This is a genomic window from Streptococcus suis (assembly GCA_002831545.1).
GTDB classification, from domain to species: Bacteria; Bacillota; Bacilli; order Lactobacillales; family Streptococcaceae; genus Streptococcus; species Streptococcus suis_P.
This window is the reverse complement of record CP025095.1, coordinates 692,057-922,742: the sequence shown is the minus strand read 5'-3', so window position 1 is coordinate 922,742 and position 230,686 is coordinate 692,057. Positions and strand designations below refer to the sequence as shown.

The window sequence follows — 230,686 nt, the reverse complement described above, 5'->3', positions numbered from 1 at the left end:
TTCATCAACCACCGTCGTAGCAATAGGACGGTCTGGAATTCCCTCAGCTTGTGCCAGGCTAGGCAGACCTAGACTGAACAATAAAAGCAAGAAACCTAATAAATAGAACAGATACTTTTTCATACGGCACCTCCTCTGAAGGTAGAAACAACATCTTTATATTATTGTATCATTTTTACCTTGTTTTTCAAGTATTTGCATAAGTATATTTTGTAATTGAGGGATAATTTCAGCTTGAAACCAGGGATTCTTTGCCTGCCAGATATTATTCCTTGGGGAGGGATGAGGCAACGGAAAATAGGTGGGAAGGTAATCATCTGCATGTTTCACTCTCTCCGTCAGGTTCCTTTGGGATTTTTCCAAATAATATTCTTGAGCATAATTGCCTACCAATATGGTCAGTTCAAGCTCTGGCAGTTGGTCCAGAATAAGCGGGTGCCATTTGGGAGCGAAATCCTTGCGAGGCGGCAAATCCCCAGACTTCCCTTTTCCTGGATAATAGAAATCCATAGGAAGAATAGCAAAATGACCCGATTCAAAAAAAGTCTGACGATCCACGCCCAACCATTGACGAAGGTTGTCACCACTGGCGTCGTCAAATAAACGCCCTTTTTCCTGGGTTTTCAAGCCAGGCGCCTGTCCAATAATGAGAATTTTTGCGGTCGAAGGGGCTTGGAAAAGGGGGTCTATTCCCTTGTTCGTAAAGTCTCGGTTAGCAACATCCTCAATGATGGCTTGACGAATATCAGCAAGTTCCACGATGTCCTACTTTCTTGACCATGGTCACATCTTCTTCTAAGGTTCGGAAACCATATTTTTGGTAGAAAAAATAGGCTGGAAGGTTGCGTTCGGTTTGCAAAAGAATATGAACAATCTGTCTTCTCTCCAACTGCTCCTCAATTCTTTTTAGGAAATCTTGTCCGATTCCTCTGCCTTGGTAGTGACGAGAGATACATAGCTCTTCAATTCGATACTCTGTTCCCTCATACCAATAGCGAATGTAACCTAGGGAAAGGGCAATGAGCTTATCTTGATCAAACAAACCAAAACAAAGGGCTCGTGGATGTCCCAGTAAATCACCTAAGTAGCAATCTAATTGTTCCTCATCTGACCAATCATCATTCCAAGGTTCTTGGCTGAAAACAGATAAAAATAATTCTTTAACCATTTCCATGTCTGAAAAACAAAGTTCTTTCAGTTCCATATTTCCTCCTAAAAAGGGAGTGGGAAAGAACTCGACTAGTAAAAAAAGAGTTCGTCAACAAGTCTTTATTTCTAGTTGTTGAGCTGAAACAGTCTATTCCCAGACTGTTTCACTCCCACCCCCGCACAGCTCAAACTGTCTGGGAGACAGTTTGAGGTTGGAGATGAAGCGAACTTTGTTCGCAACAGTCGTAATGGTCAGGTTTGGAGTGTTGAGCACGAACAAATCTGCCAATCAACCACTGCGCTGAGATGTTGACACGAACTCTGAAAAGTGGTGCTAGGCTTTTTGCCCAGCCTCTCATGTATTACTTAATGAGTTCGTAGATAGCTTCTGCATAAATAGCAGCTGCGCGGTAGAGTTGCTCAACTTCAATAAATTCGTTGGCTTGGTGCATGGTGTTGACATCGCCTGGGAACATGGCTCCGTAGGCAACACCTCGTTTGAGCAAGCGTCCAAATGTTCCTCCACCGATTACTTGTTCGTGACCTTTCAAGCCTGTGTGTTTTTCATAAACAGACAGGAGGGTTGCGACCATTGGGTCATCGATTGGGCAATAGTGTGGGGTATGGCCATGCTCAGACAGGCTAACAGCTTCCACGTCCAGTTTTTCCAAACCAGCCTTGATGGTTTCTGGGTTGGTATTTTTTGGATAACGGAAGTTGAGGGCAATGGTATTGTCTGATGAAGTTTCGTCAAATTTGAAAACACCTGCGTTCATAGAAAGGGCACCCATTTGCTCATCGTAGATGGCTACGCCGAGTTTTTTAGCGTCATAGTCTTCCAGAAGGACTTGTCCTGCTAAGTCAAGATAGGATTTTGCTGCTCCGTCAAAGGCGAATTGGCTGAGGAATTTTGCCAAATAGGTTGCTCCGTTGACCCCTTCTTCTGGGGTTGAACCGTGGGCTGATTTTCCGATGACGGTCACTTGAACTTGACCGTTTTCAAGAGTTTCCGCGTCAGCTTTTAAGCCGTAAGCAGCTGTGAAATCTGCCAACTTGCTGTCCAGGTCTGCTAGTTCGCCAGAAATAATAGCTGTCGCAGACTCAGGCACCATGTTCTCACGCAGGCCGCCTGTGAAGGAATGCAGTTTAGCAGCTCCGCTATTTTCCCCTGCAAAATGAAGATAAGCTGTGATATTGCCCTTTTCGCCGTTGATAATCGGGAACTCAGCGTCTGGAGAAAATCCGAAATCTGGTAATGGGAGACCGACATGCTCGAAGTAGTAATCCATGTCTGCCCAGCCTGACTCTTCGTCGGTACCGACGATGAAACGGACTTTTTTAGAGGTCGGAAGGCCCAACTCCTTGATGATTTTCAAGCCGTAGTAACAAGCCATGGTCGGTCCCTTGTCATCAGAAGATCCGCGGGCAAAGAGCTTGCCGTCAATGATTTGCGGCTCGTAAGGGTCGGTGTTCCAACCGCTTCCTGCTGGCACCACGTCCAAGTGACCAAAGATACCAAGGACTTCGTCGCCCTCGCCAAATTCAAAGTGACCTGCGTAGTTATCGACATTTTTAGTTGGATAGCCATCACGCTGAGCAATTTCCAGGAACTTGTCCAAGGCACGCACTGGTCCAGGACCAAATGGATGCTGGGCATCTGCCTGGCTGTCGTCACGCTCAGAATTGATGCGTAAGAGGTCAAAGAGGTCCGCTAGAAACTCATCTTTGCGTTTGTCAAACTCTGCTCTAAAATTAACTGTCATTTGTTCTCCTTTTCAGTATCGTCATTTGGTTTATCTTTTATTACTTCGACGAGCGAGGAAACATCGTTTCCTTATTTCCAACTTCAAACACTCCACTGGAGTGTTTGAACTCACCTTGCCTAACGCCAGTTATGCCTGCGGCTGTGGACACAAACTCTGTTTGTTTCATCTCCGACCTTCAAAGGTTCCCCGAACCTTTGAAGGTAGTTCTAAAAGTAAACCAAAAGACTATATCAAAGTAAGTCTATTTTATCATAAAATGAAAGAGATTTCAGAAGTAAAGCGAAGAAAAAAAGTTGGTCTCCCAACTTCTTTCTATTTTTTCCAAGTAGATCGTTCTGCTACAACTGTAAACAAAACATCGGTTGATGAATTGAGGGCTGTTTCACAAGAATCTTGAATCACTCCGACTACAAATCCTACTCCAACAACCTGCATGGCGATTTCATTTGGAATACCAAATAGGCTACATGCTACTGGAATGAGGAGAGGAGAGGAGAGGAGAGGAGAGGAGAAGAGAAGCGAGCCACCTGCTACCCCAGATGCTCCTGCAGCTGATAGAGATGCGACAACAGATAAAAGAAGGGCCGAACTGAAATCAACTGTGATACCAAGTGTATGTACTGCAGCCATTGTCAAAATATTGATGGTAATGGCAGCTCCTGCCATATTATTTGTGGCACCGAGCGGAATGGATACTGAGTATGTATCTGGATCCACTCCTAAACGTTTGCAGAGCTGCATATTGACAGGAATATTAGCTGCTGAACTTCTTGTAAAAAATGCCGTAACCCCACTAACTCGAAGACATTCAAATACCAGCGGGTAAGGATTTTTTTCATTACAAAAAAAGCAATCAAGGTATTGACAACAAGCGCAACAAAAAACATGCTTCCAACCAAGAGTAATAGCAGTAAACCATAGTCTTTTAAAGCTGTCAGACCATTATTTGCAATGGTATCGAAAACCAAGCCCATGATACCAAATGGTGCCAGACCAATAATCCAGCCTACAACTTTAGAAGTCACTTCTGCCGCAGATTTCAATAAATCTTTGGTTGTCTTGCTTGCACGACGAAAGGCCAAGCCAAACACTGCCGCCCATGTCAAAACACCAATATAATTAGCCGTTGCAAGAGCATTGACCAGATTGTCGACTATTTTCAATAACAAATCTTGGAATACTTCAGAAATCCCTTGTGGAGGAGTAATGTCCGTAGTCGTTGTAGTAGAAAGAACCAGTTTAATAGGGAATAAATAGCTTGCTCCTACAGCAATGAAGGCCGCAGCAAAAGTACCAAATAGATACAAGCAGATAACTGTCCTCATATTCGATTTTTGACCAGCAGGAGCTTGTGATAGAGCATGTGCTACCAAGGTCAGAACCAAAAGAGGGGCTATAGCTTTCAATGCTCCTACAAATAGACTACCAAAGAGAGAAATCATCGTGAACTGTGGAACACTCAATCCCAAGACTAATCCTAATACTACCCCAATACTGATTTTCCGTATTAAACTCATCTTTTTCCAGATAGAGATTATATTTTTCAAACAATTACCTCCAAACAAACATTTTTCCATAATAGCAGAAAAACGAGGCTTGGTCAATAGAATAAAAAATGAGTATCAGGTAGTGAAAATCTGAAAAGCATGTAATAACATTTTCGTCTTTACAAACTGAAACAAAAAGCCACCTTTCGGCAGCTTGTTGCTTAAGTCAATTCATTAAAATCCCATACATCGTCAACCCAACCCTCATAGAAATCAGGCTCGTGGCAGACCATGAGAATTGAGCCCTTGTAGGCTTGAAGGGCACGTTTGAGTTCATCCTTGGCATCCACATCCAAGTGGTTAGTCGGCTCGTCGAGAACCAAGACATTATTTTCACGGTTCATAAGCAAACAGAAACGAACTTTGGCCTGCTCACCACCTGAAAGAACTTGAATTTGGCTTTCGATATGCTTGGAAGTCAGACCACAACGAGCCAAGGCTGCTCGTACTTCCGCTTGGTTCAGAGCAGGAAAGGCATCCCAAACCGCTTCCAGTGGGGTCTGACGATTGCCTCCAGCTACTTCTTGCTCGAAATAGCCTAGTTCCAAATACTCCCCACGCTCCACAGAACCGCCCAGCGGTGGAATAATCCCTAGCAAACTTTTAAGAAGAGTAGATTTACCGATACCGTTGGCACCGACAATGGCAATCTTCTGGTTGCGTTCAAAGGTCAAATTGAGCGGTTTACGTGTCAATACACGGTCATAACCAATTTCCAAATCAGTCGTTTGGAAGATAAAGCGACTTGGAGTTCGAGCCATTTTGAAATCAAATGATGGCTTTGGTTTCTCTGCTTGAAGCTCAATAATCTCCATCTTGTCCAGCTTCTTCTGACGAGACATGGCCATGTTTCGAGTTGCAACACGAGCCTTATTACGGTTAACGAAGTCCTGCAAGTCTGCGATTTCCTTCTGCTGGCGCTCATAGGCTGCCTCTAACTGAGCCCGCTTCATAGCATGTACTTCTTGGAATTGGTAATAGTCGCCTGTGTAACGAGTCAAGAGCTGATTTTCCACATGGTAGACAATGTTAATCACATCATTCAAGAAAGGAATGTCATGCGAAATCAAGACAAAGGCATTTTCATAGTTCTGCAAGTAGCGTTTGAGCCAGTCGATGTGTTCAGCATCCAAGTAGTTGGTCGGCTCATCCAGAAGCAAGATGTCAGGCTTTTCCAAGAGCAATTTTGCCAAAAGAACCTTAGTCCGTTGTCCCCCTGATAACTCCGTCACATCCTTGTCCATGCCATAATCCATGACACCAAGCGCACGCGCTACTTCGTCAATCTTGGCATCAAGCGTATAGAAATCACGGCTTTCCAGACGGTCTTGCAGCTCACCAACCTCTTCCATGAGGGCATCCATATCAGCACCCTCTTCTGCCATAGACATGTAAATGTCATTGATACGAGCTTCTGTCTTGAAGAGTTCATCGAATGCTGTCCGCAAGACATCACGGACTGATTGACCCTTTTCTAGTTTAGCATGCTGGTCCAAATAACCTGCCGTTACATAACGTGACCATTCTACCTTGCCCTCATCTGGCTGCAATTGCCCTGTTACAATAGACATGAAGGTTGATTTTCCCTCACCATTGGCACCCACAAGTCCGATATGCTCCCCTTTCAAGAGACGGAAGGAGACATTCTCAAAAATCGCACGGTCACCAAAACCATGACTTAAATTCTTTACTTCTAAAATACTCATAATTTCCTCACAACATCAAAGAACTGGAGTAACCAAACTCCAGTTTTTACTTTTATTTTCACTGTCTTTAGAGTAGCCTACTCAATCTTCTAGATTTAGACAATGTAATCAGCTCAAAGAATGATTGATTTCTGCTTAAATTCCAATTTCTGCACGGACCACATCAGCAATGGTGTCCACATAGTAATCGACTTCAGCATCCGTTGGCGCTTCTGCCATGACACGCAAGAGGGGCTCGGTACCACTTGGGCGAACCAAGATACGACCGTTGCCAGCCATTTCTGCTTCCATTTTTTCAATGATAGCCGCAATAGCAGGCACTTCCATTGCCTTGTCTTTCATGCTGTTTTCCACACGGATATTGACCAATTTTTGTGGGTAAATGGTCACTTCTGCTACCAATTCTGACAACTTCTTACCAGTTTCTTTCATGATTTTGGTCAATTGCACAGCGGTCAACTGGCCGTCGCCTGTGGTGTTATAATCCATCAGAATCACATGTCCTGACTGCTCACCACCGACATTGTAGCCTTCCTTGCGCATTTCTTCAACCACATAACGGTCACCAACTGCGGTCACAGCTTTTTCAATACCTTCACGATCCAAAGCCTTATGGAAACCAAGGTTAGACATAACAGTTGTCACAATGGTATTTTTAGCAAGTAACCCCTTTTCTGCTAAGTACTTGCCGACGATATACATGATGCGGTCGCCATCTACCAAATCACCATTTTCATCGACGGCAATCAAGCGGTCACTGTCACCATCAAAGGCAAGTCCAATTTGACTACCTGTTTCCTTGACCAGTTCTTGCAATTTTTCAGGATGAGTTGAGCCAACGCCTTCATTAATATTCAATCCGTCTGGATGTTCAGCCATAACGGTTAAATCAGCTCCCAAATCCGCAAAAATTTGACGAGCAGAGGTTGAGGCAGCGCCATTGGCAGTATCCAAGGCAACTTTCATACCTTCTAGCTGAATACCTGTTGAAACAAGGAAGGATTCATATTTACGCAAGCCTTCCGGATAATCAACCACATCGCCCAAGCCTTGTGCAGATGGACGAGGAAGTGTATCTTCTTCAGCATCCAAGAGAGCTTCAATCTCTGCTTCCAAAGCATCATCCAACTTGAAGCCGTCACCTGCAAAGAATTTGATACCGTTATCTTGCGCTGGGTTATGACTTGCAGAAATCATGACACCTGCACTTGCTTTTTCAGTTTTGACTAGGTGGGCAACACCCGGTGTCGCCAAAACTCCCAATTTATACACATGAATCCCTACTGATAGAAGTCCTGCAATCAAGGCAGCCTCTAACATTTGACCTGAGATACGTGTGTCACGCGCCACAAAGACACGAGGAACATCCGTCTCATGCTGGCTAAGGACATAACCACCAAAACGACCCAATTTGAATGCTAATTCTGGCGTTAATTCTACGTTTGCTTCTCCACGGACACCATCTGTCCCAAAATATTTACCCATTTTCATAACCTCTTATTTTGTTTTTGTAAGTATAATTTGCATATTTGCTTCCGTCTGAGACAGTACAACTGGCAAGACATTGCCGTCGCTATCTACAGCCTGTAATTTAGCTGTACCACTATAATTCTCAGACAGATTGCTCACATCCATCGCAACAGCTTCGACCTGATCAATCTTAGCCATTGTTTCTTCATCCGTTGTCACTTTAACGGTATCTACGTTGACTGAAACTTTAGACAGACTGTAACCTTCTGCCAATTGATTACTATAGACTCGACCTGCTACTGGGAATGCCTTGCTAACTTTTTTACCAATCTTAACTGTAATCGCATCTGGTGCTAGTGTCGCACTCACTCCTGCTGGCAAATTAGTCAATTGTAGCTTGACAGTCTGTGTCCCATCACTCAACTCTCTCAAATCCGCAGTCACTTGAAACGTCCGAGTTGACTCATCGGATTCTCTCTGTAGGAGAACACGATTAGAGCCCCTTAATTCAACTGCTACCGTCGAAGAAAATCCGGAAATAAAATACTTGTTTGTATCATATTCAATCTCAATCGGTACATTGCTCAGTGTGTGAACATAGGTTTCTGACTCCGTGTTCTGTGCAGCTGTTTCTGAATTTTTATAGTTGGTGGTTGTTGCATAGAAAAAGAGCAACAATGCTAGAAAAATAGATAAGGCTAAGTGACCTACAGCTTTAAACTTATCATTCATGTTTGCCACCTCCTAATCGCTTCCAGATGGACTTCTTCTCTACATTTTCAGAAATAAAAGTCGCTCGCAACTCTGCTTCAAACTCATCCAAAGTCAAATCATGTTTAAATATCCCGTTTCGTGCAATAGAGATACTGCCAGTTTCTTCAGAAACAATAAACACAAACGCATCAGATACCTCCGATAAGCCAATGGCTGCACGATGTCGTGTTCCAAATTCCTTTGAAATTCCTGCGCTTTCTGACAGGGGCAAATAAGCACAAGCAACAGCTACCTTGTCTTCCTTGACAATTACAGCCCCATCATGTAACGGTGTATTCGGGATGAAAATATTTATTAACAATTCCTGCGATATATCCGCATTGAGTGGAATCCCCGTTGCTCTATATTCTTGCAATGTTTGGGCTTGTTCTACTGCCACAAGTGCACCAATTTTACGCGGAGACATATAAGCAACCGATTTGAGAAAAGCAACAATTAACTTTTCTTCTGCACTCACTGTATTTGTCCCAAAAATCTGAGTTGTCCTACCGAGTTTTTCAAGCATAGCACGCAACTCTGGTGCAAAAATAACTACTGCTGCAATAACCCCATACGTGATTACTTGATTAATCAGCCAAGCAATCGTCTGCAGACCGAATAAACTCGCTATAATCTGGACAATAATGAAGAGAAAAACCCCTCGAATCAATGTCATAATTTTAGTACCTGCAATAGACTTACTAAAATTATAAATCAAATAAACAACTATACTAATATCAATTAGGTGCAACAATGCGGTCCAAGGACTGGCTATCAAACTCGACCAATACCCTGTATCCAGTAACTGGTTTAGGTTTAACATATCATTCTCATACTTTCTAACTCATACATAGTAATGTACCCATTATACCATATTTTCCCCTTTTCTTTAGAAAATAGTGACCTTCCTGTTAAAAATAGTACAGATTTACTGCAGGAATATATCACGTTCCAACACACTCCATTCTAGAAAATCAGTGACCTTTATGATAAAATAATCCCATGAAAATAAATACAGCTTTGGGTATTCTAGCAGGAAAAAGCTCCCAGTTCATTTTGAAAAAACTAGGACGTGGTACTACTCTGCCTGGGAAAATTGCCCTCAAATTCGATAAACATATTTTAGATAGTTTGGCTAAGGATTATGAAGTCGTTGTTGTGACAGGTACTAACGGTAAGACTCTGACCACCGCCCTGACAGTTGGCATCCTCCAAGAAGCCTTTGGCGAAATTACGACCAATACCAGCGGTGCCAATATGATTACAGGGATTACGGCAACATTTTTATCTGCCAAGAAAAATAAAAACGGCAAGAAGATTGCCGTCTTGGAGATTGATGAGGCTAGCTTGGCCCGTGTGACCGATTTTATCAAGCCTAGCTTGATTGTCTTTACCAATATCTTCCGTGATCAGATGGATCGCTACGGGGAGATTTATACCACCTACCAGATGATTTTGGACGGGGCTGCCAAGGCACCAGAGGCGACCATTCTCGCCAACGGTGATAGTCCGCTTTTCAACTCGACGAACGTTATCAATCCAGTTAAGTATTACGGTTTTGCAACAGAAGAACATGAGCCTCGTCTGGCTCATTACAATACCGAAGGTGTTCTCTGTCCGCATTGCCACCAGATTATCCAGTACAAGCTCAATACCTACGCCAACTTGGGTAGCTATATCTGTACCAACTGCGGCTTTAGCCGACCTGAGCTGGACTACAAGTTGACCGAACTAAAAGAAATCACCAATACTTCTTCTACCTTTGCCATTGACGGTCAGGATTATAAGATTAACATCGGAGGCCTCTACAACATCTACAATGCCCTAGCAGCTGTCAGCGTAGCAGAATTTTTCGGTGTAGCTCCTGAGAAAATCAAGGCAGGATTTGACAAATCTAAGGCAGTCTTCGGCCGCCAAGAAACCTTTAAGTTGGGTGATAAAGATTGTACATTGGTCTTGATTAAAAACCCTGTCGGTGCAACCCAGGCTATTGAAATGATGAAACTGGCTCCATACGATTTTAGCCTGTCCGTCCTTCTCAATGCCAACTACGCTGACGGAATTGATACCAGCTGGATTTGGGATGCTGACTTTGAACAAATTACCCAAATGGACATTCCACAAGTCTTTGCAGGTGGTGTCCGCTCGTCTGAAATCGCCCGTCGCCTCCGTGTGACTGGCTATCCTGAGAACCAGATTACTGAAACGCCGAAACTGGAAGACATCATGGCCTTGATTGAGCAATCGAGTAGCCAACATGCTTATATTTTAGCTACTTATACAGCTATGCTCGAATTCCGCGACCTGCTGGCTCAACGCCAAGCCGTTGGAAAGGAGATGAAATAATGGTCTATACGTCATTAAAAAGTCCTGAAAAAGACTACACTTACGATCTCCACATCGCCCACCTCTACGGTGATTTGATGAACACCTACGGGGACAACGGCAATATCCTCATGCTCAAGTATGTGGCTGAAAAGCTGGGGGCTCGTGTTCAGGTGGACATCGTTTCGCTGACAGATGAATTTGACAAAAATTTCTACGACATCGCCTTTTTCGGTGGTGGTCAGGACTATGAGCAGTCTATTTTAGCCAAGGATTTACCAACTAAAAAAGACAGCCTAGCAGACTTTATCGAAAACGATGGTGTCATGCTGGCTATCTGCGGTGGCTTCCAATTGCTCGGGCAATATTACATCGAAGCTGGTGGCCGCAAGATTGACGGTCTAGGAATCATGGGCCATTACACCCTCAACCAGACCAATAACCGCTATATCGGCGACATCAAAATTCACAATGAGGAGTTCAACGAAACCTACTACGGTTTCGAAAATCACCAAGGTCGCACCTTCCTAGCTGACAACCAAAAACCGCTAGGCAAGGTCGTTTACGGCAATGGCAACAATAAGAAAGACGGTGGCGAAGGCATGCACTATAAAAATACCTTCGGCAGCTACTTCCACGGACCAATCCTGTCCCGCAATGCCAACCTAGCCTACCGCTTGGTCATAACTTCCCTCCGTAAAAAATACGGACAAGACATCCAACTTGCTAGCTACGCTGACATCCTCAGCAAAGAAGTCGCTGAAGAATACGGCGATGTAAAAAGCAAGGCAGAATTTGAGAAATAAAGCAAAACCGCTTCTGATATCCAGAGGCGGTTTCATTTTTTATATAGTTCCTACCAAAAGCACTGCCTCAACCGTAATCTCCGTCAACTGGCTCAAGTCCAGCTTGGACTGGTCCACTTGGAAAAAGAGGGGCGTCATGTCTGCCAAGACTTGAGCATGGGCGGCTGTAATCGGCAGAGTCCGGCTGACCAGCACTTGCTCCACCTGCCCCAGGTAAGACTTGAAATGGTCCACGATATCTTGGTTGTCATAGGACTCCTTACGGAGTTGGTCTTTGGCTAAATGGCGGAGCTCCTTGAGGTGATTGGGGCCTGGGACTAATTTTAGAATAGCTCCACCAGCTTTCAGCACTCTGGCAAATTCCTGATAATTAGCTGGGGAGAAGATGTCCAAGATCCCGTCAATGGTCTTGTCTTGAATGGGTAACTTAGTCAAGTCACCGACAAACCATTTGACCGACTTGGTCCTGTCAGATCTAGCTGCCAGGAGGATGGAATCCTTGGAAATATCAAAAGCAAGAATGTCCAAGTCCATTTTCTCGGCTAACTTACGGGAATAAAAACCCTCTCCACAGCCGATGTCCAAGACAGACCGCAAGCCTAGCTCTGCTATTTTTCCCTCCAAAGCCGCATAGAGATGATCGTAATAGCCCGCCTCTAAAAAGGCCTGGCGGTTTTCAAAGCTAGACTTGTGGTAGTTGGCAGACTGCTTGACCTGGGGTGCCAGATTGACGTAGCCCTGCTTGGCGATGTCGAAGGTGTGGCGGTTGGGACATCGGAGGCTATTGAGGTCAAGACCAAGAGCCTGCCCACAATGGGGACAGGCGAAAAATTGGTCGCTATTGGCAAAACGTTGGTGTTTGGTCATCTTATTTGTATTCTTTTCTAAAGCGGTGCAGGGCTAGTCCTGATAGGAGCGTGGCAATGGCTCCTGTAAAGACCAGCAAGTAGCCGACTGGAATGAGATAAAAATTTTCATGCAGAATGCCCTCGGCATCGATATACTCGACTGAGTTTGCCTCGATGATAAAGCATACGAAGCCGAGTAGCATGAGAAAACTACCAATAATGGTAATGGTCAGGTGCATCTGGGTGCGGCGGCCTTCACGACCGTCTTTTACAAGTTTTTCTGTCATGTTGTTCATGTCAGTTCCTCCTAAGATAAGGTGATCTAAGGAGATCGAAAAGACAGAGGACATGAGAATCAAGAGCTCCAAATCAGGTAGATTCTTGTCATTTTCCCAATTGGAAACAGCCTGCCTGGTCACATTGAGTTTGAGGGCAAACTGCTCTTGGGTCAAACCTTTCTTTTTTCGTAAGTCTTTGATTTGTTGTCCAAAGTTCATTTCTTCTCCTTTCAGGAACCTGTCTGGCAGGTCCTAAACTCATCTTAGCCTGTCGGTCGATGTTTGCCAAGAAAGACTGGCTTGCTCTGGACTTTTTTAGCGAAAGGTGGTCTTGCTAACTCCGCAAGACTGACTTGCAAGCCTGTTCTATCAAGGGTTTGAGCCTCTTGTCAACTTGCTGTCAACCTAGCCCATCTGCTCAGATAATTCCTCCCATTCTTCCATGAGGTTTTCTTGTTGGGCAGTCAATTGATCGATTTCTTTCTGGTAATCGGTTAGCTGACCGATGTCGTTGGTTTCTAGCATGGCTTGGTTGAGCTCGCTTAAGCGGTTTTCGATGCTATCGATTTCTGCCTCGATTTGCTCGATGCGGCGGGCTAGTTTGCGTTGCTCTTTTTGGTTTTCCTTTTGTGCTTGGTAGTCCATAGCTCCGGCTGATTGGCTAGTACTTTCTAGCTGGTCAGGCTGGGCTTCTGCTTGCTGCTCTGCCTTTTTCTCCAAATAATAGTCATAGTCGCCCAAGTAGAGCGTGGAGCCAGTTTCCGAGATTTCGAGGACCTTGGTGGCGACGCGGTTGATGAAATAGCGGTCGTGGCTGACAAAGAGCAGGGTGCCGTCAAAGTCGATGAGGGCATTTTCCAGGACCTCCTTACTGTCGATGTCCAGGTGGTTGGTCGGCTCGTCGAGGATGAGGAAGTTGTTATTTTCCATAGATAGCTTAGCAAGGAGCAGGCGGGCTTTTTCCCCACCAGATAGCATGGAAACGGACTTTTTGACATCATCGCCTGAGAAGAGAAAGGCTCCTAGGCGGTTGCGAATTTCCACTTCAGGTGTGGTCGGAAAGGCTGACCAGAGCTCCTCCAAGACGGTGTTGGAAGGCGTCAGGGCAGACTGGGTCTGGTCGTAGTAGCCCACTTCCACGTTGGCTCCTAGCTTGGCTTCCCCTTTGATAAATGGCAGAGCTCCGATGATTGATTTGAGCAGGGTTGTTTTTCCGGTACCATTTGGTCCGACAATGGCAATGGCATCCAGCTTTCGTTGGTCAATAGAAATAGGCTGGGAAAGAATGTTTCCATCGTAGCCCACCGCAGCATTTTCCACTGTCAAGACGATATTGCCAGAAGTCTTGTCCGACTGGAAGGTCATATTGGCAGACTTCTGACCAGTTGTTGGCTTGTCCAGTCGCTCCATCTTTTCCAACTGCTTGCGTCTAGCCTGAGCACGCTTGGTGGTCGAAGCACGGACAATATTTTTCTGAACAAAGTCTTCTAACTTTGCAATTTCCTTCTGCTGCTTCTCATAGTTTTGTAACTCAGTCTGTAACTTCTGCTCTTTGAGCTCGACAAACTGAGAATAATTGCCCACATAACGATCCAAGGAATGCTTGGTCAAATCCAGTGTCAGTGTCGCCACCTTGTCCAAGAAATAGCGGTCATGGCTGACGATAATCAAGGCTCCCTTGTAGTGAACCAGATAATTTTCCAACCAAGCAATGGTTTCAATGTCCAGATGGTTGGTTGGCTCATCCAGGACCAAGAGTTCTGGGCTTTCAAGAAGCATCTTCGCCAGAGCAAGTCGAGTATTTTGACCGCCAGAGAGTTCGGAGATTTTCATGTCCCACATGGTCTGGTCAAACTTAAAACCGTTCAAAATGGCACGAATATCCGCCTCATAGCTAAAACCACCTGCCAGACGAAATTCCTCCGACAGACTATCATAGGTATTCATGAGCTGGTCGAGTTCACTACCAGATAGACTACCCATCTGCTCTTCCATAGACCGCAGGCGTTTTTCCGTCGTCCGCAGGTCGTCAAAGACATGAAGCATTTCATCGTAAATGGTATTTTCTGACTCAAAACGGCTGTCCTGTGCCAGATAAGAAAGGGACAAATCACGCTTGGTTGAAATATCACCGCTTGTCGCTGCTTCTTCTCCGACAAGGATTTTGAGCAGAGTAGACTTGCCTGCTCCATTTTTTCCGACAAGGGCAATCCGATCCCGCTCGTCCACTTGAATGTTGATATTGTTAAATAAAACTTCGCCCGCAAAAGAGCGTTCAATCTTGTTTCCACTTAGAATAATCATAGCAATATTGTACCATAAATTTGCCGAACCATGACACCTGCTATTCACCAAAAATATAGATAGCCAATCCTTCTACCCAAAAAAGCTCTATAATGTCGTCAATGGTTAAAACCACTAGCGAATTATAGAGCTATTTTTGATACGTCCCAATTAGTTTAGCTTAACGAAGAGTTCGCTTTTCTACTGCAATACAGAATTCTGTTAACTCTCTCAGTTCTATCTACAAACTGAATACCATTATGAAATATCATCTTCTTCTCGCTCCTTACGACGACGTTTAGCGATGAGCGCAAAAGCTCCTGCTAACATCGTAGCACTCAACAATCCTGATACTGAAGACTGCGTTTCACCTGTATTAGGTAGCTTAGTTGCCTTCCGATTCACTGGTTTTGCAACTTCAGAAGTCATCGCAGACATACTTGCTGACGTGGACGCCGATGTACTTGCGCTAGTTGAGACACTTATGCTTGCTGACAACGATTGAGAGGTACTTATGGATTCAGATACCGATTGAATATCAATTTTTGGTAATTCCATGGAAGTACCACCAGCATTTGATACAATCCAAATCTCTGACGCACTTGTCGATGCAGACGTGCTGGCGCTGGTTGAAGCGGACGTGCTTGCACTTGTCGAGGCAGACGTACTTGCGCTGGTTGAAGCACTTGTACTTGCCGATGTTGAAGCGGACATGCTGGCTGACGTTGATGCGGACGTGCTGGCACTTGTCGATGCTGACGTACTTGCGCTAGTTGAAGCACTTGTACTTGCCGATGTTGAAGCGGACGTACTTGCTGACGTTGAAGCACTTGTGCTTGTCGATGTTGATGCGGAGGTACTTGCCGATGTTGATGCGGACGTACTTGCTGACGTTGAAGCACTTGTGCTTGTCGATGTTGATGCGGAGGTACTTGCCGATGTTGATGCGGACGTGCTGGCACTTGTCGAGGCAGACGTACTTGCGCTGGTTGACGCTGAAGTACTTGCTGACGTTGAGGCAGACGTGCTGGCTGACGTTGATGCGGAGGTACTTGCACTTGTCGATGCAGACGTACTTGCCGACGTTGAAGCGGACGTACTTGCCGACGTTGAAGCACTTGTACTTGCACTTGTCGATGCAGACGTACTTGCCGACGTTGACGCAGACGTGCTGGCACTCGTTGAAGCTGATGTACTTGCCGACGTTGAAGCACTTGTGCTTGCGCTTGTCGATGCAGACGTGCTTGCACTCGTTGAGGCAGACGTGCTGGCGCTGGTTGAAGCACTTGTACTTGCACTTGTCGAGGCGGATGTACTTGCACTCATTGAAGCAGATGTACTTGCGCTGGTTGAAGCGGACGTGCTTGCACTTGTTGAGGCGGACGTACTTGCCGACGTTGAGGCAGATGTGCTCGCGCTGGTTGAAGCACTTGTACTTGCCGATGTTGAAGCGGACGTACTTGCTGACGTTGAAGCACTTGTGCTTGCACTTGTCGATGCAGACGTACTTGCTGACGTTGATGCGGACGTACTTGCGCTGGTCGATGCAGACGTGCTGGCACTTGTCGAGGCGGACGTACTTGCCGATGTTGAAGCAGACGTACTTGCACTTGTCGAGGCGGACGTACTTGCCGACGTTGATGCGGAGGTACTTGCACTCATTGAAGCTGACGTACTTGCCGATGTTGAAGCAGACGTACTTGCACTTGTCGAGGCAGACGTACTTGCGCTAGTCGAGGCGGACGTACTTGCACTCATTGAAGCAGATGTGCTCGCGCTGGTTGAAGCACTTGTACTTGCACTTGTCGAGGCGGACGTACTTGCGCTTGTCGAAGTAGACGTACTTGCACTTGTTGATGCTGATGTGCTTGCTGACGTTGAAGCACTTGTGCTTGCGCTGGTTGATGCGGACGTACTTGCCGACGTTGATGCGGATGTACTTGCACTCATTGAAGCTGACGTGCTGGCTGAAGTACTTGCGCTGGTCGATGCTGACGTGCTTGCGCTGGTTGACGCTGAAGTACTTGCTGACGTCGATGCTGACGTACTTGCACTTGTTGAAGCTGACGTACTTGCACTTGTCGATGCGGACGTACTTGCCGATGTTGAGGCAGACGTGCTTGCACTCATTGAAGCGGACGTACTTGCTGACGTTGAGGCACTTGTCGATGCCGATGTACTTGCGCTAGTCGATGCAGATGTACTTGCGCTGGTTGATGCGGACGTACTTGCTGACGTTGAGGCAGATGTGCTCGCGCTGGTTGAAGCACTTGTACTTGCACTTGTCGAGGCAGAAGTGCTTGCGCTGGTTGATGCGGACGTACTTGCCGATGTTGATGCGGATGTACTTGCCGACGTTGAAGCACTTGTGCTTGCGCTAGTTGACGCGGACGTGCTTGCGCTGGTTGAAGCACTTGTGCTTGCGCTTGTCGATGCGGACGTACTTGCACTCGTTGAGGCACTTGTGCTTGCGCTAGTCGAGGCAGACGTACTTGCGCTGGTTGAAGCGGACGTGCTGGCTGACGTTGATGCGGATGTACTTGCACTCATTGAAGCTGACGTGCTGGCTGAAGTACTTGCGCTGGTCGATGCAGACGTGCTTGCTGACGTTGAAGCACTTGTGCTTGCACTTGTCGAGGCGGACGTACTTGCACTTGTTGAGGCACTTGTACTTGCGCTGGTTGACGCTGAAGTACTTGCTGACGTTGAGGCAGACGTGCTGGCTGACGTTGATGCGGAGGTACTTGCACTTGTCGAGGCTGACGTACTTGCGCTGGTTGAAGCACTTGTGCTTGCGCTTGTCGATGCGGACGTGCTGGCACTCGTTGATGCGGACGTACTTGCCGACGTTGAGGCAGACGTGCTTGCACTTGTCGATGCGGACGTACTTGCGCTAGTCGAAGCACTTGTACTTGCGCTGGTTGAAGCACTTGTACTTGCGCTGGTTGAGGCACTTGTGCTTGCGCTTGTCGAGGCGGACGTACTTGCGCTGGTTGATGCGGACGTACTTGCTGACGTTGAAGCACTTGTGCTTGCACTTGTCGATGCGGACGTACTTGCTGACGTTGAGGCGGACGTACTTGCTGACGTTGAAGCACTTGTACTTGCACTTGTCGAGGCAGAAGTGCTTGCGCTGGTTGATGCGGACGTACTTGCCGATGTTGATGCGGATGTACTTGCCGACGTTGAAGCACTTGTGCTTGCGCTAGTTGACGCGGACGTGCTTGCACTTGTTGAGGCTGAGGTACTTGCTGACGTTGAAGCACTTGTGCTTGCGCTGGTCGAAGCAGATGTACTTGCGCTGGTTGATGCGGACGTACTTGCTGACGTTGAGGCAGATGTGCTCGCGCTGGTTGAAGCACTTGTACTTGCACTTGTCGAGGCAGACGTACTTGCCGACGTTGACGCAGACGTGCTGGCACTCGTTGAAGCGGAGGTACTTGCACTTGTTGAGGCAGACGTACTTGCGCTGGTTGAAGCGGACGTACTTGCACTTGTTGAGGCAGACGTGCTTGCACTTGTTGAGGCAGAAGTACTTGCTGACGTCGATGCAGACGTACTTGCCGACGTTGATGCGGAGGTACTTGCGCTTGTTGAAGCAGACGTGCTGGATGACGTTGAAGCGGAGGTACTTGCGCTTGTCGATGCGGACGTACTTGCACTCATTGAAGCGGACGTGCTTGCGCTGGTTGAAGCACTTGTGCTTGCACTGGTTGAGGCGGAGGTACTTGCACTTGTCGAGGCTGACGTGCTTGCGCTTGTCGATGCTGACGTGCTGGCACTCGTTGATGCGGACGTACTTGCCGACGTTGAGGCAGACGTGCTTGCACTTGTCGATGCGGACGTACTTGCGCTAGTCGAAGCACTTGTACTTGCGCTGGTTGAAGCACTTGTACTTGCGCTGGTTGAGGCACTTGTGCTTGCGCTTGTCGAGGCGGACGTACTTGCGCTGGTTGAAGCGGACGTACTTGCTGACGTTGAAGCACTTGTGCTTGCACTTGTCGATGCGGACGTACTTGCTGACGTTGAGGCGGACGTACTTGCGCTGGTTGAAGCACTTGTACTTGCACTTGTCGAGGCAGAAGTGCTTGCGCTGGTTGATGCGGACGTACTTGCCGATGTTGATGCGGATGTACTTGCCGACGTTGAAGCACTTGTGCTTGCGCTAGTTGACGCGGACGTGCTTGCACTTGTTGAGGCTGAGGTACTTGCTGACGTTGAAGCACTTGTGCTTGCGCTGGTCGAAGCAGATGTACTTGCGCTGGTTGATGCGGACGTACTTGCTGACGTTGAGGCAGATGTGCTCGCGCTGGTTGAAGCACTTGTACTTGCACTTGTCGAGGCAGACGTACTTGCCGACGTTGACGCAGACGTGCTGGCACTCGTTGAAGCGGAGGTACTTGCACTTGTTGAGGCAGACGTACTTGCGCTGGTTGAAGCGGACGTACTTGCACTTGTTGAGGCAGACGTGCTTGCACTGGTTGAGGCAGAAGTACTTGCTGACGTCGATGCAGACGTACTTGCCGACGTTGATGCGGAGGTACTTGCGCTTGTTGAAGCAGACGTGCTGGATGACGTTGAAGCGGAGGTACTTGCGCTTGTCGATGCGGACGTACTTGCACTCATTGAAGCGGACGTGCTTGCGCTGGTTGAAGCACTTGTGCTTGCACTGGTTGAGGCGGACGTGCTTGCGCTAGTCGATGCGGACGTACTTGCACTTGTCGAGGCAGACGTACTTGCACTCGTTGAGGCAGAAGTACTTGCCGATGTTGAAGCTGACGTGCTTGCGCTGGTTGATGCGGAGGTACTTGCACTTGTCGAGGCAGACGTACTTGCGCTGGTTGATGCTGACGTGCTGGCTGACGTTGAAGCACTTGTGCTTGCACTTGTTGAGGCAGACATGCTTGCACTGGTTGAGGCAGACGTACTTGCACTTGTTGAAGCGGAGGTACTTGCACTTGTTGATGCTGATGTGCTTGCCGATGTTGAAGCAGACGTACTTGCCGATGTTGAAGCAGACGTGCTGGCTGACGTTGAAGCAGACGTACTTGCACTTGTTGAAGCGGAGGTACTTGCGCTAGTCGATGCGGAGGTACTTGCACTTGTCGATGCGGACGTACTTGCGCTGGTTGATGCGGAGGTACTTGCACTTGTTGATGCGGACGTGCTGGCTGACGTTGAGGCACTTGTACTTGCACTTGTCGAGGCGGAGGTACTTGCGCTGGTTGAAGCACTTGTACTTGCGCTAGTCGATGCGGAGGTACTTGCGCTAGTTGAAGCACTTGTGCTGGCGGACTCGCTGGCTGATACTGAGGCTGAGGCAGACTCAGAATTCCTGTCAGTAACATTTAAAGTATACGTTTTCTCAGTCTTAGCACCGTAGGCATCTGTCGCTGCTACAGTTACCGTATAGATTCCTGCTACTAATGTCTCTGCTGGAACATTCGGCTGGCTTCCTTGATAAACAATACTACCTTTTGCATCCTTTACCGTATAGGTAATAGTGGTTGTAAGACTATCATTTGGGTCTCTGCCATCTTCCGCATCCGTCACAGTAACACCAGTAGAGATGTCAATCGTTGTTTTTCCACCACGGTCAACGGTTTGATCAGAAACTGTCACTGCAGGTGCTTGGTTAGCTCGGTAGGTAATTGGAACTTGAACATCCTTATAAACGCCTTGAGCTGTGGTAATACGAACTGTTGCTGTCCCATCTGTCGTAGGAATAGATGATACTAATTTCTTCGTGTAACCGATCGTACTTCCACCAGTTGAAACTGTTACTGCATCCAATACTTCCTGTTCAGACGGAGTATGATTATACAAACGATTCTCTAATGAGTTGTTTGCTGTCGCATCCATCACCCAGAGTTTGAAGTTCTGAAGCTGTGTTGCATTTCCAAAGGAATCCGTAAAAATCAAACTTCTTGAATACACACCAACCCCGTTATAGGTCGAACTTGCAGTTCCTGAAAATGCCCCGGTTGACTGGTTGATTGTAAAACCTGAATTCGTTTCTTCTAAACGACTCGTTCCATCCGCTTGCGTTTTGTAGAGACGAACACTTGAAAAACCATTCGCATCTGTTGCAGTAACGGGATAAACTGCATTTGTCCCATCCTCTGTCTGAATACTTGTACCCTTAAAGATGGCCATATTGCTAATGCCAGTTATGGTCGGGGCACTATCGGTAACACTTAGTGTATAGCTAGTCGTTGCCGTCAAGCCTTCCGCATCACTACCTGTCACGTCTACAGTGTAAGTTTTAGTTGGGTCAAGCGTACTCGTATTTATCGTCATATGACTTGTGTTTGTAATAGTACTTATGACCGTATTTGTTGACGCATCTTTTAGGACAATTTGGGTAACTGATGGAGTAAGGTTGTTTGCTTCATCCTCAACATCACGTACAATTACTCCTGTTCTTAAATCATATGTTGCAACAACGCCCTTGTCTACCGTTCGATTAGCTGCTGTAATCGTAGGTGCTTGGTTAGCTCGGTAGGTAATTGGAACCTGAACGTCCTTATAAACGCCTTGATCTGTGGTAACACGTACGGTTGCCGAACCATTTGTCGTAGGAATAGAGCCTATAATCTCTTTTCCTACACCTATACTTCCGCTAGAAGTCCCTTGAATCGTAACCTGATTAAGAACTTGATCAGCAGTTGGCGTTGTTTTGTAATTCTGTGTCAGACTACCGGCTGTAACATCATAAACATAGAGTTTAAAATCCGTTAGACCAGAAACATTTCCCAAACCATCCGTAAACTCCATGCTCCGACTATAGACGCCTGGATTTCCCTGATAACTTGCTCCTGTTGTGCCAGAGAACGCCCCTGTTGTCTGGTTAATTGCAAAGCCTGATGTTGTATCTTGGTCACCTTTCGTACCGTTCGATCTGGTGATATACAAACGAGCACCTGAAATACCATTTGGATCTGTTGCGGTCACTGGTGTAATGCTGGTCGAATTATCTGTACGCGCTATCGGTGTATTCTTAAAGACAGCCATATTGTTAACAACAGTCGTTGTAGGTCCAGTATCGGCAACTCTCAGTGTGTAAGTTCCTGTGGTAGTTGCACCATCATTATCTGCACCTGTTACGCGAACAGTGTAGGTCTTGCCAAGTGTTAGAGTAGAGGTATTAATGCTAGTAGCTGTCATATCCGTGACTGTCTGAACGACACTACCAGTATCATCTAGTACTTCATACTTGGTTACCCTTGGTGAGGTGGCACGTTGGTCTTGTGATGAACCGTCTTCCGCATCTAAAACAACAACGCCTGTTGAGAGGTCGTAGGTCGCCTGACGTTTATCGGCAACTTGTTCGCTTGATGTCACTGTAGGAGCTTGGTTGGCGCTGTAGTTAATCGGAACCTGAACATCTTTGTAAACGCCCTGAGCTGTCGTTACTCGTACGACAGCATTTAATGTCTCCGCAACACCAGTCGAATCAGGGATAGAGATGACACTTTTTGTCACAGTTGTCGGGCTATCTCCCTTATCTACAGTTACCGCATCCATAACCTCCTGCTCAGATGGTTTATTCTTATGAGCGCGAGAGAGGGTAGAGGCCGCTGTATCAATAATGTACAGTCTGAAGTTTCCAGATGTTGAACTGTTATTGAGACCATCGGTAAAGGTCATAGTTCGAGTAAAGAAACCAGCACCACTTGCTTGCGAGATTGTCCCGCTTAGGGCACCAGTCGTTGTGTTGACCGAGAGACCCGTATCTCCGCTGATTGACGAGTTTGTAATGGTTTTGGCCTGTTGTTCAACTGTATTATTGACCCCATTAACAGCGTCCCTCTCAGTCGCCACTACTGGTCGGATGCTATTGCTGCCATCTGTTGTTGCAATGGCTGTACCTGCAAAGACGGTGTAATCTGTCACAGATTCAATGGTTGGTGGGTAGTTGACAAAAATTGCTGTATCCGCAGAGTTGGTCTGACCTTGAACCGTCACTTTTACGTTAACAGTTTTTGATTCATTTAAGGCTGGTAGCGCATCCTTAGGAGTGATACGGAGATTATTTATTATATTCTGAACATCAGAAGGAGCACCCGTCTTGATTTGTGAACGAACCTTGTTCACAATTGTATCCGTTGTTACTTGCTCATTCCAAGCCATGTTTACAAAGTTATTGGCGGTTTTGAGTTCAACGATAACAAATCGAGACTCTAGCCATCCATTAACATTGTTCGTCATCCGATTTCCGGCAGCATCCAAGGCATACGGCGAACGAGTGAAATAGGTACGCTCCCCAACTGTTCCAGTATAAACAGGAGTACCTGAAATGAGAAATTGGTTTTGATCTGCAGTTCCCGCAACTCGCTTGACTTCTACAACAATGCCTGGCAAGGTTTTAAGAATATTGTTTACTCCGTTTTGAAGTTCGTCCAACGAAGTGCTATCGCCATAGTAATTGATTCCCTTCATTCTCCATGTATCGGGATGACTAGCCTCTTTAACTACAGCAAAAACGAGTGGAGTATCAATTTTAAAGCCATTAAATAGAATTAAATGGTTCGTACTTACAATCTGAGGCGCTACATTATCCGTCGCTAGAGCTACAGACACCTCTTCTGTACCTGTCTGTAGACGCAACTCTTCTGCCAAACGGGTCGTCTCGGTTCGGACAACTTCTGCCTTGGCAAGGAGTTCTTCCTCTGTAGCACTTGCACTGCTTAGTAAGATACTGGCATCAATGGCACTATTTTTTGTATCTGTCGCTAGGGTGACCAAGGAAGCCTTTTCTGTATCATCGTAGAAGCGACGCAAGACATCATTGGAAAGAACCAAGGCTTCTGAACTTACTTGCTCAAGAACTTTCTTTGCCGCCTCTACTTCAGGAGTGGATAAAAGAGGAGTATCCTCTTTTTTTACAACTTTTACCGTCAACAGGTTAGCCCCTGACTCCGTGACCTCCTGCGAAATTGTGCTGGCTTGACCGTCCGCCAAGCTATAGCCATCTGGTGCTACAACCTCAACCGACACAGTGTTTTTTGCACTGGCTTCTGCCGTTATGACAGTGACAGTTTTAACATCTGCTGAAACAAGAGAGCCATCTTCTCGCTCATATTTGACGATATAGTTGATATTGGCTACTCGATCTACAGTCTTGACCGATTGTGTCGTCTCAGACTGGCTAGACGAACTACTGTTCAAACTAGTAGCTACTAACCCTGTTGCAACTTCCGAACTTGCAGTAGCCATAGCAACGATAGTACTATCGGGCTGCGCCAAAGCATCCGTTGGAGCAAGCAAATCAGTTGAAGGCGCATAAGAAAGGGCGCCTCTACTCTCAACAGCAACCAGACTGGACTCAGACACCTTACTTCCTGATGGTTCACTACTATTTTCTGAAGCTACTGCTCCTATCGAACTCGTCTTTCCCTCTACTAGGCTGCTAGAAACAGACATAGACACACTGGTTGAGGCAGATTCTGACGCTGATGTCGAAACGGAAACACTCGCAGAGGTTGATGCAGAAACAGAAACAGACAAACTAGCACTCTCTGAGCTAGATAGACTAACTGAAGCAGACTGGCTGGCGCTAAAAGAACCCGAGGTGCTGGCACTCCCTGACCCTGCCTCACTAGCCGTGGCGGAACCTGTATCTGATGCAACACTTTCTTCCGAAACCACTTCCGTTAAAACGCTTTCAACAACCACGATATTTTTATCAACAAGGGTGTCTGTGCTATCAACCTGTTGCTCCACTACAGCGACTTGCTCTTCTGCAAAAGTATTCAGCGCAAGGGTCGTCCCAGATATGGCAGCCCCCGAGGCTAACAAGGCCTGTAAGTAAGCCAGACGAGAACTTCTCTGCTCCTCATTTGTTTCAATAATCGGCAAAGTAACCTTGGCCTGCCCCTTCCCTCTAATCACGCGTAAAAGACTGATTTGGGACAAGACCGTCCGAACCCAGTTCTTACCCGATTTATGCATTTTGACCCGACTTCTACGTCCAATTTCATCAAAATGCTTATTAAATCGTTTTTTGTTCATGAAAACTCCCTAGAAATATTCATTTTTCTTCACACACACGATATATATATATGGATAAAATAAAACTTTATTACTATTTTACCATAATTATAAATCTATATCAATAAGAACAACTTTTTTGTTTATATATACAATTACAAAATATTATATTCAAACACCTCTTGAATTTCTTCTAAAAAATCTTAATTCCCACCAAATATGCTAATGTCTATTTCAAGCAGAATAACGACTTACTTCCTATAAAGAAATAAGGAAAACAGTATACATCTATCGCAGAAGCAAGCCTAAAAATTCAAAAGATATACTGAATAACTATACTATAACTAAAGTAACTAAAAATTAGCTTAATTGAGCCTCTCATTTTTAACTTCTAAAATCACGATTCCACCAAAAAATGGTAAATTCCAACACAAAACATCTTCTAATTTCTCTATTGATTAAATCGAATAAATGAATAAGAATAAACAAGCACGCCAGCAACTGCTCTTCCCACTCTTGAAAAAAAGACGGATGCCTGCTATAATATCATTAGGATACTACTGCTCACTACCCCACCTGGCCCCTGTCAGTAGATTTAAATTTTTTTCATTTGATTTCGAATAAATAAGTGGGAGTGGGAAAGAACTCGACTAGTCAACAAAGAGTTCGTTTTCCCACCCCCGCACAGTTGATTAGGTCAGATTTGGAGTGTAATACACGAACAAATCTGCCAATCAACCACTGCGCTGAGATGCTGACACTAACTCTGAGAAGTGTTTTGCCAGACTCTGCCATTAAGAAATCAAATGAAAAGGATGTGGTAGATTGAGACATAGTCGCTTAAAACCAACACAGGATACAGTCGCCAAAAAGATTTTTCAAAACAAGGAAGTCACCAAGGCCTTTGTGTCAGACATTTTAAACCTAGCTGTTACAGAAGTTGAACTCTTGGACGGTCACCAGATTAGCCTGCCCAATGATCATTCGCCCCGCGGTTTCTATACGGTGACGGACATTTTGGTCAAGCTAGACGACGGCACCCAGGTCATTATCGAAATTCAAATTGTCAAGCAAAAATTTTTCATCAACCGCCTGTGGACCTATATCTGTACCCAGGTACATGATAATTTTGAACATGCCCGTCAGGAACACGGCGACACGCATACCACCCACGAATGGCTCTATCCTGTTTATGGAATCGCCCTCGTGGAGAAGAATTACTTTGACGATGACCAACCCTTTCACATCTTCTCCCTGCGAGAAGAAAACACCAATCAAGAACTGTTTATCCAGCCAAAAAACAGTGACAAACAGCACAGTCTGGTCAAACTCGCCTTTCTGGAATTGGGCAAATACCAGCCCGAAACTATCTCAGAATACGACTTGAAAAAATGGTTTGAATTTTTTGGAAACCGAGACTTCACTATCCAACCAGACAAGATTATTTCACAGGCAGAACATGCCCTAGACTACACAACATGGACCAAGGAGGAACAAGACATGTGGGATAAAGAATTTGACAGAGAAGAACTCTACTACTCATCCCTACGTGAGGCACGAGAAGAAGCTTGGGAAGAAGCTTGGGAAGAAGCTTGGGAAGAAGCTTGGGAAGAAGCTTGGGAAGAAGCACGGGAAGAAACTGAACAAAAAGAACGCCTGGAATTTGCCCAGCGTTTATTAGCAGAAGGGTTGGATAATGATATTATTGCTCGCTGTACAACTCTTCCCCTCTCCCTAGTCGAACAACTTCGTAGTCAATTGGCGACAGGTGGGTAGTTAGGCAGAACATGGACCAAGGAGGAACAAGACATGTGGGATAAAGAATTTGACAGAGAAGAACTCTACTACTCATCCCTACGTGAGGCACGAGAAGAAGCTTGGGAAGAAGCTTGGGAAGAAGCTTGGGGGAAAGCGGAACAAAAAGAACGCCTGGAATTTGCCCAGCGTTTGCTTGCAGATGGTTTAGATAATGATGCGATTGCTCGCTATACAACTCTTCCCCTCTCCCTAGTCGAACAACTTCGCAGTCAATTGGTTGCAGGATTTTAAGCGTTTAGAGTGGAACTAAAAACAGTCTAGAAATAGACCATACAACTGATATTGGGAAGACGAACTCTGAGAAACCTCAAACTCTTTTTAGTTGTCGACTTCTGATACCACAACTAAAGGAATATAACATTCCCTCCCTATGATAGAATCAAAGCCAAAAAATTTATAATTAGATTACTAGGATCTTTCCTAGTAGTCTTTTTCTGTACTAAAAATTCAGGATATTTCGTTTGTTTTTTTTAAATAGCAAAAGTTGCTTTTAATACTTGACATACAGGGACAATGATTGCTTTTTGTGAACCACGTCGACTTTGAATTTGTTATAATCGGCTCTCTAGGGCTTTTTTTTGACAGTGAAAGTAGGTCGGCATAAACATTTCTTCTAAATATGAATAACCATGTCGAATCTTGCTACTTCCTTTCTTATCAGAACTCTCATTATTACAGAGGCTGGGCTCAAGCCCAGCACCGTTTCTCAAAGTTAGTGTCAACATCTCAGCGCAGAGGTTGATTGGCTTTAACAGTCTGGGAATAGACTGTTTCAGCTCAACAAATAGAAATATAGGCTTGTTGACGAACTCTTCTATGAAGGGTCGAGTTCTTCCCACTCCCACCCAGAAGGCTAAATCTCTAGCAGTTGGAAATAAGGATACGACGTTTCCTCGCACGTCGAAGTAATCAAAGATAAACTGATAATTGACAATAAGAAAAAGGCTGGATCAACCAAGCCTTATCTATTTATCAAAAAAGAATTGAATAATCCTAAAAATAATCAAACCCAAACTAATCAGCACCGAGAGAATAATGATGATATGAAAATCAAAGCCTCTCTTTTTTTTCTTTTTTTTAGGAAGAACATACCGCTCTTCTTCCAAGCGTTGTTCAATTCGTTCTCTCAAAGGATGTTTTCTGGTCATAGTTTCTCCTATCCTATCAAACGCTGATAAGCAGCAACATCAACTAAATTAGCCTCTTCTTCCTGACAAGTCAATAGACGGTTTGCTTCTTCTCCTGACTCAGTCAGAAGATTCTGGATTTTAGTAACTAAGAGCTCTACCTGCAAGGAACTAAAACAATTTTCTTTGGCCACATAGATCTTGGCGTGAGCAGTTTCACCAAAAGCAAAAATCAACAAGCGATGTTCAAAGGCAGTTCGTACAGCTGATAAAATCTCGCCACCATGGTTGATGTCCAGATAGATACTGGTTTTCTGATACAAGTCCCTCACCATATCCATGGAAATATTTGGATAAAGAGTCACATTGGCATGATTACCAACAGCCATCAAATGACTAGACATCTCTGTAATGGCACCAATATGAAAATGAAGATTGGGCAAACCTGTAATCAAGTTATCCAATTGCTCTATTTGATCAGAATTGGTTAAAATTAAGGCTTCTGGTTTCAACTTCTTTTTCTCCTTGAAAGGATAGAGGAAACCCAAATAAACAATCTGTTCCCTCTGTTCCGAACTGGCTAATTCTAGCAAGCGTTCATAAGTGGCCTTATCCTGTACCACTACCTTGCTTGGTCGTCTGCTCTGCTGATTGAGCAATAGGAGCATATTACCTGGAATACTATCATGAATTGGTTCCTGCCAGAAAAGAATGTCTTCACCATCCTCATTGAGATAGAAAGTCGTCAAGAAGGATAAACCCAGGCTATTGTAAATAATACGGTCTAACTCAAAACCTGCCTCCTTGAGATAGAAAGCAATCCATTCATGCTTCGTTTTGAAAAAGTAGATACGGTTTTGATAATTCAAAATCAGGTCGCCCGTTTCATGATTTTCAACCAAGACTTCTTGCCCCTTGAGACCATAATAGCTAGTCTGAGTAGCCTGTCCCTGCCTGTCATAACTAGTCTGACCAAAACGAACCCCTTTATCATTGTAACGGTCTGTTACCACAATTCGCCCAGCCTCATCATACCAATCCACTGCCTTGATCAAACGCTTATGGCTTGGATGGGCGTAATGAATCTGGGCACGTTTATTGGCAAAATTATAAATAGCAGCCTGGCTATTATCACCTCGAATTTCCCAAAAAGCCGGAGTTTGTAGTTGATTGAAATACAAGGCATGACCTTCCATCTGCTCATACTGGGTAAAAAAACGATAAGGCGAGGTCACATCGTGAGGTAGAAAACCGTCATCATTAAGGACAATAGTCGGATTATGATAACCCGAGCATAGCAGGGAATAGTGCAAATCCCAACTTCCTTGATGATAGCTATCAAATAAATGAATCATTGTGCAACCTCCTCTACTAAGTCTAGCCACTTTTTCTCAATTTCATAGGTTAAAAATTTAGAAGCAACTTGGTAGGAGGCTTCCTGCATGGCCTGACGATTTTCTTGGCTAAAGAAAATGCGAATAGCCTGACAATACTGGGCAACAATTTCCTTCTCATCTTCTACTTGTGGAAAAGGCAAGAGATAGCCATTGAGCCCATCTTGAATAAAGGTCTGGTTGCCGTATGGAGCGTCAAAACCAATAAGCGGCAAACCAGCACCAATAGCCTCTAGCAAGGTCAAGCCAAACCCTTCGCTCTTTGAGGCTGTAAGATAAAGCTCATAATTCTGATAGACCTCTGTCAAATCCTGATGACCTTTTAGTTGGATATAGTCCTCTGCACCATACTCCTTAATGATAGTTTCGATTTTATCTTGCTCGCCACCACTGCCATATATATCAAATGTCAATTCTGGCAGGTGTTTCTTTGCTGCAATCACAGCCTTGGTCAGCCAGTCTACATGTTTTTCCGTAGCCAAACGTGAAGCTGTAATCATGGAGTAGGGCTTTCTCTTTTCCGAATGACGTATAGTATCAATGCTTCCTACCGGTATATCAAGCACACGGGGAACCTTGCCCACATAACGAGCAAACTGTTCTTCTAGAACTTCCTTCTGCCGTTGCGTCGAGGTGATAAAGAAATCAACACTATCTGCATGAACAAACTGGTAGTCATAGAAGTTATTCCAAAGTATCGTTTGGTCCGTCAAGCTATTTGGGCTATAGTGTTCTGCGTGAATGACCACTCCTAGCCTAGCTGGTCCTTTATTGGCAAAAACGGCCTGTCCTGTACCTGTCGCACGGTCCAAGATGACAATATCCTTGGCAGTCAGCTGCAATTGCTGCATAAAATAGGCAATCCATTCATCCTTGGAAGAAAGGATGGCATCTGGCATGCGGTAAACAGAGTTTTCACCATCAATTACCTCTTCATAGGCAACCGAACCATCTTCATTAAAGTAGCGACGGAGATAGAGATGAGCCCTGTTATCACGGGGAGTGTAGTACTCACTGAAACTTCTCATATAGGTGAAAAAGTCCTTCCGAATCAGCATTCCTCTAGAAACGTATTCGACACGATGTACTAGGTCTTGATCTTCCTGACGCAGATAGGCTGTCAGAAATAAGTCCTGTTCCTCATAGAAGAAACGCACAATCTTCCCGTCCCGTTCTTCTCTAGTAATATTCCCAGCAACATCTTCCCGAAGCTGGTCTAGCGTATAACTAATCGGAGCAATCTTTTGATCCGTGAAAAAAGTGTAGAGCCAGATAATCTCCTTATCCTCAAACCCAATATTTCGGGTCAAGTCAGCCAGAGTATCCTGACCAAAGAAATCGGTAAAAATAAATTTGGCATCCACTCCCTTACGACGAAGAAGTTGAGCCCGATAAGCCTGGGCATATTCTACACCACTACTGGCCCAGCCTATCCCAAGATTGATATTATAGACAGTCATTTATAGCCCTTTCTTAAGCAAAATACACCTGCATCTCTCCCTTTTCCGTATAGGAAACATCGCTCAAAAGGATGTTCTGAAGGATACCGCGTTTGATTTCTTCTTTCATTTTCTGATAACCTTTATAGGCTTCCTGATGGTATTCAAATACTGGATTGCGCTGAGCTACCTGTCTGGCACCTGCGATAATGCGAAGTTGTTGAAGATAATCTACCTCTTCCACCCAGCATTCATCGATGGCTTTTAGCACAGCCAGACGTTCAAACTGAAGATAATCGGTCGTTAGAAGTTCTTTTTTCCTCTGAATTTCTGCTTCAATGATTCCCAGCAAGAAAGCTCGCACTTGTTTGTGATTCCTTACTTCCAGATGTTCTGGAAAAGCCTGAAAATCGTAGGTAATATGGTCTAAAATATAGCGTTCCAAACTATGAGCTTCTAATATTGGATGGCGTTTAAGGTAGAGGTCAATGTCTTCTTTGGCAAATTGCAAAATATCTAGAGCCTGACTCCGCCCCTCAATAATAGCATCTCTTTCTCTATAAACATAATCCCGTTGGAGTTTGACGCTTTCGTCAAATTGCAGGGTCATGCCCCGTGAGGCTCTTCCAGTACCATCACTAGCCTCTTGAGAGTGTTGTAAGGCTTTCCTGAACCGTTTCCCAGTCAATTCTTGTGGCTTACTCGGATCCACCAAATCTTTATTCTTCTTATAAAAATCTTGAATCCACTTACCACCATTTTCAATCAGAAGATCATCTTCTAAGCAGGCAAAAAATTGACTAAAACCTGGGTCTCCCTGGCGACCTGAACGACCGCGCATTTGCAGGTCCATTCGTTGACTTTTCATCCGTTCTGTCCCTATAACAGCCAGACCACCCAATTCTCGCACACCTGGTCCCAGCTTTATATCCGTTCCACGACCAGCCATATTGGTAGCCACCGTGACTGTTCCTAGCTGGCCAGCTTCCGCCACCATCTGCGCTTCTTTCGCTGCATTATAGGCATTGAGCAAGCTATGGGGAATCCCTTCCAACAAAAGCATCTCCGAATAAATCTCTGACATATTGACCGAGCCTGTTACCAGAAGGATGGGTTGACCTGTCGCATGGATTTTCTTCACCAAGTCCAAAGAAGCAGTAATTTTTTCAGGCATGGTCGTATAAATCTTATCCGGATAATCCTTGCGAATGACAGGCTTGTTGGTCGGGATTTGAATCACTTCCATGTTATAGGTTTCGATAAATTCCGCTTCTGCGGTCTTACCCGTTCCTGTCATTCCAGCCAGCTTATCAAACATCAAGAAAAGATTTTGGTAGGTCACTGACGCAATCGAACGCATTTCCGGAGTGACCTTGACCCCTTCTTTTTGTTCAATAGCCTGATGAATGCCCCCCTGTAGCCTGGTTCCAGTCAGCACACGCCCGTCCGTCTTGTCCAGCAATTTCACCTCATCATCTTGGATAACATAATTCTTTCCCAAAGTGTATAACTTATGGGCCTGCAAGGCCAAGATGACATGACGGACCAATTCCGCATGATCAATATCAAACAATTCCTGCGAACTAAAATAACGCTCTGCCTCATCCATTCCTGCCTGGGTCAACCAAACTTCTCCGTGCTCTCGGTTATAGTAATAGCCCACTCCCTCTTTCAAACCAGTAACGAAATGATCAGCAATAGCATAAAGGTTAGACTGCACACGGGGAGAGCCTGAAACAATCAAAGGCGTTTGGGCTGTGTCTAGCAAGACAGCATCTGCTTCATCAATAATGGCATAATGAAAAGGGCGCAGGTATTTATTATTCTTATGGGTCGCCAGATTCTCAAAGAGATAATCAAAACCTAAACTACCATTGGTCGTATAAACAATGTCCGCTGCATAGATGTCTTTCTTAGTGAGAGCAGCTTTGGTGGTCCGATCATCCGAATCATCCACACCACAAGCCACTGTCAATCCCAAAAAATGATAGACCGCTCCCATCTCTTCTGCATCACGACGCGCTAAATAGCCACTGGTCGTTACCAGCATAGCACTCTTGCCTTCTAAAGCATTGAGATAGAGAGGCATGGTAGCTGTTAGGGTTTTGCCCTCGCCCGTCTTCATCTCCGCAATATTGCCCTCGTGAAGAACAATGGCTCCCATTACTTGAACAGGATAGGGAAACATGCCCAAGACACGCTTGGCCGCCTCGCGAACCAAGGCATAGGCCTCCACCATGAGATCATCCAAATTTGCACCAGCTGCCAATCTCGCTTTGAACTCCTGAGTTTTAGCTCGCATTTCAGCATCCGTCAGGCCTGCCATCTCCTCTTTTAAGCTATCAATTTCTGTAAAAATCCTCTTCAATCTCTTTAAACGATAATAATCCATAGAGAAAAATTGTCGGAGTTTTTTCATTCGTTCAAGAACCGTCCTTGTCTAAAAATTGCTGGATAAGGAATCGGAGGGGATGAACCAGAGAAGAAACAAAACCTTCACTGACATCCTTCCTCTCTTCTCTCTCCCTCCTAGCACGCTGTATCAAATCCTCTACATGCGAAAGGGAAATCCCTTGTTCTTCCAAAAGTGAATGATAGGTCTCAATAGGATAAAATACCGAACTTAGAAACAAGCCAGCCGGTTTTATTTTCTCGCTATAGTAAGCAGCTGCTAGATTCCCTCTTGGCCCATAAGCAAAAAACTGAACCCTTGCTTCCGGGTGTCTAGCCACACAATCCATGATAAATTGCTCCGTTTGAGGATGGAACATGGATACATCGTCAGCTCTATCAGAAACAAAGACTATATCACCTAGCCTGTCTATACATTCTGCAAACAAATCCTTCTCATAGTACACATCTTCAGGATGCTCCAGAAAAACAATATGTAAGCGAGAAGAACTTGTAGGATTACATTTTTCTTCCAAAAAAATCAACTCTTCCTGAGGGGAAAAGACCGATTGCAACCAAATAGAGCGAAAGGTCAAACGTTCACAACCAGCATTCAACAAGGCAATCTCGTAGGAATAAGCTTCCTTGGGATAGGTAAACGATGCTTTCTTATCTTTTAAAATCTCAAATCCCAGCTCTTTTCCAAAACGATCAAAAAACACCACGCGCAAGTAAATACTCCCCTGAGGATAGGCCTCCGCATCCAGAATCAACTGGTAGCTGGCTCCCTTTTTCAAAATAGGAAGAGTCGGGGTCTGCCGCTTGGCCTGGAAATTGGTCCGAGAATACCAGTGCTTTATTTCAAAACTTGGAGGCATGAGGGGATTTTCAAAAGAAATAGCCTCTTTTTCAAAATCAATCCGACTCCCATACGAATAGCTGTCTTGTGCAAAATGTTTCCACTTAATCTCTAACCGCACACTATTTTCTCCTATTAAAATCCTTGTGCAGCATATCATAATACTGCTTGATAAACCAACCAGAAGTTGCAGCACTACCATCTAGGTGGCGACCCGAGTAACCTCTACCCAAAATAGTCGCTCCCGTTTCCTTACTGGTTCGAACCAAATTTTCAAAAGCAGCCGCATCATAATCATCTTCTTTCATGTAGGCCACTGCAAATTTTGTCGAGGCATAGACTCCTTCTTCCATCAAAGTCCAAAAACGCTGGTTGAGCCTGTCTGCTGCTTCTTGATCCATGGACTGATAGGTTGAATATAACAAATCCAAGGACGTTGGAAATCCACCAGGCCTGTGTAAACGCTCAGCTAAAGCCATATCCCCCAAGCTCAAAAGGGGCTTGCTAATCACAATCCCATGAGGTTTTAATTTGGCTCCATAGTAGGAAGCACCAAAAGTACCCATGGACATGCCGGATAGGATCAATTGACTGGAATCAAAACCTAGAAAATCCAAAGCTTCTTCTATCTTGCCTTGAATCTTATCTTCCAGTTCCTGACTTCCCAAATAGAAGGCCCCACCATCCAATCTTGGATCACAAATCAGCATAAAGGGTGTTTTCAAGCCTTTCATCATCCAAAAACCTTCAAAGCCTTCGGCAGTACGAAAACCTGAGAAATAAACACAGAGGGGTGGTTTAAAATCAGCAGGGTCAAAGTAAGTAAAAATCTCCTGGAGCTGATGGTCGACAAGCCGTTGTCCGCCCAAGATAAACTCACCCAATCCATTCCTTCCCCAACGATAGTGAAGGTCACCGATTTCTACTCTTCCAACACCTTTAGCTAAGATAGAAATGAAGAGATAGCCATCTATATCAGCATCGATGACAACCTGATCCTTCAAGCTATCCCCATCAAATTCCCACTGCTGATAAATTTGACTGGTAGCCCCATTTGGGATGAGCCGAACAAGCATTCGGATGTCAGCCGTAGAAGAATGACTGTGCTCTAAAAATAAATTCAAAAACTGCCATTCACCATAGGGAATATTGTAACGAAAGAAGGCCAACTGCTGAAAATCGTCCCCGAATTCCCCTTCAAAAGTCATGTATTTCCGCCCCTGCATGTGAATCTTGCCTGAAAAATTGGGGGAAACTTCCATATCACTAATATGAACCTTGGCACCATATTGTCCAACAAATAATCCCTTGGATAGGGTATGAACAAAAGCCTCTTTTTCTCTAGGATTATAGGCTTGAGCCATGACCTTTTTTAAAAACTGCTGGAGCCATTCCGACGTGTTCCAACCTGCTGGATAAAAAATCTCATAAACCTTAAACAGTTCACAAACCTTTTTCACAGTCCCTGGGTATATTTCATCAGCTAAAATAAGGACAGCATACTGAGGATAAGCATCCAGTTTTTTCTGTAAAAGCTCTACCTCTTCTTCCAAGGTTTCCAGTAGCAGATTCTCCTCCTGGACTTTCTCAGCTTTCTTATTTTTTTCAGTTTCCTCTAACAAGCTTGCCAATCGTTTTCTTGTTTTCTCTAATCTAGACCTATCCTTTTTCGCAGCATCAATCTGACCAAGCAGAATGTCCAAATCATCTAGAGAATAATAATGCCATTCTAACTTTTCAGAGATGGCTACTTCTTCCCGCCAATTCTTTCCACCAACTTGTAAAATAGCTATTTTATTTCCCATTAGTTTATTTTTTCTTTCACTTTTTCTACTAGGACACCACTTGTATATTCCGAAATTTTTTGAACAGAATGAATGAGCGACTTATTCCAATTGGTCAGACCTGCTAGGTAGAAATCGATACCTGCTAGTAGACCTCCATCCCTGAAAAGAATAAAACCATTCTTCATATGTTCAACAAATTCTGTCTCCACTCGATTGATTTGAGGAATACCAGAACTAATCCCTGCAATTTGGGTATACAAATCTGGCTCTTCTGCCAAATCAATAATCAATCGAACATATTGAAAGGCTTGAATAATCTCATTTTCGCTATGTAAAAAGGACAGCTTGATGCGACTCTCCTGACTTTCTGAATCTCCAAATTCGAACATCTGTCCTTCTTCTTTTTCAAAAAACAGATAGGGTTCCGACCTGGTTTCTAGAAATTCTTCTAAATCTTGACTAAGATTTTTGACCGTTTCTTGGTTTGTCTGATAAGACACCAGATGCAGATGCATATCCTCGTATTCTTCCATCCTGTTAAAGAGCACTTCCAAGCAAGCCTGGTACTCGTCTGGGCTTAAACCATCCAATAAAAAGTAAACTTCTAGTTCTTTCAAACGTTGGCTCTTACCCAAGGACAAACGGGTATCAAACAAGGACAAATGATGGACTGGAGCAATCTTAAATGTTGACAAGTAATCAGCTGTCTTCTTACTATCCGTAAGAACCAAGTCAGCCATAGCCAACATAGGTAGAAGTTTTGCTGTCTGCTCCAAAGGGAAACGTTGACCAAAAAACGATAGAACAACCTTTTGGCTACCCTTGGCCTTCATGACCACATCATAGTGCTGAGGAGAGGCCGTTAAAAAGATATGGGCCTCCTCTGAACTACTTTTCAGATAATAAGCCAAACGTTCTTGAACCAATTCTTCCATGTTCTCATAGAATGCTTTATCCGAGATGGCCACTTCCAATTGAGGATTGATTTCAATATGTTGGTCATTGTCTCCTAAAAATTCCCGAATTCTCCACCTGCCATCTAAGCCCAAATAATCCTGATAGAGCGGCTGCCAATCCTGGTAGTAAAGAATACTTGATACAAAGCCCCGATCATCAAAGACCATTTTTTTGAACAAACTCCCCTTGTCAAAGAAACTAATCCAAATAACCTGTCCCGATTCACCAAATTCGATCTGGGCATAGACTTCTCCACCTAAGAGAGCAAGAGCTAGGAAAGGGCTATTGACAAATTCAATCCCCTGTGGCCAGTCAAAATCCAGATAATCAATCACTGCACCCTGATAGTCTCCAATTCCTTGCAACTGATCGAAAAGAGACCAGGTATCCACCTCAAACAAATCGTAACGGTGCTTGTAATACCGAAGATTGGGCATATAATTCAAGATGAGCAGTCGATTCTTTTCTCCTGCCGTTTCGAACATGCGCAACTGATTGATGGTGTCATCAAAACGAGCGGTCGACCACATATTGTACCAGTTATTGGTATTATCATACCAAGTCCTCTGTTCTGGATACCAAGCTGGAATAAAGTAATGTGTCATACATTCTCCTACTTCAATTCAAAGAGTGAACCATAGCGTTTCTTTAAGCCCATCATTTTCACTTCTTTGATAATTGTCAACAAAATACCTACAACCATCATAAAAATCCCTGGCAGTCCTGCAATCCTCTGAATATCTGGATAATCCAGACTAAGCAACAGAGGAAGACCAACCATAAACAGCAAGAAAACAGCATTGATGGTACCAATTTTAAAAATAAGGGAGATCAGGTAGGCCTTGGTTGGCTGACCTGGTCTAAGAAGAGGAATATAATCTCCTGTTCGACGCATTTCTCTTGTTTTTTCTGTTGGATTAACTGTTGTAAAGGCAAAACTGATGGTTAAAAGAGCCAATATAGCCAAAAAGAACAAAATCCCTTCCAAATTCGTCAATGTAAAATAACTAGCCAAATATTGAAAAATCATGGCCTGATTGGGAAACAAGAAAGACAAAAGCAAGAAAATATACTGCGGAAAAGCCAATAGGGTATAGGCATACATGAAAGGCATCCCACCCGATATATTGAGTTTAATAGGCATATAAGCCTCTTTCATCAAATCGTTCTTGATAGCAATCCGTTGGATAGGTACCCGATACTCTGCCTGGTCCAATACAACCGTTAAATAGACGGAAAGAGCTGTCCAGGCTAATATCAATCCTCCTACAAAAGCCAATTCTGTCTGGAACAAATCAAGGAAGAGTGGAAAAATATAAAACTGCCCAACAATAATATTGATTAGAATGATAATGGCCGTCCCCCCAAGACCATAAGCAGCATTCATGCTGGCCAGCCAGCTAATCACAAAGGCACCTGCAATCGTGACCAAGGTTACAAAAAAAATCTCATCAATAATGGCTAGTTTGCCACCCTCGCCATAGTTCAATCCAATAGCCAGCCCCAAGCCCTGAATAAAGGCCAAAAGCAACATCAGAGCATTCTTACGAAACTCCATCATCCGTGGAGAAAGAGAGCTCTGCTTACTGCCAATTGAGAAGAGGGAGATAAGAATCGTAGCATACATCCAGGGTCCTAAACCTAGTGAAAAGATGGATAGCATAGGCAAACTACTTTGTGGTATCTGATGCCAAGGTAGTTCTTCAAGCGCTGTCTGAGGCAGATAGCCCGACAAATTCACTAAGGGAACAGGTAGATAACGACCTGCTAGAATGATAAACAAAATCAAACCTGTAACGAGGATTTTTCCTAAAACAGGATACCTAAAAAATAATTTATTCATCGCTAAATCTAACATTCTTTCAAGAAACTGTATTCACAAGTGAAGCGCTTGTATACTTGTAATAGAAGAGATTGTTTTTCGCTAATCAAGGCAGGTTGTTAGAGAATATTGACTGTATTTTGAAAACAACGAACAATGAGTAACTGAAAAACCAGCAGTTGCTGGAAGTGCTGAACTGTAAATACAGGTCCTAAGTTTCTATATCATTTTATTTTATCATAATGTCCATCGGAAGTAAATTGGCGGGTTGCTGGCAGCATATACTGGCCAATGATTTTCTTGCCTAAGAACCTGTATTCACAAGCAAAGCGCTTGTATCGAATTTTACTGTATAAATTGTCCATTTTGTGATAAAATAATCAAGTATACCTATCTAAAAGGAGATTCTCTTGAATAAGCCACTAATCAGTATTATTGTCCCTGTCTATAATGTCGAAAACTATCTGGATGAATGTATTCGAACGGTCCTCGGTCAAACCTACTCCAATTGGGAATTGTTGCTCATAAACGATGGTTCCACCGACTCTTCTGGGACTATATGCGATGATTATGCTAAAGGGGATGATCGTATCTACATAAAACATATAAAAAAAAGCAAGGGTGTGTCCGAAGCTCGCAATACTGGTCTGTCCCTTGCAAAAGGGGAGTATATTACCTTCCTAGACTCTGACGATGGTATTCGTGAAGATTTTCTAGAAACCTGCCTGACAACTGCCATTCAGCATGAGGTAGACATTGTCATTGGTCACTTTTTCATCTGGGACGAGAGAAATCATACCTTCTACTACTTCGTTGAGCAGGCACAAAAGGATCAGACAGAATTTCTAACCGTTCAAGAAGCTCTCGACCGACAAGTTGTTTGGAAAAACCTCAACACTGCCCCCTTTGTAATTCCGTGTGGCAAACTCTTCAAGGCTTCCCTATTCGATACTCTTCGTTTTCCCAAGAACAAAAGGTATGAGGATGAATATACCATTCACAAAACCTTTTTAAAAGCCAAGCAAATCGCACTGATTCATAGTGAATTTTACATGTACCGCCGTCATGGTCAGAGCTTTATGACCACCGACTTCAAACTAGAAACAGCCATGAACAATATCGAAGCCTTGGAAGAACGTATCGTAGATTTGGTTTTAGCCAAGAAGGATACGGAGCTGGTTCGCCAAAAACTCTATAATGTCCTATTACATACCAAACATGAATTAGAAGTCCATCAGTGTAGCGATAGCTTAGAATACCTACGTGTTTTAAACAAACTGGAACTATTTAGTGAATAAGAACCTCCTAATCAGAAAGAAACAAGCAATTTCCTATGAATACACCAACTATCCCCATCCGAGTAAAACCTATTTCTCAAAGCCTAGACTATATTTTGGAACACTCCTGCTCTGTCGCACGATTTGGCGATGGAGAGATGGACATTATTGCAGGTCACAGCATTCCTTACCAAGACTATGACCCTCAGCTAGCCAGTGAATTAAAAGAGATACTAGGACTTGAAAGCAACCAGCACTTGATGGTCTGTTTATCAGATGTTTTCGAAAACAGAGAACGCTATACAGACGCCTGTAATCATTTTTGGGAAGGACACTTACAGCACTACCAAGACTACTACCGCCAGATTTGTAAAGCTCCTTGGTATGGAAGTACCTTTATCTCCCGTCCTTATATGGACCTAGCCGATAAAAGTTTATCTGCTACCTATTTTCAAAGCTTAAAGCAGATTTGGATAGACAAGGACATCCTGATTGTCGAGGGCAAAACCTCTCGCTCAGGTGTGGGCAACAACCTTTTTCAAGAAGCCAAATCTATCCAGCGGATTATCTGTCCCTCAAAAAATGCCTACGCCCAAATAGACGAGATTATTTCGGCCATCAAGACCTACGGACAAGACAAACTAGTCCTTTTGATGTTGGGACCAACTGCCAAAGTCCTGGCCTATCGTCTGTCTAAAACAGGTATGCAAGCAATTGATATTGGCCATATTGATTCGGAGTATGAATGGTTTACCATGCAGGCTCAAACCAAAATCAAACTCCAGCACAAGCACACAGCTGAACATAATTTTGACCAGGATATCATCTTTACAGAGGATCAAGAGTATCTACAACAAATTGTCTTAGACTTGACAGGTGAGATCCTGCCTACTGTGCTAGAAAGTAAAACCATAGATATTGCTTTCTCTGTTAACAATCGCTATGCCCAGTATCTTGGCGCCACCATCCTATCCATCCTCGCCCATCATCCAAAGGAAGAGGTACGAGTCCATATTCTTTACAAGGAGATTGCTCAGAGCATTCTCCAAGACTTGGGCAACCTAGCTCAACAAACTCCCAATTTAGAGTTGCACTTCCATTTGTTGGAAGACCAGCAGTTTTCAGCCATTCCTATCCGAACTGAACAATTTCCGATTGAATCGTTTTCACGATTCCTACTACCTGAACTCCTCATTGACCTGGAGCGAATCCTCTACCTTGACGTAGACATCTTAGTACATGGGAACTTGATGGAGCTCTTCCAAACGGATCTAGAGGAATATGAGCTTGGAGCAATCATTGAAGCAGATATTTTCAAATACTACCAATGGTATCTGGATAGTCTGGGCTTTGGTCCAAATGATGCCTACTTTAGCTCAGGTGTGCTCTTGATGGACCTTGACAAGATGCGTCAGAATGGTACTACCAATCAGTTGATTGCCATGGCTTTAGAAAAGGCACAAGACTATAAATTCCCTGACCAAGATATTTTAAATACCTACTACAAGGGACAGTTCAAGCAATTGTCACCTGCCTATAACTACACCGATGTCCGCAAGCAAAATAGGGAACTGACAGCTGACGAGATTGTCATCGAACACTTCAACGGTGACATCAAGGCCTGGCATGCTATCACAAAAATACCCGACTATCTCAAGGTTTCTGCCCTGACCTACCAAGACTATCAGGCAGCATTCGTAACCCTACAGAATAAGCCTATGGTCAGCATCATTATCCCTATCGGCGAAGAAAGTCCTTATCTCCAAGCCTGCCTAGAATCCATCAGCGAGCAGACCTATCGCGAGCTTGAAATCCTCTTGGTGCAGAACAAGGCCTACTCACATAGCCAAGCACTAATGGATGCTTACCAGAAAGATAGCCGTTTCCACTTGCTCACCTTAGATACCGAGGTTGTTTCTCTCGAGCAGGCTGGCATCAGGAAGGCAAAAGGAGACTACCTAACCTTTGTCCGTCAGACTGACTGGTTGGACTTGGAGTACGTCGAGTGCTTATTGACCTCCTTGACGGAGAAAGATTGCCAGATCGCCCAGACCTCTTTCACTGTCTTTAATGAGGAACAGCAAAACTACCTCTTCTATTCAGAAGAGTTTCCAATCGGTACCGTCATAGAGAGCAAAGAACTACTTCAATGTTTACACAGCTTGATTTGGTTTGAAAAAGAAGGACATGAGAATTTGTTTGGAAAATTATTCCAAGCCCAAGTCTTCACACAACTCTTTCACCGACAGACATTAAGCAACCAAAAACTAGCCAATCTTGCCTATCTAAGTACTGATACAGTGGTGGTTAGCCGTCATAAACTCTATGTGCGTCGCTTTAAAGAAAAAGCTGAAAACTTAGAAATACTAAACAATAGAGTGGATGACCTAGCCTATCTCTTTACCTTGCTAGCCAATAACCAACTGTTGACCGTTGATTTTATGGATTACTATAAAGAACAAGCCCAACTACTAGCCAAGGAAAGCTATTGTCAAAATAATCATCAACTCTATCATCAAACCTTAGCAAGACTCAATCTACTCTAGCCAGCAGATAAGGTCATTTAGTTTCTCCTTTAATACTTCGACGAGGGGAGGCTGGGCTCAAGTCCAGCGCACTTCTCAGGGTTTGTGTCAACATCTCAGCGCAGTGGTTGATTGGCTTTAACAGTCTGGGGGAGTGAAACAGTTCAGTGAACTGTTTCAGCCCGAGCCTAGAAAGGAAAAAGCGAGGTTAAAGGTGGGAGATAAGATTTGCGAGGCAAATCTCAGCAGTTCGTGTTTTACACTCCAAATCTGACCATTACGATTGTTGCGAACAAAGTTCGCTTTATCTCCAACCTCAAACTGTCTCCCAGACAGTTTTGTTGCGAACTCTGTTCGCCCTATTTCCAACCTCCAACAGTCACTACTCTGACTGTTTTGTAGCGAACTTTGTTCGCTCTATCTCCGACCTCCAAAGGTTCCCCAAACCTTTGTGTAGCGAACGAAGTTCGCTCTATTTCCAACCTCAAACTGTCCCCCAGACAGTTTGAGCTATACGGGGGTGGGAGTTTAAAAGGTCTGGGAGACCTTTTAAAGTGGGAGATATAAGCTGACGGCAGTCAGCTCACATAAATTGATGTCTGGGGATAGACTGTTTCAGCTCAACAACTGGAAATAAGGAATTGTTGACGAACTCTTCTATGGATGGTCGAGTTCTTTCCCACTCCCTATTTCCACCTTCAGTACAGACTGCGCTAAAAGTAAACTAACAGACCTTATTATCCACAAAAGAGGGCAAGACTAGGTAGATTTAGAACTAAAAAAACAAAGGAGAACCGGATGCATATCGCATTTAGTGCTACTGATTCCTATGCCGACTACTTAGGGACAACCATCTATTCCATCATTCAACACCATCCTAACCAGGAACTGCATTTCTATGTATTGACCAAATGCATGTCTGACCATAGTCGTTTTAAACTCAATCGCCTGACTTCTCAGCTGGTGACCATTTCTTTTATTGAGATTGACAGCACTTCTTTTGACCACCTTCCTTTGAAAGAAGGTATTTCACTCGAAACCTACTTTCGCATCTTGTTGCCCAGCCAGCTAGCTGAACTGGACAGGGTCCTATATCTGGACTGCGATATCTTAGTTAATGGATCACTGAAAGAAATCTGGGAAAGCGATCTTAGTCACCATTACCTCGCAGGTGTCAATGAATTAGACATGCTCCATAGCAATGCGGAATACCGCCAAAAAATCGGGTTCACCCCTCAGGATATTTATGTAAATGCAGGGGTACTTCTCTTTAACCTAGAGCTAATGCGCCAAGACAAGATTGAGGAATTCCTCTTTGCCAAAGCGCAAGAGATAAAGAATTACATTGAATATCAAGACCAAGATATTATCAATATCGGTTTGAAGGGGCAAATCCTAAACCTTGAAGCCAAGTACAATATGACTGCCTATCAACGCAAGGTCAAACATATCTCGCTGGAAGAAGCGGTCATTATCCACTTCAATTGGCACAAGCCTTGGAGAAAGGACCAAAATTATCTCCAATACAATCGCGAGAGTTTCGAACTCTATCGCAGAACCTTTCAAGCCTACCTCTCCACTGTCGAGCCAGCAATTACTCTCCTAGTCAACGCTTGGCAGACCAGACCAGCCTCCCTCAGCCAATGCCTAGCCAGCGTCTTTGAGCAGGATTACAAGAACCTACAGATTCTACTCCTGCTACCAGAAGACCAACCTGAACTGGAAGAAATCCTGATTCCTTACCTGACCAAAGAGCATCCAGTAATGGTGATCAAAAAAGACTTTGCCACAAAAATGAAAGCCTATTATGCAGGACTAGCGCACATCAAAACCAGCTATTTCAGCATGATAGAGGCAGAGGACTGGCTGGACAAAACCCATATCTCATCCCTCTACCATCAGCTTGTGGAGCAAGATACCTTCATAGCCAGTGCGCCCTTTACCTTACTAGAAGAGGAGGAGGGGATCTACAAGATGTTTGAGCCTGACCTTGCTGACGGCCACCGACAAACCAGCTATTTGTTAGAAAACCTCTTCGGCTTAAAATGGTATGAAACTTTCCGTCATACCCACCTAGATGGCAAACTCTACCATTCCACTATCATCCAGAGAGCAGGTCAACTAGCCAGCTATCACTCAGAAGATTTACTAGCCTGCCTCTTCTACTTGGTAGGTGAATCCGTGGCCTTTGTCAATAATAGAACTTATGTCAAACGAAATGTATCAATAGTTCAGCCCACCTTTGAAACCGAAGGGGGCATTCTCCAGCGAATGAAAGAATTGAACCACTTCGCCTCCTATATGGCGCTATGTAATCTGTCTCTCATCCATTACAAAGAATTTTACAAACAAGAACTCTATGACCTGCTTGTGACTGCCCAGAAACTAGAGAAAGAAGAGCTCGCTACCAAGATAGAAGCGAAGCTCAATGAATTGCAATTCTTAGAGCAACTTCCTCATCACAAGCCATTCTATTAAGGAAACATTATGAACCTAGCATTTACTGTCAGCGATTCCTATATAGACTACATGGGAACCACCCTCTATTCCATCATGGTGCATACAAGAAAATCCCCTGTTTCCGTCTATGTCCTCACATCTGATATATCAGACTATAGTCGCTTTAAACTTCAAAAATTAGAAGACCGATTTCACAATCTAAACATCCATATCCTTGTGGTGGATGCCAAACAGTTCGAAGACTTACCTCTTAACCGTAGCCATATCACACGGCCTGAGGTTTATTTCCGCATGGCCTTTGCCAGTCTTCTTCCTGATTTAGACCGTATCTTGTACCTAGATAGCGATATTCTAGCTCAAAAGGATCTCCAGCCCCTCTGGGAAACTCCATTAGACGGGGCTTATATGGCCGCAGTTAGTGAACCACCATCAGAAGGCGGTTTTGACTACCGTCGGAGTATTGGAATGACGGACCCGACCTACTACTTTAACTCAGGGGTTCTACTCATGGACCTTAAAAAAATCAGAGAAGATAAGATTGAAAGCTTGTTATTTGAATGCGGACATACCATCAAGGATAAGATTCGTCTCCAAGACCAAGACATTATCAATGTCGCATTGGAAGGGAAGATAAAATCCCTAGACCCTATCTATAATTACGGCTATATGGAAAGGCAGGAAAATCTTCGCAAAGAGGCCGATATTGTGTTAAACCATTATAGTTTAGAAAAACCTTGGAATCGCCAACTTGATGTTCCAGATTACAATCGGCTCGCAGTCAATCGTTACTTGGAGTGCCATCAGGCCTATCTCCAGTTTATCGAGCCTAAAATCAGCCTAGTACTTCCTATTTTTGAAGCAGCAGACAACTTGGACAAAACCTTGGATTCCATTGCTCAACAAGTTTATCGCAATATTGATTGCATCATTTTAGATTATTCAGCCGATAGGGAAACAAAAGAAAAGTGTTTGGCAGCAGTGAAACCCTCCTCCATCTTCCGCTACTATCACTTTACACCAAATAATCAGCACAATTTTCTTAAAGAAGGTTTGGAAAAGATGGCAGGTAGCTATCTCAGTCTGATTTATGCAAATGATTGGGTAGACTCTTTCTATCTCGCCAAGCTCTTTCTAGCACTAGAAGAAAATCATGCTGACATCAGCAAAGTCAGCTGTAGCCAATTTGAACAGACTACTGGTAACTTCTACTTTTTCAACCCCTTGTGGCAAGAAAAACAAGTTCTGGATGGAAAATCTTACCTACAACAGACCCAGCTGGCACCCAGCCAGCAGGTCGCCTATTACCAATCCTTGTCTGGTATGCTCCTGGCTCCCAAAGTGGTGACAAGGGTTTGGCAACGAAGAACAGACCTCCCAGGCCAGCTCCTGACTCGATTCTTGCTACATTCCCAAGCAAGTCTGGTCTATCTACCAGAAGTAGCCTATATTTCTAGCAATAGCCAGCCTGTCCAAGCGATAATAACCAGCAGTCAAGAAACCTCCGATTATCTGACTGCACTACAAACCTATCACGTCTTAACAAAGGGAGCGGACAAAGACTTCTATCACCAAGAACTGCTGTCCCTGTCTAATAACACAGCTACCCTACCTCCAAACTTGGCAGAAGAAATTGATATACAGCTTGAACTTTTGAGGTGATTATCAACGAATACTATCGAGGTCGCCAATTTCCAAATTTAACGCGTAAGGATTAGATGAAAATGAGTAAAATAAATATTTCCTTTTGTATTAACGACAAGCATTGTCACTATGTATTTTTTACGATTTCTATGATAAAAAAATACACAACTAATCTGGATATATTTGTACTCCATACTGATTTATCCGACAAGTCAAAAGATAGGCTAAGAACATTGGAGACTGAATCTGTAAACATTCATTTTGTCAAGATTGATAGAGATTTATTTTCCAATTTGCCGCTAACACTAGATGGCATTACCATCGAAACTTATTACCGTTATTTATTGCCAGAAATTCTCGTAGATTGTGATAAAGTCATCTACTTGGATAGCGACCTCTTGATTCGATGTGATGTTAAAGAACTGTGGGATATTGACCTCAGTCAGCACTATTTGGCAGGTGTCAACGAAATTGACATAATCAACCGTTTTCCTGACCATAAATTAAAATTGGGATTTGATTTAGATGAACTCTTTATCAATGCAGGGGTCTTGGTCTGCAACTTGCAAAAAATGCGCCAAGATAAGATTACCCATCATTTATTTACGGAAACAGAGCGACTAAAAGACATCATTCTATTTCAAGACCAAGATGTCATCAATATTGCTTTGAAAGGGAAAATAGCCGAACTTCCCCTAGCTTACAACTACACAGTTGAAGCAATGGAAAAAGACTTGTTGGGTCTGGATGAAATCAAAATTATTCATTATAACTCCTCTGGAGCAAAACCTTGGAAACATTATCAATTTCAAGAGCTACCCTTAAATAAATATCTAAAACTTTGGCAAGTCGACTTTGTTAAAAATATAAAACAGATTCAACAAACAAAAGTAAGTCTCCTACTCCCCATCTACAATGAAACAAGTCTGACAACTATCGAAAACATTTGTAAGCAAAGCTACAAAAATATCCAACTCATCCTTCTAAACTACAATACTGATATAAACATTCAGGTACCAGATATCTGCTCCCACTACCCACTGGATGAGGAAAATGTAGACATCCTAACTGTCGACCCAGAAAGTCCGTTAGGACGAGACTTGCTCAAGCTGGTCAAGGGGCAATACCTGATTAGCCTCAGTCACATCGATGAACTGGATGATTCATTTATCGAAACAGCCTTGAACAGTGCTGAACAATACCAGTCTGATATTGTATTGCTGGAAAACTGTGACTTTAATGAAAACGATGGTAACTACTACTTCCATGCCAATCTATTCAAGGAAGAGACAGTGACGGCTGAAACTGTAACAAAGCACTTCCAGACTTTCCCTAGACATAAAACCTATCTGACAAATCCCTATTGTAAACTCTTCAAAACAAGCTATGTCAGAGACAACCATATCGATTTAGTCAATGATTTGATACCGAAGAGCTATGAAACCGACAAGATTTCTTATGTCAAAGAAACTCTCTATATCTATCGAAAAATCAAAGAAGAGCTGATCAGTGTTATCGTCCCTGTCTACAATGTCGAGAATTACCTACACGAATGTCTGGATAGTATCCTCAACCAAACCTATCAAAATCTAGAAATTATCCTGGTCAATGATGGTTCGACTGATAGTTCAGGCAAGATTTGTGATGACTATGCCGCAAAAGATGGGCGGATAAAGGTCATTCATCAAGAAAATGGCGGACTATCTGATGCTCGAAATAAGGGACTGGATGCCATGACTGGTCAGTTTGTAACCTTTGTTGATAGTGATGACTATCTTGGAAATCATTGTATCGAAACCTTATATATATATTCACAAACTTGTCAGGCAGACATTGCCATTGGCAAGTATATAGAGTTTGAAGAACATAACAAATTATTTGTATTTCCTAATTCTCAAAATAGTGTCAATAAAATAGAATTGTTGACTGGAGAGCAATGCCTTGAAAAATATCATAGATATTTTTCATTTATTGCTGTGACTGCTTGGGCTAAACTATATAGAGCCAACTTATTCAATGATAACACCCCATATAAATCCATCAGATATCCTGTAGATGTCTTGCATGAAGACCAGTACACGACGCATAAACTGTTTTTTAAAAGCCAAAAAAACATTTTTGTCGATGAATATCTATATGTGTACAGAAGACGAGAAAATAGCATAACCAAAACGCAACTATCAGAAAAGCGTATTATGGACGAAATCAAGGGCTTTGAAGAGAAAATAATTGACTTTGCCTTATTAAACAAAGATATGACCTATCTAAAAGAATACTACATCTACTTACTAAACCAACACAAAACCTATCTTGAAAATCACCAGCAACAAGATTGCGAGGTGTATGAATATATAGGAAAAAGATTGATGACCTATTTCAATTGGCAAGATAAGCCTTAAATAGTATGTTTTTTGGGTAGACTAGAAACAAATCGAAACAGTATAACAAGTACAAAAATAAGAAAAGGAAAGGAAGACAATGAAAGTTCATATTACCAATCTCTACGGCCAATCCCCCCTGAGTGTCGCCCTTATGGCTCAAAACATGGTCGCAGATATTGCAAAAAAATTAGATATCAAAGAAATCGGCATTTATAGTTTCAATGCCGATGGCGAAAGCGTTGAAAATCTGGCTATTCGATTTGATGGCATGAACGCTGCTGTAGGAAATGGCGATGTTATCATCTTCCAAGCACCTAGCTGGAACGGTACCCACTTTGACCACGAGTACATCAAACGATTACGGATTTATTCTGGCATAAAAATTGTCATCTTTATCCATGATATTCCACCACTCATGTTCAGCTCCAACTTCTATCTGATGGAAAAAACCATCGAAATGTATAATATGGCTGACTTGATTATCGCTCCTTCACAGAAAATGCTAGACCTGCTCTACCAGCATGGCCTTCGTGTCACCAATACTCTTTTGCAAAATATGTGGGACCATAAAACGGATATTTGGCTTGAAAAACCAGCCTTCCAACGGGTTCTCAACTTCACAGGAAATCCACAACGTTTCCATTTTGTTGACGACTGGCAGTTTGCAACACCGCTCAATCTCTTTGCGCCAGAATATTACCCAACCAAACCCAACAATGTGGCCTACCAAGGTTGGAAATACAGTCTCAGCCTACTCCAAGAATTAAATAAAAATGGTGGCTTTGGTCTTGTCTGGTCACAAGGAGAGGATGCAGAATACTACAATCTCAACGTTTCCTACAAATTAAGCACCTACATCGCAGCCGGCCTACCTGTCATTGCACCGCGTAGCCTCTCCAATGCCCACTATATTTCCGAATACAAGCTGGGGTTCCTTGTCGATAGTCTGGAAGAAGCCAATGCCATCGTTTCCACTATCACTGAGGAAGAATACCGTTCCCTCCTTGATTCTCTTTGGAATTTCCGAGAACTGATTACGAAGGGCTACTTTGCTCAAAAGCTACTGACTGATGCGGTTCATCAGGTTATGATTTAGGAGGAGACACAGTATGGACGATTTAATTTCAGTTATCGTTCCCATCTACAACGTGGAAAATTATCTAAGACAATGTTTAGATAGTATTATTAGTCAAACCTATCAAAACCTAGAAATTCTCCTTATTGATGATGCTTCGACAGATGATAGCGTCGCTATCTGTCAAGAATACCAATCCCGTGATAGTCGCATTCGCTTGATTAAAAAAACTGAAAACCGTGGTGTATCAGACTCTCGAAATCTTGGTTTAAAAAATATGACTGGCGACTTTGTCACCTTTGTGGATAGCGACGACTATCTCAATCACGATATGATTGACCGACTTTATCAGCTTGCAGTCACGGAACAGGCCGACATCGTTATGTGTGATTACTACCGTTTTATCGAAGAAAATTCTACTTTTCTCATCCACAATTACGAAGATTTCTATGAAACTCTCTCTTTTGAAGATTATCTGGATAGGGTATTTACCGGCGCAACGGACAATTATATCACAGTATGGGGAAAACTGTTTAACAGTTCCTTGTTTGTTCAAGATTATCAAATTCTTTTCCCTACTCTTAATCAAGCCAACGAAGAACAGCAAGTGACACATTTGCTATTTCTAAAAAGCAAAAAAACAATCTACCTCAGCTATGCTGGTTACTGCTGGCGCAAGCGTCCCAATAGTTTGACCAGCTCAGCAACTAGTATCCAGCACATTGCCGATGACTTAGACGGTTTTGAAAAACGCTACTTTGATCTCCTCTTGCTCGGTCATGATTTATCCAAAGCCATTGCCTTTTACAAGCTCAGGATAAGTGGATACAAACAAACTTTAGAAGAATTGGGCTACTGCCATCATCCAGTCTACCATCGGATTAGAAAACACCTTTCTCTTTACACTAGAGGGAGTTGACTGTTATAGATATGTATTTTGCAACGCAAAAGTGTATCAATCTCCGCATCTTTTAAATCGGTCTCGTTTCTCTTACTATAGTTATCGAACAAGCAGATATCTTGCGATACTAGAAGAACAAGGAAAAACAAATACAGAAATATATAATAGACTATTAAAATTTGCCTATTTGATAGAAAATGGAAAGCAATATGAAACATAAACTACCAATCAATTATTTAGGCCAATTCTATAATTTAGAACTTGAAGAACATGCTGATATTCAGGTTGATGATGGAATTATTGCCAAAAACTTTTGTAGCTTTGAGGTCAAGAATTATGCTACATTACGAATCGGCAAGCAGGTCTTTTTTAACTCCTCCTGTGTTCTAAGATGTATGGAGAAAGTTACCATCGGTGACTATTGTCTGTTTGGTGACGGGGTCAAAATTTATGACAACAATCACCACTACTCCCATCACCATGTTGAAGCGCTCTCTTTCAGCACTGCACCTATTACCATTGGACGACATTGTTGGGTTGGAGCCAATACTGTTATCCTAAAAGGGGTGACCATCGGTGACAATGTGATCATCGGAGCAGGCTGCACCATCTATAAGGACGTCCCTGCCAATACTATCGTGACCTCATCAGGAACTATGACCTATCGACCTCGACCACAATTTGACAAACAGGTCACAACCTTTACGGCATCCGATACTCTGGAACACTTGGAATACCTGGTTACTTCCCTGCCTGATATTGCTTTCAATATCTTGGCTGGAACCCATATCTCTCCTCATCTCAATAGTTTTCGTCGATTTAGCAATGTCAATATCTATAGCAATATCAACGATACTGAACTGGAAGATGAGATTTTGGATCGTACCTCCATCTATCTAGACATCAATCACTGGTGGGAAGTCAAAGACATCCTCAACCGCTGTCAGCAAAAACAAATTCCCATCTATAGTTTTGATACTGTCGCCCATCAACCAGAGCTAACGAATACCATGATTTCGAGTAACCATCCAGAAGAAATGGTGCAGGCTATTCAAGATTTTTTTAAAGAAAGGGATACCTAATGGAAAAGCCACTTATTTCAGTTATTGTTCCCATCTATAACGTGGAAAACTATCTCAGGCAATGTTTAGATAGTATTATTGGTCAAACCTATCAAAACCTAGAAATTCTTCTCATTGATGACGCCTCGACAGATAATAGCGTAAGCATTTGTCAAGAATACCAAGCACGAGACGAGCGGATTTGTTTGCTAAAAAAAACTTGCAATTCTGGTCTAGCAGATACACGAAATCTAGGTATCGAAAATATGACTGGTGACTTTGTCACCTTTGTGGATAGCGACGACTACCTCGAAACAACATTCATCGAGGATCTGTTTACACAACTTACCCTCCATGAGGCTGATATCGTCATTGGAGAATACTATGGTTTCGATGAAAACAATGGCATCTACTATATCCATTCTCAAGAAGTGAGGACAGAAGTATTGACGATTGAAAACTATTTTTCACATTTATTGACTGTGGGGACTATTACCTTCTTAACTGCTTGGGGCAAATTGTTCCGTAGTCACTTATTTACTTCAAAAGAACACAATAGATACATTCGCTTTCCGAATGTGAGAGTAGCGGAAGACAGGTATACGACACATTTACTTGTCCTCAACAGTCATAAAACAGTCTATTATTCTAAGAATCTCTATTGCTATCGAAAAAGAAAGGGAAGTCTTTCAGACGCCCCTTCTTCCCCTGCTAATACATTAAGCGATATCAAAGGCTATGAAACCTTGATTATTGACATGCTTCTTGCTGGTCTTGACCCTAGCCTTGCCGTGGATTGCTACAAACAGCGTCTCTTATATCACCAACAGCAGCACCTGACTCACAAGGTAACTGAAAATGATACTTACCGATATATCCTACAAAAATTAGGGATTCAATCCTCATCCGATAGTTAATCGGTCTACCATCGGATTAGAAAACAGCTATCCTTTTGGGCTATCAGGAGAAAATTTCAATGACAGAAAGGGATTCATATGAAACTAAAAGAACGTCTCAAACTCCATATGTTTTGGATTGGTCTTGTTTCCCTTATTCTCATGCTGATTGACAATATTGCCTCAAGTTATTTTGGCTACAATATCAGTCAGGAATTGAATAAGATCGAGCAAACCATTTGTATTATTCTCAGTATTCTTCTATTTTTGGGCATATTAAGTAACAAGAAAGACAGCTATGGTCAAGAAACCCTTGATAGCATCAGCCACAAGAAAGAAACTTCTGATAGGAACACTACAGGGGAGCAGTAAAGCTTTGAAAACTTGATAGTGATTCATGCTAACAGGTTGTGGCGGATATATAGCAAACCAAATCAAAAACAGGATTAGCTACGTTTATCAATTTGAGAACTCTAAAGTTATTTTAGGAGGGTGTTGCTGACACTATAACTCAAACTTGTCCTTTCCCTAATCCAAACCACTATAAAAAGCTGAGCTTGTTATCCGGATTTTATACTCAATGAAAATCAAAATTAGACTAGCCCCAAAGGTTTGGGGAAACTTTGGGGGTTGGAAATAAAGCGAACCAAGTTCGCTACAAAAGGTTTGGGGAAACTTTGGGGGTTGGAGATAAAGCGAACGAAGTTCGCTACAAAAGGTTTGGGGAAACTTTGGGGGTTGGAAATAAAGCGAACGTAGTTTGCTACAAAAGGTTTGGGGAAACTTTGGGGGTTGGAAATAAAGCGAACGTAGTTTGCTACAAAAGGTTTGGGGAAACTTTGGGGGTTGGAAATAAAGCGAACGAAGTTCGCTACAAAAGGTTTGGGGAAACTTTGGGGGTTGGAGATAGGCGAACGTAGTTCGTTTCTACTTATGCAGATAGAACCCTGTTACTATTTTGTTTCAAGGTATAGTCATTTGAATTAGCTTTGATACATCGTCACTTTCGGCTTGCCGTACTCTGCGAAAGTGAGGCTGGGCCAAAAAGACCAACCACGCTTCTCAGGGTTCGTGTCAACATCTCAGCTCAACAACTTAAAACGAAAAATTGTTGACGAACTCTTTTTATCTTGGTCGAGTTCTTTTCCGCTCCCCTTCCACTCATCAAATCAAGTCAACAAGGTCTGAGTTTGATTTTCGAAGAGTATTACAAGTCAAAAAAGCTGAGCAGACATCTAAGATGGCTTGCTCAGCTTCTTTTTTTCTTTTGCGATTTTTATACCTTCAATCCACTAAGCAATTCCTTATTCTGCCAGAGTAGATAAAGACCACCGCCGATAATAATCAGCATGATGACAAACTTGATCAAGCCCTTAACAAAGCGGATGACCAACATCAATATCATAGATACAATCAGCCATCCCCAAGCGGAAGAATTGAGTAAGGTTTGCATACTCTCTAGACTGGCACCTGTCCAGGCCTTGATAGGTTCAGGGATTTTATCAAACCAGCTGCTATCTATACCGATTTGTTCCATAATCGAATGACTGGTAGACTGCATCCATGCAAAAATCCCAGCATTATAGAGAAAGAGCAGAGCTTGCTCAGGATAACGTTTTATTGTGTTTGTAATTGTTCGAAACATATTTTCCCTTCTATTCTGAATACAAGGCAAGGACCGCATCAATATCTGCCTGCTGGATACCATGATTAGAACCTGCCGATTCCATAACAGAGGTCTGACTATCTTCATGATCTAGGCCAATAGCATGGCCCAATTCATGCTTAGCTGTGGGAGTGGGAAAGAACTCGACCAGTCTAGAAAGAGTTCGTCAACAAGTCTTTATTTCTAGTTGTTGAGCTGAAACAGTCACTACTCTGACTGTTTCACTCCCACCCCCGCATAGCTCCAACAGTCAGAGTAGTGACTGTTGGAGGTTGGAAATGAAGCGAACTCTGTTCGCATCAGTTGCGCTGAGATGTTGACACGAACTCTGAGTAGTGGTCCTGGGCTTTTTGCCCAGCCTCATCATAACCATATTGGTCGTTTAATAAATAAAAACTATTCAGACGCACCGTTACCGAGCTATAATAATTCGTCAATAAATTAGTCGTTGAATTGGCCTCACCTGCCGCCTGGGTATTTCCATCATTCATCTCAGTAGCAATAATATCAGCCTGATTTGGATCACTTGTCATCACAAAAGTGAAGGCCCCTGTCGCATTCCAATTTGCAATGGCTGTTTCATAGGCAGCTACAAATGTTGGATTCTGAGTTTCAATGTAAACAGTCGCAGTATTGCTTTCCCATCGACCATGATCAGCTGTATTGACCGTATCAGTCGTCAGGTGCTTAATGGTATTAACACCTTCTTCAATCGTCACTTCAGACTGTCCTTTGACCATCAATTGCACTTTTTGAGCTAGAGTTTGTAACATCTGAGGCGCTGTTTCCTGTTGAAAATAGAATAATAGACCTAGACCACAAGCCAACACCATTGATAACCAAATCAGACCCCAAAATGTCCGCCAAATCCACCGCAGAATATTTCCAATAAGTTTCATAGACTATACCTCTTTCTAGAAATAGGTTTTAGTATAGCCGTAATCTCTGAAACTTTTCTTAAAAACTAGGACAGTCTTTCTTCCAATTTGAAATCAATTGGCAACCAAGCCAATACTTTCTCAATCTGCTGATTCCAGTAATACCACTCATGTTTACCTGGCCCATAACTAGCCTCTATATCAAATCCCTGCTCTTCCAACTCTCGAACTGCTTTTTGATGCCCCTCAAAGAGAAAATCCTCCTCACCACACCAGGCATAAAACTTGGTCTTTTTATCGGATTGTTTAGCAATTTCTAACAAATTATTTGGATTCTGTTTATCAGAAATGTCACCAAATACTCCTTGCCAATACGAAGGACTTCCCAATTCTGCTGCCGCTGGATTATCAAAATCAAAATACAATGCGCCTGAAAGCGAAGCTGCATGTGAAAAACGATTGGTCAGCATGGCAATCTTGAAGGTCCCATACCCCCCCATAGACAAACCAGTGATAAAATTCTTCTCCCGCTTGTCAGACATATTTGGGAAAAATCGTTTGAGAATTTGAGGTAACTCTACTGCAATGGCATCGAAGTAATTCATACCGTAAGTGGTATTGGTATACCAGCCTTTATCTGTATTGACCATAACCACGATAAGATTGGTATAACGAACCAATCGTTCCACTGTAGAACGATTCAGCCAGGAATCCTGATTGCCTCCCATGCCGTGCAAAAGATATAGGACAGGAATATCGTTGTCATCGGGATTTTCCACACGATTGCTATCTGGATATAAAACCGTAACCTGTCTAGACATATCTAGAGCTTCTGAGTGGTATTCAATTTTCATTATTGCCATAAATCTTCTCCTTATGGTAAAGAGCCTGAGTTTCCCTCGGCTCTTTGCATTTATAAAACTCTATTTCACTTCCATAATCACCGGTAAAATAGCTGGGCGACGTTTAGTTTGGTCAAAGAGGAATTTTGCTAAATCATCGCGAACAGCACTCTTAAGCTCTGCCCAGTCAAAGCTATCTTTTGTAAAATAATTTTCCACCGTTGTATTCACCAATTCTGATGCCTCACGCAAGATGTCCTTGCTCTTTTTCACGTAGACAAAACCACGGGTATTGACCTTGGCCTTGGAAATGATTTTCTTCTCACGGCGGTTGACAGTGATAGCCACGATAAAGATACCGTCTTCTGAGAGGATCTTACGGTCACGAAGGACGATATTTCCAACATCGCCTATGGCATTTCCGTCAATCATGACATCACCAGCAGGAACCGCTCCGCTATGGACAAAATCCCCCTCTTCAAAAGCCATGACATCCCCACGCTTAACGATGATAATGTTTTCTGGATACATACCGATTTCAAGCGCAGCCTTAGCGTGAGCATCCAATTGACGATACTCCCCTTGAACTGGGAAAAGATATCTAGGCTTCATGATGTTGAGCATGAGCTGCAAATCACGCGCATTGCCGTGACCAGATACACGCAGTTTTTTTGTAATGGATTTGACCGTTCCACCAGCCTTGTAAATCAAGTTTTCTACACGAGCAACAACCGCTTCTTTTGAAATACTTGGAGTGGTAACAATATAAACTAGATCACCTTCTTTGATTTCAACGTAGCGATGTCTACCGATAGACATTTTACGCAATCCATTTAACGGCTCGCCCATACGACCAGTTTCTAGAATAATCAATTCATGGTCTTCATACTTGTTCATATCCTTTGGTTTTACCAACAAGCGTTCGCTGACCAAACGAAGTTTTTTCAATTGAATCGCTGTTCGGACAATATTTTCCACATCATGTCCTGTCAACACGACACGACGACCAGTTGCTTCTGCTGCATCAAAAATCTGTTGAATACGTACAATATTGCTGGCAACTGCTGCCACAATAACACGCCCATCACAGTCAGCAATCGTATTGAGAATTTCCTCCCCAGCCTCATGCATGCTAGCTACTTGAACATTGCTATCTGCATTTGCTGAGTCTGACAAGAGGGCCAACACACCTTCGTTACCGATTTCAGCCAATCGCCCAAAATCCGTACGATAAAACTTATCTGCCGCTTGGTCAAACTTAAAGTCACCTGTATAAACGATGTTTCCCTGGTCCGTCTTAACGACAATTCCTAAACTCTCTGGAATAGAGTGGGTCGTCTGAAAGAAAGATACCACTGAATCCCCGAAATCAATTTCAGTTTCAGCATTGATAACATGGAAATCATTAAATTTCTTAGTAGCATTATTCCCCTTGACAAGTAGCTTAGCCAATTCGATCGTCAAGTGCGAACCAAATACTGGCACTTTCACTTTCTCCAAGAGATAAGGAAGCGCTCCGATAGCATCTGCATGCCCGTGAGATAAAAAGACCCCTGCTACACGATGCTTATTTTCTTCCAAATAATCGAAATTAGGGACGACTACATCCACACCTAACTGTTCATTCTCAGGATACTTTGCCCCTGCATCCAAAACAAAAATATGTTCATTCACTTCGGCAATGTACAGGTTTTTTCCATTTTCCCGCACACCTCCGAGAGCCATGATTTTTATGCTACTCATTTTTTCTCCTTTTTGGACATCCCACAGGTGTCCATTTTATTTTTCTTACCAACGGTCCTTGGGATGCCCAAGTCGAATTACAGTCTGCTATGTCGGAGCTCTATTTGCAAAAGACACACGTTGGTTCAAAATTATATTCAACCATCAACGCAACTTTTAAATAGAAATACCTAAATAGCTATCGCTTCTATTATACATTTTTTCAAGAAAATTTACAAAAAACTCCGCTGAAAATCAACGAAGTTCTACATATACATTAGTAACCATGTCCCTTATGTTCCCACTTACCACCAACATTCCACACTAAAATCCATTTCCAATCCGTATGAGTACTATTAGGCTCTAAGGTGGGCTCTGCACCCTCAGCTGCTACCTTAAAAGACGAAGTTAGGATAATAGCTTCCTCTGCACCATAGTGCTCCGCCCAGTCGTCAAATAACTTTTCATCATCGCCACCGTATCCAATGGTCAACAATTGGCAATCAGTAAAATGCTTATCAAAGTAATCTTGAACTACAAGAATAGCCGCCTCAATCTCTTTTTCCGTATACAATTCTGATTGTTCCATCGGTTCAATCTCTGCCTGATAAGCTGCTCCTGTCCGACATCCTACCAAAAAAAGACAACACAACAGACTACAAATAGCTAAACATTTTCTCATCTTTGTTACCCCAAGTCAACAATCGTTGCTGAAAAGCCAATCTCTTCTACAAAACGCAAAACATCTTCTGTCTTTACAAAAATTGTTTTCGTATTAACATTGGGGTGGAAGGTTAGAATGGGTTCAGAAAGGATTTCTTTATCAAAAAAGACTTGAATATCCTTATCAACATTATGTAACAAGCCAAAAACAGATACCGCACCCGCAGGCAAGTGCATTTTTTCCATCAAGCTATCACTCGAGGCCATCCGAATACGGTTGGCTCCCACCAAATCACGAAACTGGTCCATATCCAGCTGCTTCTGGTCATCCATGATCAGTAAATAAAATGCAGTCTTTTTCTTATTAGTCAGAAACATGGACTTGGTCCGTACTCCTTCTAGCCCTTCAATGTAACAGTCTGCTTCCTCAGTTGTCCGAGCTGGTGGATGCTCTACAATGGTGTAGTCCATTCCCAAGTCAGCTAAGCTTTCAAAAACCAATTTATCCATGACAGCACCTCTTGACATATTTAGTATATTATACTGCTTTTTAACCAAAAATTCAAAGGATAATAAAAGCCTGGATTACTCCAGACTTTAGTCAAACAACTTATAATAATCTTCCAGTTTCATCTTGGATTTTTCTTCAGCCGTTTGGTCCTGAATAATCTGACCATTTTTCATGACAATCAAGCGATTACCGTGACGCAAAGCATCTTCCATCTGATGAGTTACCATAAGCGCAGTCATTCCCTTGGTCTCAATCAATTCGTCTGTTAATTGCATCAAGGATTGGCTGGTCTTAGGGTCAAGGGCTGCAGTATGCTCATCCAAGAGTAAAAGTTCAGGCTGTTTCAAACTCGCCATTAGCAAACTCAATGCCTGGCGTTGACCACCTGAGAGGAGCCCCGCTGGCGTATCCAGATGTTTTTCCAGACCATTTCCCACTCTCGGCAAAAGCTGGGCAAATTCTTCCGTCTGTTGGGCCAATCTGCGTGGCACTAAGCCCCGTCCCTCGCCACGGTACTTAGCTATAAGTAGATTTTCTGCCACCGTCATCCGTGGTGCTGTGCCCATTTTAGGATCTTGGAAAACTCGTGCCAGATACTTAGCACGTTTTTCAGCAGGCCAATTGGTCACGTCTTCACCAAGAATATGGACAGAACCACTAGTCAAGGGTAGGGTTCCAGCAATGACATTAAAGAGGGTTGACTTCCCAGCCCCATTTCCACCCAAAATGGTAATAAAATCACCCTGGTAGATGGTCAGATTGACATTATCCAAAATCACACGTTCTTCATCAAAACCGTTTGTCACCACCTTGGTGGCATTTTTTAATTCAACAATTGCTTTCATCGTGACAGGCTGGCTCCTTTCAAGACTTTATTTTTCAACTCAGGAACCATGAGGCAGACTGCCAGAATCATGGCCGAGAAGATACGGAGGTAGCTGGTATTGATACCGAGGGAAATGACCACCAAAATTAAGAACTGATAGAAAATTGCTCCCACTACAATAGCCAAGAAGCGTTCCAACATGGTCAGATTTCCATAAATCACCTCACCGATAATCAAACTAGCCATACCGACCACAATGACACCAATACCACGCGACACATCCGCATAGCCTTCTTGTTGTGCAATCAAGGCACCTGCAAGAGCGATGATCCCATTTGAAAGAACAAGGCCTAGCAACTCCATTCGACTTGTATTGATACCAAAACTGCGTGCCATATCTGGATTATCCCCTGTTGCAATAAAGGCTTGACCAAGGCGAGTATAGAGGAAGAACATCAAGGCACCAATCACCACCGCTAGGCTACCTAGACCTAGCAAGAGACCATTGACTTGCTCAGAAAAAGGAAGGAAATCTTGTAAACGTTTGGTATTCAGTAAGCCTAGATTTGCCCTACCCATGATAAATAGAATGACAGAGTGACAGGAAGACATGACCAAGATACCAGCTAGGAGAGTGGGGATTTTCCCCTTGGTATAAAGCAAGCCTGTGACAAAGCCCGCCAAACAGCCAACAAGAACTGCTGCTAGAGTAGCCAAGATAGGATGAACTCCTTGCGTCAATAAGGTAACAGCAACCGCTCCTCCAAGCGGGAAAGAGCCCTCTGTCGTCATATCAGGAAAATTCAGAATCCGAAAGGTAACGAATATTCCCAAACCTAGTACAGCCCATAAAAGAGCCTGTGAAACTGTTGATACAATCATATTTTTCCTTTTCTCTATCTCTTATTCGATAACCTTGCTTGCTTTACTAATCACATCATCTGACAAGGTAATTCCTAATTCTTTAGCAACTTTTTGGTTGACAACAACGGTACCCTCGTTAAAGATTTGTACAGGTGTATCCTCTGGATTGGCACCATCAAGAATTTTCGCAGCCATCTTACCAGTTGCCACACCTAAGTCATATTGGCTAAGGGTAACAGATGCGATACCTCCGCCTTCTACCATATCTTCTACGCTGGTGAATATCGGAGTTTTAGTTTTATTTGCCACAGAAACGACTGTTGAAAATGCTGACGCAACTGTGTTGTCTACTGGTGTAAAGAGAACATCTGCCTTGCTGGTCGCCACTTCTACTGTGGATGCCAACTCATTGCTTGAAGCAACTGCGTATTCAAGGACAGTATAGCCTGCTTCTTCTGCTGCCGCCTTAAACTCTGCTACTTGAATTTTTGAATTGTCTTCGTTAGAAGAGTAGAGCACACCGATTGTTTTAGCATCTGGTGTGATTTCCTTGATGAGGGAAACAGCGTCTGCTACTGGTGTCTGGTCAGACACACCAGTGATATTCCCACCAGGATTTTTCAAGTCTTTGACCAAGTTGGCACCAACTGGGTCTGTTACCGCACCCATGATAATTGGCAATTCAGTCGTTGCGTTTGCCAAACCTTGTGCAGCTGGTGTCGCGATACCGATTAAGAGTTCATTACCATTGTCCACCAATTTTTTACTCATGGTCTGAACTTGCGACTGGTCAGCCTCAGCATTCATAAAATCAATGTCCAAATTATCCGTCGTTGAATAGCCACCCTCTTTTAGTCCATCCTTGATCCCCTTGTAAATCTCATCTAGTGAATCATGGGTTACGAACTGAAGAACCCCAATCTTAACTTTCTCCGTTGATGTAGATGAATTGCTCTGCTCTTTTTGTGTCATAAACAAAGCAGCAACCACCATAACCGTAAGGGCAACAATTGTAGCTAGTAAGTTTTTATTTTTCAACATATTCATTCTCCTCGTAAAATACATAATATCCAATTTCTATGTCTTCAAAATTTTATTCCACCATCGCCATCGTTTCATCATGATTACCTCATTTTGTTAATAATTGTCAAAGTAGATTGCTTTTAGATTAGGAACGGAGGCGCAGACATAACTCAATGCTTCCTCGTTTTCAAGCATTGACTTCAAACAGTCCACTGGACTGTTTGAATCAGCCAAGCCGAACGTGACGCAATATAAAAGCACTCTACGAAGACAATGGAAAAGCCCCCGCAGGAAAAAACAACCTGCGAGGGCGTCAATGACACGGTGCCACCTCACTTATGGGAATTGTCTAGAATCCTCCCATATCTCATCTCCTCTAACAAGGAGTTGCACTGTAAGGTGTGCGGACCGAACTATCATTGTTTTAAGTTCATTTGCGTGATTGATTTGGCTGATTACTCAAAGTAAGTTACAGCAAACAATCATTGTGAATTTAGGGCATTTTAGGACTAGCAGTCGAGTGAAGGCAGTACTGGTGGTACGGCAAGACCGACTAACGAGGTCATAAAATAGACATAAATGCACATCAGCCCATTTCATAAAACTCCGCCACCTGTTCCCAGTACCACAGGCTCCCTGAAGACTGCTGCTTTACTACTTCTTCTGATTACAGATGATTATACGGTATCAAAATCACTTTGTCAACACTTTTGCCGTAATTTTCTGAAAATTTTTCTGGATTGAACCAGCCATCCTATTCCCACTAAACTCCAAAGAATAAACTCTACCCAATAGAATAATTCTTGTAAGAAGGTCTTTTTATGACTGATTGTTACCGTCCCTGATTTCTCTAGTTGTACATATATTTTTCCATTATTTAGTGTTTTCTCCGATGAGACTGGCATTTTCAATTGTTTCATTCTAGCCAGCTCTTCAGAACTTCTGCTTACGGTTTCCAGTCTCGGTTGTCCACCTACTCCTCCCTCGCTATAAGTTGCTTGATACCCCTTATACCAAATGTTAGGCAAAACAAGACTGGCTACTTGACTGTCATCCATCACTTCAAACCTTATTTTCAGATGATTGTAGCCATATTGGACATCACTAATTTTTAGATTCTTCACATTTGAAAACTCTTTAAAGCTCTCTTGTCGTACTGCTTGGTTGTCAATGTCTAAAGAATAGTACTCATCTCCAACAGGATTGAGAAAAACATCACGCGGATTTTGAAAAGCTTGATACATTCGACTATTTCTATCTCTCAACATCTGAAGATTGGATTCAAATTTCGAAATCGTTGTTGGATAGACAATTGTAAAAAGATAGACTGCAAAAATGGCACCACTAATCTTTAGTATCACTTTCTTTTCCAACTCCATCAGAATGAGCAATAAAAATAAGATTGGTAAGAAAAATGAAAGTCGTTCAGTATACTGTAAACTCCCTAAAAACGTAAATTTCAAATGTGTTTCCCACGGAAGAATATCAGACATCAGAAGGTAGGTCAAACCAATAACGCCTAGAATTGACTTTGAGGCGGCTTGTAATCTTTTGAATTGGAAGAAAAAATAAAACAGGGCTAGCTTCATACAAGCATCAAATATATTCGTTAATGGTGCGAAACCAGAATGCAAGGATTCTTTTACACGAAACATCAAGGAATTGTCTACTGGAAAATTGCGAGTCATCCATGTAAAGTAGAAGGGCTGAGACTTTATTTGCTCGATATACTGAACGATATAGCCACTTGACAAAGCTAATCCAAATATAGCTGACACAGAAAATGAAATAAATGCCTTCCATTTCCATCTGGTTATCGTGCAGCATAAAAACAGAAGCGAACTAATCGCTAAGACCAGCGTTGATAGTATGTGAGTTTGAATCAGCAAGGCAATGATAATACCAAGTAAAATGGGATTGTACTCCTCTTTAAATATGACTTTGTATAGTGAGTAATACAAGGCTGGTGCTAGACCAACCGCCATAGTCATCCCAAAACCATAAGCAGGGAAGAAGCAAGCGACAATGGCTGCTAGACAGAAGCTCTCAAGACTTTTCTGACTCAGTTTTTTAAAACAGTAAAAACTACTAAGAGTGGTCAATAAAATAATCGATAGACCAAACGAAAAATAGGCAATCGTCGTATTCTTCGTTACAAGATAAACCAGTGCTGCTGGATAAAATTGCCAATTACCATAGAACATATCAGATGCATAACCTGTTCCATAGGAAAAAAGCTGATTCAAACTAGGTAGCCATTCCCCATGAGAAATGGACTGAGCCAGACCGACTAGCCTCGTCAAATGGAAATCAAAATCATAAGAACCTTCATAAGCATTGATTACAAATATGGATAGACACGCAAAAATGATTGACCATATCACTAACACTAAATAGGGTAAATAAGAATACTTTTCCAGCCAATTTTCTAGTTTCGTTTGATACATTCTTTTCGCTCACTTTCTTTATCTGTAGTCTCTTGGTTTCATCAATTTCAATTCAACTTTTTTATAGTCGTTAAATACAATACTTTTAGTTCAAATGTACGTTATAGAATAGTTTACACCATTTGTCTACTCTATACAATACTTTTTGTTAAAAAGTTATCTTTAGTGTACTTATCCACTTGTCACTTGCCTTGTATGATAAAGACGAGGTATTTATATGGAACAATCATCACATCTACAATTTTTTATTGCCCACCGTATCAAAACGCTCCGTCTAGAGCGTAAACTTAGTCAAGAAAAACTATCTGAAAAAGCTGGACTAGGTGCAAAATATATCTTCAATATTGAGAATAAAAACTACAATATTCGTATCCAAACCTTAGAAAAGATTATCGCTGCCCTGGAAGTGTCTTATGAAGAATTTTTTGAATTTGAATATCCGCTTACGGAAAATCCAAGTTTACAATTATTAGAAACATTATCGACACTACCAAAAGAAAAACAGAGTGCACTATTAACTCTGTTCAACACTATTATTCTCACTCTAAAATAAGGTTCTCCTCTCTAAAATATGATATACTAGACTGAGTTATAGCAATTAGAAAGAGGAAAACCATGTCTTTTGACGGATTTTTTTTACATCACATGACGGCTGAGTTAAGGGCCAATTTAGAAGGTGGGCGGATTCAGAAAATCAATCAGCCCTTTGAGCAGGAAATTGTCCTCAACATCCGTAGCAACCGTCAGAGCCATAAATTGCTCCTGTCCGCCCATTCGGTTTTCGGGCGGGTTCAGCTGACTCAGTCAGACTTTACCAATCCAAAGGTGCCCAATACCTTTACCATGATTCTGCGGAAATACTTGCAGGGTGCTATTATCGAGGAGATTCGTCAGTTAGACAATGACCGCATCTTAGAATTTTCGGTGTCCAACAAGGACGAGATTGGCGACCATATTCAAGCTACCTTGATTGTGGAAATCATGGGCAAGCACAGCAATATCATCTTGGTGGATAAGTCTGAACAAAAGATTATCGAGGCTATCAAGCACGTTGGTTTCTCGCAAAATTCCTACCGGACCATCTTGCCAGGCTCGACCTACATTCGTCCACCAGAGACGCATTCTCTCAATCCTTATACGGTGTCTGATGAGAAATTGTTTGAAATATTATCGACTCAGGAACTGAGTCCAAAAAATCTCCAACAGGTCTTTCAAGGTTTGGGGTGGGACACAGCTTCTGAACTAGCCAGTCACTTGCAGACGGATCGCCTGAAGAACTTCCGTGCCTTTTTTGACCAGCCAACTCAGCCCAGCCTGACAGACAAGTCCTATGCTGCTCTGCCATTTGCCAATAGCCCTGAAAACCAGCCACACTTTGAGAGCCTGAGCAGTCTGCTGGACTTCTACTATCAGGACAAGGCGGAGCGGGATCGGGTGGCCCAGCAGGCCAATGAGCTGATCAAGCGGGTAGCCAGTGAGTTGGAGAAAAATCGCAAGAAGCTGGTCAAGCAGGAGCAGGAATTGGCGGATACGGAAGGTGCGGAGTTGGTGCGGCAGAAGGGTGAGCTCTTGACCACCTATCTGCATCAAGTGCCCAATGACCAGTCGAGTGTGCGGTTAGACAACTACTATACGGGCGAGGAACTGGAGATTGAGTTGGATGTGGCTTTGACTCCTAGCCAGAATGCCCAGCGTTACTTCAAGAAATACCAGAAACTCAAGGAGGCAGTCAAGCACTTGACCAGCTTGATTGAGGAGACCAAGGCAACCATTGTCTATCTGGAGTCCGTTGACACCATGCTGGGACAGGCTAGTCTGGCTGAAATTGATGAAATCCGTGAGGAATTGATTGAAACAGGCTACCTCAAGCGCCGCCACCGTGAGAAAATCCATAAACGCCAGAAACCTGAGCGTTACTTGGCGACGGACGGGAAGACTATTATTCTGGTAGGAAAAAATAACCTGCAAAATGATGAGTTGACCTTCAAAATGGCAAAGAAAGGCGAACTCTGGTTCCATGCCAAAGACATTCCAGGCAGTCATGTGGTCATCACTGACAACTTGGACCCAAGCGACGAGGTCAAGACCGATGCGGCGGAGTTAGCCGCCTACTTCTCTAAGGCCAGACATTCCAATCTGGTCCAAGTCGATATGATCGAAGCCAAAAAACTCCATAAGCCAACAGGTGGCAAGCCAGGTTTTGTGACCTACCGCGGTCAGAAGACTCTCCGCGTCACCCCAACTGAAGACAAAATAAAATCCATGAAAATCTAGCTCATGGATTTTTCTGTATTGAAACCTACTCCGCCTTATCAATATCTTCTCTAACTTCCTTAGCGTTGAACTTAGCAAAAAGATACTGGCGGTCTTGAACAGGAAAACGTTGGTCTAGTTGATCTACTGGTCCCACTTCCACCATTCCTTCTGAGATAACATAATCCATGACATGCCCGCCAAATGTCAAATCATCCGAAATAAAATGCAAATGATAGCCAGCCACACTGACCCCGTGAAAAATTTCTGGTGTCCAAATACCAACAATGGTGCCTGAAATATTCTCGGCCGTGTATTCAGGCTGGCGACTTGCCACCTCCGCAAATCGAACATCAGAAGCCGATTTTGGAATCATGCGGACATGCATCCGTGAAAACGTCCCTTTGATTTTGATAGAACGAAAAAGATTTTCGCCATCATAATAGGATTCAATCCGCTGGTGCAATTCATCGCTAGTCATTTCAAAGCGTTGTTTGAAAATCACTTCTGCCTCATGGAAAATGACCGCCGCATAGGGAACTTTTATATCGGCAGGAACTTCAACCACTTCTGGTTTCTCCCCTGCTCCCTTGGCCTGATAAGCCTTTCCATCCAAAACAATCAGCTCGCCATCAATGGAATCCAGGGTTCCCAAACCCAAATCACCATGTTCCAACAATTCGCCAACCGTCAAGGAGCCGCCATACAGTCCAGCCATTAAGGCACCTAAGGTATTGTATTGAAATAATCGATTTACTTGCATATCCTACTCTTCATTCAAAAATTCTTGCATGGTTAAATCGTCTGGCACCAATTGGATATAACGACTAGCTTGCTCTTTTGCCTCATCCAAACGACCAAGTTGACGTAAAACCGCTACGTAATCAGCCAAAAATTCAGGATTCTCAGCCAATTCTCCAGCCAATTCATCGTAAAGCTCAATAGCTTCATCGTCTCTTTCTAGAGCTTGATAAGCCTTGGCCATATTCCAGCGAGCTAGAACGTTATCTACCTCTTCATCAAATAAAGCCACAACCTCTTCAAATCGTTCCTGCTCAAGATACAAATTGGACAAGCGCAGAGCGAGTTCGTTACTATCATCTGCCACCTCTTTTGCCCGTAGAAGATAATCTTCTGCCCCCGCCTCGTCATGCAATTCATAGGCATACTGAGAAGCCTGAAGCAAGAGATTGGCATCAAAGTCATTTTTCGCCAGGCCTTTTTGAGTCATAGCCAAGGCTTCATCAATTTTATGCTCGGCATGAAGCGACTGAGCATAGGCATATTCATAGCCCTCAAAATCAGGATTGATGGTATCCAACTGCTTGAAATAGAGATTGGCCTTTTGGTATTCTTCTCGTTCAAATAGCAGAGCTGCCAATTCAAAGACCGTCTGATCATCGTATTCCAACTCAACAGCTTTTTCCAAAAATTCAATCGCCGCTTCAAATTTCCCTAAACTTGCATAGGCAATACCAATTCGCTGATAGGTAGAAACTCCCGTTAATTCGTAGATTTCACGATTATCCAGCTGGGCATAGTAGGAAATAGCCTCATTAAAAAGCTCCAGTTCCATATCCAATTCTGCTAAGCCAAAGAGGATGATGGGTTCATCTGATAAGTGACTTGCTTCTAACAATTTTTCACGCGCCACATCCGACAAGCCTTCTGCCTGATACAGGTCCGCCTTAACCAACAAGGCTTCCACATAGACAGAACTGTCTTCCGAAATTTCCTCCAAGTATCCGAAAGATTCTTCAACCAAGCCATCTTCAAATGCTATTTGAGCAAGATTGATCAGTACTTCGGGAAATTCTTCTTTGACCTGTTCATAGATTTGTCTAGCCTGTGGGAAAAAACCAATGCCTTCTAAGTAGGCTGCCAAGGACAAAAGTGTTTCGCTATCATCTTGCACCAAGGCGCGCTTGAAATACTTATCTGCCTTGTCTAAATCCTGTTGTTCCAAACAAACCAACATTTTTTCACTATTGTTCATTCACAACCTCATTTTCTTCATCTTCATACAAACTACTGTGTGCCTTGTACCATTCAAATGCCGCTTTCACTAAAACCTTAATAGAGGCATATATTGGAATTCCCAGAAGAACTCCTAGGACACCGTACATCTGACCAGCTGTCAATAATACAAATAAAATGGTAATCGGATGAATACTTAGGGAGCTTCCGATAATCAATGGCGTCACAAAACGACCTTCGATAGTCTGCTCAATCATAAAGACTACTAAAACCTTTATCAACATGATTGGACCAGCAATCAATCCTAAAATAACAGCTGGAATCATGGCCAAGAAAGAACCCAAATACGGAATTAGATTGAGGAAACCAGCCATCACCCCCAAAGTTATTGGATAGCTAAGACCAATGATTGAGAACATCACTGAGAACATCAGGGCAACAATAATCGCAACGGTCACCTGACCACGAACATAGTTTGATAATTGCCCATTCACATCTGATAGCACTGCTCCAATCGGTTCTCTCCACTTGGTTGGTAGATATTGGGTGATGTGTTTATTCAAATACTGACCATCCCGTAACAGATAAAAGAGAATAAAAGGCATAATCAGAACAGCAACAATAATTTGAGATGCTGTCGAAATCAAATTACTTGCCCAGTTCACAGCACTTGTTGAAAATTTTTGCGCATAAGCAACTGCTTGATCATTGACCTTATTTAACAATTCCAATGCAGTAGGACGAAACTGTTCAAATCTCTGGTCCTGCAATAAGCTCGTCACTTGCCCTTCGATTTTTTGGATATTTGCTGGCAGGTTTTGCGCAAAGGATGTCACTTGCTCTTGAATACTCGGAATTGCCACCGCCAGTCCCCATATAATGAGAAGACTGATTAAAACAAAGAGAATGGAAATACCAACTGTACGAGAAATTTTATGCTTTTCCATCCAGTCAACCATCGGATTTAATAGGTAATACAAAAGACCTGTTAAAATCATCGGTAACAATACAATTTCTAAAAAGCTTCCTATTGGTCTGAATAAAAAACTAATTTTACTAAAAATAAATATGGTCAAAAAAGTCAGCAAGGTTACCAATAAAAATGTCACCGCTTGGCTATTTAAAAACAAGCGGAAAAACCAAGTCAGACTAAATTTTTGATGCTTATCTTCCATCTAATACACTCCTAGTCTTTTTTTCTATTGTAACATGGAGAAAGGATTTTTGTAAAAATCAACTACAGAATTTATACGACTTTCTCAGAAAAACATGGTATAATTTTATCAATCATTTCCAAAAAGGAGAATCCTATGACTATCTATTTCGGTACCTATACAAAACGTGAATCAAAAGGAATTTATAAAGCTGATTTTGATGCTGAAACAGGACAACTTAGCAATCTAGAATTGGTCACTGAAGAACCTAACCCTACCTACCTTGCCTTTGATAAGGCCGGACATCTATACTCCGTCGGCGCTGAAAATGGTCTAGGAGGTATCGCTGCCTTTAATGCTGATTATACTCTACTCAACCATGTTGTATCAGAGGGCGCACCACTTTGCTATGTCGCTGTAGATGAAGCAAGAGATTTAGTTTATGGCTCCAATTACCACAAAGGACAACTACTTGTTTATAAACGTTTGGCGGATGGTTCGCTAGAATTAGCTGATGTCGCTCAACACGAAGGATCTGGGTCGCACGAAAACCAAGCCTCCGCCCATGTTCACTTTTCTGATTTGACGCCCGATAAATTTTTAGTAACCTGTGATTTAGGATGTGATCAAGTGGTAACCTATAAGGTATCTGACCAAGGAAAAGTAGAGAAAATCGCAACCTATCAGGCTGCGCCAGGAAGTGGTCCACGTCACATTGTCTTCCATCCTGTCGCAAAAATCGCCTATCTCATCTGTGAACTCAATTCAACTATTGAGGTGCTTATCTATGACGGCTGGGGACAATTTGAACACCTACAAACTGTCTCTACTCTCCCAGAAGACCATACTGGTTTCAACGGAACTGCCGCTATTCGCATCACAAAGGATGGTAAATTTATTTATGGATCCAACCGCGGAAACGACTCTATCGCAGTCTACAAAACGCTTGCTGATGCCAGCTTAGAATTAGTTGAAATCGTCCCAACAAATGGGAAAACTCCTCGCGATTTCACGCTTAGTCCTGATGAAAAGCATTTGATTGTTGTCCATCAAGATTCTGACAATGCAACTGTATTTGAGAGAGATACCGAAAATGGCTGTTTGACTGAGCTTTCACACGATTTCTATGTTCCTGAAGCAGTTTGCGTTACATTTTTATAAGTCGTTTCAGTTGTGAAATCCGTCCAGTTTTGGTTTAATAGTTTCATAGGAGGTGTTTTCACCATGAATCCAGTAGATCTTTTTAACCAAGTAAAAGAATTGATTGCAAACAAAGACTTTGATGGTGCAAAACAATTTATCGAAGAAAACAAAGACCAATTTGGTGAATACTTGGAACAGGCAAAAGGCTTGTTATCAGGTTCTGAAGGTGTTAACGGTCTTTTAGATAAAGTTAAAGGCTTGTTCTAATACATGTAAAAACTAGGTTGAGAATGTTCAGTCTAGTTTTTTTGTTTGTTCAAAAATATTTGTTATCTCTTGCAATGAAGGAATTACCCAATCGCTCTTCAACTTATCATTCTCACCAGCATGCTTCCCAAAACCTGTCAATATCCGTACAGTCCACATTCCTAAAGATTTAGCAGGTAGAATATCATTATCGTACCTATCCCCAACATAGACAACTCTATCAGCAGGGATGTTTGCCTTTTGCAATGCAAGTGTGAAAATAGTTGTATCTGGTTTAGATAACCCAACCTCTTCAGAGAGGATGATGAGTTGAAAATATAGTCGAATGAATTAGCTTTCAGACAAGGAACTGAGGCGCAGGCTATACTAAAGTATGGCAAGGCGAAAGTGACGATGTATCAAAGATAATTCAAATGACTTTAAGACTCAATTCCCCACTCTTTAAGCAGATTTCTAACACTACTAGACTGATTGGCAACAATCCCCAATCGATAGTTTTGTGATAACTTCTCTAGAGCATCTATTGTTTCAGGATACAGGCTCACACCCTCATTTGTCCATAAAGGACGTGGCTCGGTCGGTGCAAAATAGTGCCAGGTCGCACGAATGGGATCCAGCGACTTATGAGCATACTCCACCATTTTCTTTTTATAAGAATCTGATGAAACCTCTATATCCAGAGACTCTAACTTCTTCACACACTTGTCTATATAATAACCATAAGCAGCCTCTTCATCTAAAAGCGTCGAACCCAAATCAAAAAATATCCACTCTATCATCCCACTCTCCATCTCTTTTCAACATGAGAATACTTAAGTTGATCTACCTTTTTAGAATATCATTTTATCAATATCAAGGCAAAGAAAACTCCCTAGGAAAACCTAGAGAGTTTTACTAATCCCTCACTATACTAGCTCGGGGATAAAACAGTCTCCCAGACATTGAAAACAAGTCCGAAAATCTTCGGACTTGTTTTTACTATAACCCTCGTTATTCTAACTCGGGGATAAATTAGTACACTGTACTTGGAAAAAACAAGTCTGGAAATTTCCAGACTTGTTCTTATTATAACCTTCGCTATGCTAGCTCAGGGATAAAACAGTCTCCCAGACTGTTTTATTTTTTCAAGTTGTAGAATGAGTTCAAGCCTTTGTAGACTGCAACTTCACCAAGTTGGTCTTCGATACGAAGCAATTGGTTGTATTTAGCGATACGGTCTGTACGTGACAATGAACCAGTCTTGATTTGGCCTGCGTTAGTTGCAACTGCGATGTCAGCGATTGTTGAATCTTCAGTTTCACCTGAACGGTGTGATACAACGGCAGTGTAGCCAGCTTCTTTAGCCATTTCGATAGCTTCAAATGTTTCAGTAAGAGTACCGATTTGGTTAACTTTGATAAGGATTGAGTTAGCAGCACCTTCTTTGATACCACGTGCAAGGTAGTCAGTGTTTGTTACGAAGAAGTCGTCACCAACCAATTGAACGCGTTTACCAAGACGCTCAGTAAGAGCTTTCCAGCCATCCCAGTCGTTCTCATCCATACCATCTTCGATAGTGATGATTGGGTATTTGTTAACCAATTCTTCAAGGTAATCAATTTGCTCTGCAGAAGTACGAACAGCAGCGCCCTCACCTTCGAATTTAGTGTAGTCGTAAACTTTACGCTCTTTGTCGTAGAATTCAGATGACGCACAGTCGAAACCAATCATGATGCCGTTTTCGCCAGCTTCGTAACCAGCAGCTTCGATAGCTTCGATGATTGTTTCAACACCGTCTTCAGTTCCTTCGAACTTAGGAGCGAAACCACCTTCGTCACCAACAGCTGTTACCAAACCACGAGCTTTCAAGATTTTCTTCAAAGCATGGAATACTTCAGCACCCCAACGAAGACCTTCTTTGAATGAAGGAGCGCCAACTGGCAAGATCATGAATTCTTGGAAAGCGATTGGAGCGTCTGAGTGAGAACCACCGTTGATGATGTTCATCATTGGAGTTGGCAATACTTTAGTGTTGAATCCACCAAGGTAAGTGTAAAGTGGCACTTCAAGGTAGTCAGCAGCAGCACGCGCAACAGCGATAGAAACACCGAGGATTGCGTTTGCACCCAATTTACCTTTGTTAGGAGTACCGTCAAGAGCGATCATAGCGCGGTCGATAGCTTGTTGATCACGAACGTCAAAACCGATGATAGCGTCAGCAATCACGTTGTTCACATTGTCAACAGCTTTTTGAGTACCAAGACCAAGGTAACGAGATTTGTCACCGTCGCGAAGCTCAACTGCTTCGTGCTCACCAGTAGAAGCTCCTGAAGGAACCATACCACGTCCGAAAGCACCTGATTCAGTATAAACTTCAACTTCAAGTGTAGGGTTACCGCGTGAGTCAAGGACTTCGCGAGCGTAAACATCAGTAATAATTGACATTATATTACTCTCCTTTGAGTTTAAAATAGTTACATAGCTATCATACCCTAAAAGAAGGGATTTTTCAAGAAAAAACAGGTTATTTTACTGAAAGAAATAATGTAAACGCCTTCCTTTGCATTTATACTGGGATATGCTATACTAAGACTATGACTGATTTACATACTACAATTTTACAAAAAGCCTCTGGTGAAACCCGTATAAACCCTGATGAACAGCGCTTATACATGGGAACCTATCGCGAACGGGTTGTCCTGATCGTTTCCTTTGACGATTTGAGTAGTGAAGTCGTCGGAAATAAGTTCGATACAATTTGCCAAAAACTAGCAAACAGCTACTCTCCTCTATTCCTCAAACTCTCGCCAGCCCTGTCTGACAAGCAACAAATTTCACTACTAAAAATTGCTCAGAACTTCGGCATTACTACTGCTATCATCGATGAAAAAATAGGGCAATCTCCCTACGCACTTGTCTTTCACACAAATCACGCTGTGGATAATGAAGAAGTTAGCTTAGAATCCATATTTCCAAATCTTATCTCAAAACCAGAAGAAAAAAAGGAAGAGAAAAAACCTTCCTTCTGGAAAAAATTATTTGGTTAGACTTATTTATCGATAAAACAGTATAAATATTAAAGTAAAAATAATACAGGTTAGACAAAGGATTCCTAGCAATCTGCCTCTTTCATTTTTTTCATTGAAAAAGAACATTGCTCCATTTGCCTTTATTACATTCGTTTCCGTTCCTCTGTCTTTTTCGGAAAGTCTCATAACAGATACTAGCTTTAGAATACAAATAATAATGAATAAGATAACGGCTACATATTTCACTAATTCCATCTTTGTTGACCTCCTAACTGAAGAATTCTTGCCACCTGTTCTGCCGTGCGGACCAGGTTTTTTTCTGCTTTTTGAAGCGTGTCCTCCAAACTTTCAACGCTTGCAATTATTGGAAAAGCGGCGCAGATATTTTCAAAAGGAAACTCGGGAAGATCGTCTTTGAGGCTACCACAAATTGCAATGATGGGAATCCCTGCTGGAGTCCGTCTAGCTACTCCTATCGGAGTCTTCCCTGATAAGCTTTGAGCATCCATCCGCCCTTCTCCGACCACAACCAGATCCGCTTTGGCGACGCGATGATCAAAGTCCAACTGATCCAAGACAAAGTCGATGCCTTTTTGAATGCGAGCACCTGCAAATTGGACTAGACCTGCTGCCATACCTCCTCCAGCACCCGCTCCTGCCAAATCGAGCAGCATTGGATTAACTAATTTATAAAAGGACTCCATTTTCTTGTCTACTAGTTCAAATTCAGCAGAGGCAAGACCTTTCTGACCTGCAAAAACAAATGTGGCACCCGCTGGTCCGCAAAGCGGATTATCCACATCCGTTACCAAATCAATCCTGACCTGAGATAGATCTACCAACATATCCTCTGTGGAAAAGCTGACAATCTCCCCGATATGAGCTCCAATTGCCTCTACTTCTTTTCCCTCTCGATTATAAAATTTCACTCCTAAACCTGCCGCCATTCCGATACCACCATCATGACTGGCAGAGCCACCTACTCCTATAAATATGCGCTTAACACCATTTTGAACGAGCTCCACAATCAGCTCCCCAACCCCTTGTGTCTTAATAAAGAGAAGACTCCTTTTTCCATGCGGGATACTTGCCAGCCCTACAATCTCAGCCATTTCAAAAACCGCAAGATCATCTTTAACCGCATAGGAAACCTTAATTTTATCTCCAAATGGACCTGTCACCCAAGTCTGGGTTCCATCCAAGGATAAGGCCTGCATTAGACTCTCAACTGTCCCTTCGCCACCATCTCCTAGGGGAATTAAGTCATACCCTGCTTGTGGGTAAACCTTAGAAAATCCTTTTTTAATCGCTTCAGCAACCTTTGTAGCTGAAAGAGACTCTTTAAATGAATCTGGAGCAATGAGAATATGCATGGTACTAACCTCCTTTATATTATTAGTATATCACGCTCCTATTCAGCTTTCAATAAATCTTTTCTGTTTTTCATCGTCTGTGTTATACTGAAAGAAAGGAGATAAGTATGTATCAAACTATATTATTTGACTTAGATGGAACTCTTACTGATTCTGGACAAGGAATCTTAAACTCCGTCGCCTACGCACTAGAAAAAATGGGAATTGAAGAACCAGATACAGCCAATTTAAACCGATTCATCGGCCCGCCACTCTATGAATCTTTTTCACGATTCTACCAACTCAGCCCTGAAGATACACAAAGTGCAGTTGATGCTTTCCGTGTCTATTTTAAAGAAAAAGGAATGTTTGAAAATCAACTCTATCCTGGAATCATCCCTCTGCTTGAAGAATTGAGAACGGCTGGAAAAACACTAGTAATTGCTACCTCAAAGCCAGAAATATTTGCCAAACAGATTCTAGAACATTTTGGTATCGCTCACTACTTTGATGTCATTGCCGGTGCTAGTCTGGATAGTAGTCGCATCAGTAAGGCGGACGTCATCGGCCATGCTATAAATCAATTAGAAGCATTTCCAAAACATGCTGTGATGATTGGAGATAGGGAACATGATATTGAAGGAGCACGCATGCACCAACTTCCCGCCATCGGTGTTCTTTACGGCTATGGGAGCAAACAGGAATTTGAAAAGGCCGGGGCCACCATGATAGTCGAAACCGTCCAAGATTTGAAAAAGGTTTTACTGACAACAGAATAGAAGAGGCTGGGCAAAAAGACCAACCTCGCTTCTCAGGGTTCGTGTCAACATCTCAGCGCAGTGGTTGATTGGGTTTAACAGTCCAGTGGACTGTTAAAGGTTGGAGATAAGATTTGCGAAGCAAAGTGTTTTACACTCCAAATCTGACAATTACGACTGTTGCGAACAAAGTTCGCTCTATTTCCAACCTCAAAAGGTTCACTGAACCTTTTGAGCTGTGCGGGGGCGGGAGTTTAAAAGGTCTGGGAGACCTTTTAAAGTGGGAGATATAAGCTGACGGCAGTCAGCTCACATAAATTGATGTCTGGGAATAGACTGTTTCAGCTCAACAACTTAAAACGAAAAATTGTTGACGAACTCTTTTTTGACCAGTCGAGTTCTTTCCCGCTCCCATTATTTACTATCTAAAATCTCTATTAGTTTATAGAGATTTTTTTCATTTATTTGGTAGGGCGCCTGTTCTTGGACAATCGGTTTAGCACAGAAAGCTACTCCAACTCCTGCTCGTTGAATCATTGGTAGATCATTTGCTCCATCCCCCATGGCAATCGTTTGAGATAGACTCAGCCCATTTTCTGCCGCCCATTCTTCTAAACATGCTTTTTTAGTATCTTTCGTTACAATTTTACCCAATACTTGTCCAGTCAAGACTCCATCTACTACTTCTAATCGATTAGCCCGAACATAGTCTAACTCTAACTGTGCAGCTAGTCGATCGACTGTTTCATGAAACCCGCCTGAAACGACTGCTACCTTATAGCCTCGCATTTTTAACTCTGAGACTAATTCTGCTGCTCCAGGCGTAAAGTGGATTTTTTTGATAATTCGATCAAACACAGAAACAGGCAGACCCTTTAACAACGCCACACGTTCACGTAAGGCTTCTTCAAAATCCAATTCCCCACGCATAGCACGTTCGGTAATTGCTGCAACTTGCGCTCCTAAATCGGCCTCTTCTCCAAGTAAATCTATTCCTTCTTCCAAAATTAATGTTGAATCAACATCCATAACTAATAATCCAGTTGTCATCTCCGATATTCCTTTCAAAGTATAAAAATAAAAAGCCAAATGGCTTTTTATCTAGTAGCGAATGGCTTCGCGAGTTTTTTCGTATGAACGTACAAAACGCTCTGTTACACCAGGTTCAACTGTTTCCAGAGCAAATGAAATTTCTTCAAATGCTGCTTGGTAATCAAAATCCTTTTCAAAAATTGATAATGAACGGTTAAATGCTTTTTGCACACTTTCATCGAATGAACGATAACGGTTAGAGTATTGTAGCAACTGCTCTGTTAAAGTCGCATTTTGCACAATCAAATACGCCAACTCTTCCAATTGATTCATATCATACGTTGCATTTTCCAACAAACGGTTAACAACTTCGATATTGATTCGTTTATAGTCTAACTCGGCAATCAAGGCTTCCACATGATCGCTCGTTCTAAAGAAGTTTGTTAAAAATTCAGCTGGAATTCCTGGAAGGTTGCGTTTTTCCATATAACGCTTAAGGGTATGCAATTTGTTGATATAAAGTGTAGCTTTCTTACGCGCTGTGTTCTCTGACAATTCTTGTGATTTCAGATAGTCAGCTAAAACAAGCTGCTCCTCTTCGATTTCTTTCAAACTTGCCAATGAATGATCCAAACGCTCTTTCAAAATAGAATATGCAACTTGTGGATTTTCAATGTCTTCCACACTTTCTGTAACAACAATTTCAATCGATTCCAAACGAGCTTTAAGCTGATTGATACGTGAAAGTTTGCTATCTGCTAGCAAGTAAGTTGCGTTTAGGCGTTGGCTTTCCTCATCCAAGAGCTGTGTATTTTGGACAACATGCTCCAAGAATTTTGGCAAGTTTTTACTAATCTTAACAGCTTCCTTATTCGCTTCGATTTCACGATTGAAGACTTTATACAAATGATCAATTTTTGCTTGAATTCCCTCATTTTCAGCTTCTGCGGCATCCAAATCAAAGGAAACAATCAAAGCAGTGTTTTCACGAATTGAAACGCGAATATTTTGGAACTGTGACTCGATGTTAGCTTCTGTGAACAAATAATTCTGCTCAACCAGTTTACGATAACCCGACTCCAAATCTTCCAATTGCTCTGGGAAATCTTTTGTAACTCGTTCAATCAAACTTGGAATGCGATCCATGATTTGATTGAGAGCAATCATATGCTCTTCAGCCTTATCAAGGATTTCAGAAGCTTCAATCGGGTCACCTGAGGAATTGAGCATCACAAATTCAGAAAACTCAACTTCAATATTTTTCAATTGTTTCTCAAGTTCTGGTAATGTCTCACCGTAGCTATCTGGATTTTCACGAACAGCTTCCTGCAAACTATCGAACAAGTTTAACGCATGTTTTACACGACCAGAGTTTTTCTCTTCTTGCTCCTTCAACTCCATCAAACCATGACGGATAGAGGCGATGTCTTCTTCAATTAAATCAATTTGGCTTTCGATACTGTCGATAGCGTTCTTTGCACTCACAAAGCGAAAAGCATTGTTATAGCCTTCTGCCTCAAAGATATGATTTTCAATGTCGGCAAATGAATTGAGTGACAAATCAACCCATTTTTGATTCCATTCACGGAATGACACCTGACTTTGACCAATCAAATGAAGTGCTTTGACAGCTTCGACTTCTTCATTAACTGGAAGGTTAAATAGCTCTTCCTTACGTTCTTCCAATGCAACCAAAAGGTTGTCATTTCGTTTACGAACAATCAGGCAAGCTACATAGGCAATGATTAAAATAATAACAATCGAAACGATTAAGATGATTGTTCCTGTAGGCATGTAAATCTCCTTAGCTCATAGTAATTACTAGAAAATATCGCTTAATTATACCATAAATCTCTAGTATATGCACTTGTTTTTTTAGTTTTTAGACATCCAATGTTGAATAAACAGCATTTTCCTCGATAAACTCTCGACGAGGTTCAACCTTATCCCCCATTAACATGTCAAAAATCTTATCGGCTTCTGCCGCATCATCAACTGAAACGCGTGCCATGAGACGATTTTCAGGATTCATCGTAGTTTCCCACAACTGATGATCATCCATTTCTCCCAAACCTTTGTAACGTTGGATCGTTGGCTTGGACCGTCCCGTACTATGTCTTTCTAAGGCATCTTGCAATTCTTGCTCTTGATTAACCCCAGGTTGAATATATTCTTTTATCTCACTTCCAACCTTGATACCGTAAATAGGTGGTTGAGCGATATATACGTATCCCGCTTCTACAACAGGACGCATGTAGCGGTAAAATAATGTCAGAAGGAGTGTCCGAATATGGGCACCATCGACATCGGCATCTGTCATAATGACTAATTTTTGATAACGTGCCTTGCTAACGTCGAAATCAGCACCAAAGCCAGTTCCCATAGCTGTAAATAGACTACGGATTTCTTCGTTGGCCAAAATCTTGTCCATGCTGGCTTTTTCTACGTTCAAAATCTTACCACGAATCGGTAAAATAGCCTGAAATTCACGGTCGCGACCGGATTTAGCTGAACCACCGGCTGAGTCCCCCTCAACGATGAAAAGCTCTGTCTTCGTTGCATCATTTGAGGAACAGTCTGCTAACTTACCTGGGAGGTTTGAGATTTCAAGACCCGATTTCTTACGAGTTACCTCACGCGCACGCTTAGCAGCAATACGAGCCTTGCTTGCCAAAATCCCTTTTTCAACAATCCGTCTAGCAATCTGTGGATTTTCCAAAAGAAATTCTGCAAAGGCATCAGAGAAAAGGCGGTTGGTAATTTTGACCACTTCACTATTCCCAAGTTTTGTCTTAGTTTGTCCCTCAAATTGAGGACCTGGGTGCTTAACAGAAATGACCGCTGTCAAGCCTTCACGCACATCCTCACCAGTCAAATTATCCTCATTTTCTTTGAGAATTTTATTTTTCTTGGCGTAGTCGTTGATAACACGTGTCAGAGCTGTACGGAATCCTTGCTCATGGGTACCACCTTCATGTGTGTGAATATTGTTGGCAAAACTAACTACGTTTTCATGATAACTCGTCGTATATTGCATGGCAACCTCAACGGTAATATCATCCATTTCACCTTCTGTATAGATAGGGGTCTCAAAAATGACATCCTTGTTCTCATTAAGATACTCAACGTAGGAAGCAATACCACCTTCATAGTGATATTCCTTTGTTTGCTCTACTCCCTCACGTTTGTCCGTAATAGAGAGATTTAAACCACGATTTAGGAAGGCCAATTCTTGGATCCGCTTATTTAATTTTGCAAAGTCGAACTCAGTCGTCTCAGTAAAAATTTCTGGATCAGGTGTAAAATGTACAGTTGTACCAGAACGGTCTGTTTCTCCAACAACCTCCAAATCTGCAACGACTTCACCTCGTTTATACTCTTGGAAATATACCTGACCATTTTTGTAGACATGGACGTCTAGCTGAGTAGATAGGGCGTTTACGACTGATGAACCTACGCCGTGCAATCCACCTGAGACCTTATAACCGCCTCCGCCAAATTTACCACCTGCATGGAGCACTGTAAAGACAGTTTCTACCGCTGGACGACCAGTTTTTTCCTGAATATCTACCGGAATCCCACGTCCATTATCAATAACCGTGATGGAGTTATCTGGCTCAATATAAACTTCAATTTTATCCGCAAAACCAGCCAGTGCCTCATCGATTGAGTTGTCGACAATTTCCCAAACCAAGTGATGGAGACCTTCTTTAGATGTTGAGCCGATATACATCCCTGGACGCATTCGAACAGCTTCAAGACCTTCCAAGACTTGAATCTGACTGGCATCATATTCTTGAGCCTTCTCTTGTAAATCTTTGATTTCTTCTGTCATTTCTTTTCCTTATTTTCTATTTGTTGCTCCTTAAAAATAGAAAAGCCAATCCATCTAGATAAAAGCGAGACATATTTTTAGAGCAAAAATCATTCTAACGAATACCCTTCATTATACCATATTTTCTAATATTTTGATAGAAAAAAGAAGAGGAAACATTAGCTCCATCTTCTTCATTACTTTAACGATGATAAACCATTGTTTGAGCTAGGCTTTCCCCATCTCCACCAAATAAATCAACCAATTTATAGGCGAAATCCAAACTTGTTCCAGCACCTCGGCTAGTGATAATTGGACCATCAACAACCACATCCTCTTCCAGATGAATACCTGACGGAATGTCTTTTTCTTTCCCTGGGAAACATGTATAGTGACGACTATCTAGCAAACCAGCCTTATCCAGAACAATTGGAGCCGCACAGATTGCTGCTACTGATTTTCCTGATGCAACCGCTCTTTGCAATTCTGTAATCAGGGACTCTGAATCTCTAAGGTGAACAGAACCTGGCATTCCTCCTGGTAAAACAATCAGATCAAAGGAAGACAGGTCTCCATCAAAGACTTGGTCAGTTTGAACACGAATACCGTGCGATCCCTCCACTTCATGACTATCTAAACCAACAATCTGACAGTCAAAATGAGCTCGACGTAATACATCTACAGGGGCCAATGCTTCGATTTCTTCAAAACCATCGGCTAAAACAACCGCAACTCTTGTCATATAAACCAACTTTCTAACGTTTTATCGTAATTTTTCTATAGCGACGTGATCGACTTGTTTCCTTCTCATCAGCTAGTCGTGACTGATACCCCATTGACAGCACTAGACCAACACCAATCAGATTTGAAACCATGGACGAACCACCTTGGGAGATAAACGGCAAAGGAATACCTGTTAAAGGCAACAAACCCGTTGCAGCGCCAACATTTTCAAACACATGGAACAAGAGCATCATGATATAGCCAGTTGATATGTAGGTGTAGTATCGATTGTTTGACTTCAACGTTACCCGCAGCATTCGATAAATGAGCAACAAGTATAGTACAATCAATACCGTCCCACCAATAAAACCAAAGTCCTCTCCAATCACCGTAAAAATCATATCACTTTCTCGAACAGGTATAAGAAGATTTGTTTTATTGAAACCTAGTCCTTTTAAGCCACCACTTCCGATAGCTATCAAACTTTGAGCTTGCTGGTAGGTCGTTGATTGGGCATTTTTAAAGGGATCAAGCCAGGCTGCAATACGATTGATTTTATAAGTGTCCATCCCCAAATTGTGGAGGAATGTTGTTCCACCAGGAGAAATAAAAATCAGCATAAATCCACCAACCAAAACGATCCCCGTTAAGGCAGTCGGTAATAGAATTTTCCAAGAAACTCCTGATAATAGAAGCATTCCGCTAAAGATTGCTACAAATACTAAGGAGGTTCCTAAATCTTTCTGTAAGGCCAACAAAATCAAGACTGGGATAGTAAACAGTGTCATATAACCAATCAACATAAAATCCTCACGAATTTTTCGATTTGGATAATATTTATGAAAGGTGACAATCACCCTTGACAACATAATGATGTAGGCTATTTTCATAAATTCGGATGGTTGAAAAAGAGTCATTCCACCAATCGTTACCCAGTTTTTTGCTCCCGTTGACGCTACTAAGTCTGGACTGTAGAAAAACAAAGGCAATACCATAAGTCCTAGCCCAAGTACGTACAAGTAAGGTGTGATTTGCCACAGAAACTTAGTGGAAAAGAACATGACCAAAAAAGCTACCACTGTTCCAATTCCTATCCAAGCAATTTGTTGACCAACCATCTGTACAACATTATCCGGATAATCTTGACTAACCGCAATGTAGAGAGAAATAATCCCCACAACTAATAAAAAAAAGACCGGTAAAATAAGTGAGTAGTCTACTCGACTATCGATTGTTCCCCTATTTTTCATCAATTTCCTCATACTTTCACTTCAAATTCTTACTCGTTCCATTATAGCAGAAATCATCTCTCATTGAAACTAAAAATCTAGTTACATCTGAGGGGATACGATTTATACTCAACGAAAATCAAAAGTAGCCGGGAGTTTGACGGTTTGAAACCACCAAAAGTGTCACAAACGTTGATGTGACGCTATTTTTTTGTCAAATTCTCGCACATTTTTATTGCGTACTTTCTCGTACTGTGGTATAATAGAGTGAGGTGCGAATCCATGAGAGTTAAAAAATCAGTATCTAAAAATACTATCAACTATGCCATTATCAAAGATATCAAGGTCGGAAACAAACGGACATCAACCATTGTCGAAAATCTCGGCAATCATGAAACTCTTCAACAGCTACATCCCGAAATGGAACCAATGGAATGGGCAAAATTGCGGGCTAAAGAGTTAACCGAACTTGATAAAGAAGATAAACAAGAAATATTAGTCAAACTTCATGAGAATAAACAGTTGAAACAAAATCAACGAAATGAATATCATGGGGGATATTTATTTCTACAGAATATCTATTATCAGTTGGGATTGGATAAAATCTGTCAAGATATTCAGAAGAGGTATCACTTTAGTTTTCACTTAGATACCATTCTTTCTCGTCTCCTCTACGGCAGAATCCTATTCCCATCCTCTAAACGGTCTACTGCTCATTTTTCACAAACTCTCCTAGAACCTAAAACTCTGGAACTCCAGCACCTCTACCGAGGATTAGAAATTATTGCCAAAGAAACTGACTTTATTCAAGAACAACTCTATAAAAACTCAACTGCACTTTCCTCTCGTAAAACTGATGTCCTCTATTACGACTGTACAAATTTCTATTTCGAAATTGAGGAAGAAGATGAGGAGGGGCAACTGAGACAATATGGCTATTCTAAGGAACATCGACCGAATCCAATCGTTCAAATGGGGCTGTTTATGGATTCTCAAGGAATTCCATTAGCTTTCTCCGTCACACCTGGTAATACGAATGAACAAACGACTATGAAACCTTTGGAGAAGAAGATTATCAAGGATTTTGAAAAAGCTCAATTTGTGGTCTGTACAGATGCTGGACTATCTTCTATTGGAAACAAACGCTACAATAATATCAGCGGGAGAGCCTTTGTCACAACTCAATCTATCAAAAAGTTAAAGAAAGAAGACAAAGACTGGGCTACAGCTTCTACAGGTTGGCGGTTGATGGGAGATAAGTCCGAGACATTCTATGATATTTCTGCACTAGATGAAAGTAATCAAGACTTTCTCTATAGACAAGTCTTTTACAAAGAATGCCCCTTACCACAAGATGGGCTAGAAGACCAACGATTGATTGTAACCTTCTCAGCTAAATACAGAGATTACCAAAGAAAGATACGCGAACGCCAGATTCAACGTGCCTCAAAATGGATTGGAAAACCAGCTGACTACAAGAAGAAACAATCTACAGATCCTAAGCGTTTCCTAAAAGTAACAGAGACAACAAGGGATGGAGAAATAGCTGAGAAAACGTTTATTGAGTTGGATGAAGAACGAATTGTTTCTGAAGCTAGATTTGATGGAATTTATGCGGTAACAACAAACTTAGACGATACGATTGAGACCATTGTTTCCATTAATCAGAGAAGATGGGAAATTGAAGAATGTTTCCGTATTATGAAGCATGAATTGAAAGCTAGACCAGTTTATTTAAGTCGAGAAGATCGCATTTCTGCTCACTTTACAACTTGCTTTCTTGCTCTTATACTCTATCGTTACTTAGAGCTGGCGGTTCAGAAGCAATTCACATGTACTGAACTCATTGAAACCTTACGTTCATACACCTTTAAGTATCTGCCTGGTTTTGGTTATCTACCTAACTACACTCGGACGGCTATTACTGACCAGCTGCATCAGACATTTGGATTCAGAAGTGATTATCAAATTCTAAGCGAAAAAAAGATGAAAAAAATTTTACAATCGTCAAAATCGAGAAAAAGTACGCATTTTTGATATAAAAAGAAAACCTCGCTAAACCCTTGATATGCATAGGGTTAGGGAGGTTTTTGTCTTGTAAAACTGTCAAAGACGGGATTATAGCAGAAATCATCTCTCATTGAAACTAAAAATCTAGTTACATCTGAGGGGATACGATTTATACTCAACGAAAATCAAAAGTAGCCTAGGAAACGAAGTCGAAGATAGAACTGGAGTTCCTCAAGGTAAGTTGACAACGGATAATTTTGATTTTCAAAGAGTATTACTAGTGCACAAATCATAAAATACGTATCAAGGGTTTCAGCTATTCTTTAAATAATTACTATATTAAGCACAGAAAAAGCTACTTGTAATTCTGTTTGTGTCTGCGTATTGTCGTAAGCTGCCTGTGTGGTATGCCAGCCAACAGTTAAGGGCTTTTTTAATTTTGTCATTACAAAAAGGTGGAATAGTTTTTATTCTGCCTTTTATTGTTATTCTGCGATGTTACGGAAAAGCGCCAACCCCAGCAGGTCGGCGCGTGGAAATATACAAATTGATTGACATATAACCTATAATGGGGGTATAATCATAGTGTAAAGAATTGTTGTGAGGACAATTCTAGCACTAAATCAAAAAAGCCCCCAACGTGCCAGCGTTGAGGGTTTTTGTTTGCCCCTGTTTGGGGTTAGTCGTCGTTATCGTCTAAATAATACTTAACTACTTCAGTCAAGATATTAACCAATAACGGCGCTAGAATACTTGTGAGGATAAGTTCTAGCAACTAAATCACCTCCCTTCAGTAAATTCAGGGGGCTTGTATATCTTATCAGATAGTTTATTTTGTTGTCAAATTCTCCCCGCTTACACATGGCAACGTGTAAGCAACCATATTTTTATGATTGATATTTAATCCCAAATACTATAAACTAGATAAACGGAGAAAGCATTTATAACGCCCGAGGGTGTATATTTGCGTGAGGTGTCTAGTTTTGCTAGGCACTTTTTTCATTCTTAGCAACACTATTAGAAACCACTTATAAACACGCGCATACTATTTTATTCTTTCGATTAGGTGGGAAAACCAATAGGAGGAATAAACAAATGATTAAACAATATCAACTAAAAGACGGCTCTGTTAGATACTCTTATATTGCGTATGTAGGTATAGACCCACTTACAGGCAAAGAAAAGCGCGTAAAAAAGAGCGGTTTTAAAACTCAAAAAGAAGCCCGAATAGCTGAAAGCCAGCTACTTCTAAAAGTGGAGCAAGACGGATTTTTTTGACAAGCCAGATAGAATAACCTTTGAGGAAGTCTGTAAGATATGGCTGGAACACTATAAAAACACCGTAAAGGCTAATACATACGCCAAACAAAAGGCACAAGCAGACCTACACATCATTCCAGCATTTGGCGCGTGCTACGTGGATAAAATAAGCCTACCAATGTGCCAAAAACAGGCGCAAGAATGGTTTAAAGGCTACAAGAAATACGCTAACTTTATCGGTATGACTAAGATGGTTTTAGATTTTGCGGTAAATCTGGGCTATATTCATGATAACCCCATGAAGAAGATAATAAAGCCCCGTAAATCCTTTGAAGTCGATGAAGAAGAAAAGAAAAAGAAAACTTCTACAGCCGTGAAGACTTGCAAAAGTTCCTAGACTGCGTAGCAAAGGAAGACAAGGAAGAAATAGCTTGTATTTTCCGCTTACTCGCCTTTACAGGTATGAGAAAAAGCGAAGTTCTTGTCCTACGGTGGAAAGACTTAGACTTCTTTACCTCACGTTTATCAGTTAGCCAAATAGTAGCCTACGGAGAAAATAACAGTATCGTCTATCAAACACCCAAAACAAAAAAGAGTAAGCGCACTATCACGCTTGACCCTATTACCGTGTCTATTCTGAAAAAGTGGGAAAAGACTAGACAATTTTTAAACTTCCCCCAGCGCGTGAAATCAACTGACCTAGTTTTTCCAGCAGAAACAGGCAACGCCCATAGTTTTGATTATATAAACTATAATCTACGTTGTATTCTGAAAAAATATGACTTGCCTTATATAACGCCCCACGGTTTCCGCCATACTCATTGTAGCTTATTATTTGAAGCTGGGGCATCGATTAAGGAAGTACAAGAAAGATTAGGGCATGAAGATATTAAAACAACTATGAATATTTACGCTCATGTTACGGAAAATACAAAAGAAAAAACGGCTGAAAAGTTTGCCCAATTTTTGGGAATGTAACGCCAGCCGTTACTTTTTTCGTTACTTTTTCAAAAAGAAAACCACTCCCACGGCTCGGGAATGGCTTAAAATCAACGTTTCTAACGGTTTTTATAACGCTGATTATTTGAGACCGTATTTTTTGTTGAAGCGATCCACACGTCCATCTGCTTGAGTGAACTTTTGACGTCCAGTATAGAATGGGTGTGAGTCTGATGAAATTTCCACACGGATCAATGGGTAAGTTTCACCTTCGAATTCAACTGTTTCGTTAGATTTCTTAGTTGAACCGCTAAGGAACTTGTAGCCAGTAGTTGTGTCCATGAAGACAACAGTGCGATATTCTGGATGGATATCTTTTTTCATTTTAAAATTCCTTTCTGCCATGGACTCTTTCCGAGCCATAGATTATAACCATTTAAGTTTACCAAAAGTTTGTTCTTATGGCAAGTCTTTTTACCTATTTTTTTAATATTTTTTTCAAGTTATAGTACGGCGAAAGTTCTATAATGAAGTTAGCCACCTTACCTTAGTCAAGAATTAGATGTTTCACTATGTTTGAGTAAGTTGATGATTTCATTTGATAACAGGCTTGAAGCTGTTAGGCTAGTTGCCCAAGGCTAATCATAGCCTTGGTTTAGCTGAAAAAACAGCTTCAAGGGTGCCTGGTGTCAAATGAAATGTGATTTAAGGTATAAGAAAACACCTCTGTGCTATACTTGTTGTTCACCACAAACACAAGGAAAGGCACAGAGATGCAAGGACATTATACCCCAAAAGGGAAACATTTGACAATAGATAACCGTCGCTTGATTGAGCGGTGGAAACTTGAAAATAAGTCAAATCGTGAAATTGCAGGCTTGTTAGGAAAGGCGCCTCAAACGATTCATAATGAAATCAAGCGTGGGACAACCTTACAACAAGTGCGAAAAGGGGTCTACAAAAAAGTTTATTCTGCTGATTATGCACAAACTGTTTACCATTCCAATCGAAAACGGTCGGTTAAAAAGATAATCCTAACGAAAGAAATGAAAGAGAAGATTTTACACTATCATAAGCAAAAATTTTCACCTGAAATGATAGTGAAGAAGAAGCAAGTGAAAGTAGGTATTTCAACCATCTACTATTGGTTTCATAATGGTCATTTAGGATTGAAGAAATCGGACATGCTTTATCCTAGAAAAGGGAAAGGTGGCAAGAAGCAAGCTAGTCCGAACTTTAAGCCAGCTGGTAAATCAATCGAAGAGCGACCAGAGGTCATCAATCTTCGATTGGAAAACGGTCATTATGAAATTGATACAGTTCTACTAACCAGAGCGAAAAATCAGTGTCTTTTAGTCTTAACCGACCGACGAAGTAGACACCAAATCATAAGATTAATTCCAAGTAAAACTGCTGAAGCTGTCAATCAGGCACTTAGGTTACTATTGGCTGAGTATCATATTTTATCAATAACTGCAGATAATGGTTCGGAGTTCAAACGATTGTCTGAGGTATTTCCTGAGGAACATATCTACTATGCACATCCCTACTCTTCATGGGAAAGAGGTTCAAATGAAAACCATAATCGATTGATTCGGAGATGGTTACCTAAAGGAACCAAGAAAACGACTCCGAAAGAAGTAGCTTTTATCGAAAATTGGATTAACAACTACCCTAAAAAATGCTTGGACTACAAGTCGCCAAGTGAATTTCTTTTGGGTGGCTAACTTCAACTTGAAATTTGGGGTTATAGTACGGAAGCACCCGAAGCAAGGTCAGAAGTTACTCTGGCGCCAAATCCCCCTCTTGAAGGACTGCCCAAGCTATCAGAAATTCTTTCTTTACCAGCAAGAACTTTCTCAGAAAGCCCTGAGGTCACTAGAATCCTGCCATCCAGCCCAATCAGAACTGCTTCGATACCATCCGTTTCTTCTGCCATCTTATAAATCCGAGTTATTTCTTGACCAAACAGTCGAGTCGTCCAAATCTCACCGTCAACAGATTGTTTGGACACAATGGTCAAACTAGCCAGCTGCGACTCGATTGGATAGCCGGTCTCGGGACTCAAAATATGATGATAGGTCTTTCCATTCACGGTAAGGGTTCTTTCGTAAATACCAGAGGTAACTGCTGATTCTTCTCCTATTTTGAGGACGAGGGCATTCTCACCCCGTGTTTTCTGTGGATCCTGAATCCCAATTCGCCAATAGCCATCTGGATTATGCGGAGCCTGACCGAAAGTTAAGACATTGCCTCCCAAGTTAATCAATCCAGCCTCCACACCTATTCTTTTCAAGAAGTCGACAATCTTATCTGCTACATATCCTTTAGCAAGAGCACCCAGATCAATGGCCATACCTTCTTTTTTCAAATAGACTGCCTGCTCCTCATCATCTAATTCGATGTCCCTTGGATTGATGAGCTGGAGTTTTTCACTGATCATTTCTTGAGTTGGAAGTTTGGCATCGCTAAATCCAATCCGCCAGCTTTGCACAAGGGGACCGATAGTAATATTCAGAAAAGATCCCTGTGCCAGACTGTGTTCTTTGCCCAGTTTAATCAATTCATACAGGTCATCGGCAACAGGAACCGCCTGAACACCCGCATTGAGGTTGACCTCCATCAATTCAGAGGTTAAGTCATTGGCAGAAAATCGATCCTTGTAGAGATAGAGCAATTCTTCGACCTGATCTAAAATTGGTTCTGCATCTGGATGCCATATTTTAGTTTCTATGATGGTTCCCATTAGACGAAGGGAGCGACTACTTACTTGCATTCCTCACGACCTCTTGAATTTCTTGATAGATTTGCTCATTTTCGGAAAGAGAATAAGAGTTAGCACCGCTGGCTAGTGGGTGGCCACCGCCATCGTGGCGCTTGGCAATCTCGTTTATCGGAATGTACTTGCTGCGTAAACGAACCCTGTAATTTCCGTCAGTTTGTTCCACAAAAATTCCCCAAGATTGTACAGTGCCAATCCGTCCTGGAGCCCCAACGATAAAGGATGTATCCGCATCGGTCACCCCGTATTTTTTGAGGATATCCTGAGTCAAAATGACCCGTGCCGCACCGTGCTCATCGACTTCCAAGTTGTCGTAAACGTAACCTGTCAGCTTGGCAATCTTGAAATCAATGGTATCCATCTGGCGGGACATCCTTGCAAAGTCAAAATCTTCCTGACGAAGTCGGGCAACAATTTCAAAAGTGCGTGAGCTAGTCGCCGGATAAAGAAAACGTCCCGTATCGCCAACAATACCAGCATATAGCAGACGAGCAGTTTCTCCGTCCAATTCCAATTGACTTTGAAGGGCCAATTCTGCAATCATTTCACTGCATGAGCTAGCCTCTGTATTGACCCAGAGCAGGTCGCCGTAAGGCTCTTCATTTGGATGGTGGTCGATTTTAATCAGGAAATCACCCTGAGTGTAGCGGTCATCATCCACACGGGCGGTATTGGCAGTATCTGTTACGATAACCAAGGCCCCTTGATAATCTTGGTCGGAAACCCGATCCATTTCTGCCATCCAGGCAAGATTCGACTCATTGAAACCAGTTACCTTGATGGTTTTTTCAGGAAAATTCTTCTGCAAGAGCTTTTGCAAACCAACCTGGCTGCCAATGGCATCCGGATCTGGTCGTTGGTGACGATGAATGATGATTGTGTCGTATTCGCGAATTTTTTCAATAATTTTACTGTAAATTGTCATAGCAACTCCTTTTCATCATTTTAGCATAAACTTCCCCTTTTGAAAATGATGGGAGTATGGTATAATGGAATTACTATGTAATTTGGAGGAAATTATGGCACTAGCAAAAATAGTTTACGCTAGTATGACTGGTAACACAGAAGAAATTGCTGACATCGTCGCCAGTAAGCTAGAAGAGTTAGGTTTGGAAGTACAGGTTCACGAATGTACGACTATTGAAACTGAAGAAATCTTGGATGCAGATCTCATCGTGGTAGCCAGCTACACCTATTCTTATGGTGGAGACGGTGAGCTTCCAGATGAAATTGTTGATTTCTATGCTGACCTAGCTGACTTAGATTTGACTGGTAAGGTCTACGGTGTTTGTGGTTCTGGCGATACCTTCTATGATGACTTCTGTAGTGCAGTAGATGACTTTGATGTCATGTTTGGTTCACGTGGTGCAACTAAGGGTGCCGAAAATGTTAAGGTAGACCTTGCCGCTGAAGATGAGGATATTGTTAACCTTGAGCAATTCGCGACAGACCTTGTTGCTAAACTAGATACAATGAATTAACTGACAGACAGACTGGCTTATCAATAGGTCTAGTCTGTTTTCTTTTAGCCTTTTATTAAGATTGTACAACTATTGCTTGCAATCTTAATAGTTTTGATGTATGATTAACTGGTTAAGTTTTTTTAAAAAGGAGAATTTTATGGCTAAAAAATCAAAAATGGCACGCTATCAGAGACAGTTGGAGTTAATCGAGCGCTATGCGGATTTACGTAAAAGTCTCAAAGAAAAAGGTGACTATCAAGCACTTCGAAAATTGCCTCGCGACTCAAATCCAAATCGACTGAAATACCGCGACAGGACTGATGGCCGTCCGCATGCCTATATGCGAAAATTCGGTGTGAGTCGGATTACCTTCCGTGAATTAGCCCATCTTGGTCAACTTCCTGGGGTAAAAAAAGCAAGTTGGTAACTTCCTCAAACAAGGCTAGTATTCTGCCTTGTTTTTTGCTATACTAAAAAACAACTGAAACAATATACGGAGGTTTATAAGATGAATTTGGATTGCATCCGCGAACAGATTAACACGATTGATAGCCAATTGGTTGAACTACTTGAAAAACGAATGGAGTTGGTCGACCAAGTTACAGCCTATAAACGAGCAACAGGTAAGCCTGTTTTGGATACCAGCCGAGAAAATGCTGTCCTTGAAAGAGTTGGAAAATTAGTCCAAAAGGATGATTACCGCTCTGCTATTCAAGCGACCTTTAGTGATATGATGGCCCAATCAAGAGCATATCAATCTTCCAAGTTAGCAAATCATGAGTAATAAAATGAAACATGCCATCCAACTCCTTTTCTTTTCTTGCTTAATTGGAGTCGGTGCAGGAATTATCACCACACTTTTTGGGAAAATTCTACTAGGGGTTGGAGAGTTACGATCTGAATATTTTACATATCTCATCCCCTTTCTGCCACTTGCAGGTGTGTTGATTGTTTTCATTTATCAAAAATGGGGAAGGGAAGTCCAAGCAGGTATGGGCTTAGTCTTCAAAGCTGGACAAGGGGAGCTAGTGCAAATTTCTCCAGTTCTCATTCCACTCATCGTCTCTACAACTTGGCTCAGTCATCTTGTCGGTGCTTCCGTTGGTCGCGAAGGTGTAGCTGTCCAACTTGGAGCCAGTCTCTCACACTGGTTACAAAAACATGGTTTCACACATTTGCCCAAAGATATGATAACAAAGATTGGTATGGCCGCAGGTTTTGCAGGGTTATTTCAAACACCATTGGCTGCTGGTTTCTTTGCCATTGAGGTTTTAATCGTTGGCCAATATTCTTGGACTAGTCTCCCCTATTGTCTAGTTGCCGCTTTCACAGCTTCTACTACTTCCCATTTACTGGGATTGGAGAAATTTTCGCACACTATTTCATCTTTTTCATTCCAGTTTACAGATAGTTTCAAATGGCTATTTATTGCCCTTTGCTTCGGTTTCATCGGCAATTTATTTGCTTGGTTTCTGGCGCAAGCAAAAAGCATCTCAACTCGATGGCTTCCAAATCCTTACATTAAAATAGCTATCATGGGAGTTGGACTGACCGTTCTACTATTTTTCTTCCATCAAGGTCGTTATACTGGTCTAGGAACCAATTTGATTGATGCCAGTTTAGCTGGGGAACAGGTGTTTGCTTTCGATTGGCTACTAAAACTCCTACTAACCTGTCTTTGTTTGGCTGCAGGTTTTCAAGGGGGCGAAGTTACTCCGCTCTTTGCGATTGGAGCAAGTTCTGGGGCTGTTTTAGCAGGATTACTAAGTCTACCAACTGAACTTGTTGCAGCCCTTGGGTATTGTGCCGTATTTGGAACAGCCACCAATACCATACTGGCTCCTCTCTTCATTAGTTATGAAGTATTCGGCGCTAATATCCTGCCCTATGCTATTCCTGTACTTGCCATAGCTTATCTTATAAACAGAAAACAGACTATTTATGGACAGCAGTTGAGGAAATTCAATAACGCAAAAAAGCCTATCATCTAGGCTTTTTCGTATACTCTCCATCTCCCCTGCAGGAATTTTATAGCAAAACACGTTGTTGTATGTTTTAAAAAATACGCTGATTTTAGCTATTTTTGTTATATTTTTGACCTATCTATACTCATTTTTTAAAACTTTTGGGGCGAATTTGGGGCAGACGCACTAAAAAAACACTCCATAAATCAACTTCTCAAGACCTCTGGACAAGGCCTTTTATTATGTCCGCAAAAACGGCAATTTTTAAAAACGTCCGAGATAAAAGTAAGTATTTTTCTATCAAATTTTGAAAAAACGCTATTTTTTTGAAATTCGGGTAACAAAAAAAGCCCCCAGCAAACGCTGAGGGGTTCTGAAATACAATGATAGCGGTTGGGTGGCGTATCCAACATCTCAGGTACTCTCTCGAGTGCGTCAGGAGCCTTTCTGACCTCGCTATCACTATTTTAAATAATCTTTCTCAGAAATAGTTTTCAGACGCTCTTTGTAATTGACAAAGGTTGAAAACTTAAAACGTTTAGGGTCTGTTAGTTTGTGAATATCCTTATCCGATACAGCTTTATTAAAATCAACAATAACTTTAATAAGTTTATTGATAATCATTTTATCGTTATCCATCAACTTATAGTAGTCTGTCACCTCTCGCAATCGAAAGTTAGTATTCAAAAGATATTTCTTATCTTCCAAAATAAGAGATTTCCCTAAATCCAATCCTTCGACATACCCTACCCTGTTTGACGGGCGCAATTTATACTTTAACTGATACCTTTTTGGCATATAACTACGCAGGGGAATAAGGAAAGTCAATTCTTGGATTTGCACCAAAACAATCGCAAAACCACGACCTTTATTCAAGATTTTCTTACTTTGAAAATCATAATCCATAGCTTGGATAATATCAAAATCTTTACACATTTGTAAATCAATTTGACCAAGTTTCAATCTCTTACTCTTCATCTACACCTACCACAAAAAAATCCTACCAACGGGATATTGGCAGGACGCATTTCCAATGGGATACTTCTGTTAACGAGCGCGTCCCTCCGCCCCCTCATTGCCACAAGGCATGGGTTTAACGACAAGCGATGTCGGAACATAGAAAGGAGGTGTTTAAACCGTTTCTGTTCACAATTATTATTCCACACATCCCTATATTTTGTCAAGAAAAATCTTCGCAACCATCATTGACAAAATGGCTATTTTGACAATAATGCACAAGGTATATTTATTTTCCATGTGCGAATAGAAATCATGCAAACCATTGATACGACTGCGTTTGTCTATTTTCCAAGCAAATTCCATGTGCGAATTAATGTGCGGTTCCATTCTATTTCAGCAAACAAAAAAAGCCCAGCAGACCGCTGGGTTGAAAAACTATTTAAACGTACCATAAGGTACGACATTGCGCCGATTTGACTCCTCGCCTGCTGCTACATAGCGACGTACACCGCTACGGCTAACATACGATACCCAAATGTATCCATCGGCAATATAGACCGAATCATAATTAAACTGCTCGCCATTCGTGTACGTTGCCACAACTTTACCGTCTAGACCAGGCTTGTCTCGGACATTGAGCAAAGATACTTTAACGGTCATTGTCCCCTTCTCGTCTTTGACCTTACCGAGATTGCCACTGCTTGACTGTGTTGCCACTGCAGTAGAGTCGCTGTAAGGTGGATAAAACCAGCCGACAAGGTTGCTGATTTGCTGGCTAGCATATTGAGCAGGACCACCGACCGACAAATTACCTACCAAGTTTTGCTCGATTGTTTGGACGGTATTGCCGCTAACACCGATAATCAAACCTGTATGCCCATAGTTGATACCGTCACCTGCCCAGTAGTTTTTGACGAAAATAGCTCCCGGACGCGGACTCTCAGAGGTAGGCATATAATGCACCTCAAATCCGTGTTGCTTGGCTGACTTTATCAAATCAATGGCATTGCCCCACAGAGCCTTGCCGAAATATTTTCCACAAATCCAGTTAGGTAGGTCTACACACTGCTTGCCGTACCAACCATCATAGTCTACGCCTTGACCACGGTTGGCAAGGTCTTTGGCGAAGTTGGTGACTTCATTTACTGTTGTCATTTGTCAGTCTCCTTCCACGCATCGTTCATTTGCTTCACTGCTGATTCGATAAAGGTCTCTAACTGTGTATCAGTCATATAGATGTTGTATTTAGCAAGCTGACCTGTTACGCGACGTTTAGCCATGTCTAGCTTGTCTACATGCTTGTCCTGGTCTAGCTTGGCGATTTGTTCAACTGCATTAACAGCGTTCCGTGCCAGAATCTCTGTAATTTCGACCGCTCGCTTACCGCCCTTGGCAATCAGATACTTTTTGACCTCATGGACAATCATACCGGCAACGATAGCTAATATACCAGTAGCAGACCCTATAATAATTTCTGTAAGTTGATTCATACTTATTCTCCTTTTTCGATTTTTTCGATGCGGTCACTCATTAATGACACTTCACCTTTTAAGCCACCGATTTCACGAGCCATCGCCCCCATTTCTGCGGTAGTTTTCTCGAGGTGATTCATCAAACGGTCCTCCCGCTTATTACTTTCTTCCTTTGCTTGCTCATGGAAATCCATGAGCTTAGCTTCTCTCTTATCCGATGTCTTAATCAGATACCGGATGACGAACCCAAATAATAAAATAAACAAAATAGCCCAAGCAACTTGGCTTTGAGCTATTCGTTCTGCGTGTTCGATTGGCAATAGAATTCCTCCTATTCTTTTGGCAATGTCGGATCTGTCCAATCTGGATTTCCGTTTTCATCAAACTGCATGATGTAGAACTCCTCATTGAAGAGATCAGCAACGTTGATTGTCGTTGTAGTTCCGCCCCACTGATTAAAGGCCCACACAGTTTCAACTTCTACGAATTGACGACGGCCGTTGACAATACCTGGTCGACGTTGGACATCACGGTACATATAAAAATCATTTGTCGCATTTTTACAGCGAATAAATTCCCCGTTTTCCTTCATGTACTGCAATGCAGTCGCAAGGTCAAATGGTTCTGTAATAGTTGATAAGTCGAGTAAAGTATTGTTAGTAGTTTCAGTCATGATTATTCTCCTTCGATGATTTCTTCCGCTGGTTTAGTAGCTTCGTCCAGTTGCTTTGTTAACTCAGTAATTTCTGCCTGCAGACCTGCGATGGTCTGCTGAGCTTCTGTCAACTGGACAGCTAACAAGTTCTTAGTGTTCTTCTCTTCTGCCAATTGGTTGGCTAGTTCTTGGTTTGTCAAAGCGAGTGCTTGATTCAGTTGTTCTTGGTTCATTTAAATATTTCCTCCTAAACTTTTGCTGGTAGAGTATAGCTATAACCCCTCTCTGTCGATTTATTGTTGTGTAATAGCTGTAAGTTGTCGATGATCAAATTTATGGTATCTCTCATGCTCGAGTATGTCGTAGCGTTTTTCCACAACCACAAATCCCCAACTTTTATCTTGGACGAAGCGCGGTGATCAGCATTAAATGCATCGATGTCTAATTTCCCAGGCAAGGTATTGATATTCCATCCATCCGCTGCTTCAAACGCTGAGCTTGCCAATCTGACCGTATCTCCAACCACGTCGATTTGGTCAATATTTGGACCGTTCCAAGCCCTAATTCCGACAAATCCGCCATCATTCGAGGACTCGGAATTCCAACGGTTGGAGCCTATTACGGTCACTCCAGCATTTCCTTTTCCAGTAACCGTACCAGTTGCGAACTTGACAAACTGGGTAGGATAGCCGTTTAAAACACGCTTGAGAGCTGCTTGGTCCGTATAGTACAAGATTTGACCAGCGTTTAGATTGACTTCCATAGCTTTGTTGGTCGCGGTCAAAATTCCACCTGAAATCTTACTTGCCGACAATGTGACAGCTTGCACTGCTGTCAAAAACGCATCCTTGGCAAACAATTTCTTCAGGTAGGCTTGGTTTGCGGATAACCCGTTGAAGAAAGCTTCATCGAATGCAATTTTTGACCCGTCGATACTATTCGCTTTAATGCGTGCAGCATCCACTGTACCCGACGTAATCTTTCCAGCATCCAACTCACCAATCATAGCGTTCTTGATTACGCCATTATCAATCAAAGTCTGACCTGTGATATGCGTCAGTCGACCATCGATTCTATTAGTACCATTAGCCAGTAAATTGATTTGGTTAAGCACTGTACCAGCACTAGTCAGATTTTTAATAGCGTACGAATTATTAAGCTGACTAACCTGTGTAGCTGTACCGCTAATCTTATCCTTGACCTCGGTTAGAAATAGACTATCAGTCATGACCATACGAGCGACTTTGTCTTTGATACCAGTTTCCGTTGAGCCGATGATACGCTCGTAAAGATTGACCGTCTCACGTACAGTCTGCAAGTCTACTTGGTTAGCCTTCTGAGATTGCAAGGTCGCAAATCGCCCGTCGACCGTGGTCTTATATTCAGCGATTTTTGTGTCTGCGTAGGATTGTTGGTCTTCAGGAGCGGGCGACCAGTCAGTCGCAATCGCTCCGCGTTCAATTTTTGCTCGACGAATAATAGGTTTTACTCCCGTGCCGTAAGTGCCATAAAAGGCTAAGTAACTATTTGCTAAACTCACTGCTCCCTCGGTTGGAGTAAAGGTCACATGGAACCTTTGCCACTCCGTTGTGACAGTCAAGTTTTTCCATAGACCCGAATATTTAGAACCTGATCCATTTTGCTGGTATACAGCGACTTGCCCCGTTTGAGATGCTCTCAAGTCAAAACTTAAGGTATACTCAATCAGCCCATACTTATCAAAAACTGGGGCCAAGTCATAAGGTGTTCGCAGAAACTCTGCGTGACTTTGTTCGCTGTTAAAGATTTCGGTGTATTCATCAGTGCCTGTCAATAGATTGGTACCGCCTACATACAGACTTTCAAACCGCTGACTAATTCCGCGAGCGGTTTCTTCAAATACCGACTTAGCGACATAGTCTTGAGTAACAGCTACACGCAGAGCTGATACTTGGCGAGCAGTCTCATCTCGACTAGCTGTAAAATACTGACTAGCTCGTGTGCCTTCCGCATTCTTATAGATTTCTAAACTCTCCAGCCTTGTCTTGATTGCAGTCGCTGTCTGCTGAGCGTAGGTCTTAGCATCTACTGCCTTTCCATCTACTGTTTGGATTTGACGGGACAACTCTGCACTGGATTCCTCAGCAGTGCGCTTGTAGGTTGCGATTTCGGAGCGGAGGTCTTCTGGAGAAGCCTGCCAACCTAAATCAATATTTCCACGTCTGAGCGACACTTTTTCAAACTCAACTTCCCCTGTGAAATCCCTTGCATAGATACGGAAATCAAGAAGCTTTATCTGGTTTCGAGGTACGTTTATCCTAAAGGTAGTCGCAAACTGCACAATTCCTCTATTATTGACCGCATCTAAACGATTGGCTGTCAAATATGTTCCACCAAACTGCGTATTTCGGCTGTCGTTCTTTCTGCCATCTATATAAAGCGCAAAAAATGGATTTCTACCAGCCACATAATTAGTGACCTTAACTGAGATTGATGCTATGTATACTTGGCTAACATCGTCATTAGCTATCTGAGACTTGATACTTTGGTAAATGTACTTGGTTTTATTAAGTTCTCCTATAATTCTCGCTTTACCATCAACTATAGTCACTCCAGTTCCTTGCCATTGGTTCAAGTTTTCGTTAAAAGAGCTATTGAGCAGAAGGTTGTCTTCTATCCTCAAACTCTCAAACCGCTCCGTCACTCCGTCAATCCCGCTCTGCAAGTCAGCGGTTTTGCGATTGATACTATCAATCTGTCCTGTCTGGGTATTGACAGTCTGCGTCAGAGCCTCATATTGGGTCCTCGTTTGGCTCAGGGTGTCTTCCACGGTCTTAGTCCGACTGGTAACACTAGCGATGTCTCCAGTCGCCTTAGAAACGGTTTTAGAGAGTTCTGCGACTGTTGACCTCGTACCATCTGCCAAAGTCTCGACTGTCGACACACGATTGGTCAAAGCCGTCTGCGCTTGGGCTTGTGCCAAAATCTTGCTAGCTTGCAAGTTAAGGTCATTGCGCAGGGCTGTAGCACTTGCTTGACTATCTCTAGCCTTCTGGTCGGCGTTTGCGATTGCCGTCTGTAGCTCAGACTTAGCAGTGTTTAAGGCTTGACTGACCGTCGCAACCTGTGCTCTCGCATCTGCGATAGCCTCCGTCTTGACCTGGTTAGCCCTAGCCAATGCACTAGCAGCATCCGCCTTGGCTTGGTTGGCAAGTGATTCGACAGATTGAGCCTTGGATAAGATGTCCGCGACCTGTCTGTCGTGTTCTTCAGATTGAGCTTGCATGGATTGGTTGACTTGGGCGATTTCAGTATCAATACTTCTCTTGATATTGTCTGCATGTCGCTCAGCCTCCGCCCTTGACTGCTCGATACCGTCGTTGATTTCGGATTTGACTTTATTAATTTTTTCATCAAATTCCTTATCCTTATATTCCAGTTGCTGTTGGACCTCTGCTTCGATCTCAGTAGACATTTGCTCGATGCGCTTGCCTAAAAATCCCTTATAAGCATACTGAGTATCATTCCCAGCCTTACTGTCTGCGCTAATCTTAGACTTAAGACCGCCCTTGAAACTGAAAGATTGACTCAGGACAGGGACTTTGTAGGTCTCGTTTTTGTTTGTCTTGAGCGTTACCCATTGACCGACATCTAGCTTCAAATGCCCTTGCCAATCAAGCGAAAACGGGTAATACTTGATGTCTTTTAGCTCATAATACAATTCATCCAATAGATTCTGGTTCATGAAGCTATTTTCAAGCTCCAATGAACGTCCAGTTCGTAAGCCTACTGTCAGCGTTTCCTTGTCTTTCTTACAAGTAATACCAGCAATCTGATATTGGATTTCACTCTTGGTCAAACCATGCAAAAAATAATTATCAGCAGTGACAGTGATTCTTGATTCTGTCAGACCACGGACTTCAAGCTTCCCTTGTCGATTAAAAAAAGCAGAAAAGCCAAGTAACTGAATCGCTTGGCTTAACACTTCTCGGAAAGTAATGTCATTTTTATCTGCTTTCGCTTCGATATGTCTCTGGATAGCTTTAAGACCTAGATTGTCCGTCTCTAGCTCTATTCCTGTCTTTACACAAATCTCACGAATAACATCCCGAATCTGCGCAGGATAAGTCAAATCAGAAACATAGGGCTGGTTTAGCTTGAACATGCCGTCCATCAAGTCCAATTCGGTAGTATTCCTGTTGCGGTCAATACTGATGTCATTGACAAAATACTCACCCATGGCGACCCATTCATAGCTATCGCCTACCAAGAGCCCAATTTCTGGATAAATCTTATCCAACTTGTTAAAAGTAGTAATGATAGATGTAAAGGTCAATTTAGCCGAACCAGCAACTGTTCCGCCAGGTTTGAAAGTATCACCGCTGATATATCCATAATTAAAACTGGCTTCTTTGATGTCGCTAGAAGTATAGGCGCCTGCACGAATGGCAAACACCCTATCTTTAGCTAACATAGCTTGGTTAAATGTTACCGTGTGAACCACCTTACCTCTCTATTAAACTAAATTTTAAACCGCTCCAGGGTTTAAATTTTTCAGTAAAGGAATATGCAGGCGCTGTCCTATCGCCAACATAAAACGTTTTGGACGTCTGCCCAAGTATAGGGTCTGGGTAAGACACTTCAAAAAATACAGGCTGAACAGCGTTTTGAATCTGCGCCATCTCAGCCTGGGTCAACATCCCCCAATCACATTCCAATTTGCGCTTGGTTGTAATTCTGTCCCTGACCATGTCGCCGTTAGCGTTTCGCCCGGTTTCTCCATCCACATCATTGACTGAAACTTGAAAAGATTTAGGAGGTACAACTGTAACTCCATTGATAATCAATTGACTCATGTTTACCTCCTAAATGTTAAGCAAGAGCTGTCCCGCTTCTGCTTGAGCTTTGTTAATCTCGTCAATAGTAAAGCGTCCAAACTCTCTACTTCCAATCACAATAACGATGTCGCCATTTGGCAAACCAGATGATTGCGGTAGACCTCCGCCCAAAGCATTAACAACTGCACCGCCGACAACACGGCCCATGGTTTGTAAGAAGCCTGTATTTTCCAATGGCATAACCACCTCTTTACCTGCTTCACCAATCATGGCGACAGTTGGGCTATCCACGATACCACCACGGGCAAGGCGTGGAAGATTGACATAACCGATGCGCCCAATATTGACACCAGGGATTTTGTTGATTAAGCCGATTGCACCGTTTATCAATCCGATAAATCCGTTGACGACATTTTCAACTGTTGCGATTGCACCGTTCATGCCGGACTTAAACGCACCCGAAACTGCATCTCCGACTGCTCTACCGATATCCGTGAACCAACCCACAATGCTATCGAATATTCCTTTAAAGAAACCAGCTACATTGCTAAATGCATTTGTAATACCGTTCCAAGCGTCAGAAAACTTTTGACCAAACCACTGACCAACTTTAGAGAAGATGTTTTCGATATCTCTCCAACGTTCGCCGAACCACGGGCCTATACCTTGGAAGATTCGCACAATCGCATCCCAACCAGCCTGCAGTATAGCAACGATGGTATCCCAAACACCTTTTAAGAAAGAAACAATGGCATCCCAAACGAACTTGAAGATAGAAGACAGCATTTCCCAGATTCCTTTAGCAATCTGAACAATCCCATTCCAAGCCTTTTCCCAATCGCCAGTAAATACACCAACCAGGAACTCGATAATACCGCCTAGGATTTTCGAAACAGCTCCCAAAACATCGAAAACCACAGTCCAGGCTTGGACAAACCAGTCAGCTAATGTCTGGAATGTCGGGACAAGGACAGGCAAAATGTTCGCAGCTATCCAATCAAATAGCGGTACCAGAATGGTATCCCAAAGTAACTTTAAGGCGTCCGTAATTTGTCCGTATGCGGATAGAAAACTATCGATAAACGGTTGAATATGATTGTCGAATAAATCAGCAAACTTTTCGCCGATGCTATCCAACACTGGTTGAACATCATTATTCCAGCTATCTAGCAAAGTTCCAAATATAGAACTTAAAACTTCATTGAACGAATCGTAGAATGGTTTTACATGCTCATCGTAAGTTGTGCTCAACCCCTCAAACGCATTCTTGAATAGGTTTTTGATAGATTCGAAAGTAGGCTCAAGGGCAGAGAGCAAGCCGTTTAAAGCGGTAGTTATTTTATCTTGGTTATCAACTAGCGATTGTTCTATACCGCTTAGTATATCGCGACCTAATTTTGAACCAACTTCAACAATCCCCATTGTCCCATAGGTTATCGCTGAAAGAATATCTGCACCGATATTTGTCGCAGCTGCACTTGTAAAAACGTCATAAAACGTTTGACCGAGCATTTGAGCGATATTTCCAATGCTTGCGACTGCATCGCCTGCTATATCGAACTGACGTATCAGCCAACCTTTTATATCCAATTTGGTGTCGTTTAGTGATTTATTTAAGCTTTCGGCGATAAATACCGCAATTCCCATGATGATGTTGGCTAGAGCACCAGTGATTTGACCTAAAGCAAAAGCTAGCTTCTCTCCAAACCTTGCGGCTGCTTGTAAAACAGTTCCGTCTGCAAAAATATCTTTCAGCGATTGCCAGATACCTGCTAGAGCAGTTTTAAAGCGGTCAAGACTATCAGCTCTGAACGACATGTTAAAGCCATCTTTAAACAGGTCTTTTAATTTTGAGAGGTAATCAAAAAGAGGTTGTAGAGTCTTATCCCATCCGTCAAATATGGACTTAAACTGGTTGTCCATATCAGTCAATTCTATTTCTGGCAAGATGTCAGCTCCGCTTCCTGAGCCTCCACCTTTACTACCCTTGCCTCCGCCTCCAGAACCACCGCCTGAACCCGCTCCATCTGAACCATCGTCTTTGTTTAGATTCAGAGTGGTAATCTCATCAAAACCAGCTAATCCCATCAGCTCTTTTGCTGCCTTCTTAGCTGATTTAGCAGTATCATCTAGATTACCTGCGGTACCCCCAGATGCGTCATCTACACCGTCCATGGCGTCGCCTAGACCACCTACTGCATCGTTTGCGTTTTGTGCACCCTGAGCAAGGTTTCCAACTGCGCTATTCTTCACATTGGCTTTTTTGTTAAACATCAAACCAATAAACTCAGCGAGCTTGGCAGTGATATTTTTCAAGACCATAGCAAACGAATTAAGTACAGGCATCATAGCGTTGATAATCGGCAACATTGCATTACCGATATTTAGTGCTGCATCGCTTAACAGCGACTTGAACATGCTAATACGACCGTTTACAGACTGCTGTAAGGTATTTCCGTACTTAGCTGTTGCTTGCTCCAAAATCGCCATCAAGCGGATTTGTTGCTGGGTGTTGTAGTCTAATTGTTGCCAAGATTGCCCATTCGCAAAACGTTTGAATGCGTTGGTTGATTCAATCATAGCAACATTGACATTTATTCCGAGGTCTTCGATAGCTTCGGTATTACCCAACAAGCCCGAACGAATACGCTCCATAACATCGGTCATGGTCCGTCCGCTACCTTGCGCAATCACAGCGGATGTCTGTAACATCTTACCTGTATAAGCGCTCAGCTTGTTAGAATCCTTGATAAAGTTGGAAAACAGGTTGGAATAGACCGCTCCATACTTAGTAGCTTCACCTACGCTCATGTTCATAGCGTTGGCATTGTTATCAATCCATTTTAAAAATGCTTGGGAACTTTCGCCCATCTGTCGTTTGATTTGATTGACCGAAGCACTGACTTCAAGAGCCATCTGGGTAGAATACATACCAAGGTCTAACATTTTCTTGCCTAGATAAGCTAACGCGGTAATCTTAGCAAGTTTGCCCAAAGCAGTCGCCATGCCACCAGCTTGTTGACATACACGCTCTCTAAGGCCTTTTGTCTTGTTTTCAATTTTGTTTTGAGTCTGCTTCATCTGAGATTCTAACTGCTTCATCTTCTTCTGAAACGGTGCTATCTCACCTTCAACAATAACTCTCAACTCTTCTAACGTAACAGCCATCGTTCCCTCCTTTCCTTCTTATTCGGAAGTTGTGAACCTTCCTCTCATTCTTTCTGCGTAAGCCCTCATCTGCTCCTGATGGATTTTCAAATCACGCTCAATACGAGCTTGTTCAATCTGCGCCCTATCCTCTTCGAACAAAGTAGGATAGAACTCCCAAATGTCTGGCGCTTCACCTTTTTCCTGAAACATCAGAGAAACAAAGCGAGCTATCATCTGTGATTGAATAAAGTGATGAGAAGCTATTTCCTTCTGCTTTTGGAATTGTTGCCTGTTGTAACTTTCAACTAGCTCTTTTAATTCCAAAAGAGTGTATTCCCAAAAAGAAAACGGGTCTATCCCTGCATCTAATGCTGTTGGATAAAACCCGCTAATCAATTCTGCGACCGAACAAGGACCAGAACCTACTCGACTGCTGTCAACGTCGGTTCTTCCTTCTCCTTGTTCCGAGGAATAAAACCCGATACTTCGAACAATGGTACGATGATATCAGTCATCAATTCAGTTTGTCCATAACCTTCATCGATGTAAGCATCGAACAAGTCATAGACATCATCCAATTTAATACCATGATGGAACTTCTGCAAAGCGCCTTGAACAACCAACAACATGACCTTCAAAGGTGGTAGATTGAACTGTTCGCCTGGTTTGGGCATAAAGATTTTGAGCAAATTAACACCCAATTTTTCTTCAACTTCACAGGCTTGGCGAGTGCTAAGACGCAATTTATAGTCTGTTCCCTTGACGGTCCAAACGATATATGGTTTACGTGTTGACATTTATACCTCCTTAAAGTACTACTGGATCAGTGAATTCTAAATCTGACTGCAGAGCCAATTTCAATGTAAACTCGATAGCAGAGTTGACACCGCCACCGCCCAGCTTGACAGCAATCTGAGCTGAGAAGCGGACAGTTGTACCATCTGGATACTCTTGCTCAAAGTGACGGATAGCTTTTGAATCAGACAACTTACGCAAAGTACGATAACTAGAAGTCGTTTTGGAATTCTCGTACTTGAATTTATATTCCAATTCGCCAGCGTCACCAATACCAAATTCATACTGCTTAATGGTATCCGCAAGGGTCGTATTCTCAACTTTCTCAGGGTCAATACCAAGTTCTGGAACTTCTTTCAAGCCCTCGATAACTGCATAGCCAGACCCCTTGGTCTCACTCATTTTCAATTTAATTCCGTTTGCTAACATGTTTTATCCTTCCATTCTGTATTGGTAAACGATTCGGGAGTTTAAGTCTAAAATCCCTTCAAATCGCATGACTTTGTGCCGTAAGTGCGTTGGGTCGGGTGTATCCACGCTGGATGTACGTTTTAGCCCGAGAGATGCAAAAATCGCATCAATCGCTACGGCTAATTCCGAGGTACTATCATTGTGGAAAATATCGACCTTATACCGCAAATAGGACATCTGTTCTGTATCATCTGTAATCTCGTAAGGCTTGTTTTCCTCTTCTAAGTAGATGATAACCGGGAAATTCTCCCAATCTTGCGGATATGTATCTGTCACATTGTCCGCAACCTCTTTCAATTTCTTGTAAATAATAGGCTTAATATTTATCATTTGCTGACCTCTTCAACTAGTTTCCGTTTGACATATCTGTTAATGTTCTTCGTGACTCGCTCTTCATTATCCTTGAGGGCTGGATAAAGATACGGCTGAGCAACCTGCCCAAACATCTTGTAAAACTCGCCAATCTTTTGAAAACGATAAGGGCCCACATCAATCTGGGACTCATGGACATACCAAGGTGTACTGCTATAAGATACGCTAACATTTGGCGAAATCCCTGCGTGGTTTGCAGCACCTTTTGGACCAGTACCAAATTCAACAAATCCGCCATGGTCTGATGTGCTAACCACTTCAGCTCTCGGATTCCCAGACTTAGACATCCGTACCTTTATGCCTATTCGCAAATCATCTTTGTTTGCAGGGGCCCGCAAAATTGCATCTGCCTGGACAACATTCTTGGCAGCGTTGTGTACAGCTTTTGCCATGATTTCGGTTTGCTGCTGTCCTGATAATCGTCTAAATTTTGCAATTAGCTTGTCAGCACCTATCAATCGCGACATTGTTCCAACTCCAAGACTTGATGGTTTGTATATCGTTTTATAGATATGACTTTATGGGTTACTTTATCGCTATTGATACAAAAGCCATCGTCTTCATCTATAAGAGTCTCACGATCTACCAAGCAATTCAAAATATATGCCAACCTCTGACCGTATATCTCAGCTTGTAAGCGACCACTAGCAGGCCATATCTCAGCCTGTATCTCAGTAGCAACATCGCTATAAGTAGCTTTCTTGATACCCTCATCACTCGTCACTATGACAGCTTTACGGATCAGATACGGCTTCAGTCGGTTTCGCTTCAAACGCACGACCTGCCACCCTTGCGAGTCTATGACTGCGGATACCATTTAAAATAGTATCAGACAGCCCGTCTTTATATGACACAGACACGCCCCCTTCACTTCGCGATGTTTCGCCCTCGCTTCCTTGGCGGTTGTACAACTCGAGTGCTACTTCCAGTTGCATTCCTTCCAGCGCTGGCGTAAGCTGACTTCGATTCGTCTCAGTCAAAATGATATTTTTAGCCCTCAAAAGCAAAGACGAGAGGATTTTATCATCACTCTCGCCTGTCAAAGTTTTTAATTCTTCTAGCATATCCGCCCCCTATTTTGCAGGAGCTTCTGCTCCTTTGGTCTTGATTTCTTCAATGTAATCAGCCAAATTCACATCTTGCAATTTAGCGTTTTTCTTCATCTGTTCATGACGTTCCTTGGTTAGTTCGATGACATCGTTAACACGATGAACAAAACCAAACTCATCATCTGTAAACTCTTTTAAAACTTTAAAGCGCATTTAGAGCCTCCTAGACAATCTCTTTCCAGTTGGCTGAATCGCTGCCAGGAGCTGTTGAGGATGAATCTACTTTCTTAGTGGCTTCAAACAATTTACCTTCGTTCTGTACACAAGCACCAGCTTCATAAGTTGCACCAGATACCCACTGCTCTGCACGGATGTTTAATTTGCCTTGTGCGCTTGGCTTCGCTTCTGGTTTAGAGGTCGCAATAGAAATGATGTACTTCTGGTCAAAATCAAAGACAAATGCTCCAGTATACAGCAATTGTTCCACCAATTCACCAAAACGACCTGGGATGTTGTTGTTATACTTCGTTTCATCTACTTGGATAGGCGAAACGACTACCCCGCCGATTGTCGCAACAGCTTGTACGCCTTTAAGGTACTTAGATGGTACTTTGTAAACCGTGAATGTATCCAACTGACCGACATAACCTTTGTAAAGCACAGTTTGATTGGTGTCTCCTTGTGGAAGGTTGACAATTTCTGACTTAATCGCTTTATAAAATGCTGGCGTCACAAACAACAAGCGGTTTTCCACTACGTCCAATTCATCCAATTTCTCAGAAACATCCAAGACAGCTTGGTAAGAATTATTAGCACCTTTAGTATTAGCTGGTACGACATTATCGCTGACATTACCAAGAAGAGCGTCAAAACGAAGATGGTCTAAGTACGGCGCCACAACTTCGGCAGCTTGACGAGCGACAACATAATTGACATTGACTTCACCGTTTGAATCACGCTCATCTAGACGATCCACAAAACGCCCCCAGTATTTTTCTTGGTCCAGAGTGTATGTGCGTTCTTCTGTTTGTGCATGGTCGAACTCATTGTCAGCATTACGCTTGTAGTCTTTGAGTTCTGTTGTGTCAGATTTTGTAACAGTAAATGAACGCCCGTTCATTTCCACTGCATCATTCGATAGCAAAAGCGGAGCTGAGTAAGATTTTTTAGCAACAACTTTCTCGATAATTCCTAAGAATTTTTCACGGGATGTTGCGGTGTTAATATTTTCAAATGGCATATTTTATTTTTCCTTTCTTATTTCAAAAAATCACGTTCCCACTTTTCAACGGTTGGTTGTTCTTGTGGTGCTTTCTTCATCGGTGCACTTCCTTTGGTCTTGTCAGCAACGCCTTTCAAGACTGCTGCTTCCCAAGTCTTTTGGATGGCATCGATGGAATCACGTACACTATCAGCGTCAGCAAGATTAACCACGTCTACTAGCTCAATTGGTAAGCCACGTTCGCTTAAAATCGTCTTAGCTTCAGCGGTTAGCTCTCTGCGTGTGATTTCCGCTTCACGGTCAGCAAGGTCTTGTTCACGCTTGTCAAGCTGGTACTTCTGCTTGTCTTCGGCGTTCATCTTGGCTAATTTCTTAGCTTCTGATTCAGCTTTTTCCTGCTCTGCCTTCCATTTAGCGAATTTCTTGTCAATGATGGCATCGACATCGGCATCGGTGTACTTCTTTTCGTCTTTCGGGTCTGTTGTGACTTGTTCAGGTTCAGCTGCTACCTGTTTGTCATCTTCGACCACTTCGACTGTTTGTGTTTCTTCGTTCATTGCGAACCTCCTATTTTTAAAGTCGTCCCCGACTGTATTTTCCATAGCTTTTACCGTCTTCAATGCTTGGACCAAAAAGAAAACTGGTCAATTTCGACCAGTTTTAAGTAATTTAGAGTAGTTTCAAGCAGTCTTTCCTGCTGTCAAGATGAGTGACCACCTCCTTGTTAACGACTAAACCAAGATTTCTTGGACAGCTTGTCAGCTACTTTCTTTTCAAGATAATCAAATCTCGAATTAGTAGCCTGTGCATTGCGTTCGACGATTGAACGTAGCTCAGAAATTTCATTTGCCTGTTTGGCGTTTTCATCAAGTAGACTTTTAATGATGTTCAATGCAATATCAACAGCTTCTTTAGTTCCCTGAACTTGTTCAATCAGTTCACGTTTTTTCTTAATACGCTTGTTCATAGCGATCTCCTTTCTATTTTTTTGTATCTTTATATAATTTATAGAGTTTGTATAACACAAACGGAAATCCAATGATAAACACAACACTCTCTATAATCAACCTAAAACGAAAATACAAGTCCATAACATTCTCCTGTTTTTGAACACGAAAAAAGCACTCGATTACTTGAGTGCTTATTTAAATAATTGGTCTGCCTTCTGCAAATGCTATTTTTGCTTCAGCTAACGTCATCTTATTTGGACCGCCGTCAATGTTAACAGGTCCAGTATTTTGCCATTTACAGGTGTCACAAATATCATAGTCCATAACATCATGACCGCAAACAGGGCAATGTAGCCATACATAACCATCAACTACCCAAGTCTTTTGCAACTTCTCTGTCATAGTAAGCTCTCCCTTCATCTGGTTTCATCATTGTCGTGATTGTTGCTTTTCCATTATTTCCTAGAACGTAGATATTATTTTTTACATCATACCTAACACGACGAGAATCTGTGTCATACCCAAGAATATTATCTTGTATAGGATTTGATAAAAGCTCTTGTCCTAATTTCAGATAATCTGATTTGGAAATGTTCCCAAATTCATGACTGTGTTTCTCAAAATGACCATTAAAAGACTTCTCAGACGGGAATTTTGCTTTTATCCATCTAGCTCGGTCCTTCAACTGCTCTAATCCTTCTCTGTCATTATACTTCAAATCAATATAGTCTTCAAGCGATTTAGGCGCCTTATCTCCAAGAATTGACTTGTACTTTTCATACTGGTTATTGGCACGTTCAATCTTCCAAATGTCCAAGTTATCCGCCTTGTATTTTGGTTTAACATACTTCTCATACCAGTCTTTATACGTCATATTGGCAGGCACCTGGATGGTCTTGCCTGTCACTGGGTCTCTGGCGCTTCTGGTCGCTTTAACCAACCATTCTTCATCATCTAGCGCTATAGTGACCGTCCTACACCACGGGTGTAATGGCGGGTAGTTCTTCCCTTTCACTCTTTCGCTGACCAAGTAGACTTCTCCATCATGCTCTCGGCAAATACTTGATGTTCGCAGGTCCAATACAGCCACAAGTCTGTAACGCTCAACTTCTGCTTCTTCATACGCCAGAGCTTCCATTTCAGCGTGGAAATGACTGGCCTCTGTCCGCACCAGCCTGCGTGAGTTGTAACTACCTTTTCCGAATTGGGCATTTATGACTTCTGCAGTCTCGTGCGCTGACCGACCTGTTAACAGACTGACTGCTAATTGCTTTTGTAATTCATTTGCTAAAGCTTGAGTATTCCCCCAAATCCTTTCAGAGTAATTCGCCCCAAGCCATGGCGTTTGCTGGATAGCTCTGATTTCCTCTGGGTCAATCCTGTTAAACGCAAATGCCACACCAGACTGCTGTTGTAAATCAAAAATAGAGTGATAGTAAGCGTCTGGAATAAACTCATCATAGAAGGCTCTAGAAGCCTCATTTTCGGCTTTATACAGTCGGGTGGGTAAATTATCCATCTCCCTCTGTAAAGCCTCGTATCGCTCAATTCTGGAAGCGTAGGGAGCCGAATCGAGTAAGATAAGCAATTGCCGTATCTCTTCACTGTCCGTTGTATTCTGTAAAGCTAATTTTAACTCCCGAATATCGGATAAATCCTTGACACTAGCCAGTACCCTCTTAGCTTCATCATCCGTCAGTCCGTGGTCTCTGCGATAACTCTCAAAAATCTGGTCAATCTTTGAAGTGATATGCCTACTTGCCAGCTTGTGTATTTCGTCGAGTTGCTTTGCGGTTTGCTCTGCCTGGTCCATCGCCTGAACCATCCTCTGGGCTTTCCGCTTCTCCCAATACTTCTGATTGTCCATCTGTCACACCCTCTTCATAAGGCAAATTCTGGCTAAATGTGGGCTCTTCCTGCGCAGTCTCTTTTTCTTTCTCGAGTGCTTTAATTTCTGCATCTGGGTCTTCCACAAACGGCAAGAGCGAAATAAGCTGGCGCAGACTAACCTTGTCTTTGAGATTGCTGATGATTTGAGACAATTCCAACAAATTCTTCGGCAAACCACGGCTAAACTGCGGAATGATTGCCTTTGCGTTTTCGTAAATCTGTGACCAGTTGTAGTAATTCGCAAAAATCTGTATGCGTTTGTGTAAAGATTTGATATAGTATCGCTCTTTGGTCTTGGTAATCATTTCAAGCCCCAAAAGCTTAAATTCCATAGCTACCCCTGATGTATTCCCGGCGAAATTCTCATCTGACAGATTAGGGACGTGACTAAAAGTGTAAATATCCTCTTTCAGCGCCTTACGAAGTACTTCGACCGTAGCCTCATCCAAGACATTCTTCAAGAACTCAGCACTTGCGTCCTTCGGCAATTCCAGCAAACCTTCTTCTCGCAGTATCTCCATTGCTTCCCTTGCTTCTTCTGGCGTGTCTGCAAGTGCTGCACCATACAAGACCAAGATGGACTCGATAGCTTGTTCCTTGTCATTCACACGGTTACCCATCAGAGAATTATACGCATCTATCAAGCTAATCTGTTGCTCATAATCTCCAACCATATAGCGATTGTTTCGATACTCAATAATTGGCAGCCCCTCAAGATTATGTGGGACACCTTCTTCCGACTCCTTCTTCTGCTCTCGCAAAGACATGCTGTATTGCAGAGTCTCAGTCACTACTTGGGCCTGATAATAACTTTCTTCCGTCACATCGTCCTTTGTTTGATAGTAATAGACCGCAAACAAGGGTTTCTGCTCAATCGAATCATCGTAAACAATAAAAGTGTTCTCTGGTTCTAAACTACGTGTTACCAGCTCATTTTCACCTTCTTTGACATAGATGTACTCATAAGCCCTGCCATAGATTGCCATGTTCAAAGCATTGTCTGAGTCTGTCGAATCAACATCTGCACTATCAAATGCTTCTAACAGGTCTTCAATGTCCATATCGTCGGTCTTAGGATAACGGATAGCATTGCCCATAAAGTAACCTGTGGCGGTATCCGCAATGTCCTTGGCGTGATTGGCGACTGTCTTAAAGTTTGGCAGGTTGCTTCTGCGTGTGTGATTTTCGATTGCGTGCTTACCCAAGTAGTAATCTTTTAGCTTCTTGAGTTTACTACTTGTCTGGTCATGCTTTAATATCAATTTGTAAATGATATCTTTATCCAAATTCTGCTCATCGTACAATGAGCGACTATAGACTAATGTTTCTTCCATTTTGATCCTTTCTACAAGCCAAATAGCGATTTACGTTTGACTTTGGCTTTTGGTTTAGCCATGTGCGAATAAATAGCATAACGAAGTGCATCCAGTACATCATCATTCTTCTTTTCTGGCTCGCCCGTTTTCTCATTCCAGACATACTGATAGACTTCATCTTTGAATTTTTCAACCTTTTCCGAACAAACAAAAAAGCGACCTTGCTTCATCAGCTTAGCCACTTGTTCAATTCCACTCAGAACAGATTTATCTGCATTCACACATTTTAGATGTTCCCGTTCAAATCGGGCGACATGTTCAGGACGGGCGGAGTCGGCGTAGAAATAGATATTCCCGTACCGTAATTTGATGTCTTTGGCAATCTCCACCCAGTAATCAATTTCTTGATACTGCGCCGAGTATTCTTCTAAGAGATAGACTCTACCATCTGCCGTCTGTCCACAAACAACGATAGACCCATGGTGTTCATATCCCCAGTCAACACCAGCATAATAGATGGTGATGTCGTCTGTTGGAATATCCTTGCTTGGTATGAGCATGTCTTCCTTGAAATCACGATAGACAGCTCCTTCCCCGCTGACCCAACGACCGTAGATACCACGTTCTGTAAACATACCACTCGGCGTTGTTGCGATAAGGTTCTCGATATACCGCTGGTTTAAGAAGGTGTTATCAAATATCGTAAAATGGTTGGCGATAATGCTCTTGTCATCTGCTTTATCGATATAATCTTTTTTTAGCCAGTGGTTGGGGTGGTCTGGGTTAGTGTCGCAAATAATACGAGCGCCAAAACCTGAACAACGCTTGCGGATTTCATCAAAGACTTCCTTGTTGGCAAGCGTCGCTTCGTTGATATAGGCTCCGTACGCCGTCATACCGCGAATCGCTCTCAAACCAGCTACAGAACCTGTAAATGTCGTAACCACATAGACACCGAAGAGCGTGAAGTTTCCATGCTTATCAAACTTGAAATCTATCCCATACTTTTCTGATAGTTCTTGCAAGATGTTAGTCCGCAATGTACCTGCACTGGTAGCACCGAGGATATACATCGGATTGTCAACACCGCAAGCCTTAGCATTTCTTTTCGCTCTACGCAACTCCATGAGGAACAGGTCGTTATCAAGTTGAGTTTTACCTGCACGGACAGCCCCATGGTTTATCATCATGTACCAATCTTCACGCAAGGCCCGTTTTAAGATGCTGAGTTGCTTATCGTGGTATAGTCTATCAATTCCCATTTATTTCCTCTTCTAGTTTATCGAACAGTCTATCAAGTGCAGTTTCATGCGTTTCGTTAGTTTCCAACGATAATTCGCGCTTTTTGTTTTCTAGTTGCAAAGCTTTTATACGCTCTCGTTGTTCTTGTTTATCCAATCGGTCTTTTGTATCTATAGTAACCAGTTTGCTAATCTGTTCAAAAGCTCTAACATCGCCTTTCATAGCCTTCTGCATCATAACCATTGCAACAGCCATTTCATTTGTTGCTTCAAAACCTAAATCTTCTAGTTGTTTTTTGGCAACTGAACTTGTTACATCTGCCTGTAAAATAGTCTCAAAAGCTTTTTTTAGATTTGATTTTTTTCTTCTAGCTTTTCCGGAAGCAATGCCTCCTTTTTTTCCATTTTTTCGAGCTTCGTCCGAGCTTGGGACTATCAAGTTTTGTTCATTTGCCATCGCCTCGCTTCTCTCATTCTAAAAATTATCTATATCATTGTTAGCGTCCGAGAACTATCTACCTTGAAAATACCAGTCATTGAATTTGCTTGTCTGTCTTTTTTTGAATTTTTCGTATGTTGTGGTGGTAGTTTGGGCCCACGCTTCTCTAGCCGCCTCTCTCTGTTTATCAAGTCTAGCCCTTCTTTTCTCATTACTTCTCTTTACAGCTTCGTCGTGTATTTTTTTCCTTTGTTAAAGTTATCGAAATTTTTTTGAGCTCTTTTTTTGGCTGCTCCCGTTGCGTTATCACGTTCTGCCTTTAATTTTTTGTACATCTTTAGGCGATAAGAACTTGGTCCGTTTTTCTTGGATTCTTCTATAGCCTTCGCCCACTGACTTGCACTTTTTACTCCTCCACCGATACTAGCGCCTCTGCCTCCCATAACTACGTTCCTTTCTCTTTCATTCTTTTTGTTGTTTCGTTATCGAAATAAAAAACTTCTATGTCTTTATAATCGTACTCAACTTCGCCGCCATAAACAATCAACTGTTTTGGCGATAACTCGTCGATCATCTTATCCATACCAGAGCGCCATGCAGCCATCTGTTCAGAAGATTTTTTAACCCCGATTGTTGATACTGCGAGAGTTGCATTTCGTGGCAAACCATCAAAGCAAAATACAAAACTCTCATGACGTGACCAAGATACAGTCGGAATAACTGTACAACCATAGTTTTGCATCATCTGTCCAATTAATCGAGACCTGTACACATTCCAAATCTGCATAGCTATCGGCATGTCTTGGTAAAGACTAAAATCTGGCGTTAAGACACAATCGAATTCAGTAAGTTTTTCGATATAAAATTCTGGCCTCTGCCAAATCCTTTCGAATTGATAGTCATCTAGAAAAAAGTGTATCCCAGCAGAATAATCGGGCTTGTTAAGGATATAGTTAAAACCTTGTAATTTACTCGGCACATAGGTAACCGGCTCAAGTGATGGAATGTTATATTTACCGTCGACACGAGTTGCGTCATAATCACGCAAATTATATTGGTTGACAGTGGTTTCTCTATGTGATTCACTGTAATGTTCTTTGTCAATTATCCCATCCTTACGTAACTCATTTATTGGGAGTTCGTCTTCTGAAGCTAACTCAAAACCCGATAAATCAAAACCAAAATCTGACATGTCAATTGTTTCAAAGGCCTCAAGTTCTAAGGCAAGCGCGGCTTTGTCCCAACTTGAATACTCGGCTACACGATTATCAGCCAGTCTATACGCTCGAACCTGTTCATCCGTCAGGTTGTCAGCATAAGCAATAGGTATTGTGCTTAATCCAATTGAAAGCGCGGCTTTGAGCCTTGTATGTCCTGTTATTATCACATTGTTTTCATCGACTAAGATAGGTTGTTGAAAACCAAACTCTTTTATTGAAGTTGCTACTTTTTTAACAGCTTCCCCATCGTTATTTCTGGCATTATTATAATAAGGGAAGATGTTGTTGATTGGCACATACTCAATTTTTAGCAATCTTATCACCTCCGTTCCTCAATAAAATAAAAACCCACACTTCGTTGTGTGGGAAAAATATAGGAGAAAGACCCCTAGCGGAATCAAACCGCCCAACTTATAACTTACCTAGGATATAAGTAGCTGTGCAATCATACAGGGCCTAGTCGCATCCGCAACCATTTCAAAGTTAATGAGTGATATATGAATTCTCGTCCAACGACTTACCCCGTTCTGGGACACAAACACTCAAAGGAGAGTGTGGGATTCGAACCCACGGACCGCACGTAGGCGGCCACCCGTCTAGCAAACGGGCGCATTCGACCAACTCTGCCAACTCTCCATGTCAGGGAAGGCTTACTGCCTTACCCTTATTTCTTGATACTACCATTCTAGCAGAATATAAAAACTGTGCTAACAAGTATTGATTTGTTCAGTACGGTTTTGTAAAGTTCAATTTAGTTCCATTTGTTCCAAAACATCATTCAACTCACAGATAGCCGTATTCCTCCAAGTATAGAAAGTGGTTCTACTGATACCCATTTTGTCACAAACATCATCAACATACATCTTAGTAATGTAAGTCATTCTGAGGACTGACCTGCTCTTTGGATTTTTCAGCTTGTTAATCAATCTACCTAACTCAAGTTTCCTGTTAATAACTTCATTGGTATCTTGTTCAATCGCCTCTTTCATCACGATCAGCTGGGTATAGACATCATCAACCTTTTTAGCCTGACCACCCTTGACCTTGTCTGCCGTCCACTTGGGGCTTGAGAGCAAACCTGCCTCAAGCTCATTGATTTCATCTATACGGCTTTGAATATCCATATCAAGATTTTGTAGCTCATTCAAGAGCTCTTTAGCCTTGTTCACTCTCTGTCTCCTTTTTGTGGTATAATGTATGTGAGTTATTTACCACAGCCAGGGCAGAGAGTGCCTTGGCTTTTTTTGTTACTCTTGATTCGTAATCACATCCCCTTGTGTGATAACTTCAACCCAGCCATGCTCCAAACGAGCCTCAGCTTCTTTCATTCGAATCAAATTATCCGAAATAGAGTTATTCAATTCAGCATTGGCTTTTGCTTGACCTTGAGCCTTGATAACCTCTGCATCGGCATCGGCTTGAGCTTGGATTTTTTTAGTTTCAGCTTCTATTTTAACTTTCTCTTGATCCTGCTTAGCTGAATCTACTTGTTTCTGCTTAACAGATTCATCTTTGATGGCTTTTTCGATTTCATCGCCTGCATCTTGGTCAGTGATAGTAAATGATACAAATTCCAAGTTGTCAGCTGCGAACCGCTCTTTTAGTTTCTGGTCAATCTTGCCATAAACTTCTGTACGCTTAGAGCCTAGTACTTCGTAAATATCATACTCACCTGTCACTGATTCAATGGCCCGTTGCACAGCTGGAGCGACAACGCTATTACTCACATTTTCCAGGTCTGTGTAGTTAGTAAATACAGTCATAGCTTCTGCCTTGTTGACCTTGTACTTGACGTCAATATTGGTATTCAACCACTGACCATCCTTCGTCTGTGTCGTGATAGCTTCCATGGTCTTGGTCTGAACTGATGTCGGTAACTTATACACCTTATCAGCAAATGGAACTTTCAGATGGTAGCCCGTCTGTAAAGTCTTTTCTTGTACTCCGTTGAATGCCGACACCTTCACACCTACGGTATTTGCTGGAATTTTGACAACTGCGGTCAATCTAAAAAATACTGCAAAAATAATAAGTCCAATAATTGTAGCGCCTGCTGCTACCTGACGTTTTGTTACTTGAAATTCATTTCCGTACATTGATTTATTCCTCCAATTTTGTAATATTCGTCCCCCACCCGTACCACAATAGGGAGTTGGACTATGATACCATTTGCAATTACTTTCTATTTATTTTATTTGTGGCTGACCTTACTGCCATTGGTCCAATAATGTGACTTTAATCTACAAAGGAGTCCTCCTTTTTAATTTATTTTCGGCAGAATGACCAACCGACCTGTGACAGTCGGATAGCCTTAGATTAGGTTAATTCCTCCAACTCAAAATAGTCAACCAACCCCTCTTTCAAATCTTCAAGTGTTTCACATTGTTCTAGCAAAGAGGCAACATCTTCCTTTGTCGTTTCTTTATCAAGGGTACTTTCTTCCACCGCATCAGCTACCCACTTTGGATGGGCTCCAGCATATGAAAATTCCTCCTGTGGCAGTAAGTCCAGCAAGGCTTCATAGCGTTCTTCAAGTGAAATCAGCGCTCCGAATGCATTGATGTAATCAGTATCATCTTTTTTCTGCTCATAAACTACTGGTTGATTTTGCTTTACAACCTCTGCATAGATTGCTGACCACTCTTTCTCTGTAAAGCTTGATTTTTCAACCAACGCTCCGTATTCAATTTCATTTCCATCAACATTAATTTTGTAAATCATATTCTACTCCTTTTGTATTTTTAATTTTTAAGATAAATCATCCAACGCTACCCATCGAAATTGTGGGTATTTTTTAGCTTCTTCTTGGGTGCAAAGCATCGCCTCTGCCCTAACCGTTTCTTTTGCATCTGCCATGAAAATACTGTGAGTTCCATCGCTATATTCTAAGTAGTTATACTTTGCATGTCTCGGCTCTGGCGCATCGACCAGTAGCACGCCTAGTTTTTCATTCATTTTCTACCCCCTCCACCAACTCAGGATTTGCATGGATGTTGCTGATGATTTCAAGAGTGTAGTCAACCGTAGCCTCCACAATCATAGTAACAAAGGGTACAAATACCCCAGTGATTGTCATACCTGATGCACCATGTTTAAAAGTGACTGCACTTATTTCTGAATCGCCATCCTCATCCATTATTTTAACCACATCTCCTTCAAATATCTCCTGACCGTTTTTATCAAACAGCCCTGTGGATTGCATGAGGATGACATTGTCTAAAGGTAATTCAAAAGGCTCTTCTCCCGTGCGGGAAAGGTCCTTAGCTAAACCATCAAGCCCAATGTATATATCATGTCTCCACGCATGAGATATCTTATCCCACGCCCTAAACTTCGGTATCATTTTCTGCCTCCTTCATCATCTGTATAGCATTGGACAAAGCTCTGACATACTCGCCGCACTTATTTATTGCATTTGCATTGAATATCAGTTTTTGGCTTTCTACCACCATCGTCTCAACGAATTGTCCTTTTAACTCCGTAAGTAACTCAATATCTTTTTCCATCACTCCACCTCTTCCTTAGACTTCGGTGTCGTTTTTACCTCTTTCAAAAATAAACCTATCATGCCGATAATAAGTATCCATATAAGCAGCAACATTCCTATCAGTCCAGATAGAACTATTAGATTAAGTAAAATATCTAAGATAGGTCCATTCATCCATTTACCTCCTTTTTAGGAAGATACTCATACATACTATACCTCGACCAAGGTATAAGTCTATGCTCTCCATCCAAAGGATAGAACATAGCCTCATGCCCATCTCTTACTTCTTCAAATTCTTCATACTGCTCATCACTAACCCAATAACGTGTGTAAACATCAGAGTATTCTGGATACCAACGCTCACCACAACAAGAACAGTATTCCATATATTCAGGTTTTTGGCTTAGAATTTCTTCTAATCGCTCTAATGCCTTTGCCTCTTCTGTAGCTTCAATAATGATTTCAGACGTTACATTTTCATCAATTACAAAGTAACCTCCAGAATTATTTTGGTCAAAAACATAAAAATAAGTTTGTGCTGTTGTCATTTGTTCGCCTCCTTAATCTACTTCTTCTCTAAACTGCCAAGCCCACTCAAAATCCTTTTTGATTTCTTCTTCAGTTAGTTGAAAACCTTTTTTCTTTTTCCAGTCATTACCTAGCTCTTTTTTGATAACTACCTGCTTAAAACCATTCATCATAAGTATGTGAACTTCAGTTCCGATGTTGTTAGGGTTGGGAAGTTCAACTGTGTACAGTTTCTCCTGCTCAATCTCATAGCCGAAAAGCCACGCTAGGGCGAAAGTCTCTTGGTTGTGCTCTAACCATTCGCCAGTATCATTGTATTCATCGCAGTAATCCATTGCACGGAGCAATCCATACCCTTCTTTATTTTTGCAATATTCGATACTATCAGCGATAAACTTCGGCACCACAACCTTCTGCGGTTCGTGGATTTGGTCAATCGTGTTCACAACAACTTCAAGTGGTACATAATCGACCTGGACACATCCTCCTATAATTTCGCCTGCTTTAAATATTACCCTCTCTCTGTTAGCTATTTTTATTTTTGATTGCTCAATAATCTCTATCGCTTCCTGTTTATTCATCTGTTTACTCCTTGAAAAAGGTATCAAAGTCCAACCAATCATCTTTAATAAGATTTCCAATCTTCGTTACTCTACCTCCAAAACCGTTACTCTTAACACGTATATACTTCCCTTGCAGTTCTTCCCAGCTATTTGCACCGGCAACCTCCAAGATACGGTCTATCAGCTCAAAGCTCTTGTGAAAAGCTACTCGTTTTTTCTTGTGTTCGTCGTATTTATCTAGGCAGTATCCTCCAATAGATACTCCAAATCCATATCCCTCAACAGTCAGATAACAAGTTAAAATTCCATGGTCTTCTCTGCCCAAGAAAGTTTTGGTTATCTTTACGTTTTCAATTGTGTTATTCATCTGTTTCCTCCAATTTTCTCGCTATCGCCTCAATCACATTAACCGTGACTGAGTTACCAGCTTGCTTGTATAGTTGACTATTACTGTTTACTGCCTGGGCTCTATCAAACGCCCAATCTGGAAAACCTTGCAACCTCCAACACTCGCGAGGTGTCAGTTTGCGGATGCGGATACCATCTAATATGCCGAATGTCCCTGCTTTGGTATTCCCCTGATGGCCACTGGCAGTGAGTGTGCCAACCTCGTCTTTGGTTTTTCGGTTGTAAAAATCATAAACCTTAACATGATTATTCTCCTGCCAGCTGTTGCTGGTCAATGTCGGGGTGATATCATGCTCGCCACCCTGATTGTATCCGTGGCCTCGTTGGATGATTTTAGGCTCTCTATTGCCACCTTGCATCGTATTGAGACAAGGAGAGATGCCGTTTGGATCATAGATACGACCTACTTGCGGATTGCCTCCAAAACTATCTGTATCAAGCAAATTTCCGACTTGAACGACTACGCCTTGCTTGTCTTGTTCAATCGCTGTGTCATCTCCTCCGAAAGGAAATATCGCTCGTCCACCTGCTCCTCTAAGATGTCCGATAATAAACACCCGCTCTCTGTTTTGGGGGACTCCAAAATTCTTGCTGTTGAACACTTGCCATTCCGCATCATACCCCAATTCATCCAACGCTCCGAGGATGGTCTCAAATGTATTTCCGTTGTCGTGGTTAAGGAGTCCAGTGACGTTCTCAAGGAATAGATATTTAGGTCTGAGAATAGATGCGAACCTAGCAATCTCAAAGAACAAAGTCCCTCTAGTATCTTCAAATCCTGCTCGCTTTCCAGCAATGCTGAAAGCCTGGCACGGAAATCCTCCACAGATAACGTCCACACGTCCGATTCCTCTAACAGACTCATCTGTGACTCTTGTAATGTCATGAAAATCAAATTCTCCTTCCGTATCATGTATCGCCTTATAGCTCTTTCTGGCAAATTGGTCTATTTCGCAAAAACCGATACATTCGTGACCGGCACGTTCCATACCAAGACGAAAACCGCCAATGCCAGCAAATAGGTCAAGAAATTTCAAGATACATCCTCCATCTCCTCAATCAACCAATCCAAATGTTGTCTAGCCTTCTTCAAGTCCTCGACACCGTTCTTCTGCTGAAATCGCAACAGATACTTGATGACATTGCCCCAGTAATAAGCACATTCGCCGGCTAGATTGCCGATAAAATTCTTGACCACATCCAAGGCTTCCATACCATACTTACCTTGGTAATGTTTTGGTTTGGTTACGTTGTTAAATTGTTCCATTTGCTTTTCCTCCTACGATATCCATCGCATCCTCAACGCTCCTAGCCACACCGGCTAAGGCGCCGAACTTTTGCATTCGATCGATAAATTTCTCTTGCTCTGGTCGTACACGACCCTTTTCGTTTTTTACTTCGATGAAAAATATTTGTCCGTCTTGTCTAAATCCAAATAAGTCACTAAAACCTTTTGGCAGACCTGTGTCAAAGTATCGTCCATCAGACGTACGGACTTTGCCAACGTTGGCACGGAAGACCAGACAACCAGCCTCCGTCAAACCAACTCGAATATCATTTTGTATTTTATGTTCTTTTTCCATATATTTCCTACTAAAGGTTACACATCTCGAAAAAAGATAGATAACCTCCAAAAAACCAGTCATATCAAGGGTTTAGCCCTTGTTCCACCCCTAAAAGTTACCCGTTACCCCCTATTTTCTATTTATATATATTTTATATATTTATAATTTAATAAATAATAAGAGAAGATAGGTAACCAGTAACTTTTTTATCAAAAACTCAGTAATATCAAGGGTTTGACTAGGTTACCTATCTATAAAAGTTCGGTAACCTAATCAGTAACCAGTAACTTTTTATCAAGACAAACTGCAGTCGTGTTAGGGTCGTTATCGTTATCCCAATAAAAACCTGTATATCTGCGAGGAACATCCAGCGATGGTTTGAATCTCCTTGTCGGTTTTGCTCTTTTCTTCTCCCATTCTGCAGGGAGTAATTTTATGAGCTGACGTTCAAACTTTCCTTTAGCCACTTTTGTAATCCCTTCTTCTTTGCACCACTCCTGATACAACCACCACAAGAAACGGACCGGCAGGCGTTCGGATTGAAATGTTCCGAACCATTCGTCAATAAACGCTTTAACTGTATCGTTGCTAGATTTAAATTCTTCCAAGACATCCAGCGTTGCCTGTGGCTCGCTGAATCGTGTGAAGTTTAACTCAAGGGCTTTTTTCAACACATACTGTTTCACATCATCCCTATTGATGTACTCATCCTTAATCTGCCAATTATCTTCCTTGGCTGAAAATGTCTTCCGAAAGGGGATGATAAGAAAACGCCGATAGGTTCCGTTGGTTTTATTCTTAAACCTCGGCAATTCGTTGGTTGATTGAATGACGGTTTTTTTGAACACGGTCGAGTAAGGTTGCTTATTCTTCTCCTCGACTAATACTGGCTCACCAGTCACGACGCTGTTAAAATTCGACGATTCATCAATGTAAACACCAGCCTGCACATCGTCCCCGATGATAACAGTTTTACCTTCAATCATTGACAAGGCGAAACGTTCCGAAAACTGATTCAGTTTCAAGGTTGCTACATTACGGATACCGACAATATTTGTAATCAATTGTTGGACCGTACCCTTACCGTCATTTCCTTCACCGACAAACCAGATAGACTTCCTGTACGAGTAGTTCCCATTTAGGCTGGCTGAAATAACCTGCCATAAGAGATGAACCAAGTCTTCGTCACCGCTCATCAAATCCAGTAACCAACTATCTACATCCCAACCGTCAATGTTTGGTGATGCCGCAAACGGATCATACTCTGTCTCAATGGTTGAAAATGCCACGAACCGATGGGTAAAACCCGACATCTTCTTCAACTGTTTGTCAAAAATACCGTTTTTCACCAGAATGAAACGTTTCGGATCCTGGTAATCCCCGATAGAAAAATCGCATGAGAATCCATCATATAGATATTTCCGTTTGGTTGCTGCTAACATGAATAGTACGTTCTTGGACCGTGTCTCGGTAAAAGTAGGTTCTAACAATCTGATAACCTTGTAAGCAAAAGATGGGTCTTTATGATAATAACCAGCGTCAGGATCATAAACCGCCACCCTGTCGTTCGGTAGGTTGATGACATATAGGATTTGTTCCAAACCTTCCGCAACAGCTAACTCTGTCAAGCGTTTCGGTGGCTCTTTTATTTCTTCCATGGTTCCATACTGCGTTTCTTTCCACTTAGCCTTTTCCAGCCAGTCGTTTCTGTAATCACGACAGGCCAGACGAATCTCACGCCAGTCGGTCGGTTTTTCGTAGACAGCTGGATGTGGAACGACGTTTTCGTACTCTGCTTTAATCTTCGCTATATCCAATACCACTTCGCCTATCAAGCTCCTTTCTTAACATACTTTCAAATGTCCTATCTACCTCCTGCTGAGATAGAGGACTTGGCGTGTAATGATTAGCTATTTTTGCTAACATATAAGCTGCCTCCTCATCAACACCACGGATCAATAACCCGCCAATCAAACTAGCTAGATTATTGTTTCTTCCACCTTCATCACCCAAACCGAAAACAATTTGTTCAAATAGCTTAGCTGTTTTACTGCTGTATTCTGGGTTGTATTTAGTTATAAAATTGATTTTGCTTGGTTTCTTCTCTGCTTGTAAGATGTCCAACAGCTCCATCGGAGCCTCTGCCATCTCTTCGACAGACTGATCCCAGACATATTTTCCCTTGGGATTGTTGCTAGGTGCTACCAAGACATAATTGTTCGGGTGGGCTTTGATATCAATTCCTGGACGAACCTTAATATCTTGACTAATTTGAACACCTTTAGGTTTCTTGAGAAATATATGCCTGCCACCACTCGGCGTTGTCGCCTGTAGAGTGGCAGGGATATATTGTTTCAATTCCCATTCTTCAAAACTGGAATAGCCATCCACATCATCTCGAACATCAATATCAATAACAAAGAAATCCGTTGTTTTTACAGCTATGTTGGCATCTGGGTTATCACGCCACAGACGCTTGATTTCTAATTCTGAAAAAGTCTTATCCTTGTACGCTGTTATGGCCCGTTTGCTCTTCTTATCAATCGGAATGACAGAAAAACCAAGGCGAGCATAGTGCAAGGCGTATTCTACCATTCCTGCCATAGTCTTAGAATGGCAAATCTAAGTCATCCACAACAGGCTGACTAGCTTGGACAGCAACTGGTGGCAATTCTGATTGCTCGTATTTCTTGATATTCAGGTTGTCATAGGTCTTACCGTTGTATTCAGACTGCTCATTCTTAACCGTGACTTTCAAGTTCTTACCCTTGATAAGGTTCAAAAACTGCTCCACGGTCTGAATTTCAATGTTTTCAGGCAATTTTACCGCCTTAGCATAACGCTGAAGAGCAAATTCAGGGTATTGCAAGGTTTCTTTGTTGATCCAAATCTTGTCAAAGATAAGATTGTTGCGGAACTTCTGCTGGAAGTCCTCACGGATTTTCAAGCGAATATCCAAGAAGTCGGTGCCACCTTTACTTGCAGATTGCTCCACATGTGAAATAAATACTTCGTAAGTTCCGTCTTCGATAGATGAAAATTGTTCTGCTGCTTCATAATTTACTGTAAAAAGTCCCATTCTTAATTCCTCCAAAGGTTTAATTCTTTTTGTTTGTGCCACAGCCAGCCTGGGGCGTAACCGTGGATAATTCTAAATGCTTTTAATTCTGCGAGAGACTCACATCTCTCGTATTTCTTACCATATCGTTTGACACGCTTGTAGACCAAAGCCTCTTCCCGTGTCACTTCTATCATCTCACCGCGGATAGAGACAAACTCCATCCCCTGGTTGATTAAAGTTAACGTTTCATTTGTTGCCTCCTGTTCAATATCCTTGATAATTTTCAATGGTTCATCACAGTAAGGACATTTTCCATCGACAATCTTATCCCTATAAAATGTCGCAAAGCAATTCTCGCAAGTCTTAGGCGCCTCTTCCTTCTCTTTACTGGATGATTTTGTTTTATCAACGCCTTCCAAGGTCCAGTAGCGGTCATCGTTTGGCAGACCGTGCCGAATGTGATTTCCGACATGATCTATCAGTATGGCACGTTTGCCATCTCTGGGATTCAAGGCGCGCATTGCAAACTGCAAATACAAACTTAACGATGCCGTCGGTCGTAGCATGATGCAGACGTCAACACCTGGCAAGTCAATCCCTTCAGTAAATAAATTGACGTTCACCATGATAGTCACTTCTCCGTCACGAAAGGCACGCATTGCCCGCTCTCGTTCGACTTTCGGAGTTTTTCCAGACACTACGGCTGATTGGTACCCTGCTTCAAAAAATCGCTTAGAAACCCTCTCAGCGTATTCTACGCTATGGCAATATACGATAGCTTGTTTTCCCTTTGCCAAACGTTCGTAATGGCTCAAGTAATCGCCGTGCTGTTGCTTGAAATCAAAACTATCATCAATCGACTGGTTCGTGTACTCGCCCTGCCGTTTCCTTAGCTTTGCCTGATCAAGCAGATTGATAGAATAATAGTCAAACTCTGAAATATTGCCATGTTCCTGCAACCACAGGATAGATTTACCGACAACCAAATCATCCGCCATATCGTCAAAACCAGAACCATCCAAGCGTATCGGAGTTCCTGTAAAAAACAACTGTACCGCCTGGTGATAATATTTTAAAATCTGTTGGTATTGACTAGCCTTGATATGATGCGCTTCATCCACCAAGATGAGTGTCGGCAAAGGTAATTTTCCTAACTTCCTGACAATACTACCAACTGTACCGATATAGACCAATCCCATGTCGACACCAGCGCGGCTGAATGTCTCAAAAACTTGTTCGTTGATTTCCTTGCGATGACTGAAAAACAGTACCGTCTTTTGCTTATCTGTCGCATTCTTGGCGATGTGAGCCATACAAACTGTTTTTCCGGACCGTGGGGGTGACTGCACCATGATTTTACGGTGGCCTGCAAGCATGGATTTCTTGATATCCAAAATCAGTTCAACTTGGTAGTTCCGTAGTGAAAAGCTCATCTACTTTGCACCCCTTACGGTCATCCAGACGATTTTTTGCGTAGACACTTGCCGACGGTTGTAAAATAAAACCTCTCACTTCCTCGCCGTCTTCAGTGGTCTTTTTGACCAATCTAGCCACCACATCGGTCAAGCCTAAGAAGTTATTCAAAATCTTAGAACGAATATCAGGCATGGCCCTGTTGTAAATCATGCCATTTTCATCCGTCCACTGATCCGAAGTCTCCCAAGCTGTGAACACAATACGTTTTTTCAGCTGCAATAAGGCCCGCAAACTATCCAAAATAGTGAAATCTACCCGTTGGTAGTCCGCTTGAGAAGGCACCCTGTGGTTCTTGCCCTCGCGACCTAAATTCGCCAAGCAAGCCCGAAAGAGTTCTGATACATTGTCGACGACGATGGTGTCGAATGGTTCAGCCGCTCCTTTTAGTAATTCTTTGACAACATTCAACCATTCGTCCCAGATTTTATGCGAGTCTACTTCCGCAATAGAAATATTCTCGCACCCGTTTAGAACCTTGGATGACTTGTCAATATCAATCACCAAGGTCTTACCTGGGATGTATTTCAATGCCGAAGTCTTCCCAAACCCTGGGTTCCCATAGATGAGATAACAGGAATCATTTAACGTTATATCTGTCGCTTTTGTAATTTTCATTTCACTACCACACTGCGCCCTTCTGTCAGTTCAGCTCCGAAAACAACTTGACCATTCTTGATGGCTTTCTTGATTTCCGTTTTATTCGGTTCAACTTTCACTTTCAAAAATTCATCTGCTAATTTCGATGGGTCAAAAATAGTGACACTTTCCGTTTTTCGGAGTGATAATTTAAATAATCCAGTATCAACCTTCTGTTGATTAGTTAACATCATCGCTTCTTTTACACGTTCCTTAAAACGTTCCGCCCTTGCTTCAGCTTCTTTTTGTTTTTTGGCGAACGCGTCTTTTTCAGCCTTAAACCGTTCTGCATCGGCTTCGGCATTACGTTGCATCTTGATAAACCATTCGCAAGATTGCGCAAAATTTTCTTCAAAGTCAATACTTTCAAGCGTGTCATTAAACGTTTCATCGTCCAATTCCATAGCTTGAAGCTGGGCATAAATCCCTTCTAATTCGTACAAAAACGCCATATTACAAGTCCTCCATAAAATGATTTTCCAAAAATTTAACGTATGCAGCGATATACTCCAACTGGTCATGGTCGTAACCTTGCTTGTGGGTAATCAAGCAGGCAACATAGTGATCATGCATAGCCATAAAATCCTTGATGCCGATTGCTGCATCACTTTCCATTAGTTCAATTAAATCTTGTCTTGTCATAATCTAGCCAAATCATTCAGCAACATCCGTATCTCACGAGCGTTCAAGCGGATCTGGTTGCTATCAATCTCTCTACGATTTGCTTCTCGCAGGACTTCAATCTGCTCTTCCAGAATCTCTTTCTGATACTCACGGAATGCTTTTAACCATTCATCTTTCTCAAAAAAATCTGTATAGTCAATACCACCATTATCTAAACGAACTGCCCGACGATTTTTCACATCTTTAGAAATCGAAGCCTTGACAGTATTCTCTTTAATCTTCAATACCTCTGACACTTCCTTAGAAGATGCGTTCGGATGTTCGCGATAGTATTCCCTAATCCTTTCAATACTAGTCATAAGCCCTCCACTTTCCGATAACTCTCGGCTCTTCATCTGATATACAGAATGGACAAAATATCATTGGTTCTTCTGAGCGCGATTCCCATTGTTCAAGACAATCGTCACACACGTATTCTCTGTCGTAAATTGTCATACTAGCCCTGCCTGGATCTTCACGATTTTCAATTCCACAGCAAGTTCGTACGGTGACATAGCTTGATAAAACTGTCGTGTTTTACCTGTGAAATAGACAATCTGATCAATTTGATTTTCCCGTCCAATCCCATTACTAATGTGCATGTCTGCCCCACTTTCTAGCCGTTCGAGCTGGCGCATCATCTGCAAACTTGATTGGTTTCCAGTTTGCAAGAGACTGTTTAACACAGTTCTTCCAGGCTAAGCGATCAGCTTCAACTGCACGTTCACAAGCCAGGGCTGTCAGTTGTTCCCTAAGCAATTTAGCTTCACGTTTCTTGCGTTGCTTTTCCGCCTTCCGCTGTTCTACTACTGCTGCCGTCAAAATCGGCAGAGCGAAAATTCCTAATGTAAATATCGCTTCTGTCATAATAACCTCCAATTTTCTTTCATCCACTCAACCACGGCATCCCGTGGAAATCGTGGGTGTGATCCCTTCTTTTCAATCCTTGGAAAATCCTTCAAGTGTGACACCCTCTGGAATTCCGTTTCATTTGCAATACCTAGCAACTTCTTGCACTGCTTGCTGTTGAGTAGCAAAGGCATTGCAAGCTCTAGGTTAAATACCTCGAAAACCTCTACCAGTCTGACTTTTAGCTGACTGATAAATCGTGATATGAGGCTTTCAGCAATGTCATCCATCTTGTCAAACCTCGCTTTCGTGTGTTATAATTTAAGTGATTTTTTTAGTAAGCTCCTGACTTCGTCATGGGGCTATTTTTATTAGCTTTTTGCTAATTCATCCAGACTCACATCAAGAGCCTTGGCAATTTTAACAACATTACTAAACATCATATCCTTCTTCTTCCCAGATTTTAGTTCTGCCAACATCGTATAATTGATACCTGCTTTCTTTGCTAAAGCGTAGATAGTCATTCCTCGGATATTAGCAAGTTCTTCGATTTTCTCCCACATCTTCAAAACCACTATATATAGAGCTAAATCCGTCTTTAGACTGATATTTTTCCTATATATAGACCTTTCTATATATTTTTGTTACTATCGACTTATGACAATCAGGTAAACAAATCCAACTTTAACTACCAAATCAAGTGATTTTCTCCTGTGCGTCAAATATTAAGGAAAGGAGAAGAAGTATGAGCAAGTTAAGCCCAAAACCAAATAATCAAAAAAAGCTTAAGACTTGGGCAGATTTGGATAATCAATTAAAATTTGCTTTTGACGAACGATTATCAAGTCCGATAACATCTATAAATCCAAAACTCTATGCGATGCCTGTTGAAGAAATAATTCAAGAATTAGAGAAGAGTGGATATACTGTCATTGAGCATGGCGGTTCACTCGTTATAAAGTAGCGCTAACTTCTCTTCAATAGAAGTTATCTGCTTTTGTAAAATTTCTAAACAATCTTTTTTCCAAGCTTTGACTATTTCTGTGGTCGAAGCTTTTTTTCCTTGATACGGATAACGTTTTGGTCTCATCCCCTTCTCCTTTCTAGTTTGTTAGTTGGGTAGTTTTATGAACCTACCGAATCTTAAAATCTTCAATCACACGAGCAATAAAACGATTTGCTTGTGGATTTTTTAGTTTACCATTCAAGATATTAGTGACATCCTGACGAGCCATGCTGTATTGCACCGCTAACGTTGTAATTGTGAGATTGTTGTCTTTTAAGTATTCCAATACTTTTTGACGACCGCCGTCCACATTTGGCATATAATTTCTCCTTTCTTGTAAGTTATAATGAATAATAAAAATCAAAGGAAATCGTGTCCGCTCAAGTATTTTCACAGTGAAACCCTTTACAAATTTTCTTACATTTTATATAATGTAATTAATCATAAACTCGAAAGGAGTGATATTCTTTGTCAGAGTTTTTGAGGTATACTGTGTCTCAGTAGGAATATGTTTTCATTTGTAGAAGCCAGTCACCTTCTACCGGTATAGTCGACGATATCAGACTCAAACAGAAATGACTTAAAAGAAAAAATATTTCTAACCGATAGCAGTGCGAGGTGCGGATACTCGTCAAGTATCGTGTGCCACTGCTTCTGGCCTGAGCAGATCAATTTCCGTAGCGTACTCTATGAAGCAGATAGAGTACGTTTTTTATTTTTCCTATAAGACAAAAAAACGCCCCTATCGAACTGATAGAAACGTGATATAATATAAATTGGCACTGACGATACCGCCTCGAAGGGAGGTGAGAAGTCCAATGGTAGAAACACTTATTTCATCTATCATCGGCCCGTTAGTGGTCGGTATCCTTCTACTTGTCATTGAAAAATGGCTAGACGAAGATTGATAGTGTCAAAAAGCCCCCTGCTTATGTGGAAGTTAGCAGGGGGCTTTCTTTGTCCGATGGTTTATCGAAACACTTATTTTCCCCTATATCTTACCACGTTTCTATTCAGTTGTCAAAGGGCTTGTAAGCGAAAGAGTTAGAAAATTTTATATAATTTCTTGACAAACTCTAGAATAAAGTCTATAATCAAGGCATAATAAAAACAACGTTTAGAACATTTCTAATCATTTATAAATACAGTTTAGCGACCGTGTTATTTAATTTTTTAGAATGTTTTTGACTTCGTTTTTTTCTAACTCAATCATCTTACAAAAACTATTCTATACTTTTTTCTAGAATAAGTCAATACTTTTTTCTAGATTTTTGGAATATTTTTTGTCAATCTCTTAGAAAGGTTGATTTAACAATGTTTTCAACACTAGAAAAAATAAAAGAACTTGCTAAAAAGAGGGGGATTTCATTAGCGAAGTTAGAAGAAAATCTAGGATATAGTACAAATTATTTCTATACTTTAAAAACAAAAGCTCCCAACGCCGAACGATTGGCTGAAATAGCTAATTACTTCAACGTATCCACTGATTACCTATTAGGTAGGACAGATAATCCTCGGATTGCATCCGATGAAAGTCTGTCAGAAATAGATCTAAAAAAAGATGCAGCAGAAAGTTTCTTTTATGATGGACACGAACTCAATGAAGAAGATTTGGATTTAATTGCATCTATCCTAGAAACTCGCATTAAAAATAGAAAATAAGGAGTTTTGCCTATGATGACACCAGAATCAGTATGCGCTGAACGTGGTATTGATTTGGTCTATTTTGACGGTAGGGATACAGATAATAAGGGTATCTATAACAAAAAGCACAACTTGATTGCAGTCGATACATATCTTGATGAAATCGAAAAAAAGAAAACCATCTACCATGAAATTGGACATCAAAGTCATGATCCGTCACAATATGACCGTAGACGTGAACAGTATGAATTACAAGCAGATAGGAATATGATCCATTACCTGGTCAAAGAAGAATTGGCCTTGATGGACGATGTCAAAGAATTTAATTACGTTCGCTTTATGGAAAAATACGACTTAAAAACCACAGTCAACGAGACCATGGTGATTGAGGAATATAATAATTTGATTTGACAATAACGCAAGGAATAAAAATGTCATGAAGAAAGAATTTTATTGAAAAAATTCAAGATGTGAAACTGTATCATAGCGATGATGCTAATACACCGCTTGGTGTCGCTTACGATATATCAAAATTTCCAGTAGATTTTGGGGTAACTTTTAAAGTATTCTTTTTTAACCTCGTACCCAATAAAGACTACGTGATTGTACTATATTACATTGCTGGCAACAAACCTGAAGAATTGCACCTGCTGAACAATGTCACTCTCAACGTCCAGTCCGGCGACATGATAAAATACCAAGACGGCTATGGGCTTGCATTCGGAACCTTCTCAACAATCTTTCCAATCGATCAGGAAGGAGAGTTAATGATAGTTCTTGAATTACGAGCTTTAGACAATATGGAAAGAATCTTGGATACCTATAGTACATACATCACGTTCGAGGAGAAAGCGAAATAATGACACTCGAAAAAGTAATCCCAATGAAAATAACCAATCCGAACAACTTATCTGTACCAGTACAGACTACACATGATATAATAGAATCAAGAAAACAACAGGAGGATTCTATTATGCCGCAAGAAACATACACAAAATCTGAAATTGATTTGAAGTTCGATAAAATCAGCACTGATATTCAGCATAGCTCGGAAAAATCGGATTTAAAATTTGATGCATTGACCAAACAAGTAGATTTAAAATTTGATAATTTTGAAAATAAGTTAGAGAATTTATTTGCTAATCTTAAAGTTGAGTTAGCCAATGAAAAAATAGAATCTCTAGAACAAGCTCGTAAAGATAAGCGAGAGCTTATTTTATGGTCTATAGGAACAGCAGTTGCTATTTTAGGAATACTCATTCCTTTAATTTTGAACAAATAAAAAATCCCCACACTCTCCTTACCATCGGCGAGGTTGTGGAGGTGTATAGGGAGAGGTAAATTCAACACCAGAAATAAATATCCTTGACTATTTCACTCATTTTGGTATAATGAGGTTAGTCAAAAGCCTTGTTCGTCAAGGATACGATATTTATTTATAAAGCCTTGTTCGTCAAGGACAAACAGTCTGGTGTACTTTTCTAAGTGCACCTTATTTTTTTATCAAGGAGTTACCATGGCATTCCAACAAGGAGAAGTCTACCTTGTCAATTTCACACAAAAAGGCGGAAATGAATTTTACGGCAAGCACTACGCTATCATTCTGACATCGCCAGATAAAACAGACGGCACACTCTTGGTTGTACCATTAACAGGCAAAAAAGCAGGTAAAAAATACCGTGGTGGTATCACGCTGGATAATACTAAGTACCAAGACACACCATCAAAACCCAAAGCCTACGCCTATGTCCGAAAAATACAAGAAATTGACAAACGCAAAATCATCTACAAGACCAAAAAGCAAGTAGACTCCTCTGGAGTTCCCCTCACTGACAAATCAGGAAAGGCACTATTCCAGAAAATCTACAAACCAGCCTACCAACTCGACCAGACAGATTTGGACAAGTTAAAAGCAAAAATCAAAGAAGTCTTGCAATTAGATATCGAATAACAAAAAAATCCCCACACTCTCCGCCGACCAAAGCTTGAGTGTAGGGTAATTCCGTATAGTAAAAACCTGCTTTGCAGTAGGTCTCTTTACTATACCCATTTTATCAGATTTGAAAGGGGAAATCAATGGCATACTTTAGAAAAAGAGATAACGGTTGGGAATACCGTATCTCTTATAAAGCCCCTGATGGCTCATACAAGCAAAAATCAAAGTCAGGGTACAGAACCAAGACAGAGGCTGTTCAAGCCGCCTCACAGGCAGAAATCGAGCTGTCCAATGGCGTTGCGGAAGATAAGAACATTACCCTTGCGGAATACTTTGAAAAGTGGATGCTTATCCACAAGAAGCCTCATGTCGGACCAGAAACGTTTGGCAAGTATGAATACACCCTTAAGCTAATTACTAGATACTTCCATGAAACGAAACTCTCGAGAATAAACGCTACTTCCTATCAAAATATTATAAACGAATTAGCGAAACGTTATGTGAAAGATAGTGTCAAAAGGTTCAACTCGCATATAAGGGCAGCGATTAAAGTCGCTCTCCACCAAGGAATTTTAAAAAAAGATTTTACCGAAATTGTCAAGATTTTCTCCGATGTCGAATCCAAGAAAGAGGAGGATAAGTACCTGGAACTTGATGAATACGAACAATTAATCACAGATTATCGAAAGACAATCAAGTACCAGTCCCACTTCTTCCTGTACACTATCGGAAAAACTGGACTTCGTTTCTCGGAAGCAGCGGGCATTACAGAGCCTATCGTTGACCGCGAAAATATGTGTTTACGAATCCGCAGGACTTACAAGGTTTACGGAAAGAAGAAAGGTTGGGGACCTACTAAGAATCCGCAATCAGAACGAGATGTGCCATTTGACAGTGAGTGGCTGAAAGCATACGACGAGTACATGAAAGTTGGATATATAGACAATCCAGATAAAAGATTGTTTACCAAATTGACGGGGACTGGCGAAAATAAAATTTTAAAGAAAAAGACACGTCAAACATTTAATGTACACGGCTTACGTCATACCTACGTTAGCTGGCTAATCTATCATGACGTGGACGTTGTGACCATTGCCAAGTTAGTAGGACACAAGGATGCGACCGAAACATTGAAAACATATTCGCACTTATTCAAGGCAAAACAAGAAGAATCATTCGCCAAAGTCAGAAATTTAATGGAAAAATTTGGGGCGGATTTGGGGCGAGAAAGTTAAAAACCCTTGTGTATCAAGGGTTTTTACTGTATTTTCATCTCCCCTGCAGGAATCGAACCTGCAACTAATTCTTAGGAGGAATTTGTTATATCCATTTAACTAAGGGAAGTCTGCTTCTCTATTGTACACTAGAAGAGAGCAGATTGCAAGAGCAAGGTTATATAAGTTTTTTTCAAATTTTTACAAAAAGCAGAACCTACTCTAAGATGAAACACAATTGTTTTTATGTATTTCTCTCATGATAATCTCCAAAAGAAGTAATTCTAGAATGTACTTCGAAAGTTTGTCGTTTTTATGCTTGTTTCCTATTCCCCTTCCTTACGTCTCATTGAGACAGCCATTCCGAGTGAAACTAAGCCACCCAAGCTAATAAGAAGGGAGCCTAGGGCTTCTTGACCGGTATTTGGAAGTGTTTGATTTCCTGATGCTTTTTCAGTTTTCTTATTTGAAATAGGGGCCATACTTCCAGATGGTGCCGGTTGCTCGTTTGCTTTCTGATTTGCTACACTATCGCCACCGTCGTTTGCTTTTTCAGGTGTTTTCGTATCGGTAGTTGTCCCAGCAGCATCTCCTTTTTCTTCTGCTTTTGCTTCTTCTACGTACTCCTCTACAAATGCTTTTCTGCCTGTAATAGTTGCACTAATGGTTTGACCTGCTTTTTCTAGATCAGTCAAATACTCAACAAATACTTCTGTATCTGGATTGATAGCGCCAATCAGTTTAGCTTCTTTGAAAATCGAGAAGCCATCCCCACCGCCAAATAGGAAGTCATTGATGACAAGTGTATAGGTTTCTGTCGGAACAATCTCTGTTCCATCTTCTTTGAAGGCTTTAACAACCTTGTATGGATTTTCTTCCGTTGGATTATCTGCTTTCGTGTAGATATATTTAATTCCAGACATTTGAAGGAAATATTTTTCGCCTTCATCGTATTGTTGATTTAAGGCTGTATAAATCTGCTCACCTGTCATTTGAACGACTTGTAGGATATTCCCAAATGGTTGAACAGCTTGTGCTGCTCCCCAAGTAACTGTTCCATCCTCTTGGACCTTCAAATCTGCCCGAATCCCGCCATTGTTGGTCATTGCAAAGTCAACATCATAACCTGATTTCTTAGCAATAGCTAATTGAGCCGATGTTACTAAATTGCCCACAGCACTTTCTTTAAATTCATTTACCTCGCGAGAAATATCTGTCGCTTGACTAGCCGTACCAATTTTTTGCTCTGTTACTTTTTTAACAATGGTATTTGCTTCGTCTACAATCGCCTGAATTTCTGGACTTGGTGTTTTCTGCCCTGGTGCCACTGCAATAATTTTCGCAGTCGGAACATCTTTAAAGTCGGCAATATCTGTATCATAAACAGCCCTAACATCTGCATAAGCCTTGCCTTGTGAGGTAGCTTGTACAATCAAGGTTTTGCCTGTTGTACCGTTTGTATAGACATGGTTGTGACCGGCAAACACAAGGTCAACTGAGTGTTCAGGATAGATTTCATTTAGCTTAGCAATCATATCTGCAGCTTCACCAGCAGCCACACCATCCTTGCTTGTAGCTGGGACGTGAGCCAGTACAACTATCGCATTTACACCCTTTTCAGCTAACTCACGCGCATATTTTGCAATCGTCTCTGCCTCATTCAAAAAAGTGTACTGCTCATAGTTTTTCTTCAAAACAAGATTAGGAATTTCTGTCGTAACTACACCAATGAAGCCAATATTTGCTTCTTTATCATTTACAGGAATAGTCTTAATAGCATACGGTTTCCAGCCATACGGAATTTCACCCGTCTCTTTGTCAATAACGTTAGCGATAACAATCTCCTGTTTGGCTGCTTCATGAGTATAATTATCTACAATCTCATTAAACTGACCTTCTTTTGGAGCCTCACCAGTCATGATACGGTTATACTCATCAAGTCCCTCATCAAATTCATGGTTCCCCAAAGTACCGTATTCAACATCCATTTTGTTAAAGACTTTTACAGTTGGTTCATCTTGTAAAAGTCCAGAATTCGATGGACTTGCACCAACCATATCTCCGGCTTGAACACGGATAGACTCTGCAGGTGTTTCTGTTTCTGCTGCTGTTTCTTCAAATTCTGCTTGCGAATCATCCATGTAAGCATCAAGTAAGGCGGCAGTTCCTGCATTCCGAACTGTTTCCCCTTCCAATCGCGCTGTCCCTGTCGTATCAAGCGCACCATGGAAATCATTAACTCCCATAATTTGGACAGCTAATTCATCTGCTAAAACAGCCTGTGTTGTAATGACACTAAAACCAGCTACAAGAGCTAGTACACTGCTTTTCAACCGAATATTCTTTTTCATAAGCAAAACAATGCTCCTTCTATTTTTTTCATATTGACATATCTATAATAATCCTTTTTTTACGGCTTTTCAATATCAAATCAGTCATTTATAACAAAAAATTATAAAAATATTCGTTTATTCTTACTTTTACATCATTTTTCTGAAAATATCTTGTTGTTTTTATCCATAATACGAAAAATCATCCCTCTTCCCATACACAGTTCTCTCCAAAATACTCTTCGCAACTAAAAAATCTCTTCCAAACGGAAGAGAACTGTTCTTATTTAGTTGCTTTATAAAGTTCGTTAACCTTGTCCCAGTTGATTACTTCAAAGAAGGCTTTGATGTAGTTTGGACGGACGTTACGGTAGTTGAGGTAATAAGCATGTTCCCAAACATCCAATGCCAAGATTGGTTTCAAACCTTGCATGATTGGTGTGTCTTGGTTAGCAGTTGAGATAACTTCTAACTTGCCTTCTTTGTTGACAACCAAGAAAGCCCAGCCTGAACCGAAGCGAGTTGTTGCTGCAGTTGTGAAGGCATCTTTGAAGGCATCAAATGAACCAAAGGTCGCATCAATATCGGCTGCCAATTCTGCTGAAATGTCTGTTTTTTCAGGTGAAAGTAATTCCCAGAAAAGTGCATGGTTAAGGTGACCGCCACCGTTGTTGATAAGGGCTTGACGGATATCAGCTGGAATTTGCTCCACATCTGACAAAAGTGCTACCAAGTCTTCACCGATTTCTGGGTGTTTTTCAAGGGCTGCATTAGCATTTGCAACATAAGTTGCATGGTGCTTGTCATGGTGCAGGGTCATTGTTTCTGCATCAATATGTGGTTCCAAGGCATCGTATGCGTATGGAAGGTCTGGTAAAATAATTGCCATTTTCGTTTTCTCCTATACTAAGTGATAGTTCTATTCTACTCCAATGTGAGAGCCTTTTCAATTTATTTGTCTGAAACTACTAATCAGACACTTAACTCGTTGCAATTTTTAACAATGTAAGTTCAAACAAGTAATCCTTATCAAACCGTCCTGTCTTGATTTGATAATCTGTTTCTATCAATAATCGAACAACTTTTTTCAAAAATCCAATGGACAGATGGCGTGAATCACGCAGGGCAAATTTGATCTGATAAGGATTAACTTTCCTTCCCATGATTTCTGACAATTCTGCCACCATTTGCGACTCACTCTTGCCCTGTTCTTGAAGCATTTGAACCTGCAAATACGTCCGAAATTGGGTCAACATAATGGCGATTAGTTTGATTTCGTCTTCACCCTGTAATCGTAAATCGCGCACCAGTTGACGTGCCTCATCCATTTTGGACTGGAGTACCATTTGTGTCAGGTCAAAAATATTATCTTGTAAGGTCTTTGGAATAGCAGCATCAATATCTGCCATGGTAATCAACTCTTGTCCCTTATAAGATTGAAGAAAAGCTAGGTTCTTACTGATTTCAGCAAACTCAAAATTAGACTTAACAAGGAGATATTGAAAAACCTCTCCTCCCATCTGCAATCCAAGACACATTATCTCCTTTTGGAAATGATTTTTCAAATCCATCTCCTTCAGAGGATTTGCTTCTAATACTAGTCCATCTCGCTTGAGGAGTTTAACCAGGCGTCGTTTGCTATCTAACTTTCCTGGAGCTAGGATAATCAAACGTGTTGTTTCGACAGGATTTTCCAAATAAGCCTCAAACTGTTTAAGCTCATCGTCCGTCAAATGCCGCTTCTTGTCTGTGGTCAAATCAGAAAAATAATCCAGTATGACAACTTTTTCGTCTGAAAAAAATGGGAGAGAAACCAAATCCAAATCCACCTGACTATAATCAGCTTCTGACATGTCAAAATAGGCAAAACTAAGGTCTGCAGGATCGAAATCAATCTGTCGCAACAATAGATCCTTTGCAATCTGATATTGTCCAACATCCTCACCGCATAGAACGGTCAAGGAACCTAACTTCTCTTTTTTTAATTTTTCAATCTGTTCAATTACTAGCATTATTACCTCTAATTATCTCCAAAATCACTAAGTATATAGCCCTTATTGCAAATATGTTATTTCATTTATTATACCATTCTTTCACAACAAATAAAAATGAAGTAGCAACCGCTAGAAGGCAGTTTCCTCAAGGTGTTCTATTTGCGAAAGTGCTATATTTTTGCTACACTTTAAGTAATGTAACATAAACTAGAAAAGGGGAAATAATATGGAACGGAAACAGCGATTTACAATAAAAAAATTATCAATCGGTGTTGTCTCTATTTGCATCGGTTTTACTTTTCTTGCTCAAGCAAGTATTACAGTTGCAGCTGATGAAAAGGATACTGTAGCTTTTGTAACTGACAAGGTAGAAGCTGACGGAAGTGAAACTGCAGATTCAGTTGAAACGTTAGTGAATGAAAAAGCGGAACAAGATACAGGAAACACCGACGAAGATCCTGCATTAAACAAGACTAGAGAAGAACAACCTGAAGTAGCCCCTCTTGTCAGCAACACTAATGACAGTAAAAATGAGGTAGCCCCTTCAAGCTCTTCTGATACTGAAGACAGTTCACAAACAAGTGCCTCCCTCGAAACTGTGGAAACAGCGAGTAAGCCATCTACTATTTCTACTCCTGAACTATCCACTGAATCAGAAACAAATGAAACCAGCCTTTCAGAAGAGCCGGCTGGTACAATCGAAGGAAGTACTGCACTTCGCACAGCAGCAAATACAAATACAGCCCCAACAACAGCTGTTTCCACTGATGATACTGCAATCCAAGCAATCGAAAAAGGAAGCATCCCTCAGTCTAAAACGATAGCATCTCTAAACGCTGAAGAGAAACAAACTCTTAACAACCTCATTCTCACAAACTTTGAAACTAGCGCTGATAAAGTAGCTTTACTAGATGTTGTGAAACCTAAAGAGAGTTTAAATACCTCTGATACAATGAAATATTTGGTTCCACTCATCAAAAAAGTGAAGGCTGATGAAAAATACAAAAATCTCTCTGATTCTGAAAAAGTAGAAGAAGCAAGAAAATTAGCACTGATTGAAGCGAACAAAAACCTCTACGAAGATGCAAGTATTGAAGCTCTTGCGCCTGAGGCGAAAAACACTTTCCAACAACTACTTGCATATAACAATGGTCAGCTACTTACGGAAAAATCAGGACTTACAGTTGAAACTCTAAAAAATAATCTTAGTCAACTGTATCGTGGTGTCCTATACCTCCAGCAGCAATACTCCTTTGAAAAAGATTTACCACAAACTCTTGTCTTTACTCCCCACACAATTGGTAATATCCAAGCAGACCAAACAAGTGCCTATGACCGATTGATGGCTTATGGTGGGCGTATTACAGATAAACGATCGCTTGCTTTAAATCTCAATCAGAATCAGTTCAAGGAACGCCTAATTAGCCAATATACCGGTACTAATTCTACGGCTGAATTGGTTGAAAAAATTTCTCAATCAAAAGGTAAAGATGTCAATAGCTACTTTACAGAACAATCTCAGGCACTGATTGGAACTAGCCCAAATATTTCCATATTTGACTTATTGAAAACAAATAAGCCAGATTACATTCTCCCTATCCTCTCACAAGGAAGAGGAATTTACGTTGCGGGTACTAGCAATAGTTTGACTCTTGGACTTTTAGATTCGTATACAGACCTGTACCCTGAGTTGAAAAACTACAGCAAGGAACGTGGGGTACAACAACCTACATCTACTTTCTTCGAAAAAATCCTTACCTACCAAGAAAATTGGTTGACTTTCCTTAACTCTGCTAAAAAAGATAGTACAACTATTCCATTTACACTAGCAGTCGATACGATGAATGTCTATAACGAGACCACCAAAGCACACACTTGGTCACCTAACGAAGGCACTTCTGCACATTCTGCGGTACTCAACTTCTTCTCTCCAATGAATCTCTGGGAAAATTATGTTCGTTCAGGAGTTGGACTAGGAGGTGTTGCAAACGGTGAAAATATGATTAAAGCCTACGAGACACGCTTTATGCACAGTAACCTTTCAGGTGTCGCACTGTTCACTCACGAAATGACTCATACAAACGATGAGGCTAGGTTGTTCGGTGGAACTTATCGAAAAGAAGGTCGACGAGCTGGTCAAGGACCTGAAGTGTATGCAAGAGGTTTATTTGAAGTCATCGATAACACACAAAACGGTGTTCCTGGTGAGTACAAACCTGTCTTTAATTTGAATACCGCTCTCACTATTGCTGAAAGTTCTAATCGTACTCAAGCATTAACACCTCAAACTTCTACAGAAGAGTTGGCCAATTATACCAAAAACCTGGTCGATTTAATTGCTTATTTAGAAGCAGTCGAAGCAAGGGTTGCTTTAAAATCCCTAGCAGAGAATGAATTAGCTACTTATTTCAATAAGGTCGTCCAAGTACCTCGCAATACCACTTCTAACACTAGCACGACAACCACCAGTCTCCCTTCTACCAATGATGCCTTTATCCCGTTTGGGTATTTAACAGCTGCTCCACTTACTAAACCTAGCAGTATCAATGATTTGGTTGACCAAGATGCAGTCAGTGGTCAGTTTATCCCTCGTGGAATTTCCCCTATTCTAACAGAATTAAGTCATAACCAATATGATCATGTCCCACTTCTAGAAAGCTTCTACGGTGCTTCAGAGGCTCCAAGTGGCAATAATACCGTTGGAGATATCTCTTTCAAGCGACATGCATATGAAATATTGGCATGGAAAGGCTGGGATGCCTTTATAAGTTACATTAGTAACAGATACAATAGCGACTCAGAAGCTTTTAAAGCAATCCTAGGAAACGAATATTCAGATTGGGCTAGTTTCAAAAAAACACAATACAAACGGTTAGAAGATAAGGAACCGGTTAATCAATTGTGGCAAACTAGCCAATTGGAGAAAGCGTTAGAAACAGCTATAAAAGCTGACTTAGCAGTATTAACCACCTATCGAAATTCAGTTAACAGTCTTCTTAACAGTCGTTCCACTATTACCCAATCGCAGCTAGACCAAGCAGCTCAAAATGCTTCAGTTGCTCGGTTAGCAACTAATGTCCGTAAAGTTAAATTAGATATTCTAAACAAAGCTCTACAGTTTAACAATCTAGAAACTAGTATCTTTGAAGCACCAAAACAATCTGACATTATCTATGTAAAAAATGGCGGAAACGGACAAGGACTGACAGAAGATACCCCTATGGGAAGTTTGGCTGAAGCCTTGCAGAAAGCTACAGATGGTACTATCATCAAACTGGTCGGCAATGCCACCGAGCGAACTCCACTCGTCATCAATAAAGCAGTTACCATTGAGAGTGATAGCAGTGAAAATGCGATTATTTTTAATGAGAGTATTCAAATTTCAAATAACGTTACCCTACGTAATTTAAGTATTCATGCTTTAACAGAAAGCAATGTCCCTGGAAACATCTACATAGATGGTCAAGTGACAATGGATCATGTATCCACTCTTATATCCAATCGTCAAACTGATAAACGCCCTAGTCTTATCATAGGTTCATCAGCAGATACAACTGATAAGCGTGAATCCAGTTTGAAAATTTTAAATACAAATGAAACTGTTTTCGATAAGATGACCGTCCAAAATGCCGCAGATATTGCGATTGCAAATGGTACACAAATTAAAAACGGTGTCGAAGTGACTACACCTTCTCCTGTTACAATCACTTCCGAAAGTAATCAGGTCAATAAATTCCAAGCACCTGAAACCAATCAGGTAACCCTTATTTTTAATAATAGCAAAGCAAGTAATGTAGAGTTAAAAAACATCTCAAATCTCATAGTAAAAAACAATTCCTTTATCTCCCTAAACAGCCAATCACTCAATCCAATCCAACAGGCATTAACAGTAGAAACTGGTAGCCAAATAAATTTGGGAGATTTAGAAGCTCGTTTCCAATCACTTAAAGGAGATGGAATATTAGGATTCACAGATAAGGGACAATTAGCCTTACAAGATTTAGACGGACAAGCGACTATCCAGTTTAAACGCAAAGATATGAATTTCTCTGAATCAGACGGTAAGACATTTGTCACTATTGCTTCTAAACAAAGTGGCCTTTCAGTCAAGCTAATACCGCTGGATGAAATACTTAAAATGGACAAAGACGGAAATTACATCTATCATCAGCCTTACTCAGCAGGATATTATTTTGAATCCGTAGAACTTGATAAGATATTGCCAAGTGAAGTCGAAGATTTATTGCCAGAAGATAAGGAAAGTCCTAATCAAGCGATTCCACAACCAGAAGCGATTACTGAAATAGTTGTAGATGGGGATGGAAGATGGGTCTTTGACAGATGGGAACTTGATTCTGAAAGTACTGCTAAACAGCATTTCTATACAGGTTACTGGCGCTACGAATCTTCACCTCAAACAACCGTTCGTTTTGAAGATGTTCCATTTACAACTATCTATCAAGCCGATGAAAACAGAACGGCTGGGGAAAAAGAAACTATCTCTAGCGGAAAACTTGGAAAGGCAAAAATTACTGAGACAGAAGGTTCTGAGCCAGTAAGAGAAGTCCTTGAAAAACCACAAAACGAAATTGTCGCTGTCGGTACAAAACCAGTTGTTGTAAGCAACATCTTGAAATACAAGACAACTACCGTAGAAGACCCTGAATTGCCAAAAGGACACACGGAGACCGTCACTCAAGGTAAAGAAGGCAAGGAAATCATTACTACAACCTACACAATGGATACCAAAACTGGAAACATTACTGCGAACACCGTAACGGAAACAATTGAACCAGTCGAAAAAGTTGTGAAAATCGGAACCAAATCTTCCCCTCAAACAACCGTTCGTTTTGAAGAGATTCCATTTACAACTATCTATCAAGCCGACGAAAACAGAACGGCTGGGGAAAAAGAAACCATCTCTAGCGGAAAACTTGGAAAGGTAAAAATTACTGAGACAGAAGGTTCTGAGCCAGTAAGAGAAGTCCTTGAAAAACCACAAAACGAAATTGTCGCTGTCGGTACAAAACCAGTTGTTGTAACCAACATCTTGAAATACAAGACAACTACCGTAGAAGACCCTGAATTGCCAAAAGGACACACAGAGACCGTCACTCAAGGTAAAGAAGGCAAGGAAATCATTACTACAACCTACACACTGGATACCAAAACTGGAAACATTACTGCGAACACCGTAACGGAAACAATTGAACCAGTCGAAAAAGTTGTGAAAATCGGAACCAAATCTTCCCCTCAAACAACAGTTCGTTTTGAAGATGTTCCGTTTACAGTTATCTATCAAGCCGATGAAAACAGAACGGCTGGGGAAAAAGAAACTATCTCTAGCGGAAAACTTGGAAAGGCAAAAATTACTGAGACAGAAGGTTCTGAACCGGTAAGAGAAGTCCTTGAAAAACCACAAAACGAAATTGTCGCTGTCGGTACAAAACCAGTTGTTGTAACCAACGTCTTGAAATACAAGACAACTACCGTAGAAGACCCTGAATTGCCAAAAGGACACATAGAGACCGTCACTCAAGGGAAAGAAGGCAAGGAAACCATCACTACGACCTACACACTGGATACCAAAACTGGAAACATTACTGCGAACACCGTAACGGAAACAATCGAGCCAGTTGAGCATGTCGTGAAAATCGGAACCAAATCTTCCCCTCAATCAACAGTTCGATTCGAAGAGATTCCGTTTACAGTTATCTACCAAGCTGACGAAAACAGAACAGCTGGGGAAAAAGAAACCATCTCTAGCGGAAAACTTGGAAAAGATAAAATTACTGAAACAGAAGGTTCTGAGCCGGTAAGAGAAAGTATCGAAAAACCGCAAAACGAAATTGTCGTTGTCGGTACAAAACCAGTTGTTGTAACCAACGTCTTGAAATACAAGACAACTACCGTAGAAGACCCTGAATTGCCAAAAGGACACATAGAGACCGTCACTCAAGGGAAAGAAGGCAAGGAAACCATCACTACGACCTACACACTGGATACCAAAACTGGAAACATTACTGCGAACACCGTAACGGAAACAATCGAACCAGTTGAGCATGTCGTGAAAATCGGAACCAAATCTTCCCCTCAAACAACAGTTCGATTCGAAGAGATTCCGTTTACAGTTATCTACCAAGCTGACGAAAACAGAACAGCCGGGGAAAAAGAAACCATCTCTGGCGGAAAACTTGGAAAGGCAAAAATTACTGAGACAGAAGGTTCTGAACCGGTAAGAGAAGTCCTTGAAAAACCACAAAACGAAATTGTCGCTGTCGGTACAAAACCAGTTGTTGTAACCAACGTCTTGAAATACAAGACAACTACCGTAGAAGACCCTGAATTGCCAAAAGGACACATAGAGACCGTCACTCAAGGGAAAGAAGGCAAGGAAACCATCACTACGACCTACACACTGGATACCAAAACTGGAAACATTACTGCGAACACCGTAACGGAAACAATCGAACCAGTTGAGCATGTCGTGAAAATCGGAACTTTAGAAATAAAAGTTCCCGAAACTGCTCCTGAACAACACATAAAACCTGAACTCAAATGGAGTACAACAATCATACCAATTCCTTTCCAAACGAAATACATCGTGGATAATCAGTTGAAACAGGGAGAAGAAATTATCCTTGTACAAGGAAAAGACGGTCAACGACAAATTATTGCTCTCATAAATGGAGCGGTCGTTGGAAGAAACAATGAAGAAATTATTTCTGATACCATCCTCCTTGAGCCGATTGAACAAGTTATCAAAATCGGAAGTCGCAGTACCGATAACCTCCCAAACAAGGAAGAAAAACCAGATACTCCAAATCTTGTACCGATTTTGCCACCAACATTGCCAACTAATGAAGCAATCCCTACTCCAATGAAGCTCGCAGAGACACCAAAATCGATAGAATATCTGTCGAATAGACAACATGATGCTATCGTTTCTCCGAGCCAGCTTCAACAAACCAATGGCGCACTATTACCAAAAACTGGTGAGCAAAAAGAAAACTTCCTATCTAGATTGGGATACATTTTCCTAGTATCTTTAGGACTTGGTTGGGCTATCTTGTCTCTTCTCAAAACTAAAAAGGAAAAGTAAATGATATATACTACCCCAAAAAAGTTAGATATTTCTATCTAACTTTTGGGGTGATTCAATATAAGATTACTTCTCAGAAGCGATCAACTCCTTCTGAAGGGACTTTTGGGAAATCAACCAAATCTATCCTGAGAGACTGTAATGTCGTCTTCTCACCTCCTCTCCAAAGAACTTTGTGGAGATAAGAAACGAGTACCAACTAGAATAAACTACATACATGAATAACTTGCTAAAAAGCTGAGGCTATCCAACTCCCCTAATGGGCACTATAATTTCTGCAGTGGGTAAATCCACCAGAGAGATTATAGGGCCCTTTTTTAAAACCATCACTCCCTCACCGTCTCAATCGTCCACTCTTTCCAACCTCGGAAACGGATAGCTCCTTGCTGGTCGGTGCGATAGACTTGGATATTTCGACTGTCAAAGCGGTCCAAGGTTTCTTGGTGAGGATGCTTATAGCGGTTGTTTTCTCCTGCTGATACCAGGGAAATATTGGCTCCGATATGGTCTAGAAACTCAGGATAGGAGGAACCCTGGGAGCCATGGTGACCAGCTTTCAAAACATCGACAGGCAGGTTGGGATAGGTTTTAATCAAGTCCAGCTCCCCTTGCTCCAAGTCCCCTGTAAAGAGAAAATTAGTTTTCAGCAAGCGACCGTAAAGGACAATAGAGTCATTATTGCCACCGTCGCCCGTACCGTCTGGATAGAGGACTTCCAGATAGGAGTCAAAAATCGGCAAGCGGTCGCCCACCGCCACCACATGAACAGGAACATTGATTTCTTTCAACGTGGCTACAAAGTCAGGCACCGTCAGGCTTCCCGGCGACACGTAAATCCGACCAATCTGGACCTGCTTCGCCACCTCCAGCACATCGCCCACATGGTCTGCATCGGTATGGGTCAGGACCAAACTATCAATCCTGTCCACACCCCGACTATGCAGATAGGGAATCAAAGTCCGCTCTGCATTTGCCTGCGAAGACCGCTCCTGCCACTCCTCCTTGGCCGCAAAATCGACCCGACCGCCCACATCAATCAGGACCGTCCGCCCCCGCATATCCCGCAAAAAGATGCTATCCCCCTGCCCGATATCCACCACCGTCACCTCGTTTTCCAGCGGGTGTTTGGTTATGAAAAATAGCAGAGCGAGGACCAGGCTCAGACCTAGGAGCCAGTTCTTTTTCCTGTGGAAATCATAAAGTAAGAAGAGACAGACTAGCAAGAGAACAAGAATTACCCCAGACGGCTTGCCCAGTATCCAAGGCCGCAATCCCAAATCAGCCACCCAGACAATGATTTTCTCCATAAAGACAAAAAATCCGTTGACCCAAGTCATCTTGACCAGAGGTGACAAGAGAAAAATAACTGACAAACCTGGCAAAAGCAGGACATCAAAGACAAAAGAAAAGGCAAAGGTCAAGAGGATAGACAAAGGCTGAAAGGCATAGAAATAGGTCATGAGCACTGGCAAAATCCCAAGTGAAATACTGAGACTTTCCACCGCAGCCTTTTTGACCTGCCCCAAGTCTTCAAAATCAAAAACCGTCAGCAAAAAAGCATAGGTAAAAGTCAGCACTCCTCCTGCTGTCAGCAAAAATCGGGGTAGTATCAGCAGACAGACAAAGACTGTCACCGCAAAGTTATCCAACTTCCGCAAGCCCAGATTACCCAGAATTTTTTGGACCAAGGACCGCACCACCGACACGGAAAAACCTGTCAAACCAGCATAGACAAGAGAAAAGGGAATTTGCAGCTTATCTACCGTTTCCTTGGTCAAGCCCAAACGCAACAACATCCAGCGAAACTTGTCGATGAAAAAGCCCACCTGCATGCCAGACAGGGCAAAGAGATGAATGATGCCCAGACTAGAATAGAGGTCGCTCATCTGGTCGAAATCACTATCCAGCTCCCCAAACAAGAGCCCTGTCATGTAGTGGCTCATGGGAGCCGGAAAATTGGTTTTGATATAAACCAAAGCCTGCCTCCGCCAGCTTGATAGCCAGTCAAAAATATTCCACGACTGGACAGGGACAATCTTCTTTATCGCAGAAATCTTAACTGTCCGATAGATGCCCTGTGTTTTCAGATAGGCCTGATAGTCAAAACCGTTGAAATTCCGCTGACCTGCTGGCAGGCTGACCTCTGCTTCCACTTCAAGCTGGACCAAATCTGTCAACTTTTGAAAATAGGCCTGTTCCTCCTGACTGGCTAATTTGTAAAACACCTGATAGGTTTGTCCGTCAGCCCGACCGCGAAAGGACAGGCTGTCCCCGTTGACTTCAATGGTATCTGGAATGACCTGCACAGTGGTGACTTGCTCTGAGGCTGACTGATCTGCTCGCTCCCATTGGACCTTTTGGTAGCCGAAAAACAAACCGCACAGGGCTAGAAGCGGCAGCGTTTTGAGAAAAACTGCCTTACCTTGCCGAAACCCAAAGACAACTAGTAAGAAACTCAACAGGCCCATTGTCAAGAGGGAAAAAGAGTGGACTGCAAAATAAGCTGCCACCGCCAAGACTGCCAGATGGATGGGCTGGCAGGGGAGCTTAATCGACCGTGACATAAGGCCGAATGCTTTCCATGGTCTTGTCGCCGATGCCCGAAACATTGTTGAGGTCATCCACCGACTTGAAGCCACCGTTGGCCTCACGATAGGCGATAATGTCCGCCGCTCGCTTGGAACCGATGCCCGAAATAGTCTGTAGGTCCGCCTCGGTCGCCGTGTTGAGATTAACTAGATTAGTGTTTTTTTCTTCTTGGGACATAGCAGAGCTGGTAGTCGTGCTGGCCACCACCGAGATGTTTTCGTCCTTGCTGGCCACATAGACGACCGCCTCGTCGCTCAGCTTCTGAGCTAGATTGACAGACTTGGGATCTGCCTGACTGGTCAAGCCGCCAGCTGCTTCAACTGCGTCATTAACACGCGCTTCAGCTTCTAAAGTGTAGAGTCCTGGCTTTACTACCGCTCCTTTGACATCAACGACCAGCTGGCTGGGCTCTTCGCTTGCTTCTGCACTGGTTTCCTCGACCAACTCAGAGCTGCTAGAAGTTTGCTCTAGCTGTGGAAAATCTGTCAGTCCTGTCTGATCAGACTTGGCTGGTTGACTGAAGATTAAGAACGTCGCCATTAGCAAGCCAGCCACTGCGGGCAGGGCAATCTGCCACTTGTATTCTTTCAGCATTTCTATATAAGTTTTAATCGTATCCATAAATTACCTCCACCTATATAGTTCGTAAAAGAAACAAAAAAACTCGCAAATTTACGAGTTTCATCATATTATTTTTTATCCAACTGCGTGCTTGGTTGCCAGAAAAAGCTGGCGATATAGCTAAAGGCATAGGTCAATCCCAAGATAAGAGCAACCAGCAAAAGAACTGGGATACGATAGATATAAGTCAAGATATTTGGTTTTTTCTTGGATTGGAAAGATGCCGCATGGTCATCTAAGCGTTTGAACTCAGCTTCGATTCGACGGGTCACTTCTGCCGTACCTGCATCATCCATACGCTTGATGTCCGAAACATCGATAGGATTTCCAAAAGCCACATCGATTCGCTCACCAGCTAAGAGCCCTTTGATGGTCATGGGACCCACATAGGTAGCTGGCATGAGTTTGACCTTGGCTGACTTGGCAATGACCGCCACACCACCTTTTAGCTCAGATGAATGACGACTTCCTGAAGGAAACATGACAAGTGAGCGGTCACTTTTTTTCAACATGTTGACAGGATACTTGATGGCTGCCATGCCAGGATTGTCACGGTCAATTGGAAATGCTCCACATTTTGAAATCCACCAGCCAAACCCACGGTCCTTGAAGAGTTCTTTTTTGGCCATAAAGATGAACTGCTTGGGAGCAGCAGCGTAGCCAAGAAAGACTGGATCCCAGAAGGTTTTATGCGGGGAGATGAGAATATAATTTTCCTCCTGAGGTAAAATCTTCTCCCTATCATGATAATGAATATTGCCATTGATGGCCCACAACAAGAAAGTTAATAGTGTTCGTAGATAAGAATAAAACATAAACTTCTCCTTTTTCAATCCCCTCTATTATAGCACAAATTTGCTTCAGGAAGAAATGTCATATTCATTCAAATTTACGGTCAAAATACCCACTATTTACATAGCATCGACTTGTAAAAACCACTAGATAGGTTTACAATAGAAACATGATTACAATTGAACGTGTATTAGAAATATTGAAGGCGGATGACAACTTCCGCCATATCAAACAGAATGACCAGACTGACAGCACATGGACGGATGTCCAGTTTGACGCCCTCAGCTATGACAGCCGGACTGTTAGTCCAACGACCCTCTTTTTTGCCAAAGGCTTGGCCTTTAAGAAGGAATTTCTGGAAAAAGCTATCGAGGCTGGGCTGGCTTTTTACGTGTCTGAAATCGACTATGAAGTCGGCATTCCTGCTATCATCGTCCATGACATCAAGCAGGCCATGAGCCTGATTGCCATGGAATTTCATGGTCATCCCCAGAAACAGCTTAAACTCCTGGCCTTCACCGGCACCAAGGGTAAGACAACGGCGGCTTATTTTGCTTTTAACATTCTTAACATCAGCCACAAGCCTGCCATGCTTTCGACCATGAACACCACGCTGGACGGTAAGACATTTTTCAAATCTACCCTGACCACGCCTGAGAGTCTGGACCTCTTTGCCATGATGGCGAAGGCGGTCCAAAACGGCATGACCCACTTGATTATGGAGGTGTCCAGCCAGGCTTACTTGGTCAAGCGGGTTTACGGGCTGACCTTTGATGTCGGCGTCTTCCTCAACATCAGCCCCGACCACATCGGCCCCATTGAGCACCCGACCTTTGAGGACTACTTCTACCATAAGCGTCTTTTGATGGACAATAGCAGAGCAGTCATTGTCAATGCTGGGATGGACCATTTTGAAGTGGTGAGAGAGCAAGTTAGCTCCAAAGACCATGACTTCTATGGACCGACTTCTGACAACCAGATTAGCCAGTCAGCAGGTTTTGACTTCACAGCGACTGGCAAATTGGCTGGCCATTACGACATCCAGCTGATTGGTGGCTTCAACCAAGAAAATGCTATCGCAGCAGGACTGGCCTGTCTCCGCTTGGGAGCAAGTCTGGAAGATATTCACACAGGGATTGCCCAAACCAATGTCCCTGGTCGTATGGAAGTTCTGACCCAGCAAAACGGAGCCAAGGTTTTTGTCGATTACGCCCACAACGGCGACAGTGTGAAAAAGTTAATCGATGTCGTCTTGGAACACCAGACAGGTAAGGTCATCTTGATTTTAGGCGCTCCTGGCAACAAGGGAGAAAGTCGCCGCAAGGACTTCGGACTCCTGCTCAATGACTATCCGCAGATTGAGGTCATTCTGACAGCTGATGATCCCAACCGTGAAGATCCCGCTGCTATCGCTGAACAAATCCGTGCCCACATGACCCGTCCAAGCAACTTCATCTTGGACCGGGAAGAAGCCATTCGCACAGCCATGAGTCAGACAAGCTCTCCGAAAGATGCCGTCATCATCGCAGGCAAGGGGGCTGACGCCTACCAGATTGTCAATGGCGAAAAAGCCGCCTATGACGGTGACATCGAAGTAGCAAAACAATATTTGTAACATAGGGTCCTTGTTCACAGACAAGGACTTTTTTATAACGATTCTCATTAAATTAAATTTTTCAGAAAACTCTTTGTTTTGATAAATTTTTTTGATATAATACTGGTCGGAACAAATTATTAATGAATCATATTCTGGTAAGGAGGAGTTTGTGTCTTCGATTCAAGCGGAAAATATCCAAGTCTCTTACGACAATCGGATTATTATTGATGAATTATCAACAAGTATTCCAAAAGGAAGTATAACGACAATCATTGGTGCCAATGGCTGTGGAAAATCGACCTTGCTTAAGGCATTGACAAGGATTATTCCTGTTCAAGAAGGGGCTATCTATTTAGATGGACAAGCCATTTCACAACTACCAACCAAAGAAGTTGCAAAAAAATTAGCCCTGCTCCCTCAGGTCTTAGAAGCGACAGAAGGGATTTCCGTTTATGAACTGGTCTCCTATGGTCGCTTTCCGCATCAAAATGGGCTGGGGCATCTCACTGATCAGGATAGAGAGAAAATCAACTGGGCCTTGGAAGTCACCCAGACCGCTCCCTACGCTAGGTTACCAGTTGATGATTTATCAGGTGGTCAGAGGCAACGTGTTTGGATTGCAATGGCACTTGCCCAAGATACGGATACCATTTTCTTAGATGAACCAACAACCTATCTTGATCTCAATCATCAATTGGAAGTCTTAGAACTTTTAAAAGAACTGAATCAAAGCCGACAGAAAACCATTGTGATGGTCCTTCACGATGTCAATTTATCAGCTCGATTTTCAGATTATATGATTGCCATGAAAGAGGGAGATATTCGCTACCATGGGTCTGTGTCCAATATGATGACAACTGAGATACTGAGGGACATTTTTAGCATTGAACCTCAATTGATGCAGGTTGCTGGTCAAGATTACCCTATTTTGCTAACTTACGATTTAAAAAAATAATAAGGAGAAAAAATGAAAAAGTTTTTAGCTATTTTTAGTTTATTTGTTGGGCTGGTTTTCTTAACAGCTTGTTCTACCTCTTCCTCTTCAACAGACGTAGAATTGTCTAGCATGCCAAAGATTGAAGGCATTACTTACCACGGTGACATTCCAAAAAATCCTAAAAAAGTTGTCAACTTTGCTTACTCTTACACAGGCTATCTCTTACAATTAGGAATTGATGTATCTAGCTATAGTCTAGATTTAGAGAAAAATAGTCCCGTCTTTGGAGACAAACTAAAGGATGTTCCACAATTGACAACGGCAGATACAGAAGCGATTGCCGCACAAAAGCCAGATGTCATTCTAGTATTTGCTGGTGATGATAACTTAGAAACACTGAAAGAAATTGCTCCAGTTATTGAAATCACTTATGGAAAGAGTGACTACTTGAAAATGCTGACAGATATTGGTCAGATTTTTGGAAGAGAAAAGGAAGCACAAGCCTGGTTAGATCAATGGGATAAGAAAGTTGCTACTGCGAAAGAGGAATTGAAAGGATTGATTGATACAAGTTCAACATTTACCGTCATGGACTTCTTCGATAAGAACATCTTCCTTTATGGTAATAACTTTGGTCGTGGTGGAGAATTAATCTATCGCGCTCTCGGTTTTGCCGCTCCTGCAAAGGTTCAAGAAGACATCATCAATAAAGAAGGCTGGTTTGGGGTATCTCAAGAAGCTCTTCCAGAATATGTTGGCGACTATGTCCTTGTTAACGTCAATGATAAAACAAAAGAAGCAGCTGCCTCTCTCAAAGAAAGTGATATTTGGAAAAATCTACCTGCTGTAAAGAATGGTCACGTCATCGAGATAGACTATAACCTCTTCTACTTCTCCGATCCGATGTCTTTAGATTTACAAATTGACGCCTTTGTCTCAGAAATTCAAAAACTTCAGTAAAAGGACTGGATATATGAACAAACTAGCAAGTTCTCGTTATCCCAAAACAAAGCCAAAGAATATTTGGCTTGTTTTTTTCATCATCTGTCTTTCTTTCATAGCTGGAGTCTATCTTAGTTTACGCTTTGGAGCTATTTCTTATAGCCACCAACAACTGATAGAAACCCTAAAGCATCCACTGACAGATTCTTCCGCTCAGGATGTTATCATCGATTTACGCTTGCCTAGAATGGTAGCCGCCATCTTGGTGGGAGCTGCCATGGCCCAAGCTGGGGCAATGATGCAAGGAATTACACGCAATCCGATTGCCGATCCTGGCTTATTAGGAATCAATGCTGGAGCAGGACTTGCTCTCATTATTGCCTATGCTCTATTCGGTGGTTTGCACTACAGTCAAATTTTATTAATATGTTTACTGGGCTCCTGTCTGGCAGCCGGTCTAGTCTTTGGTCTAGCTTATCAGGTGCAAAAAGGCTACAATCAACTCCGTTTAATTTTATCTGGCGCCATGGTAGCAAGTCTATTTTCTGCTATTGGTCAGGCTATTACTATCTACTTTGATTTATCAACTGCAGTGATTGGCTGGCAAGCAGGGGGATTGGTACAGGTAAACTGGAAGATGCTGGCCATCATTGCTCCTCTTATCATCATTGGCCTCATCCTTGCTCAACTCTTTTCGCATCAGCTGACCATCCTGAGTCTCAACGAAACCGTTGCTAAAAATCTAGGTCAACGAACCTTACTGATGACCTTGGTTTTGTTGGGAATTGTCCTTCTACTCTCAGCTTCTGCGGTAGCTCTTATGGGCTCGCTTTCTTTTATCGGGCTCATTATTCCTCACTTTATCCGAATGTTTACAGGGAAAAATTACAAGCTACTCTTGCCATTAACTGCCTTTGCAGGGGCTAGTTTCCTCATCTGGGTAGATTTGGTTTGCCGTTCTATCAATCCACCTGTTGAAACTCCCATTAGCGCAGTCATCAGTATCATTGGTCTCCCTTGCTTCCTATGGTTGATTAGAAAGGAGAAACACTTTTGATAAGACATCACAACTATCTAAAAATATTCACATTCCTGCTGATCCTTTTATTTGTCATTTTCCTACTTTCCTTATCTATCGGCTATAGCAATTCATCCTTTTCGGATCTCATCGACATCATGAGTGGGCAGGCTAGTTCATCGACTCTACTGATCATTGGACGAATTCGCTTACCTAGAATAATCGCCTCCATTATCGGAGGGGCTTCTCTGGCTTTGGCGGGTTTGTTGCTACAAACTTTGACCCGCAATCCTCTGGCAGATTCTGGAATATTAGGAATCAACGCAGGAGCTGGTCTTGTTGTGGCACTATTTGTCGGTCTCTCTTCAAAAATCAGCCCTGTCTTATTGAGTCTCATGCCTCTATTTGCTATGATGGGCGGTGGATTAACCATTTTTCTAGTTTACTGGATTGCACGTAAGAAGCTGTACGGCATCCATCCTGCACGCTTAATTATCACGGGAGTTGGAATTTCGAGCATGCTGTCTGGTATCATGGTCAGCATCATCAGCCAATTAGATGACTTTAAGATGGAATACATTATCCAGTGGCTCAGCGGTCGAGTAAATGGTGGAGATTGGAAAACTATCGCAATCTATACTCCTCTTCTTCTATTGGTGTGGATGGCAACGTTTAGTCGAAGTCGCTCACTCAATATTATGAATCTAAACGACCAGACAGCCATGGCTTTGGGACTCCACTTACAGCGTGAAAGGCGGACTACCTTGGTATTGGCTACCGCCCTAGCCTCTCTTAGTGTCATTTTAGTTGGTAATATCACCTTCGTTGGTCTCATTGCTGGTCACATTGTGCGCAAATGGTTAGGAAATGACCATCGTGTCATCATTCCAGCTACTATGATAATAGGAAGCTTCATTCTACTTCTAGCGGATACCATAGGACGGGTACTACTTGTCGGAACAGGCATCCCAACCGGCATCATCGTCTCACTTATCGGCGCTCCCTATTTTCTGTGGTTACTAAAACAAGAAGGCTAGATGACTCCAGCCTTCTTGTTATTTTTCTAGGTAAAATTCAATATCCTCTTTAAGTTTTAATGGACTAGTTGTTGGTAAATATCGTTTGACCACACGCCCTTGTCTATCCACCAAAAACTTGGTAAAATTCCACTCAATTCGACCTCCTAATAAGGTTGATTTTTCTTTCTTAAGATAGCGATATAGCGGACTAGCTTCAAATCCATTCACAGCAATTTTAGCAAAACGAGGAAAAGTTGTACCATAATTCAAGCTACAGATCTGATTGATGTCTTCAGCAGAACCGGGAGCCTGATTTAAAAATTGATTACAAGGGAAATCCAACACTACAAAACCTTGGCCTCGATGAGGCTGGGCAAAAAGCCCTGGCCCACTTCTCAGTGTTTGTGTCAACATCTCAGCGCAGTGGTTGATTGGTAGATTTGTTCGTGTTTTACACTCCAAATCTAACCTAATCAACTGTGCGGGGGTGGGAAGACGAACTCTTTTTGACTTAGTCGAGTTCTTTCCCACTCCCCCTGTAGTTCCTTGTATTGGGGTGCCAATCCACAACCTGGCGCTGTATTGACTATAAGTAAAACTTGTCCTTGATACTCAGCCATGGACTGATCTGTTCCATCTTGTTTTTGTACTGTAAAATCATAAATGTTCATTATATATCCTCCTCTAGTCAAAATAAGTGAATAAATGTTCCATTTCATTTGGTGTGAGTTGTCTGTATGTACCTCGTTCCAAATCCCCCAGTTCAAAACCACCAAAGGAAATCCGCTTGAGATATGTGACCTTGACACCATAGGCTAAAAACATCTTTTTGACCTGATGAAACTTACCTTCTGCCAGCTTGATGGTCGCTCTGCTATGGTCCAAAGAAGCCTCCAAGACAGTCAAATCTGCAGGCTGACACCGTGTTCCATCCAAGAAAGTAACACCTGAGGCAAAAAATTTTGAAGCATCCTCAGCCAAGCATCCATTTACCTCCACATAGTAGACCTTGTCCACATGGTGACTGGGATGGAGCATGCGATAACCGAGCGGACCATTGTTGGTAATGAGGACTAGGCCTTCGGTATCCCTGTCCAGGCGACCGACTGGGTAGAGACATTCCCTACTGTCTTGCGGAGAAATCAAGTCGATGACTGTCTGATGCTCCTGGTCTGTCACGGCAGAAACGACTCCTGCTGGTTTATGAAGCAAATAATAGGCGGAACCTTCTAAGGCAACTTTTTTACCCGAAACTTGGATAGTTTGTAACTCTGGGTCAACAATCTGGCTTAGGCTTTGAGCAGGTCGTCCGTTAATCTTGATTTGCTGGGCTTTGAAAAGTTTTTTTACTTGCTTACGCGAGCCAACTTTGGCTTTCTCTAAACATTTGTCCAATCTCATGGGACTATTGTATCACAAATCATATAGCTTGACTCTTTTTGAAAAAAGTTTATAATACTAGTTAGTGATATATTTTTTTACAAAGGAAATCCAATCATCCTATTGGATTTCCCATTTCTTCAGTAAGGGAGAAAATTCATGGGACTTTTACAAGATGGCAAATGGGTGGATCAATGGTATGACACCAAGTCAACAGGCGGTAAATTTGTCCGTACTATCACACAATTTCGCAACTGGATTATGCCAGACGGACAGGCAGGCCCAACAGGAGAGGGCGGTTTCAAGGCTGAGTCTGGTCGCTACCACCTCTATATTTCTCTGGCTTGTCCTTGGGCTAGTCGGACCTTGATTATGCGAAAATTGAAGGGCTTGGAAGACCATATTTCCTTGTCTGTCGTTCATCCCCTCATGTTAGAAAATGGCTGGACTTTTGCAGACGGACCTGGCGTGATCAAGGATTCCCTCTTTAACAGCGACTATCTCTATCAGGTATATTTGAAGGCTGATCCACACTATACAGGACGTGTCACCGTTCCAGTTCTTTGGGATAAGAAAACCAATACAATCGTAAGCAACGAGTCTGCCGAGATTATGCGGATGTTCAATACCGCCTTCAATGACATTACAGGCAACTATGATGACTACTATCCAGAACACCTACAGGCTGAGATTGATGCCATGAATGACTTTGTCTATCCAAACATCAACAACGGAGTCTACAAGGCTGGATTTTCAACCAATCAGAAAGTCTATGAGAAAGAAGTCAACAACCTCTTTGCTGCCTTGGACAAACTAGAAGAACATTTGGCTGTCAGGGACTATCTAGTGGGAAATCAATTGACCGAGGCTGATATTCGCCTCTTTACCACCTTGGTGCGTTTCGACCCTGTTTACTTTGGGCATTTCAAATGCAATATCAAGGCCTTGGTTGACTATCCAAACTTGTGGGATTATACCAAGCGGATTTACAACCACTCTGGTATTGCGGAGACGGTTGACTTTGACCATATCAAGCAGCACTACTACGGTAGCCACAAAACCATTAACCCAACAGGTATTGTCCCAGTCGGACCAGACTTGGACTGGACATTGTAAGAAATAAAGGGAGATGACAGCCTCCCTTTTCGTATGGTATAATATTTCAGATTTTTTTGAAAAGGAGATTGACATGTCTGAAATTATCGCAAAACGCGTATCCAACTATGAATTATTTTATGATTTGGTCTTTGTCTTGGCCACTTCTTCACTGACTGGACTTTTGCACGGTGACCATATCGGTCTCAGGGAAATTCTAACTTTTATCACCGCTAACCTGATTATTATGACCTTGTGGATTAATGAGACGATTTACCTCAACAAATATGGTGAACGGGATTTGTTGGATATTATCACGATTATTGCGTCCATGTTTGTGGTGGGGCAATTATCCCTAAACTTTAGTCATGATTTTGAAGCAACAGCCCTGCCCTTTACTATCTTTTTGACCCTGTCTTATTTGCTACTTTGCTTGCAGTACTACCTTCGGGGGCGAAAAATCGGTTTTACGGCAGATATAAAAAATAGTCTCTATATGTTTGGGATTTATGTGCTGGTATTTTTCTTGGCTTCGGTAGCTATCTACTTCAATTTCTGGACCTATGATGAAAAGAGCCTCTTACTTTTTTATCTTCCATTTGTCATTTCCTATTTCTTCAAGGACAAACTCAGTCACGATGTCATGAACTTTCCTCATATCGTAGAACGCTGCCAGTTGATTACTATTATTACTTTTGGTGAAACGGTCATTGCGATTTTGAAGAATTATCCGATTCAGACGCATCTACTCACTGGTGTTCTCTTCTTCTTGGCTATGGCGTTCTCCTTTATGTTTTACATTTCGCAAACCTATCTCAATATCAACCATCACCGCAAGGCAGATGCGACTGTTCTGCTATACGCTCATTTGGTGATTGTTCTTGGCTTGAATTTCTTCACAGTGGCAATGGAGCTTTTCCCTAGTCATCATAATGATTTTTGGCCTTGCCCATGCTGATTGTAGGAAACCTTATCTTCTATAGTGGTATCCTTTCGACCTCCTTCTATAATCAACAAGTCCATCAAGTTGGCAGGAGAGGGCTGTTCATCTATGCTCTCATTTTACTAATTGGAAATGTTGCCTTATTGCTGGATGGGCATTCAAATATCCTACTATTTGTTATCTTAAACCTGCTCTCACACGCTATGGTTGCCTATCATGTTATTCGCTTCCGCAAAGCCAACCACAGTTTGTTGGGGGAAGATATATAATCATTCAGTTTATTACAGTAAAAGAACAAAAAAGCAAGGAGACTTCCTAATTCAAAGCCTTCTTGCTTTTTATTATAACTGTATCTAACTATTTTAAAAATAAGTTTAAATCTCCCTTATATGCAGCCCATTCAGAAGTTAAAAATTCTTTTTTTAACTGATAATGAACAGGTGCTTGTTGTTCTGTCAAGAATGGGTGGATATACTTATCAAGCTCCAGCCAGCCTTGCCAACCGATGTGGATCGTATCTTGCATAAAATAATCTATCCCCCCCTGCTCCGACAAATCAGCAATATGATTGAAACCTTGACTGGTCAACTGGTACTTAATCTTTGCTACTGTTGCCTGATACATATCTTTATTGAGACCAGTGTAGTTCATCCAACGTTCATTAACTGGGGGAATTACAAATAGCACATCAGTCTGATGTTTAGCAAATTCATTCAAAACCAGCTGAAAATCATTGTACTCCGGTGATTGCAGATAAGATATTTTTGTCTGGGATTGTTTGAGTTTTTTGATTTTTGACTGAAGACGATTTCTATAAAACCTATCATCAATTTGGAAATCATTTGATTGAGTAGAACGACTCCCGTCCTCATTAGCCACTTTACTCAAGCGGTCATAGGAAAAAGGCTCTGGAAGTTTCATCGCTTCCGTTTCTACCAATCCTAAATTACTACCAGAATCAGCAAAGCGACTAAATAAGGCATCTTGCTTTTCTAATAAATAGGCTTGCCAGGTCAACTGCTCTCTATCCCATTTCGACAATTCCTTACCACTAGCTACTTTTTGAAACATTCCTGTCAAACTACAGTCTGATTTAAGCTCTAAGAAACGCTTTGCTGCATATCTATCATAGTCATCCTCAGCACTTGTTTGCAGAAAATGAGTGGCTTGATCACTACTAAAATATTGTTCAAATGCCTTAGATGATGCCCCTTTGGGTGAAAACCATTGAGGAGAAACAACATAGATAGCCTGACTATTTTTTAAATGTGCCCCAATCTGTTGCATGCCAAAATATTGTGTCAGCGAAGCTGCACCACGTTGTCCTAACAAATAGGGAGTATACTCTCTCTGATAGGCATCTGCCAACACTGACGGATGCATACTATCAAAACGTGACCATTCACTTGACCCAAAGAAAGGAACAAAGCGATGATTTTTGTCTCCCAGAGCTCTATTTTTCTTATATTTGCTCTTAAAACTAATATAAGACAATGCTACTGCATCTTGTTTTTCTTCTTTGAAATTTGACCGAGAAGAACTCGGGAAAAACAACAAGGTGAGAATAACTAAAAACGTTGCACAAATCACAGGCCCAAAAATCTGCCACAATTGCTTACGCATGCATCAACTCCACAACACCAGAAATGATTTTGTTAGCTGTATTCCAATCTTCACGACCAAACTCTGAAACTGGAACTGTAATATTAAAACGACTTTCTAACTCCACAATAAGTTCTACGGTCCCCATACTATCCAAAACACCCGCATCAAATAGGTCTTCATCCATCATTTCAGATACATCTTCCATAAATAATTCTTCGATAATATTCAATATTGTTTCTTTTACATCCATTTTTTTATTCCTTTCTACGATTCATACAATCGTTACCTATTGTCTACTTGAACCACAATTTATCTAAAAATCCTGAAAATATCAAGAAAGAGAACATGACCGTATGGAAGGTCACAAACATACCAGCGAAACTCGTCCAACGATTATCCAGCAGTGGTTCTTGCCCAGCTTTTTTTCGAGCTAAATTAATTGATTTCCTCTTACGAATCCAAGCGTCATTGATGATCAACCCCAAAGCATGAAAGAGACCATATGCAATATAATACCATGTTACACCATGCCACAAGCCCATCAAGAGCATATTTAGCAGATAGGCAACATTAGATACCGTATTTCGATTTTTGAAAACCTTATGTTTTAACAAAGTCTTAACCAGACGCATGAAGACGAAATCACGGAACCAAAAAGATAAGCTGATATGCCATCGATTCCAAAATTCCTTAAGATCACGCGATTTGAACGGTTGATCAAAGTTAATTGGGCAGCGAATACCCATAAGGTTGGAAATACCTATGGCAAACATGGAATAGCCTGCAAAGTCAAAGAATAATTCAAAACCATAGAGATACATAACTCCAATAGTAGGTAAGTTAAACCATCCACCTTGATCCAAGGCGACTGCCTTTAAAGGCTCCAGTAAAGTATGCCCGATAAAATAGGCTAGAATAAACTTATATAAGAAGCCCATCATAATATAATGCACAGTCTGATCGAGCATATTTAATAACTCAGTTCGCTCAGGAATTTGTTTGTAATCTTCCGTAAACCGTCTATAACGATCAATAGGACCACTCGAAATAGTTGGCATAAATAGCAAAAATCGTAAAAAACTCCCTAAACTAAATTCCGTTAGTAAACCGTCCCGCATTTCAATCACCATTCCGACCGACCGAAACGTTAAATAAGAAATACCTAAAAAACCGAAAATTGCCCCATGCTGACTAAAAGTCGGTGCCAACTTTACCCAAGTCAACGGAAAAACAGCTAAACACACGATTAAATAGAAGACCCAGCTTTGATTTGCCCGTTGACGATAATGTTTGTAGAAAAAAATCAACATTGTCTGCCAAATAATATAGGCCAATAAAGACAGCAATTGCATTGTCTTTGTACCTGTAAACATCAAGACAATGAAGGCTAAACTAACACCTGTTTCATACAAGGGGAAACGTTTTTTAAAAAGGAGTCCTATAAAAATTGGTACTAGCGCTAAGACTAAATAGAAAAAGTACAATGGATTCCCATAAGGCTCTAACTGAGGTAGCTGTTTGAAAAACTCCATCATTGAGCATTCACCTCAGCGATCAATCCCTTAATATCAATCTTCCCATTTGCAGTCAAAGGAAGACTGTCTCGATAAATAAACTTCGAAGGCATCATATAATCCATCATCCGTTCTTTTAACTCCTGCTTGATGACCCTGGTTAACTCCAACTCTCGATCGAACTGCTCCATAATCCCTGCTTTAGGGACAACATAAGCTAACAGATTTTGCACTTTATGGTCAGCATTATAACGTGGAACAGCTACCGCAGCCTCAATATAGGTTGATTTATTTAAGTGTTGGGCAACTTCTTCCAACTCGATACGATAACCATTATATTTAATTTGGAAATCCATACGCCCACCATAGAGTAACAGACCTTCATCTGTCATTACACCCAAATCCCCAGTATGATAGGCCTGTAAGCCGTCAAACTGGAAAAATGCCGCCTCGGTTCTCTCAGGATTATTCAAATATCCTTTAGAGACAGCAGGACCTGATACAACAATTTCTCCCTGTTGACCATTCGGTACTACTTGACCATCCTCATCCAAAATAAAAGTTGGTGAGTCTGGTTTGGTATAACCAATCGGCAAACGTTTATAATTCACTAACATCTCATTAGTTATAGCAACTGCTGATAAGGCGACTGTAGCTTCGGTCGGTCCATAAGCGTTAACAATCACAGCTTTTGGAAAACGTTCGCGGAGCTTCTGAGCTGTTTTTACAGTTAACTCCTCTCCGTCAAAATAGAAATGCGTCAAATCTGGTAAATGTTCCCCATCAAACTCACGAGATAGCAAAGCCATATCTACAAATGATGGTGTCGAAGTCCAAATCTTAAATGGCAAAGTTTGAATAGCTGCAAATAAGGTCTTAAAATCCAAAGTCAACTCTTTCGGTAGGGCAAATAAGGTCCCACCAAGGGCAAGCGTCGGAGCCCAATACATAACCGACAAGTCAAACGAATAGGACGGTTGAGCCAACATTTGCGGTCGCTCTGGTAGCGCAAACTCCTTATCCCTTATCATCCAGTTAGTGAAGCTGAGCAAATTGTCATGCGAAATTTGCACCCCTTTTGGTTTACCCGTTGTCCCAGAAGTGAAGATAATATAGTAGGTATCATCTCCACTTACAGGATGCATCAACTGATAAGTTGACTTCTTCTCAAAAATGGCTTCAACTTCAGACAAACCAAGCACTGGCAAACTTGTCTCTAGCGGAAAGTCTGCTACCGCAAACACCAAACTCGGCTCTGCTATTTCCAGAATAGCTTCAATCCGATCCAAAGCAGAATGACTATCTACAGGGATATATGGATGGCCAGCCTTGGTTAAGGCAACAAAGATTGCCAACATCTGGTACTCCTGTCCGCCAAAAACAAGAACAGGAGAGTTTGCTGGTAAATCCAAACTATCAATATGGGCTGCTAAAGAATCTGAATCTGCCTTTAAATCCCCATAACTGTACAACTGTCCTAGATAATGGTAAACAGGGTAGTCAGGATTTTCTGTCGCAAAATGCTCTACCCGCTCTAACATACTGCTAATCTTTTTTATACTCTCCTCTTTAAAACTCATTATAGATAAATCCTCCCTGTCCAATGTCTAAATAACTATACAGATACAAAAGTAGTAACAATATAAAAAAATAGAACAGGGTTCTACAGATAAATCGTACAACTGGATGTTGCATGTTCTATCTCCTTCCATCTCTTATTCCTGCGAATTACTTTAAATACAATGTCTAGTCAATCTTGACTTACTTCGAACTCATTCCATTCATTAAATGATTAATTTTAAATCAACCTACATTTTACCATAATTTTGTCAATTTATTTCTTTTTTCACAAAAAAATACAAGAATATACCTGTTACACAAAGACTGTATTTTTTTATCAATGCAATATAAAAAGTTTAGAACAATTACATCCTAAACTTTTCACTCTTTAATTTATCTAAGAAAAATTACAACCGAGACTCAAGAAATATGGAATTCGTGTCAACATCTCATTCGCAAAAAAATGTAACCCTCTATTTTCATAGAGGGCATACTATTTTGAGTGATAGTATTAAAGTTATGAATGTATAGATGAAAAAGATTTTTAAGAGGGTAATATATAGAAAATTAAATAATTTAAGAAAGTTAGTGAAGTATGAAGGATTTTCAAATTAATTGACTAAATATTACAAGATTATAACTCTAGATTACTTATTTAACTTTACACCAAGTTAATCCCACAGAACAACATAATGCATTCCACAATTTTTGTACACCTCCCCAAAATGAACCAAACCATGATGATTTTTGTACAGAAGGAGCCATTTGAGTCACAGGTGGGTTGATAGGCTCTAAATGTTGAACACCTTGACCAAAAGGTTGGGTTGATTCTTTCAGCTCTAGAAGTACTTCGTCACGTTACTCAAAACCAACTGGTGAATTAAGTCGTTGCTCTGCATTTACAACTGCACCACCTGCAGTGGTCATTAGCACTGCAAGTGCCATAGCACATGCGCCAACTTTATAATTACGTTTTGTTACAATGAGAGGGGGAACTCGACTAGTTAAAAAAGAGTTCGTCAACAAGTCCTTATTTCCAGTTGTTGAGCTGAAACAGTCTATTCCCAGACATCAATTTATGTGAGCTGACTGCCGTCAGCTTATATCTCCCACTTTAAAAGGTCTCCCAGACCTTTTAAACTCCCACCCCCGTATAGCTCCAAAGGTTCGGGGAACCTTTGGAGGTTGGAGATATAGCGAACGAAGTCCGCAACAGTCGTTAAGTCAGAGTAGTGACTGTTAGAGGTTGGAAATGAAGCGAACACTGTTCGCATCAGTCGTAATGGTCAGATTTGGAGTGTAAAACACGAACAAATCTGCCAATCAACCACTGCGCTGAGATGTTGACACGAACTCTGAGTAGTGGTCCTGGGCTTTTTGCCCAGCCTCCTCCTTTGTATAGATATTTGCTTCCTCCTATCGGAAACGTAGTAACAGTATAGTACAAAAAAATAACTCAAAAACCAACTTTAGAAAAAGATTATATAAAAACCATAAAACTACCTAAAAAAATGAAAACGTTATACAAAACGTAGAGAAAATGATACTATTTTGCCCATTTCACTTGTTCCTATCAATTTTCAACATGATAAAGGACAGCAATTTAGTAGTACCTCTTGTCGAAATTTTCTCTCACATCCAACTTAATGTTATAATCCATTCAATATATAACAACTGATATTGATTATCAGAATAGCAAAAGGCATGCCCTTAAAAATATAAGTTACATGCCTTTTCACAATTTTTGTCAAATTCATAATGGAAAAAGAACCTAGATTCATTCAGACATTATACTTATTGCACTGTTACAACCAACTTTATGTCTAAGAATAATCGTTTACAACATACTACACTAATTTACTTGCTGCCGCTTGGTCGAGGATAAGGATGACATTGTCGTGGTTTTGGAGGACGCTTGCTGGGACATCTTCTGTCACTGCTCCTTCCACAGTCGCCTTAATGGCGTCAGCTTTTTCCTGACCATAGGCCATGAGAACAATGGTCTTGGCTGCCATAATGTTGGCGATGCCCATGGAGATAGCTTGTTTGGGTACATCTTCTGGATTGTCAAAGAAGCGTGCATTGGCTTCGATGGTTGATGGCGCCAATTCAACCAGATGGGTCTGACCATCAAATGGAGCACCTGGTTCATTGAAACCGATATGGCCGTTGCGACCGATACCCAAAATTTGGAAATCAATTGGATGCTCTGCCAATACTTGGTTGTAACGTTCTGTTTCAGCAACTACATCTGTCGCTAAACCATTCGGTAAATAAGATTTCTTAAACGGTTTGGCATTGAAAAGATTTTCCTTCATAAAATGAATATAGGATTGGTCGCTCTCCTCACCTAGACCAACATACTCATCCAAGTTTACAGATGTCACATCCAAAAAGTCTAAATCCGACTCACGAATCAATCTGTAAAATTCTAACGGACTGGAGCCTGTTGCCAAACCTAATACCTTGGCACCTCCGTTCAATTTTTCTTTCAAAATGTCTAATGCTACAGTTGCTCCTTCAACTTGATTATTTACTACATGAATTTTCATAACACACCTCTTTGGTCTATACCATTTATTGTTTTTCTTTATTATATGGTATAGACCAATTTTTGTCAAGAATTTATACTTATAGAGTATTACATCAGCACGAATAATTTTAATTCTCTTCCCATCCATCAAGACTTAAGTGTCTAACTATGATATAATACATTTATGACAGATGTGCTTTTTTACTTATTTTTTATTGGTATTCTGTTCTGCCTTACTGGCTATTTTATTTCTAAATCAAAGGTCCTAAAGTTTATTTTCTACCTGATTGGTAGTCTATTGGTGGCTTTGCCATTTGCCCTATTGATTTATTTTACCTATATTTTATTTTAGTCTAAGGAGTGAATATGAATACTGCAGATTTTGATTTTGATTTACCCGAAGAGCTTATCGCTCAAGTTCCCCTTGAAAAGCGCGACAGCTCTAAACTATTGATCCTCGACCGCGAAAAACGGAGCATGGTTGACAGTCACTTTGACCATATTATCGACCAACTAAATCCCGGTGATGCTCTGGTCATGAACAATACACGTGTTCTGCCTGCCCGTCTCTATGGCTACAAGCCTGAAACTATGGGACATGTTGAGCTTTTGCTTTTGAAAAATACCCAAGGTGATCAGTGGGAAGTTCTTGCCAAACCAGCAAAACGTCTGAAGGTCGGTACCACAGTCGCTTTTGGTGACGGACGATTAACTGCTACTATCGTAGAAGAATTAGAACACGGGGGAAGAATTGTTGAATTCTCCTATGAAGGTATCTTCCTGGAAGTCTTGGAAAGTCTAGGCGAAATGCCACTTCCACCTTACATTCATGAAAAATTAGAAGACCGTGAACGCTATCAAACAGTTTATGCCAAGGAAAACGGTTCTGCCGCAGCCCCAACTGCTGGACTACATTTCACCCAAGAGTTACTCGAAAAAATCGAAGCTAAAGGAGTGAAGCTAGTCTATTTGACTCTTCACGTTGGGCTTGGGACCTTCCGACCAGTCTCTGTTGATAACGTTGATGAGCATGAAATGCACTCGGAATTCTATAACCTATCAGCAGAAGCTGCTCAAACCCTCAATCAGGTCAAAGATAACGGTGGTCGTATCGTCGCAGTCGGCACTACATCCATCCGCACCCTCGAAACCATCGGTAATAAATTTGATGGCCGTTTGGAAGCTGATTCTGGTTGGACAAATATCTTCATCAAACCTGGCTACACCTTCCGAATCGTTGATGCCTTCTCAACCAATTTCCACCTGCCAAAATCTACTTTGGTTATGCTAGTTTCTGCCTTTGCAGGTAGAGAATTTACCTTAGATGCCTATAAACATGCTGTTGAAGAACGTTACCGCTTCTTTAGTTTTGGGGATGCAATGTTTATTCAATAGGCTGTTATCACCAATTTATTCTGAGTTCAGATTTTATTTTCCTTACATCTCAAGGAGGGCCCTATGAACAAGATTGAAAGCCGCCATCAGCTGATCCTGTCTCTAATCATGGAGAAGAAAATACATACCCAGCAGGAATTGCAAGAATTACTAGAGGTCAACGGAGTCTCCGTCACCCAATCTACCCTCTCCCGTGACATCAAGATGCTCAATCTTGTCAAAGTCAACGAAGATGATTCTTCTCACTATGTCATCAACCCCATTGCTCCTACTCGCTGGGAAAAACGACTGCGACTCTATATGGAAGATGCTTTGGTCATGCTAAAACCTATCCAACATCAAGTGGTGCTCAAGACCCTACCTGGATTGGCCAACTCATTCGGTTCTATTTTGGATGCCATGGAGATTCCTCAAATTGTAGCGACCGTCTGCGGTGACGATGTCTGTCTCATCATTTGTGAAGATGTCGAGGGGGCACAAGCTTGCTTCGAGCACTTGAAACAGTTTACTCCACCATTTTTCTTTAGTAAATTATAAAAATTTGTGTTCACAAACAACATACTTAATTTTAAAGATAATTTTTCAAATAATTATCAATAACTTCCCTTTATACTCATAAACGAAAATATAACATGTACGCGTTTTATTGTAGAATAGTCTAACTTGACTTATTCTATATGCAGATGGGGTCTATTTCTAAAATAGCATATAATAAGTCACACTTTCATATATTTTTGTCCACTTCTTGTGAACAGTGACACATTTCTATCTCATCTTTCAATGTTATTCTTCATAAGAAAAGCTCTTAGATATTTCACTAAGAGCTTTTAAACTGTAATTTACTATTCAATACTGATAATATGGCTATTCCGCAGCTAGGCGATAGACTGCCTCAGCATAAATATCCATTGTTTTATATAAGTCTTCTAATGGCATGCGTTCATTTTCCTGATGCTCTGTTTGTTCTGTATCTGGGAAACATGCACCAAAGGCCACACAGTTTGGCATGGTACGAGCAAAGGTAGCCCCACCTGACGAGATTGGCTCGCTTGTTAAATCTCCTGTCTTATCTTGATAAACAGACATGAGCGTAGATACCAGCTGGCTGTCTAATGGCACATACAAGGAAGCAAGGTAGTCGTACTCTTCATAGGTCAAGCCACATGATTGCGCTTTGGCTTGTAAAGTAGAAACTAGGGCATCTTTATCCGCAGTGACAGGAATACGAATGTCCAAGCGAATTTCTGATTTTTTTGCGCTAATGGTTAGACCTGCAATATTGAAACTGAGTGTCCCTGATGGTTCATCGGTCACATCACCAAAAAGCTTAAATCCTGTGGCATCTTCACCAACTGCATTGACGATAAAGTCCAAGGCTGGATGATTTTCAAAATGTTCCAAAGCCTTTGCCAAACGAACAATGGCATTGACCCCCTCGGCAGCATCCTTGGCGTGCCGCGAAATACCAAGAACCGTTACTTGATCATCTTTGGTTTCATAATCAAAGCCTAATTGATCTAATTCCGCAATAACTCCTGCTAATAAATGACCAGAATAGCTTGCCTTGGCAGGTACTACGTTATAGGCAGTTCCCGCTTCGATACTCAGACAAGGGTGACCTGGACCATGCAATTTGGCCTGTAGCAATCCTTTTTCAGCATAAGTCAAAGGGAAGGAAGAATCTGGTGCAAAGCCCATAGTTGCCACTTCTTCCAACTGATTGTAGCGGTTCATACACCGCCATAAGGTCTCTTCATCTGTTCCAAAAATGAAACGAATCCGTTTGTTAAATTGGACTCCCGCATCAAGAAGTGCTTTTACTGCAAATAAGGCCGCCATCGAAGGACCTTTATCATCCTGAACTCCGCGTCCAATAATGTAATCTCCCTCTACCACAGCCTCAAAAGGCGGCGTCTGCCATTGACTAAGATCACCAGCAGGTACCACATCTAAGTGGCAAAGGATTGCTAATAATTCTTCGCCTTGCCCAATTTCAGCATAGCCATAATAACCAGCAGGGTCTAAATAAGTTTTAAAACCCATTTTTTCCGTCAAAGCCAACGTGTGCTCCAGAACATCCTGAATCGCTTGACCAAATGGCGTATCTGCCTGATGTTCTTGCAAAACAGAAGGAAAAGCAACCAGTTCTTGGATGGCTTGAATACATGCCTCCTGATGCGATGACTGAATAAAACTTGTTCTCATTGTGTCCCCTTTCAACATAATAAGATATGATATATTTTCTAGCACTATTCTATCATAAAAGGAAAAACTGAGCCAAATTTTATCTGTATTCATGATAAAATCTGACCCAGAATTTCGATTAGAAGAATGTCGCAATGACCAAAATAGCTATGGAGGCAATCATGATGCCTACGATTAACTTACCTACAAATTTATACCAAGTACCAATTTCAACACGACCAAGTGCCAAGGCTCCCATTACAATACCTGATGTTGGAGCCACCAAGTTCAAGAGACCTGATGCAGCTTGGAAAGCTGTGATAACCAAGCTCGCTGGTACATTTACAAATTCACCAAGAGGTGCCATGATACCCATAGAAGCCCCTGCAAGACCTGATGAAGATGGAATCAGGAAGGACATTGGTAGATAGAAGAGATATGTCAAAATGATGAATACTTGTGAAGACAAACCTTGCAATCCTTCTTCACCCATGTGGAGAATAGTGGCAGTAATCATACCATCGTTCATGATGACTTGAATACCACGCGCGATAGCACAAATCAAAGCTACGCTGAAAATATCAGCCGCACCGAACATAAAGGATTTTACCAAACGTTCTTCACTCATACCATAAACTAAACCAACTACAATCCCTGCGATACCAAAGAGCATTGCTCCTTCTGGGAAGTACCAAGTACCAAGAGCAGCTGTTGAAGAACCAATCACTTGACCGATGAATGGAAGACCAATCAACCAATCATTAAATTGTGTAAAGATAGTCACACCCAAATCTTCCCATGGAATAAAGCTACAAATCATGAGAACAAATGTTAATACAAATACCCAGAGAACACGTTTTTGAGCTGGTGATAATTCTGCATTCACTTCTTGAGTTGCTGTTACATTAAAGTGTTGCATGTCCGCTTCACGTTGTTTATAAACCAAGGACTTAGTCGGATCATTTTTCACTTTCTCAGCATAGTTGGCTACAAAGAGAACCCCCATCGCGAGAATGACAACGAAGAAGACAAAGCGCCAAATCATACCATCCGCAACACTTACACCTGCTGCGTCAGAAGCAACAACTGTCGCAAATGGGTTTACAGTAGAAGCCAAACAGCCGATTTGAGACCCTAGCAAGATGATGGCTACACCAGTAATACTATCAAAACCAACCGCCATCATAACAGGAACAAGGAGTGGGAAGAAAGCCATTGTTTCTTCACCCATACCATAGGTTGAGCCTCCCAAGGCAAACAAAGTCATGAGAATGTAAATCAACATTTTTTCACGACCTTTGAAGCGTTTTACAATAGAAGCAATCCCTACATCAAGTGCACCTGTTTCGTTAACTACACCAAGAAAGGCACCAACCATGATGATGAAGAATGCTACGTTAATCGCTGCTTCAGTCGCACCATGACCAAGCATGGCACGAACTGGAGCCATAAAAACATCGTAAATCCCTTGTGGATTTTGAGCAACCTTCTCATAGGTACCAGCCACCAAATGTCCGGCTTCATCAACCTGATACTGACCAGCTGGAATAATCCATGTCATCACTGCCATAAAGGCAATAATGAGCATCAATATTGTATAAGACGAAGGCAATTTAAAGCCTTTTTTCACTTTTTCGCTCATCGCAAAAACCTCCTATAATATTTTAAAAGTTTATCCCCTATTTAAGGGAAATTGTATCCGTAATAACCGTATCAAATATCCACCTATCTTCAAGAGATGTCTATCTCCTTCAGTCTATTATCTGAAATCATTGCTTATAGATAGATACTTGATAGGAAATGGATGAGAGGGGAGGGAGCTTAGAAGCCCAGACCTTCATGTTTCGATTAAAGGGAACCCTTGTAGGACTATCAACACTCCCACTCCCCTAACTCCATCAATAAATAACCCGTCTAGTTTAAAAACTATATTTGCATGCAGAGTACATCAATAAATAGAAGCCTCAACGATACATACAGCTACTTAGCCTTTGACAATGATAGTGCCGCTATCGGATTCAATCAAAGCGCCTAAGTTTTCTAATGAGGTAATGACTGCTTTTGATTGCGGCTTATTGTTTACAAAAGCAATAGCTGCTTCAACTTTCGGTAGCATGGAACCTGGTGCGAATTGATTTTGTTTGATATATTCTTCCAATTCAGCTACGGTAACTGTTTCTAATTTTTCTTGGTCTGGTTTGTTGTAGTTAACAAAGACATAGTCTACACCGGTCAAGACGATAAACAAGTCTGCGTCAACCAATTCTGCCAAACATTGAGAAGCAAAGTCCTTATCGATAACTGCTTCCACACCGGTCAGGGTGCCATCTGCTTCTTGGACAACTGGAATACCTCCGCCTCCAGCAGCTACGACTACCTCACCTGCATTGAGAAGGGTACGAATGGTACCAATTTCTTTTATTCCTACAGGTTTTGGCGAAGCAACGACTTTGCGCCAGCCACGACCAGCATCTTCTTTGAAGGTTGCACCAGTCTTTTCTGCTTCTGCTTTCGCTTCTTCTTCTGTATAGAATGGTCCAATCGGCTTGGTCAAATTTTCGAAGGCGGGATCATTCTTATCCACGATAACCTGGGTCACAACAGATGCTACATCTTTTTCAATGCCTTCCTTGAGCAATTCATTTTCCAAGGCATTTTGCAACCAGAAACCAATCGAACCTTCTGTCATGGCTACCAAACTGTCTAATGGAAAAGCTGGGTTCTTTTCCGAATCAGCAGCAAGGTTTTGAAGAAGTAAGTTTCCAACCTGAGGACCATTACCATGCGTGATAATAAGGTCGTCCCCATTTTTTATCAATTTTACAAGGTGCTTAGCTGTTTGTACCAAGGCCTCTTTTTGTGCTTTAGCCGATGGGTCGGACGATAAAATGGCATTGCCACCCAAGGCTACTACAATTTTACGATTTGCCATATCTCTTGCTTTTTCCTCACTTTCGCGAAATAGTAATCGCTTACACATCTACCCTCAAAATAAGGGGGCTGGGTGCCAGCCCCCGGAGGTTGCGATGACTAGAGAATATACTCAATGAAAATCAAAATCAGACTTGCTTCAAAGGTTCGGGGAACCTTTGGAGGTTGGAAATAGAGCGAAGTTCGCTTCACATATGAAGATAGAACTCCGTTCCTTTCATACTTCAAGGGAACAGGCTGAAAACCTCCACTGGAGCTTTTCAGTCATCAAATCGAGGCAACAACGTATGAGTTTGATTTTCGAAGAGTATTACACACGTGGAACAAATGGATCCCCTAAAGTAGCCGCCATCACTGCTTTAATAGTGTGCATACGGTTTTCAGCTTGGTCGAAGTGACGAGCATATTTGCTACGGAATACTTCGTCTGTTACTTCCATTTCTTCTACACCGAATTTTTCAGCGACATCTTTACCATAAACAGTGTTTGTATCATGGAAGGCAGGCAAGCAGTGCAAGAAGATGAGATTGTCATTTTCTGCTTTTTTCACCAATTCCATATTCACTTGGTATGGTTTCAAGAGGGCAACGCGTTCAGCAAATTTATCTTCTTCACCCATTGATACCCAAACGTCTGTATAGAGAACATCTGCGCCTTTGACTGCTTCGTCAGCATTATCAGTAATGAGAACACGTGCTCCACTTTCTTTCGCAAAACCTTCAGCCAAGGCAACTACTTCTTCTTCTGGGAAGAGTTCTTTTGGAGAGAAGATATGGACATTGACACCAAGGATAGCGCCTGTTACCAAAAGTGAGTTAGCAACGTTGTTCCGGCCATCACCACAGTAAACCAGAGTCAAGCCTTCCAACTTGCCAAAGTTTTCTTTAACAGTCAAGTAGTCCGCCAACATTTGAGTTGGGTGCCATGCATCTGTCAAACCATTCCATACTGGCACACCAGAGAATTCTGCCAATTCTTCCACCATTTTTTGACTGAAACCACGGAATTCAATACCGTCGAACATACGTCCCAAAACTTTAGCAGTATCTTCTGTAGATTCTTTCTTACCAAGTTGGATGTCATTTGCACCAAGATATTCTGGATGGGCACCAAGGTCAATTGATGCTACTGTGAAGGCAGCACGAGTACGTGTTGATGTTTTTTCAAACAAGAGAGCAATATTTTTACCTTCCAAATAACGGTGTGGAATATTGCGTTTTTTCAAATCTTTCAAATGAGCTGAGAAATCAATCAACCATTCCAATTCTGCACGTGTGAAATCTTTCTCTGCAAGGAAATGTCTACCTTTAAATACGTTTGTCATTGTCTCTTCTCCTAATGTTTAAATAAATTTTGTCAATGTCTGGCACCATTCTCCATCTTCTTGATAAACTTCAGAAGTTGCTTGGTAGCCAACTGACTCATAAAAAGTCTTTGCAGTTAACTCCGAATGTATATTCAACTGATGAAAGCCTGCTTCACGTGCATAAGCTTCCAAAGAGCTGATAATCATTTTTCCATAGCCTTTTCCACGAAAATTCGGTAGAGTGGCTATTCGGGTTAGACGAGCTTGACCAGGGCCGACAGGAAGAAAACGTCCCGTTGAAACAGGTTCTTCACCAATAAAGAGATTGGCGTAAACTCTTCCTACCGTATCATTCTGGTCAAATTCATCTTCCTTTGCAATACCACGCTCAAGGACAAATACCTTATAGCGGACATAGATAGAGGCTGCGCGTTGCCATTCTTCCGAACCGATTGTTGTTCGTTCTATACTTGGCATTAGATGTCTTCCCGTTCAAACGGCATTGACATACAACGAGGTCCACCACGACCGCGAACCAATTCGCTTCCGCCAATCTTAATCAAACGAAGCCCTTTGGACTCGAGGATTGCATTGGTAATCGTATTGCGTTTGTAAACAACTACCACACCTGGTGCAATAGTCAATGTATTTGAACCATCATTCCATTGCTCACGACCAGCAGCAACCATATCACCGCCACCACAACGGATCAATTCTACCTTTTCAAGACCAAGGTTCGCAGCCAAAAGTTCTGCCAAGTCACCATGTTCTTCTTCAATATGAAGCGTATCATTTTCATAGGTTACAGAGAAGACACGAAGGTCACCTTCAATTTCTGGGTGGATAGTAAACTTATCATAGTCAACCATGGTAAATACTGTATCCAAGTGCATGAATTTACGGTTGTTAGCAAATTCGAATGCCAATACTTTCTTGAAGCCAACATGCTGTTCAAAGATATTTACCAATAGTTTTTCAATTGATGCAGCATCGGTACGTTGTGAAATACCTACTGCCAAAACATCTTTTGAAAGAACCAATTCGTCACCACCCTCTATACGAGTAGTTGCTTCACGATTGTAAACCAATGGAACTTTTCCACCATATTCTGGGTGATGGGTGAAGATATATTTACCATACAAGGTTTCACGGTTCCGTGTTTCTGAATACATGTGGTTAAGAGAAACAGCATTACCAATCGTAGCAAATGGATCCCGTGTGAAGTAAAGGTTTGGCATTGGGTCTATTGCAAATGGGTAAGAGGATTCAACCAAATCTGTCAAACCTTTTTCTTCAGAAGGGATTTCTGGCAATTCTGCCTTTTGAACACCAGCCATCGTTTTCTCAACCAGTTCTTGATTATCTTCAATAGACATCAACAACTTGCGAATTGCCTTCTTAGTCGCCCGACCACGAATGTTAGCTTCTTCGAGATATTCATCAATAAATTGTTCACGAATTTCAGGTGTAACAAGTGACTCAGCAGCTAATTTTTCCAAGTAGAGTACTTCGACACCTTCATCACGAAGAGCTTGAGCAAATGCATCATGCTCTTTCTGTGCATCTTCTAAGAATGGAATATCATCGAAGAGTAGGCGTTCTAGGTAGTCAGGCATCAGGTTTTCAATTTCCTTACCTGGTCTGTGTAACATAACTTTTTTCAGCTTACCAATTTCTGAAAAAACATGAATTGGATGGTTTGACATGATCTGTCCTCCTTGTAGATTTATACATGATGGGAAACGAGGAGGAACGTACGCTTTCCTGCCTCTCATTTCCTCTTTACATCCATAGTTTAACAGAGCAAAAAAACAAAAACTTGAAAACGCTCGCATTTATGTTGAGAAATTCTTCACATTTTCAACCTTATTTATAAATAATTATCGATTATATCGCCTATATTATGCATAATTCTTTGCGTTATATCATTATATGAATTTTTATTTTTTATAAAAAACAGAAACTTCAATGAGTTTCTGTCAAATTTTCTAAGAAATAATCAATATCTAAATAAGTTAACTGTTTATGGCTATAAGCAATTTTTCCATTCTGCTTCAGTTGCTTCAAAACATAGCTAACCGTTTCCCGTGTCGTAGCTGCTAAACGCGAAATCTCTTGAATATGAATTTCAAATGGCAAGGTAGCAAACTGCTCTCGCTGGCACATATCCCAATAAAGAAGAGCCAAGGCTTGAACGACTCGATCTGATGCCTTGGAACGCATCGCATTTCGCAAGCGCAACTCTTGAAAACGAAGCACTTTGGATAATTTTTGACAGATATAAGTCATTTGACTCGGATTTATCTTCGACAAGGTTTCAAACAAGACCATCGGTACAATAAAATACTCTAGGTCCGTTATGGCAATGGCAGTATAATGATAAGGTTTGTCCTGAAACATATCTCCAAAAGGAAAGGCACCACCCTGCCGAATATAGTCCAAATACGTAAAACTATCCGTCTCATCATATTGCTCAATCCGAGCATAGCCCTTATACAATACAAATAGATAATCTCTAGGATCCTCTGCGTAAAAAAAGATTTGTCCCTTAGGAATCTTTCGAAAACGAATATGCTTAGCTAATTGATCAAAGCTATCACGTGTCAAACGTTCAAAAGTTGGATGTGCCCTTAGATAATCATATTGTTCGTTGCTTATCATCAAAACTCCTTTCTAGCTAAAGTATCCTTCTATCTATTCTAACATATATTAATGTTATATGCTAATCATTACTGAAAAATTCATAAAACAGGGTCATTCCAGTGAAGAAGATTGCTATCACAGCATACAAAAAACTGGTCCTTTCGAACCAGTCTTAGTATCGTCGAATGAATTAACTTTCAGACAAGGAACTGAGGTGCAAGCAATACTAGAGTACGGCAAGCCGAGAGTAACGATGTATCAAAGTTAATTCAAATGACTATAACATTCTATGTATACCTATCTAGTCAGTCAATTCATCCGCAATCTTATTGATTTTTCGCAAACGATGGTTGACACCACTTTTAGTGATCGGTACCGTTAGACTATCCGCCAATTGCTGAATGGAATAGTCTGGATGCTGAATTCGCAACTGGGCAATCTCCTGCAAGTCACCTGACAACTGATCTAGACCGATAGTATCCATAATTTTGATAATATTATTGATTGTTTTCATACTAGCATTGACCGTCTTTGCAATATTAGCGGCTTCCGCATTTGTAGCTCGATTTAGGTCATTGCGAGCCTCACGAAGCAATTTAACATTCTCAAATTCTGTCTTTGTCTCTTCTGCTCCAATCACCAAAAGAAAATCCATAATGTCCTCTGCACGTTGCAGATAGGTAATGGTTCCCTTACTTCGCTCAATGACTTTGGCATCCAAAAGAAATTTCTGCATCAGATTGGCCAGGTCATTGGCATGGTCACTATAGACAGAAGCTATTTCAAGCTGGTATTTTCCTTTTTCAGGATCCTTAACAGAGCCTGCCGCTAAAAATGCTCCACGAAGATAGGCTTGACTCCACGAATCATTTTCCAAAACCAAGGGAGAAATCCCCGTCTCTAATCCAAAGAAGCTATCAGCCAAATGCAAATCGTTCAATATCTCATTCACGCCGTCTTCTATCAAAACTGCATACACACGGTTCTTTTTGAGATTAGGTTTTTGATGATGGCGAATCTCAGCCTTAATCTGGTAGAAATGGAGTAACAGTTCATAAATGTGACGGGCAATCTTTGCATTTTCCGTGCTGATAGAAAGAGTCAAACCTGATGAAGCTAAGCCCAAACTACCTGATAATTTGATAATAGCAGATAGCTCGCTCTTATTTGAGCTAGACTGAAGCAGCAATTCTTCCTTTACTTGTACTGTAAAACTCATGGCCGCACCTGCAAAATCTTGAGCAACTCTTCTACCACCAAGTCACCATCATGGAAAGCTCCGCCATTTTCCAAACGAAGAAAATTCGAAGAAATCACACGATTAGCCTGTTTTTGCAAACCTGCAAAATCGTGTTTTACCTGTACCAAGTATTCATCAAACTGGTTGCTATTCATATACTCTTGTGGAACCGGCTCAATATTGACCAAAACTGTATCAATGAATTGTTCAGCTAGGTGTGCATTGAGAACCGCCACATGGTCCGCATCTGAGAAAAACTCAGTCTCTCCCCGTTGGGTCATAATGTTGCACACATAGGTCACTTCAGCCTTGGTTTCTTTTAGGGCTTTGCCAATGTCAGAAATCATCAGATTCGGCAAGATTGAGGTAAAAAGAGAACCCGGTCCAAGTACGATCATGTCACTTTCCATAATCGTTTCAACCACCTGGCGACTGGCTTTCGGTTCATCATCGTTATAAGAATTTGTCACATAGACATGATCAATCATCCCATTATGCTTGGAAATCTTGCTCTCACCTGCTACCTCGGTCCCATCTGTAAAAATAGCATGAAGAGTCAAGGCCTGTTCGCTAGATGGATAAATCCGCCCTGTCGTATGGAAAAAGCGCGTCAACAACCTCATCGCATTGTAGGTTGAACCCTGCATTTCTGAAATGCCAGCAATGATGAGATTCCCTAGTGGATGACCAGCCAAGGGTCCATCTGAATCCGCAAAACGATACTGGAAAATTTGTTCATAAAGTTTGGGCATATCCGACATAGCCAATAGGACGTTACGCAAATCACCTGGAGGGGTCACCTGCAAAGCCTGGCGGATTTCCCCCGAAGATCCTCCGTCATCAGCTACCGTCACGATAGCGGTAATCTCTACATCCTTATCCCGCAAACTCTTCAAAATGACTGGAATTCCCGTTCCGCCCCCGATAACTGTAATCTTTGGTTTTCTCATGAGCGGTTGACCGTCTCCTTCCGTCTGTCCTTATCGCGATGGCTACGATTGACAATCCAGTTTTTCTCCAAATCATCTGCCAAGCGTTTAGCAAAGGCTACGCTTCTATGTTGACCGCCCGTGCAACCAACGGCAATCGTTAGAACTGATTTTCCTTCCTTCTGGTAACCAGGAAGAATTGGCTCAATCAAGCCGATAAGGTGGCTGTAAAATTCTTCAGATTCCTGGTGGTCCATAACATAATCAAAGACGGGAGCATCCAGACCAGTCAGATTTCGTAATTCTTTCTGATAATAAGGATTTGGCAAGAAACGCACATCAAAGACCAAGTCCGCATCCAGAGGCAGACCATATTTGAAACCAAAAGACATGACTTCCACACGGAAGGATGGTTGGTTGTCCTGACTAGCAAACTGCTCTGAGATTGCCATACGGAGATTACGAGGTGTCAGCTCAGTCGTGTCAATGACATTCTGGCTCATATTTTTCAAGGGAGCCAAAAGTTCACGCTCTAGCTGAATCCCGTCCAAAACACGACCATCAGCCGCCAAAGGATGGGAACGACGAGTTTCTTTATAGCGAGCAACCAATTCACTATCCGTCGCATCCAAGAATAGGACTTTAAAATCTAAATCCTCTGCCCCCTCAATCTCATCCAACACCTCTCGAATCTCCGAGAAGAAGGAGCGACTCCGCATATCTACAACAAGAGCAATCTTATTGTTATCCTGGCTATGACGAATCAACTCTAAAAACTTTGGCAAGAGAGTCGGTGGCATATTGTCAATGGTAAAATAACCCAAGTCTTCAAAAGACTGAATTGCTACCGTCTTACCAGCTCCCGACATCCCTGTCACAATTACTAAATGGAGTTTGTCCGACATGACATTCCCTCCTTTTCTCTTCTAATCAATAACTGCAATAACTTCAATCTCAACCTTAACATCACGTGGCAAGCGTGCAACTTCCACCGCTGAACGAGCTGGAAAATCCGCTGAAAAGGCTGTTTTATAAACTTCGTTAAAGGCTACAAAATCATTCATATCTTTTAGGAAACAAGTTGTTTTCACCACATGGTCAAAGTCTGTTCCTGCTTCTGATAAAATTGCTGCAATATTTTTCAGGACTTGCTCAGTCTGCTCCTGAATGGTTTCACCAACCACTTCACCAGTTTCAGGTGAGAGAGGAACCTGACCAGAGGCAAATAGGAAATTTCCAACAACCTTCCCTTGAACGTATGGGCCAATTGCTGCAGGTGCCTTACCTGTGTGAATCGTTTTCATCTGATGATCTCCTTTTTATCTTTCTATTGATATTATACCAAAAAACTGACCTATTCAGCCAGTTTTCGTGTTTGTACAATAAATCTCCAAGTCAGAAAAATCGCTCGCAAGAGCAGGTCAATCAAAATCGACAGCCAGACGCCGGCAATTCCTAAACCGAACATCTGACCTAAGACGATAACACCTACAACGCGCAGCCCCCACATTCCTATCATTGTGGAGTAGAGCGGCGACTTGGTATCCCCCAATCCCTGCAGAGCGCCAGCCATAATCAAAGAAACCGCCAGCCCCGGCTGGTTGAAGGCATCAATCCGCAGAGCTATGACGACTTGACGGACGGCTTCTAGGTCTTTGGTAAATAGCAGAGCAAAACTTGGAGCTCCGAAAAATAAGACGATTCCCAGAAGGGACATGGTGGCTACTCCATAGGCAGAGCTGAGAAATGCGACTCGTCTAACTGTGAGGATGTCCCCCTTTCCCAAGGCTTGACCGATCAAAACCGCTGCCGCTGTCGCAAGACCATAGGCTGGCATATAGGTAAAACTCTCGATATTGCCTGCAATCATGTGAGAAGCATAGACAGTCGTCCCCAGCCCCACAATCAAACTGAAATAGACCACCTGTCCCAACCGCATAACCAAGCGTTCGGCTGCTGCAGGTAGGGTCAAAACCACCATTTCCTTAGGACTTCCCAAGCGGAACAATTGTTTGAGATCAACTGCCAAGTCAGTCTGCTGTACCTTTCGGTAAAGCAAGACAGTACCAAGCAAGCGAGCTAAGATGGTTCCCAAGGCGGTCCCTACAATACCCCAACCTGACCAAGAGCCAATACCAAAAATCAAGAAATAGTCCAAGACCACATTAAAACCATTGGTCAGTAAGCTCATTTTCATAGGGGAAACTGTGTCGCCAGATGCCCGCAGGATTGTTCCCAAAATGGTCATCAGAGCTTGGAAAATCGTCAAGCCACCAACCCAGTAAAAAAATGCCTGGGCGCCAGCCAAACTCTCCGCATCTGCTCCCATTAAGACCAGCATCTGCCGCCCGAAAACAAGGGATAGTAAACCCAATAGCAGACCTACACCTACTGAAAGCACTAAGGCTTGACGGACATGAAAGGTAAGAGATTCCCTATCTCCCGCGCCAATAGACCGAGCAATCAAAGCTGTTGCCCCAACTCCCAAAGCCATATAGACCGCCAAATAGACATTCAAAATCGTATTGGCTAGACCCACTGCCGTCACCGCTACCAGCCCCAGCTGTGCAATCAAGAGGGTATCCATAAAACCAACTAAGGGCTGAAAAATATTTTCCACCGTCGCAGGAAAGGCCAAACGAATAATCTCTTTTCCTAAACTTTCTTGCTTCATTTTCCTCTCCACGGATTTATTTAGAATAATTATAAATAAAAACAGGTGAAAAAACAAGAAAACAGGGAGTGGGGAAGAACTCGATAAGTCAAAAAGGAGTTCGTCTCCCCACCCCCGCATAGCTCCAAAGGTTCGGGGAGCCTTTGGAGGTTGGAGATAAGGCGAACTCCGTTCGCTTCAGTCGTATAAGGAAGATTTGGAGTGGAAAACACGAATTGCTGAGATTTGCTTCGCAAATCTTATCTCCAACCTTTTTACCTCGCTTTTCTGTTTCAAGGCTCGGGCTGAAACAGTTCCCAGAACTGTTTCACTCCACTGGACTGTTAAACCCAATCAACCACTGCGCTGAGATGTTGACACGAGCTCTGAGAAGTGCACCGATACCGAGCCTAGTTTCCTAAAGCTTCACTTTTTATAGATTTCTTTCCGGTGCCCGATTTCAAGAGCTAGGATGACCATTTTGTTATCAATAATATCGCAAATCACACGGTAATTCCCCACTCTATACCGCCACAGCCCCTTATAGTCTCCTACCAAGGCCTTGCCAAACTGTCTTGGATTCTCCAAACCGTCCAAACGTTTTTTCAAATCCTTTGCAAGCATCATCCCCACATGCCTGTCCATTTTTTTCAACTGCTTCAAAGCATCATCGCTGAGAACAAGTTTATAAGCCATCTTCTAACTCCGCAAGAACATCATCAATCGAGTGTGTAACAGGATTTTCTTGGAATTTCTTCAAAGCCTTGATACCAATTTCATAGTCCAACTGGTCTTCTATCTGTTCTGCCAGTGCAGTTTTAAATAACTCAGACAGGCTTTTTCCTGTATGAATGGCATAGCTTCTGAAGATTTCTTCTTCTGCATCGTTTAACCGTAAGGATACAATTCCCATCATTCTACCTACTTTCTTCTTGTAATACATTGTATAACAATTCGTTCAAAATGTCAATGGACACCAGAAAAACAGACCACGTTTGTAGTCTGTTTGTATATCTATTGATTTGCTTATGGATGCAAGCGGTGCAACATTCTCGGGAACGGAATGGCTTCACGGATATGTTTTGTACCAGCGACGAAGGTTACCATACGCTCGATACCGATACCGAAACCACCGTGTGGCACTGAACCGTACTTACGTAGGTCAAGGTAGAATTCGTATTCTGACTTGTCCATGCCGAGCTCATCCATCTTAGCTACCAAGGCGTCGTAGTTATCCTCACGCATAGAACCACCGATGATTTCACCGTAGCCTTCTGGCGCCAAGAGGTCCGCACAAAGCACGCGCTCTGGATTACCTGGAACTGGCTTCATGTAGAAGGCCTTAAAGCTTGCTGGATAGTTGACCACAAAAGTCGGTACACCAAAGTAGTTTGAAATCCAAGTTTCATGTGGTGAGCCAAAGTCATCACCATGCTCGATGTGTTCGTAGTCCGTATCTTCATCCGCTTCGTGTTCTTGCAGAAGAGTAATGGCATCATCATAAGCCACACGTTTGAATGGTTCTGCAATGTAGCGTTTAAGGGCATCCACATCACGCTCAAGAGTTTCTAAGGCTTGTGGCGCACGGTCGATAACACCTTGAATCAAGGCTTTGACATAAGCTTCTTGTAAGTCAAGTGACTCTTCATGGCTTAGGAAGGAATACTCGGCATCCATCATCCAGAACTCTGTCAAGTGACGACGAGTTTTGGATTTTTCCGCACGGAAAACAGGACCGAAGTCGAAAACACGACCAAGGGCCATAGCACCAGCTTCCAGGTAAAGCTGACCTGATTGACTGAGATAAGCTGGTTGACCAAAGTAATCTGTTTCAAACAATTCTGTTGAATCTTCTGCCGCATTTCCAGACAAGATTGGGCTATCAAACTTGATAAAGCCATTCTTTTCAAAGAATTCATAGGTCGCATAGATGATGGCGTTACGGATTTGCTGGATAGCGACCTGTTTACGAGAACGCAACCAGAGGTGACGGTTGTCCATAAGGAAGTCTGTACCGTGTTCTTTTGGCGTAATTGGGTAATCTTGTGACTCACCGATGACTTCGAGGTCTGTCACATCCAACTCATAACCAAACTTAGAACGCTCATCTTCCTTGACGATCCCTGTCACATAGACAGACGTTTCTTGACTGAGGCGTTTTGCCACATCGAATTTCTCAGTACCTGCTTCTTCACCGAATTTTTCAATAAAGTTTGGTTTGAAGGCAACTGCTTGGAAGAAGGCTGTTCCGTCACGCAATTGCAGGAAGGCTAACTTGCCCTTGCCAGACTTGTTGGCAACCCAGGCACCGATGGTCACTTCTTGACCGACATAATCTTTTACTTGGTTGATGGTAATCAATTTTCTAGACATTATTTTTCCTCTTTTTATTATTTCATAAATGTGTGTAGTCGAGCTACTGCTTCTTTGAGCGTGTCCATATCTGTTGCATAGCTGAGGCGGATATTCTCAGGAGCTCCAAACCCTGCACCGGTCACCAAGGCTACTCCTACTTCTTCCAAGATAGCAGTGGTAAATTCAGTCACATCTGTGTAGCCCTTCATTTCCATGGCCTTTTTGACATTTGGGAAGAGATAGAAGGCTCCTTCTGGCTTGATAACCTCAAAACCTGGTACTTCTGCCAGCAAGGGATAAATGGTATTGAGTCGCTCTTCAAAGGCCTGACGCATGGTTTCTACTGTATCTTGCGGACCTGTAAAGGCTTCAATGGCCGCATACTGAGCAGCGGTTGTTAAGTTTGACGTCGTTTGTCCGACAATCTTACTCATGGCTGCAATGATTTCAGGATTACCAACGGCAAATCCAACCCGCCAACCTGTCATGGCATAGGCTTTTGCCACACCATTGACCACAATAGTCTGCTGACGAATGCTTTCTGAAATGCTTGAAATCGGTGTGAAGGTATTTCCATTATAGACCAAACGACCGTAAATATCGTCTGCCAAGATGAGAATGTCGTGTTCCACAGCCCAGTTGCCAATAGCTTCCAATTCCTCACGGGTGTAAATCATACCCGTCGGATTGGACGGACTGTTGAGCAAGAGGACCTTGGTCTTGTCAGTCCGAGCCGCTTCCAGCTGGTCGACCGTTACCTTGAAATTATGCTCTTCCCTTGCAGTGACAAAGACAGGCACACCTTCGTTCATCTTGATTTGGTCAGCATAGGATACCCAGTAAGGTGTTGGAATCAGAACCTCATCATCAGGATTGATGACTGCCGCAAAGAAAGCGTAGAGGACAAACTTGGCACCTGTTGCAAGAACGACTTGATTGCGTTCGATAGAGTAGCCATAGAAATTCTCAAAGTAGGTATTGACTGCGTCCTTCAACTCAGGAAGCCCTGAAGCTACCGTATAAAAACTCGCCTTACCATCTTCGATAGACTTAATAGCAGCTTCTTGAATATTTTTCGGTGTGACGAAGTCTGGCTCACCCAAGGTTAATTCCAGAATATCACGACCTTCTGCCTTCAAGGCTTTTGCACGCGCACCGGCTGCCAGCGTGACACTTTCTTCCATTTCTAAGACACGTTTTGATAGCTTGCTCATAAGCCCTCCTTCTTGATAAAATCTCCTGTTTCAAAATTTACTAAATAATAAGCTGTCCCAGATTTGACCTCCCAAATTGGTTTGTCATCCCTAAAACCTAGAATCACCCTATCAGCTGCTGACGCACCATTCTCTGTAGCGACTGCCTGCGCTTCTTCCTTAGAAATACCATTCGCCATTGGATAAACGTACACAGTATTTGTCTCTTCAGGAATGATAACCGCAATCATTTCCCCCTGACTCGTCTTTCCTTGCACGCTAAAGTATGTTTCTGTCCCGTTGTAGATAGAGACATCATCAACAACCTCCATATCCGTATAGTCTCGAGCTACAGAAATAGCGTGATTCTGCACATCAGAAAAAGGCTTAGCTGCAAGGTCCCAAATAACGAATATCGAAAAAGTCATGACACTTAGGAGTATAAAGGAACCAGCTATCAGCTGTCCCTTCTTCGTTGCCAATACTTCCAAAAGTTGAAAAATCTTTTTTTCCATAGTAGTCCTATTATACTACAAGTTAAAGCATATTTCCATTTTTTCCGTAATTGAATTGTGAATAAACTTTCATTCTCCTTCAGACAGAGAACGAATACAAGAACTGAGACCCACAGTTCAGCTCCTCTATGCTATATAAAGTACTTTACCTATGAATATAGGATTTAACTTTTTTTGCTTGATAACCGAACTATTTATTGCTAAAATATTCTCATGAGAACTGTTGAACAATCTTTAAACGAGAACAAGCATGCACTTCACAGTCTAGTCGTCTTTCGCAGAGCAGCTAATACTATCACAAAATCAGAATTAGAAACAATCAAAAAATACGGACTGACAGTTTGTCAGTTTGGAGTGATGGAGGCACTCTACAACAAAGGAAATCTGCGGATTCAAGACTTAATTGATAAATTATTAAGTACTTCTGGCAACATGACTGTCGTTATAAAAAACATGATTCGAGATGGTTATATCTACAAGACTATCGATACAAATGACCGTCGTGCTTCCTTGATTGCCCTCACTCCACTTGGACGCGAAACCATTGAAAAAATCCTTCCAGAGCATTATGATCACGTTGGAGAGATTTTTTCTGTCCTTAGTTCAGAAGAACAAGACCAATTAGCCGAGATACTTAAAAAATTCAAGAATCAGCAGACCTAGGATTGCCAATAAAAGACAAATACGATATACTAAATTTATGTTTTTATGAAAAGGGGACCATCATGGCAAACGTATTGTTTTTAGTTGGTTCACTACGTGACGGTTCTTTTAACCATCAAATGGCCAAAAAAGCTGAAGCGTTCTTGGCTGATAAGGCTCAAGTATCTTACATTGATCTTGCAAAAATTCCCCTATTCAACCAAGACATCGAGACACCTATCCTTCCTGAAATCGCAGAGCTACGTGCACAAGTAGACGCTGCGGATGCTATCTGGATTTTCTCACCAGTATATAACTATGCAATCCCAGGCATCGTAAAAAATGCTCTCGATTGGCTCAGTCGTTCGCTCGATTTATCCAATCCAAAAGGACCATCTATCCTACAAGATAAAATCACAACTGTCTCTGCCGTCGCTAACAGCGGTCACGACCACCTATTCAAAGACTTCCAACACCTTCTTCCATTTATTCGCACTCAGATTGCTGGTAAATTTACAGGTTCAACCATCAATCCAGAAGCATGGGGAACAGGTGTATTGGAGTTATCTGACGAAACTCTAACAAAACTCGAGCAACAAGCAGCTGACCTGTTGGCAGCAATTCAATAATCAAAAAAAACCAGAATTTCTGGTTTTTTTTGATTAATATTTTGAGAGCATTTCATACTCAACGAAAATCAAAAGTAGCCTAGAAAACGAAGTCGAAGATAGAACTCTGTTACTATCTTATTTCAAGGTAACAGGCTGAAAACCTCCACTGGAGCTTTTCACTCATCAAGGCTCTTGACAACGGATAATTTTGATTTTTGAAGAGTATCAACTTCTGCCAAGAATCAATTACTACTTTGATGACTTCTCAAAATCATTCCCCAACTTCATTTCTCACACATTGCAAGGCCGCACCGATAACCTGGTGCATATCGTAGTAACGATAATGACCAAGACGTCCACCAAAAATAACATTCTCTTGTTGTTCTGCGAGGCGTTTATAAGCAGTATAGAGTTTGTTGTTGCGATCATTGTTGACTGGATAATATGGCTCATCGCCTCGTTTCCAGGTCTTCGAATACTCACGAGTAATAATGGTTTTATCTTGTGTACCAAATTCGAAATGTTTGTGTTCGATGATTCGAGTAAATGGCGTTTCACTATCTGTGTAGTTCACAACTGCATTCCCTTGATAGTTTTCCATATCCAACACTTCTGTTTCAAAACGAAGGCTACGATACTCCAACTCACCAAGCTTATAATCAAAGAACTCATCAATCATTCCTGTAAATACAATCTTCGGATAGGTAGCTAAATAGTCTTCCTTATTGGCAAAGAAATCAACATTTGTCTCAACATCAATATTCTCATGTTCCAACATTTTTTCAACAATCTGCGTGTAGCCACCGATTGGAATACCTTGATAAGTATCGTTAAAGTAGTTATTATCATAAGTCAAACGAACAGGCAAGCGACGGATGATGAAGGCTGGTAACTCCGTACACGGTTTTTCCCATTGTTTCTCGGTGTATGACTTGATCAATTTTTCATAGATGTCTGTACCAACAAGTGAGATGGCTTGCTCTTCCAAGTTCTCAGGCGTTTTACCACCCAACACAGCCCGTTGCTCAGCAATCTTCGTTGCTGCTTCAGCAGGGGTCACCACGCCCCACAGTTTATTGAAAGTATTCATGTTGAATGGAAGATTGTAGATTTCACCCTTGTAGTTGGCGACTGGTGTGTTTGTATAGCGATTGAACTCAGCAAACTGATTCACATAATCCCAAATTTCCTTTTCAGAAGTATGGAAGATGTGTGCGCCATACTCATGAACTTGGATTCCTTCTACTTCTTTGGTGTAGATGTTACCGGCAATATGGTCACGTTTTTCGATAACCTTTATTTTTTTACCCTTTTTAGCTGCCTCATGAGCAAAGACCGCTCCGAACAGACCTGCACCAACAACTAAGTAGTCGTAATGTTTCATATATTTTGTATTTTCCTCCTAGAACTGATGTTCTTGCGAAGATCGAGTCAACTGTTCCGAAGTTAGTCCTGTTATTTCTAACACATCCTCTATGTCAAGACCTCTAGCTAATAATTTTTGTGCAACATCTAAACTTTTTTGTAGACTTCCTTCTTCTAGACCTTCGGCTCTTCCTTCTTCCTTTCCACGATTTCTACCACGTATAAAAGAACTTTCCAATTCTCCAAAGTGGTTGGAAGCATTACGCAACCATTGATCTACCATTTCGATTTCCTCCTCTGTCCATGTATTTCTGTTTAGCAGATTCTCTGCCTTTTCAATAATATCTGATGTCGATTGACTAAATTCTCTATTTGCAAAAAATTCAATCCATTGGCGTTGATTTTTCCCAAGTTGACCCTTACGAAACTTTTTCAGCTCAATGATAACCATTTCAAATGGTTTCTTTAATTCTTCCTGATCACCAAATGGTAATTCTAAGATTTGACTGCTATCTTTTTCAGTCATTACAAAACTGTGAATAGGTTTTTCATCATCGAAATACTTACTCGCTACTAAAGCAATCGAATAAATCGGAGAAATTTTATTATACATATCATGCGTCTGCGTGACCTTCTCACGAATATTGGGCAAGTCCTTCACCAAATGTTGGCAGGAATAAGTCCACAAACGCTTGATAAAACCATTTTGATAGGCAACTTGAATCTCGATAATGACCTGTGTCCCATCTTCTAACCGAGCCAAAATATCTACGGTTGTACTAAAGTGTCTAGTCCTTTCTTTTTTCACATCCGCGATAGTTCCATTCAATATCTGAACAGATTTGGGACGAAAACCTAAAAAGGTATCTATAAAGTCAATGGTAATTTCGTGGTCATTGAAAATCTTTTTTGCAATAATATCAGCCATAGGGCTGACTGCCTGACGACGTTTAGTCATTTTTTTCCTCCAAATAAAGTGATTGAGAAATTCTCTCTACCTATTTATTCGGAAAATATTCTAGCTATATTATAGCATGGTAGCCAAATCTTTTCCACTTTTACAGAGCATGAGTAAACGATAAACAACACCCCTATACTATTCCATTAAAATGCTTTGCATCACTTCAATTTAACTAGTTATTCTTAATATTAATATCACAATAAATAAAAAGTATAGTGGAGAATGAGATGATTGGATAGGTACCTTGTTATGAGGCATTTACCTTTTCTTTTCAAAGCGGCGAGATTTGGGAATAGTCAATGGGACGATGGGCTGAGACATAAAAAATCCTCCAGTTTGTTTTTTATAACAGTATACTGGAGGAAGGAGTGAGTGAGTGGATAGATACCTTGTTATTGGGCGGTTACTGTCCACGGAGGACTTTCACCTCAGATGTACGACATGCCCGTCGTACATACAAAAAGAGAGAACGAATTTCGTCCTCTCTAGGTGTTAGCTTTTCGTCTACCCACTACAGTTGACAAAGAGCCCTTCTTGTTACATGCTTTTTTCAATTTATTTTCATGGTTTTTACGTTTAGTCATGAATAATTCCTCAAATTCAGACTAATTATAGCATAAATTTTTGCTAAAAGACTATATAAAATATGAAAATACGGTTTTCTGAAATCAGTGTTTTCTTCATACGATTATCGTGTACCACATCAGCAATACGTTCATTAATTCGAATAGTTCCGAAAATCCAGCTACTCTATGACTAGGTATGGGAACTTAAAAATTCTTGTAGCTGGTCGAAATCATTAAGATTATCAATCTCAAATATAACGTTCGAAGGAATGTCTCTCTTATATACTATCAACTTATCCAAGTTATCTTTTACAAGATTATCCCAATATAAATTACAAAAATCATTTGATTCTAACATCTCTTCAATAAGTTTTTTTAGAACCTGACCAGATTTTGCATCCCAATATGATACCCCAGATAGAATAGAGCCCTCACCATTATCTATCACAATTTCTTTCACCAGACCATTATCATCGCATTTTAAAAGCCACTCATCCTCAAAATTATCTTTATATGCCGAAAAATATGTAGAAATGGTTATATCAGAATCTAAGAAGTTCATGTGCAGATAATTGTCTGCATCAATTACATAAGCATCACTCAAAAAATCCCGTACAAGATACATGCTATAAAAGTTATTATAGGTATCATATTTATCATTATGAATTAATTTTACACCATATTTATTCTCTAAGAAGTCAAACTTTTCTGACAAATAACCTGTCACAATAATAATTTCCGAAATACCAATTTCATTTAAAAACAAAATTTGTCTTTCTATTAATGTTTGACCTCCAACTTTAATCAAAGATTTAGGAGTTGTTAAAGTCAGTGGTCTCAATCTAGTTCCCATTCCAGCTGCTAAAATAATCGCTCTCATAAATTCTCCTTTTAGTTTTTTAAAACAAATAGCGTACCAATAATGATAGCTACACTACTGATAACTAATTTAATATCTAATTGTCCTCCAAAAAACAACAATGAAAAAATGACTGTCCAAATCGAATAAGTAACATTTAAACCTGTCGCTCTTACAGGTCCTATATTATCAATAGCAGAATAATAGAATAAATAGGAAAGAGTCCCTATTAATGCAAGACAAACGATAACAAGAATTGATTGTGAGTTTAAAACAGTTGCTACACTGTAAACAACATCCCCCTCTACTATCATAAACAACAGATAGACTAAGCTTGAAGTCCATTGCCTGATAAATAAAGCTTGTTTAGGTAAGATATCTTCTTTCATACCATAAGCGGTAATTACACTCTCTGAAGCCCAGCCAATTACACATAGCAATGCTGCTAAAGAGCCAACGAATAATTCTTCTATTTGAGAAAAGCCACTATATCCAAGAAAAATAACTGCCAAGATGGTTAAAGCTAGTCCAAACCATCCCTTTCTTGTCAAATAATCTTTTAAAAAAATCATTCCTAATAAAGCAGCTATCGCAGGATATATAGCAGATATTGTTGCTGTTAAACCAGCACCCAACTTTTCAACCGCAAAAAGATAGGCTCTCATCCCTAAAGGACCAGCGAATACTGCTGCTATCATTACAAAATAAGCACTTCTAGTTTTCATAATTTGTATCGTATTTTTAAAACAACCTCTGATAGATAAGTCAATTGTTAAAAAAATCGCAGAAAAGAAATCATGAAAAAATGCCAATAGTAAAGTAGAAGATAATAGTTTACTATCCTCAACAATGAAAGGAGCCATTAATAATATTAAGCTATTCAAGGATGTGTCTAACCCCCAAAACATGCCTGATAATAAGCCCTGTAAATTTCCTCTTAAACTAAGCTTCATAATTGCTCCTTTTAGGAATAAGCATATATATAAAAAGTCGATACATTCTTCAGTCTCTCCTAAAAATATCTCGTGTATAGACCTTATCCCGCACATCGTCCAAAGAACTATCATAACGATTGGCTACAATAGCTTGACACTGTGCTTTAAATTTTTTCAAATCATTGACAATTTTAGAACCAAAGAAGGTTGAACCAGCCTCTAAAGTTGGTTCAAAAATAATGACCTTTACACCTTTGGCTTTCAATCGTTTCATGACGCCTTGAATAGAACTCTGTCTAAAGTTATCTGAGTTACTCTTCATCGTTAAACGGTAAACACCAACAATTATTTCTTTTTCTTGCTGGCGAGAATAGCTATCATGTTCAGAGTAATCATAATAGCCAGCCATTTTCAGCACCTGATCGGCAATGAAATCTTTCCTTGTTTTATTTGCTTCAACAATGGCCGTCATCATATTCTGCGGAACATCATTGTAATTCGCCAACAACTGCTTGGTATCTTTTGGTAGACAGTATCCACCATAGCCAAAAGAAGGGTTATTGTAGTGGTCACCAATACGTGGATCTAAGCCAACACCCTTGATAATGGATTCGGTATCCAGCCCTTTCAACTCTGCATAGGTATCCAATTCATTGAAGTAGGAAACGCGCAAGGCTAAATAGGTATTGGCAAAAAGCTTGACTGCCTCTGCCTCTGTAGAACCCATATGCAACACTTCCACATCTTTCTTCAAGGCTCCTTCTTGTAGAAGTGAGGCAAATAATCTTGAACCTTCTACTACCGAAGTTGGAGTCCCTTCTTCACAAGACACAATAATTCGTGAAGGGTAAAGATTATCATAAAGTGCTTTTGACTCTCTAAGAAATTCAGGACTGAAAATAATATTTTCTGTACCAAACTTCTCACGCATAGATTGGGTAAAGCCAACAGGAATCGTTGATTTGATAACCATTAAAGCTTGAGGGTTGACCGATAATACTGCCTGTATAACGGCTTCCACATGACTTGTATCGAAGTAATTCTTAGCACTATCATAATTAGTTGGAGCAGCAATCACAACAATTTCTGCCTCTCTGTAGGCTGTTTCTGCATCAAGTGTTGCTACTAAATTCAAGTCTTTCTCAGCTAGATATTTTTCAATATAATCATCTTGAATAGGAGACTTCTTTGCATTGATTAAATCAACTTTTTCTTGGATAATATCCACAGCTGTGAGTTGATGATGCTGGGCTAGTAAAACAGCGATAGATAGACCAACATAGCCTGTTCCTGCGACAGCGATTTTTTTTGCCGGAAGAGTGCCGATTGACTTCGGAAAATCAGAAACAAATAAACTGTTTATTTCAAAATCAAGCACATTGCTCAGAGAAAGTAATTGCGGAATTGACGGAAGATACTCCCCTTGCTCCAACTTGCTAATCATAGCCCTATTTATTCCTGTCAAATCAGAAAGTTCCTGCTGAGAATACCCTAACTCTTTTCTTTTAGAAAAAATAATAGTTTTAAGAAATTCTTGAGAAAATTCTTTGTTACTCATAATTTCACCTCAATATAAAAATGGTATACAAAGTATACCATTTGTTACTAAAAAAATCAAAATAATGATTATTAAAAAGAAAGTAAAATCAACTATGAAAATTATCCATCTTCCTACAGTTCTGGCACTATATCCAAATTAAGATTTGGTTTGAACAATAAAATCGAATGAATGTCTTTTATCATGATTAACTCCTTTTAATGTAAGAGGAAAAACCAGATGCAAATCTCACGAAGTTAGTGAATGTTATTTACTAGTCCTTTCTTACTAATCCTGACACAAATTATGGCATTTGTCCAAAAGGCTATCGCCCCAATAGCAAAATAAAACTATTTGTAATACTCTTTATACCATTGAGCAAATTGGCGCAAGCCTTCTCTGAGAGTGGTAGAGGGGCTAAAACCAAAATCTCTCTCCAAATCAGAGGTATCAGCATAGGTTACAGGTACATCTCCAGCTTGCATAGGTACAAGTTTCTTATGTGCTTCAATATCAAAATCTGCTGGCAATACTCCTGCCAAAACTAGTTCCTCACTCAATATGTGAACAAAATCCAATAAGTTTTCAGGATTGCTATTGCCAATATTGTAGATTGCATACGGCGGAATAGGGAGACCATCACTTCCACTTCTCTTCTGCGGTGCGCCAAACATTACACGCTTGACACCTTCCACAATATCATCAACATAGGTAAAATCACGCTTGCAATTTCCGTAGTTGAAAATTTCAATCGTTTCACCTTTTATCAATTTATTAGTAAAACCAAAGTATGCCATATCTGGTCGTCCTGCAGGACCATAAACTGTAAAGAAACGTAAACCAGTTGTTGGTATATCATATAGTTTACTATAAGCATGAGCAAATAACTCATTTGACTTTTTAGTTGCAGCATATAGTGAAACTGGATTATCAACTTTATCGTCCGTAGAGAATGGTACTTTTTCATTTCCTCCATAGACAGAAGACGATGACGCGTATACTAAATGCTCAACAGGATAGTGACGGCAGGCTTCTAAGATATTTTGAAAACCAATAATATTGCTTTCTATATAAACATCTGGATTGGTAATGGAATAGCGAACTCCAGCCTGAGCAGCTAAATTAACAACAATATTCGGATGGTAATCTTCAAAAATTGAAGTGACCAAATCCTTGTCTGCCAAGTCTCCCTCTATGAACGTCCACTTGCTTTTACTATGAGTCAACTGTTGCTCAATCTGTTCAAGACGATAATGCTTGAGCGATACTTGGTAGTAATCATTCATATTATCAAGACCGATAATATGATATACTTCGTCACTCCGTAATAGTTCTAATACTAGGTTGCTACCGATGAAACCAGCTGAACCTGTGATGAAAATAATTCTGTTCCTATTTAATTTCAATATACTTCCTCCCTATCTATTTTATAAAGCAAACATCTCCGATTATATTTGCATTCATCATTCAAACAAGAAAATAAAACATTACACTTCCTAATGAACACCATCTTCAAAAGTTGATAGATACTCACTGACTATAACGGAAAACTCTTTTGCATATTCATACTGGGACTGAGCATAATCGCCAAACTCAACCCCTACTTGCTGTTTATATTCACACCAATTGCTCCATAACAAACCAGCAGTAGCAACATATGCATAAATTTTCATTCTTATTCTTTCTTCGCATCCTTCTTCAAAGTATGCGTCTATCAAAAAATCTATTTGCTCCCTATTGTATTGAGAATAAATAGCAAACATCGCAATGTCTAAATCAGGATCCTGCATCCCTGCATACTCCCAATCAATTAAACGAACCTCTGTTTGATTATTTTTCTCAAAGATTAAGAAATTATCGGGATTTGCATCAATGTGACAAAGAACCTTTTTTTCTATATTCAACTGAATATAACTCTTAAGAGTAAGTACTCTATTTTTAACAGATTGATAGTCTTCGTATATAGACTCCCTGTTTCCTCTTAAGCTTTCATAAAATTCTATCTCTCCAAATAAATCAAACTCATGAGAAGTAGTTAATTCCTTTTCATGAAAACTTCTTAATTTTTTCATACATAATGAAACATCGCTTTTATTATTTGAATCACAGTTTCTTGCACCATCAATAAAAGAAGTAATTTTATATCCTTTTTCAGGGCTAATATAAATCAATTCATCACTAATACTTTCCCCAGCAATTACTCTGTAAACTTCAGCTTCCTGTTCTCGATTAATTAATTTATCGGTTCCCTCCCCAGGAATTCTCATAATGTAACTTTTTTCCTTGCATTCAAACATAAAAGAACGATTGGTCATGCCTTTTTTCAAGGCAAGTACATTCTTTATTTCTTTAGGATCAATATCAAAAGTTGTACAAATAATATCTATTGCTTCTACTCTTAAATGATTAGACATATCATCTAAGTATATCAAATCTTCAAATGTATTAATATCTTGTATAAAATGCTCGCAATTTTTGAATGTAGGTATTGCTAGTTCCCCATCTGTAACCAAAAGCTCTTCCCAAGCTAGCATTTGTTGACTAGGATTATTTGCCAACTCTCGAAGCCTCTGTTTTATCCAAATTGAATCTGATTGCTCTATAAAAGCAACACCTAATCTTTCGCTCAAATCATCTAACTTTGTTACGTTTTTTGAAATATCAGCAATCATATACCAAGAGGAGTCATCTTTCTTGCTAGTAAAAGGATTTGTTGCGCACCAGATGTCACATGGAATTATATAGGAATTCGACAAATAGGATTCCGCTAAACTTAGGGAGTATAGTGTATTGGAGTTAGCAAAATCATCATTTTCAATTAATTCAACTTCGTACTTATCTATTAAATATCGGAATTGTTCTTTTTTGTATCCAATAACAATAATAATTTCAGAAACCCCAGCTTCTTTGAGTTGTACGATTAATCGTTCAATCAATATCTCACCATTCACTTCTAGAAAAGCCTTGTGAGTCTCAAAATTTAATGGGATAGTTCGTCTACCTAAGCCCGCCGCGAGAATAATAGCATTTTTTAGTATCATCCATGCAACCTCATTAAATATTCTTAGACTGTAAATTATGATGTTTCAGTAATTCTTTGATTCTATTTTCTAATGCAGGTACCTTTAAATAATCACCATAGAGTAACGAAAGTAACTGCTCGTAAGATGTTGGCACACAAAATTCACCTTCTAAAGTTTGCATTTTTTCTATCGATAGTACATTTTTTGTTGGAATCTCATACCATGTGGCAAAAATGTCTGCTGTTGTGGCGTAACTTGACTCCTCCAGTCCATACATACTACATAATTCTTCAAATTTCTTATAATCTCTTTCAACATTTCGAAATAAGTATCTCAGCTTAAATAAACCGATTTTTACTGCACCTTTAAATGAATTAGTTGATTTTATAAGAGAAATCAATTTATAGTATCTGATAAAGGCCAGTTGTTGTACTTCTTTAGAAAATCTCTTCCTTTCTTCTGGCTCTTCTGGCATACCAATCAAATAAAATACATCTAAATGAAATAACTCCGTAGAGTAACCTTTTGGTGCAATCCGCATCATATAATGACGACAGTTCTCATCGACTTCTGGACAGTAAAAATAAAACTCGTCGTTCAAATCATTCTTTAGTGCCTCAATAAGCTCCTCTTTTTTCGAATATGGAACAAAAACATCCACATCATAATCCCATGGAATTTGACCATTATCTCTCACAGCACCTAATAAGGAACCATATGCTAATTGATATGGAATTGAGTTCGTGACACAAACCTTATGAAATTCTCTCAAAGCATTCAAAATTAAATCTTGATAGGATTTGAACTCTTCAAAAATTTGTTCGAAATCTTTACGATAATATGAACTCTTACGAACCTCTTCCAAAAATTCATTTCTTTCCATTTTTTCCTCCCAAAAGATTTTTTCTCTGATTTAAGAATTGTTTAAACTCTGCACGGAATTTATAAAGCACAAAACCTAGGTAAGTAAACATCACAACAACTCTGTACCCAAACTCAATATAACTAAATGTAAACGGATAGTTAAGATATGTAAAATACAGCCCAATCCCCATAAAAACAACAACTACCATGATGATATAGACAAGCTTTGAAAGCTTTAATCCTATATCTTCAAATCGTTTGCTAATTGCTATGACAATCCCGACTCGTATGAACATTGAAATAAAATCTGCAAGGATTGAGCCGGTTATACCTAAGATTCCAATCAAATAATAAGAAATTACCACATTCACCAAGCTACTTGATAAGGTTGCAACAAAAATCAATCTTGATGCTTTCTTATGATAGAAGAGAATTTCTACATAAAAATAGTAAAGTATCTTTATCAAAAATACACTTACTATCAAAGGAATATACTTCCAAGAAGAAGCATAGCCTTTATCTAATAACAAAATAATATAATCATGAGAAAATAGTGCAATGCCCAAAAGGAAAAAACCAATTACATACGTTAAAATTTCTGAAATTTTCGCAATATTCTTCCGAACTGAATCGTTTAATATCGTCATCTGCTCATAGAGCCATGGACCGTAAGCACTATTCACATAACCTTGAACTATATCAGCAATACTACCGAATTGGGAGGCAATCGCAAACAGTCCTACATCTCCTAGATTCCCAATGTCTCCGATAAAAAGCTTCGACAAAAAAACTGTGATATGGGTTGATAAATTATGAGGGATTATTGGTATCGAATATAGCAAAGCTTCCTTTAGTAAGCTTTTATCCAAACACCACATTATCATACTAGATTTCCATAAATCAACTAACATTACAAAGAAGTACACAGCATATGTTATGAGATTGGCAAGTAAGACACCATTCGCTCCCAGTTTAAAATGTACTACAAATAATATATTTAAAACTAGGGTAAGAATAAAAAATATCAGTGTAATAATTGCATACTTTCCAGCTTGCTGTTGACTTTTTAAAATATTTTCATAAATAGTATACTGACAATAAAAAACTAGTGATAAAATGGAAATGAATATCGTCGGAAAAAAGTCGATGTTGGGAAAAAAATAATGACCAACTAGCTCCTTTCCAAGTATCATGACTACACTAGCAATAATACTCATTATTAAAACAAATAAAATTATAGTCCCATAAAAGCGACTTAACCTAACTGTGTCATGTTTTAAATCTACATAAAAGCGAAATATTGCTGAATATAACGATGCAGCGACTAAAAATGAACCGGTTATTAAAAAACTACTTACAAGACTTGTAATACCATAATCAACAGTGGTTAAATAAGAAGTATAGAGCGGAAGTAGAAAAAAACTAAATCCTCTAATTAACACCCCACAAACCATGTAAATAATGGTGTTTTTAAATATAACTTTTGTCGTTAACTTTTTTATCAATTATATATCCTCATAGTCGATGATTAATCAAGGAGAAGTTTAATCAATCTGTGTCAAATCTAACAACTCTCCAAGTTTTTCATCTGTTTCTTTAGGTGAAAATGGTAAAAAGCCTCCTGCTGGATAAAAGGTAAATTCCGAAAAATATATCCTACCATTAACAGAATACAAATCTATCCGCACAAATGGAGCGTTACATATCTTATAAAGTTTTTCTGCTACTTCTCTCATTTCTTTATAATTTTTAGGTAGGCTAAAATCACCTAAACGACGATAATCATCTCTACAAAAGTCCAATTCTTGCCCTTCCAAATCATAAAATGAAATTTGAGCAGTGGAATGATCTTCCAATCCTCTAGATATATATATAAATTCTGGTCTCCCGTTAAAAAAGAAAAATTTATAATCTACCGTATCATCTGTATTAGCTAAATCTTCTAAATATTCTTCAGCAATAATCCTAGGTTGTACATTTTTATAACACCATTCTCTAGAATAGTAATAAAAATTTCCCTTCAATGCTTTATCAAGAGTTTTTTTAACTTTATTTATATCCAACTCTTCTTTATTTCTACAAATAATAACACTACCTGAATCATGCGTACATTTTAAAACAAATTGATTAGGTAATGCTTCGAAATCAATATCCTGTACGTTATCCCAAATCCCAAGTGTAGGAACTATGTATTTCCCTCCTATTGCATTAGCAACAATATCTTTCACTTTATATTTATCTGAAAGATCTGTATAATAGGGATTTCTATCATTAATTTTTAACCATTGCAATTTCTCATTATATGTTTTTGGATTATCTAGTTCAAGTTCCTTATTCATTTCAAATTTATATAATCTCTTCAAAAAGACATCATCTGGTAGATTATTATAAAATCCTAATTTAGTCAATACTTTGAAACGATATCCTCTGTTACTAATAACTTTTAATAACCTTTTCATATACGGCCTCCCTCAAACAAAAATCCCATTTTATACATTTTAAACATCAAAATTAGCCACACCAACACTATTCTTTCATTATACGAAACTAATGAATAATCCATAAAAATAATAGAAATAAGTAATAACAAGAAAAATAGTGTTTCAAAATTAAAACTATATAGATACGCTTTAATATTGTGCTTTAGTAATATAAAGAAACCGGAATAATAAATAACAGTACCTACTATGCCTGTATTAACTAAAAGTTCAACAAAATTATTATGAAAATAAGTATTACCATTATAAATATACGACCCCATTACACCATATCCTAGCCATGGTTTTAACCTAAACAATCTCATACCCAATTCAATCATCGAAGATCGAATTCCAGTACTTGTATTACTAGCTACACCATCTTCTGACAAATAATTCACTGTCTCTAAAATTCGTAGACCAATAGTATTATATAAAAATTGATTGTTTTGTATCAATAAATAAAAAACAAAAATCATGATCGTTATATTCAAAAATCTATGAAAACTTTTTTTCAATTCTGTAAATAGATAGGTTCCTAATATTATAATTAAAAAAAGAATCAATACTTTTCTTGAACCCGATAATATACTAATCCCTAACATAGACAACATCAGTATCAAATTGATTAACCTTTTTTGATTTGTCATATACATATACAAGAACCCTATTGCTGAAAAAAATGCACACAATCCATATGTATTTGCATTGACAGTTGTTATGTTATTATTCAACCGAATATAAATCATAGTACGGAATCCAAAATAAAAACCATAAAATAATACCATACCTACACCTGCCCAAGCTATCGCCCAAATTGTATGATAAATATCTTCTTTACTTTTTATCAAATTACTAAATATAAATAGTATTATTAAAGTAAGGCTCATTGTATTGATTCCCAACGAATAATAAATATCACTCACTGCCCAAAATTTTGTCAAGCAGCTCCATAAAAAAAACAGCAAATATATTCTAAAAAATCCGTCCAAATATATTTTGCGATTATATATTATGTTCAAAATAGTATATCCAAACATAAATATAACAATTAAAAAAAATAAATTTACTCTAAAAATTGTCACTGAGCTGTAATTAACAGTCATTAAACTAAACATAAACAACAATAAAAAATATGCTGCAAAAGGCTTTAATCTATATTTCATTTTTTTCTACTCTGTCAATATTAACTTTACAAATTCGAACCATTGTTTTGATATTTTTTCTGACGACAACCTCTCTCTTATTTTTATAGAATTTTCTTTAAATTTTTCTCTTAACGAAAAATCCTCAAGAATTAATTCTAAATATTGTTCTAATTTTTCTTGATTTCCAACAGGAAATAACAAACCATTTTCCATATGATCAATTACCATTCGAGCACCCCCTATCGGACAATCTGTACATATAGTCGGAATACCCAACGCAAGTGATTCAAGCATTGCATTTGACATGCCCTCATAGTTTGATGACAAAACAAAACAAGCAGCCGCATTTATATCATTATGTATTGAATTACTAAAACCTTTAAAAAATACCCTCTCTGTAATTCCTTTAGTCTTAACTAATTCTATTAAATGATTTTTCTCCTCTCCTTCTCCATATATTTCAAGAGTAAGGTTCGGAAACTTTCTAATGATGTTTTTAAAACTACTTATCAATAAAGGTAAATTTTTTGCTGGATGTAATCTAGCAACCGTAACAATTCTACTCTCTCTTATCCCTTCGTATGGCTCTGGTAAATTTGCTTTCAATGGATTTAATATCACTGTTCTAGGAAATCTACCCACCTTTTCAAAATAATTCATTGCATCTGTAGTTTGAAATACTGCTCCATCACATAATTTATATACTTGATCTCGGATTTTCCTAACTGTGCTTTGAATAGGATCTCTATTAGGGTCATTCCTCTCGGAAATAATTACTTTAGTTTTTAAACCGAGATTAGCCACTATTGAATAAATGTTAACCTGTGTAGCAAATGATATGATTACATCTGGTTTTTCTTTTATAATCGTTTTACGTAAAAATGAGAAACGTTTTATGACTCGAATCAGTTTATTTTCATTAATACCCTTATATGGAATATATTTAATTTGTTTGTTCAATTCATAAGAGACTTTATCTTCAATAATTGAAACTAAAGTTATGTTATCTATAGCAGGAATTTTAGAAAATTCATTTGCTATAACGGATATGACACGTTCTGCTCCCCCTCCTGTTAATGAACTAGAAACAAACATAACATTCATTTTTTTACTCCTATTCTTAATGGCAATAGCAACCTATAGTCAATACACATTAATAACATCAATAATTTACGATTCAATGGCATAGATGACCTCAACAATAACTTTAAATGAGTACGAACTTGTTTTGAAAAATTTTTGACAAGTTCTTTTTGAACACTGGCACTCACTGATTCATCAAATCCATAAACTGCAATCTTTAGTAATAAAGAAAAATATGAACGTGCCGTCTTTTCCTTTGCAAACTTTTGACAAAGCAATGATTCCCCACTAACAAGTTTTTCTACAAGCATACTTTGATGAATTAGGTCACTGTCCTTATACTTAAATCCGCTTCGAACTATGCTACTGCCACCTTGATAATAAAAATAACAGATTTTTGAGCTTTTTACATACTTTTTTGTTTTTTTTATCAATCTAATATTTGTTGCATAATCTTCATATAGAACACCCATTGGAAATTTGATATTCCTAAACAATTCTTTTTTGTAACACTTTATCCAAACTGGATAATCAGATACTCGACTATTCATTCCCTCAAATAAAAAATATTCTAAAGCTTCCGTCCTAGTCATTATTTTGGTATTAACTAAGCTAGTATCAATTTCAGAATCTGTTATTTTTTTTGTAATTTTATACGATGTGGATATGATATCTGGTTGGTGTTCTTTCAGCAATACTTCAAAATGTTGTAACATATCATTGGCTATCCAATCATCGCTATCAACAAAACAGAGATAGTCTCCAATTGCATAAGTTATCCCTGTATTTCTTGCAGAGCTTAAACCACCGTTAATTTTAGTAAAAACTTTTATACGTCTGTCAATACTTTTGTATTGATTACAAATGTCTAAACTAGAATCTGTTGAACCATCATTAATTAAAATAACTTCATAATCTTCATATGTCTGATTTAAAATACTATCTAGACATCGTGATATAGTTGATTCAACATTATAAACAGGAACAATGATAGAAAATTTTGGTTTATTACAAATATTATTTTCACTCATACTTAAATCCATACTCTCTTTTCAAAATTATATTCCTTTATCACTTTTCCCGGAAGTCCTGCAACAATACAATTTGAAGGAACATTTTTCGTTATAACAGTATTTGCTGCGATAATACTTCCACTACCAATAGTCACTCCTTTTTGAATAACAACTCCCTCACCAATCCAAACATTATCCCCTATTAAAATTGGAGAGGAGTGCACTCCTCTATGATTCGGAGGTACTAATGGACTATCTTGATTTTCCCCCGCATAATTTCCGTGAGAATTATCGATTATTAGCACTCTTGAACCAATCAAAACATCGTTACCAACTTCAATTTTTTCAACACAAGAAATCCTAACATGGTCTCCTATGCAAACATTTCTTCCGAAAATGAGTTTCTTAGATTTATGATTTCCAAGCACATCAAATCTACAGTATCTTCCCAAGGTTAACTGATTTCCAAGGTCCATATATTGACCTCCTCGTAGATAAACCGGAAATCGAATAAGTCTTGCAGATTTGAAGAGCAATTTAGTCAGGATTAAAAAAAACAAGTTTTCTATTTTTTCTATCATGTTATAATTAGAACTTCTATTCATTAGTCACACTCTATTTTCTTCATAATTAAACTTAAATCCGAATAAAATTTTTGTTCCGAAAAGTGATTACTATAAAAAGACTGAATATGATAATATTTTTCAAAATAATCAGTAAGTACTTCTGCAGTAATTACTCCATCCTCAGTGTTTATTCCTATACCGTCCCTCTCTACAAATCCCCACGTATCCCCCTTTAAATTATTAATAAGAGGCAGACCATTTTTTAAATAATCCAAACTCTTCATCGTTAACCCAACAAACACTTCCTTCTTCATTATGTTCAATCCAAAATGACACTTACTTAAAATTTGGGATTTAACTTCTTGATCAAATATCTTTCCATGATCGATTATTTTAATCTTTTGGGATTTAAGTAACGAAAGCAAATTTTCTTTCTTTTCACCATCGCCTACTAGATGAAGTGTAACAGCGTATTTCATAGAAAGCGAAGCGATTATATTTGAAATAATATTTATATCAACAATATTGTTCATCGAACCAAGATAACATAAAACTATTTCTTTTCCACTCAAATTTAATAAAGAATTATCTCGAGCGATATTAACATCACCAAAAGATAAGTAAAGAGTTGAGATTCTATTTCCGAAATTCTCTAATGGTAGTTTAGTCTGATAAAGACCACACTCCGTCACAACATAATCAGAATACTTCAAATAGGAATCTCTAATGTTGCCCCAGAATTTTAACAAAAAGAAATTCTTAAATTTGTTGGCCGGTATTGTTTCCGGCCACATATCAATAATATCAAACACTAATTTGGTGCAAGGATTTCTTTTCTTATATTCTGCTGCTTGCTTTACAAATGAGTTAGGGGGAACAAGCACCCACAGTAAATCTATATCACAAGGCAATTCTGAAAAAATTTGTTTTGCTATCTTCCAGTGTGACTTTAAACGCGTATAAGATAAATTCTTACGGTAAGGAATAGCGTCAACAAAAGTATAATGTTTCTTTTTATCAAATCTTTTTACCTTATCAATGTGCCTAAAATTTGAGGCTATAACTGAAACTTCGTCTCCCCTAGATAAAAAATAAGCAAGCAAGAGGTCGACTCTGTGTTCATATGTGTCAAAGCAATTTACAATTACAATTTTCATAAGTACCCCTCTGTCAACCTAATGGATTCATTAAAATCTACAATTTGATACTCAAATTCATATTGACTCAGTGATTGATTATAAGTAAGATTTCCAAATACTTTTTTCACTGTATCTAAATGGAAGAAAAACTTTATGATTGGGTTAAATATTTTTGTCAAACATACTTTCTTTCCATGTACTTCAGCTATAGCTTTAACTAATTCAGAAGTATTAACATATTCTGAATTTTGTGGACAATACACACCACTCAATTCCAACTTGATAACTTGTTTAACAAATTCGCAAAGATTATCGATATGCAACATGCTTCTTGAATTCGAAATTTTTGGAAAAATTGGAGTTTTCTGAGCTACTTTTGATAATTTAGGATAATTTCCCTTAGAACCTTTACCATAAATCATCGGTGGTCTGAGAATGACAACTCTAAAATTATCGCCCACTAACTTTTCCAGTCTCTGTTCAGCTTGCAATTTACTGTCGCCATAAAAGTCAGAAGGTGCAGGTTGGGTATCCTTAGTTATAACTCGTTCCCCACTCGTACTATCACCATAAACGATAATGCTACTCATAAATATAAACTGACCAACACCTGCTTGCTTAGCAATCTTCGCAACATGCTCAGTTAGTTCAGTATTTACTTTATAATATAGTTCTTTTTTACTTTCGTCTTTAGAAAAATGTGCTATCCCTGCAACATGAAAAACAGAATCATACCCTGAAAAATCGTAGTCTTTCCAGTTAGGCTCTAATAAATCCAAGGTATCTATTTCAAAATCAATACCTTTTTCCAAAACATATTTTTCGAAAGATGTCCCGATATATGAGTTTGCTCCTGTTATCAATACTCTTTTCATTACTTTCCTTTCTGCCCCGTTCCGCCTTCGACTACTCCTTCGCTCTTAGCAACACTAAGGAAAGTTCCAAAGAAACATTTAATATCCAACCCTAGACTCATATTTTGAACATAATATCCATCCAATTTTGACTTCTCATCGATTTCCAATTCATCACGACCATTAATTTGAGCCCAACCAGTTAATCCAGGTCGGATATCATTTGCCCCGTACTTATCACGTTCTTCAATAAGGTCATATTGATTCCACAATGCTGGTCTGGGTCCGACAATAGCCATTTCACCTTTTAAAATGTTAAATAGTTGCGGAAGCTCATCTAAACTCGTTTTTCGAAGAAAGCCTCCTACTTTAGTAATCATAGCATTCGGATCTTTTAATAAATGAGTTGGCATATCACTTGGCGCATCCACATACATTGAACGGAACTTATAAATCATGAAGTATTTCTTATTCTTACCAACTCGTTTTTGTTTAAATAGTACTGGACCTTTTGAATCCAGTTTGATTGCCAGTGAAACTAATAATAGAACTGGACTTAAAACAATAATGGAACACCCTGAAATAATAACAGATAAAATACGCTTAATAATCGGATACATTCCAATCTCCTTAATCCTTAATCCTCAACCCTAAAATACTCCAAATATTGCTTAAATCTATCTTGTGCTGCTAGACAAGTATCCAGCAAGAAACCATTCTGTTCTCCCCACTCGGCTAAGCCACGATAGTAAAAATACTTCATGTCATCTCCGATGATAAAGGGGATATGTCCATGTTTAAGACATTCTTTGAACATAATCAATCGACCTACTCGTCCGTTACCATCTTGGAAGGGATGGATGCGTTCAAATCGAACATGAAAGTCAAGAATATCCTCAAAGGAAGTAGATGATAGAGCATGATAATTTCTAAGCAATTCTTGCATATCTGACTCCACATGCTCGGGTAGAGTCGTTTCACGACCGCCGACTTCATTTGGGTATAATTTATAGTCTCCGACTTGAAACCATGACTTCCGAGAATCAGAGGTTCCTCTCTTCAAAATAGCATGAATCTCCTTTATCCAAGTTTCATTCAAATCATCTTGAAAGCTGTCTAAGAGAAAATCAAAAGCCGTAAAATGATTGGTCGTTTCGATAATATCATCCACCTTTATGGTTGAATTTTCTTCAAAACCAATCGTATTGGTCTCATAGATATACCGTGTCTGGTCATGCGTCAGTTGACTCCCCTCTATATGGTTTGAGTTGAAAGCCAGCTCTATCTGAACCTTATGGTAAAGACCACCTTTGATCCTATTTTCTTTTTCTCTTACTAACCTATGACCTAGCATATCTTACCTCTGGAAAGTTTTTCAACCTTCCTAGAATTTAAACATCGTTTAAACTCTAGGAAAGTAAAAATATCTTTTACTTTCTTTATTCTTGTTTTGCAAATTCAATCAACACATCTTTTAATTCATTTCTATCTTTTTGGAGTAATCCATTGATAAATGAATTGACAATGTCCGATTGCTTATTTGTAACGCGACCCACAAATATTTTTTCATAAATCTGTTCGCTGACACGTTCTTCTGTTGATAGTAATTCCTCGTAGAGTTTCTCGCCTGGTCTGATTCCAGATTCTACAATCCCGATTTCTTCCTCAGTATGACCACTCAGCAGAATAACTTTTCTTGCCAATTCCAGAATTTGTACAGGCTCGCCCATATCCAAGACAAAGATTTCTCCACCTTTTGCCAAATGTCCAGCTTGTATAACCAAACGACTTGCCTCAGGAATCGTCATGAAATAACGAGTCATCCTAAAGTCGGTGACCGTAACAGGTCCACCTTTTCTAATTTGTTCCTTGAATAGCGGCACAACACTGCCACGACTACCTAGAACATTCCCAAAACGAACTGCCGCAAATTGAGTCTGACCTGGCTCGTTTAAACCTGTTACAATCATTTCTGCAACACGTTTAGTCGCTCCCATAACATTTGGCGGATTAACAGCTTTATCTGTTGAAACCATAACAAATTTGGCAACTTTTGCAGTTTTAGCCGCCTCAGCCACATTCTTCGTTCCAAAAATATTATTCTTCACTGCTTCATGTGGATTGTATTCCATCAAAGGAACATGCTTATGTGCTGCAGCATGATAAACAACATCGGGTTGATATTCAGCCATTATGCTAAAAATCAATTCTCTATCTTGAATATCTGCAATGAGAGGGACCAACTCAATCTTACCTTGGTACTTTTCCAGTAACTCTCGATGAATGAGATAGATTGAATTTTCTCCATGTCCAAGCAACATCAAGCGTTTAGGCATAAACTTAGCAATTTGACGACATAACTCTGAACCGATAGAGCCACCTGCTCCTGTGACAAGGATTGTTTTCCCTTTGAAAAACTGATTCAATTCATCCTGATCCAAAACAACCTCTGGTCGACCAAGAAGGTCTGCTACGTCAATTTCCTGAAAGGCACTGACAGACATGTTCCCCGCCATAATGTCTTCAATGCTCGGCATATTATTGACGGTCACTCCTGTAGTGTTACAGATTTCAACAATCTTCTCTCGCTCCTTACCATTTAAAGAAGGGATGGCAATCGTCACTTGGTCAACAGCTAATTCCTCTACCAATCGTGGAATATCATTACGGTTTCCTAAAACTTTAGCGGTACGGATAAATGTTCCAAGTTTATTTGGATCACGATCAATTATACCGACAATTTCAAAATTCAATTTTCGATCTTCGACGGTATTGATGAAGATATTCCCACCATCTCCAGCACCTACTACTAAGATTCTTAGTGGGCTATCCTTCTTTCGAATGACATTTTTTCTCGTCTCATGTAAGACTTTCCAAACAATCCTCGGAGTAATGAGCATTACATACGACAAAAATAAGGACACTAAGATGAAACGATAACTAAAGGTCTGCCATAGAATCATTGAAATGATTAAAAATAATGAATAAGCGGATATCAAACTCAGTCCTATTTTCACATAACTTTGATATCCAGTATACCTCGTAATTAACGAAAAAACCTTTAGTCTAACTGAGATAATCAGGTAGAATATTAAAACAAATAAAACTGCAAGAATAAAGCGTTCATCTGGTATGTCAATAATAACATCCAAAAACAGCCTGCTCAAAATCATGGAAACTATAAGAAGACACGTATCCATGCACATGAGTATCAATCGTTTACTGTTGCGCTCTAACAGTTTGTCAGTAACAGTTCCTAAATCCATTTTTTCTCCACAATCTAGAGTAACCAGTTTAAATCGCCTGGTTTTTTAATAGCATAAGAGGATTCTTTTTCAGCAACGCTTTCGCTTTATCTTTGCCAAATTCCTCTGTTATTAACTTATAAGCATCACTCATGAACGGAGGTCTACTATATAAATTATGCATATCGCTAGCAACACAATGTACTAAGTCCTGCTCTAAAAAATACCGAGTACGTTTTTTAAATTCTTTTGCTCGATCGCCAATTAAAGCGGGCTTCAGCACATGGTTACTATTTACCTGAGTATAGCATCCCTTGTCAATTAACTCTTCTACTCTCTCTGCATGAAACGCTAGGGCATCATATCGTTCTATATGGGCAAGTACGGGAGTTAGCCCAAGTAGCGTCACTTCATTCACTGCTTCTTGAATCTCTTTCCAGGGAGTATTCATACTGAACTCCAAGAGAATATAGCGCGAGCCATTAAGTGTGGGTACTTTCTTTTTTTCAAGTTTGCTTAAGATATCTTTACTATAATACAATTCAGCACCATAGCACAATCGTATTTCAGGATAAACTTCTGCTACTGCTGCTTTAAGTTGAAGAAAGTTAGTCATGATAACTTTTTCTGGTGTTTCAAACATCCCTTTTCGTCTATGAGATGTCGCTACGATATAGCGAACACCTTGACGATAAGCTTCGCCTATCAAACTCAGGCTCTCTTCAATAGTTTCGGGACCGTCATCCACACCAAATATGATATGCGAATGAATATCAATCATACTAATACCTACTTATCAAACTTATATTATCTGAGAAATTAAGCTTTTTTGCCGTAATGTCCGTAGTTTCCGTATTCACTATACTTCTCATTGGCAATATCATATTTGTTCAAGATAACGCCTAAGAACGGTGTGCCTGTTTGATCCAACTGCTCTTTTACTTTTTTCAAAGATGAGCGCTTAACATGGCCTGCTTCTACTACTGCAACCATCGCATCACATTTTTGTGCAATGATAGCTGCATCAATTACCAGTCCTAATGGTGGACAGTCAACGATAACATAATCATAATAGCGACGAAGAGTCGCAAGTAGATTTTCAAAATTCTTACTTTGTAAAAGGGCAGTAGGGTTGGGAGAAACCTTTCCTGACTCAATGACGGTCAAGTTTGGAATATCTGTATCGCATAATCCTTGAGACAAGTCTGTTGTCCCTGCTAGGTAATCCGTCAAGCCTGTAATCTTTGTAATTGGCTTGAAGAAACCAGGCATGACTGAATTTCGGATATCTGCATCCACCAAAACGGTCTTATAACCTGAACGAGCATAGGCAATAGCGAGACTAGCCGCAGTTGTACTCTTACCTTCATTTGATTGAACAGAGGTAATGCCAACAACCTTAATATCCGCTCCGCTAAGCTGAATGTTGGTACGGATGGCATTGAAATACTCCTCGGTTTTATTTACTATCTCTCTTTTTGTACGCGCAATTTCTAACGTTGCCATATTGTTCTCCTATTTCAATTTCTTCGAATCTGGTACTACACCAAGCAAGGTCAAGCCCATTACCTCTTCAATATCCTGAGGGCGTTTGACACGGTCATCCAAAACTTCCATAGCCAAGATAATTCCCGTTGCCAAGATACCTCCAGCTAATAAACCAAGCAAGATATTGCGTTTTATATTCGGAGTGGTTGGTTCTTCCGCTGGGACTGCTTCTTCAAGTGTTGTCACATCGCTTACTTTAGTGACCTCAACAATCTTTTGCGCTGCAAAGGTGCGAAGGCTATTTGCAATACGTGCCGCTTCATTTGGATCCGCATCACGCACGGAGATAGAAACGATACGAGTATCAACAGGAATAGAAACTGAAACCTTTTCTTTTAAGTTCTCGTTCAAGTTCAACTCTGTAGCTACCTGCGTCAGTACATCTTGTGATAGAATAATTTCCTTATAATCTTTTACCAAATAGGTACCTGCTTGTAACTCTTGGTTGGTCAACCCGGCACCAGCTTCTACATTTTGGCTTACTACATAGATACGAGTTGTCGCATCATATTGAGGTGCCACTAAAAAGCTACTGTAGACAAATGCCAACCCCGCAGTCAACACTGCAGTTAAGAGAATTAAAAATTTCTTTCTCCAAATTGTTTTTAGTAAGAATAAAACATCGATTTCGATTGCATTTACTTCTTGGTTGTTCATATTTTCTCCTATTTTTTAATTTCCATCCAATACTGACTGAATCGCTGCCTTTGCTTGCTCCAGACTGTCTTGGTTAATTTCCATCATATAAAGTTGTGATCCAGGCATCGCATAAGAAGATAAATCTGAGCGTCCTGTTCCTGTCAATGCTTGTGACTCTACTGTAAATTGTGTTCCTGATTCTAATTGGGTATTTACCAAGCCCATAATCGTTTCTAAGCTCAAATCTGTTTGGATAGATCCTTCCAAACCAGTTAGAATAGCTTGATAATTCGCTAGATTATCTGGTGAACTCAATTTTTTTATGAGGGCTGCAATGACTTTTTCTTGGTTTTGACCGCGATCATTATCACCATTAGCCAACGAATACCGCTCACGAACAAAGATTAGCGCTTGCTCTGCATCTAGATGCACTGTCCCAACCGGGAAATTATACCCTCCGCTTGTAAATTCTTGGGTATTTTCAACATCAATACCACCAACCAAATCAATCAACTGTAAGAAGGAAGTAAAGTTGAGTCGGATATAGTTACTAATGTCAATACCATAAAGATTTTCTAAGGTGTGCACGGAGGCGTTCACACCATAAATTCCAGCATGTGTTAGTTTATCGTATTGATTTTGCCCACCATCTGCGATAGCAACGTATGAATCTCGTGGAGTAGTTGTCAATAAAATCTTATGTGTCGCACGATTGACAGTCATAATGATATTGACATCGGAACGCGAAACAGATGAAATTGGACCGTAGGTATCAATACCACTGATATAGATATTGAAGCTGTCCCCACTCGCTTGTTTGACTGCTGTTTCAACAGTCTGAGTCACTTTGAAACTATATATTTTTTTCACTTTTGAAGAAAAGTCTGGGTCTTCATTTTCTAAAATATTGCTAAAAACTCCGTTGAAGACCATCGCTTGACTCTCACCATTCAACATAGATTGATATGCTGTCAGGTAAGAGGTTGTGGGGCTAGTTGCTAGTTGAGTAGATTCCATTTTGGATATGTCATCCAACAAAGCGGTGATGTTATCTTGGTCGTATTCGGCTGGAGCAAGAACATTCGTAAGCTGACGAACATCTGTAATATCACTATTTGCAGGGACAAGAATGCTCATTTCATATTCTGAAAATGTCGAATTTGAATTTAGTCGTGTTGAAAATTTTACAACTTCTTGCATTCCATAGATTCCAACAGACGTGATGACTAGTGAAAAAACAAGTAAGAGCGCTGTAAATATGCGCGCTTTCTTACGCCACATCAATAATCCAGCCAATACTGCCACTCCTACTAGCAAAAGCGTCACAATATAGTTTAAATACCGGAAATCTAGGATGTTATAGCGATACATGGTCACTAAGAACAAACATAGAGTAATGGCATAAAGTCCCAAAAGCGCAAAATTTACCAATTTGAACTTGGACGACTTACTTCGTCCGCTTCTCTTTTTCATAAACAACCTTCCTAGACTTTTACTTATAACGCACCCATTATATCATAGAAATTAATATTTTCCTATCCTTACTTAGTGCTGGAAAACGTTATCTTTTTCATAATTTCACATTTTGATTGATCGTATGAAGGTAAGTTGGTTTGCCGTTGATTCGGAAGTACAATATTCAAAGCCATCCACCTTAAAATCTTGAATGTCCGATAATTTCTGAATATTGTTCTTAGCCAACCAGGACAGCAATCTTCCTCTACCTTTTTTTGATATAGTCGAGTGAACTTTTAGCTGACCTGCTTTTTCTTCCATGAAAAGAATTTTAACTAATCTTTTCTGAAACTGTGGAGAAAACACCTGCTCAAATTCTGACGAAGCCAGTGAGAGAATCAGTTCATCATCACCAACTTCTTGGTCATAATACGGTCGCCAGTACTGTTTCAAAGACTGATTGCCTATCTTTAAGCTCCCTTGAAAATCTAAGCGGTGAGGTGAAATGAATTCAAAAGGATGAATCAATCCGTATAAGGCTGTCGCTATACGAACATGGTCACGCAGATAATTTTCTTCTTTCGAATCTATACCTCGCCTATCCATATAACGATACATAAGACCATCATATAACTGCCAGGCTGGATAGGTTTTTGCTTGACCTGTCTTGATTCGATACCAACGGTCAGCTTCTAACTCAGCCTTTGCTTCATTCAATTTATAAAAGGCAGCCATCTTTTCTACATCAAATTGACTTATGGCATCCAGCACCGGCTTACTTCGATCAGACAGGGGATAAAACGAGGCATTCTCTAAATTTGTATTTACTTCTTTTGCATTAGGTATAATTATTTTCATCACTTAATTATACCATAGAGTAGCTTAATTCCTGAAACTCAACCCCATCCAGATATTGTCTTTCTTCAATTTTTCCTATATACTAGCTAGTAACATAGTCTATAAAAAGGGGGCCTAGATGAAAAAATATCAAGTTATCATCCAAGATATTTTGACTGGAATAGAGGAACATCGATTCAAACGTGGAGAGAAATTACCTTCTATCCGTCAACTCAGTGAGCAATATCATTGTAGCAAAGACACTGTCCAAAAGGCTATGTTGGAATTAAAGTACCAAAATAAGATCTACGCTGTCGAAAAAAGCGGTTATTATATCTTAGAAGATAGAGATTTCCAAGACCATACTGTAGAGCTCAATCCTGCAGACTTTCAAGAATTACCCTATGAAGATTTTCGGATTTGTCTAAACGAAAGTCTTATTGGGCGGGAAAATTACCTATTCAACTACTATCACCAGCAAGAGGGATTAGCAGAATTGATTTCCTCCGTTCAAAGTCTGTTAATGGACTATCATGTCTATACAAAAAAAGACCAACTGGTTATCACAGCTGGTAGTCAACAAGCTCTATATATTCTCACACAAATGGAAACCTGGGCTGGAAAAACGGAAATCTTGATAGAGAACCCTACCTATTCACGAATGATAGAGCTCATTCGACATCAAGGAATCCCCTATCAAACAATTGAACGGGATTTAGATGGAATTGACCTAGAAGAATTGGAAAGTATCTTCCAAACTGGAAAAATCAAGTTTTTCTACACAATTCCTCGCTTGCACAACCCTCTCGGTTCAAACTATGATATAGCAACAAAAACAGCTATCGTAAAATTAGCAAAGCAATACGATGTCTACATCATTGAGGATGACTATTTGGCGGATTTCGACTCTAGTCATAGCCTACCTTTACACTATCTTGATACAGATAATCGTGTCATCTACATAAAATCTTTTACACCGACGCTCTTTCCTGCCCTCCGAATCGGTGCAATCAGCCTTCCTAATCAGCTACATGATACCTTCATCAAACATAAAAGTCTAATCGACTACGATACCAATCTTATCATGCAAAAAGCTCTCTCGCTCTACATTGATAACGGTATGTTTGCACGGAACACACAGCATCTTCATCACATTTATCACGCTCAGTGGAATAAAATAAAAGATTGTTTAGAGAAATACGCTTTGAACATCCCGTATCGAATTTCCAAAGGGAGCGTGACCTTTCAGCTAAGCAAGGGGATTCTTTCTCCTAGCATCCAACATATGTTTGAAAAGTGTTATTATTTCAGCGGACAGAAAGCTGATTTCTTACAGATCTTCTTTGAACAAGATTTTGCAGATAAACTGGAGCAATTCGTAAGATGTTTGAATGAATGAAATCCAATAGTCTCATACAAACAATCCCCTCGAACTTAAAAGACGAGGGGGATTATTCTATATAGTGGAAACTACATTCCAAAATTGTTATACTCTTCGAAAATCAAAATTATCCGTTGTCAACTTGCCTTGATGAGTGAAAAGCTCCAGTGGAGGTTTTCAGCCTGTTACCTTGAAATAAGATAGTAACAGAGTTCTATCTTCGACTTCGTTTCCTAGGCTACTTTTGATTTTCATTGAGTATTACTCTGTGAATCACGCTTTCACTTCATAGCCCATCAAAAGTCCACCTTCTTCAGCATAAAAACTGCATAGACCTGATGTTGCAACTTCGTCAATAACAGCCGTTGGAAAACTTGCTTTTACCAACTCTGAGAATTGTTGGAAGAACTTAGCATTGTTGCGGTGGGCCATGATAATTCGACCACCATCATAACCTGCTTTTTTCATTTCTTCAAAGGCTGCTGTCACAGATTTCTTATGACCACGCGCCTTTTGAAGCAACTCTAATTTTCCTTCAGCGCTTGCCTCACCAACCATACGGATATTGAGAAGACCAACGACAGTGCCTACCAATTTGCTCAGTCTTCCATTCTTAACAAGATTATCAACCTTCGCTAAAACAAAGAGGAGCTTACTGTGTTCCCGATAGTGAGTTATCGCTTCTACTACTTGTGGAAAATCTAGTCCTGCACCAATTAAGCGATTGATTTCGTCAACAAGTAAATCCATTTCCCCACTGGCTGACAAACTATCTATCAAATGGATATTGACATTCGGATGCTCTTCGATATACATATCCCTAGCTACACGTGCCGCATTAAAACTACCAGATAGCCCACCTGTAATCGTCACAACGATAATGTTCTCAGCTCCCTCAAAAGCTGCCTGATAAGCCTGCGGACTTGGACACGCCGACCCCGCTGCAGACTTAGATGCTTCCATCACCTCCATCATGTGATCAATATCTAAGCTTGCATCATCAACAAATGCTTGTTCTCCAACTTGGATGGTAAGTGGCACACTAATAAATTCAGTGTCCGGAGCTAGATTGGCTAATTGACGATAGTCGCAGCCCGAATCTGCAACAATTTTCCATTTTGTCATAATATTCTCATTTCCAATTTTACTTTTTTATTTGACAATAAATCTCTATTTACTTACAATTATATCATTAAACTACACCATCTGAAAGCATTTTCTTTCAGATGTGACACTCGGAAAAGGAAAACTATGGCAGGTCGTAAAATTTCACCCCAATCTTTGAAAAACCTCTATCAATCAAATAAAGAAGCAAATCAACTGACTAAGGAATCAATAGAAACTGCTCTGCTATTTCTCCTAGAGAAAAAGGAGCTCAAGCAAATTTCGGTATCTGAATTGGTACGAAAAGCGGGAGTTTCTCGCAATGCTTTCTATCGCAATTACAAGTCCAAGGAAGAAATCCTTGAAGACTACTACGAACGGACTTCCAGCAACCTTAAAAAGAAATGGCATGATTTGCAGGACAAGGTTCAAAAGGACGGCGTCAAGCAAAGCTTTGCAGATTTTGTCCAGGAACAAAAACGCAAGGCAGAGCAAAGCAAAACCCTGTCCAACGTCAGTCAATGGATCAAGGAAAAAACAAAACGGGATTAAAAGTCCCGTTTTTTGCTGTCTTCTATTTTTTGCCTAATTTTCTAGTCTTTTTGAGGGCGGCGGCGACTGCCTTAATAATGGCGTAACGGAAGCTTTCTTTTTCAAGAGCTACCACGCCTGCGATAGTCGAGCCGCCTGGCGAGGTCACTTCCTGTCTCAGCTGGGCTGGGTGCTTGTCGCTATTCAAGACCATCTGAGCAGTTCCAGCCAAGGTTTGGGCCGCCAAAACCTTGGCATCTTGAGCCGTGAGCCCGTTTTGCACCCCGGCATCAGTCAGGGCCTCAATCATCTGATAGACAAAGGCTGGTCCGCAGCCTGCGATAGCCGTTGCTGCGTCGATCAGACTCTCTGGCACCTGCTGGACCTTGCCTGATTTTTCTAGGATTTGTTCCAATAGCGGAGCGAGCTCTTGATTGACCAAGCTATAGGTCGTCATGCCTTGGCCGATAGCGACTGGTGTGTTGGGCATGATACGAATGAGTTTATCAGCCGACACAAATTCTGCCAGGCTGTCGAGGGTCACTCCTGCTGCCATGGAAATCCAGATAGCTGATGGATTCTGGCTAATCTGGTCCTGCAAGCCTGACAAGACTGTCTGAATCAGGTGAGGCTTGACCCCAAGGAAAATAATCTCGGCCTGCTCTGCTATTTGTCCATTAGAAAAAAGCTGACCGCCCAGCTGAACTTGTAGAGCCTGGGCTTTTGCTGGGTTGTGGTTGCTGAGGAGGAGCTGGGTATCTGGCTGCTGGCTGACCGCTTGGGCCAGAGCCGCTCCCATGTTGCCCAGTCCGATAAATCCAATCTTCATCTTGTCCTCCTAACGAATGTGGCCGTCGCCTGTGATGATGTACTTGTAAGTGGTCATTTCACGCAGGCCCATTGGACCACGAGCATGCATCTTCTGAGTAGAAATGCCCAATTCACAGCCCAGACCGAACTCGCCACCGTCTGTGAAGCGGGTCGAGGCATTGACATAGACTGCTGCCGAATCTACATGGAGTGTGAAACGATCTGCCGTTTGGCTGTTTTCCGTCACAATGGCCTCGCTGTGTCCAGTCGAGTGTTGAGCGATATGACTGATAGCCTCTTCTACATTTGAAACGACCTTGACAGCCAAGATATAGTCCAGAAATTCCGTGTCAAAATCTTGCTCGCCTGCTGGTGTGGATTGGTTGAGAAGAGTCTGTGCCTGACTGTCAGCCCGCAATTCCACCTGACCAGAAAGAGTTTCTTCCAAGCGTGGTAGGAACTGGCTAGCAATTGCTTCATGAACTAGCAAGACTTCAGCCGAATTACATACAGATGGGCGACTGGTTTTGGCATTGACCACAATCTGCAGAGCCTTGTCCAAGTCCGCATCCTTATCTACATAGACATGGCAGATACCTGTGCCTGTTTCAATGACTGGCACTGTTGCGTTTTCCACAACGGCCTGAATGAGCCCTGCACCACCACGTGGTACCAAGAGGTCAATTTTGCCTTTGGCAGTCATCAATTCCGTCGCAGAGGCTCGGCTGGTATCTTGGACTAGTTCGATGACCTTAGGTGATAGGCCAACTTCTTCCAAACCAGCCTTGAGGGCTGTGACAATAGCCTGGGCCGAATGAAAGGATTCCTTGCCTCCACGCAAGATAACTGCGTTGCCACTTTTGATGGCCAAGGCAGCGGCATCTGAAGTCACGTTTGGTCGGCTTTCGTAAATCATCCCCACCAAACCAAAGGGAATGGATTTCTTGCGAATGTTCAAGCCGTCTGCCCTAGTGGATTCTTCCATGACTAATCCGACAGGATCTGGCAAGCCAATCAAGGCACGAATACCATCAGCCATAGCTTCAATCCGCTCAGCTGTCAGGAGCAATCGGTCCTGCATAACTTGGCTGATTTTACCTTGGGCATTTTCCATATCGATGGCATTACCTGCTAAAATTGCCTCCGTTTGGGCAACCAACTGGTCTGCCATTGCTGATAGGGCCTGGTTTTTCTGTTCTGTTGTCGCTAAGTTGATAGAAGCCTTGTGCGCCAATAAACTATCTAATAATGCTTGTGTTGTTGTCATATTTTTCTCCTATAGGCTTACCCAATCGTTGCGGTGAATAAACACGCCCTCTGCTCTGCCATTTGCCAACTGGTCCTGCAAGTCCTTGGAGGACAATTTGACGCGGCCCTTGCCAATCAAGCGGTGATCTGCTTGGCTATAAACCTCTACGACCTGCCCCACTTCAAAGTCTCCTTCGAAGGCTTTGACACCAGTAGCCAACAAACTGCGCCCCTGGTGCAGCATGGCGTCAACCGCACCAGCATCCACCTCAACTGCTGCATCTGTCCGAGCATAGAAGGCCATCCACTGCTTGCGTTGGTTCATGGCATGGTCATCTGCTAAAAAGAGAGTGCCACGGTTGGCTTGGGTGACCGCCTGTAAGAGGGCGGTATCCTCTTTTGAAGAGCAGATAAAGACGGGCACGCCTGACTTGGTCGCAATCTGGGCCGCCTGCAATTTGGTGGTCATGCCACCTGTTCCGTTGGACGAGCCAGCTCCTACTGCCATGGCAAATAAATCTTCCGTAATTTCCTTGATTTCAGGCAAGTGCTGGGCAGTCGGATCGCTGTTGGGATTGGCCGTGTAAAGCCCATCCACATCCGTCAAAAGTACCAAGAGGTCCGCTTTCAAGAGAGAAGCCACTTGGGCAGATAAAGTATCATTGTCCCCTACCTTAATCTCCTCAATGGCAATGGTATCATTTTCGTTGATAATTGGAATAGCACGCTGCTTCAGCAAGACCTGCAAGGCCTGAGAGGCATTCTGATAGCGTCTAGCATCCGCAAAATCATCCTGGGTCAGCAAAATCTGAGCCGATACGATGCCGTCCTTCATTAGATTTTGCGTGTATTCCTCAATCAGCAAACCTTGTCCAACAGCCGCAGAAGCCTGCTTCTCCGCAATCTTGGTCGGTCGCTTGTCAAATCCCAATCTCCGAAAACCAGCAGCAATCGAGCCTGAAGTCACCAGTACAATCTGGTAGCCTTTCTGGTGCAACTGTGCCAACTGATTGGTAATCCGAGCGATTTTGATACGGTCCAAACTCCCATTTTCTTGCGTCAGAGAACTCGTTCCAACCTTAAATACAATTGTTCTTTCTGTCATAATCTCTTCTCACAAAAACTAATATTTGGAAAATTATACCATATTTTAATCATAAAGAAAATCAATGTTATTCAGTAGAGTGCAAGGGTATACATTTAGTGAGATGTTCACAAAAAACACATCCATTTTAGTTCGGTGTTAAAACAAAAAGGGAACCTTGTCGCTCCCTTTTGCTTATTCAAAAAAATCTTTTACCGTCTCTTGAATTTCTACCTCTTTTGGTTTCAAAACAGTATATACGTCCTCAAAGAAGGAGAGAATTTGCTGTCCATAGCGTTTGGTGTGAACACGCGGGTCCAAAACCAAGACTAGTGAATCTTGTTTGTCATGCCGATTGGTACGTCCGATGACTTGTTTTAACTTAATCATCATCATTGGCAAGCTGTAATCGTAAAAAGGATTTTTCCCTTCTTCACGCAGATGGTGATTGATTTTTTGTACAAACCGGTCCTTTGGATTATCGAATGGGAGCCTTGTAATGACCTGAACCAATTGGTCCTGACTGGCAAAGTCAACTCCCTCCCAGAAGACACCTGTACCCAGTAAGATCTGGCATTCTCCTCGTTCAAATTTTCGTTTGAGAGTCATTTCCTGTCCATGCTTGTGTTGGGCTAGGTGGGGAATGTTATTGTCTTCTAACAAATCCGACACCTGCATAAGCAGTGAGATAGAGGTAAACAAAACTAAAATCGGTCGGCCCAGCTCTGCTATTTCTCCTAAAATAGTAGCCAAATAGGCTGCGTGCTCTTCCTTGGTCCAAGCGAGGATGTCGGGGAGATGGGTCGGAAAAAGCAGCTGCTGGTTGGGCACTGCTTGTGTGGGAAGCAAGTCCATGGTAACCTGCTCAAAGCCCAGAAGGTCGGCCAGACTGACCTTTTTGCTGATGGTCAAGGTGGCGCTGATACAGAAAATCTTAGTATCTGGCAGATAAGTAGCCACATTCAAGAGACTGTCCTTGGAGCCCCGCAAATAAGCAATCCGCTTGTCCTCAAGATACTTTTCCTCCAGCCAAAAATGGTCGTAGACATCAAGGAGTTGGTCCAGGTCTTGTAGGTCAACATCTTGTAACTCAGCCAGATTCTGCTTGACTTGACCCAGTTCGTCTTTTGAAACTTCTCGCTGCCCATGCTGGCGAAAACGGGTCAAAAAGTGGTTGAGTTCAAACTGGCACGACTCATACAAACGTTGGTCCAAAATAGTCGTCGCTCTATCCTTTTTACTTTGCAATACTTGTAACATACTTGTCAAATCCTGAGAATCCGTCGCCAGATTTTCAGCAGCCAAGAGGAATTTCTGGGCCTCGTCGATGACCACCAAACGATTATCCATCAGTGGATCTTGATCCTTGAGATGACTGAGGAAATAGGCGTGGTTGGTGATGAGCAACCGGCTGGATAAGGCTTGCTGGTTCAAACGCTGCCAAAAATCCCTGCCCCAGAAGAGACTTTCTGGTTCCACATTTCCGTCATGGGCAATCTCATCAAAATAGGCTTGATAGCGCTGTTTCTGCTTTAGTTCGTCCAAATCACCTGTCGTGGTTTCGCATAACCAGACAAGCACCTGCATTTTGAATTGATTGACCAGGCGATTATCATCCTGCCTCTGCAGGGTTTTCCAGTAGTTGTCTAACTTGATAAAATGCTTGTGCGACTTGAGCGAAACTGTGGAAATATGAAAAATCTCTTGCAGCTTGCTCCCTTCCTTTTCCATAATCTGCTCTTGAAGGAGCTTGGTCGGTACGGTGACCAAGAGAGGCTGGTCCGACTTGGCAAGCAAGGGTAGTAGATAACCGTAAGTCTTCCCCAAGCCTGCCTGCGCTTGAATAAAATGCACTTTTTCTTCGTCAACCAAGCGTTTTTCTACTACTTGAGCAAAAGCAGTTTGTTTTTTTCGTTCATGCAAGCCGAGAAGGGCAATATTGGTCGAAAAATCTTCAGATAATCGGTAGGCTGACTTGATTTCTTCTGGCTTTTTCAAGACCAAGTCATGAATAGATTCTAAATCGTATGATAGATTTTCTGACAGAACAGGCACCATCTCATCAATGACCATCCGGGATTCAAAGAGCAGATTGTCCGCCAAATCAAGAATTTTATCAACAACAGTTCGAGGCAAACTCTTGATTTTCTCTTGAATTTTGATAAGAAGTCGAGCCGTAGCCATGGCATCTGATATGGCCGTGTGTGCCTGGTCCAAACCAAGTTCCAAATGCTCTGCAAGGTTTCCCAAGCTATATTTTTCAAAAGTCGGGAAAAATAGCTGTGATAATTCTACCGTATCTACACGCGGTGTCAACAGTTCATAACCTTCAAAAAAGAGTGCTTCTGCCAAGAGATTGGCATCAAATTTGACATTATGCGCTACAAAAATAGCATCTCCAATCATGTCGTAAATGGTACTTGCTACCTGACCAAAATCAGGTGCCTGCTCCAATTGTTGGTCTGTGATACCTGTCAGATTCTTGATATGGTCATCCAGTAGCTCATAGGGATTGATGTCCGTCGCATAGCTGTCAATAATTTCTCCATTTTCAACTAGAACAATCCCGATTTGAATGATTTTTGCATCGGCACCTGTACCTGTTGCTTCCAAATCCACAACGGCATACCGATTGCTTGTTCGCGTATCTTTCATACTGTTCATTATAGCACAATAGAGCGTAAGGAAAAAGCCTCAAACAAATTCCATGAAGTCGTTGGAATTTTTTGTTAGACTACTTATATAAAAACTGTTTCTGTGAGGAGAAATGCCATGCTTATTCATAAATCTGTCAACCCTGTCGCTTTTCAAAATACCTACTACCTTGAAAATGATACCCATCTGATTATCATTGACCCTGGGAGTGACTGGACAAAAATTCAAGCAACTATCGAAAAAATCGGAAAACCAATTGCGGCTATTCTCCTGACTCACACTCACTATGACCATATTATGAGTTTGGACATCCTGCGTGAGACCTACAATTTCCCGCCTGTCTATGTGGCTGAAAGTGAGGCCGACTGGCTATTTACACCTGAGATGAATCTATCAGGTCTACCTCGTCATGATGATATGGGAAATGTAGTCTGCCGACCTGCTGAAAAAATCTTCCAATACCAAGAAGACTACCAGTTTGACGGTTTTCATTTCAAGGTAGTTCCAACACCTGGGCACTCTATTGGTGGTGTTTCCTTTATCTTCCCAGAGGATGAATGTGTCATCACTGGAGACGCACTTTTCCGTGAAACTGTGGGACGCACAGACCTGCCAACCAGCAACTTTGATGACTTGATTGCAGGTATCAGAGAACACATTTTTACCCTGCCAAACCACTACACTGTCCATCCAGGTCATGGTCAAAATACCAGCGTTGGACATGAGAAAAATTTTAATCCATTTTTTAGAATGTAAAAATAAGTACTGCCCAGTTCTGATTGAACCAGGCAGTTTTTAATTTACCACATAACCAGTCTCTCTTCGGGTGCCCTATACATGGGGTCTCCTTCTTGAATATGGTAGACTTTATAAAAATCATCTATTTGCTGTAATTGGAGATTGACCCGAAATTCCTCAGGAGAATGTGTGTCTACCTGAAGTTGATAACGGCCATAATCAACCGCAACCATTTCTCGACGGCTACGGGCATAGTGCTCAAAAAATTCTTTTAGATTAGCTGACGGTTCTTCTTTTTTGAGCGTAGCCAAGGAAATCTGTATTCCTCCCAAATCCGCAAGATTTTCAGACAAGGTTAAGTGACCATCTACTCTACCACCATAAACTTCCAGACCATCAAACAAGTCTACTAGGACTTGATTTTTTTCTTCAAACGCTAGTCTATCTCGCTCTGTCCACCAGTCTTTTAGACTACCAGTCTCATCAAAATTTGCTCCTGTGGCATCAAAGGCATGAACAAACTCATGAGCGATAATTTTGCCAATCCCGCCATAATTCTCGGCTACAGATTGATTTTTGTCATAATAGGGAGCTTGTAAAATAGCCGCCGGAATATAAATAGCATTCTGACTAGGAGCATAGGCGGCTGTTACTTCACTTGCCGATACATTGCTAACCCAAGTTTGTCTATCTATTGGCTGACTATAACGCTCGAAAACACCTGTTCTAGCTTGAATCGTAATAGCCAAAACATTTTCAATATAAGACAAGTCTTCACGCACCTTTAATGACTTGGTCCAGTCGCTCAACTCCCTTGGATAGCCGATATGATAAGTGATATTTTCTAATTTTTTAATTGCGGCTTGCTTGGTGGCTTGACTGAGCCATTTATTGGCTAGAATCCTTTCTTGATAAGTCCTAGAGATTGCCTCAGCGATTTCCTGAATGGCAAGTAAGTCCGTTTCATCGGCATAGTTATGACCATAATAACCCCCCAAGCTTTCCTTGAAAATTCCAGTCACATCCAGATAAGTCATGTAATCATTTGGATAGGAGGCCGAAACTCCTTGGACTTCTGCATGAAATCTCCCTGCTGTCTGCATGATTTCCCCAGTCAAATAGGGAGCCAACTTCATTGCTTGGCTAACCAAAGCCCATGATCGATATTCTGAGAAATTTTCTTCCTTGATAAATTGGGATAATTGTTCAAAATAGCTTGGATTAGAAACATAAACTTCCCCCGGTTCCAAGCCCACCAGTCCTACTAATTGTTCTCCAATCGATAAAGCTGGAGAGTAGTTTTTAACCTCTGAAAATGTTCTAAGTTCTTCTGCGTTCACAGGTCCCCAATCACTATGCACATTCTCACTAGCTGGTAGAGTGTCAACGAGTCGATTGTCAAAAGCAATGGCACCTTCAACCAAAGCAGTGGCCTCCTCGTCTGAGTAGCCACATTTTTCCAAAATATGTCTCGCAGATATACGGTAAGAATCCATGAGTTTCTCACGAACGGTCCTGTCTTCATAGTAGGACTTATCAGGTAAAATCGTCTGAGGTGGTAGCAAAATTAGCATTCTTTCAGATGTGTTTCGTGGATTGGCAATCACATCAAGACCATAGGGCAATGGATAGTCCTTACGAATCCAATCTTGGCTAAGCGATTTCAAATCGGAAAACGTAGTAATTCCCATCATTTCATCCAGTATCATTCTAGCTACTCTGACACCATCTTCTTCCCTTTTGGTAAAATCAAGACCTTGCTGATACAACTTGATAAATTCTACTAAATCCTCAGACTGAGGCTCTAGCTGACCAGCTACCATTTTGTCAAAATCCGATTTTAATTGCTCATCTACTTCCATTTGCAATCTTGTAAACTCATTGTAGAATGGTGTACCACTTGATAACCAACCACCATTTAACCAGTCCCTATTTATAGCTTGATAAAAATTAGTTTGGATAGTCGGTTCTGCTTTTTCAACTTGTGCTTGGTCATCTCCTATTTTCTGACCACCGCAGGCAGCTAAGAGACAGCTAAAACCAAGCAAAACCAATCTCAGTAGACCTTGTTTTATCACGCGTCACTCCCTCATTTGTTTTCCACAAACTATTTCGACAGACAAAGATGCAGAAAATAATTACTCCTCCGCATCTTGCACTTTCTTCAGCTCCCCAATCGTTTCAAAACTTGCTCGGTTATCCGCAGCCAGAGCCTCCTGCTCATAGGCATTGATAATCTGGGCAACGACTGGGTGGCGGACCACATCCTTGGCTGAAAAATGTACGAAATCAATCTGTGGAATTTTGCTTAGTTTCTCTGTCGCATCAATTAAACCTGACTTAACCTTGCGTGGCAGGTCAATCTGACTAATATCCCCATTGACAATCATCTTGGAATTAAAGCCCAGACGGGTCAGGAACATCTTCATCTGCATAATGGTGGTATTTTGCGCCTCATCCAAGATGACAAAGGCATCTTCCAGCGTCCGACCCCGCATATAGGCCAGCGGTGCAATCTCAATAATCTCTCGCTCCATTAGGCGCGTGGTCTGCTCCTTGCCCAAAATCTGGTAGAGGGCGTCATAGACCGGGCGCAAATAAGGATCTACTTTTTCTTTCAAATCCCCTGGCAAAAAACCTAAACTTTCGCCCGCCTCGACCGCAGGACGGGTTAGGACAATCCGCTTGACCTGTCCCCGCTTGAGGGCTGTTACAGCTAGAGTAACCGCCAAGAAGGTCTTACCAGTACCAGCTGGTCCAATTCCAAACACGATGTCATGACGCTTTACGCTGTCCACATAGAGTTTTTGACCAAGAGTCTTTACGCGAATGGGTTTGCCGTAGTTGTCCTTGATGATCTCTTCTTCGTAGAGGGCAACGAATTTTTCAATCTCATCATTTTTGACCATGGAAATTGCCGTTACCACATCGGGCGTATTGATGACCAGACCTCGATTGACCAAGACTAAGAGGGACTGAATAACCAGACGAGCTTGTTCTACTTGTGCTTCCTGGCCAATGATTTGCACCACTTCTGTCCGAGCGTGGATGACCACCCCAAGCTCTTGTTCCATCAGGCGCAGATGGCGTTCATTGGACCCAAAGAGGCTAAATAGGTCATCTGGGTGTTTTAATTGAATATCAATCGAATGTTCTAGCAAGAAACTTCTCCTTTGGTAGTTTTTCTATTATTATACCAAAATTTTCCACCAACTGAATTTGGCTCTATAATTTCTGTAGTGGGTAAATCCACTGTAGAGATTATAGAGCCTTTTTGAGTGTAGAAAAAAAGTCCCATATGACCTATAATGAAAAGCGACTAAACAACTCATTAGAAAGGGTTCATATGGAACAGCTTTATCATACCACAGAACTAATCGGAATCAAAGACAAAAATATCAAAATTCTCTTCGTTTTGAAACATCAGACCCATCTAGAAATCAGGGCAAAGCTAGATTACGACAGTCCTCGTTGTTCTCATTGCCAAGGAAAATGCATCAAGTACGACTTTCAAAAGTCGTCAAAGATTCCGATTTTGGATTGCCAGGGCTTTCCGACCCTCCTCTTGCTTAATACTCAACAAAAATCAAAAGCAAACCAGTCAAGTGTTTTTAAACCATTGTCTACTAACAATTGGTTTTAAAATAGACCAATCTAACTCTCGTATTACTTCTTGAAGCTTGTTTATCACATCGTCTAGTGTTTTAAAAGCTTTATTCTTAAACCCTCTCTTTCGAATCTCAGCCCAAACTTGTTCAATTGGATTCATTTCAGGAGTATAGGGAGGAATAAACTCAAAACCAATATTATGTGGTTTCTCTAAGGTACTTGATTTATGCCAAACGGCATTGTCCATCACTAATAAAATATAATCGTCAGGATAAGCTTCAGATAGTTGTTTGAGAAAAACATTCATCCAATCTGTATTACAGCCCCCAGCGATAATGAAGAAGGACTCTCCTGTATGGGCATCAACAGCACCATAGCAATAGCGATACTCACGAATATAGTGACTATGTACATGCGGTCTCACCCCTTTTGGTGCCCAGGCCTTCCCAATTTTACTGATCCAACCGAAACCCGCCTCATCTTGATACATTAGCCTGACTTTATGATAGCGACGACTATTCTTGAAGCGCTTTCCTGTTTTCGTGAATGAAGATTTTATTTTTAGACGCTAGAATCGTTTCGGCGTCTGCTTTTTTAGGGTGTTCTGGTCTTGGCGTCACTTTGCGCCAACCATGGCGTTTAAGAATGGCATAGAATCCTTCCTTGGTCGTAGGGTGTCCAACCCGTTTCTGATAAGCTTCATAGAGAGAGTTTATCGTCACAAATTCGCCATTTAGTGAGGCTGTTAACTGTTCTTTTAGAAACGCTTCCTCTTCTTGAAGGGTTAAATATTGACGGTTCCGTCCACCTCGCGTTTCTCTTACTAGAGCTGAAATCCCCTCAAGTTCGTACTTGCGCTGTAAGGACCAGATTGTATACTTTGAATAGCCGATGAGGTTAGTGATTTCCTTATAGCTAAGACCTTCTGCTCTGAACAAGATAACTTGAAGTCGTCTATGAAATGGAGAATAGGTTTTATCTTTCAAATAAGTTTTTAATTCTTTCGTTTGTTCGATAGTAAGTTTCATAAATCTATTATAGGTTAGTTTTTGTTTTTTGAATAGTATAAGAAACGGCGGTTTCAATGCAAATCTTGCCAAAAAGTGACTGTAGCTGAGACAACTCTAGTCAAGAAAAACTGTCAGATTTCCCAACCTATTTGGGAGAAAGTGACACAACTCCATACAGAAAACATGACCAATATAGCCATCGCTAGGAGACTACATATCTCCGTATCGGTCGTCCAGAGGAAACTGGCTCAGTTTCAATTTGAGCATGATTTTACGAAATTACCAAAAGTCTTGAGCTGGGATGAATTTAGTCGGAACAAGGGAAAACTCGCCTTTATTGCTCAGGATTTTGAGACGAGACGCATTGTGACCATTCTAGAGAATAACCGCCAAGCAACCATAAAGAACTATTTCTACAAGTATCCTAGGGCAGTCAGAGAAACTGTCGAGGTCGTAACAGTGGACATGTCGGGTAGCTATATTCCCATCATCAAAAAACTATTTCCAAGAGCTAAAATTGTCCTTGATAGATTTCACATTATCCAACACCTGAGCCGTGCTATGATGACGACTAGAATTGATATTATGAAGACTTTCGATACGCGTTCCCTACCTTATCGATCCATGAAAAATCACTGGCGTATTCTCCAAAAAGATAGTCGAAAACTGTCTCTGAATCGCTTCTTTTCTCGCACTTTTGGGCAAACAATAACACCGAGAGAGGTTGTCCAGAAGACATTGAATTTCTCTGAGGAACTGAAATTCTATTACGAACTCTATCAGATCCTTCTCTTCCATTTCCAAGAGATGAACTCGAAATATTTCTTCGAGCTTCTAGAAGACAATTTGGATCTTGTCAATCCTGCCTTTAAAACTGTTTTTAAAACGTTTCTAAAGTATAAAACGTACATCACGAACGCCATGGAGCTTCCATATTCCAACGCTAAACTGGAAGCGACCAATAAACTCATCAAAGACATCAAGAGACAGGCTTTCGGCTTTAGGAATTTTACGAACTTTAAAACAAAGATATATATTGCTTTGAATATACAAAAAGAGAGAACGAATTTCGTCCTCTCTAGGTGTTAGCTTTTCGTCTACCCACTACAGTTGACAAAGAGCCCTGAATTTTCGAGGTAAAAAGAAAAACAGTGAATATACGCGATTCACTGTTTCATAGAGTCCGAACTATTTATTTCTATGTAGGGTAACACAGTAGGGAGGATGTTCTGCTCTTCAAACCTTCAATTGTTTGACACTGGACAGAACAAACGAATCCAGTAGCATATAATCAAAGGTAAATGTTGTTAGGATTATTTTCATCCTACATACCTATTATACCCCCCGATAAAATCAAGTATTTTAGGAGAACTTAGTAGTCTTTTCAGATTTTCTGTATTTTTGGGGTAAGTGACCTATTAGTCTCCAAACTATCAAAAACGAATACCTTATGGCAAGAAAATACTTTCCCTAAATTCTTGACTTGCTTCATGAAAGGCCTTGTACAAGACTTCTTTTAGCTGCTGTCGTTGGAAGCTACTTTGCGGACTTGCCAAATCTGCTAGAATTGCCGACTTCATCAAAGCTTGAATCTCTTGTCCATTTTTGAGTTCATACTGTTGACCTTGCCATGAAATTTGAATTAGTTTCATGGTATTTTTCTGGGTCAAACTAGTCTGATAACGAGCTTTCTTGAAGCTTGCATAGTCTTGGTAATCAGGCATAAGCTTGTTCCAAATGTATTCATCTGTTAAAGCTTTACCATTGGTCTGAGCCTCTTGAACTAATTGATTGCTCACGTATGGTATGAATCCTTGATCCCAACCTTTTTCAGCTAAAAGTTCCAAGGCAGTACGACGGAACTGAAGTCCTCCAACCGTTCCTTGATTGTTAAGTAGACCTGCATAAATCGGATAGTAGAGCGATACAAAGTAGTAATTTTTATCATTGTCTCTCAAGTAAGTACCGATATTATTGATTGTGTTCGCCAATTGAAGATTATGAGTAACCAGATCTTCTACCTTAGTCAAGTTAATTGCTTGCCATTCGGATTCACTTAGATTTCGAATTTTATCAAATGCGTCACGATATGTGTGACCATTTTGACTATAAGTTTCTCCCAATTCCAATTCTATTCTACGCAAGAGAGTTTTGTACTGATCTTTTGGCAATTTCAGCATTTCCTCAGCCTCTAAGGCATCTAAGAAATAAGTGGTATCAAAGGAGCCTTTGAGATATTTCTGCAAATCTTCCTTGCTAGTTAAACGGCTTGGACTAGAGTTATGACTGGCTGTTGCTGCCAGTTCTTCTGTCAGGTTAAAACCATAATAATAGGCATTCGACGAAGCGATGGATTGCAAGAGCCCCATTGCATAGGATTCTGACTCTTGACCCTGCCGTCTTCCTGCAAGATTTAGGATTTGATCTTCGAGAATGTGGGTCATTTCATGCGTGAAGGTTGAATTTCCAGTCGATGTCAACAAGTCAACATTGCCATAGATGATGTATTTCTTAAACTCAAAGTCTGCCGCCCCTGACATCTCAAAACTACCATAGTAAAGTTCTGTCGGTCCAAAGAAATCATCTATAATGCTGTAGGAATCGCCAAATTCCGCTGCCCAACGACGACGGTCATTCTCATCCCCCCGTAATGGTTTTCCAGCAGGATCCTTGATATTATATCCTTCACGAACTGTGATTAGCTTAGATTCGATAGATTGACGTGCAGCGTCAGATACCAAGGACTTGATAAACTCCATATATCTGTTCCAAATCTGGGCGTGTTTTGGAATCCGTTGTTCTTGAATTTCTTTGACCTTAGCTAGGTACAGTTCGGGCTGACTGATTTGTAACTGATGATCTACATATCGACCATAGCTACCAAAAACAAGAACGTTTGGAAGTGAAACGAGGTAAAGTTGGTCCTCCTCTGGTAGGTTCAACAACGGCAAGATATAACGGTGATAGTCACTATTACCTTTAATTTGTTCATAAACCTGTACAGACTTAGACGGATTACTTATACTTACTTCCTCATGTATAAAGGCTTTGCTAGACTCTTTAAACCAATTTGCATCTGTTTTTTCAGGTGAGAATAACTGGCGATTCAACTCTAAGTAAGCAAAAAGATCCTGTCCAACTCCTACTTGTTTTTCAAATATCTTTTTGAAAGTGATTGGTGCTGCAAATGGTGCCAATTCTTTGTAAGTTAGATTACCAACTTCTTTCAACCAATCCAAAGTTGAAAGAGATTGTCCATAGAAATGCGGTTGGTAAATAGCTAAATTACGCAAGTTAAGTTTATCAAAGTCTATACCGTAGTAGCGTGCCAAATAGGTCAAGGCAAGCCAGATGGATTCTTTATTGTCTTCAACTTGTTTCTGCATATAGGCATTAATGGCTGAAGTAGCCCCATTTGTCACCCACTGACTAGCTAAAAATGAACCTAATTCCTGATCCAAATTATCTTTTAATAGTTGCTGGGTTCTCTTCAGATAGAGTTGTTTCATACTAATGGTTAAATCTTGTTTACCAAGTTTAAATCGTAACTCTTCCAAATAACCAGCCATTTTTGTTTTAGTTGCATAAGCATCAGATTCTACATCCAAGTCTTTGAAACTATTACGAAGTGTCGCTACAAGAGATGTGCTATTTTGTCCACTTACCCACTGGTATGGTGTAAAGAGTAAATCTGTTCCTAAACGATATTCTAATACACCTGTTTGGTCATATGCTCCTTGATAAGCTAAGTCAAAGACTTGAACATCTTTATCTGTGAAGTAAACCAAAAGTTTGTTTACTTGGCTCGGTTGGGCAGAAAAATCTGTCACAACTTCCTTATCTTTTAGGGCAACAATTGATTGAATAGACTTGG

The 230,686-nt window shown here is 41.1% G+C and carries 213 protein-coding genes, 2 tRNA genes and 16 pseudogenes (2 of these 231 cut by a window edge); 57 read left to right on the top strand and 174 right to left on the bottom strand.

Annotation, left to right across the window (positions count from 1 at the left end; all coding sequences use genetic code 11):
* The 5 genes and pseudogenes from CWM22_04605 to pepV all read right to left on the bottom strand — a co-directional run.
* Window positions 1–123, bottom strand: partial view of a TPM domain-containing protein gene (locus CWM22_04605; protein ID AUC91237.1) — the 5' end (the start) only. It extends 663 nt beyond the left edge of the window; 123 of the gene's 786 nt are visible here — the first part of the coding sequence; it begins with the start codon at window positions 121–123; its stop codon lies off the left edge, out of view.
* A gap of 33 nt (window positions 124–156) precedes the next feature.
* The gene (locus CWM22_04600; GenBank protein ID AUC91236.1) at window positions 157–759 is read right to left on the bottom strand and encodes a uracil-DNA glycosylase; all 603 of its coding nucleotides are present in this window, start codon (window positions 757–759) and stop codon (window positions 157–159) included.
* A complete protein-coding gene (locus CWM22_04595; GenBank protein AUC91235.1) occupies window positions 746–1,204 on the bottom strand; it encodes an N-acetyltransferase in 459 nt (152 codons plus the stop codon). Before CWM22_04595 ends, CWM22_04600 begins: the two co-directional genes overlap by 14 nt.
* 93 nt (window positions 1,205–1,297) lie before the next feature.
* A pseudogene (locus CWM22_04590) lies at window positions 1,298–1,508 on the bottom strand (hypothetical protein).
* A 3-nt stretch (window positions 1,509–1,511) separates the two neighbouring features.
* Window positions 1,512–2,912, bottom strand: a complete 1,401-nt coding sequence (gene pepV / locus CWM22_04585) for a dipeptidase PepV (protein AUC91234.1) — start codon at window positions 2,910–2,912, stop codon at window positions 1,512–1,514.
* On the opposite strand from pepV, the gene CWM22_04580 reads away from it, so the two are divergent.
* The gene (locus CWM22_04580) at window positions 2,881–3,312 is read left to right on the top strand and encodes a hypothetical protein (GenBank protein ID AUC91233.1); all 432 of its coding nucleotides are present in this window, start codon (window positions 2,881–2,883) and stop codon (window positions 3,310–3,312) included. The two genes, pepV and CWM22_04580, sit on opposite strands and share 32 nt — an antisense overlap.
* Here the strand turns inward: CWM22_04580 and CWM22_04575 are convergent.
* From CWM22_04575 to CWM22_04555, 5 genes and pseudogenes are all read right to left on the bottom strand, one after another.
* Window positions 3,228–4,462 (bottom strand): annotated as a pseudogene (locus tag CWM22_04575) (serine/threonine transporter SstT). The gene CWM22_04580 and the pseudogene CWM22_04575 overlap by 85 nt on opposite strands.
* A 161-nt stretch (window positions 4,463–4,623) precedes the next feature.
* Window positions 4,624–6,168: an ABC transporter ATP-binding protein gene (locus tag CWM22_04570; GenBank protein AUC91232.1), complete on the bottom strand. Its 1,545-nt coding sequence runs from the start codon at window positions 6,166–6,168 to the stop codon at window positions 4,624–4,626.
* 135 nt (window positions 6,169–6,303) lie between these two features.
* Window positions 6,304–7,653 (bottom strand): phosphoglucosamine mutase, encoded by a 1,350-nt coding sequence (locus CWM22_04565; GenBank protein AUC91231.1) that lies wholly within the window; start codon window positions 7,651–7,653, stop codon window positions 6,304–6,306.
* A 12-nt stretch (window positions 7,654–7,665) separates the two neighbouring features.
* Window positions 7,666–8,370 carry a hypothetical protein gene (locus CWM22_04560; GenBank protein ID AUC91230.1) on the bottom strand — a complete coding sequence of 235 codons (705 nt, stop codon included), beginning with the start codon at window positions 8,368–8,370 and terminating at the stop codon, window positions 7,666–7,668.
* Window positions 8,363–9,214, bottom strand: a complete 852-nt coding sequence (locus tag CWM22_04555) for a TIGR00159 family protein (protein AUC91229.1) — start codon at window positions 9,212–9,214, stop codon at window positions 8,363–8,365. Before CWM22_04555 ends, CWM22_04560 begins: the two co-directional genes overlap by 8 nt.
* Window positions 9,215–9,393: 179 nt before the next feature.
* Between CWM22_04555 and CWM22_04550 the strand changes: the two genes are divergently transcribed.
* The gene (locus CWM22_04550; GenBank protein AUC91228.1) at window positions 9,394–10,737 is read left to right on the top strand and encodes a DUF1727 domain-containing protein; all 1,344 of its coding nucleotides are present in this window, start codon (window positions 9,394–9,396) and stop codon (window positions 10,735–10,737) included.
* Window positions 10,737–11,522, top strand: a complete 786-nt coding sequence (locus CWM22_04545) for a glutamine amidotransferase (protein ID AUC91227.1) — start codon at window positions 10,737–10,739, stop codon at window positions 11,520–11,522. The genes CWM22_04550 and CWM22_04545 overlap by 1 nt, the downstream gene beginning before the upstream one ends.
* Window positions 11,523–11,561: 39 nt before the next feature.
* On the opposite strand, the gene CWM22_04540 is transcribed toward CWM22_04545, so the two are convergent.
* The 6 genes and pseudogenes from CWM22_04540 to CWM22_04515 all read right to left on the bottom strand — a co-directional run bounded on the left by CWM22_04540 (window position 11,562) and on the right by CWM22_04515 (window position 24,945).
* Window positions 11,562–12,389, bottom strand: a complete 828-nt coding sequence (locus CWM22_04540; protein AUC91226.1) for a methyltransferase domain-containing protein — start codon at window positions 12,387–12,389, stop codon at window positions 11,562–11,564.
* Between the two features lies 1 nt (window position 12,390).
* Entirely contained in the window at window positions 12,391–12,867 is a 477-nt protein-coding gene (locus CWM22_04535; protein ID AUC91225.1) for an XRE family transcriptional regulator, read from the bottom strand.
* A gap of 44 nt (window positions 12,868–12,911) precedes the next feature.
* On the bottom strand, window positions 12,912–13,007 hold the full coding sequence (locus CWM22_04530) for a hypothetical protein (protein AUC91224.1): 96 nt from the start codon (window positions 13,005–13,007) through the stop codon (window positions 12,912–12,914).
* Window positions 13,008–13,053: 46 nt separating this feature from the next.
* Window positions 13,054–14,952, bottom strand: a complete 1,899-nt coding sequence (locus CWM22_04525; protein ID AUC91223.1) for an ABC transporter ATP-binding protein — start codon at window positions 14,950–14,952, stop codon at window positions 13,054–13,056.
* A 237-nt stretch (window positions 14,953–15,189) separates the two neighbouring features.
* On the bottom strand, window positions 15,190–23,142 hold the full coding sequence (locus CWM22_04520; GenBank protein ID AUC92840.1) for an accessory Sec-dependent LPXTG-anchored adhesin: 7,953 nt from the start codon (window positions 23,140–23,142) through the stop codon (window positions 15,190–15,192).
* A gap of 1,551 nt (window positions 23,143–24,693) precedes the next feature.
* Window positions 24,694–24,945: pseudogene (locus CWM22_04515) on the bottom strand (accessory Sec-dependent LPXTG-anchored adhesin).
* Window positions 24,946–25,558: 613 nt separating this feature from the next.
* On the opposite strand from CWM22_04515, the gene CWM22_04510 reads away from it, so the two are divergent.
* Genes CWM22_04510 through CWM22_04500 form a run of 3 tightly spaced genes read left to right on the top strand, consistent with a single transcriptional unit; the run spans window position 25,559 to window position 26,973 of the window.
* Window positions 25,559–25,753, top strand: coding sequence for a hypothetical protein (locus CWM22_04510; GenBank protein ID AUC91222.1), 195 nt, complete (start codon window positions 25,559–25,561; stop codon window positions 25,751–25,753).
* Window positions 25,750–26,700 (top strand): hypothetical protein, encoded by a 951-nt coding sequence (locus CWM22_04505; protein AUC91221.1) that lies wholly within the window; start codon window positions 25,750–25,752, stop codon window positions 26,698–26,700. The genes CWM22_04510 and CWM22_04505 overlap by 4 nt, the downstream gene beginning before the upstream one ends.
* A 33-nt stretch (window positions 26,701–26,733) precedes the next feature.
* A complete protein-coding gene (locus tag CWM22_04500; protein ID AUC91220.1) occupies window positions 26,734–26,973 on the top strand; it encodes a hypothetical protein in 240 nt (79 codons plus the stop codon).
* A 320-nt stretch (window positions 26,974–27,293) separates the two neighbouring features.
* On the opposite strand, the gene CWM22_04495 is transcribed toward CWM22_04500, so the two are convergent.
* The 9 genes from CWM22_04495 to secY2 form a co-directional block, all read right to left on the bottom strand.
* Window positions 27,294–27,587: a hypothetical protein gene (locus CWM22_04495; protein ID AUC91219.1), complete on the bottom strand. Its 294-nt coding sequence runs from the start codon at window positions 27,585–27,587 to the stop codon at window positions 27,294–27,296.
* Between the two features lie 120 nt (window positions 27,588–27,707).
* On the bottom strand, window positions 27,708–27,890 hold the full coding sequence (locus tag CWM22_04490; protein ID AUC91218.1) for a hypothetical protein: 183 nt from the start codon (window positions 27,888–27,890) through the stop codon (window positions 27,708–27,710).
* 8 nt (window positions 27,891–27,898) lie between these two features.
* On the bottom strand, window positions 27,899–29,224 hold the full coding sequence (gtfB, locus tag CWM22_04485) for an accessory Sec system glycosylation chaperone GtfB (GenBank protein ID AUC91217.1): 1,326 nt from the start codon (window positions 29,222–29,224) through the stop codon (window positions 27,899–27,901).
* Window positions 29,221–30,723 carry an accessory Sec system glycosyltransferase GtfA gene (gene gtfA, locus CWM22_04480; protein ID AUC91216.1) on the bottom strand — a complete coding sequence of 501 codons (1,503 nt, stop codon included), beginning with the start codon at window positions 30,721–30,723 and terminating at the stop codon, window positions 29,221–29,223. Before gtfA ends, gtfB begins: the two co-directional genes overlap by 4 nt.
* A gap of 13 nt (window positions 30,724–30,736) precedes the next feature.
* Window positions 30,737–33,121, bottom strand: a complete 2,385-nt coding sequence (gene secA2 / locus CWM22_04475; protein AUC91215.1) for an accessory Sec system translocase SecA2 — start codon at window positions 33,119–33,121, stop codon at window positions 30,737–30,739.
* A gap of 4 nt (window positions 33,122–33,125) precedes the next feature.
* The gene (gene asp3, locus CWM22_04470; protein ID AUC91214.1) at window positions 33,126–34,154 is read right to left on the bottom strand and encodes an accessory Sec system protein Asp3; all 1,029 of its coding nucleotides are present in this window, start codon (window positions 34,152–34,154) and stop codon (window positions 33,126–33,128) included.
* Window positions 34,075–35,757 carry an accessory Sec system protein Asp2 gene (gene asp2 / locus CWM22_04465; GenBank protein AUC91213.1) on the bottom strand — a complete coding sequence of 561 codons (1,683 nt, stop codon included), beginning with the start codon at window positions 35,755–35,757 and terminating at the stop codon, window positions 34,075–34,077. The genes asp3 and asp2 overlap by 80 nt, the downstream gene beginning before the upstream one ends.
* Window positions 35,757–37,301: an accessory Sec system protein Asp1 gene (gene asp1, locus CWM22_04460; protein ID AUC91212.1), complete on the bottom strand. Its 1,545-nt coding sequence runs from the start codon at window positions 37,299–37,301 to the stop codon at window positions 35,757–35,759. The genes asp2 and asp1 overlap by 1 nt, the downstream gene beginning before the upstream one ends.
* Before the next feature lie 8 nt (window positions 37,302–37,309).
* A complete protein-coding gene (gene secY2 / locus CWM22_04455) occupies window positions 37,310–38,554 on the bottom strand; it encodes an accessory Sec system protein translocase subunit SecY2 (protein AUC91211.1) in 1,245 nt (414 codons plus the stop codon).
* A 368-nt stretch (window positions 38,555–38,922) separates the two neighbouring features.
* On the opposite strand from secY2, the gene CWM22_04450 reads away from it, so the two are divergent.
* The 12 genes and pseudogenes from CWM22_04450 (at window position 38,923) to CWM22_04395 (ending at window position 53,655) form a co-directional block, all read left to right on the top strand.
* Window positions 38,923–39,816 (top strand): glycosyl transferase family A, encoded by an 894-nt coding sequence (locus CWM22_04450; protein AUC91210.1) that lies wholly within the window; start codon window positions 38,923–38,925, stop codon window positions 39,814–39,816.
* A gap of 35 nt (window positions 39,817–39,851) precedes the next feature.
* A complete protein-coding gene (locus CWM22_04445) occupies window positions 39,852–42,341 on the top strand; it encodes a hypothetical protein (GenBank protein ID AUC91209.1) in 2,490 nt (829 codons plus the stop codon).
* 207 nt (window positions 42,342–42,548) lie between these two features.
* Window positions 42,549–42,647, top strand: a pseudogene (locus tag CWM22_04440) (hypothetical protein).
* Between the two features lie 471 nt (window positions 42,648–43,118).
* Complete coding sequence (locus tag CWM22_04435) at window positions 43,119–44,798, top strand: hypothetical protein (GenBank protein ID AUC91208.1); 1,680 nt, start codon at window positions 43,119–43,121, stop codon at window positions 44,796–44,798.
* A 9-nt stretch (window positions 44,799–44,807) separates the two neighbouring features.
* Window positions 44,808–46,439 carry a hypothetical protein gene (locus tag CWM22_04430; protein ID AUC91207.1) on the top strand — a complete coding sequence of 544 codons (1,632 nt, stop codon included), beginning with the start codon at window positions 44,808–44,810 and terminating at the stop codon, window positions 46,437–46,439.
* Window positions 46,440–46,495: 56 nt separating this feature from the next.
* The gene (locus CWM22_04425) at window positions 46,496–48,820 is read left to right on the top strand and encodes a hypothetical protein (GenBank protein ID AUC91206.1); all 2,325 of its coding nucleotides are present in this window, start codon (window positions 46,496–46,498) and stop codon (window positions 48,818–48,820) included.
* Between the two features lie 79 nt (window positions 48,821–48,899).
* Window positions 48,900–49,898 carry a hypothetical protein gene (locus CWM22_04420; protein AUC91205.1) on the top strand — a complete coding sequence of 333 codons (999 nt, stop codon included), beginning with the start codon at window positions 48,900–48,902 and terminating at the stop codon, window positions 49,896–49,898.
* Window positions 49,899–49,911: 13 nt separating this feature from the next.
* A complete protein-coding gene (locus CWM22_04415) occupies window positions 49,912–50,796 on the top strand; it encodes a glycosyltransferase family 2 protein (GenBank protein AUC91204.1) in 885 nt (294 codons plus the stop codon).
* Window positions 50,797–50,975: 179 nt separating this feature from the next.
* Entirely contained in the window at window positions 50,976–51,860 is an 885-nt protein-coding gene (locus tag CWM22_04410; GenBank protein AUC91203.1) for an exopolysaccharide biosynthesis protein, read from the top strand.
* Window positions 51,860–52,756 carry a glycosyltransferase family 2 protein gene (locus CWM22_04405; GenBank protein ID AUC91202.1) on the top strand — a complete coding sequence of 299 codons (897 nt, stop codon included), beginning with the start codon at window positions 51,860–51,862 and terminating at the stop codon, window positions 52,754–52,756. Before CWM22_04410 ends, CWM22_04405 begins: the two co-directional genes overlap by 1 nt.
* Window positions 52,757–52,834: 78 nt before the next feature.
* On the top strand, window positions 52,835–53,107 hold the full coding sequence (locus CWM22_04400; protein ID AUC91201.1) for a holin: 273 nt from the start codon (window positions 52,835–52,837) through the stop codon (window positions 53,105–53,107).
* A gap of 251 nt (window positions 53,108–53,358) precedes the next feature.
* Entirely contained in the window at window positions 53,359–53,655 is a 297-nt protein-coding gene (locus tag CWM22_04395; protein ID AUC91200.1) for a hypothetical protein, read from the top strand.
* Between the two features lie 356 nt (window positions 53,656–54,011).
* Here CWM22_04395 and CWM22_04390 read toward each other — a convergent pair whose 3' ends face one another.
* The 11 genes and pseudogenes from CWM22_04390 to CWM22_04340 form a co-directional block, all read right to left on the bottom strand.
* Window positions 54,012–54,380, bottom strand: a complete 369-nt coding sequence (locus tag CWM22_04390; GenBank protein AUC91199.1) for a hypothetical protein — start codon at window positions 54,378–54,380, stop codon at window positions 54,012–54,014.
* A 10-nt stretch (window positions 54,381–54,390) separates the two neighbouring features.
* Window positions 54,391–54,528: pseudogene (locus CWM22_04385) on the bottom strand (protease).
* Between the two features lie 235 nt (window positions 54,529–54,763).
* Window positions 54,764–55,300: pseudogene (locus CWM22_04380) on the bottom strand (protease).
* 65 nt (window positions 55,301–55,365) lie between these two features.
* On the bottom strand, window positions 55,366–56,142 hold the full coding sequence (locus CWM22_04375) for an esterase family protein (GenBank protein AUC91198.1): 777 nt from the start codon (window positions 56,140–56,142) through the stop codon (window positions 55,366–55,368).
* Window positions 56,143–56,202: 60 nt separating this feature from the next.
* Window positions 56,203–57,864 carry a ribonuclease J gene (locus CWM22_04370; protein ID AUC91197.1) on the bottom strand — a complete coding sequence of 554 codons (1,662 nt, stop codon included), beginning with the start codon at window positions 57,862–57,864 and terminating at the stop codon, window positions 56,203–56,205.
* Window positions 57,865–58,120: 256 nt separating this feature from the next.
* A complete protein-coding gene (locus CWM22_04365; protein ID AUC91196.1) occupies window positions 58,121–58,525 on the bottom strand; it encodes a hypothetical protein in 405 nt (134 codons plus the stop codon).
* A gap of 5 nt (window positions 58,526–58,530) precedes the next feature.
* Complete coding sequence (locus CWM22_04360; GenBank protein ID AUC91195.1) at window positions 58,531–59,016, bottom strand: prolyl-tRNA editing protein; 486 nt, start codon at window positions 59,014–59,016, stop codon at window positions 58,531–58,533.
* A gap of 87 nt (window positions 59,017–59,103) precedes the next feature.
* The gene (locus tag CWM22_04355; GenBank protein ID AUC91194.1) at window positions 59,104–59,862 is read right to left on the bottom strand and encodes a phosphonate ABC transporter ATP-binding protein; all 759 of its coding nucleotides are present in this window, start codon (window positions 59,860–59,862) and stop codon (window positions 59,104–59,106) included.
* The gene (locus CWM22_04350) at window positions 59,859–60,725 is read right to left on the bottom strand and encodes a branched-chain amino acid ABC transporter permease (protein AUC91193.1); all 867 of its coding nucleotides are present in this window, start codon (window positions 60,723–60,725) and stop codon (window positions 59,859–59,861) included. The genes CWM22_04355 and CWM22_04350 overlap by 4 nt, the downstream gene beginning before the upstream one ends.
* Window positions 60,726–60,746: 21 nt before the next feature.
* Window positions 60,747–61,748, bottom strand: a complete 1,002-nt coding sequence (locus CWM22_04345; protein AUC91192.1) for a peptide ABC transporter substrate-binding protein — start codon at window positions 61,746–61,748, stop codon at window positions 60,747–60,749.
* A 683-nt stretch (window positions 61,749–62,431) separates the two neighbouring features.
* Window positions 62,432–64,177, bottom strand: coding sequence for a hypothetical protein (locus CWM22_04340; GenBank protein AUC91191.1), 1,746 nt, complete (start codon window positions 64,175–64,177; stop codon window positions 62,432–62,434).
* 217 nt (window positions 64,178–64,394) lie between these two features.
* Between CWM22_04340 and CWM22_04335 the strand changes: the two genes are divergently transcribed.
* Window positions 64,395–64,730: an XRE family transcriptional regulator gene (locus CWM22_04335; protein ID AUC91190.1), complete on the top strand. Its 336-nt coding sequence runs from the start codon at window positions 64,395–64,397 to the stop codon at window positions 64,728–64,730.
* A 62-nt stretch (window positions 64,731–64,792) separates the two neighbouring features.
* Window positions 64,793–66,451, top strand: a complete 1,659-nt coding sequence (locus CWM22_04330) for a hypothetical protein (protein ID AUC91189.1) — start codon at window positions 64,793–64,795, stop codon at window positions 66,449–66,451.
* Window positions 66,452–66,476: 25 nt separating this feature from the next.
* Here the strand turns inward: CWM22_04330 and budA are convergent, their stop codons facing one another.
* The 3 genes from budA to CWM22_04315 are packed head-to-tail and all read right to left on the bottom strand — an operon-like array spanning window position 66,477 to window position 69,582.
* A complete protein-coding gene (gene budA / locus CWM22_04325) occupies window positions 66,477–67,193 on the bottom strand; it encodes an acetolactate decarboxylase (protein ID AUC91188.1) in 717 nt (238 codons plus the stop codon).
* A 3-nt stretch (window positions 67,194–67,196) separates the two neighbouring features.
* On the bottom strand, window positions 67,197–68,426 hold the full coding sequence (locus CWM22_04320) for a hypothetical protein (GenBank protein AUC91187.1): 1,230 nt from the start codon (window positions 68,424–68,426) through the stop codon (window positions 67,197–67,199).
* Window positions 68,416–69,582, bottom strand: a complete 1,167-nt coding sequence (locus CWM22_04315; protein ID AUC91186.1) for an AI-2E family transporter — start codon at window positions 69,580–69,582, stop codon at window positions 68,416–68,418. The genes CWM22_04320 and CWM22_04315 overlap by 11 nt, the downstream gene beginning before the upstream one ends.
* Window positions 69,583–69,717: 135 nt before the next feature.
* Between CWM22_04315 and CWM22_04310 the strand changes: the two genes are divergently transcribed.
* Both CWM22_04310 and CWM22_04305 read left to right on the top strand, forming a co-directional pair.
* Window positions 69,718–70,722, top strand: coding sequence for a hypothetical protein (locus CWM22_04310; GenBank protein AUC91185.1), 1,005 nt, complete (start codon window positions 69,718–69,720; stop codon window positions 70,720–70,722).
* A gap of 63 nt (window positions 70,723–70,785) precedes the next feature.
* The gene (locus CWM22_04305) at window positions 70,786–70,971 is read left to right on the top strand and encodes a hypothetical protein (GenBank protein ID AUC91184.1); all 186 of its coding nucleotides are present in this window, start codon (window positions 70,786–70,788) and stop codon (window positions 70,969–70,971) included.
* 27 nt (window positions 70,972–70,998) lie between these two features.
* Here CWM22_04305 and CWM22_04300 read toward each other — a convergent pair.
* The 3 genes and pseudogenes from CWM22_04300 to CWM22_04290 form a co-directional block, all read right to left on the bottom strand.
* Window positions 70,999–71,289, bottom strand: a pseudogene (locus tag CWM22_04300) (haloacid dehalogenase).
* Between the two features lie 104 nt (window positions 71,290–71,393).
* Window positions 71,394–71,750 (bottom strand): annotated as a pseudogene (locus tag CWM22_04295) (haloacid dehalogenase).
* Between the two features lie 337 nt (window positions 71,751–72,087).
* A complete protein-coding gene (locus tag CWM22_04290) occupies window positions 72,088–73,395 on the bottom strand; it encodes an enolase (protein AUC91183.1) in 1,308 nt (435 codons plus the stop codon).
* A 149-nt stretch (window positions 73,396–73,544) separates the two neighbouring features.
* On the opposite strand from CWM22_04290, the gene CWM22_04285 reads away from it, so the two are divergent.
* On the top strand, window positions 73,545–73,997 hold the full coding sequence (locus tag CWM22_04285; protein ID AUC91182.1) for a DUF1694 domain-containing protein: 453 nt from the start codon (window positions 73,545–73,547) through the stop codon (window positions 73,995–73,997).
* Window positions 73,998–74,003: 6 nt separating this feature from the next.
* Here CWM22_04285 and CWM22_04280 read toward each other — a convergent pair whose 3' ends face one another.
* Together CWM22_04280 and CWM22_04275 are read right to left on the bottom strand one after the other, a co-directional pair.
* Window positions 74,004–74,234 carry a hypothetical protein gene (locus tag CWM22_04280; GenBank protein AUC91181.1) on the bottom strand — a complete coding sequence of 77 codons (231 nt, stop codon included), beginning with the start codon at window positions 74,232–74,234 and terminating at the stop codon, window positions 74,004–74,006.
* Window positions 74,225–75,352, bottom strand: coding sequence for a glycerate kinase (locus CWM22_04275; GenBank protein AUC91180.1), 1,128 nt, complete (start codon window positions 75,350–75,352; stop codon window positions 74,225–74,227). Before CWM22_04275 ends, CWM22_04280 begins: the two co-directional genes overlap by 10 nt.
* A gap of 107 nt (window positions 75,353–75,459) precedes the next feature.
* On the opposite strand from CWM22_04275, the gene CWM22_04270 reads away from it, so the two are divergent.
* Both CWM22_04270 and CWM22_04265 read left to right on the top strand, forming a co-directional pair.
* Window positions 75,460–76,110, top strand: a complete 651-nt coding sequence (locus tag CWM22_04270; protein AUC91179.1) for a phosphoglycolate phosphatase — start codon at window positions 75,460–75,462, stop codon at window positions 76,108–76,110.
* A gap of 113 nt (window positions 76,111–76,223) precedes the next feature.
* Window positions 76,224–76,307 (top strand): annotated as a pseudogene (locus CWM22_04265) (hypothetical protein).
* A gap of 196 nt (window positions 76,308–76,503) precedes the next feature.
* Here CWM22_04265 and serB read toward each other — a convergent pair.
* From serB to CWM22_04240, 5 genes are all read right to left on the bottom strand, one after another.
* Complete coding sequence (gene serB / locus CWM22_04260; GenBank protein ID AUC91178.1) at window positions 76,504–77,139, bottom strand: phosphoserine phosphatase SerB; 636 nt, start codon at window positions 77,137–77,139, stop codon at window positions 76,504–76,506.
* A 51-nt stretch (window positions 77,140–77,190) separates the two neighbouring features.
* The gene (locus tag CWM22_04255) at window positions 77,191–78,915 is read right to left on the bottom strand and encodes a septation ring formation regulator EzrA (GenBank protein AUC91177.1); all 1,725 of its coding nucleotides are present in this window, start codon (window positions 78,913–78,915) and stop codon (window positions 77,191–77,193) included.
* Window positions 78,916–79,003: 88 nt separating this feature from the next.
* Window positions 79,004–80,956, bottom strand: a complete 1,953-nt coding sequence (gene gyrB / locus CWM22_04250; GenBank protein AUC91176.1) for a DNA topoisomerase (ATP-hydrolyzing) subunit B — start codon at window positions 80,954–80,956, stop codon at window positions 79,004–79,006.
* 181 nt (window positions 80,957–81,137) lie between these two features.
* A complete protein-coding gene (locus tag CWM22_04245) occupies window positions 81,138–81,677 on the bottom strand; it encodes a DJ-1 family protein (GenBank protein ID AUC91175.1) in 540 nt (179 codons plus the stop codon).
* A gap of 13 nt (window positions 81,678–81,690) precedes the next feature.
* Window positions 81,691–82,920, bottom strand: a complete 1,230-nt coding sequence (locus tag CWM22_04240) for an FtsW/RodA/SpoVE family cell cycle protein (GenBank protein AUC91174.1) — start codon at window positions 82,918–82,920, stop codon at window positions 81,691–81,693.
* A 396-nt stretch (window positions 82,921–83,316) separates the two neighbouring features.
* Here CWM22_04240 and CWM22_04235 point away from each other — a divergent pair, with 396 nt between their 5' ends.
* Both CWM22_04235 and CWM22_04230 read left to right on the top strand, forming a co-directional pair.
* Complete coding sequence (locus CWM22_04235) at window positions 83,317–84,924, top strand: transposase (protein ID AUC92839.1); 1,608 nt, start codon at window positions 83,317–83,319, stop codon at window positions 84,922–84,924.
* A 1,068-nt stretch (window positions 84,925–85,992) separates the two neighbouring features.
* Window positions 85,993–87,135, top strand: a pseudogene (locus tag CWM22_04230) (site-specific integrase).
* 102 nt (window positions 87,136–87,237) lie between these two features.
* On the opposite strand, the gene CWM22_04225 reads toward CWM22_04230, so the two are convergent.
* The gene (locus tag CWM22_04225) at window positions 87,238–87,480 is read right to left on the bottom strand and encodes a type B 50S ribosomal protein L31 (protein AUC91173.1); all 243 of its coding nucleotides are present in this window, start codon (window positions 87,478–87,480) and stop codon (window positions 87,238–87,240) included.
* 389 nt (window positions 87,481–87,869) lie between these two features.
* On the opposite strand from CWM22_04225, the gene CWM22_04220 reads away from it, so the two are divergent.
* Complete coding sequence (locus CWM22_04220; GenBank protein AUC91172.1) at window positions 87,870–88,823, top strand: IS30 family transposase; 954 nt, start codon at window positions 87,870–87,872, stop codon at window positions 88,821–88,823.
* Between the two features lie 20 nt (window positions 88,824–88,843).
* Here the strand turns inward: CWM22_04220 and CWM22_04215 are convergent, their stop codons facing one another.
* Both CWM22_04215 and CWM22_04210 read right to left on the bottom strand, forming a co-directional pair.
* Window positions 88,844–89,872, bottom strand: a complete 1,029-nt coding sequence (locus CWM22_04215; GenBank protein ID AUC91171.1) for a thiamine biosynthesis protein ApbE — start codon at window positions 89,870–89,872, stop codon at window positions 88,844–88,846.
* Entirely contained in the window at window positions 89,859–90,803 is a 945-nt protein-coding gene (locus CWM22_04210) for a bifunctional oligoribonuclease/PAP phosphatase NrnA (protein AUC91170.1), read from the bottom strand. The genes CWM22_04215 and CWM22_04210 overlap by 14 nt, the downstream gene beginning before the upstream one ends.
* 94 nt (window positions 90,804–90,897) lie before the next feature.
* Here CWM22_04210 and CWM22_04205 point away from each other — a divergent pair, with 94 nt between their 5' ends.
* From CWM22_04205 to CWM22_04190, 4 genes are all read left to right on the top strand, one after another.
* Window positions 90,898–91,359, top strand: a complete 462-nt coding sequence (locus tag CWM22_04205) for a flavodoxin (protein AUC91169.1) — start codon at window positions 90,898–90,900, stop codon at window positions 91,357–91,359.
* Between the two features lie 139 nt (window positions 91,360–91,498).
* On the top strand, window positions 91,499–91,768 hold the full coding sequence (locus CWM22_04200) for a 30S ribosomal protein S14 (protein ID AUC91168.1): 270 nt from the start codon (window positions 91,499–91,501) through the stop codon (window positions 91,766–91,768).
* 81 nt (window positions 91,769–91,849) lie between these two features.
* On the top strand, window positions 91,850–92,125 hold the full coding sequence (locus CWM22_04195; GenBank protein AUC91167.1) for a chorismate mutase: 276 nt from the start codon (window positions 91,850–91,852) through the stop codon (window positions 92,123–92,125).
* Entirely contained in the window at window positions 92,118–93,332 is a 1,215-nt protein-coding gene (locus tag CWM22_04190; GenBank protein ID AUC91166.1) for a voltage-gated chloride channel protein, read from the top strand. Before CWM22_04195 ends, CWM22_04190 begins: the two co-directional genes overlap by 8 nt.
* Before the next feature lie 435 nt (window positions 93,333–93,767).
* Here the strand turns inward: CWM22_04190 and CWM22_04185 are convergent, their stop codons facing one another.
* From CWM22_04185 to CWM22_03930, 52 genes and pseudogenes are all read right to left on the bottom strand, one after another.
* The gene (locus CWM22_04185; protein ID AUC91165.1) at window positions 93,768–94,283 is read right to left on the bottom strand and encodes a hypothetical protein; all 516 of its coding nucleotides are present in this window, start codon (window positions 94,281–94,283) and stop codon (window positions 93,768–93,770) included.
* A gap of 417 nt (window positions 94,284–94,700) precedes the next feature.
* Window positions 94,701–95,420, bottom strand: a complete 720-nt coding sequence (locus CWM22_04180; GenBank protein AUC91164.1) for a cell wall hydrolase — start codon at window positions 95,418–95,420, stop codon at window positions 94,701–94,703.
* The gene (locus CWM22_04175; protein AUC91163.1) at window positions 95,417–95,755 is read right to left on the bottom strand and encodes a phage holin; all 339 of its coding nucleotides are present in this window, start codon (window positions 95,753–95,755) and stop codon (window positions 95,417–95,419) included. Before CWM22_04175 ends, CWM22_04180 begins: the two co-directional genes overlap by 4 nt.
* Before the next feature lie 2 nt (window positions 95,756–95,757).
* On the bottom strand, window positions 95,758–96,057 hold the full coding sequence (locus CWM22_04170; protein AUC91162.1) for a hypothetical protein: 300 nt from the start codon (window positions 96,055–96,057) through the stop codon (window positions 95,758–95,760).
* An 11-nt stretch (window positions 96,058–96,068) separates the two neighbouring features.
* A complete protein-coding gene (locus tag CWM22_04165) occupies window positions 96,069–96,410 on the bottom strand; it encodes a hypothetical protein (GenBank protein ID AUC91161.1) in 342 nt (113 codons plus the stop codon).
* Between the two features lie 2 nt (window positions 96,411–96,412).
* Entirely contained in the window at window positions 96,413–96,625 is a 213-nt protein-coding gene (locus tag CWM22_04160) for a hypothetical protein (GenBank protein ID AUC91160.1), read from the bottom strand.
* 14 nt (window positions 96,626–96,639) lie between these two features.
* Window positions 96,640–98,313: a hypothetical protein gene (locus CWM22_04155; protein ID AUC92838.1), complete on the bottom strand. Its 1,674-nt coding sequence runs from the start codon at window positions 98,311–98,313 to the stop codon at window positions 96,640–96,642.
* Between the two features lie 1,185 nt (window positions 98,314–99,498).
* Window positions 99,499–100,845, bottom strand: a pseudogene (locus CWM22_04150) (hypothetical protein).
* A 31-nt stretch (window positions 100,846–100,876) separates the two neighbouring features.
* Window positions 100,877–101,227 carry a hypothetical protein gene (locus CWM22_04145; GenBank protein ID AUC91159.1) on the bottom strand — a complete coding sequence of 117 codons (351 nt, stop codon included), beginning with the start codon at window positions 101,225–101,227 and terminating at the stop codon, window positions 100,877–100,879.
* A 9-nt stretch (window positions 101,228–101,236) separates the two neighbouring features.
* Complete coding sequence (locus tag CWM22_04140; GenBank protein AUC91158.1) at window positions 101,237–104,377, bottom strand: hypothetical protein; 3,141 nt, start codon at window positions 104,375–104,377, stop codon at window positions 101,237–101,239.
* A gap of 18 nt (window positions 104,378–104,395) precedes the next feature.
* A complete protein-coding gene (locus CWM22_04135; GenBank protein ID AUC91157.1) occupies window positions 104,396–104,755 on the bottom strand; it encodes a hypothetical protein in 360 nt (119 codons plus the stop codon).
* Window positions 104,756–104,781: 26 nt separating this feature from the next.
* Window positions 104,782–105,156 carry a hypothetical protein gene (locus tag CWM22_04130; GenBank protein AUC91156.1) on the bottom strand — a complete coding sequence of 125 codons (375 nt, stop codon included), beginning with the start codon at window positions 105,154–105,156 and terminating at the stop codon, window positions 104,782–104,784.
* 10 nt (window positions 105,157–105,166) lie between these two features.
* Window positions 105,167–105,583: a phage tail protein gene (locus tag CWM22_04125; GenBank protein ID AUC91155.1), complete on the bottom strand. Its 417-nt coding sequence runs from the start codon at window positions 105,581–105,583 to the stop codon at window positions 105,167–105,169.
* Between the two features lie 3 nt (window positions 105,584–105,586).
* Entirely contained in the window at window positions 105,587–105,955 is a 369-nt protein-coding gene (locus tag CWM22_04120) for a hypothetical protein (protein AUC91154.1), read from the bottom strand.
* The gene (locus CWM22_04115; protein AUC91153.1) at window positions 105,952–106,464 is read right to left on the bottom strand and encodes a hypothetical protein; all 513 of its coding nucleotides are present in this window, start codon (window positions 106,462–106,464) and stop codon (window positions 105,952–105,954) included. Before CWM22_04115 ends, CWM22_04120 begins: the two co-directional genes overlap by 4 nt.
* Window positions 106,452–106,775: a hypothetical protein gene (locus CWM22_04110; GenBank protein AUC91152.1), complete on the bottom strand. Its 324-nt coding sequence runs from the start codon at window positions 106,773–106,775 to the stop codon at window positions 106,452–106,454. The genes CWM22_04115 and CWM22_04110 overlap by 13 nt, the downstream gene beginning before the upstream one ends.
* Window positions 106,732–107,061 carry a phage head-tail adapter protein gene (locus tag CWM22_04105; GenBank protein AUC91151.1) on the bottom strand — a complete coding sequence of 110 codons (330 nt, stop codon included), beginning with the start codon at window positions 107,059–107,061 and terminating at the stop codon, window positions 106,732–106,734. Before CWM22_04105 ends, CWM22_04110 begins: the two co-directional genes overlap by 44 nt.
* Window positions 107,062–107,070: 9 nt before the next feature.
* Window positions 107,071–107,259 carry a hypothetical protein gene (locus tag CWM22_04100; protein ID AUC91150.1) on the bottom strand — a complete coding sequence of 63 codons (189 nt, stop codon included), beginning with the start codon at window positions 107,257–107,259 and terminating at the stop codon, window positions 107,071–107,073.
* A gap of 10 nt (window positions 107,260–107,269) precedes the next feature.
* Window positions 107,270–108,286: a sugar-binding protein gene (locus CWM22_04095; GenBank protein ID AUC91149.1), complete on the bottom strand. Its 1,017-nt coding sequence runs from the start codon at window positions 108,284–108,286 to the stop codon at window positions 107,270–107,272.
* A 17-nt stretch (window positions 108,287–108,303) separates the two neighbouring features.
* Window positions 108,304–108,825, bottom strand: a complete 522-nt coding sequence (locus CWM22_04090) for a DUF4355 domain-containing protein (protein ID AUC91148.1) — start codon at window positions 108,823–108,825, stop codon at window positions 108,304–108,306.
* A gap of 167 nt (window positions 108,826–108,992) precedes the next feature.
* Window positions 108,993–109,235 (bottom strand): hypothetical protein, encoded by a 243-nt coding sequence (locus CWM22_04085; GenBank protein AUC91147.1) that lies wholly within the window; start codon window positions 109,233–109,235, stop codon window positions 108,993–108,995.
* Window positions 109,236–109,413: 178 nt separating this feature from the next.
* Window positions 109,414–109,620 carry a hypothetical protein gene (locus tag CWM22_04080; GenBank protein AUC91146.1) on the bottom strand — a complete coding sequence of 69 codons (207 nt, stop codon included), beginning with the start codon at window positions 109,618–109,620 and terminating at the stop codon, window positions 109,414–109,416.
* Window positions 109,586–111,043 carry a phage head morphogenesis protein gene (locus CWM22_04075; GenBank protein ID AUC91145.1) on the bottom strand — a complete coding sequence of 486 codons (1,458 nt, stop codon included), beginning with the start codon at window positions 111,041–111,043 and terminating at the stop codon, window positions 109,586–109,588. Before CWM22_04075 ends, CWM22_04080 begins: the two co-directional genes overlap by 35 nt.
* The gene (locus tag CWM22_04070) at window positions 110,973–112,442 is read right to left on the bottom strand and encodes a phage portal protein (protein AUC91144.1); all 1,470 of its coding nucleotides are present in this window, start codon (window positions 112,440–112,442) and stop codon (window positions 110,973–110,975) included. The genes CWM22_04075 and CWM22_04070 overlap by 71 nt, the downstream gene beginning before the upstream one ends.
* A gap of 11 nt (window positions 112,443–112,453) precedes the next feature.
* The gene (locus CWM22_04065) at window positions 112,454–113,686 is read right to left on the bottom strand and encodes a PBSX family phage terminase large subunit (protein AUC91143.1); all 1,233 of its coding nucleotides are present in this window, start codon (window positions 113,684–113,686) and stop codon (window positions 112,454–112,456) included.
* Window positions 113,676–114,122 (bottom strand): stress-induced protein, encoded by a 447-nt coding sequence (locus tag CWM22_04060; protein ID AUC91142.1) that lies wholly within the window; start codon window positions 114,120–114,122, stop codon window positions 113,676–113,678. The genes CWM22_04065 and CWM22_04060 overlap by 11 nt, the downstream gene beginning before the upstream one ends.
* Before the next feature lie 203 nt (window positions 114,123–114,325).
* Window positions 114,326–114,547: a hypothetical protein gene (locus CWM22_04055; GenBank protein ID AUC91141.1), complete on the bottom strand. Its 222-nt coding sequence runs from the start codon at window positions 114,545–114,547 to the stop codon at window positions 114,326–114,328.
* A gap of 2 nt (window positions 114,548–114,549) precedes the next feature.
* Window positions 114,550–115,644, bottom strand: a complete 1,095-nt coding sequence (locus tag CWM22_04050) for a chromosome partitioning protein ParB (GenBank protein AUC92837.1) — start codon at window positions 115,642–115,644, stop codon at window positions 114,550–114,552.
* 226 nt (window positions 115,645–115,870) lie between these two features.
* Window positions 115,871–115,960 (bottom strand) — tRNA-Ser (locus CWM22_04045).
* Between the two features lie 110 nt (window positions 115,961–116,070).
* Window positions 116,071–116,493, bottom strand: coding sequence for a DUF1492 domain-containing protein (locus CWM22_04040; GenBank protein ID AUC91140.1), 423 nt, complete (start codon window positions 116,491–116,493; stop codon window positions 116,071–116,073).
* A 78-nt stretch (window positions 116,494–116,571) separates the two neighbouring features.
* Window positions 116,572–117,420 carry a B-cell receptor associated protein-related protein gene (locus CWM22_04035; GenBank protein AUC91139.1) on the bottom strand — a complete coding sequence of 283 codons (849 nt, stop codon included), beginning with the start codon at window positions 117,418–117,420 and terminating at the stop codon, window positions 116,572–116,574.
* 220 nt (window positions 117,421–117,640) lie between these two features.
* Window positions 117,641–118,045: a hypothetical protein gene (locus CWM22_04030; protein AUC91138.1), complete on the bottom strand. Its 405-nt coding sequence runs from the start codon at window positions 118,043–118,045 to the stop codon at window positions 117,641–117,643.
* A 27-nt stretch (window positions 118,046–118,072) separates the two neighbouring features.
* A complete protein-coding gene (locus CWM22_04025; protein AUC91137.1) occupies window positions 118,073–118,279 on the bottom strand; it encodes a hypothetical protein in 207 nt (68 codons plus the stop codon).
* Entirely contained in the window at window positions 118,272–118,667 is a 396-nt protein-coding gene (locus CWM22_04020; GenBank protein ID AUC91136.1) for a hypothetical protein, read from the bottom strand. Before CWM22_04020 ends, CWM22_04025 begins: the two co-directional genes overlap by 8 nt.
* Entirely contained in the window at window positions 118,651–118,830 is a 180-nt protein-coding gene (locus tag CWM22_04015) for a hypothetical protein (GenBank protein AUC91135.1), read from the bottom strand. Before CWM22_04015 ends, CWM22_04020 begins: the two co-directional genes overlap by 17 nt.
* A gap of 151 nt (window positions 118,831–118,981) precedes the next feature.
* A complete protein-coding gene (locus tag CWM22_04010) occupies window positions 118,982–119,359 on the bottom strand; it encodes a hypothetical protein (GenBank protein ID AUC91134.1) in 378 nt (125 codons plus the stop codon).
* Window positions 119,360–119,371: 12 nt separating this feature from the next.
* Complete coding sequence (locus CWM22_04005) at window positions 119,372–119,962, bottom strand: DUF1642 domain-containing protein (protein ID AUC91133.1); 591 nt, start codon at window positions 119,960–119,962, stop codon at window positions 119,372–119,374.
* Window positions 119,925–120,269, bottom strand: coding sequence for a hypothetical protein (locus CWM22_04000; protein AUC91132.1), 345 nt, complete (start codon window positions 120,267–120,269; stop codon window positions 119,925–119,927). Before CWM22_04000 ends, CWM22_04005 begins: the two co-directional genes overlap by 38 nt.
* Window positions 120,262–121,347: a DNA (cytosine-5-)-methyltransferase gene (locus CWM22_03995; GenBank protein AUC91131.1), complete on the bottom strand. Its 1,086-nt coding sequence runs from the start codon at window positions 121,345–121,347 to the stop codon at window positions 120,262–120,264. Before CWM22_03995 ends, CWM22_04000 begins: the two co-directional genes overlap by 8 nt.
* Complete coding sequence (locus CWM22_03990) at window positions 121,344–121,577, bottom strand: DUF3310 domain-containing protein (protein ID AUC91130.1); 234 nt, start codon at window positions 121,575–121,577, stop codon at window positions 121,344–121,346. Before CWM22_03990 ends, CWM22_03995 begins: the two co-directional genes overlap by 4 nt.
* Window positions 121,564–121,893, bottom strand: coding sequence for a VRR-NUC domain-containing protein (locus tag CWM22_03985; protein ID AUC91129.1), 330 nt, complete (start codon window positions 121,891–121,893; stop codon window positions 121,564–121,566). Before CWM22_03985 ends, CWM22_03990 begins: the two co-directional genes overlap by 14 nt.
* 251 nt (window positions 121,894–122,144) lie before the next feature.
* Window positions 122,145–123,710, bottom strand: a complete 1,566-nt coding sequence (locus tag CWM22_03980) for a DNA primase (GenBank protein AUC91128.1) — start codon at window positions 123,708–123,710, stop codon at window positions 122,145–122,147.
* Entirely contained in the window at window positions 123,673–124,479 is an 807-nt protein-coding gene (locus CWM22_03975) for a DNA primase (protein ID AUC91127.1), read from the bottom strand. Before CWM22_03975 ends, CWM22_03980 begins: the two co-directional genes overlap by 38 nt.
* 4 nt (window positions 124,480–124,483) lie before the next feature.
* The gene (locus tag CWM22_03970; protein AUC91126.1) at window positions 124,484–124,954 is read right to left on the bottom strand and encodes a DUF669 domain-containing protein; all 471 of its coding nucleotides are present in this window, start codon (window positions 124,952–124,954) and stop codon (window positions 124,484–124,486) included.
* Window positions 124,955–124,956: 2 nt separating this feature from the next.
* Complete coding sequence (locus CWM22_03965) at window positions 124,957–126,369, bottom strand: ATP-dependent helicase (protein ID AUC91125.1); 1,413 nt, start codon at window positions 126,367–126,369, stop codon at window positions 124,957–124,959.
* The gene (locus CWM22_03960; protein ID AUC91124.1) at window positions 126,338–127,027 is read right to left on the bottom strand and encodes a DNA-binding protein; all 690 of its coding nucleotides are present in this window, start codon (window positions 127,025–127,027) and stop codon (window positions 126,338–126,340) included. The genes CWM22_03965 and CWM22_03960 overlap by 32 nt, the downstream gene beginning before the upstream one ends.
* A complete protein-coding gene (locus CWM22_03955; GenBank protein AUC91123.1) occupies window positions 127,024–127,500 on the bottom strand; it encodes a hypothetical protein in 477 nt (158 codons plus the stop codon). The genes CWM22_03960 and CWM22_03955 overlap by 4 nt, the downstream gene beginning before the upstream one ends.
* 1 nt (window position 127,501) lies before the next feature.
* Complete coding sequence (locus CWM22_03950) at window positions 127,502–127,690, bottom strand: hypothetical protein (protein AUC91122.1); 189 nt, start codon at window positions 127,688–127,690, stop codon at window positions 127,502–127,504.
* Window positions 127,687–128,031, bottom strand: a complete 345-nt coding sequence (locus CWM22_03945; protein ID AUC91121.1) for a hypothetical protein — start codon at window positions 128,029–128,031, stop codon at window positions 127,687–127,689. Before CWM22_03945 ends, CWM22_03950 begins: the two co-directional genes overlap by 4 nt.
* Window positions 128,032–128,302: 271 nt before the next feature.
* Entirely contained in the window at window positions 128,303–128,578 is a 276-nt protein-coding gene (locus CWM22_03940) for a hypothetical protein (GenBank protein ID AUC91120.1), read from the bottom strand.
* Window positions 128,575–128,850 (bottom strand): DNA-binding protein, encoded by a 276-nt coding sequence (locus tag CWM22_03935; protein ID AUC91119.1) that lies wholly within the window; start codon window positions 128,848–128,850, stop codon window positions 128,575–128,577. Before CWM22_03935 ends, CWM22_03940 begins: the two co-directional genes overlap by 4 nt.
* Before the next feature lie 81 nt (window positions 128,851–128,931).
* Window positions 128,932–129,123, bottom strand: coding sequence for an XRE family transcriptional regulator (locus CWM22_03930; GenBank protein ID AUC91118.1), 192 nt, complete (start codon window positions 129,121–129,123; stop codon window positions 128,932–128,934).
* Window positions 129,124–129,305: 182 nt separating this feature from the next.
* Between CWM22_03930 and CWM22_03925 the strand changes: the two genes are divergently transcribed.
* Window positions 129,306–129,524, top strand: coding sequence for a hypothetical protein (locus tag CWM22_03925; protein ID AUC91117.1), 219 nt, complete (start codon window positions 129,306–129,308; stop codon window positions 129,522–129,524).
* Between the two features lie 169 nt (window positions 129,525–129,693).
* Here CWM22_03925 and CWM22_03920 read toward each other — a convergent pair whose 3' ends face one another.
* Entirely contained in the window at window positions 129,694–129,885 is a 192-nt protein-coding gene (locus CWM22_03920) for a hypothetical protein (protein AUC91116.1), read from the bottom strand.
* 499 nt (window positions 129,886–130,384) lie between these two features.
* On the opposite strand from CWM22_03920, the gene CWM22_03915 reads away from it, so the two are divergent.
* From CWM22_03915 to CWM22_03885, 7 genes are all read left to right on the top strand, one after another.
* Complete coding sequence (locus tag CWM22_03915) at window positions 130,385–130,474, top strand: type I addiction module toxin, Fst family (protein AUC91115.1); 90 nt, start codon at window positions 130,385–130,387, stop codon at window positions 130,472–130,474.
* A gap of 406 nt (window positions 130,475–130,880) precedes the next feature.
* Window positions 130,881–131,228 carry an XRE family transcriptional regulator gene (locus tag CWM22_03910; GenBank protein ID AUC91114.1) on the top strand — a complete coding sequence of 116 codons (348 nt, stop codon included), beginning with the start codon at window positions 130,881–130,883 and terminating at the stop codon, window positions 131,226–131,228.
* Between the two features lie 12 nt (window positions 131,229–131,240).
* On the top strand, window positions 131,241–131,621 hold the full coding sequence (locus CWM22_03905; protein ID AUC91113.1) for an ImmA/IrrE family metallo-endopeptidase: 381 nt from the start codon (window positions 131,241–131,243) through the stop codon (window positions 131,619–131,621).
* Window positions 131,622–131,680: 59 nt separating this feature from the next.
* Window positions 131,681–132,070 (top strand): hypothetical protein, encoded by a 390-nt coding sequence (locus CWM22_03900; GenBank protein AUC91112.1) that lies wholly within the window; start codon window positions 131,681–131,683, stop codon window positions 132,068–132,070.
* A 113-nt stretch (window positions 132,071–132,183) separates the two neighbouring features.
* Window positions 132,184–132,492, top strand: a complete 309-nt coding sequence (locus tag CWM22_03895; protein ID AUC92836.1) for a hypothetical protein — start codon at window positions 132,184–132,186, stop codon at window positions 132,490–132,492.
* 234 nt (window positions 132,493–132,726) lie between these two features.
* Window positions 132,727–133,161: a transcriptional regulator gene (locus CWM22_03890; GenBank protein ID AUC91111.1), complete on the top strand. Its 435-nt coding sequence runs from the start codon at window positions 132,727–132,729 to the stop codon at window positions 133,159–133,161.
* 125 nt (window positions 133,162–133,286) lie between these two features.
* Complete coding sequence (locus CWM22_03885) at window positions 133,287–134,381, top strand: site-specific integrase (protein ID AUC91110.1); 1,095 nt, start codon at window positions 133,287–133,289, stop codon at window positions 134,379–134,381.
* Window positions 134,382–134,418: 37 nt separating this feature from the next.
* On the opposite strand, the gene CWM22_03880 is transcribed toward CWM22_03885, so the two are convergent.
* The 4 genes from CWM22_03880 to CWM22_03865 form a co-directional block, all read right to left on the bottom strand.
* Window positions 134,419–134,490: transfer RNA gene (locus CWM22_03880), tRNA-Arg, on the bottom strand.
* 196 nt (window positions 134,491–134,686) lie between these two features.
* Window positions 134,687–136,711, bottom strand: a complete 2,025-nt coding sequence (locus CWM22_03875; GenBank protein ID AUC91109.1) for a bifunctional metallophosphatase/5'-nucleotidase — start codon at window positions 136,709–136,711, stop codon at window positions 134,687–134,689.
* 262 nt (window positions 136,712–136,973) lie between these two features.
* Entirely contained in the window at window positions 136,974–137,579 is a 606-nt protein-coding gene (locus CWM22_03870; protein ID AUC91108.1) for a superoxide dismutase, read from the bottom strand.
* Between the two features lie 91 nt (window positions 137,580–137,670).
* The gene (locus tag CWM22_03865; GenBank protein ID AUC91107.1) at window positions 137,671–138,702 is read right to left on the bottom strand and encodes a DNA polymerase III subunit delta; all 1,032 of its coding nucleotides are present in this window, start codon (window positions 138,700–138,702) and stop codon (window positions 137,671–137,673) included.
* Between the two features lie 208 nt (window positions 138,703–138,910).
* Here CWM22_03865 and CWM22_03860 point away from each other — a divergent pair, with 208 nt between their 5' ends.
* A complete protein-coding gene (locus CWM22_03860; protein ID AUC91106.1) occupies window positions 138,911–145,786 on the top strand; it encodes a hypothetical protein in 6,876 nt (2,291 codons plus the stop codon).
* A 326-nt stretch (window positions 145,787–146,112) separates the two neighbouring features.
* On the opposite strand, the gene CWM22_03855 is transcribed toward CWM22_03860, so the two are convergent.
* The 3 genes from CWM22_03855 to CWM22_03845 all read right to left on the bottom strand — a co-directional run bounded on the left by CWM22_03855 (window position 146,113) and on the right by CWM22_03845 (window position 149,811).
* Window positions 146,113–148,350: a DNA internalization-related competence protein ComEC/Rec2 gene (locus tag CWM22_03855; GenBank protein ID AUC91105.1), complete on the bottom strand. Its 2,238-nt coding sequence runs from the start codon at window positions 148,348–148,350 to the stop codon at window positions 146,113–146,115.
* On the bottom strand, window positions 148,334–148,996 hold the full coding sequence (locus tag CWM22_03850; protein AUC91104.1) for a competence protein: 663 nt from the start codon (window positions 148,994–148,996) through the stop codon (window positions 148,334–148,336). The genes CWM22_03855 and CWM22_03850 overlap by 17 nt, the downstream gene beginning before the upstream one ends.
* Before the next feature lie 68 nt (window positions 148,997–149,064).
* Complete coding sequence (locus tag CWM22_03845) at window positions 149,065–149,811, bottom strand: 1-acyl-sn-glycerol-3-phosphate acyltransferase (GenBank protein AUC91103.1); 747 nt, start codon at window positions 149,809–149,811, stop codon at window positions 149,065–149,067.
* A gap of 146 nt (window positions 149,812–149,957) precedes the next feature.
* Here CWM22_03845 and CWM22_03840 point away from each other — a divergent pair, with 146 nt between their 5' ends.
* The 5 genes from CWM22_03840 (at window position 149,958) to CWM22_03820 (ending at window position 155,319) form a co-directional block, all read left to right on the top strand.
* Window positions 149,958–151,403: a UDP-N-acetylmuramoyl-L-alanyl-D-glutamate--L-lysine ligase gene (locus CWM22_03840; protein AUC91102.1), complete on the top strand. Its 1,446-nt coding sequence runs from the start codon at window positions 149,958–149,960 to the stop codon at window positions 151,401–151,403.
* Window positions 151,404–151,554: 151 nt separating this feature from the next.
* Window positions 151,555–152,340: an ABC transporter ATP-binding protein gene (locus CWM22_03835; protein AUC91101.1), complete on the top strand. Its 786-nt coding sequence runs from the start codon at window positions 151,555–151,557 to the stop codon at window positions 152,338–152,340.
* Between the two features lie 12 nt (window positions 152,341–152,352).
* A complete protein-coding gene (locus CWM22_03830) occupies window positions 152,353–153,282 on the top strand; it encodes a ferrichrome ABC transporter substrate-binding protein (protein AUC91100.1) in 930 nt (309 codons plus the stop codon).
* Between the two features lie 13 nt (window positions 153,283–153,295).
* Window positions 153,296–154,321, top strand: a complete 1,026-nt coding sequence (locus CWM22_03825; protein AUC91099.1) for an iron ABC transporter permease — start codon at window positions 153,296–153,298, stop codon at window positions 154,319–154,321.
* Window positions 154,318–155,319, top strand: a complete 1,002-nt coding sequence (locus CWM22_03820; GenBank protein ID AUC91098.1) for an iron ABC transporter permease — start codon at window positions 154,318–154,320, stop codon at window positions 155,317–155,319. Before CWM22_03825 ends, CWM22_03820 begins: the two co-directional genes overlap by 4 nt.
* Before the next feature lie 18 nt (window positions 155,320–155,337).
* On the opposite strand, the pseudogene CWM22_03815 reads toward CWM22_03820, so the two are convergent.
* The 3 genes and pseudogenes from CWM22_03815 to CWM22_03805 form a co-directional block, all read right to left on the bottom strand.
* A pseudogene (locus CWM22_03815) lies at window positions 155,338–155,655 on the bottom strand (glutathione peroxidase).
* A gap of 119 nt (window positions 155,656–155,774) precedes the next feature.
* The gene (locus tag CWM22_03810; GenBank protein ID AUC91097.1) at window positions 155,775–155,972 is read right to left on the bottom strand and encodes a glutathione peroxidase; all 198 of its coding nucleotides are present in this window, start codon (window positions 155,970–155,972) and stop codon (window positions 155,775–155,777) included.
* Window positions 155,973–155,985: 13 nt separating this feature from the next.
* On the bottom strand, window positions 155,986–156,702 hold the full coding sequence (locus CWM22_03805) for an rRNA pseudouridine synthase (protein ID AUC91096.1): 717 nt from the start codon (window positions 156,700–156,702) through the stop codon (window positions 155,986–155,988).
* A 138-nt stretch (window positions 156,703–156,840) separates the two neighbouring features.
* Between CWM22_03805 and CWM22_03800 the strand changes: the two genes are divergently transcribed.
* Together CWM22_03800 and CWM22_03795 are read left to right on the top strand one after the other, a co-directional pair.
* Window positions 156,841–157,797 (top strand): glutathione S-transferase family protein, encoded by a 957-nt coding sequence (locus CWM22_03800; protein ID AUC91095.1) that lies wholly within the window; start codon window positions 156,841–156,843, stop codon window positions 157,795–157,797.
* A 73-nt stretch (window positions 157,798–157,870) separates the two neighbouring features.
* Window positions 157,871–158,988 (top strand): annotated as a pseudogene (locus CWM22_03795) (low temperature requirement protein A).
* 88 nt (window positions 158,989–159,076) lie between these two features.
* Here CWM22_03795 and dltD read toward each other — a convergent pair.
* The 8 genes and pseudogenes from dltD to CWM22_03755 all read right to left on the bottom strand — a co-directional run bounded on the left by dltD (window position 159,077) and on the right by CWM22_03755 (window position 165,950).
* A complete protein-coding gene (gene dltD / locus CWM22_03790) occupies window positions 159,077–160,342 on the bottom strand; it encodes a D-alanyl-lipoteichoic acid biosynthesis protein DltD (protein AUC91094.1) in 1,266 nt (421 codons plus the stop codon).
* Complete coding sequence (locus CWM22_03785) at window positions 160,335–160,574, bottom strand: D-alanine--poly(phosphoribitol) ligase subunit 2 (protein ID AUC91093.1); 240 nt, start codon at window positions 160,572–160,574, stop codon at window positions 160,335–160,337. The genes dltD and CWM22_03785 overlap by 8 nt, the downstream gene beginning before the upstream one ends.
* A gap of 43 nt (window positions 160,575–160,617) precedes the next feature.
* Window positions 160,618–161,859 carry a D-alanyl-lipoteichoic acid biosynthesis protein DltB gene (gene dltB / locus CWM22_03780; GenBank protein AUC91092.1) on the bottom strand — a complete coding sequence of 414 codons (1,242 nt, stop codon included), beginning with the start codon at window positions 161,857–161,859 and terminating at the stop codon, window positions 160,618–160,620.
* Entirely contained in the window at window positions 161,856–163,418 is a 1,563-nt protein-coding gene (gene dltA, locus CWM22_03775; protein ID AUC91091.1) for a D-alanine--poly(phosphoribitol) ligase subunit 1, read from the bottom strand. Before dltA ends, dltB begins: the two co-directional genes overlap by 4 nt.
* Complete coding sequence (locus CWM22_03770) at window positions 163,408–163,533, bottom strand: teichoic acid D-Ala incorporation-associated protein DltX (GenBank protein ID AUC91090.1); 126 nt, start codon at window positions 163,531–163,533, stop codon at window positions 163,408–163,410. The genes dltA and CWM22_03770 overlap by 11 nt, the downstream gene beginning before the upstream one ends.
* A 516-nt stretch (window positions 163,534–164,049) precedes the next feature.
* Window positions 164,050–164,343, bottom strand: a pseudogene (locus CWM22_03765) (hypothetical protein).
* A 294-nt stretch (window positions 164,344–164,637) separates the two neighbouring features.
* On the bottom strand, window positions 164,638–164,721 hold the full coding sequence (locus tag CWM22_03760; GenBank protein ID AUC91089.1) for a hypothetical protein: 84 nt from the start codon (window positions 164,719–164,721) through the stop codon (window positions 164,638–164,640).
* A 524-nt stretch (window positions 164,722–165,245) separates the two neighbouring features.
* Window positions 165,246–165,950 carry a glucosamine-6-phosphate deaminase gene (locus CWM22_03755; protein AUC91088.1) on the bottom strand — a complete coding sequence of 235 codons (705 nt, stop codon included), beginning with the start codon at window positions 165,948–165,950 and terminating at the stop codon, window positions 165,246–165,248.
* 347 nt (window positions 165,951–166,297) lie between these two features.
* On the opposite strand from CWM22_03755, the gene CWM22_03750 reads away from it, so the two are divergent.
* Together CWM22_03750 and CWM22_03745 are read left to right on the top strand one after the other, a co-directional pair.
* Window positions 166,298–167,326, top strand: coding sequence for an S-adenosylmethionine:tRNA ribosyltransferase-isomerase (locus CWM22_03750; protein AUC91087.1), 1,029 nt, complete (start codon window positions 166,298–166,300; stop codon window positions 167,324–167,326).
* Between the two features lie 63 nt (window positions 167,327–167,389).
* On the top strand, window positions 167,390–167,863 hold the full coding sequence (locus CWM22_03745; protein ID AUC91086.1) for an arginine regulator: 474 nt from the start codon (window positions 167,390–167,392) through the stop codon (window positions 167,861–167,863).
* Between the two features lie 327 nt (window positions 167,864–168,190).
* On the opposite strand, the gene CWM22_03740 is transcribed toward CWM22_03745, so the two are convergent.
* The 18 genes from CWM22_03740 to CWM22_03655 form a co-directional block, all read right to left on the bottom strand.
* Complete coding sequence (locus CWM22_03740) at window positions 168,191–169,531, bottom strand: hypothetical protein (protein AUC91085.1); 1,341 nt, start codon at window positions 169,529–169,531, stop codon at window positions 168,191–168,193.
* A gap of 118 nt (window positions 169,532–169,649) precedes the next feature.
* Window positions 169,650–171,152: a YfcC family protein gene (locus CWM22_03735; protein AUC91084.1), complete on the bottom strand. Its 1,503-nt coding sequence runs from the start codon at window positions 171,150–171,152 to the stop codon at window positions 169,650–169,652.
* 342 nt (window positions 171,153–171,494) lie between these two features.
* A complete protein-coding gene (arcC, locus tag CWM22_03730; protein ID AUC92835.1) occupies window positions 171,495–172,442 on the bottom strand; it encodes a carbamate kinase in 948 nt (315 codons plus the stop codon).
* A gap of 309 nt (window positions 172,443–172,751) precedes the next feature.
* Complete coding sequence (gene argF / locus CWM22_03725; protein ID AUC91083.1) at window positions 172,752–173,765, bottom strand: ornithine carbamoyltransferase; 1,014 nt, start codon at window positions 173,763–173,765, stop codon at window positions 172,752–172,754.
* An 18-nt stretch (window positions 173,766–173,783) separates the two neighbouring features.
* Window positions 173,784–174,224 carry a GNAT family N-acetyltransferase gene (locus CWM22_03720; GenBank protein AUC91082.1) on the bottom strand — a complete coding sequence of 147 codons (441 nt, stop codon included), beginning with the start codon at window positions 174,222–174,224 and terminating at the stop codon, window positions 173,784–173,786.
* Window positions 174,224–175,456 (bottom strand): arginine deiminase, encoded by a 1,233-nt coding sequence (gene arcA / locus CWM22_03715; GenBank protein ID AUC92834.1) that lies wholly within the window; start codon window positions 175,454–175,456, stop codon window positions 174,224–174,226. Before arcA ends, CWM22_03720 begins: the two co-directional genes overlap by 1 nt.
* Window positions 175,457–175,712: 256 nt before the next feature.
* Entirely contained in the window at window positions 175,713–176,408 is a 696-nt protein-coding gene (locus CWM22_03710) for a Crp/Fnr family transcriptional regulator (protein ID AUC91081.1), read from the bottom strand.
* Between the two features lie 283 nt (window positions 176,409–176,691).
* Window positions 176,692–177,609, bottom strand: a complete 918-nt coding sequence (gene whiA, locus CWM22_03705; protein AUC91080.1) for a DNA-binding protein WhiA — start codon at window positions 177,607–177,609, stop codon at window positions 176,692–176,694.
* The gene (locus CWM22_03700; protein ID AUC91079.1) at window positions 177,606–178,580 is read right to left on the bottom strand and encodes a YvcK family protein; all 975 of its coding nucleotides are present in this window, start codon (window positions 178,578–178,580) and stop codon (window positions 177,606–177,608) included. The genes whiA and CWM22_03700 overlap by 4 nt, the downstream gene beginning before the upstream one ends.
* Window positions 178,577–179,464: an RNase adapter RapZ gene (locus CWM22_03695; GenBank protein ID AUC91078.1), complete on the bottom strand. Its 888-nt coding sequence runs from the start codon at window positions 179,462–179,464 to the stop codon at window positions 178,577–178,579. Before CWM22_03695 ends, CWM22_03700 begins: the two co-directional genes overlap by 4 nt.
* 21 nt (window positions 179,465–179,485) lie before the next feature.
* Window positions 179,486–179,863: a regulator gene (locus CWM22_03690; GenBank protein AUC91077.1), complete on the bottom strand. Its 378-nt coding sequence runs from the start codon at window positions 179,861–179,863 to the stop codon at window positions 179,486–179,488.
* A gap of 50 nt (window positions 179,864–179,913) precedes the next feature.
* Complete coding sequence (locus CWM22_03685) at window positions 179,914–181,233, bottom strand: MATE family efflux transporter (protein ID AUC91076.1); 1,320 nt, start codon at window positions 181,231–181,233, stop codon at window positions 179,914–179,916.
* A 29-nt stretch (window positions 181,234–181,262) separates the two neighbouring features.
* Window positions 181,263–181,469 (bottom strand): hypothetical protein, encoded by a 207-nt coding sequence (locus tag CWM22_03680; GenBank protein AUC91075.1) that lies wholly within the window; start codon window positions 181,467–181,469, stop codon window positions 181,263–181,265.
* Window positions 181,470–181,638: 169 nt separating this feature from the next.
* Window positions 181,639–181,908, bottom strand: a complete 270-nt coding sequence (locus CWM22_03675) for a type II toxin-antitoxin system RelE/ParE family toxin (protein ID AUC91074.1) — start codon at window positions 181,906–181,908, stop codon at window positions 181,639–181,641.
* Window positions 181,898–182,125 carry a translation repressor RelB gene (locus CWM22_03670; GenBank protein ID AUC91073.1) on the bottom strand — a complete coding sequence of 76 codons (228 nt, stop codon included), beginning with the start codon at window positions 182,123–182,125 and terminating at the stop codon, window positions 181,898–181,900. The genes CWM22_03675 and CWM22_03670 overlap by 11 nt, the downstream gene beginning before the upstream one ends.
* A gap of 113 nt (window positions 182,126–182,238) precedes the next feature.
* A complete protein-coding gene (locus CWM22_03665) occupies window positions 182,239–183,585 on the bottom strand; it encodes an asparagine--tRNA ligase (protein AUC91072.1) in 1,347 nt (448 codons plus the stop codon).
* A 17-nt stretch (window positions 183,586–183,602) separates the two neighbouring features.
* A complete protein-coding gene (locus CWM22_03660) occupies window positions 183,603–184,781 on the bottom strand; it encodes an aspartate aminotransferase (protein ID AUC91071.1) in 1,179 nt (392 codons plus the stop codon).
* On the bottom strand, window positions 184,778–185,275 hold the full coding sequence (locus CWM22_03655; GenBank protein ID AUC91070.1) for a peptidase: 498 nt from the start codon (window positions 185,273–185,275) through the stop codon (window positions 184,778–184,780). Before CWM22_03655 ends, CWM22_03660 begins: the two co-directional genes overlap by 4 nt.
* 213 nt (window positions 185,276–185,488) lie before the next feature.
* Here CWM22_03655 and CWM22_03650 point away from each other — a divergent pair, with 213 nt between their 5' ends.
* Both CWM22_03650 and CWM22_03645 read left to right on the top strand, forming a co-directional pair.
* On the top strand, window positions 185,489–185,938 hold the full coding sequence (locus tag CWM22_03650; GenBank protein AUC91069.1) for a MarR family transcriptional regulator: 450 nt from the start codon (window positions 185,489–185,491) through the stop codon (window positions 185,936–185,938).
* Between the two features lie 62 nt (window positions 185,939–186,000).
* A complete protein-coding gene (locus tag CWM22_03645) occupies window positions 186,001–186,546 on the top strand; it encodes an NAD(P)H-dependent oxidoreductase (protein AUC91068.1) in 546 nt (181 codons plus the stop codon).
* A 253-nt stretch (window positions 186,547–186,799) separates the two neighbouring features.
* Here the strand turns inward: CWM22_03645 and glf are convergent, their stop codons facing one another.
* The 24 genes from glf to CWM22_03525 all read right to left on the bottom strand — a co-directional run bounded on the left by glf (window position 186,800) and on the right by CWM22_03525 (window position 212,663).
* Entirely contained in the window at window positions 186,800–187,912 is a 1,113-nt protein-coding gene (gene glf, locus CWM22_03640) for a UDP-galactopyranose mutase (GenBank protein ID AUC91067.1), read from the bottom strand.
* 18 nt (window positions 187,913–187,930) lie between these two features.
* The gene (locus CWM22_03635) at window positions 187,931–188,851 is read right to left on the bottom strand and encodes a hypothetical protein (protein AUC91066.1); all 921 of its coding nucleotides are present in this window, start codon (window positions 188,849–188,851) and stop codon (window positions 187,931–187,933) included.
* A gap of 759 nt (window positions 188,852–189,610) precedes the next feature.
* Window positions 189,611–190,300, bottom strand: coding sequence for a CTP--phosphocholine cytidylyltransferase (locus CWM22_03630; GenBank protein ID AUC91065.1), 690 nt, complete (start codon window positions 190,298–190,300; stop codon window positions 189,611–189,613).
* Window positions 190,301–190,311: 11 nt separating this feature from the next.
* Window positions 190,312–191,232 carry an EamA/RhaT family transporter gene (locus tag CWM22_03625; GenBank protein ID AUC91064.1) on the bottom strand — a complete coding sequence of 307 codons (921 nt, stop codon included), beginning with the start codon at window positions 191,230–191,232 and terminating at the stop codon, window positions 190,312–190,314.
* A 49-nt stretch (window positions 191,233–191,281) separates the two neighbouring features.
* Entirely contained in the window at window positions 191,282–192,772 is a 1,491-nt protein-coding gene (locus tag CWM22_03620) for a nucleotide sugar dehydrogenase (protein ID AUC91063.1), read from the bottom strand.
* 329 nt (window positions 192,773–193,101) lie between these two features.
* Window positions 193,102–194,157, bottom strand: coding sequence for a protein CapI (locus CWM22_03615; protein ID AUC91062.1), 1,056 nt, complete (start codon window positions 194,155–194,157; stop codon window positions 193,102–193,104).
* A gap of 90 nt (window positions 194,158–194,247) precedes the next feature.
* Window positions 194,248–195,792 (bottom strand): choline kinase, encoded by a 1,545-nt coding sequence (locus tag CWM22_03610; protein AUC91061.1) that lies wholly within the window; start codon window positions 195,790–195,792, stop codon window positions 194,248–194,250.
* Between the two features lie 13 nt (window positions 195,793–195,805).
* On the bottom strand, window positions 195,806–196,657 hold the full coding sequence (locus CWM22_03605; protein ID AUC91060.1) for a hypothetical protein: 852 nt from the start codon (window positions 196,655–196,657) through the stop codon (window positions 195,806–195,808).
* On the bottom strand, window positions 196,644–198,143 hold the full coding sequence (locus CWM22_03600; GenBank protein AUC91059.1) for a sugar lyase: 1,500 nt from the start codon (window positions 198,141–198,143) through the stop codon (window positions 196,644–196,646). The genes CWM22_03605 and CWM22_03600 overlap by 14 nt, the downstream gene beginning before the upstream one ends.
* A 39-nt stretch (window positions 198,144–198,182) precedes the next feature.
* Entirely contained in the window at window positions 198,183–199,097 is a 915-nt protein-coding gene (locus tag CWM22_03595) for a glycosyl transferase (protein AUC91058.1), read from the bottom strand.
* A complete protein-coding gene (locus CWM22_03590; GenBank protein ID AUC91057.1) occupies window positions 199,094–200,281 on the bottom strand; it encodes a hypothetical protein in 1,188 nt (395 codons plus the stop codon). The genes CWM22_03595 and CWM22_03590 overlap by 4 nt, the downstream gene beginning before the upstream one ends.
* A gap of 6 nt (window positions 200,282–200,287) precedes the next feature.
* Window positions 200,288–201,367 (bottom strand): glycosyltransferase family 4 protein, encoded by a 1,080-nt coding sequence (locus tag CWM22_03585; protein AUC91056.1) that lies wholly within the window; start codon window positions 201,365–201,367, stop codon window positions 200,288–200,290.
* Window positions 201,364–202,389 carry a hypothetical protein gene (locus CWM22_03580; GenBank protein ID AUC91055.1) on the bottom strand — a complete coding sequence of 342 codons (1,026 nt, stop codon included), beginning with the start codon at window positions 202,387–202,389 and terminating at the stop codon, window positions 201,364–201,366. The genes CWM22_03585 and CWM22_03580 overlap by 4 nt, the downstream gene beginning before the upstream one ends.
* Window positions 202,380–202,940, bottom strand: coding sequence for an acetyltransferase (locus tag CWM22_03575; GenBank protein ID AUC92833.1), 561 nt, complete (start codon window positions 202,938–202,940; stop codon window positions 202,380–202,382). Before CWM22_03575 ends, CWM22_03580 begins: the two co-directional genes overlap by 10 nt.
* Before the next feature lie 23 nt (window positions 202,941–202,963).
* Window positions 202,964–204,082, bottom strand: coding sequence for a hypothetical protein (locus tag CWM22_03570; GenBank protein AUC91054.1), 1,119 nt, complete (start codon window positions 204,080–204,082; stop codon window positions 202,964–202,966).
* On the bottom strand, window positions 204,079–204,939 hold the full coding sequence (locus tag CWM22_03565) for an NAD-dependent epimerase (protein AUC91053.1): 861 nt from the start codon (window positions 204,937–204,939) through the stop codon (window positions 204,079–204,081). Before CWM22_03565 ends, CWM22_03570 begins: the two co-directional genes overlap by 4 nt.
* Entirely contained in the window at window positions 204,939–205,538 is a 600-nt protein-coding gene (locus tag CWM22_03560) for a lipid carrier--UDP-N-acetylgalactosaminyltransferase (protein AUC91052.1), read from the bottom strand. The genes CWM22_03565 and CWM22_03560 overlap by 1 nt, the downstream gene beginning before the upstream one ends.
* Window positions 205,539–205,555: 17 nt before the next feature.
* Entirely contained in the window at window positions 205,556–206,272 is a 717-nt protein-coding gene (locus tag CWM22_03555) for a cell filamentation protein Fic (GenBank protein ID AUC91051.1), read from the bottom strand.
* An 85-nt stretch (window positions 206,273–206,357) separates the two neighbouring features.
* On the bottom strand, window positions 206,358–208,184 hold the full coding sequence (locus CWM22_03550; protein ID AUC91050.1) for a polysaccharide biosynthesis protein: 1,827 nt from the start codon (window positions 208,182–208,184) through the stop codon (window positions 206,358–206,360).
* A gap of 28 nt (window positions 208,185–208,212) precedes the next feature.
* Window positions 208,213–208,944, bottom strand: coding sequence for a tyrosine protein phosphatase (locus CWM22_03545; GenBank protein AUC91049.1), 732 nt, complete (start codon window positions 208,942–208,944; stop codon window positions 208,213–208,215).
* Window positions 208,945–208,982: 38 nt separating this feature from the next.
* Entirely contained in the window at window positions 208,983–209,669 is a 687-nt protein-coding gene (locus CWM22_03540) for a tyrosine protein kinase (GenBank protein ID AUC91048.1), read from the bottom strand.
* A 9-nt stretch (window positions 209,670–209,678) separates the two neighbouring features.
* Window positions 209,679–210,368: a capsular biosynthesis protein CpsC gene (locus tag CWM22_03535; GenBank protein AUC91047.1), complete on the bottom strand. Its 690-nt coding sequence runs from the start codon at window positions 210,366–210,368 to the stop codon at window positions 209,679–209,681.
* Between the two features lie 15 nt (window positions 210,369–210,383).
* A complete protein-coding gene (locus tag CWM22_03530) occupies window positions 210,384–211,823 on the bottom strand; it encodes a LytR family transcriptional regulator (protein ID AUC91046.1) in 1,440 nt (479 codons plus the stop codon).
* A 105-nt stretch (window positions 211,824–211,928) separates the two neighbouring features.
* A complete protein-coding gene (locus CWM22_03525) occupies window positions 211,929–212,663 on the bottom strand; it encodes a peroxide stress protein YaaA (protein ID AUC91045.1) in 735 nt (244 codons plus the stop codon).
* Window positions 212,664–212,781: 118 nt separating this feature from the next.
* Between CWM22_03525 and CWM22_03520 the strand changes: the two genes are divergently transcribed.
* Complete coding sequence (locus tag CWM22_03520; GenBank protein ID AUC91044.1) at window positions 212,782–214,041, top strand: PLP-dependent aminotransferase family protein; 1,260 nt, start codon at window positions 212,782–212,784, stop codon at window positions 214,039–214,041.
* A gap of 255 nt (window positions 214,042–214,296) precedes the next feature.
* Here the strand turns inward: CWM22_03520 and CWM22_03515 are convergent, their stop codons facing one another.
* A complete protein-coding gene (locus CWM22_03515; GenBank protein AUC91043.1) occupies window positions 214,297–215,148 on the bottom strand; it encodes a fatty acid-binding protein DegV in 852 nt (283 codons plus the stop codon).
* A 126-nt stretch (window positions 215,149–215,274) separates the two neighbouring features.
* Between CWM22_03515 and CWM22_03510 the strand changes: the two genes are divergently transcribed.
* Window positions 215,275–215,679 carry a TetR/AcrR family transcriptional regulator gene (locus CWM22_03510; GenBank protein ID AUC91042.1) on the top strand — a complete coding sequence of 135 codons (405 nt, stop codon included), beginning with the start codon at window positions 215,275–215,277 and terminating at the stop codon, window positions 215,677–215,679.
* A gap of 22 nt (window positions 215,680–215,701) precedes the next feature.
* Here the strand turns inward: CWM22_03510 and proC are convergent, their stop codons facing one another.
* The 4 genes from proC to CWM22_03490 all read right to left on the bottom strand — a co-directional run bounded on the left by proC (window position 215,702) and on the right by CWM22_03490 (window position 221,464).
* Window positions 215,702–216,487: a pyrroline-5-carboxylate reductase gene (proC, locus tag CWM22_03505; GenBank protein ID AUC91041.1), complete on the bottom strand. Its 786-nt coding sequence runs from the start codon at window positions 216,485–216,487 to the stop codon at window positions 215,702–215,704.
* Between the two features lie 9 nt (window positions 216,488–216,496).
* A complete protein-coding gene (locus CWM22_03500; protein ID AUC91040.1) occupies window positions 216,497–217,735 on the bottom strand; it encodes a glutamate-5-semialdehyde dehydrogenase in 1,239 nt (412 codons plus the stop codon).
* A 9-nt stretch (window positions 217,736–217,744) separates the two neighbouring features.
* A complete protein-coding gene (locus CWM22_03495) occupies window positions 217,745–218,821 on the bottom strand; it encodes a glutamate 5-kinase (protein ID AUC91039.1) in 1,077 nt (358 codons plus the stop codon).
* A gap of 174 nt (window positions 218,822–218,995) precedes the next feature.
* Window positions 218,996–221,464, bottom strand: a complete 2,469-nt coding sequence (locus tag CWM22_03490) for a bifunctional DnaQ family exonuclease/ATP-dependent helicase (GenBank protein ID AUC91038.1) — start codon at window positions 221,462–221,464, stop codon at window positions 218,996–218,998.
* A 108-nt stretch (window positions 221,465–221,572) separates the two neighbouring features.
* Here CWM22_03490 and CWM22_03485 point away from each other — a divergent pair, with 108 nt between their 5' ends.
* Window positions 221,573–222,211: an MBL fold metallo-hydrolase gene (locus tag CWM22_03485; protein ID AUC91037.1), complete on the top strand. Its 639-nt coding sequence runs from the start codon at window positions 221,573–221,575 to the stop codon at window positions 222,209–222,211.
* 44 nt (window positions 222,212–222,255) lie between these two features.
* On the opposite strand, the gene CWM22_03480 is transcribed toward CWM22_03485, so the two are convergent.
* Together CWM22_03480 and CWM22_03475 are read right to left on the bottom strand one after the other, a co-directional pair.
* Complete coding sequence (locus tag CWM22_03480; protein ID AUC91036.1) at window positions 222,256–224,271, bottom strand: hypothetical protein; 2,016 nt, start codon at window positions 224,269–224,271, stop codon at window positions 222,256–222,258.
* Window positions 224,272–224,331: 60 nt separating this feature from the next.
* Entirely contained in the window at window positions 224,332–225,354 is a 1,023-nt protein-coding gene (locus tag CWM22_03475) for a phosphate starvation-inducible protein PhoH (protein ID AUC91035.1), read from the bottom strand.
* Between the two features lie 185 nt (window positions 225,355–225,539).
* Between CWM22_03475 and CWM22_03470 the strand changes: the two are divergent.
* A pseudogene (locus CWM22_03470) lies at window positions 225,540–225,764 on the top strand (ISL3 family transposase).
* A gap of 30 nt (window positions 225,765–225,794) precedes the next feature.
* On the opposite strand, the gene CWM22_03465 reads toward CWM22_03470, so the two are convergent.
* Window positions 225,795–226,830, bottom strand: a protein-coding gene (locus CWM22_03465) for an IS630 family transposase (protein ID AUC91034.1) whose coding sequence is annotated in 2 segments (ribosomal slippage) — window positions 225,795–226,335 and window positions 226,334–226,830 — 1,038 coding nt in all. Because the reading frame shifts where the segments join, the coding sequence is not laid out codon by codon here.
* A 39-nt stretch (window positions 226,831–226,869) separates the two neighbouring features.
* Between CWM22_03465 and CWM22_03460 the strand changes: the two are divergent.
* Window positions 226,870–227,901 (top strand): annotated as a pseudogene (locus CWM22_03460) (ISL3 family transposase).
* Window positions 227,902–228,260: 359 nt separating this feature from the next.
* Here CWM22_03460 and CWM22_03455 read toward each other — a convergent pair.
* Window positions 228,261–230,686 carry the 3' portion of a hypothetical protein gene (locus CWM22_03455; GenBank protein ID AUC91033.1) on the bottom strand. Its footprint extends 5,680 nt past the window's final position, so only the last 2,426 of its 8,106 coding nucleotides appear in the window; its start codon lies beyond the right edge, outside the window; the stop codon is at window positions 228,261–228,263.

Coding starts and splice junctions, on each gene's coding strand:
- CWM22_04105 (AUC91151.1), bottom strand. CDS start 107,061: ATGCTAGAAGAATTAAAAACTTTGACAGGCGAGAGTGATGATAAAATC.
- CWM22_03950 (AUC91122.1), bottom strand. CDS start 127,690: ATGACAAGACAAGATTTAATTGAACTAATGGAAAGTGATGCAGCAATC.
- dltA (AUC91091.1), bottom strand. CDS start 163,418: ATGAGTTTTAAAGAGGAGAGTATAAAAAAGATTAGCAGTATGTTAGAG.
- CWM22_03955 (AUC91123.1), bottom strand. CDS start 127,500: ATGGCGTTTTTGTACGAATTAGAAGGGATTTATGCCCAGCTTCAAGCT.
- CWM22_04220 (AUC91172.1), top strand. CDS start 87,870: ATGCAAGGACATTATACCCCAAAAGGGAAACATTTGACAATAGATAAC.
- CWM22_03685 (AUC91076.1), bottom strand. CDS start 181,233: ATGAAGCAAGAAAGTTTAGGAAAAGAGATTATTCGTTTGGCCTTTCCT.
- CWM22_03855 (AUC91105.1), bottom strand. CDS start 148,350: ATGTCACGGTCGATTAAGCTCCCCTGCCAGCCCATCCATCTGGCAGTC.
- CWM22_04060 (AUC91142.1), bottom strand. CDS start 114,122: ATGGCAAATGAACAAAACTTGATAGTCCCAAGCTCGGACGAAGCTCGA.
- CWM22_03895 (AUC92836.1), top strand. CDS start 132,184: ATGCCGCAAGAAACATACACAAAATCTGAAATTGATTTGAAGTTCGAT.
- CWM22_04130 (AUC91156.1), bottom strand. CDS start 105,156: ATGTCAACACGTAAACCATATATCGTTTGGACCGTCAAGGGAACAGAC.
- CWM22_03750 (AUC91087.1), top strand. CDS start 166,298: ATGAATACTGCAGATTTTGATTTTGATTTACCCGAAGAGCTTATCGCT.
- CWM22_04010 (AUC91134.1), bottom strand. CDS start 119,359: ATGACAACAGCACAAACTTATTTTTATGTTTTTGACCAAAATAATTCT.
- CWM22_03610 (AUC91061.1), bottom strand. CDS start 195,792: ATGATACTAAAAAATGCTATTATTCTCGCGGCGGGCTTAGGTAGACGA.
- CWM22_04535 (AUC91225.1), bottom strand. CDS start 12,867: ATGAACTTTGGACAACAAATCAAAGACTTACGAAAAAAGAAAGGTTTG.
- CWM22_03620 (AUC91063.1), bottom strand. CDS start 192,772: ATGAGTAACAAAGAATTTTCTCAAGAATTTCTTAAAACTATTATTTTT.
- CWM22_04085 (AUC91147.1), bottom strand. CDS start 109,235: ATGAACAAGCGTATTAAGAAAAAACGTGAACTGATTGAACAAGTTCAG.
- gtfA (AUC91216.1), bottom strand. CDS start 30,723: ATGACTGTCTATAATATCAATCTTGGGATAGGCTGGGCCAGTAGTGGT.
- CWM22_03630 (AUC91065.1), bottom strand. CDS start 190,300: ATGAGAGCGATTATTTTAGCAGCTGGAATGGGAACTAGATTGAGACCA.
- CWM22_04240 (AUC91174.1), bottom strand. CDS start 82,920: ATGAGGAAATTGATGAAAAATAGGGGAACAATCGATAGTCGAGTAGAC.
- CWM22_04420 (AUC91205.1), top strand. CDS start 48,900: ATGAAAGTTCATATTACCAATCTCTACGGCCAATCCCCCCTGAGTGTC.
- CWM22_03945 (AUC91121.1), bottom strand. CDS start 128,031: ATGACTAGTATTGAAAGGATTAGGGAATACTATCGCGAACATCCGAAC.
- CWM22_04280 (AUC91181.1), bottom strand. CDS start 74,234: ATGGAATTAGTGAAATATGTAGCCGTTATCTTATTCATTATTATTTGT.
- CWM22_04305 (AUC91184.1), top strand. CDS start 70,786: ATGAATCCAGTAGATCTTTTTAACCAAGTAAAAGAATTGATTGCAAAC.
- CWM22_04595 (AUC91235.1), bottom strand. CDS start 1,204: ATGGAACTGAAAGAACTTTGTTTTTCAGACATGGAAATGGTTAAAGAA.
- CWM22_04500 (AUC91220.1), top strand. CDS start 26,734: ATGTGGGATAAAGAATTTGACAGAGAAGAACTCTACTACTCATCCCTA.
- CWM22_04425 (AUC91206.1), top strand. CDS start 46,496: ATGAAAATGAGTAAAATAAATATTTCCTTTTGTATTAACGACAAGCAT.
- CWM22_04360 (AUC91195.1), bottom strand. CDS start 59,016: ATGGATAAATTGGTTTTTGAAAGCTTAGCTGACTTGGGAATGGACTAC.
- proC (AUC91041.1), bottom strand. CDS start 216,487: ATGAAGATTGGATTTATCGGACTGGGCAACATGGGAGCGGCTCTGGCC.
- CWM22_03810 (AUC91097.1), bottom strand. CDS start 155,972: ATGAACATTTATGATTTTACAGTACAAAAACAAGATGGAACAGATCAG.
- CWM22_03635 (AUC91066.1), bottom strand. CDS start 188,851: ATGACTAAACGTCGTCAGGCAGTCAGCCCTATGGCTGATATTATTGCA.
- CWM22_03755 (AUC91088.1), bottom strand. CDS start 165,950: ATGAAAATTCATGTAGTAAATAATCAAGTTGAAGGAGCAACTGTAGCA.
- CWM22_04345 (AUC91192.1), bottom strand. CDS start 61,748: ATGTTGAAAAATAAAAACTTACTAGCTACAATTGTTGCCCTTACGGTT.
- CWM22_03485 (AUC91037.1), top strand. CDS start 221,573: ATGCTTATTCATAAATCTGTCAACCCTGTCGCTTTTCAAAATACCTAC.
- CWM22_04560 (AUC91230.1), bottom strand. CDS start 8,370: ATGAATGATAAGTTTAAAGCTGTAGGTCACTTAGCCTTATCTATTTTT.
- budA (AUC91188.1), bottom strand. CDS start 67,193: ATGCAAGTAAATCGATTATTTCAATACAATACCTTAGGTGCCTTAATG.
- CWM22_04095 (AUC91149.1), bottom strand. CDS start 108,286: ATGCCATTTGAAAATATTAACACCGCAACATCCCGTGAAAAATTCTTA.
- CWM22_04540 (AUC91226.1), bottom strand. CDS start 12,389: ATGACCAAACACCAACGTTTTGCCAATAGCGACCAATTTTTCGCCTGT.
- CWM22_03985 (AUC91129.1), bottom strand. CDS start 121,893: ATGGAAAAAGAACATAAAATACAAAATGATATTCGAGTTGGTTTGACG.
- CWM22_04550 (AUC91228.1), top strand. CDS start 9,394: ATGAAAATAAATACAGCTTTGGGTATTCTAGCAGGAAAAAGCTCCCAG.
- CWM22_03800 (AUC91095.1), top strand. CDS start 156,841: ATGGGACTTTTACAAGATGGCAAATGGGTGGATCAATGGTATGACACC.
- CWM22_04270 (AUC91179.1), top strand. CDS start 75,460: ATGTATCAAACTATATTATTTGACTTAGATGGAACTCTTACTGATTCT.
- CWM22_04390 (AUC91199.1), bottom strand. CDS start 54,380: ATGTTTCGAACAATTACAAACACAATAAAACGTTATCCTGAGCAAGCT.
- CWM22_03530 (AUC91046.1), bottom strand. CDS start 211,823: ATGAAAAAGAGAAGCGGACGAAGTAAGTCGTCCAAGTTCAAATTGGTA.
- CWM22_03585 (AUC91056.1), bottom strand. CDS start 201,367: ATGAATGTTATGTTTGTTTCTAGTTCATTAACAGGAGGGGGAGCAGAA.
- CWM22_03970 (AUC91126.1), bottom strand. CDS start 124,954: ATGGGACTTTTTACAGTAAATTATGAAGCAGCAGAACAATTTTCATCT.
- CWM22_03870 (AUC91108.1), bottom strand. CDS start 137,579: ATGGCAATTATTTTACCAGACCTTCCATACGCATACGATGCCTTGGAA.
- CWM22_03560 (AUC91052.1), bottom strand. CDS start 205,538: ATGTATCCGATTATTAAGCGTATTTTATCTGTTATTATTTCAGGGTGT.
- CWM22_04005 (AUC91133.1), bottom strand. CDS start 119,962: ATGATTGGTTGGACTTTGATACCTTTTTCAAGGAGTAAACAGATGAAT.
- CWM22_03860 (AUC91106.1), top strand. CDS start 138,911: ATGGAACGGAAACAGCGATTTACAATAAAAAAATTATCAATCGGTGTT.
- CWM22_03545 (AUC91049.1), bottom strand. CDS start 208,944: ATGATTGATATTCATTCGCATATCATATTTGGTGTGGATGACGGTCCC.
- CWM22_03865 (AUC91107.1), bottom strand. CDS start 138,702: ATGCTAGTAATTGAACAGATTGAAAAATTAAAAAAAGAGAAGTTAGGT.
- CWM22_04090 (AUC91148.1), bottom strand. CDS start 108,825: ATGAACGAAGAAACACAAACAGTCGAAGTGGTCGAAGATGACAAACAG.
- CWM22_03515 (AUC91043.1), bottom strand. CDS start 215,148: ATGACAAAATGGAAAATTGTTGCAGATTCGGGCTGCGACTATCGTCAA.
- CWM22_04115 (AUC91153.1), bottom strand. CDS start 106,464: ATGTCGCGATTGATAGGTGCTGACAAGCTAATTGCAAAATTTAGACGA.
- asp2 (AUC91213.1), bottom strand. CDS start 35,757: ATGGGAAATAAAATAGCTATTTTACAAGTTGGTGGAAAGAATTGGCGG.
- whiA (AUC91080.1), bottom strand. CDS start 177,609: ATGAGTTTTACAGTACAAGTAAAGGAAGAATTGCTGCTTCAGTCTAGC.
- CWM22_04020 (AUC91136.1), bottom strand. CDS start 118,667: ATGATACCGAAGTTTAGGGCGTGGGATAAGATATCTCATGCGTGGAGA.
- CWM22_03520 (AUC91044.1), top strand. CDS start 212,782: ATGAAAAAATATCAAGTTATCATCCAAGATATTTTGACTGGAATAGAG.
- gtfB (AUC91217.1), bottom strand. CDS start 29,224: ATGATTCATTTATTTGATAGCTATCATCAAGGAAGTTGGGATTTGCAC.
- CWM22_04320 (AUC91187.1), bottom strand. CDS start 68,426: ATGAACAATAGTGAAAAAATGTTGGTTTGTTTGGAACAACAGGATTTA.
- CWM22_04225 (AUC91173.1), bottom strand. CDS start 87,480: ATGAAAAAAGATATCCATCCAGAATATCGCACTGTTGTCTTCATGGAC.
- CWM22_03890 (AUC91111.1), top strand. CDS start 132,727: ATGGCATTCCAACAAGGAGAAGTCTACCTTGTCAATTTCACACAAAAA.
- CWM22_03595 (AUC91058.1), bottom strand. CDS start 199,097: ATGAAAAGGTTATTAAAAGTTATTAGTAACAGAGGATATCGTTTCAAA.
- CWM22_03525 (AUC91045.1), bottom strand. CDS start 212,663: ATGAAAATAATTATACCTAATGCAAAAGAAGTAAATACAAATTTAGAG.
- CWM22_03960 (AUC91124.1), bottom strand. CDS start 127,027: ATGAAAATTACAAAAGCGACAGATATAACGTTAAATGATTCCTGTTAT.
- CWM22_03805 (AUC91096.1), bottom strand. CDS start 156,702: ATGAGATTGGACAAATGTTTAGAGAAAGCCAAAGTTGGCTCGCGTAAG.
- CWM22_03690 (AUC91077.1), bottom strand. CDS start 179,863: ATGAAAACGATTCACACAGGTAAGGCACCTGCAGCAATTGGCCCATAC.
- CWM22_04520 (AUC92840.1), bottom strand. CDS start 23,142: ATGACGAACAATGTTAATGGATGGCTAGAGTCTCGATTTGTTATCGTT.
- CWM22_03495 (AUC91039.1), bottom strand. CDS start 218,821: ATGACAGAAAGAACAATTGTATTTAAGGTTGGAACGAGTTCTCTGACG.
- CWM22_04435 (AUC91208.1), top strand. CDS start 43,119: ATGCATATCGCATTTAGTGCTACTGATTCCTATGCCGACTACTTAGGG.
- CWM22_04290 (AUC91183.1), bottom strand. CDS start 73,395: ATGTCAATTATTACTGATGTTTACGCTCGCGAAGTCCTTGACTCACGC.
- CWM22_03935 (AUC91119.1), bottom strand. CDS start 128,850: ATGGATGACATTGCTGAAAGCCTCATATCACGATTTATCAGTCAGCTA.
- CWM22_04370 (AUC91197.1), bottom strand. CDS start 57,864: ATGAGTAGCATAAAAATCATGGCTCTCGGAGGTGTGCGGGAAAATGGA.
- CWM22_04415 (AUC91204.1), top strand. CDS start 49,912: ATGGACGATTTAATTTCAGTTATCGTTCCCATCTACAACGTGGAAAAT.
- CWM22_04165 (AUC91161.1), bottom strand. CDS start 96,410: ATGACTGAAACTACTAACAATACTTTACTCGACTTATCAACTATTACA.
- CWM22_04330 (AUC91189.1), top strand. CDS start 64,793: ATGTCTTTTGACGGATTTTTTTTACATCACATGACGGCTGAGTTAAGG.
- CWM22_04430 (AUC91207.1), top strand. CDS start 44,808: ATGAACCTAGCATTTACTGTCAGCGATTCCTATATAGACTACATGGGA.
- CWM22_03830 (AUC91100.1), top strand. CDS start 152,353: ATGAAAAAGTTTTTAGCTATTTTTAGTTTATTTGTTGGGCTGGTTTTC.
- CWM22_04355 (AUC91194.1), bottom strand. CDS start 59,862: ATGAAAGCAATTGTTGAATTAAAAAATGCCACCAAGGTGGTGACAAAC.
- CWM22_03990 (AUC91130.1), bottom strand. CDS start 121,577: ATGGAACAATTTAACAACGTAACCAAACCAAAACATTACCAAGGTAAG.
- CWM22_04410 (AUC91203.1), top strand. CDS start 50,976: ATGGAAAGCAATATGAAACATAAACTACCAATCAATTATTTAGGCCAA.
- pepV (AUC91234.1), bottom strand. CDS start 2,912: ATGACAGTTAATTTTAGAGCAGAGTTTGACAAACGCAAAGATGAGTTT.
- CWM22_04405 (AUC91202.1), top strand. CDS start 51,860: ATGGAAAAGCCACTTATTTCAGTTATTGTTCCCATCTATAACGTGGAA.
- asp1 (AUC91212.1), bottom strand. CDS start 37,301: ATGACACATTACTTTATTCCAGCTTGGTATCCAGAACAGAGGACTTGG.
- CWM22_03770 (AUC91090.1), bottom strand. CDS start 163,533: ATGCAACATCCAGTTGTACGATTTATCTGTAGAACCCTGTTCTATTTT.
- CWM22_03605 (AUC91060.1), bottom strand. CDS start 196,657: ATGGAAAGAAATGAATTTTTGGAAGAGGTTCGTAAGAGTTCATATTAT.
- CWM22_04570 (AUC91232.1), bottom strand. CDS start 6,168: ATGAGTATTTTAGAAGTAAAGAATTTAAGTCATGGTTTTGGTGACCGT.
- CWM22_03655 (AUC91070.1), bottom strand. CDS start 185,275: ATGGAAAAAAAGATTTTTCAACTTTTGGAAGTATTGGCAACGAAGAAG.
- CWM22_04120 (AUC91154.1), bottom strand. CDS start 105,955: ATGATAAATATTAAGCCTATTATTTACAAGAAATTGAAAGAGGTTGCG.
- gyrB (AUC91176.1), bottom strand. CDS start 80,956: ATGACAGAAGAAATCAAAGATTTACAAGAGAAGGCTCAAGAATATGAT.
- CWM22_03720 (AUC91082.1), bottom strand. CDS start 174,224: ATGCCAAGTATAGAACGAACAACAATCGGTTCGGAAGAATGGCAACGC.
- CWM22_04030 (AUC91138.1), bottom strand. CDS start 118,045: ATGATTTACAAAATTAATGTTGATGGAAATGAAATTGAATACGGAGCG.
- CWM22_03650 (AUC91069.1), top strand. CDS start 185,489: ATGAGAACTGTTGAACAATCTTTAAACGAGAACAAGCATGCACTTCAC.
- CWM22_04350 (AUC91193.1), bottom strand. CDS start 60,725: ATGATTGTATCAACAGTTTCACAGGCTCTTTTATGGGCTGTACTAGGT.
- CWM22_04070 (AUC91144.1), bottom strand. CDS start 112,442: ATGGAAGAAACATTAGTCTATAGTCGCTCATTGTACGATGAGCAGAAT.
- secA2 (AUC91215.1), bottom strand. CDS start 33,121: ATGAAAAAACTCCGACAATTTTTCTCTATGGATTATTATCGTTTAAAG.
- CWM22_03850 (AUC91104.1), bottom strand. CDS start 148,996: ATGGATACGATTAAAACTTATATAGAAATGCTGAAAGAATACAAGTGG.
- CWM22_04490 (AUC91218.1), bottom strand. CDS start 27,890: ATGACCAGAAAACATCCTTTGAGAGAACGAATTGAACAACGCTTGGAA.
- CWM22_04000 (AUC91132.1), bottom strand. CDS start 120,269: ATGAATAACACAATTGAAAACGTAAAGATAACCAAAACTTTCTTGGGC.
- CWM22_04315 (AUC91186.1), bottom strand. CDS start 69,582: ATGGAAGATAAGCATCAAAAATTTAGTCTGACTTGGTTTTTCCGCTTG.
- CWM22_03745 (AUC91086.1), top strand. CDS start 167,390: ATGAACAAGATTGAAAGCCGCCATCAGCTGATCCTGTCTCTAATCATG.
- CWM22_04545 (AUC91227.1), top strand. CDS start 10,737: ATGGTCTATACGTCATTAAAAAGTCCTGAAAAAGACTACACTTACGAT.
- CWM22_03570 (AUC91054.1), bottom strand. CDS start 204,082: ATGAAAATTGTAATTGTAAATTGCTTTGACACATATGAACACAGAGTC.
- CWM22_03660 (AUC91071.1), bottom strand. CDS start 184,781: ATGAGCAAGCTATCAAAACGTGTCTTAGAAATGGAAGAAAGTGTCACG.
- CWM22_03735 (AUC91084.1), bottom strand. CDS start 171,152: ATGAGCGAAAAAGTGAAAAAAGGCTTTAAATTGCCTTCGTCTTATACA.
- CWM22_03920 (AUC91116.1), bottom strand. CDS start 129,885: ATGCCAAATGTGGACGGCGGTCGTCAAAAAGTATTGGAATACTTAAAA.
- CWM22_03580 (AUC91055.1), bottom strand. CDS start 202,389: ATGGATTTAAGTATGAGTGAAAATAATATTTGTAATAAACCAAAATTT.
- CWM22_04340 (AUC91191.1), bottom strand. CDS start 64,177: ATGTATCAAACGAAACTAGAAAATTGGCTGGAAAAGTATTCTTATTTA.
- CWM22_03540 (AUC91048.1), bottom strand. CDS start 209,669: ATGGCAACGTTAGAAATTGCGCGTACAAAAAGAGAGATAGTAAATAAA.
- CWM22_04235 (AUC92839.1), top strand. CDS start 83,317: ATGGAATGGGCAAAATTGCGGGCTAAAGAGTTAACCGAACTTGATAAA.
- dltB (AUC91092.1), bottom strand. CDS start 161,859: ATGATGGAGTTTTTCAAACAGCTACCTCAGTTAGAGCCTTATGGGAAT.
- CWM22_03535 (AUC91047.1), bottom strand. CDS start 210,368: ATGAACAACCAAGAAGTAAATGCAATCGAAATCGATGTTTTATTCTTA.
- CWM22_04200 (AUC91168.1), top strand. CDS start 91,499: ATGGCTAAAAAATCAAAAATGGCACGCTATCAGAGACAGTTGGAGTTA.
- CWM22_04065 (AUC91143.1), bottom strand. CDS start 113,686: ATGGGAATTGATAGACTATACCACGATAAGCAACTCAGCATCTTAAAA.
- CWM22_03965 (AUC91125.1), bottom strand. CDS start 126,369: ATGAGCTTTTCACTACGGAACTACCAAGTTGAACTGATTTTGGATATC.
- CWM22_04310 (AUC91185.1), top strand. CDS start 69,718: ATGACTATCTATTTCGGTACCTATACAAAACGTGAATCAAAAGGAATT.
- CWM22_03675 (AUC91074.1), bottom strand. CDS start 181,908: ATGGCTTATAAACTTGTTCTCAGCGATGATGCTTTGAAGCAGTTGAAA.
- CWM22_03490 (AUC91038.1), bottom strand. CDS start 221,464: ATGAACAGTATGAAAGATACGCGAACAAGCAATCGGTATGCCGTTGTG.
- CWM22_04100 (AUC91150.1), bottom strand. CDS start 107,259: ATGCGCTTTAAAGTTTTAAAAGAGTTTACAGATGATGAGTTTGGTTTT.
- CWM22_04555 (AUC91229.1), bottom strand. CDS start 9,214: ATGTTAAACCTAAACCAGTTACTGGATACAGGGTATTGGTCGAGTTTG.
- CWM22_03670 (AUC91073.1), bottom strand. CDS start 182,125: ATGGGAATTGTATCCTTACGGTTAAACGATGCAGAAGAAGAAATCTTC.
- CWM22_03885 (AUC91110.1), top strand. CDS start 133,287: ATGGCATACTTTAGAAAAAGAGATAACGGTTGGGAATACCGTATCTCT.
- CWM22_04285 (AUC91182.1), top strand. CDS start 73,545: ATGACTGATTTACATACTACAATTTTACAAAAAGCCTCTGGTGAAACC.
- CWM22_04400 (AUC91201.1), top strand. CDS start 52,835: ATGAAACTAAAAGAACGTCTCAAACTCCATATGTTTTGGATTGGTCTT.
- CWM22_03500 (AUC91040.1), bottom strand. CDS start 217,735: ATGACAACAACACAAGCATTATTAGATAGTTTATTGGCGCACAAGGCT.
- CWM22_04180 (AUC91164.1), bottom strand. CDS start 95,420: ATGACAACAGTAAATGAAGTCACCAACTTCGCCAAAGACCTTGCCAAC.
- CWM22_03875 (AUC91109.1), bottom strand. CDS start 136,711: ATGAAAAAGAATATTCGGTTGAAAAGCAGTGTACTAGCTCTTGTAGCT.
- CWM22_04015 (AUC91135.1), bottom strand. CDS start 118,830: ATGGAAAAAGATATTGAGTTACTTACGGAGTTAAAAGGACAATTCGTT.
- CWM22_04055 (AUC91141.1), bottom strand. CDS start 114,547: ATGGGAGGCAGAGGCGCTAGTATCGGTGGAGGAGTAAAAAGTGCAAGT.
- CWM22_04190 (AUC91166.1), top strand. CDS start 92,118: ATGAGTAATAAAATGAAACATGCCATCCAACTCCTTTTCTTTTCTTGC.
- CWM22_04375 (AUC91198.1), bottom strand. CDS start 56,142: ATGGCAATAATGAAAATTGAATACCACTCAGAAGCTCTAGATATGTCT.
- CWM22_04215 (AUC91171.1), bottom strand. CDS start 89,872: ATGCAAGTAAGTAGTCGCTCCCTTCGTCTAATGGGAACCATCATAGAA.
- CWM22_03825 (AUC91099.1), top strand. CDS start 153,296: ATGAACAAACTAGCAAGTTCTCGTTATCCCAAAACAAAGCCAAAGAAT.
- CWM22_04185 (AUC91165.1), bottom strand. CDS start 94,283: ATGAAGAGTAAGAGATTGAAACTTGGTCAAATTGATTTACAAATGTGT.
- CWM22_04140 (AUC91158.1), bottom strand. CDS start 104,377: ATGGCTGTTACGTTAGAAGAGTTGAGAGTTATTGTTGAAGGTGAGATA.
- CWM22_03845 (AUC91103.1), bottom strand. CDS start 149,811: ATGTTTTATTCTTATCTACGAACACTATTAACTTTCTTGTTGTGGGCC.
- CWM22_04175 (AUC91163.1), bottom strand. CDS start 95,755: ATGAATCAACTTACAGAAATTATTATAGGGTCTGCTACTGGTATATTA.
- serB (AUC91178.1), bottom strand. CDS start 77,139: ATGACAACTGGATTATTAGTTATGGATGTTGATTCAACATTAATTTTG.
- CWM22_03905 (AUC91113.1), top strand. CDS start 131,241: ATGATGACACCAGAATCAGTATGCGCTGAACGTGGTATTGATTTGGTC.
- CWM22_04035 (AUC91139.1), bottom strand. CDS start 117,420: ATGTACGGAAATGAATTTCAAGTAACAAAACGTCAGGTAGCAGCAGGC.
- CWM22_04210 (AUC91170.1), bottom strand. CDS start 90,803: ATGACAATTTACAGTAAAATTATTGAAAAAATTCGCGAATACGACACA.
- CWM22_04025 (AUC91137.1), bottom strand. CDS start 118,279: ATGAATGAAAAACTAGGCGTGCTACTGGTCGATGCGCCAGAGCCGAGA.
- argF (AUC91083.1), bottom strand. CDS start 173,765: ATGACAAACGTATTTAAAGGTAGACATTTCCTTGCAGAGAAAGATTTC.
- CWM22_04205 (AUC91169.1), top strand. CDS start 90,898: ATGGCACTAGCAAAAATAGTTTACGCTAGTATGACTGGTAACACAGAA.
- CWM22_03625 (AUC91064.1), bottom strand. CDS start 191,232: ATGAAGCTTAGTTTAAGAGGAAATTTACAGGGCTTATTATCAGGCATG.
- CWM22_04125 (AUC91155.1), bottom strand. CDS start 105,583: ATGTTAGCAAACGGAATTAAATTGAAAATGAGTGAGACCAAGGGGTCT.
- CWM22_04365 (AUC91196.1), bottom strand. CDS start 58,525: ATGAGAAAATGTTTAGCTATTTGTAGTCTGTTGTGTTGTCTTTTTTTG.
- CWM22_03555 (AUC91051.1), bottom strand. CDS start 206,272: ATGCTAGGTCATAGGTTAGTAAGAGAAAAAGAAAATAGGATCAAAGGT.
- CWM22_03940 (AUC91120.1), bottom strand. CDS start 128,578: ATGACAGAAGCGATATTTACATTAGGAATTTTCGCTCTGCCGATTTTG.
- CWM22_04080 (AUC91146.1), bottom strand. CDS start 109,620: ATGACAGAGAAGTTGCAAAAGACTTGGGTAGTTGATGGTTATGTATGG.
- CWM22_03915 (AUC91115.1), top strand. CDS start 130,385: ATGGTAGAAACACTTATTTCATCTATCATCGGCCCGTTAGTGGTCGGT.
- CWM22_04195 (AUC91167.1), top strand. CDS start 91,850: ATGAATTTGGATTGCATCCGCGAACAGATTAACACGATTGATAGCCAA.
- dltD (AUC91094.1), bottom strand. CDS start 160,342: ATGCGTAAGCAATTGTGGCAGATTTTTGGGCCTGTGATTTGTGCAACG.
- CWM22_04145 (AUC91159.1), bottom strand. CDS start 101,227: ATGAGTCAATTGATTATCAATGGAGTTACAGTTGTACCTCCTAAATCT.
- CWM22_03565 (AUC91053.1), bottom strand. CDS start 204,939: ATGAAAAGAGTATTGATAACAGGAGCAAACTCATATATCGGGACATCT.
- CWM22_04255 (AUC91177.1), bottom strand. CDS start 78,915: ATGCCTACAGGAACAATCATCTTAATCGTTTCGATTGTTATTATTTTA.
- CWM22_04275 (AUC91180.1), bottom strand. CDS start 75,352: ATGCATATTCTCATTGCTCCAGATTCATTTAAAGAGTCTCTTTCAGCT.
- CWM22_04335 (AUC91190.1), top strand. CDS start 64,395: ATGGAACAATCATCACATCTACAATTTTTTATTGCCCACCGTATCAAA.
- CWM22_03700 (AUC91079.1), bottom strand. CDS start 178,580: ATGAGAAAACCAAAGATTACAGTTATCGGGGGCGGAACGGGAATTCCA.
- CWM22_03695 (AUC91078.1), bottom strand. CDS start 179,464: ATGTCGGACAAACTCCATTTAGTAATTGTGACAGGGATGTCGGGAGCT.
- CWM22_04075 (AUC91145.1), bottom strand. CDS start 111,043: ATGGTTCAGGCGATGGACCAGGCAGAGCAAACCGCAAAGCAACTCGAC.
- CWM22_04525 (AUC91223.1), bottom strand. CDS start 14,952: ATGATTATTCTAAGTGGAAACAAGATTGAACGCTCTTTTGCGGGCGAA.
- CWM22_04245 (AUC91175.1), bottom strand. CDS start 81,677: ATGACAAGAGTTGCGGTTGTTTTAGCCGATGGTTTTGAAGAAATCGAA.
- CWM22_04160 (AUC91160.1), bottom strand. CDS start 96,625: ATGAACCAAGAACAACTGAATCAAGCACTCGCTTTGACAAACCAAGAA.
- CWM22_03975 (AUC91127.1), bottom strand. CDS start 124,479: ATGGCAGGAATGGTAGAATACGCCTTGCACTATGCTCGCCTTGGTTTT.
- CWM22_03510 (AUC91042.1), top strand. CDS start 215,275: ATGGCAGGTCGTAAAATTTCACCCCAATCTTTGAAAAACCTCTATCAA.
- CWM22_03840 (AUC91102.1), top strand. CDS start 149,958: ATGATTACAATTGAACGTGTATTAGAAATATTGAAGGCGGATGACAAC.
- CWM22_03785 (AUC91093.1), bottom strand. CDS start 160,574: ATGGATGTAAAAGAAACAATATTGAATATTATCGAAGAATTATTTATG.
- CWM22_03550 (AUC91050.1), bottom strand. CDS start 208,184: ATGGATTTAGGAACTGTTACTGACAAACTGTTAGAGCGCAACAGTAAA.
- secY2 (AUC91211.1), bottom strand. CDS start 38,554: ATGTTAGATTTAGCGATGAATAAATTATTTTTTAGGTATCCTGTTTTA.
- glf (AUC91067.1), bottom strand. CDS start 187,912: ATGAAACATTACGACTACTTAGTTGTTGGTGCAGGTCTGTTCGGAGCG.
- asp3 (AUC91214.1), bottom strand. CDS start 34,154: ATGGTAGTGCTGCAACTTCTGGTTGGTTTATCAAGCAGTATTATGATA.
- CWM22_03740 (AUC91085.1), bottom strand. CDS start 169,531: ATGAGAACAAGTTTTATTCAGTCATCGCATCAGGAGGCATGTATTCAA.
- CWM22_04565 (AUC91231.1), bottom strand. CDS start 7,653: ATGGGTAAATATTTTGGGACAGATGGTGTCCGTGGAGAAGCAAACGTA.
- CWM22_03575 (AUC92833.1), bottom strand. CDS start 202,940: ATGATAGAAAAAATAGAAAACTTGTTTTTTTTAATCCTGACTAAATTG.
- CWM22_03925 (AUC91117.1), top strand. CDS start 129,306: ATGAGCAAGTTAAGCCCAAAACCAAATAATCAAAAAAAGCTTAAGACT.
- CWM22_03665 (AUC91072.1), bottom strand. CDS start 183,585: ATGTCTAGAAAATTGATTACCATCAACCAAGTAAAAGATTATGTCGGT.
- CWM22_03590 (AUC91057.1), bottom strand. CDS start 200,281: ATGAAATATAGATTAAAGCCTTTTGCAGCATATTTTTTATTGTTGTTT.
- arcC (AUC92835.1), bottom strand. CDS start 172,442: ATGGCAAATCGTAAAATTGTAGTAGCCTTGGGTGGCAATGCCATTTTA.
- CWM22_03930 (AUC91118.1), bottom strand. CDS start 129,123: ATGTGGGAGAAAATCGAAGAACTTGCTAATATCCGAGGAATGACTATC.
- CWM22_03710 (AUC91081.1), bottom strand. CDS start 176,408: ATGATAAGCAACGAACAATATGATTATCTAAGGGCACATCCAACTTTT.
- CWM22_04445 (AUC91209.1), top strand. CDS start 39,852: ATGAATACACCAACTATCCCCATCCGAGTAAAACCTATTTCTCAAAGC.
- CWM22_03645 (AUC91068.1), top strand. CDS start 186,001: ATGGCAAACGTATTGTTTTTAGTTGGTTCACTACGTGACGGTTCTTTT.
- CWM22_03910 (AUC91114.1), top strand. CDS start 130,881: ATGTTTTCAACACTAGAAAAAATAAAAGAACTTGCTAAAAAGAGGGGG.